Origin of the sequence: Brevibacillus sp. TJ4 (genome assembly GCF_044627595.2) — a bacterium.
GTDB lineage: Bacteria > Bacillota > Bacilli > Brevibacillales > Brevibacillaceae > Brevibacillus.
The window spans coordinates 1,446,694-1,676,601 of the sequence record NZ_CP185865.1; the positions used below are offsets into that span (position 1 = coordinate 1,446,694).

At 54.8% G+C, this 229,908-nt stretch carries 222 protein-coding genes, 1 other RNA gene, 3 pseudogenes and 1 other annotated feature (2 of these 227 cut by a window edge); of the genes and pseudogenes, 185 read left to right on the top strand and 41 right to left on the bottom strand.

Features of this window, described 5'->3' with window-relative positions:
* The 23 genes from murG to ACAF76_RS07035 form a co-directional block, all read left to right on the top strand.
* On the top strand, window positions 1-569 hold the 3' portion of the coding sequence (gene murG, locus ACAF76_RS06925; RefSeq protein ID WP_400163196.1) for an undecaprenyldiphospho-muramoylpentapeptide beta-N-acetylglucosaminyltransferase. Its footprint begins 535 nt before the window's first position; only the last 569 of its 1,104 coding nucleotides appear in the window; its start codon lies beyond the left edge, outside the window; it ends in the stop codon at window positions 567-569.
* 105 nt (window positions 570-674) lie between these two features.
* Entirely contained in the window at window positions 675-1,580 is a 906-nt protein-coding gene (murB, locus tag ACAF76_RS06930) for a UDP-N-acetylmuramate dehydrogenase (RefSeq protein WP_400163197.1), read from the top strand.
* Between the two features lie 15 nt (window positions 1,581-1,595).
* On the top strand, window positions 1,596-2,852 hold the full coding sequence (murA, locus tag ACAF76_RS06935; protein ID WP_400163198.1) for a UDP-N-acetylglucosamine 1-carboxyvinyltransferase: 1,257 nt from the start codon (window positions 1,596-1,598) through the stop codon (window positions 2,850-2,852).
* 143 nt (window positions 2,853-2,995) lie between these two features.
* Window positions 2,996-3,787 carry a cell division protein FtsQ/DivIB gene (locus tag ACAF76_RS06940; protein WP_400163199.1) on the top strand — a complete coding sequence of 264 codons (792 nt, stop codon included), beginning with the start codon at window positions 2,996-2,998 and terminating at the stop codon, window positions 3,785-3,787.
* 25 nt (window positions 3,788-3,812) lie between these two features.
* Entirely contained in the window at window positions 3,813-4,523 is a 711-nt protein-coding gene (locus tag ACAF76_RS06945; protein WP_400163200.1) for a DUF881 domain-containing protein, read from the top strand.
* Between the two features lie 19 nt (window positions 4,524-4,542).
* On the top strand, window positions 4,543-5,286 hold the full coding sequence (locus tag ACAF76_RS06950) for a DUF881 domain-containing protein (RefSeq protein WP_400163202.1): 744 nt from the start codon (window positions 4,543-4,545) through the stop codon (window positions 5,284-5,286).
* 2 nt (window positions 5,287-5,288) lie between these two features.
* The gene (locus tag ACAF76_RS06955) at window positions 5,289-5,636 is read left to right on the top strand and encodes a small basic family protein (RefSeq protein WP_400163203.1); all 348 of its coding nucleotides are present in this window, start codon (window positions 5,289-5,291) and stop codon (window positions 5,634-5,636) included.
* 140 nt (window positions 5,637-5,776) lie between these two features.
* On the top strand, window positions 5,777-7,027 hold the full coding sequence (gene ftsA / locus ACAF76_RS06960) for a cell division protein FtsA (protein WP_400163204.1): 1,251 nt from the start codon (window positions 5,777-5,779) through the stop codon (window positions 7,025-7,027).
* A 108-nt stretch (window positions 7,028-7,135) separates the two neighbouring features.
* A complete protein-coding gene (gene ftsZ / locus ACAF76_RS06965; protein ID WP_400163205.1) occupies window positions 7,136-8,287 on the top strand; it encodes a cell division protein FtsZ in 1,152 nt (383 codons plus the stop codon).
* A 243-nt stretch (window positions 8,288-8,530) separates the two neighbouring features.
* The gene (gene spoIIGA, locus ACAF76_RS06970; protein WP_400163431.1) at window positions 8,531-9,496 is read left to right on the top strand and encodes a sigma-E processing peptidase SpoIIGA; all 966 of its coding nucleotides are present in this window, start codon (window positions 8,531-8,533) and stop codon (window positions 9,494-9,496) included.
* On the top strand, window positions 9,496-10,218 hold the full coding sequence (sigE, locus tag ACAF76_RS06975) for an RNA polymerase sporulation sigma factor SigE (protein WP_400163206.1): 723 nt from the start codon (window positions 9,496-9,498) through the stop codon (window positions 10,216-10,218). Before spoIIGA ends, sigE begins: the two co-directional genes overlap by 1 nt.
* A gap of 144 nt (window positions 10,219-10,362) precedes the next feature.
* The gene (sigG, locus tag ACAF76_RS06980) at window positions 10,363-11,142 is read left to right on the top strand and encodes an RNA polymerase sporulation sigma factor SigG (RefSeq protein WP_400163207.1); all 780 of its coding nucleotides are present in this window, start codon (window positions 10,363-10,365) and stop codon (window positions 11,140-11,142) included.
* A 134-nt stretch (window positions 11,143-11,276) separates the two neighbouring features.
* On the top strand, window positions 11,277-11,561 hold the full coding sequence (locus ACAF76_RS06985) for a YlmC/YmxH family sporulation protein (RefSeq protein WP_400163208.1): 285 nt from the start codon (window positions 11,277-11,279) through the stop codon (window positions 11,559-11,561).
* 85 nt (window positions 11,562-11,646) lie between these two features.
* Window positions 11,647-12,489 (top strand): peptidoglycan editing factor PgeF, encoded by an 843-nt coding sequence (gene pgeF, locus ACAF76_RS06990; protein WP_400163209.1) that lies wholly within the window; start codon window positions 11,647-11,649, stop codon window positions 12,487-12,489.
* Window positions 12,490-12,546: 57 nt separating this feature from the next.
* Complete coding sequence (locus tag ACAF76_RS06995) at window positions 12,547-13,245, top strand: YggS family pyridoxal phosphate-dependent enzyme (RefSeq protein ID WP_400163210.1); 699 nt, start codon at window positions 12,547-12,549, stop codon at window positions 13,243-13,245.
* Window positions 13,246-13,289: 44 nt separating this feature from the next.
* A complete protein-coding gene (locus ACAF76_RS07000) occupies window positions 13,290-13,712 on the top strand; it encodes a cell division protein SepF (protein WP_400163211.1) in 423 nt (140 codons plus the stop codon).
* Between the two features lie 28 nt (window positions 13,713-13,740).
* Window positions 13,741-14,004 (top strand): YggT family protein, encoded by a 264-nt coding sequence (locus ACAF76_RS07005; protein ID WP_400163212.1) that lies wholly within the window; start codon window positions 13,741-13,743, stop codon window positions 14,002-14,004.
* Window positions 14,005-14,018: 14 nt separating this feature from the next.
* Window positions 14,019-14,792 carry an RNA-binding protein gene (locus tag ACAF76_RS07010; RefSeq protein WP_400163213.1) on the top strand — a complete coding sequence of 258 codons (774 nt, stop codon included), beginning with the start codon at window positions 14,019-14,021 and terminating at the stop codon, window positions 14,790-14,792.
* A 124-nt stretch (window positions 14,793-14,916) separates the two neighbouring features.
* Window positions 14,917-15,402 carry a DivIVA domain-containing protein gene (locus tag ACAF76_RS07015; protein WP_400163214.1) on the top strand — a complete coding sequence of 162 codons (486 nt, stop codon included), beginning with the start codon at window positions 14,917-14,919 and terminating at the stop codon, window positions 15,400-15,402.
* Between the two features lie 55 nt (window positions 15,403-15,457).
* Window positions 15,458-15,744, top strand: a binding site (T-box leader).
* A 51-nt stretch (window positions 15,745-15,795) separates the two neighbouring features.
* Window positions 15,796-18,576, top strand: coding sequence for an isoleucine--tRNA ligase (gene ileS, locus ACAF76_RS07020; protein ID WP_400163215.1), 2,781 nt, complete (start codon window positions 15,796-15,798; stop codon window positions 18,574-18,576).
* Window positions 18,577-18,757: 181 nt separating this feature from the next.
* Entirely contained in the window at window positions 18,758-19,519 is a 762-nt protein-coding gene (locus tag ACAF76_RS07025; protein WP_400163216.1) for a TraR/DksA C4-type zinc finger protein, read from the top strand.
* 18 nt (window positions 19,520-19,537) lie between these two features.
* Window positions 19,538-20,656, top strand: coding sequence for a mandelate racemase/muconate lactonizing enzyme family protein (locus tag ACAF76_RS07030; RefSeq protein WP_400163217.1), 1,119 nt, complete (start codon window positions 19,538-19,540; stop codon window positions 20,654-20,656).
* 27 nt (window positions 20,657-20,683) lie between these two features.
* Window positions 20,684-22,111: an MFS transporter gene (locus tag ACAF76_RS07035; protein WP_400163218.1), complete on the top strand. Its 1,428-nt coding sequence runs from the start codon at window positions 20,684-20,686 to the stop codon at window positions 22,109-22,111.
* Between the two features lie 30 nt (window positions 22,112-22,141).
* Here the strand turns inward: ACAF76_RS07035 and ACAF76_RS07040 are convergent, their stop codons facing one another.
* Together ACAF76_RS07040 and ACAF76_RS07045 are read right to left on the bottom strand one after the other, a co-directional pair.
* Window positions 22,142-22,621 carry an NUDIX domain-containing protein gene (locus ACAF76_RS07040; RefSeq protein WP_400163219.1) on the bottom strand — a complete coding sequence of 160 codons (480 nt, stop codon included), beginning with the start codon at window positions 22,619-22,621 and terminating at the stop codon, window positions 22,142-22,144.
* Window positions 22,622-22,644: 23 nt separating this feature from the next.
* Window positions 22,645-23,583 carry an NAD(P)/FAD-dependent oxidoreductase gene (locus ACAF76_RS07045; RefSeq protein ID WP_400163220.1) on the bottom strand — a complete coding sequence of 313 codons (939 nt, stop codon included), beginning with the start codon at window positions 23,581-23,583 and terminating at the stop codon, window positions 22,645-22,647.
* 269 nt (window positions 23,584-23,852) lie between these two features.
* Between ACAF76_RS07045 and ACAF76_RS07050 the strand changes: the two genes are divergently transcribed.
* The 15 genes from ACAF76_RS07050 (at window position 23,853) to ACAF76_RS07120 (ending at window position 43,002) form a co-directional block, all read left to right on the top strand.
* Window positions 23,853-25,277, top strand: a complete 1,425-nt coding sequence (locus tag ACAF76_RS07050) for an LCP family protein (protein ID WP_400163221.1) — start codon at window positions 23,853-23,855, stop codon at window positions 25,275-25,277.
* An 85-nt stretch (window positions 25,278-25,362) separates the two neighbouring features.
* Window positions 25,363-25,956, top strand: a complete 594-nt coding sequence (locus tag ACAF76_RS07055; protein WP_400163222.1) for an Hsp20/alpha crystallin family protein — start codon at window positions 25,363-25,365, stop codon at window positions 25,954-25,956.
* Between the two features lie 142 nt (window positions 25,957-26,098).
* Entirely contained in the window at window positions 26,099-28,252 is a 2,154-nt protein-coding gene (locus ACAF76_RS07060; protein ID WP_400163223.1) for a DNA topoisomerase III, read from the top strand.
* An 86-nt stretch (window positions 28,253-28,338) separates the two neighbouring features.
* Window positions 28,339-29,004, top strand: a complete 666-nt coding sequence (locus ACAF76_RS07065) for a PspA/IM30 family protein (protein WP_400163224.1) — start codon at window positions 28,339-28,341, stop codon at window positions 29,002-29,004.
* A gap of 122 nt (window positions 29,005-29,126) precedes the next feature.
* Window positions 29,127-29,531 carry a DUF350 domain-containing protein gene (locus tag ACAF76_RS07070; protein WP_400163225.1) on the top strand — a complete coding sequence of 135 codons (405 nt, stop codon included), beginning with the start codon at window positions 29,127-29,129 and terminating at the stop codon, window positions 29,529-29,531.
* A gap of 24 nt (window positions 29,532-29,555) precedes the next feature.
* Entirely contained in the window at window positions 29,556-30,062 is a 507-nt protein-coding gene (locus ACAF76_RS07075) for a DUF4178 domain-containing protein (RefSeq protein WP_400163226.1), read from the top strand.
* Between the two features lie 12 nt (window positions 30,063-30,074).
* Window positions 30,075-30,845 carry a DUF4247 domain-containing protein gene (locus tag ACAF76_RS07080; RefSeq protein ID WP_400163227.1) on the top strand — a complete coding sequence of 257 codons (771 nt, stop codon included), beginning with the start codon at window positions 30,075-30,077 and terminating at the stop codon, window positions 30,843-30,845.
* A 377-nt stretch (window positions 30,846-31,222) separates the two neighbouring features.
* Window positions 31,223-31,861 carry a DUF4912 domain-containing protein gene (locus ACAF76_RS07085; RefSeq protein WP_400163228.1) on the top strand — a complete coding sequence of 213 codons (639 nt, stop codon included), beginning with the start codon at window positions 31,223-31,225 and terminating at the stop codon, window positions 31,859-31,861.
* Between the two features lie 52 nt (window positions 31,862-31,913).
* Complete coding sequence (locus ACAF76_RS07090; protein WP_400163229.1) at window positions 31,914-34,832, top strand: 1,4-alpha-glucan branching protein domain-containing protein; 2,919 nt, start codon at window positions 31,914-31,916, stop codon at window positions 34,830-34,832.
* A 15-nt stretch (window positions 34,833-34,847) separates the two neighbouring features.
* Window positions 34,848-37,226 (top strand): sugar phosphate nucleotidyltransferase, encoded by a 2,379-nt coding sequence (locus ACAF76_RS07095; protein ID WP_400163231.1) that lies wholly within the window; start codon window positions 34,848-34,850, stop codon window positions 37,224-37,226.
* Between the two features lie 24 nt (window positions 37,227-37,250).
* Complete coding sequence (locus ACAF76_RS07100; RefSeq protein WP_400163232.1) at window positions 37,251-39,236, top strand: glycoside hydrolase family 15 protein; 1,986 nt, start codon at window positions 37,251-37,253, stop codon at window positions 39,234-39,236.
* A complete protein-coding gene (locus ACAF76_RS07105; protein WP_400163233.1) occupies window positions 39,233-40,657 on the top strand; it encodes a phosphoglucomutase/phosphomannomutase family protein in 1,425 nt (474 codons plus the stop codon). Before ACAF76_RS07100 ends, ACAF76_RS07105 begins: the two co-directional genes overlap by 4 nt.
* 153 nt (window positions 40,658-40,810) lie before the next feature.
* A complete protein-coding gene (locus ACAF76_RS07110) occupies window positions 40,811-41,452 on the top strand; it encodes a serine/threonine protein kinase (protein WP_400163234.1) in 642 nt (213 codons plus the stop codon).
* Window positions 41,453-41,563: 111 nt separating this feature from the next.
* Entirely contained in the window at window positions 41,564-42,016 is a 453-nt protein-coding gene (lspA, locus tag ACAF76_RS07115; RefSeq protein WP_400163235.1) for a signal peptidase II, read from the top strand.
* Between the two features lie 56 nt (window positions 42,017-42,072).
* Window positions 42,073-43,002 (top strand): RluA family pseudouridine synthase, encoded by a 930-nt coding sequence (locus ACAF76_RS07120; protein WP_400163236.1) that lies wholly within the window; start codon window positions 42,073-42,075, stop codon window positions 43,000-43,002.
* A 116-nt stretch (window positions 43,003-43,118) separates the two neighbouring features.
* Here ACAF76_RS07120 and ACAF76_RS07125 read toward each other — a convergent pair whose 3' ends face one another.
* Complete coding sequence (locus ACAF76_RS07125) at window positions 43,119-43,334, bottom strand: hypothetical protein (protein WP_400163237.1); 216 nt, start codon at window positions 43,332-43,334, stop codon at window positions 43,119-43,121.
* Window positions 43,335-43,641: 307 nt separating this feature from the next.
* Here ACAF76_RS07125 and cntA point away from each other — a divergent pair, with 307 nt between their 5' ends.
* The 16 genes from cntA (at window position 43,642) to ACAF76_RS07205 (ending at window position 62,412) form a co-directional block, all read left to right on the top strand.
* Window positions 43,642-45,246, top strand: a complete 1,605-nt coding sequence (gene cntA, locus ACAF76_RS07130) for a staphylopine-dependent metal ABC transporter substrate-binding lipoprotein (RefSeq protein WP_400163238.1) — start codon at window positions 43,642-43,644, stop codon at window positions 45,244-45,246.
* Window positions 45,247-45,264: 18 nt separating this feature from the next.
* Window positions 45,265-46,197 (top strand): nickel/cobalt ABC transporter permease, encoded by a 933-nt coding sequence (gene opp1B / locus ACAF76_RS07135; protein WP_400163239.1) that lies wholly within the window; start codon window positions 45,265-45,267, stop codon window positions 46,195-46,197.
* A gap of 4 nt (window positions 46,198-46,201) precedes the next feature.
* On the top strand, window positions 46,202-47,104 hold the full coding sequence (gene cntC / locus ACAF76_RS07140; protein ID WP_400163240.1) for a staphylopine uptake ABC transporter permease subunit CntC: 903 nt from the start codon (window positions 46,202-46,204) through the stop codon (window positions 47,102-47,104).
* The gene (gene cntD, locus ACAF76_RS07145) at window positions 47,097-47,939 is read left to right on the top strand and encodes a staphylopine uptake ABC transporter ATP-binding protein CntD (protein ID WP_400163241.1); all 843 of its coding nucleotides are present in this window, start codon (window positions 47,097-47,099) and stop codon (window positions 47,937-47,939) included. Before cntC ends, cntD begins: the two co-directional genes overlap by 8 nt.
* Complete coding sequence (locus ACAF76_RS07150; protein ID WP_400163242.1) at window positions 47,905-48,648, top strand: ABC transporter ATP-binding protein; 744 nt, start codon at window positions 47,905-47,907, stop codon at window positions 48,646-48,648. Before cntD ends, ACAF76_RS07150 begins: the two co-directional genes overlap by 35 nt.
* Window positions 48,649-48,683: 35 nt before the next feature.
* Window positions 48,684-49,877 carry a staphylopine family metallophore export MFS transporter CntE gene (gene cntE / locus ACAF76_RS07155; RefSeq protein WP_400163243.1) on the top strand — a complete coding sequence of 398 codons (1,194 nt, stop codon included), beginning with the start codon at window positions 48,684-48,686 and terminating at the stop codon, window positions 49,875-49,877.
* Between the two features lie 117 nt (window positions 49,878-49,994).
* Window positions 49,995-51,335, top strand: coding sequence for a hypothetical protein (locus ACAF76_RS07160; RefSeq protein ID WP_400163244.1), 1,341 nt, complete (start codon window positions 49,995-49,997; stop codon window positions 51,333-51,335).
* A 240-nt stretch (window positions 51,336-51,575) separates the two neighbouring features.
* Complete coding sequence (gene pyrR / locus ACAF76_RS07165; RefSeq protein ID WP_400163245.1) at window positions 51,576-52,115, top strand: bifunctional pyr operon transcriptional regulator/uracil phosphoribosyltransferase PyrR; 540 nt, start codon at window positions 51,576-51,578, stop codon at window positions 52,113-52,115.
* Between the two features lie 181 nt (window positions 52,116-52,296).
* The gene (locus ACAF76_RS07170; RefSeq protein WP_400163246.1) at window positions 52,297-53,643 is read left to right on the top strand and encodes a solute carrier family 23 protein; all 1,347 of its coding nucleotides are present in this window, start codon (window positions 52,297-52,299) and stop codon (window positions 53,641-53,643) included.
* 186 nt (window positions 53,644-53,829) lie between these two features.
* On the top strand, window positions 53,830-54,774 hold the full coding sequence (locus tag ACAF76_RS07175) for an aspartate carbamoyltransferase catalytic subunit (RefSeq protein WP_400163247.1): 945 nt from the start codon (window positions 53,830-53,832) through the stop codon (window positions 54,772-54,774).
* Window positions 54,744-56,024, top strand: a complete 1,281-nt coding sequence (locus ACAF76_RS07180; protein ID WP_400163248.1) for a dihydroorotase — start codon at window positions 54,744-54,746, stop codon at window positions 56,022-56,024. Before ACAF76_RS07175 ends, ACAF76_RS07180 begins: the two co-directional genes overlap by 31 nt.
* Before the next feature lie 15 nt (window positions 56,025-56,039).
* Window positions 56,040-57,137, top strand: a complete 1,098-nt coding sequence (locus tag ACAF76_RS07185) for a carbamoyl phosphate synthase small subunit (protein ID WP_400163249.1) — start codon at window positions 56,040-56,042, stop codon at window positions 57,135-57,137.
* Complete coding sequence (gene carB, locus ACAF76_RS07190) at window positions 57,121-60,333, top strand: carbamoyl-phosphate synthase large subunit (RefSeq protein ID WP_400163250.1); 3,213 nt, start codon at window positions 57,121-57,123, stop codon at window positions 60,331-60,333. Before ACAF76_RS07185 ends, carB begins: the two co-directional genes overlap by 17 nt.
* Before the next feature lie 19 nt (window positions 60,334-60,352).
* Entirely contained in the window at window positions 60,353-61,099 is a 747-nt protein-coding gene (gene pyrF / locus ACAF76_RS07195) for an orotidine-5'-phosphate decarboxylase (RefSeq protein ID WP_400163251.1), read from the top strand.
* A gap of 68 nt (window positions 61,100-61,167) precedes the next feature.
* The gene (pyrE, locus tag ACAF76_RS07200) at window positions 61,168-61,797 is read left to right on the top strand and encodes an orotate phosphoribosyltransferase (RefSeq protein ID WP_400163252.1); all 630 of its coding nucleotides are present in this window, start codon (window positions 61,168-61,170) and stop codon (window positions 61,795-61,797) included.
* 138 nt (window positions 61,798-61,935) lie between these two features.
* The gene (locus tag ACAF76_RS07205; protein ID WP_400163253.1) at window positions 61,936-62,412 is read left to right on the top strand and encodes a hypothetical protein; all 477 of its coding nucleotides are present in this window, start codon (window positions 61,936-61,938) and stop codon (window positions 62,410-62,412) included.
* Between the two features lie 142 nt (window positions 62,413-62,554).
* On the opposite strand, the gene ACAF76_RS07210 is transcribed toward ACAF76_RS07205, so the two are convergent.
* Both ACAF76_RS07210 and ACAF76_RS07215 read right to left on the bottom strand, forming a co-directional pair.
* The gene (locus tag ACAF76_RS07210) at window positions 62,555-63,769 is read right to left on the bottom strand and encodes a saccharopine dehydrogenase family protein (protein ID WP_400163254.1); all 1,215 of its coding nucleotides are present in this window, start codon (window positions 63,767-63,769) and stop codon (window positions 62,555-62,557) included.
* 518 nt (window positions 63,770-64,287) lie between these two features.
* Window positions 64,288-65,493 carry a CapA family protein gene (locus tag ACAF76_RS07215; protein ID WP_400163255.1) on the bottom strand — a complete coding sequence of 402 codons (1,206 nt, stop codon included), beginning with the start codon at window positions 65,491-65,493 and terminating at the stop codon, window positions 64,288-64,290.
* Between the two features lie 113 nt (window positions 65,494-65,606).
* On the opposite strand from ACAF76_RS07215, the gene ACAF76_RS07220 reads away from it, so the two are divergent.
* The gene (locus ACAF76_RS07220) at window positions 65,607-66,413 is read left to right on the top strand and encodes a VOC family protein (protein WP_400163256.1); all 807 of its coding nucleotides are present in this window, start codon (window positions 65,607-65,609) and stop codon (window positions 66,411-66,413) included.
* A gap of 158 nt (window positions 66,414-66,571) precedes the next feature.
* Here ACAF76_RS07220 and ACAF76_RS07225 read toward each other — a convergent pair whose 3' ends face one another.
* Together ACAF76_RS07225 and ACAF76_RS07230 are read right to left on the bottom strand one after the other, a co-directional pair.
* Window positions 66,572-67,072, bottom strand: a complete 501-nt coding sequence (locus ACAF76_RS07225) for a CcdC family protein (RefSeq protein ID WP_400163257.1) — start codon at window positions 67,070-67,072, stop codon at window positions 66,572-66,574.
* Window positions 67,073-67,167: 95 nt separating this feature from the next.
* Window positions 67,168-68,373 (bottom strand): MFS transporter, encoded by a 1,206-nt coding sequence (locus ACAF76_RS07230; protein ID WP_400163258.1) that lies wholly within the window; start codon window positions 68,371-68,373, stop codon window positions 67,168-67,170.
* 262 nt (window positions 68,374-68,635) lie between these two features.
* On the opposite strand from ACAF76_RS07230, the gene ACAF76_RS07235 reads away from it, so the two are divergent.
* Window positions 68,636-69,319 (top strand): CPBP family intramembrane glutamic endopeptidase, encoded by a 684-nt coding sequence (locus ACAF76_RS07235; RefSeq protein WP_400163259.1) that lies wholly within the window; start codon window positions 68,636-68,638, stop codon window positions 69,317-69,319.
* A gap of 62 nt (window positions 69,320-69,381) precedes the next feature.
* On the opposite strand, the gene ACAF76_RS07240 is transcribed toward ACAF76_RS07235, so the two are convergent.
* Window positions 69,382-69,921, bottom strand: coding sequence for a DUF309 domain-containing protein (locus ACAF76_RS07240; protein ID WP_400163260.1), 540 nt, complete (start codon window positions 69,919-69,921; stop codon window positions 69,382-69,384).
* A gap of 88 nt (window positions 69,922-70,009) precedes the next feature.
* Here ACAF76_RS07240 and ACAF76_RS07245 point away from each other — a divergent pair, with 88 nt between their 5' ends.
* The 7 genes from ACAF76_RS07245 (at window position 70,010) to ACAF76_RS07275 (ending at window position 76,427) form a co-directional block, all read left to right on the top strand.
* On the top strand, window positions 70,010-70,258 hold the full coding sequence (locus ACAF76_RS07245; protein WP_400163261.1) for a hypothetical protein: 249 nt from the start codon (window positions 70,010-70,012) through the stop codon (window positions 70,256-70,258).
* A gap of 141 nt (window positions 70,259-70,399) precedes the next feature.
* A complete protein-coding gene (locus ACAF76_RS07250) occupies window positions 70,400-71,338 on the top strand; it encodes a GntR family transcriptional regulator (protein WP_400163262.1) in 939 nt (312 codons plus the stop codon).
* A 504-nt stretch (window positions 71,339-71,842) separates the two neighbouring features.
* A complete protein-coding gene (locus tag ACAF76_RS07255; protein ID WP_400163263.1) occupies window positions 71,843-72,199 on the top strand; it encodes a DUF4870 domain-containing protein in 357 nt (118 codons plus the stop codon).
* Between the two features lie 98 nt (window positions 72,200-72,297).
* Entirely contained in the window at window positions 72,298-73,458 is a 1,161-nt protein-coding gene (locus ACAF76_RS07260) for a CaiB/BaiF CoA transferase family protein (protein ID WP_400163264.1), read from the top strand.
* Window positions 73,459-73,463: 5 nt separating this feature from the next.
* Window positions 73,464-74,243: an enoyl-CoA hydratase/isomerase family protein gene (locus ACAF76_RS07265; protein WP_400163265.1), complete on the top strand. Its 780-nt coding sequence runs from the start codon at window positions 73,464-73,466 to the stop codon at window positions 74,241-74,243.
* A 63-nt stretch (window positions 74,244-74,306) separates the two neighbouring features.
* Window positions 74,307-74,500: non-coding RNA, 6S RNA (gene ssrS, locus ACAF76_RS07270), on the top strand.
* Between the two features lie 472 nt (window positions 74,501-74,972).
* Entirely contained in the window at window positions 74,973-76,427 is a 1,455-nt protein-coding gene (locus ACAF76_RS07275; RefSeq protein ID WP_400163266.1) for an Msr family ABC-F type ribosomal protection protein, read from the top strand.
* A gap of 59 nt (window positions 76,428-76,486) precedes the next feature.
* Here ACAF76_RS07275 and ACAF76_RS07280 read toward each other — a convergent pair whose 3' ends face one another.
* From ACAF76_RS07280 to ACAF76_RS07290, 3 genes are read right to left on the bottom strand one after another with little or no spacing between them, the layout of a single operon-like run.
* Complete coding sequence (locus ACAF76_RS07280; protein ID WP_400163267.1) at window positions 76,487-76,975, bottom strand: hypothetical protein; 489 nt, start codon at window positions 76,973-76,975, stop codon at window positions 76,487-76,489.
* Window positions 76,976-77,007: 32 nt separating this feature from the next.
* Entirely contained in the window at window positions 77,008-77,352 is a 345-nt protein-coding gene (locus tag ACAF76_RS07285) for a DUF2512 family protein (RefSeq protein WP_400163268.1), read from the bottom strand.
* A 48-nt stretch (window positions 77,353-77,400) separates the two neighbouring features.
* Entirely contained in the window at window positions 77,401-79,128 is a 1,728-nt protein-coding gene (locus ACAF76_RS07290) for an NFACT family protein (protein ID WP_400163269.1), read from the bottom strand.
* Window positions 79,129-79,280: 152 nt separating this feature from the next.
* Between ACAF76_RS07290 and ACAF76_RS07295 the strand changes: the two genes are divergently transcribed.
* The 14 genes from ACAF76_RS07295 (at window position 79,281) to rpe (ending at window position 93,489) form a co-directional block, all read left to right on the top strand.
* On the top strand, window positions 79,281-80,165 hold the full coding sequence (locus ACAF76_RS07295; protein ID WP_400163270.1) for a YicC/YloC family endoribonuclease: 885 nt from the start codon (window positions 79,281-79,283) through the stop codon (window positions 80,163-80,165).
* A 24-nt stretch (window positions 80,166-80,189) separates the two neighbouring features.
* Complete coding sequence (gene remA, locus ACAF76_RS07300) at window positions 80,190-80,450, top strand: extracellular matrix/biofilm regulator RemA (RefSeq protein ID WP_400163271.1); 261 nt, start codon at window positions 80,190-80,192, stop codon at window positions 80,448-80,450.
* 20 nt (window positions 80,451-80,470) lie between these two features.
* On the top strand, window positions 80,471-81,085 hold the full coding sequence (gene gmk / locus ACAF76_RS07305; protein WP_400163272.1) for a guanylate kinase: 615 nt from the start codon (window positions 80,471-80,473) through the stop codon (window positions 81,083-81,085).
* Window position 81,086: 1 nt separating this feature from the next.
* Window positions 81,087-81,299 (top strand): DNA-directed RNA polymerase subunit omega, encoded by a 213-nt coding sequence (rpoZ, locus tag ACAF76_RS07310; RefSeq protein WP_400163273.1) that lies wholly within the window; start codon window positions 81,087-81,089, stop codon window positions 81,297-81,299.
* A gap of 74 nt (window positions 81,300-81,373) precedes the next feature.
* A complete protein-coding gene (gene coaBC, locus ACAF76_RS07315; protein ID WP_400163274.1) occupies window positions 81,374-82,621 on the top strand; it encodes a bifunctional phosphopantothenoylcysteine decarboxylase/phosphopantothenate--cysteine ligase CoaBC in 1,248 nt (415 codons plus the stop codon).
* Window positions 82,618-85,050 carry a primosomal protein N' gene (gene priA, locus ACAF76_RS07320; protein ID WP_400163275.1) on the top strand — a complete coding sequence of 811 codons (2,433 nt, stop codon included), beginning with the start codon at window positions 82,618-82,620 and terminating at the stop codon, window positions 85,048-85,050. Before coaBC ends, priA begins: the two co-directional genes overlap by 4 nt.
* A gap of 17 nt (window positions 85,051-85,067) precedes the next feature.
* Window positions 85,068-85,544 carry a peptide deformylase gene (gene def, locus ACAF76_RS07325; RefSeq protein ID WP_400163276.1) on the top strand — a complete coding sequence of 159 codons (477 nt, stop codon included), beginning with the start codon at window positions 85,068-85,070 and terminating at the stop codon, window positions 85,542-85,544.
* Between the two features lie 4 nt (window positions 85,545-85,548).
* Entirely contained in the window at window positions 85,549-86,499 is a 951-nt protein-coding gene (fmt, locus tag ACAF76_RS07330; protein ID WP_400163277.1) for a methionyl-tRNA formyltransferase, read from the top strand.
* Between the two features lie 3 nt (window positions 86,500-86,502).
* On the top strand, window positions 86,503-87,843 hold the full coding sequence (rsmB, locus tag ACAF76_RS07335) for a 16S rRNA (cytosine(967)-C(5))-methyltransferase RsmB (RefSeq protein WP_400163278.1): 1,341 nt from the start codon (window positions 86,503-86,505) through the stop codon (window positions 87,841-87,843).
* Window positions 87,844-88,113: 270 nt separating this feature from the next.
* Window positions 88,114-89,184 (top strand): 23S rRNA (adenine(2503)-C(2))-methyltransferase RlmN, encoded by a 1,071-nt coding sequence (gene rlmN / locus ACAF76_RS07340; RefSeq protein ID WP_400163279.1) that lies wholly within the window; start codon window positions 88,114-88,116, stop codon window positions 89,182-89,184.
* A gap of 9 nt (window positions 89,185-89,193) precedes the next feature.
* Complete coding sequence (locus ACAF76_RS07345) at window positions 89,194-89,946, top strand: Stp1/IreP family PP2C-type Ser/Thr phosphatase (RefSeq protein WP_400163280.1); 753 nt, start codon at window positions 89,194-89,196, stop codon at window positions 89,944-89,946.
* A gap of 5 nt (window positions 89,947-89,951) precedes the next feature.
* Window positions 89,952-91,940, top strand: coding sequence for a Stk1 family PASTA domain-containing Ser/Thr kinase (gene pknB / locus ACAF76_RS07350; protein ID WP_400163281.1), 1,989 nt, complete (start codon window positions 89,952-89,954; stop codon window positions 91,938-91,940).
* A gap of 17 nt (window positions 91,941-91,957) precedes the next feature.
* On the top strand, window positions 91,958-92,848 hold the full coding sequence (rsgA, locus tag ACAF76_RS07355; RefSeq protein WP_400163282.1) for a ribosome small subunit-dependent GTPase A: 891 nt from the start codon (window positions 91,958-91,960) through the stop codon (window positions 92,846-92,848).
* Window positions 92,842-93,489: a ribulose-phosphate 3-epimerase gene (gene rpe / locus ACAF76_RS07360; protein WP_400163283.1), complete on the top strand. Its 648-nt coding sequence runs from the start codon at window positions 92,842-92,844 to the stop codon at window positions 93,487-93,489. The genes rsgA and rpe overlap by 7 nt, the downstream gene beginning before the upstream one ends.
* A gap of 60 nt (window positions 93,490-93,549) precedes the next feature.
* Here rpe and ACAF76_RS07365 read toward each other — a convergent pair whose 3' ends face one another.
* Together ACAF76_RS07365 and ACAF76_RS07370 are read right to left on the bottom strand one after the other, a co-directional pair.
* The gene (locus tag ACAF76_RS07365; RefSeq protein WP_400163432.1) at window positions 93,550-93,975 is read right to left on the bottom strand and encodes an RDD family protein; all 426 of its coding nucleotides are present in this window, start codon (window positions 93,973-93,975) and stop codon (window positions 93,550-93,552) included.
* A 108-nt stretch (window positions 93,976-94,083) separates the two neighbouring features.
* On the bottom strand, window positions 94,084-95,217 hold the full coding sequence (locus tag ACAF76_RS07370) for a M20 family metallopeptidase (protein WP_400163284.1): 1,134 nt from the start codon (window positions 95,215-95,217) through the stop codon (window positions 94,084-94,086).
* Window positions 95,218-95,431: 214 nt separating this feature from the next.
* On the opposite strand from ACAF76_RS07370, the gene ACAF76_RS07375 reads away from it, so the two are divergent.
* From ACAF76_RS07375 to ACAF76_RS07385, 3 genes are read left to right on the top strand one after another with little or no spacing between them, the layout of a single operon-like run.
* Window positions 95,432-96,265 carry a transporter substrate-binding domain-containing protein gene (locus ACAF76_RS07375; RefSeq protein WP_400163285.1) on the top strand — a complete coding sequence of 278 codons (834 nt, stop codon included), beginning with the start codon at window positions 95,432-95,434 and terminating at the stop codon, window positions 96,263-96,265.
* Between the two features lie 41 nt (window positions 96,266-96,306).
* Complete coding sequence (locus tag ACAF76_RS07380; protein WP_400163286.1) at window positions 96,307-96,966, top strand: amino acid ABC transporter permease; 660 nt, start codon at window positions 96,307-96,309, stop codon at window positions 96,964-96,966.
* Window positions 96,959-97,681 carry an amino acid ABC transporter ATP-binding protein gene (locus tag ACAF76_RS07385; protein WP_400163287.1) on the top strand — a complete coding sequence of 241 codons (723 nt, stop codon included), beginning with the start codon at window positions 96,959-96,961 and terminating at the stop codon, window positions 97,679-97,681. Before ACAF76_RS07380 ends, ACAF76_RS07385 begins: the two co-directional genes overlap by 8 nt.
* Before the next feature lie 108 nt (window positions 97,682-97,789).
* Here the strand turns inward: ACAF76_RS07385 and ACAF76_RS07390 are convergent.
* Together ACAF76_RS07390 and ACAF76_RS07395 are read right to left on the bottom strand one after the other, a co-directional pair.
* Window positions 97,790-98,338, bottom strand: a pseudogene (locus ACAF76_RS07390) (GNAT family N-acetyltransferase); the annotation flags it as partial.
* A gap of 118 nt (window positions 98,339-98,456) precedes the next feature.
* Window positions 98,457-98,597, bottom strand: a complete 141-nt coding sequence (locus ACAF76_RS07395; protein WP_400163288.1) for a hypothetical protein — start codon at window positions 98,595-98,597, stop codon at window positions 98,457-98,459.
* 280 nt (window positions 98,598-98,877) lie between these two features.
* Between ACAF76_RS07395 and thiT the strand changes: the two genes are divergently transcribed.
* The 3 genes from thiT to spoVM all read left to right on the top strand — a co-directional run bounded on the left by thiT (window position 98,878) and on the right by spoVM (window position 99,946).
* Window positions 98,878-99,438, top strand: coding sequence for an energy-coupled thiamine transporter ThiT (thiT, locus tag ACAF76_RS07400; protein ID WP_400163289.1), 561 nt, complete (start codon window positions 98,878-98,880; stop codon window positions 99,436-99,438).
* Between the two features lie 227 nt (window positions 99,439-99,665).
* Window positions 99,666-99,842 carry a hypothetical protein gene (locus ACAF76_RS07405; RefSeq protein ID WP_400163290.1) on the top strand — a complete coding sequence of 59 codons (177 nt, stop codon included), beginning with the start codon at window positions 99,666-99,668 and terminating at the stop codon, window positions 99,840-99,842.
* A 20-nt stretch (window positions 99,843-99,862) separates the two neighbouring features.
* On the top strand, window positions 99,863-99,946 hold the full coding sequence (gene spoVM / locus ACAF76_RS07410; protein WP_023557299.1) for a stage V sporulation protein SpoVM: 84 nt from the start codon (window positions 99,863-99,865) through the stop codon (window positions 99,944-99,946).
* Between the two features lie 83 nt (window positions 99,947-100,029).
* On the opposite strand, the gene rpmB is transcribed toward spoVM, so the two are convergent.
* Complete coding sequence (rpmB, locus tag ACAF76_RS07415) at window positions 100,030-100,218, bottom strand: 50S ribosomal protein L28 (protein WP_400163291.1); 189 nt, start codon at window positions 100,216-100,218, stop codon at window positions 100,030-100,032.
* A 248-nt stretch (window positions 100,219-100,466) separates the two neighbouring features.
* On the opposite strand from rpmB, the gene ACAF76_RS07420 reads away from it, so the two are divergent.
* The 6 genes from ACAF76_RS07420 (at window position 100,467) to recG (ending at window position 107,237) form a co-directional block, all read left to right on the top strand.
* A complete protein-coding gene (locus ACAF76_RS07420) occupies window positions 100,467-100,832 on the top strand; it encodes an Asp23/Gls24 family envelope stress response protein (RefSeq protein ID WP_400163292.1) in 366 nt (121 codons plus the stop codon).
* A gap of 12 nt (window positions 100,833-100,844) precedes the next feature.
* Window positions 100,845-102,554, top strand: coding sequence for a DAK2 domain-containing protein (locus ACAF76_RS07425; protein WP_400163293.1), 1,710 nt, complete (start codon window positions 100,845-100,847; stop codon window positions 102,552-102,554).
* Between the two features lie 20 nt (window positions 102,555-102,574).
* Complete coding sequence (locus ACAF76_RS07430; protein WP_400163294.1) at window positions 102,575-103,429, top strand: DegV family protein; 855 nt, start codon at window positions 102,575-102,577, stop codon at window positions 103,427-103,429.
* A gap of 158 nt (window positions 103,430-103,587) precedes the next feature.
* Window positions 103,588-104,256 carry an L-serine ammonia-lyase, iron-sulfur-dependent subunit beta gene (gene sdaAB / locus ACAF76_RS07435; protein ID WP_400163295.1) on the top strand — a complete coding sequence of 223 codons (669 nt, stop codon included), beginning with the start codon at window positions 103,588-103,590 and terminating at the stop codon, window positions 104,254-104,256.
* A gap of 42 nt (window positions 104,257-104,298) precedes the next feature.
* Entirely contained in the window at window positions 104,299-105,186 is an 888-nt protein-coding gene (gene sdaAA, locus ACAF76_RS07440; protein ID WP_400163296.1) for an L-serine ammonia-lyase, iron-sulfur-dependent, subunit alpha, read from the top strand.
* Window positions 105,183-107,237, top strand: a complete 2,055-nt coding sequence (gene recG / locus ACAF76_RS07445; RefSeq protein ID WP_400163297.1) for an ATP-dependent DNA helicase RecG — start codon at window positions 105,183-105,185, stop codon at window positions 107,235-107,237. The genes sdaAA and recG overlap by 4 nt, the downstream gene beginning before the upstream one ends.
* 20 nt (window positions 107,238-107,257) lie before the next feature.
* Here the strand turns inward: recG and ACAF76_RS07450 are convergent, their stop codons facing one another.
* Together ACAF76_RS07450 and ACAF76_RS07455 are read right to left on the bottom strand one after the other, a co-directional pair.
* On the bottom strand, window positions 107,258-108,421 hold the full coding sequence (locus ACAF76_RS07450) for a mannitol-1-phosphate 5-dehydrogenase (RefSeq protein ID WP_400163298.1): 1,164 nt from the start codon (window positions 108,419-108,421) through the stop codon (window positions 107,258-107,260).
* Window positions 108,421-110,358, bottom strand: coding sequence for a PTS mannitol transporter subunit IICBA (locus tag ACAF76_RS07455; protein WP_400163299.1), 1,938 nt, complete (start codon window positions 110,356-110,358; stop codon window positions 108,421-108,423). The genes ACAF76_RS07450 and ACAF76_RS07455 overlap by 1 nt, the downstream gene beginning before the upstream one ends.
* 218 nt (window positions 110,359-110,576) lie before the next feature.
* Here ACAF76_RS07455 and ACAF76_RS07460 point away from each other — a divergent pair, with 218 nt between their 5' ends.
* From ACAF76_RS07460 to ACAF76_RS07670, 43 genes and pseudogenes are all read left to right on the top strand, one after another.
* The gene (locus ACAF76_RS07460) at window positions 110,577-112,082 is read left to right on the top strand and encodes a hypothetical protein (protein ID WP_400163300.1); all 1,506 of its coding nucleotides are present in this window, start codon (window positions 110,577-110,579) and stop codon (window positions 112,080-112,082) included.
* A gap of 221 nt (window positions 112,083-112,303) precedes the next feature.
* The gene (locus ACAF76_RS07465) at window positions 112,304-113,551 is read left to right on the top strand and encodes a DNA polymerase IV (protein WP_400163301.1); all 1,248 of its coding nucleotides are present in this window, start codon (window positions 112,304-112,306) and stop codon (window positions 113,549-113,551) included.
* Window positions 113,548-113,952: a hypothetical protein gene (locus ACAF76_RS07470; protein WP_400163302.1), complete on the top strand. Its 405-nt coding sequence runs from the start codon at window positions 113,548-113,550 to the stop codon at window positions 113,950-113,952. The genes ACAF76_RS07465 and ACAF76_RS07470 overlap by 4 nt, the downstream gene beginning before the upstream one ends.
* Window positions 113,953-114,111: 159 nt before the next feature.
* Window positions 114,112-115,119, top strand: a pseudogene (locus ACAF76_RS07475) (LacI family DNA-binding transcriptional regulator); the annotation flags it as partial.
* Between the two features lie 373 nt (window positions 115,120-115,492).
* Window positions 115,493-116,491 (top strand): Gfo/Idh/MocA family protein, encoded by a 999-nt coding sequence (locus ACAF76_RS07480; RefSeq protein ID WP_400163303.1) that lies wholly within the window; start codon window positions 115,493-115,495, stop codon window positions 116,489-116,491.
* Between the two features lie 42 nt (window positions 116,492-116,533).
* Entirely contained in the window at window positions 116,534-117,727 is a 1,194-nt protein-coding gene (locus ACAF76_RS07485) for a Gfo/Idh/MocA family protein (protein WP_400163304.1), read from the top strand.
* Window positions 117,724-118,740, top strand: coding sequence for a Gfo/Idh/MocA family oxidoreductase (locus ACAF76_RS07490; RefSeq protein WP_400163305.1), 1,017 nt, complete (start codon window positions 117,724-117,726; stop codon window positions 118,738-118,740). Before ACAF76_RS07485 ends, ACAF76_RS07490 begins: the two co-directional genes overlap by 4 nt.
* 84 nt (window positions 118,741-118,824) lie before the next feature.
* Window positions 118,825-119,793 carry a sugar ABC transporter substrate-binding protein gene (locus ACAF76_RS07495; protein ID WP_400163306.1) on the top strand — a complete coding sequence of 323 codons (969 nt, stop codon included), beginning with the start codon at window positions 118,825-118,827 and terminating at the stop codon, window positions 119,791-119,793.
* 101 nt (window positions 119,794-119,894) lie between these two features.
* Window positions 119,895-121,415 (top strand): sugar ABC transporter ATP-binding protein, encoded by a 1,521-nt coding sequence (locus tag ACAF76_RS07500; protein ID WP_400163307.1) that lies wholly within the window; start codon window positions 119,895-119,897, stop codon window positions 121,413-121,415.
* Window positions 121,416-121,430: 15 nt separating this feature from the next.
* Window positions 121,431-122,435, top strand: a complete 1,005-nt coding sequence (locus ACAF76_RS07505; protein ID WP_400163308.1) for an ABC transporter permease — start codon at window positions 121,431-121,433, stop codon at window positions 122,433-122,435.
* 21 nt (window positions 122,436-122,456) lie between these two features.
* Window positions 122,457-123,293, top strand: coding sequence for a sugar phosphate isomerase/epimerase family protein (locus ACAF76_RS07510; RefSeq protein WP_400163309.1), 837 nt, complete (start codon window positions 122,457-122,459; stop codon window positions 123,291-123,293).
* A 28-nt stretch (window positions 123,294-123,321) separates the two neighbouring features.
* Window positions 123,322-125,256, top strand: coding sequence for a 3D-(3,5/4)-trihydroxycyclohexane-1,2-dione acylhydrolase (decyclizing) (iolD, locus tag ACAF76_RS07515; protein ID WP_400163310.1), 1,935 nt, complete (start codon window positions 123,322-123,324; stop codon window positions 125,254-125,256).
* Window positions 125,257-125,281: 25 nt separating this feature from the next.
* Entirely contained in the window at window positions 125,282-126,220 is a 939-nt protein-coding gene (gene iolE, locus ACAF76_RS07520) for a myo-inosose-2 dehydratase (protein WP_400163311.1), read from the top strand.
* Window positions 126,217-127,038 carry a 5-deoxy-glucuronate isomerase gene (iolB, locus tag ACAF76_RS07525; protein ID WP_400163312.1) on the top strand — a complete coding sequence of 274 codons (822 nt, stop codon included), beginning with the start codon at window positions 126,217-126,219 and terminating at the stop codon, window positions 127,036-127,038. Before iolE ends, iolB begins: the two co-directional genes overlap by 4 nt.
* Window positions 127,039-127,054: 16 nt before the next feature.
* Window positions 127,055-128,044: a 5-dehydro-2-deoxygluconokinase gene (iolC, locus tag ACAF76_RS07530; RefSeq protein WP_400163313.1), complete on the top strand. Its 990-nt coding sequence runs from the start codon at window positions 127,055-127,057 to the stop codon at window positions 128,042-128,044.
* Window positions 128,045-128,162: 118 nt separating this feature from the next.
* A complete protein-coding gene (locus tag ACAF76_RS07535) occupies window positions 128,163-128,489 on the top strand; it encodes a YnfA family protein (RefSeq protein WP_400163314.1) in 327 nt (108 codons plus the stop codon).
* A 201-nt stretch (window positions 128,490-128,690) separates the two neighbouring features.
* The gene (locus ACAF76_RS07540; protein ID WP_400163315.1) at window positions 128,691-129,647 is read left to right on the top strand and encodes a fumarylacetoacetate hydrolase family protein; all 957 of its coding nucleotides are present in this window, start codon (window positions 128,691-128,693) and stop codon (window positions 129,645-129,647) included.
* 44 nt (window positions 129,648-129,691) lie between these two features.
* Window positions 129,692-130,399 carry an alpha/beta fold hydrolase gene (locus tag ACAF76_RS07545; RefSeq protein ID WP_400163316.1) on the top strand — a complete coding sequence of 236 codons (708 nt, stop codon included), beginning with the start codon at window positions 129,692-129,694 and terminating at the stop codon, window positions 130,397-130,399.
* A 14-nt stretch (window positions 130,400-130,413) separates the two neighbouring features.
* Entirely contained in the window at window positions 130,414-131,736 is a 1,323-nt protein-coding gene (locus ACAF76_RS07550; RefSeq protein ID WP_400163317.1) for an MFS transporter, read from the top strand.
* 60 nt (window positions 131,737-131,796) lie between these two features.
* On the top strand, window positions 131,797-132,591 hold the full coding sequence (locus tag ACAF76_RS07555) for an enoyl-CoA hydratase/isomerase family protein (RefSeq protein WP_400163318.1): 795 nt from the start codon (window positions 131,797-131,799) through the stop codon (window positions 132,589-132,591).
* Between the two features lie 3 nt (window positions 132,592-132,594).
* Window positions 132,595-133,143, top strand: a complete 549-nt coding sequence (locus ACAF76_RS07560; RefSeq protein ID WP_400163319.1) for an NADPH-dependent FMN reductase — start codon at window positions 132,595-132,597, stop codon at window positions 133,141-133,143.
* 114 nt (window positions 133,144-133,257) lie between these two features.
* Window positions 133,258-134,136 (top strand): VOC family protein, encoded by an 879-nt coding sequence (locus ACAF76_RS07565; protein WP_400163320.1) that lies wholly within the window; start codon window positions 133,258-133,260, stop codon window positions 134,134-134,136.
* Window positions 134,137-134,179: 43 nt separating this feature from the next.
* Entirely contained in the window at window positions 134,180-135,556 is a 1,377-nt protein-coding gene (locus ACAF76_RS07570; protein ID WP_400163321.1) for an amidohydrolase family protein, read from the top strand.
* A 36-nt stretch (window positions 135,557-135,592) separates the two neighbouring features.
* The gene (locus ACAF76_RS07575; RefSeq protein WP_400163322.1) at window positions 135,593-135,745 is read left to right on the top strand and encodes a hypothetical protein; all 153 of its coding nucleotides are present in this window, start codon (window positions 135,593-135,595) and stop codon (window positions 135,743-135,745) included.
* Between the two features lie 260 nt (window positions 135,746-136,005).
* Entirely contained in the window at window positions 136,006-137,484 is a 1,479-nt protein-coding gene (locus ACAF76_RS07580) for an aldehyde dehydrogenase family protein (protein ID WP_400163323.1), read from the top strand.
* 82 nt (window positions 137,485-137,566) lie between these two features.
* Window positions 137,567-138,784 carry a formaldehyde dehydrogenase, glutathione-independent gene (fdhA, locus tag ACAF76_RS07585; protein WP_400163324.1) on the top strand — a complete coding sequence of 406 codons (1,218 nt, stop codon included), beginning with the start codon at window positions 137,567-137,569 and terminating at the stop codon, window positions 138,782-138,784.
* Between the two features lie 165 nt (window positions 138,785-138,949).
* Window positions 138,950-139,591, top strand: coding sequence for a GntR family transcriptional regulator (locus ACAF76_RS07590; RefSeq protein WP_400163325.1), 642 nt, complete (start codon window positions 138,950-138,952; stop codon window positions 139,589-139,591).
* Window positions 139,592-139,883: 292 nt separating this feature from the next.
* Window positions 139,884-140,315 (top strand): heme-binding protein, encoded by a 432-nt coding sequence (locus ACAF76_RS07595; RefSeq protein ID WP_400163326.1) that lies wholly within the window; start codon window positions 139,884-139,886, stop codon window positions 140,313-140,315.
* On the top strand, window positions 140,312-141,235 hold the full coding sequence (locus ACAF76_RS07600; protein WP_400163327.1) for a DUF1932 domain-containing protein: 924 nt from the start codon (window positions 140,312-140,314) through the stop codon (window positions 141,233-141,235). Before ACAF76_RS07595 ends, ACAF76_RS07600 begins: the two co-directional genes overlap by 4 nt.
* Window positions 141,219-142,577 (top strand): aromatic ring-hydroxylating dioxygenase subunit alpha, encoded by a 1,359-nt coding sequence (locus tag ACAF76_RS07605; RefSeq protein WP_400163328.1) that lies wholly within the window; start codon window positions 141,219-141,221, stop codon window positions 142,575-142,577. The genes ACAF76_RS07600 and ACAF76_RS07605 overlap by 17 nt, the downstream gene beginning before the upstream one ends.
* Window positions 142,578-142,602: 25 nt before the next feature.
* Window positions 142,603-143,103: a 3-phenylpropionate/cinnamic acid dioxygenase subunit beta gene (locus ACAF76_RS07610; protein WP_400163329.1), complete on the top strand. Its 501-nt coding sequence runs from the start codon at window positions 142,603-142,605 to the stop codon at window positions 143,101-143,103.
* A 66-nt stretch (window positions 143,104-143,169) separates the two neighbouring features.
* Window positions 143,170-144,189 carry a TRAP transporter substrate-binding protein gene (locus ACAF76_RS07615; RefSeq protein WP_400163330.1) on the top strand — a complete coding sequence of 340 codons (1,020 nt, stop codon included), beginning with the start codon at window positions 143,170-143,172 and terminating at the stop codon, window positions 144,187-144,189.
* Between the two features lie 31 nt (window positions 144,190-144,220).
* Window positions 144,221-144,754: a TRAP transporter small permease gene (locus ACAF76_RS07620; protein WP_400163331.1), complete on the top strand. Its 534-nt coding sequence runs from the start codon at window positions 144,221-144,223 to the stop codon at window positions 144,752-144,754.
* Between the two features lie 3 nt (window positions 144,755-144,757).
* Window positions 144,758-146,032, top strand: a complete 1,275-nt coding sequence (locus ACAF76_RS07625) for a TRAP transporter large permease (RefSeq protein WP_400163332.1) — start codon at window positions 144,758-144,760, stop codon at window positions 146,030-146,032.
* A 146-nt stretch (window positions 146,033-146,178) separates the two neighbouring features.
* On the top strand, window positions 146,179-146,568 hold the full coding sequence (locus ACAF76_RS07630; protein WP_400163333.1) for a RidA family protein: 390 nt from the start codon (window positions 146,179-146,181) through the stop codon (window positions 146,566-146,568).
* A 42-nt stretch (window positions 146,569-146,610) separates the two neighbouring features.
* The gene (locus tag ACAF76_RS07635) at window positions 146,611-147,573 is read left to right on the top strand and encodes a hypothetical protein (protein ID WP_400163334.1); all 963 of its coding nucleotides are present in this window, start codon (window positions 146,611-146,613) and stop codon (window positions 147,571-147,573) included.
* A 45-nt stretch (window positions 147,574-147,618) separates the two neighbouring features.
* Window positions 147,619-148,425 (top strand): alpha/beta fold hydrolase, encoded by an 807-nt coding sequence (locus ACAF76_RS07640; protein WP_400163335.1) that lies wholly within the window; start codon window positions 147,619-147,621, stop codon window positions 148,423-148,425.
* A 43-nt stretch (window positions 148,426-148,468) separates the two neighbouring features.
* Complete coding sequence (locus ACAF76_RS07645) at window positions 148,469-149,212, top strand: PIG-L deacetylase family protein (RefSeq protein ID WP_400163336.1); 744 nt, start codon at window positions 148,469-148,471, stop codon at window positions 149,210-149,212.
* Window positions 149,209-149,910 carry a 4-carboxy-4-hydroxy-2-oxoadipate aldolase/oxaloacetate decarboxylase gene (locus ACAF76_RS07650; RefSeq protein ID WP_400163337.1) on the top strand — a complete coding sequence of 234 codons (702 nt, stop codon included), beginning with the start codon at window positions 149,209-149,211 and terminating at the stop codon, window positions 149,908-149,910. The genes ACAF76_RS07645 and ACAF76_RS07650 overlap by 4 nt, the downstream gene beginning before the upstream one ends.
* Complete coding sequence (locus ACAF76_RS07655; RefSeq protein ID WP_400163338.1) at window positions 149,911-150,672, top strand: SDR family NAD(P)-dependent oxidoreductase; 762 nt, start codon at window positions 149,911-149,913, stop codon at window positions 150,670-150,672. It abuts the gene before it with no gap.
* 259 nt (window positions 150,673-150,931) lie between these two features.
* Complete coding sequence (locus ACAF76_RS07660) at window positions 150,932-151,675, top strand: FadR/GntR family transcriptional regulator (RefSeq protein ID WP_400163339.1); 744 nt, start codon at window positions 150,932-150,934, stop codon at window positions 151,673-151,675.
* A 123-nt stretch (window positions 151,676-151,798) separates the two neighbouring features.
* Entirely contained in the window at window positions 151,799-152,143 is a 345-nt protein-coding gene (locus ACAF76_RS07665) for a YolD-like family protein (RefSeq protein WP_400163340.1), read from the top strand.
* A 245-nt stretch (window positions 152,144-152,388) separates the two neighbouring features.
* Window positions 152,389-152,670: a hypothetical protein gene (locus tag ACAF76_RS07670; RefSeq protein WP_400163341.1), complete on the top strand. Its 282-nt coding sequence runs from the start codon at window positions 152,389-152,391 to the stop codon at window positions 152,668-152,670.
* 112 nt (window positions 152,671-152,782) lie between these two features.
* Here the strand turns inward: ACAF76_RS07670 and ACAF76_RS07675 are convergent, their stop codons facing one another.
* Complete coding sequence (locus ACAF76_RS07675) at window positions 152,783-153,157, bottom strand: NucA/NucB deoxyribonuclease domain-containing protein (RefSeq protein ID WP_400163433.1); 375 nt, start codon at window positions 153,155-153,157, stop codon at window positions 152,783-152,785.
* A 271-nt stretch (window positions 153,158-153,428) separates the two neighbouring features.
* Here ACAF76_RS07675 and ACAF76_RS07680 point away from each other — a divergent pair, with 271 nt between their 5' ends.
* The gene (locus ACAF76_RS07680; protein WP_400163342.1) at window positions 153,429-155,024 is read left to right on the top strand and encodes an amidohydrolase; all 1,596 of its coding nucleotides are present in this window, start codon (window positions 153,429-153,431) and stop codon (window positions 155,022-155,024) included.
* 94 nt (window positions 155,025-155,118) lie between these two features.
* On the opposite strand, the gene ACAF76_RS07685 is transcribed toward ACAF76_RS07680, so the two are convergent.
* Window positions 155,119-156,030 carry a DMT family transporter gene (locus ACAF76_RS07685; RefSeq protein WP_400163343.1) on the bottom strand — a complete coding sequence of 304 codons (912 nt, stop codon included), beginning with the start codon at window positions 156,028-156,030 and terminating at the stop codon, window positions 155,119-155,121.
* A 143-nt stretch (window positions 156,031-156,173) separates the two neighbouring features.
* On the opposite strand from ACAF76_RS07685, the gene ACAF76_RS07690 reads away from it, so the two are divergent.
* Window positions 156,174-157,052, top strand: a complete 879-nt coding sequence (locus ACAF76_RS07690) for a LysR family transcriptional regulator (protein ID WP_400163434.1) — start codon at window positions 156,174-156,176, stop codon at window positions 157,050-157,052.
* On the opposite strand, the gene ACAF76_RS07695 is transcribed toward ACAF76_RS07690, so the two are convergent.
* Entirely contained in the window at window positions 157,053-157,796 is a 744-nt protein-coding gene (locus ACAF76_RS07695) for a TIGR02206 family membrane protein (RefSeq protein WP_400163344.1), read from the bottom strand.
* A gap of 428 nt (window positions 157,797-158,224) precedes the next feature.
* Between ACAF76_RS07695 and ACAF76_RS07700 the strand changes: the two genes are divergently transcribed.
* The gene (locus ACAF76_RS07700) at window positions 158,225-159,784 is read left to right on the top strand and encodes a PTS sugar transporter (protein WP_400163345.1); all 1,560 of its coding nucleotides are present in this window, start codon (window positions 158,225-158,227) and stop codon (window positions 159,782-159,784) included.
* A 66-nt stretch (window positions 159,785-159,850) separates the two neighbouring features.
* Here ACAF76_RS07700 and ACAF76_RS07705 read toward each other — a convergent pair whose 3' ends face one another.
* Window positions 159,851-160,360 (bottom strand): Gmad2 immunoglobulin-like domain-containing protein, encoded by a 510-nt coding sequence (locus tag ACAF76_RS07705; protein WP_400163346.1) that lies wholly within the window; start codon window positions 160,358-160,360, stop codon window positions 159,851-159,853.
* A gap of 157 nt (window positions 160,361-160,517) precedes the next feature.
* On the opposite strand from ACAF76_RS07705, the gene aspA reads away from it, so the two are divergent.
* Complete coding sequence (gene aspA, locus ACAF76_RS07710; protein ID WP_400163347.1) at window positions 160,518-161,942, top strand: aspartate ammonia-lyase; 1,425 nt, start codon at window positions 160,518-160,520, stop codon at window positions 161,940-161,942.
* A 130-nt stretch (window positions 161,943-162,072) separates the two neighbouring features.
* Here the strand turns inward: aspA and pdaA are convergent, their stop codons facing one another.
* Complete coding sequence (gene pdaA / locus ACAF76_RS07715) at window positions 162,073-162,870, bottom strand: delta-lactam-biosynthetic de-N-acetylase (RefSeq protein ID WP_400163348.1); 798 nt, start codon at window positions 162,868-162,870, stop codon at window positions 162,073-162,075.
* 260 nt (window positions 162,871-163,130) lie between these two features.
* Between pdaA and ACAF76_RS07720 the strand changes: the two genes are divergently transcribed.
* From ACAF76_RS07720 to ACAF76_RS07730, 3 genes are all read left to right on the top strand, one after another.
* The gene (locus tag ACAF76_RS07720; protein WP_400163349.1) at window positions 163,131-163,382 is read left to right on the top strand and encodes a DNA primase; all 252 of its coding nucleotides are present in this window, start codon (window positions 163,131-163,133) and stop codon (window positions 163,380-163,382) included.
* Window positions 163,383-163,616: 234 nt separating this feature from the next.
* Window positions 163,617-165,506, top strand: coding sequence for a CotS family spore coat protein (locus ACAF76_RS07725; protein ID WP_400163350.1), 1,890 nt, complete (start codon window positions 163,617-163,619; stop codon window positions 165,504-165,506).
* Between the two features lie 30 nt (window positions 165,507-165,536).
* Window positions 165,537-166,685, top strand: a complete 1,149-nt coding sequence (locus ACAF76_RS07730; protein ID WP_400163351.1) for a glycosyltransferase family 4 protein — start codon at window positions 165,537-165,539, stop codon at window positions 166,683-166,685.
* 112 nt (window positions 166,686-166,797) lie between these two features.
* Here ACAF76_RS07730 and ACAF76_RS07735 read toward each other — a convergent pair whose 3' ends face one another.
* Both ACAF76_RS07735 and ACAF76_RS07740 read right to left on the bottom strand, forming a co-directional pair.
* Window positions 166,798-167,322 (bottom strand): hypothetical protein, encoded by a 525-nt coding sequence (locus tag ACAF76_RS07735; protein WP_400163352.1) that lies wholly within the window; start codon window positions 167,320-167,322, stop codon window positions 166,798-166,800.
* Between the two features lie 98 nt (window positions 167,323-167,420).
* Window positions 167,421-168,044: a LysE family translocator gene (locus ACAF76_RS07740; protein ID WP_400163353.1), complete on the bottom strand. Its 624-nt coding sequence runs from the start codon at window positions 168,042-168,044 to the stop codon at window positions 167,421-167,423.
* Between the two features lie 174 nt (window positions 168,045-168,218).
* Here ACAF76_RS07740 and ACAF76_RS07745 point away from each other — a divergent pair, with 174 nt between their 5' ends.
* Genes ACAF76_RS07745 through ACAF76_RS07765 form a run of 5 tightly spaced genes read left to right on the top strand, consistent with a single transcriptional unit; the run spans window position 168,219 to window position 173,218 of the window.
* A complete protein-coding gene (locus tag ACAF76_RS07745) occupies window positions 168,219-169,235 on the top strand; it encodes an ABC transporter ATP-binding protein (protein ID WP_400163354.1) in 1,017 nt (338 codons plus the stop codon).
* Entirely contained in the window at window positions 169,228-169,857 is a 630-nt protein-coding gene (locus ACAF76_RS07750) for a DUF4129 domain-containing protein (RefSeq protein ID WP_400163355.1), read from the top strand. Before ACAF76_RS07745 ends, ACAF76_RS07750 begins: the two co-directional genes overlap by 8 nt.
* Window positions 169,850-170,971 (top strand): DUF4350 domain-containing protein, encoded by a 1,122-nt coding sequence (locus ACAF76_RS07755; protein WP_400163356.1) that lies wholly within the window; start codon window positions 169,850-169,852, stop codon window positions 170,969-170,971. The genes ACAF76_RS07750 and ACAF76_RS07755 overlap by 8 nt, the downstream gene beginning before the upstream one ends.
* A 5-nt stretch (window positions 170,972-170,976) precedes the next feature.
* On the top strand, window positions 170,977-171,897 hold the full coding sequence (locus ACAF76_RS07760) for an AAA family ATPase (protein ID WP_400163357.1): 921 nt from the start codon (window positions 170,977-170,979) through the stop codon (window positions 171,895-171,897).
* Complete coding sequence (locus ACAF76_RS07765) at window positions 171,848-173,218, top strand: DUF58 domain-containing protein (protein WP_400163358.1); 1,371 nt, start codon at window positions 171,848-171,850, stop codon at window positions 173,216-173,218. The genes ACAF76_RS07760 and ACAF76_RS07765 overlap by 50 nt, the downstream gene beginning before the upstream one ends.
* Here the strand turns inward: ACAF76_RS07765 and ACAF76_RS07770 are convergent.
* Window positions 173,185-174,177 (bottom strand): stage II sporulation protein M, encoded by a 993-nt coding sequence (locus ACAF76_RS07770; protein WP_400163359.1) that lies wholly within the window; start codon window positions 174,175-174,177, stop codon window positions 173,185-173,187. The genes ACAF76_RS07765 and ACAF76_RS07770 overlap by 34 nt on opposite strands.
* Before the next feature lie 56 nt (window positions 174,178-174,233).
* On the opposite strand from ACAF76_RS07770, the gene ACAF76_RS07775 reads away from it, so the two are divergent.
* The 4 genes from ACAF76_RS07775 to ACAF76_RS07790 all read left to right on the top strand — a co-directional run bounded on the left by ACAF76_RS07775 (window position 174,234) and on the right by ACAF76_RS07790 (window position 177,702).
* Entirely contained in the window at window positions 174,234-175,052 is an 819-nt protein-coding gene (locus tag ACAF76_RS07775) for an RDD family protein (RefSeq protein WP_400163360.1), read from the top strand.
* Between the two features lie 174 nt (window positions 175,053-175,226).
* A complete protein-coding gene (locus tag ACAF76_RS07780) occupies window positions 175,227-175,745 on the top strand; it encodes a hypothetical protein (protein WP_400163361.1) in 519 nt (172 codons plus the stop codon).
* Window positions 175,735-176,805, top strand: a complete 1,071-nt coding sequence (locus ACAF76_RS07785) for a phosphodiester glycosidase family protein (protein WP_400163362.1) — start codon at window positions 175,735-175,737, stop codon at window positions 176,803-176,805. Before ACAF76_RS07780 ends, ACAF76_RS07785 begins: the two co-directional genes overlap by 11 nt.
* A gap of 72 nt (window positions 176,806-176,877) precedes the next feature.
* Complete coding sequence (locus ACAF76_RS07790; RefSeq protein ID WP_400163363.1) at window positions 176,878-177,702, top strand: D-alanyl-D-alanine carboxypeptidase family protein; 825 nt, start codon at window positions 176,878-176,880, stop codon at window positions 177,700-177,702.
* A 169-nt stretch (window positions 177,703-177,871) separates the two neighbouring features.
* Here the strand turns inward: ACAF76_RS07790 and ACAF76_RS07795 are convergent, their stop codons facing one another.
* Window positions 177,872-179,227: an MFS transporter gene (locus ACAF76_RS07795; RefSeq protein ID WP_400163364.1), complete on the bottom strand. Its 1,356-nt coding sequence runs from the start codon at window positions 179,225-179,227 to the stop codon at window positions 177,872-177,874.
* A gap of 297 nt (window positions 179,228-179,524) precedes the next feature.
* Here ACAF76_RS07795 and ACAF76_RS07800 point away from each other — a divergent pair, with 297 nt between their 5' ends.
* Together ACAF76_RS07800 and ACAF76_RS07805 are read left to right on the top strand one after the other, a co-directional pair.
* Entirely contained in the window at window positions 179,525-181,222 is a 1,698-nt protein-coding gene (locus ACAF76_RS07800; RefSeq protein WP_400163365.1) for a LytS/YhcK type 5TM receptor domain-containing protein, read from the top strand.
* Complete coding sequence (locus tag ACAF76_RS07805; protein WP_400163366.1) at window positions 181,213-181,959, top strand: LytR/AlgR family response regulator transcription factor; 747 nt, start codon at window positions 181,213-181,215, stop codon at window positions 181,957-181,959. Before ACAF76_RS07800 ends, ACAF76_RS07805 begins: the two co-directional genes overlap by 10 nt.
* Window positions 181,960-182,041: 82 nt before the next feature.
* Here the strand turns inward: ACAF76_RS07805 and lepB are convergent, their stop codons facing one another.
* Window positions 182,042-182,605: a signal peptidase I gene (gene lepB / locus ACAF76_RS07810; protein WP_400163367.1), complete on the bottom strand. Its 564-nt coding sequence runs from the start codon at window positions 182,603-182,605 to the stop codon at window positions 182,042-182,044.
* Between the two features lie 380 nt (window positions 182,606-182,985).
* On the opposite strand from lepB, the gene ACAF76_RS07815 reads away from it, so the two are divergent.
* Together ACAF76_RS07815 and ACAF76_RS07820 are read left to right on the top strand one after the other, a co-directional pair.
* Entirely contained in the window at window positions 182,986-183,414 is a 429-nt protein-coding gene (locus ACAF76_RS07815) for a MarR family winged helix-turn-helix transcriptional regulator (protein WP_400163368.1), read from the top strand.
* 62 nt (window positions 183,415-183,476) lie between these two features.
* A complete protein-coding gene (locus tag ACAF76_RS07820; RefSeq protein ID WP_400163369.1) occupies window positions 183,477-184,214 on the top strand; it encodes a hypothetical protein in 738 nt (245 codons plus the stop codon).
* 96 nt (window positions 184,215-184,310) lie between these two features.
* On the opposite strand, the gene ACAF76_RS07825 is transcribed toward ACAF76_RS07820, so the two are convergent.
* The 4 genes from ACAF76_RS07825 to ACAF76_RS07840 form a co-directional block, all read right to left on the bottom strand.
* Window positions 184,311-184,589 (bottom strand): hypothetical protein, encoded by a 279-nt coding sequence (locus ACAF76_RS07825; protein ID WP_400163370.1) that lies wholly within the window; start codon window positions 184,587-184,589, stop codon window positions 184,311-184,313.
* A 160-nt stretch (window positions 184,590-184,749) separates the two neighbouring features.
* On the bottom strand, window positions 184,750-185,271 hold the full coding sequence (locus ACAF76_RS07830; RefSeq protein WP_400163371.1) for an isoprenylcysteine carboxyl methyltransferase family protein: 522 nt from the start codon (window positions 185,269-185,271) through the stop codon (window positions 184,750-184,752).
* A gap of 6 nt (window positions 185,272-185,277) precedes the next feature.
* Complete coding sequence (locus ACAF76_RS07835) at window positions 185,278-186,342, bottom strand: type III polyketide synthase (protein WP_400163372.1); 1,065 nt, start codon at window positions 186,340-186,342, stop codon at window positions 185,278-185,280.
* A 137-nt stretch (window positions 186,343-186,479) separates the two neighbouring features.
* On the bottom strand, window positions 186,480-187,397 hold the full coding sequence (locus tag ACAF76_RS07840; RefSeq protein ID WP_400163373.1) for a LysR substrate-binding domain-containing protein: 918 nt from the start codon (window positions 187,395-187,397) through the stop codon (window positions 186,480-186,482).
* A 160-nt stretch (window positions 187,398-187,557) separates the two neighbouring features.
* Here ACAF76_RS07840 and ACAF76_RS07845 point away from each other — a divergent pair, with 160 nt between their 5' ends.
* From ACAF76_RS07845 to ACAF76_RS07870, 6 genes are all read left to right on the top strand, one after another.
* Entirely contained in the window at window positions 187,558-188,670 is a 1,113-nt protein-coding gene (locus ACAF76_RS07845) for an extracellular solute-binding protein (protein WP_400163374.1), read from the top strand.
* A 10-nt stretch (window positions 188,671-188,680) separates the two neighbouring features.
* Window positions 188,681-190,411, top strand: a complete 1,731-nt coding sequence (locus tag ACAF76_RS07850; protein WP_400163375.1) for an ABC transporter permease — start codon at window positions 188,681-188,683, stop codon at window positions 190,409-190,411.
* Entirely contained in the window at window positions 190,408-191,478 is a 1,071-nt protein-coding gene (locus ACAF76_RS07855) for an ABC transporter ATP-binding protein (protein WP_400163376.1), read from the top strand. Before ACAF76_RS07850 ends, ACAF76_RS07855 begins: the two co-directional genes overlap by 4 nt.
* 4 nt (window positions 191,479-191,482) lie before the next feature.
* The gene (locus ACAF76_RS07860) at window positions 191,483-192,124 is read left to right on the top strand and encodes a metallophosphoesterase (protein ID WP_400163377.1); all 642 of its coding nucleotides are present in this window, start codon (window positions 191,483-191,485) and stop codon (window positions 192,122-192,124) included.
* A gap of 235 nt (window positions 192,125-192,359) precedes the next feature.
* Window positions 192,360-192,977, top strand: a complete 618-nt coding sequence (locus ACAF76_RS07865) for a DUF47 domain-containing protein (protein ID WP_400163378.1) — start codon at window positions 192,360-192,362, stop codon at window positions 192,975-192,977.
* A complete protein-coding gene (locus ACAF76_RS07870; protein WP_400163379.1) occupies window positions 192,970-193,992 on the top strand; it encodes an anion permease in 1,023 nt (340 codons plus the stop codon). The genes ACAF76_RS07865 and ACAF76_RS07870 overlap by 8 nt, the downstream gene beginning before the upstream one ends.
* Before the next feature lie 52 nt (window positions 193,993-194,044).
* Here the strand turns inward: ACAF76_RS07870 and ACAF76_RS07875 are convergent, their stop codons facing one another.
* The 3 genes from ACAF76_RS07875 to ligD form a co-directional block, all read right to left on the bottom strand.
* A complete protein-coding gene (locus tag ACAF76_RS07875) occupies window positions 194,045-194,290 on the bottom strand; it encodes a hypothetical protein (RefSeq protein ID WP_400163380.1) in 246 nt (81 codons plus the stop codon).
* Between the two features lie 157 nt (window positions 194,291-194,447).
* On the bottom strand, window positions 194,448-195,242 hold the full coding sequence (gene lgt, locus ACAF76_RS07880; RefSeq protein WP_400163381.1) for a prolipoprotein diacylglyceryl transferase: 795 nt from the start codon (window positions 195,240-195,242) through the stop codon (window positions 194,448-194,450).
* 84 nt (window positions 195,243-195,326) lie between these two features.
* Window positions 195,327-196,232 carry a non-homologous end-joining DNA ligase gene (gene ligD, locus ACAF76_RS07885; protein ID WP_400163382.1) on the bottom strand — a complete coding sequence of 302 codons (906 nt, stop codon included), beginning with the start codon at window positions 196,230-196,232 and terminating at the stop codon, window positions 195,327-195,329.
* Window positions 196,233-196,378: 146 nt separating this feature from the next.
* Between ligD and ACAF76_RS07890 the strand changes: the two genes are divergently transcribed.
* Genes ACAF76_RS07890 through ACAF76_RS07905 form a run of 4 tightly spaced genes read left to right on the top strand, consistent with a single transcriptional unit; the run spans window position 196,379 to window position 200,747 of the window.
* Entirely contained in the window at window positions 196,379-197,965 is a 1,587-nt protein-coding gene (locus tag ACAF76_RS07890) for a spore germination protein (RefSeq protein WP_400163383.1), read from the top strand.
* A complete protein-coding gene (locus ACAF76_RS07895) occupies window positions 197,940-199,175 on the top strand; it encodes a Ger(x)C family spore germination protein (protein WP_400163384.1) in 1,236 nt (411 codons plus the stop codon). The genes ACAF76_RS07890 and ACAF76_RS07895 overlap by 26 nt, the downstream gene beginning before the upstream one ends.
* The gene (locus ACAF76_RS07900) at window positions 199,172-199,405 is read left to right on the top strand and encodes a hypothetical protein (RefSeq protein ID WP_400163385.1); all 234 of its coding nucleotides are present in this window, start codon (window positions 199,172-199,174) and stop codon (window positions 199,403-199,405) included. The genes ACAF76_RS07895 and ACAF76_RS07900 overlap by 4 nt, the downstream gene beginning before the upstream one ends.
* Window positions 199,406-199,418: 13 nt before the next feature.
* On the top strand, window positions 199,419-200,747 hold the full coding sequence (locus tag ACAF76_RS07905) for a GerAB/ArcD/ProY family transporter (RefSeq protein ID WP_400163386.1): 1,329 nt from the start codon (window positions 199,419-199,421) through the stop codon (window positions 200,745-200,747).
* Window positions 200,748-201,153: 406 nt separating this feature from the next.
* On the opposite strand, the pseudogene ACAF76_RS07910 reads toward ACAF76_RS07905, so the two are convergent.
* Window positions 201,154-201,615, bottom strand: a pseudogene (locus ACAF76_RS07910) (HipA family kinase); the annotation flags it as partial.
* A 132-nt stretch (window positions 201,616-201,747) separates the two neighbouring features.
* On the opposite strand from ACAF76_RS07910, the gene ACAF76_RS07915 reads away from it, so the two are divergent.
* From ACAF76_RS07915 to ACAF76_RS07925, 3 genes are all read left to right on the top strand, one after another.
* Complete coding sequence (locus ACAF76_RS07915) at window positions 201,748-202,683, top strand: DNA ligase (RefSeq protein ID WP_400163387.1); 936 nt, start codon at window positions 201,748-201,750, stop codon at window positions 202,681-202,683.
* 204 nt (window positions 202,684-202,887) lie between these two features.
* Complete coding sequence (locus ACAF76_RS07920; protein WP_400163435.1) at window positions 202,888-203,271, top strand: DUF1904 family protein; 384 nt, start codon at window positions 202,888-202,890, stop codon at window positions 203,269-203,271.
* 360 nt (window positions 203,272-203,631) lie between these two features.
* On the top strand, window positions 203,632-204,537 hold the full coding sequence (locus tag ACAF76_RS07925) for a cation diffusion facilitator family transporter (RefSeq protein ID WP_400163388.1): 906 nt from the start codon (window positions 203,632-203,634) through the stop codon (window positions 204,535-204,537).
* A gap of 32 nt (window positions 204,538-204,569) precedes the next feature.
* Here the strand turns inward: ACAF76_RS07925 and ACAF76_RS07930 are convergent, their stop codons facing one another.
* Window positions 204,570-205,541 (bottom strand): Ku protein, encoded by a 972-nt coding sequence (locus ACAF76_RS07930; RefSeq protein ID WP_400163389.1) that lies wholly within the window; start codon window positions 205,539-205,541, stop codon window positions 204,570-204,572.
* 199 nt (window positions 205,542-205,740) lie between these two features.
* Between ACAF76_RS07930 and ACAF76_RS07935 the strand changes: the two genes are divergently transcribed.
* A protein-coding gene (locus tag ACAF76_RS07935; protein ID WP_421617675.1) for an IS3 family transposase occupies window positions 205,741-206,885 on the top strand; the annotation gives its coding sequence in 2 pieces (ribosomal slippage) (window positions 205,741-206,014 and window positions 206,014-206,885; 1,146 coding nt in all).
* A gap of 80 nt (window positions 206,886-206,965) precedes the next feature.
* On the opposite strand, the gene ACAF76_RS07940 is transcribed toward ACAF76_RS07935, so the two are convergent.
* A complete protein-coding gene (locus tag ACAF76_RS07940) occupies window positions 206,966-207,109 on the bottom strand; it encodes a hypothetical protein (protein WP_400163390.1) in 144 nt (47 codons plus the stop codon).
* Between the two features lie 409 nt (window positions 207,110-207,518).
* Here ACAF76_RS07940 and rsmD point away from each other — a divergent pair, with 409 nt between their 5' ends.
* On the top strand, window positions 207,519-208,112 hold the full coding sequence (gene rsmD, locus ACAF76_RS07945; RefSeq protein ID WP_400163391.1) for a 16S rRNA (guanine(966)-N(2))-methyltransferase RsmD: 594 nt from the start codon (window positions 207,519-207,521) through the stop codon (window positions 208,110-208,112).
* 12 nt (window positions 208,113-208,124) lie between these two features.
* Window positions 208,125-208,610, top strand: coding sequence for a pantetheine-phosphate adenylyltransferase (gene coaD / locus ACAF76_RS07950; RefSeq protein WP_400163392.1), 486 nt, complete (start codon window positions 208,125-208,127; stop codon window positions 208,608-208,610).
* On the opposite strand, the gene ylbJ is transcribed toward coaD, so the two are convergent.
* Window positions 208,607-209,836, bottom strand: a complete 1,230-nt coding sequence (ylbJ, locus tag ACAF76_RS07955; RefSeq protein WP_400163393.1) for a sporulation integral membrane protein YlbJ — start codon at window positions 209,834-209,836, stop codon at window positions 208,607-208,609. The two genes, coaD and ylbJ, sit on opposite strands and share 4 nt — an antisense overlap.
* Before the next feature lie 127 nt (window positions 209,837-209,963).
* Here ylbJ and ACAF76_RS07960 point away from each other — a divergent pair, with 127 nt between their 5' ends.
* Window positions 209,964-210,758, top strand: a complete 795-nt coding sequence (locus ACAF76_RS07960; RefSeq protein ID WP_400163394.1) for a patatin-like phospholipase family protein — start codon at window positions 209,964-209,966, stop codon at window positions 210,756-210,758.
* Entirely contained in the window at window positions 210,755-211,825 is a 1,071-nt protein-coding gene (locus ACAF76_RS07965; protein ID WP_400163395.1) for a SepM family pheromone-processing serine protease, read from the top strand. The genes ACAF76_RS07960 and ACAF76_RS07965 overlap by 4 nt, the downstream gene beginning before the upstream one ends.
* 63 nt (window positions 211,826-211,888) lie before the next feature.
* Here the strand turns inward: ACAF76_RS07965 and ACAF76_RS07970 are convergent, their stop codons facing one another.
* Together ACAF76_RS07970 and adh are read right to left on the bottom strand one after the other, a co-directional pair.
* Window positions 211,889-212,278, bottom strand: a complete 390-nt coding sequence (locus tag ACAF76_RS07970) for a DUF779 domain-containing protein (protein WP_400163396.1) — start codon at window positions 212,276-212,278, stop codon at window positions 211,889-211,891.
* Between the two features lie 9 nt (window positions 212,279-212,287).
* The gene (gene adh / locus ACAF76_RS07975; RefSeq protein WP_400163397.1) at window positions 212,288-213,808 is read right to left on the bottom strand and encodes an aldehyde dehydrogenase; all 1,521 of its coding nucleotides are present in this window, start codon (window positions 213,806-213,808) and stop codon (window positions 212,288-212,290) included.
* Between the two features lie 214 nt (window positions 213,809-214,022).
* Here adh and ACAF76_RS07980 point away from each other — a divergent pair, with 214 nt between their 5' ends.
* The 15 genes from ACAF76_RS07980 to smc all read left to right on the top strand — a co-directional run.
* Window positions 214,023-215,804 carry a sigma-54-dependent Fis family transcriptional regulator gene (locus tag ACAF76_RS07980; protein WP_400163398.1) on the top strand — a complete coding sequence of 594 codons (1,782 nt, stop codon included), beginning with the start codon at window positions 214,023-214,025 and terminating at the stop codon, window positions 215,802-215,804.
* Between the two features lie 154 nt (window positions 215,805-215,958).
* Entirely contained in the window at window positions 215,959-216,477 is a 519-nt protein-coding gene (locus ACAF76_RS07985; protein ID WP_400163399.1) for a YceD family protein, read from the top strand.
* 142 nt (window positions 216,478-216,619) lie between these two features.
* Window positions 216,620-216,790 (top strand): 50S ribosomal protein L32, encoded by a 171-nt coding sequence (gene rpmF, locus ACAF76_RS07990; protein ID WP_084567985.1) that lies wholly within the window; start codon window positions 216,620-216,622, stop codon window positions 216,788-216,790.
* Window positions 216,791-216,919: 129 nt separating this feature from the next.
* On the top strand, window positions 216,920-217,699 hold the full coding sequence (locus ACAF76_RS07995; RefSeq protein WP_400163400.1) for an ABC transporter permease: 780 nt from the start codon (window positions 216,920-216,922) through the stop codon (window positions 217,697-217,699).
* A 1-nt stretch (window position 217,700) separates the two neighbouring features.
* Window positions 217,701-218,489, top strand: a complete 789-nt coding sequence (locus ACAF76_RS08000; RefSeq protein ID WP_400163401.1) for an ABC transporter permease — start codon at window positions 217,701-217,703, stop codon at window positions 218,487-218,489.
* Window positions 218,490-218,501: 12 nt separating this feature from the next.
* Complete coding sequence (locus tag ACAF76_RS08005) at window positions 218,502-219,470, top strand: ATP-binding cassette domain-containing protein (protein WP_400163402.1); 969 nt, start codon at window positions 218,502-218,504, stop codon at window positions 219,468-219,470.
* Window positions 219,471-219,578: 108 nt separating this feature from the next.
* Window positions 219,579-220,151 (top strand): transcription factor FapR, encoded by a 573-nt coding sequence (fapR, locus tag ACAF76_RS08010; RefSeq protein ID WP_400163403.1) that lies wholly within the window; start codon window positions 219,579-219,581, stop codon window positions 220,149-220,151.
* A gap of 24 nt (window positions 220,152-220,175) precedes the next feature.
* Entirely contained in the window at window positions 220,176-221,189 is a 1,014-nt protein-coding gene (gene plsX, locus ACAF76_RS08015) for a phosphate acyltransferase PlsX (protein WP_400163404.1), read from the top strand.
* On the top strand, window positions 221,186-222,205 hold the full coding sequence (locus ACAF76_RS08020; RefSeq protein WP_400163405.1) for a beta-ketoacyl-ACP synthase III: 1,020 nt from the start codon (window positions 221,186-221,188) through the stop codon (window positions 222,203-222,205). The genes plsX and ACAF76_RS08020 overlap by 4 nt, the downstream gene beginning before the upstream one ends.
* Window positions 222,206-223,156: an ACP S-malonyltransferase gene (fabD, locus tag ACAF76_RS08025; RefSeq protein ID WP_400163406.1), complete on the top strand. Its 951-nt coding sequence runs from the start codon at window positions 222,206-222,208 to the stop codon at window positions 223,154-223,156.
* Window positions 223,150-223,890 carry a 3-oxoacyl-[acyl-carrier-protein] reductase gene (gene fabG / locus ACAF76_RS08030; protein WP_400163407.1) on the top strand — a complete coding sequence of 247 codons (741 nt, stop codon included), beginning with the start codon at window positions 223,150-223,152 and terminating at the stop codon, window positions 223,888-223,890. The genes fabD and fabG overlap by 7 nt, the downstream gene beginning before the upstream one ends.
* 94 nt (window positions 223,891-223,984) lie before the next feature.
* Window positions 223,985-224,218 (top strand): acyl carrier protein, encoded by a 234-nt coding sequence (gene acpP / locus ACAF76_RS08035; protein WP_023557214.1) that lies wholly within the window; start codon window positions 223,985-223,987, stop codon window positions 224,216-224,218.
* Window positions 224,219-224,378: 160 nt separating this feature from the next.
* Window positions 224,379-225,620 (top strand): beta-ketoacyl-ACP synthase II, encoded by a 1,242-nt coding sequence (fabF, locus tag ACAF76_RS08040; RefSeq protein WP_400163408.1) that lies wholly within the window; start codon window positions 224,379-224,381, stop codon window positions 225,618-225,620.
* A 53-nt stretch (window positions 225,621-225,673) separates the two neighbouring features.
* On the top strand, window positions 225,674-226,360 hold the full coding sequence (gene rnc, locus ACAF76_RS08045) for a ribonuclease III (RefSeq protein ID WP_400163409.1): 687 nt from the start codon (window positions 225,674-225,676) through the stop codon (window positions 226,358-226,360).
* A 197-nt stretch (window positions 226,361-226,557) separates the two neighbouring features.
* Window positions 226,558-229,908: the 5' portion of a chromosome segregation protein SMC gene (gene smc, locus ACAF76_RS08050; RefSeq protein ID WP_400163410.1), read on the top strand. Its footprint extends 222 nt past the window's final position; the window shows 3,351 of its 3,573 coding nt (coding positions 1-3,351); the start codon lies at window positions 226,558-226,560; its stop codon lies off the right edge, out of view.

Sequence of the window (229,908 nt, forward strand, 5' to 3'; positions counted from 1 at the left end):
TTTTGGGCGTTGCACAGGACAAGCAAATCGTACTGATCTTCGGCGGCAGCAGAGGTGCGCGTGCGATCAACGAAGCTGTGCTGGACGCCGTGGAGCGCTTTGCTTCTTTCCCCAATACGCATTTCGTTTACGTGACCGGTGAGGTGCATTTTTCCTCGATTCAGGCTGCATTGCAGCAAAAGGGAGATATTCCCGCGAACCTGAGCGTGCTGCCTTTCGTCCATAACATGCCGGATGTACTGGCTGCCACGCATGTGCTGGTGGGCAGAGCCGGCGCTTCTACTCTCGCGGAAATTACTGCCTTGGGCGTACCCGCAATCCTCATCCCCTCGCCGTACGTGACCAACAACCATCAGGAAAAAAACGCGCGCGGGCTGGAGCGGGCCGGGGCGGCAAAAGTCATTCTGGAGCGTGAATTGAGCGGGGAGAGCCTGATGGCGGAATTGTCGGCGCTGCTTGCCGACCGCCAGACATGGGAGGAAATGCGCAAAAGCTCGCTGACGCTGGGAATGCCGCGAGCTGCTGCCACGATTGTGGAAAATCTGCTGGAAATCGCAAAGGGAAAATGATCGGATGGGCAACTGTCACGCCAAATTGGGCGATCGCATAGTATGGAGCAAACACGTGATAAGACCCTTGTGTCCGAACCAGCATATGTATCAGGAGGTTCACGTATGAAACAAATCGCAGATGAGCTTGTGCAAGCTGGCATTACAAAAGTGTGGATCGATGAGCCTCTCGCCAATCATACGACTTGGCGGATCGGGGGTCCTGCTGATCTGTTAATCCAACCCAAGGATAAATCGTCCTTGCAAAAAGCCTTGCAAATCTTGCATCGTCATCAAATTCCTTGGAGTGTAATCGGGCGCGGCTCCAACCTTCTGGTGAGGGACAGAGGGATCCGCGGAGCTGTGCTCAAGGTGGCTGAGGGATTGAGTCACTGTGAATTCAGGGGCGAAGAGGTGTGTGTGGGTGCCGGATATTCCATGATCCGCCTGGCGATGGAGACGGGCAAGAGGGGATTAACAGGTATGGAATTTGCGGGAGGCATTCCTGGTACTGTGGGGGGAGCCGTCTACATGAATGCAGGGGCACATGGATCTGATCTTTCACGTATTCTTATTGATGCCGAAATCCTCTTTGAAGACGGGGAGACGAAGGTGTTGACAAATGAGGAAATGAGCTTCAGCTATCGAACCTCCCTTTTGCAAAAGAAGAAGGGAATCGTAGTGGAGGCGCGTTTCCAACTGCGAGCAGGAGATCGCCAGGAGATCACCGCGACGCTGGCTGCCAACAAGGAGCGGAGGCGGCTCACGCAGCCACTGCAGTTGCCGTGTGCCGGCAGCGTATTCCGCAATCCGCCGGGCGACCACGCCGGCAGATTGATAGAGGCGGCAGGGTTGAAAGGCTATCAAATTGGCGGAGCCCAAGTCTCGGAGTTGCATGCCAACTTCATCGTCAACCGTGGAGGAGCAACGGCTACCGACGTCCTCACCTTGATCGATCACATCCGGAGCACGATCCTGGAAAAGTACGGGATCGAGATGCATCCGGAAGTCCTGGTGGTGGGCGAGGGGTAACACGGAGGTGAAAGTTTGGAGACTTTTGCGATCGAAGGCGGAAAACCTCTGTCCGGTTCGCTTCGGATCCAAGGAGCAAAGAATGCTGCTCTTCCCATACTGGCAGCCGCTGTACTGGCAGAAGGGCAATTCTATATCTACGACGTTCCCTATTTGAAAGATATTGATGTGATGCTGGAAATTTTGCGAGAGATCGGGGCGAGTGCCAAGCATGTTGACGGCTGTGTCGATCTCGATACATCTTCTGTCAGCGTGCCGGTCATCCCTGAGCATTTGATGGGGCAGATGCGTTCCTCCATTTTCCTGGCTGGACCGCTGCTTGCCCGACTTGGCGAAGTCACGATTTCGCGCCCCGGCGGATGTGACATCGGAGAGCGGCGGATTGACCTGCATTTGGCTGGACTGACGGCGCTCGGAGCGAAAATCGAGGAAGCGGAAGGCTACATTACCTTCCGGACCAAGCAGCTTCGCGGAGCCAACATCTTTCTTTCCTTCCCCAGTGTCGGCGCGACAGAGAACATTATGATGGCGGCGGTGCTGGCAAAAGGTACCACCCGCATCTGCAATGCCGCGCGGGAACCAGAGATCGTAGACCTGCAAAACTTTCTCAATGCCATGGGAGCGCGAATACGCGGCGCGGGTACGGACACGATCGAGATCACGGGTGTTCCCCGCCTGCGCACAGTGAGCTACCGTGTCATTCCGGATCGAATTGTCACAGGGACATTTCTCCTGGCTGCTGGCGTGACCCAGGGACATATCGAGCTGACGAACACGATTCCAGAACATTTGACGGCATTGATTGAAGTAGCGCGAAGCTGCGGTGTTGAAATCAAGATTCGCCATGATATAATGGAAATCAAAAGTATGTCACGTCCTCGCGCCTATGATCGGATCATCACATCACCGTACCCGGGTTTTCCCACCGACCTGCAGGCGCAATTGATGGTGTTTTTGTCGCTGGCAAAAGGAACGAGCGTCATCAAGGAGACGATTTTTGAGGGAAGATTTAAACATGTGAATGAATTGGCGCGAATGGGCGCATCGATATATGTTGATCTCGGCTCAGCCATTATTCGCGGGGGCAACAAATTGACTGCTACCCATGTGGAGGCGACGGATTTGCGAGCCGGGGCAGCACTGGTGCTCGCAGGCCTCAGTGCAGAAGGCACGACCTGCGTGAGCCAGATCCACCATATCGACCGGGGGTATGAACGGCTCGAACTGCAATTGCAGCAACTCGGTGCCGACATTTCGCGAGTGTCGATATAAACAGGACGATTACAGCGGCATACAGCTATGCCGCTTTCCCTGTTTATGAAACCATACATAATTTTCAACTGCATCCAGAAATTTACTGTATCTCGCGACATTCAGGCGAAAAGGCCTAGTAAAGATCGAAAGAGGATAGGACCATGGCGGTAATTGACGAACGTATCCCGCAACTGAAGCAGCAGCCTCCCCGCAAAAAGGGAAACCGCAAGTTGGCAATTTTTCTCGTGCTGTTTTTTCTCATCGTCCTCATTATTGTATTTATCCAGTCACCCTACAGTAAAGTACAGGAAATTCAGGTGTTCGGCAACGACATTTACACGGCCGAGCAAATCGTCAATCAGTCCGGATTGACGTACGGAATGCAGTTTCTCAATGTGTGGGAAGGCAGCGTAAGGAGCAACCTGCAGACATTGGAAGGGATCAAGGATGTCAAGATTTCCCGATCGTTTCCAGGCGTCATCGGGGTGCACGTGACCGAGTTGAAGCGCGTCGCCTTTTGGACGGGACAGGATGGCAGCCGTTATCCGCTGCTGGAAAACGGGTACGTGCTGAACCAGGTAGATTTTTCCGCTCGCGTAGTGGACAGACCGCTGATCAGCTCCTGGTCGGCACCTGAGCTCTTGCCCAATCTGGCAAAGGGACTGTCCAGGCTGTCCCCGGCCGTGCTTCGGGAAATATCGGATATTGCCCTGACTCCTACGGTATACGACCAGCAGCGCGTCAAGCTGTTTATGCGCGACGGCAACGAGGTGCGGACAGTGGTGTACAAGCTGGATGAAATGCTGAACTGGTATCCGGCGATTGCCAAGGAGCTGCCCAGCGATACAAAAGGCGTACTCTCCCTGTTTGAGCAGCCTTGGTTTGTTCCCTACGATGCAGCCAATGACGCGATTCCGTTGGATGGTGCCGAGCAAGACAGCCAACAGCAGTAATAGAGGGTAAAGGAGAAGGCAGATTATGAGTCGTCCCCACAAGTTTCAATTCTACTTAACGATCGTCACGCTATGCACCGGTTTTCTCGTCGCTACATCCGTCGAAACGACCAAACTGGTGCAGAAAGAGCGAATCAACGACCAACTGTTCCAGGAAGAGACGCAATTGAATGACCGGATTTTGGCGGAAAAGGAGCAGAACCGCCATCTCGAAAACCAGTTGATCGATTTGCAGCGCCAGGTCAGCAAGATCGAGGAAGCGATGGCAGCGCGCAAGTCGGAAGCGGCAGCCATCTTTGAACAGCTGGAAGCGGCACGCATGCTCGCGGGTGTGGTGGCGGTAGAAGGGCCGGGAATCGTCGTGTCGATGCAGGATTCCCAACACGCTGCCAGCAGTCCTGACATTTCCAACTACATCGTACATGAGCAGGATGTCCGCCTCGTCGTCAATGAGCTGCGAGCTGCCGGAGCAGAAGCGATCAGCATCAACGGGCAGCGGCTGGTGAGCAACTCTTCGATCCGCTGCGTAGGCCCGACGATTATCGTCAACGGCATCAAGTCAGCAGCTCCGTTCGTCATTACGGCGATTGGTGATCCTGCTACACTGGAGAGTGCGCTGCATCTCCCCGGAGGCGTCATTCAATCGCTGCAAGACTTTGTGCAAATCGAGGTAACCAAACAAGCCCTTGTCCAGTTGCCTGCCTACGTAGGCGACACCAAGGCAACCCACTCCTGATTGAAGGATGCGTTTAGCCATGTTGCAAAAAAGAAGTAAAATCACGTTTATTCTTGCCATTATTAGTGCTATCATAGGTGTGATGTTGGCTGTGCAGCTGCGAAGCAACATAGACCCGGTGCACAAGGAATCGCGCAGCATCGCTGAGCTGAGGACATCGCTGCAAAAAGAGCTGGAAAAGCACAAAAACCTGTTAGCGGATATTTCCAAGTACAATCAACTGTACTACCAATACGAAACTTCCTTGAGCGAGGATGAAAGTCTCTCGGTCATGGTGGAAGAATTGGCGCGAAACCGGAAAATGGCCGGAATGATCCCCATGGAGGGCAAGGGAATCGAGCTTACCATCGTCGATGCTCCGATGCTGGATGAGAATTCCCATGAAGAGCATATGTACGCTTCGTTTACGGGCGGATACATTGATGACGAGGATTTGCGCTGGCTGGTAAACATCCTCTTCGCCAATGGCGGACAAGCTGTCTCGATCAACGGGCATCGCCTGATCGCGACGACAGCAATTCGCAATGTCGGGGATGTCATCCAGATCGATACCCGAACCATCCAGCCGCCATACGAGCTGAAAGTGCTGGGTGAGCCCGATGTTCTGCTGTCTGCGCTGAAGCTGGAAGGCGTGGAAGAGTATTTTCAGCTCGCCAATAAACGCATCGTGGCAGAGAAGCAGGAAAATCTGCTCATTCCTGCATACCGGGAACAACGCATTATTCAACATATGAAACCAGTCAAAGAAAAAGGGGATTCGTAACCATGTGGCTCCCGCTCGTCGGACTCATCGTCGGTCTCGCTGTCGGCTTTCTGCTGGATTGGCGCGTGCCTCAGGAGTACAGTAGCTATCTCTCCATTGCTTTGTTGGCGGGGCTAGATACGATATTTGGGGGAATCCGGTCATTCCTGGAGCGTACGTTTAACGTCAGGATCTTTCTATCCGGATTTGTCTTCAATACCCTGTTTGCTGCGGGCCTCGCCTTTCTCGGCAGCTTTTTGGGAATCGATCTGTATCTGGCGGCTATTGTAGCCTTTGGGGTACGCCTGTTCAATAATCTAGCTGTAATTAGGAGAATTGTTCTATCCCGCTGGATAAATCAGCAAGAGTAAAGTGGACTTTTGGGAATAAGGTCATATTTTTACAAAAATTCAAGACAAAAAAGAGGGAATGGTTGTCCTGTGTGGAATAAAATATGCAGGTGTTCTCATTTTAGAAAAACAGAAGACGTAGCAGGGGAGGTGTCACAGGTTTGGTAAGCAATGAACGAATCGTCAGTCTGGATATTGGCACATCAAAAGTTCGCGTCATGATTGGCGAAATCAACAACGGCACGATTAACATCATCGGCGTCGGCCAGTCGCACTCGGAAGGGATCAAGAAGGGTGTGATTGTCGACATCGACCAAACCGTGCATGCCATCCGGGAAGCCGTTGATCATGCGGAGCGCATGGTTGGCGTTTCCATCGAAGAAGTGTATGTAGGAATCACCGGAAATCATATCGAGCTGCATGAAACACAAGGGGTAGTCGCTGTCTCCAGCGAAGACCGTGAGATACGTGAAGAGGACATTCAGCGAGTGATCCAGGCTGCAAAAGTTGTTGCCATTCCGCCTGACAGAGAGATTATCGAAGTAGTTCCCAAGGAGTATATCGTCGATGGACAAGGCGGGATCAAGGATCCGCGGGGCATGATTGGCGTCCGGTTGGAAATGGAAGGAACCATTGTAACCGGCTCCAAAACAGTTGTACATAACATCGTTCGTTGTGCACAGCGTACCAACCTGCGTGTAGCTGGAATTTTCTTACAACCTCTGGCTGCCAGCACTGTCGCACTCTCCAAGGATGACAAGAACATGGGTGTCGTCCTTGTCGATATTGGTGCTGGGTCTACGACGATCGGCGTATTCGAGCAGGGCAAGCTGGCTGCATCTACGGTCATCGCGATCGGCGGCGATCACATCACAAACGATATATCACTGGGATTACGTACACATACAGATGTAGCGGACCGCGTGAAGGTGAAGAATGGCTGTGCCCTGATCGACGAAGCTTCCGAGGATGTCAAGTTCAAAGTAAGCCGCATCGGCAGTGAAGTAGAAAAGCAGTTTACGCAAGTAGATTTGGCCAACATCATTGAGCCTCGTGCTGCGGAAATATTCCAGCTTGTAGAAGAAGCCGTCTACAAATTGGGGTATCGCGACGAAATTGCCGGTGGCTACGTACTTACCGGGGGTACCGTCGCAATGCCTGGTATGTTGGAGTTGGCAAAAGAAGAGCTGGATGCTCCAGTGCGCATCGCGATCCCGGATTACATCGGAGTTCGTGATCCAGCCTACACCACCGGGGTAGGTTTGATTCAATATGCCTTGCAGTTGATGGAGAGACGCAGCGTAAACGTCACCCCCTCATTCAAGGGCACCCAGAAGCAGGCCGTCTCCAAATCGAGAGAAAATGGCGGTTTCATGGAAAAGGTGAAAAACTGGTTTAGCGAGTTTATCTAGAAAATCGCTTATTTCGGAACGGATTGAGCGTTTCCTCTGGAGAAGGCCGGCAACTTTGGTGAGCTTTCTGTAACAGCTTTTTATGTTGAATTGGGGAGGACTAGCAATATGCTGGAATTTGATATGGATATGGAATCCTTTGCGCGAATTAAGGTGATCGGCTGCGGCGGTGGCGGAAGCAACGCTGTTAACCGAATGATTGCAGGCGGAGTAAAGGGAGTCGAGTTTATCACCCTGAATACGGACGCGCAGGCACTGCAGTTGTCCAGCGCAGACATCAAGCTGCAAATCGGTGAAAAACTGACCCGCGGACTGGGAGCAGGCGCCAACCCGGAAATCGGCAAAAAAGCGGCGGAAGAAAGCCGTGAAATGATTGAAAATGCCTTGCGCGGCGCGGACATGGTGTTCGTGACAGCAGGAATGGGTGGAGGTACCGGAACCGGTGCTGCACCGGTCGTTGCCGAGATCGCCAAGGAACTGGGCGCTTTGACGGTTGGCGTAGTGACGCGTCCGTTCTCCTTTGAAGGCCGCAAACGCTCCATGCAAGGGGAGCAAGGGATTGCCGCACTGAAAGAAAAAGTCGATACCTTGATCGTCATTCCGAATGACCGACTGTTGGAAATCGTCGATAAAAACACGCCGATGCTGGAAGCATTCCGCGAGGCGGACAACATCCTTCGCCAAGGCGTACAGGGCATCTCCGATTTGATCGCCACACCTGGACTGATCAACCTGGACTTCGCCGACGTGAAGACGATTATGACCGAACGCGGCTCCGCCCTGATGGGGATCGGTGTCGGCAGTGGCGAAAACCGTGCGGCAGAGGCAGCGCGCCGTGCCGTTTCCAGCCCGCTGCTGGAGACGTCGATTGACGGGGCACGCGGTGTCCTGATGAACATTACGGGCGGAACGAATCTCAGCCTGTACGAAGTAAACGAGGCGGCAGACATCGTCTCCTCGGCGGCAGATCCGGATGTAAACATGATTTTCGGTGCCGTGATCAACGAAGAGCTGAAAAACGAGCTGGTCGTAACGGTCATCGCAACCGGATTTGAAGAGGCACAACGACAGCAGGCGGCACAGCGTCGCCCGCAGCAGTCTGCAGCGGTGCCGAACCGTCCGACCCAGATTTCGCAAAGCCCTGCTTCCGGACGGACGAACAAGGAAGAGGAAGAAGAGAAGTCTCTCTTCTCCATGAGCAATCTGGACAACCTGGACATCCCGGCGTTTTTGCGCAATCGCCGCCGCAACAAAAAGTAAATCGATCACTAGGCCAAGAGACCTTGTTTCCCGGATTGGGAGACAAGGTTTTTTTTATTTTTCGTTCTACAAAAAATCCAAAAAAAGTACGTCAAGAACTGACAGATTTTACATACACATTGATATATACTGCTTTTACTGGATCGTACAGCGCGGCCATGCAATGGTGAACAGAACCGGCGGCAAACCTGCCGGACGGGTGGGGGCGTGGATTCAAACGACCAGACGGGGGTGGATCAGAGTGTGATTGTGTACCTGGATATTATCCTACTCGTCAACATCGCGATTGATACCTTGTTGCTCTGGTTTACCGCTTATTTTCGCAAGGAACGGGTTGTCTGGTGGAGAATCCTGGTCGCCTCGGTCTGCGGCTCCTGTTACCTGCTCCTGTTCTTCTTCCCCTCGTTTTCTTCCCTGTATCAATGGCCGGTCAAGCTGCTTCTGTCGATTCTGATTTTGTGGATTGCCTTCGGGAATAAACGCCTGTGGCCATTTACACAAAATCTGATCATTTTTTATTTTGTGGCCTTTGTCTTCGGTGGAGGGGTGTTTGCGCTTCACTACTTTTTTGCTCCACAAAACGAGATTTTGAACGGGCTGGTGGTGACGCACAACGATGGGTTTGGTGTCGGTTTCAAGCCGACCTTCGCCATCCTCGCCATCGGCTTTGCGCTGGTCTACGTGCTGGGACGCAAAAGCTATCAGGCGATTCAGGAGCCGCGCAGGCTGGAGTCCTTTTTGGCTGACGTGATCATTTCGCTTTCCGGTGAACGGATCATTTGCAAAGGACTGGTCGACACGGGCAACCAGTTGCACGAACCGATAACGAGAACCCCGGTGATGATTCTGGAAGCGAGGCTGTTGGCGCATCTGTTGCCGCCTGCGCTCGTGCAGTACGCCAGTGAGAGTGGGAAGGACTGGGGCAAAATGGATGGATATTGGGAGGAGCTGCCCCCGGAATGGCAGTCGCGGGTCCGCCTCATCCCATACCGAAGCGTTTCGCGTGGCATGGATTTTCTGCTTGCGATCAAACCGGACTATGTCAGGGTATGGCAAGACGGGCTTACCTATGAAACCGAAAAGGTGCTGGTTGGCCTCAATCCGATTCCGCTGGCGGCGGACGGCAAATACCAGGCGATCGTCCACCCTGAGATGGTCAATACCTATTCAGAAAAACCTACCCGAATTCTTGAACAGGAGGGCTCATGATGTACGTAAAGCTTCGCCTGCAACTCCAGTTAACCTGGTACCGTTTCTTGATGTGGATCGGTGTAAAAGCTGAAGAAATCTACTATATCGGCGGGAGTGAGGCCCTACCTCCACCTCTGACGCGGGAGGAAGAGGAGGTGCTGCTCGTACGTCTGCCATCCGGCGATCCTGCTGTGCGCGGCATGCTCATCGAGCGCAATCTGCGACTGGTGGTCTACATCGCGCGTAAATTTGAGAACACCGGGATCAACATCGAGGATTTGGTCAGCATCGGCACGATCGGACTGATCAAGGCAGTCAACACCTTTGACCCGGAGAAAAACATCAAGCTGGCCACGTACGCCTCGCGCTGTATCGAGAACGAGATTTTGATGTATTTGCGCCGCAACAACAAGATTCGTTCGGAGGTGTCGTTCGACGAGCCGCTCAACATCGACTGGGACGGCAATGAACTTTTGCTCTCCGACGTTCTCGGGACAGAAAATGATACCATTTACAAAAATATCGAAGATCAGGTCGATCGCAAACTGTTGAAAAAAGCGCTGGATAAACTATCCGACCGCGAGCGTATCATCATGGAGCTGCGTTTTGGCTTGGCTGGCGAGGAAGAGAAGACGCAGAAGGACGTGGCCGACCTGTTGGGCATCTCCCAGTCGTACATTTCCCGCCTGGAAAAGCGAATTATAAAACGGTTGCGAAAAGAATTCAACAAGATGGTCTAGCGCATATTTTCCCAGTCGAAGGGGATACTGTTCCTAGCACCGAGCCAGATAGTGGTAACTGCCACTCTCTCGTCGGGACGCGTCGACACGCGGCCTTTCAAGACAACCGGGTTAGGAACTTTCTTGCTTCGAGGAGGGAAAGACGTGACGCGAAACAAAGTGGAAATATGTGGGGTAGACACCTCCAAACTTCCGGTACTGACGAACAAAGAGATGAGAGAATTGTTCGAGCGTCTGCAGAGCGGCGAACTGGCAGCCCGCGAAAAACTGGTGAACGGCAATTTGCGGCTGGTCTTAAGCGTAATCCAGCGTTTCAACAACCGCGGCGAGTACGTGGATGACCTGTTTCAGGTAGGATGTATCGGGTTGATGAAGGCAATTGACAACTTTGACCTGGGGCAAAACGTCAAGTTTTCCACCTATGCCGTCCCGATGATCATCGGCGAGATTCGCCGCTACCTGCGGGACAACAATCCGATCCGCGTCTCCCGATCGTTGCGCGACATCGCATACAAAGCCTTGCAGGTACGCGACAACCTGACCAACAAACATTCGCGCGAGCCTACCATCACAGAGATTTCCCAGGAATTAAACGTCGCCAAGGAAGACGTCGTATTCGCCCTCGATGCGATCCAGGACCCTGTCTCCCTGTTTGAACCGATTTACCAGGATGGCGGGGACCCGATTTACGTCATGGATCAAATCAGTGACGAAAAGAACAAGGACGTCACCTGGGTCGAGGAAATCGCCTTGCGGGAAGGGATGCAGCGGCTCGGCGAGCGGGAAAAGATGATCTTGTCCATGCGCTTTTACGAGGGCAAGACGCAGATGGAGGTCGCCGAGGAGATCGGCATTTCGCAGGCGCAGGTGTCGAGGCTGGAAAAGGCAGCGATCGCGCATATGCAAAAGCACGTCCAATCGTAACAGGCAATCATTGCAGGCAAACCCGGCGGTGCATGACACCCCGGGTTTTTTGTCGGCTGATTGTGCCCGCGACGGACATATTCGCCCATCCACTCATATACTAAAAGTAACGGTGAAAAGTAGGTGAGGAGAAAATGGTGAAAATCTCTGACTTTCAAACCAAAGAAGTGGTGAACATTTTGGATGGCAAACGACTCGGGCAAATTTCCGATTTGGAAATCGATTTGCGGCACGGACGGATTGAGTCGATCGTCATCCCGGGACCGGGAAAATTCCTCGGCTTTCTCGCCTCTGGCAACGACTATATCATCCCCTGGCGCAATATTGTGAAAATCGGCAAGGACGTCGTGCTCGTACGGATGGAGGAGACGCTGAAGATCGATGCCCGCAGTTCAGGATCTGACGGGTACGCGGAATAGGCATAGACGAAGGAAAGGCAGGTGCGACAGCCTTTCTTTTCTTTTGGGCTGTGGTATGATAGGCGTGAAAGGGAAGGTGAAGCCGATGAGCGAAGCGTTTGTCGTCGCAAAGGAAAAACCGTTCCTGCATCTGTCCGAGTGGGAACAGCGCTTCCCCGGGCTTGTGGCAGGCTTTACGATTCGGACCGGTGGAGAAAGCGAGCAGGCGTACGAATCTTTTAATATGGGATTGCATGTCGGAGATGATCCCGCCCGCGTGATCGCCAACAGAAAGCGGCTTGCGGATGCGGTTGGCATGCCGTTTTCCGCGTGGACATGCGCCGAACAAATCCACGGCAACCGGGTCTGCCAGGTCGTCGCAGGGGGAGCGGGGAAAGAAAGTCTGGAGGATGTTATCCCTGCCGCGGACGGCTTGTTTACAGATCGGGACGGAGTGCTGCTCACGTCGTTTTACGCCGATTGCGTACCGCTCTACTTTTTGGACCCGGCATCGAAGGCGATCGGTCTGGCGCATGCCGGCTGGAAAGGAACCGTCGGCCGAATCGCGGTGGAAATGATCGAAGCGCTGCGCCGTCAGTTCGGCACGAAACCGGAGGAATTGCTCGTCGCGATCGGGCCGGCGATCGGCGGCTGCTGCTATGAAGTGGATGAGCGGATTATGGAGCAGGTTCGCATCTCAGCCCGTGATTGGCAACAGGCTGTCACTGCTTCGGCGAACGAGGAGCGCTACATGCTCGACCTGCGCAGGCTGAACGAGGCGATTTTGACCGAGGCAGGCATTGATCCCGCGCGGATTTTGCGTACAGAGTGGTGTACAAGCTGCCGCACCGATCTGTTTTACTCCCATCGCAAGGAAGCGGGCAAGGAAAAAGCGACGGGGCGAATGGCATCGTTTATCGGCTGGTCGGCTGGCAATGCTAGCAAGTAAGGCTCTGTCCTCGCCGGATTTGGGAAAAATGAAGATAAAGGAGAGGAACGTACATAGATGAGTACCGGACAGGAACTGTTGAAACAAAGGCTTGCACACATCGAGGAGCGCATCCAGGCAGCTTGTGAACGAGCCGGCCGCAAGCGCGAAGACGTGAAAATCGTGGCGGTGACGAAGTACGTCGATGCACAGACGATTGGCGATCTGCTTGACATCGGAATCGGGCATATTGGCGAAAACCGCCTGCAGGATGCCCTGCCCAAGCACGAACAGTACGGTGACAGGGGCTGCTGGCATTTCATCGGCCATCTGCAAACGAACAAGGCCAAGGACGTAATCGGACGTTTTTCCTATATTCATTCCCTCGACCGCCTTTCTTTGGCGCAAGAGCTGAACAAGCGCGCAGAAGCGGCCGGTCAGGTTGTCTCCTGCTTTTTGCAGATCAATATTTCCGGGGAACAGACAAAATTTGGGCTTAGTCCGGATGATGTATTGGCTTTTTTGCGGGAAACAAGTAATATGAAACATATAAAGATCGACGGATTGATGACCATGGCGCCTGTTGTCGAAAATCAGGAAGAAGCTCGTCCTGTTTTTCGCGGTCTGGCTGAATGGCAAAAACGCATCAACGAATGGGAATTCCCGCATGCACATGTCACCGAGCTATCGATGGGCATGTCCAATGACTTTGAAGTAGCGATTGAAGAAGGAGCCACATACATCCGACTGGGCTCAGTGCTGGTCAAGCCCGAGTAACGGGAAACACCCGGACGAACCGGTCGCGAAAGGAGGAGTAACCGATGGGAGTAATGAACAGACTGAAGGGATTTCTGGGTTTGGAGGACGAAGAATACATCGAAGAAACAGTGGAAGAGGAGCGCAGTGAGACGGATGCTGCTTCCACCAAAAAGCAGCCTATGGGACGTGCGAACAACGTAGTGCCGTTTCAGGCTCGGGAAAAGGAGGGGATTCGCTTGATCCTCTGCGAACCCCGTCATTACAGTGACGCACAAGACATCGCCGACAATCTTCGTCATCGCCGTCCGGTCGTGGTCAACCTGCACCGCGTCGAAAAGGATCAGGCCAAGCGGATCATCGACTTTTTGAGTGGTACGGTATACGCATTGAACGGAGATATTCAAAAAGTTGGGGACACGATTTTTGTCTGTACGCCTGATCACGTAGACATCCAGGGAACGATTTCGAGTGTCATTGAAGAGTAAGATTCAACGATGAAAAAAGGGTGAGCAAATGGCATATTTTTTGACGGTTCTTAATTTCGCTTTTACCGTGTATCAGTTTATGATTATCGCGTACATATTGATGTCGTGGGTGCCGCAGATGCGCGACACAGGCATCGGACAGATGCTGGAGCGTCTGGTCGAGCCGTATCTCGCGCCTTTCCGCCGGTTTATCCCGCCGCTGGGCTTCATCGACCTTTCCCCGATCGTGGCGCTGATTGCCCTGCGTCTGGCTTATGAAGGACTTCTGGCCATCTTGTTTCGGTTGATGTAGGAGACAGATACAGCATGAGTGTATTTGATCATTTTCGCAAAGAGGAACGTCCATTTGTAGAACGGGCGCTGGAAATGCTGACGCTGGCAGAGCGAAAGCAGGCCATGCGCCTTACTGATTTTCTCGACCCGCGCCAGTTGGCGATATTCCAGAGCCTCGCCTCGCAGGTACAGGACATCGTCGTCTCGGCGAGCGGCGGATACGAAGGGGCAGAGCGGACGAGGGCGCTGCTTCACCCCGACTACCTCCCCGTCGAACAGGAAGATTTCGCGCTGGCACTGCTGCGCATCGAAGCCGATCAGCGCTTTCACAAGCTGGAGCATCGCGATGTGATGGGATCGCTTTTGAATGCCGGTTTGAAGCGGGAGAAGTTCGGAGACATGCTGGTGGACGAGCAAGGGGCGTACGCTGTCGTGGCCGAGGAAGTCGCGGATTTCATCTGCACACAGGTGACGCAAATCCACCGCACGCCGGTACGCTTCGAGCGGATGGCCTGGGCTGACTTCACTCCTCCGGCCCCGCAATTCGCACCCAAGACGATCACCGTCCCTTCACCCAGACTGGATGCCGTGATCGGCGAGGTCTGCCACCTGTCCAGAGCCAAGGCTGTACTGCCGATCCGTGCGGGCAAGGTCAAGGTAAACTGGAAAGTGGTGGACGATCCCTCTTACGCTTTGGACGGCGGAGACATGGTCTCCGTAGCCGGTTTTGGCCGCTTCAAGCTGCTTGAGGTGGCAGGTCCTACGCGGAGCGGAAGAATACGTATGACAGTGGGACTTGTAACATAAGATAATAGCAGCGAAGTGTGCAAAAGGACGGACAAAGTGAAAAATTATGCAAATTCAGCAGGAAATCTGTGGTTGGTGTCGAAAACACTGAGCAACGATTCTTCCAGAAAAGTGGGGGGTACATGTGCCGTTAACGCCATTGGATATACACAATAAAGAATTCAGCACGGGCTTTCGTGGGTATAACATCGACGAAGTAAACGAGTTTTTGGATCAGATCATCAAGGATTTCGAGCTGCTGATCAAGGAAAAGAAGGAAATGGAAGAGCGGATCGCGGTCCTCAATGAACGTGTCGAACATTACAAAAGCCTGGAGGAAAATCTGAGCAAATCGATCCTGGTGGCGCAGGAGACGGCAGAAGACGTCAAGTCAAACGCGCGCAAGGAAGCACAGCTCATCCTCAAGGAAGCGGAGAAAAACGCAGATCGCATCGTCAACGAGGCATTGGCCAAGTCGCGCAAAATCGCGATTGAGATCGAAGAGCTGAAAAAGCGGGCGTCTGTCTACCGGATGCGATTCCGCACGTTGCTGGAAGCGCAGCTGGAGATGCTCGAGCACGGAGCCTGGGATGATATTGAGCAGGCAGATTCGGCGGTAGCGGTTGAATAAAGCATTGACGGAATGTCGATGATGGTACTATAATGAAAGACAACTTTTTCACATCATACAGACGATGAACGGGACGAGTACGTGATACAGCGCTGTGTAGAGAGCCGGGGACAGGTGAAAGCCCGGTCAGTCGCGGTCAACGGAAAATCACCCGGGAGTTCAAGAGCTGAAAGCTGTGCTGTATCCTCGTCCGATCGGATAGGGAAGCGGCGATAAGCAAGTAAGTGAGCGAGTCATTCCCGTTAGTGAATGAAATGAGTGAAACGATGGTTCGTCATGCCCGCGTGCATGACCAATCGTTTAATCAGGGTGGTACCACGGGAGCCTTCTCTCGTCCCTTTTGCGGACGAGCGAAGGCTTTTATTTATTTATTAGGTAGGAGTGAAAGCAGTCATGGATTACAGCAAAACGCTGCAACTGCCCAAAACCGATTTTCCGATGCGCGGCAATCTGCCGAATCGGGAACCGCAGATCCAGGCAGCCTGGGATGAGAAGAAGATTTATCAAAAAGTACAGGAGCGTACCAAAGGACGCCCTTCCTTTGTACTGCACGACGGCCCTCCGTACGCCAACGGAAATCTGCACATCGGCCACGCCTTGAACAAAATTTTGAAGGATATCATCGTTCGTTCCAAATCGATGACCGGTTACGATGCGCCGTACGTACCGGGCTGGGATACCCACGGTTTGCCGATCGAGCAGGCGATTATCAATGCAAAAGGGCTTGATCGCCGTTCCATTGAAGCGATCGAATTCCGCAAGCTCTGCGAAGAGTACGCCTGGTCCTACATCGACATCCAGCGCGAGCAGTTCAAGCGCCTCGGCGTGCGCGGCGATTGGGAAAATCCGTACGTCACCTTGACTCCGGAGTATGAAGCGCATCAAATTCGCGTCTTCGGCGAGATGGCGAAAAAAGGCTACATCTACAAAGGTCTGCGCTGTGTGTACTGGTCCCCGTCTTCGGAGACCGCTTTGGCAGATGCCGAGATCGAGTACAAAGACAAGCGCTCGCCTTCCATCTACGTCAGTTTTCAGGTTGTGGACGGCAAAGGGAAGCTGGATACTGATACAGGCGTTGTCATCTGGACGACGACTCCTTGGACGATTCCGGCGAACCTGGCGATTTCCCTGCATCCGGAACTGGAATACAGCGTAGTGAAGGTCGATGACCGCAAATTCCTCGTTGCCAGCGGATTGCTGGAGGCAGCCTCAAAAGAGATCGGCTGGGAGAACCCGGAAGTGCTGGCTACTTTCCAAGGAAGTGAACTGGAAGGCGTCATCACCCAGCATCCGTTCTACGACCGCACCTCACCGCTGATCCTGGGCGAACACGTCACGCTTGATGCCGGTACGGGCTGCGTGCACACGGCGCCAGGACACGGGGAAGACGACTTTGCCATCGGGAAAAAATACAATCTGGGAGTTCTCTGCCCAGTTGACCATGAAGGGAAAATGACGAGCGAGGCGCCTGGTTTTGAAGGATTGTTCTACGAAGACGCCAACAAGGTCGTCACGGAAAAGCTGCAGGAAAAAGGAGCGCTGCTCAAACTGAGCTTCCTGACCCACTCCTATCCGCATGACTGGCGCACGAAAAAGCCGGTTATTTACCGTGCTACCGAGCAGTGGTTTGCTTCGATCGACGGCTTCCGCGAGCAAATGCTGGAAGCGATCAAAAACGTCAAATGGATGCCGCACTGGGGCGAGACCCGTCTGGCAAACATGATCGCAGACCGCGGTGACTGGTGCATTTCCCGTCAGCGCGTCTGGGGCGTACCGATTCCGATTTTCTATTGCAAAGCGTGCAACGAGCCGATCATCAACGACACGACGATCGAGCACATCGCTGAATTGTTCCGCAAAGAAGGCTCTTCCGTCTGGTTCGCGCGGGAAGCGAACGAACTGGTGCCACAAGGGCTGACCTGCGAATGTGGCTGCACCGAATTCCGCAAAGAGACGGACATCATGGACGTGTGGTTTGATTCCGGCTCCAGTCACCAGGCTGTACTGAAAGAGCGCGGCATGAGCTGGCCGGCAGACATGTACCTGGAAGGTTCCGACCAGTATCGCGGCTGGTTCAACTCGTCGCTGTCGACGGCAGTAGCTGTCTATGGTACTGCGCCGTACAAATCGGTCTTGAGCCACGGTTTTACCCTCGACGGTGAAGGGCGCAAAATGTCCAAGTCGCTTGGCAACACCGTCGTGCCGCAAGAGGTTATCGACAAACTCGGGGCTGACATTCTCCGCCTGTGGGTAGCGTCTGTCGACTATCAGTCCGACATGCGCATTTCCGACGCCATTTTGAGCCAGATCGCCGAGGTGTACCGGAAAATCCGCAATACGTTCCGCTTCCTGTTGGGCAACCTGGACGGCTTCGATCCGGCCAAAGACCGCATCGCTTACGAGCAGTTGGGCGAGCTGGACCGCTACGTGCTGGCCAAGGCGGCACAGGTTACGGATCGTGTGCGCAAGGCGTACGGAGAGTACCAGTTCCATACCGTTTTCCATACGGTACACAACTTCTGCGTCATCGACCTGTCTTCGTTCTACCTCGACATCTGCAAAGACAGACTGTACGTAGACGCGCCAGATAGCCTGCGACGCCGCGCAGCGCAGACTGTAATGTACGACTGCCTGCTGACGCTGGTTAAACTGATCGCGCCGATTCTGCCGCATACGACAGATGAGGTATGGGGCTTTATTCCGGGAGTCGTGGAAGAAAGCGTGCAACTGACCGACATGCCGGAAGCCGATCCTACACATTTGAGCTTCTCCGCAGCAGCGACAGACAAGTGGGATGCTTTCCTGGAGATTCGCGCCGAAGTGCTGAAGGCGATGGAGGAAGCGCGCCGCAACAAGGTATTCGGCAACTCCGTAGACGCCAAGCTGGCGCTGTACCCGGACAGCGAGCAAGTCGCGACTACGCTTGCAGCCATGGACGATCTGGCTGACCTGTTCATCGTCGCCCATGTCGATCTCCATCCGGTGGGCACGGCTGCACCGGCAGAAGCTGTGCAAATGGAAGACATTCGCGTCGTCGTCGCGCCCGCAGACGGTACGAAGTGCGAACGCTGCCGCGTCGTGAAGCTGGACGTAGGTACGGTTGCAGCGCATCCAACGCTGTGCGAGCGCTGCGCGACAATCGTTGAAAAGCATTACGCGCACGTAGCAGAATAATCGTTTTACCAAGACAAACCTGTCTTTCCCTGCAGAGGGGAAGGCAGGTTTTTTTATATCGCCACTTTTTCAGTCCGCTGCCCCTTCCTGGCGCAAAAAAGGAACAGCCCGGATCGGTTATTTCCCACCTCGCCAAGACATACTACCAGTTGAGGAAAACGAAACGAAGGTGGTGTCTGGCGTGGACCAGAAAATAATGGCCCGACTGCGAGAGAGACTCCTGGAGGAAAAGCGGGAGATCGAGGATAGAGTGGAAGGACACTACGGCTTGCGCGAGGAAATGGCGGAATCCTTGCAGGAATTTTCCATGTACGACAACCATCCTGCCGATATTGGCAGCGAGCTGTTCGAACGGGAAAAAGACCTGGCGCTGGACAGCCTCGATCGGGAAGCGCTCAAGGAGATTGACCAGGCCCTGACCCGGATGGAAGAGGGGACATACGGACTGTGCACCGTCTGCGGCCAGGAGATTCCCCGCGAACGCCTCGAAGCGTTTCCGCGTGCCATGACGTGCAAGGAGCACGCACCAGCTCCTGGTCTCAACAACGACCGTCCTGTCGAGGAAGAGTTTTTGCAGCCTCCGTTCGGGCGTACCTCGCTCGATGAGAAGGACGAGCAAAACACATTCGACGGCGAGGATGCCTGGCAGATCGTCGAGGCCTGGGGTACTTCCAGCACGCCGTTTTCCTTTGTGGATAACGACAAGACCGATTACAAGGAAATGTACGTCGAAAGCGATGAGCCCGATGGCTTTGTAGAGGCAGTCGAGCAAATCTGCTATACCGGGATCGAAGGCAACACAGGTCCTGACAGTGTGAGCTTCATGCGCAGCGGAACGTATGAGGAGTACATGCGAAAGGGCGAAGGGAAAGGCAACTTTCTGGACTACGAAGACTATGAGACAGAGCGAGCCGAGCGAGAGGGCCGCGACGATTTGCTGTAGACGGAGGCGCAACATCTCATGCAGATTGAACGCGTGGAAACCTACCCGCTGCTCTACCGCCTCCCGCAGGCGTATGGAGATGCGAACGGCTACAAGAAATACCGCAGCTCGTATTTGATTCGTCTCATTACCCGCAGCGGAATCGACGGCTGGGGAGAAGTCATCGACTGGCTGCCCACTCTGGACATCGGCTTTCGCGAGCGGATCATTCCGTATTTGGTCGGCAAGCATGCTTCTGATCGATTGGAAATAGTCAAGACGATCAGCAAATGGCACCAGCGATCGGCGTCAGGGGTGAGCATGGCGTTGACGGAGATCGTGGCCAAGCGCGCCGGCCTCTCTGTCTGTGAGCTGTGGGGAGGGGCGATGCACCAGAAGGTCCCTCTCTACGCTTCTTTTCAGTCGTACAGCGAGGACGCCGACTGGATGACGCGTTCGATCTCCCGGGTCGCCAATCAGGTGGCATCCGGCTTTTGCAAGGTAAAGGTAAAGATCGGCGGACGCAAAATTCGCGATGACCAAAAGCATATCGAATACTTGATGAACTCTCTTTCTCCGGACGTCCGCGTGGCGCTTGACGCCAACCAAAGCTACGATTTGTCGGCGATGCTGGAGTGGAAGCACTTTTTATCCCGCTATCCGAACTGGATGTGGATCGAGGAACCGATGCCGATGGAAAAAGTGCAGGAGTACGCCAGATTGCGGCAGGCGCTTTCCGTGCCGCTGGCTGGAGGGGAGAACCTGACCCGCTGCCAGCAGTTCCTCCCTTTGTACATGCAGGGAGCGATCGATATTGCCCAGCCTGATTCGATGCACACCGAAGGGATTGATGAGTACCGCACGCATGTGGCACTGGCGCGGCAATTTGGTTATCGCATCTCGCCGCACGCCTATGACGGCAGCCTGAGCCGGCTCTACGCCCTGTTTGCCCAGGCGTGTTTGCCAGCCTGGAGCAAGATGGCAGGAGAGGAGCTGGAGCCAGTGGAACTCGACGTGATGGACAATCCGTTTACCGGGTTGTTCGAGCTCACGTATGCAAAAGGCGAGGCGCTGCTTCCGCAAGGACCGGGAATTGGATTGGAGCCAAACTGGGATGTGATCCGGGCGTTTCGCTGGGATGGCAGTATGTACGTATAAGAAAAACAGAGGAGTGGCGAATAGCGAATGGCGCAAAATGCGAAGAACCTGATTGGTTTGACAGGGATTCCACTGGTCATGGTTTTGGGCAACTCGATGCTGATCCCCGTCTTGCCGAAGATGGAGTCAACGATGAATTTGTCCTCGCTTCAATCCAGTTTGCTGATTACCGCGTTTTCCATTGCAGCAGGCATCGTGATTCCGTTCGCCGGCTACTTGTCGGACAGGCTGCGGCGCAAGATTGTCATCATCACTGCCTTGATCCTGTATGGGTCAGGCGGCCTGGTGGCGGGGCTGGCGGGATTGTGGATGGACAACCCGTACTGGATAATCATGCTCGGGCGGGTGATGCAGGGCATCGGGGCGGCAGGTACTGCTCCTATCGCGATGGCAATGGTCGGCGATTTGTTTGACGGCGCCGGAGAAAGCCGTGCTCTCGGCCTGCTTGAGACTTCGAATGGAATCGGCAAGGTGCTCAGTCCGATCATCGGCTCCTTGCTCGGCTTGATCGCCTGGTATATGGTGTTTCTCGCGTTTCCGGTCATTTGTGCAGTGATTTTGTTATTATTTTTCTTCTTGACCAAGGAAAAGACAAAGCAAAAACAGCCGATGCCGGTCAAGCAATACGTCCACTCGATCGCGACTGTATTTCGCCAGCATGGCAAATGGCTGGTTCCCGCCTTTTTTATCGGCAGCATCTGCCTGTTTACGCTGTTTGGCGTACTGTTCTACCTCTCCAATCTGCTGGAGGAGTCGTATCATATCGACGGAGTCGCCAAGGGCGGTCTGCTGGCGATCCCGCTATTGGTAATGAGCATTACGGCGTATATCACCGGTCTGATCATCAAGAAGAAGCTGCAGCGCATGCGCTGGTTTGTCATCATCGGGATGTTTTTGCTCGGGGCTTCCTATGTGAGCGCCACTTTTGTCAGAGGGGCGTATACGCTGATCGGCATCCTCGTCATCGGCAGCGTCGGGACAGGGATGATCCTGCCGTGCCTGAACAGTATGATCGTCGGCGCGGTCAAAAAGACGGAGCGCGGCATGATTACATCGCTGTACAACGGCGTCCGCTTTATCGGGGTGGCGATCGGCCCGCCTGTCTTCACCTGGCTGCTCGGCATTTCCCGCACGGTCATGTTTCTGTCTATCGCCGCATTGTCGCTGGTGTTTGCCGTCGTGGCACTCTTTTTTCTGAAGCCGAAGCAGGCAGAAGCGCAATCTGCGGCAGAGTCATCCCAGGCAGCAGTGCAGGAAAAGGGCAGCGAAACGAGCGAGGAAGAGCAGCAGAAACTAAAAGAGCAGGAAGCGTGGCGGCACATCTCGCAAGCATTGGGGATCGAGCCGCAGAACAAGGATGAGAGGCGAAAAGAGGAGGCAATCGAAAAGTACGGTTTTGATCCGGGAGAGATGATCGATCACCTGTTTCGGAAAGAAAAGGAGAAAGGGAAATGACGGGCAGCAACTGCCCTCTCTCCCTTTCTCCTATTTCCGTTGGTCGGCAAATCGATGTTGTAGCGCCTGCGCCAGGGCGAGCGGATACACGTCGTCATACAACAGTCGGCTGAACCGGGGATCCCCTTTGACATCGAGCGGAATTTGCTCGAAGACAACCGTTTCCGACACATCCTCCCCGGACGGCGTCTGTGTGTAGGACAGGACTCGCGCCACGTAAATGTCTTTGCTCCATTGGCGGTTTACGGTGTACTGACCGATCCGTTCGATGCCGTCGAGGATCGCTCCCGTCTCTTCGAAAACCTCGCGCAGGGCGGCGGCGATACTGCTCTCATGCGGCTCTACCTTGCCCCCGGGCAGCTCGATGCCGCGCTGCCGATGGCGGGTAAACAGCAGCTTGCCCTGCCAAAAGGGGAAGATCAGCACATGCCGTGCCTCTTGCCGGTCATACTCGCGGGAGTCAAACGTAAGCGTCACAGGAAAGCCAAAGTCGTCAGTAAATGCGTGCATGGAAAATCTCCTTCAAGTCTTCGTCAGCGGGTTTCGTTTTGTGCAGCTTGTCGATCGAGCGACAGGGAAATGTGCTTGACGGCGCGCATGGCTTGACCGGCAGCGAGGGAGAGGCTGGCGTATTCCGCGCCGTTGCTTACGTCGCCAATCGCGTAGATCCAGTCGCTCGCAGCCAGCTGGAAGCTGTCCGTCTGCAAATAGTAATTGCCAAAGGTGGGCAGTGGAGCAAACCCTTGACTGTTGCCGCGCACGCCGATGCGGGGCAAAATCCAGTCGACCTGAATGGAAGCAGGCGTGTCAGACCGTGTAGAGTGCAGACGCAAATCAATGCTGCCTGCTGCTCCCGCTTCGTAGCTGTCGATTTGCGTCTCCCAGAAAATGTGCAGATTGGGCAAGGATGCGATCCGGCGTATCCATTGCGGCTGAGCCCGCAGCCGGTCGCTGCGCACGAGCAGGTACACCCGTCTGGCATGCAGGCAGAGGTTGGCCGCAGACTCCAATGCGCGATCGCCGCCGCCGATGACGGCTACATCCTGGCCACTTACCGTCTTGGCCTGGGCCGTCGTGGAGAACCACGGGGACAAAACGCGCCTGCATCCCGCCAGTTGAGGCAGTTCATTGGGGCTGACTCCCGTGGCTACGACGAGGTAATCGGCGCGATAGACGGAGCGGGAAGTCGTGATTTCATGGGTGTGCACATCGACGGATACAATCGCCTCGGAAAGCCTCGGTTGCAGCCCGGCAACCGTCGGGTGAGTGGTCAGCGCCGACAGCAATGCGGCTCCATTCGGATACACATGGGGAGGGAAATCGCGAATCTCATTGTGGATGTGCGCCAATTGCCCTCCGAGTGCATCCGTTTTTTCGATCAGGAGAGAGGATAGTCCCAACCGGTGGCACCAGATGGCTGCTGACAACCCCCCGATGCCGCCGCCCGCGATCAGAACCTGTACGTGTTCCACCGTTTCGTCCCTCCGTTTTCCCATTTTCATGTTTATACTGTCTGATCGAGTACGATCAGGTTTTTCCAGATCCGTTCAGATAGTTTTAGACTACCTGTTTCAACAGGCGAGTGCAAGAACGTTCTCCGCCTTCTGTGCGTCATACAGACATGAGGCGATGAATCTTGATTTCCAATTCCAGGGACAGGTATGTTAGAATAATCGTAATTTTCCACGATGTACGCACTATACAGAAAATGACCAGCCGTCCCTAAAGGAGCGTTGAGGCGATGCAAGTTCAGAAGAGAACAGCCACACCTTCCCCTGCTTCCGGCAAACGCAAAACCAAACGAGGGAAGCGGGGAGCGCGGTTATACGTCATGCTGGGCATCGCTCTGTTTTTTTTCACTGTGACCGTAGCTGCCGGATTCATTTTAAACGAGATGAACAAGACGCTGGAGGTCGTGACCGATGACCCCTACAAGCTCCCTGATGTCAAGCCGATCAGCCGCGAGTACACAGAAAAAGAGCCGATTTCCTTTGTCATCGTCGGGGTGGATACACGAGCCAACATCGGCATGCTGAACACCGATGTGCTGATCGTGGCTGTAGCCGATCCCGAGACGAAAAAGCTGACAATGGTTTCCCTGCCGCGGGACACGCGCGTGGAGATGCCAGGCTATCCAGGCTACCACAAGGTCAACGAAGTGTTTGCACTAGGGGAAAACATCCGCCACAGTGCAGAGAGCAAGGGACAGCCCGTGACGGAAAACGGAATGACCTTGTTGAAAAAAACGCTGGAACAGATGCTGGGAATTCCGGTTGAACATTACGTACTGCTCGACTTCGAAGGCTTCACCTCGGTGATCGACACTCTCGGCGGAGTAAGCGTCGAGGTAGATCGGGACCTGGTTTACGAACTGCCCCAGCAAGGAGTGTACCGCACGCTGAAAAAAGGCCAGCAGGTTCTCAATGGAGAGCAGGCCCTCGGCTTCGTCCGCCATCGCATCGACAGAAGGGGGGACGCCTACAACTCCAGCGACTTCGACCGCAACCGGCGGCAGCAGCAAGTGATCCGAGCGGTCGCGGACAAGGCGGTGTCCATTGACGGTTTGAGCAAAATGACGCAGCTGCTGGAAACGATGGGAAACCACATTCGCACCGATTTGTCGCCGGAGCAGATCAAAGGACTCGCCTTTGACTTCAGTGGCATCTCTTCCCAGCAAATGGTGTCACTCGACAACGGCGCAGTCTGGAAGTCGCCGTACTCGCTGTGGCCGCAGAAAAACATGCAGGAAGTGCGGGCATCACTGCGCGCGGAGATGGACGGCAAGCCTCTCGCCGCCACGCGAAAGCTAAGCGACGCTGCCGTTCTGGAGATTGCCCAGATTCAGGCACCGGCCAGGTCCACTGCGCCTGCTCCCGCGAAGCCGGCCGCCACGAAGCCGCAAGCGACGGAACAAGCAGCACCCAGCCCGCCCCCGCCAAGCACGACGCCGGGAAATGGAGGACAGGACGCGCTGCCGCCATCCCAGTCTCCGGCACCGGAGCAGCAGCAGGAACAGCCACCTGACACACAGCCCGCGCCACAGGACACGCCAGCGCAAGTCCCCATGCCCGAACAGCCAGGAGGCGTGGAGCCGTATCCTTCTGATCTGCCGCCGCCCGATATTATCGCGCCGCCTGCCCCGGTGGCGGGGGACGCCGGGATGTGAGGGCACTTTGGACGGTTGCGGGACATCCGCCTACTGCATATCCTGATCTCGAGGAAAGGAAGAGCGACGAGAGGGGGTATATGCAGTGAAAACATTGCAGGAGTCGATTTTGAAGCTGAAAAAAGCGTCAGAATCGCTTTCCCGCCTGGACGTTGATCCCAAGCACCCATGGCCAGCCCTGGAGCAAATGAACCAGATCATGGACGCCTCCTTTTGGGAGAGCCTGGCCGAAGTGCACAAGCACGCCCATCTGAGCGCCAGCAAAGGGCCGGAAGAAATCAAGCCGAGAGTGAGAAGAAAAAGAAAGCGCAAGAATGAAAGCATAGAGAGCGTCGTTCTGGACGGGACTCCTTTTTTCCCCAGCACGGATGTGTTCCAAACCGATCAACTGGTCATCCTCTGTTGCGATGTGCCCGGCTTTGTCCGTAACAGTCTGGAAGTCACCCTGCTGGATGAGCAGCTCGTCGAGGTAAAGGGGCAAATCCGCGAGCATGTCTACGCCGATTCGTGCACCTTGCGTGAGCGGACGTACGGATCGTTTTGCCGCCGTGTGAAGCTGCCTGCGCCGGTCAGTGGAAAAGGGATCAGGTCGCAGTATCAGGACGGGCTGCTGGATGTGTTCTTTATCCGCCAGTCTCCCGGAGGAGTCCCGCACAGCTCGAAACATCCCCAGACGTAGACCGGTTTGCTACTCCATCTTGATTCACCAAGGTGGGGTTTTTTCTTGCCAACTGCCGTCTTCCGTTGCCAGGCTTTCTTTGCCGATTTGTAGTAAAATAATGAAGGGAACGAATGTTTTTAAACAGGGAGAATACTCGTCAATGAAAGTCGTAATCGCAGAAAAACCGGATCAGGCACTAAAGCTGGCCAGTCCGTTTTCGTACCGGAAACAACAAGGATACCTGGAGGTAAAGCCCAATTCCATCTTTCCCCGCGGAGCGTATTTCACCTGGGCGGTCGGGCACGTATGCGAGCTGGTCCCGCCAGAGGCATACAATCCTGCCTGGAAAAAATGGTCGGTCGAATCGCTGCCGATCATTCCTGACTCGTTTCGCCATCAGGTGATGCGCTCCAAAGCGAAGCAGTTTGGCATCATCAAACAACTGCTGCGTCGCCAGGACATCACGGAAATCATCCACGCGGGTGACGCCGGGCGTGAAGGGGAGCTGATCGTCCGCACGATTATCGCGCTGTGCGGCGTGAAAAAACCGATGAAGCGGCTGTGGATTTCATCGCTTACCGAGAAGGCGGTCATGGCCGGTTTTTCCAGCCTTTTGGCAGAGTCCGAGACGCGCAATCTGTACCAGGAGGCGTACAGCCGGGCTTGTGCAGACTGGCTGGTGGGGATGAATGCGTCCCGCGTCTACACGCTTTTGCTCAAGCAAAAGGGCATCCAGGACGTCTTTTCCGCCGGTCGGGTACAGACGCCTACCTTGGCGCTGGTCGTCAAGCGGGAGAAGGAGATCGCCGCTTTCAAGCCCGAGCCGTTTTGGGAAGTGAAAGCCAGCTTCGAGGTGGAGAAAAAGCGCTACGAAGGAACGTGGCACAAGGACGGGGAGTCCCGCATCAAAGACCCTGAGCTGGCGGCGCGCATTGCTGCTTTTTGCCAGGACAAGCCTGCGAAGGTCGCGGACGTGCAGACGGAGCGCAAGGAGTTTTTGCCGCCGTACCTGTTCAACCTCTCTTCGCTGCAGGCGACTGCCAACAAGATGTACAAATACTCGCCGCAGAAGACGCTGGACATCGCCCAGAAACTCTACGTCAAAGGACTGCTCTCCTATCCGCGCTCGGATTCTTCTTTTGTCACCGCAGAAGAGGCGAAAAGCTTTCCCGATATTTTGGCGAAACTGTCCCGCCAGTCCGAGTTCCAGTCCTATTTTCCGCTGCCCAAAAGCTCGATTGCTCACGATCGCCGATTCGTCAATGCGAAGAAAGTGACCGACCACTACGCGATCATCCCGACAGAGCAGGTGCCGACGTTTTCCCGCCTGTCCAAGGAAGAGCAGCACATCTACGATTTGGTCGCACGCCGGCTGATTGCTGCCCACCACGAGAGCGCCTTGTACGACTACACGACCGTCCAAACACTGGTGGAGGACCGCGCTACTTTTCTCAGCAAAGGCAAGGTGCAGGTGCGAGCTGGATGGCGCGACGTGATGTTTGACGACAAGGACGACAAGGACGCGATCTTGCCTCCGCTGGCTAGCGGGGAAACGGGCAAGGTGAAGAAAGCGACGGTCAAGGAAAGCAAGACCCAGCCGCCCAAGCGCTACACCGAGGGCGATCTGATTACCGTGATGAAGACCGCTGGCAAGCATCTGGAGGACGAAGAGCTGGAAAAAGTGCTGTCGCGTACAGAAGGGCTGGGGACAGAGGCGACGAGAGCCGGGATTATCGCCATGCTCAAGCAGCGCAAGTACATGGAGATACGCAAAAACCAGGTGTTCGCCACGCCAAAAGGAATGCTTCTGATCGATGTGATCGGCGATAAAATTCTCGCCTCGCCGGAGATGACCGCCCGCTGGGAGCAGCGTCTGGCCCAGATCGGACAGGGAGAAGCGTCAGCCGAAACATTCATGGAGCAGGTGCGCAAACTTTCACACAAGATCGTGACCGATGCAGTGGAGCAATCCCGGCACTGGCAGCTATCCGCGTACGAGGTGGAGTCTATGCCCAAGCAGGCTTCCAGGTTTACGTTGGGCAAGAAGGTGGCAGTCTGCCGCGTTTGCCAGGGCGATCTGGTAGACAAAGGAGATTTCTACGGCTGTTCGAATTACAAGAAAAGCAACTGCTCCGTCACCGTGTCCAAGACGATCATGGGCAAAAAAATTACCCCGACCAACGTCAAAAAGCTGATGGAGACGGGCAAAAGCAATCTGATCAAAGGCTTCCAAAAAGGAAAAGAGCGTTTCGACGCCTATCTGGTCTGGGATGAGCAGGAAAAGAAAGGGAAAATAATATCGCGTGAAAAATGAAACTTCACTAGCTGAACAGCGTAACACATAGTAATGAGATGGCGGCGCAGGCCGTACTTCCCGAACCCGTTAAGGAGGAAATCGTTATGTCCATTTTCAAAAGACTTCGCGACCTGACCATGTCCAACCTGTACGCTCTGATTGAGAAAGCGGAAGACCCGATCAAAATGACCGACCAATACCTGCGCGACATGCAGGAAGACCTGGCAGAGGCAGAAAAGGCTGTCGCTGCGCAAATCGCCCTGGAAAAGAAATTCAAGGTGCTGTATGAAGAACAGGAAGAATTGGTGAAAAAGCGCGATGAACAAGCGCATATCGCCGCTCAGGCGAAAAATATCGACCTCGCCCGCCGTGCTTTGGAAGAGAAGAAAGCAGCCGAGCAGAAAGCGGCGGAGTACAAGGCCAGCTACGAGAAAAACAAGGCTAGCGCCGACGCCTTGCGCGAGAAGCTGGTTGAGATGAAAAAGCAGATTACCGAGCTGAAAAACAAGCGCGAGACACTGGTGGCACGCGTCAATGCCGCAAAAGCGCAAAAGTCGATCAACCAGTCGATGTCCGGTTTCGATTCCAGCTCTGCGATGTCCGGTCTCAAGCGCATGGAAGAAAAAGCGCTGCAGCTCGAGGCGGAAGCGGAAGCAAGCGGCGAGCTGTACAAGAAGGAATCGTCGCTCGATGAGGAAATTGCCAAGCTGAGCAAGGACCAGCAAGTGGAAGACGAGCTGGCAGCATTGCTGAAAAAATACGAAGGGTAAACCGCTGCGCAAGCGGTCCCTTTTTTTTGCCGACTGTCGGGTTTGCGTTATGGTTCACGCGGTGCGGTGGTCGTGCGCAAATCCGGATTCTATGAATGTGACAAGTACGGAGGCGATCTTGTTTGGAATGGAGAGAAGTTCTCGCAATGCTGGTCTGGACCGGGGCCGGTGCGGTCTTGTTGTTTGTCTTGATGTGGATCGATTCCTTGTTTACGAAGTACAAGGATTTGACGGAAATGAAAAACGGCAATATGGCTGTGACGGTTCGCTTCCTGATGAAGCTGTTTGCCCAAGGGTATATTCTTGCCCAGTCGATCAATCATTCGAATGACCTGCATATCGCTCTTCTCGTTTCGGTGATCTCATTTGTCATTTTATTTGTCCTGGAAAGAGTGGTGGAATGGGTATTCCGCTTGCTGGCAGGCCTCAATCTGGAAGAGGGCACACATCAGGGAAAGGTGACACATGCGCTGCTGGCCGGTTCCTTCCACGTCATCGGAGCGATGATTTTGGCAGCCTGCCTTTGATCAGAGCCGGAAAGGAGTTCAGCCATGAGCTTGTTCAAACGAATTCAAAATATTTTTGCCAAGCATGAGCCGCCAGCGCCGGAGAAAAGCATTATGACGATCGCGCCGGGTGACGTCATGGAAGTGTCGCTGGTGACCTACCAGGTGACGGGAAAAGCGTTCAACGCCGGCCGAAATGCGATGATGCTCACGCTGCAGGACGGCAGACAAATCCGTTATCTGTACGTGGAAGAGCGCGAACGCACAGTGTACCATCTGTACCAGATGATCGACGGCCGTCTGGATGCAGTGGACGAGGTGCCGACGACAATCGAGATGGAGGATGTCACGTACCATCTCGAAGAGCAGTACTCCGGCCGCATCAGTACGGTAGGCAAGACGCCGTTTGCCAATTCCGGCGAGCAGTACATCTGGCAATTCCAGTCCGATCAGCGCCAGCTGCTGCGGATCGAGTGGCAGGACGGGCGCTTCATGCTCTACGAGGGAGAACATGTTTTGCCCGCAGATGTGCAGGTCTTGCGTGGAAGCTAGGGGGGAGGGCATATGCCGCATCATTGGATGAACCGAATCAAGGTGTTGCTGATTCCGGCGATCTTTCTGCTGGCGATGGCCGGAGCAGGTGGCAAAGCCCCGGACGTAGGCGAAGTATACGCGTTGGAATCCGTCAACAATGCGGATGGCAGCCAGACTTCCTACGTCTACCGTGCGGAAAACAAGACGGTTCCGGAAGTGGCTGAAGAGCTGGTAGCGATAAAAAAACCGGACGAGATATCTCCGGAAGATCCGCAGAACATGTTTCTCGTCTACAGCGATGCCTGGTACCATTTGCAGCAGGATCAGGCGAAGCCGACGGACACATTGGTTCAGGTGGACAGTGAGGCTTTCGTCAAAAACAATTACGACATTTCGTTTTTGGAAGCCTACTTTATCGCATCCGTACTGGAGGATGTTCTCGACGGACTGAGCGGGAGCGGCGGCAGCTATCGCGGCTATTCCAGCAAGGACGTCTACGAGCCGAAAGGGACCTACAGCACACCGAGCAGTCCGGCGCCGCCGACGACAAAGGAAGGCACGGGGAGTATCTTCAAGCGGAGCGACAAAAGCGTGGACGGCAGCGGGAGTGTCGGCTCCGGCGGCAGCATTTTCAAGCGTAGTGATACACCGAGCTCGAGTACATCGACCGGTACGATCACCCGAAACTCCTCAGGTGGCGGTGTTACGTCGCAAAAAAGCTCACCTGCCTTTTCGCCCCCGAAAAAATCACCTCCCCGCACCAAAGTAGGCGGGATGGGACGAATTACCAAACGGCGATAAACCGCAATCCGCACAAACAGGCATCTCGCCACTACCGCCAATATTTCGACTGCTGACCAATGCTTTTTTTAGCATTGGTTTTTTTCTTTGCTCATAAATTGTTTGGGAAAAGATTTGTTTCAGACCACGGAAAAACGCTTTCCTGAAAAGAAGGGCACATGTCTACAGCATGTAAGCGATTTCCAAATGATGCCGACGACTTTTGTTTGGTCTTGACGAAAACAAGATTGCATATCGACAAAAGAACAAGCGAAGCGAAACCATCGTTCGACAGTTTTTCCTGGACACTTTGGCTATGATGGCATTGTTGCGAAAGAAAGATAGCCGCACGTAACCAGGATGCGGCAACGAATACCTGGAGAGGAGCGAGCGTTAGTATGCTGGAAAAAATCCATCACCTTCGTTCACAAGCCGTCCCAACCGCGCAAATAGCCAAAGAGTGCGGACTGACTGTGGGGCAGGTCGAGTGCTGGTTAAAAAAGGAAGAATCATCTGTACGCGAGAAAGCGGGCATGTACGAATCCCAGCAAAGTACGCAATCCGATCCGGACCAGCAATGGCGTTTGCCATCGTTTTACGGGGGAGATTGTCTCAAATTGATGGTACAGGGTCCGACGGTGTTGTTTGCCTACTGGGAAATCACCTGGCCGCGGATGAGGATGGTCGCCTCCTATTTGCAAAGCGATTACCGGCAGATCCAAAAAGGGCTGCGACTGTACGACGTAACCGACCGGTTGTTTGACGGGCACAACGCGCACAGCTATCGCGATGTCCGGGTCTTGGATGATGCGACGAGCTGGTACGTCTACGGCATGGAAGCAAACCGTACCTATATCGCCGACTTCGGCCTGTTTGACAAAGATCAATTTTGTCCGATACTGCGCTCAGAGCCTGTCGTCACGCCGCGCAATACAAAAGCCGTGTGGGGCGAACCGCTGATCGAGCCTGTGACCGATCCGGCCAGACCTGCGTGGTTTGAAAATTTCTCCTCGTATTCCCTCTACTGCAAATCGTAAGCGAGAAGCAGGAGGTTGCGTTTGAATCTACATACATGCGGAGGTGATGTCGGTGGCAGACGGTTACTTCTCTTTGGTCCTGCACGCCCATCTGCCCTATGTGCGCCATGCCGATCGAGCAGATCGTCTGGAGGAGCGCTGGGTGTATGAGGCGATGCTGGAATCGTACATCCCTCTGATGCTGATGTGTGAAAAACTGCTCGCGGACGGCATCCCGTACCGCTTGACTCTCGCCGTATCGCCGACCCTGCTCTCGATGCTCGACGACGGGCTGATCCAGTCGAGATTTTACGCCCATCTGGCCAAAAGCGTGGAGCTGGCTGGACGGGAGATCAAGCGGACGGAGAACCAGCCGCAGGAACAGCGTTTGGCGAAGATGTATCTGGAGCGGTTTCGCGAAATCGCCAGCTATTGCCGCAGGGTAGATTACCAGCTCGTTCGCGCCTTGCAGCGCTTGCAGGACAGCGGCTGCGTGGAACTGATCACCTGCGCGGCGACGCACGCGTTTCTCCCGCTGGTCGAGACAGAAGAGGCGATACGCGCCCAGATCAACATCGGCATCGACACGCACGAGCGCATCCTGGGGAGGCGGCCGGAAGGGATTTGGCTTCCGGAGTGCGGCTATACCCCTGGACTGGATCGGTTGCTCGTCGAGGCCGGACTTCGCTACTTTTTCGTCGACAGCCACACGATACAGCATGCCACGCCCGAGCCGAGGAGAGGTTTGTATGCGCCGCTTCTGACCCCGCACGGTGCTGCAGCCTTCGCCCGCGACGAGGCGGCTTCCCGGCAGGTGTGGAGTTCGTTTGACGGCTATCCGGGCGATTACGACTACCGGGAATATTACCGCGACATTGGCTTCGACCGGGACATCGAATACATCCACCCGTATATTCACCCGACCGGGCTGCGCGTACATACGGGGTTGAAATACCACCGGATCACCGGGCCTGACTCGTACAAGGAGTGGTATCAGCCCGAGCGTGCCAAAGAGAAGGCGGCGGAGCATGCCGGACACTTTCTCCACCAGCGCGAGCAGCAGGTGGAGGAGGCTTCTTCCTGGCTCGACCGCAAGCCGCTGATCGTGGCTACGTACGATGCCGAGCTGTTTGGACACTGGTGGTATGAAGGACCCCAATTCCTCGATTTCCTTCTGCGTAAGACAGCGTGTGATTCCACCCGCATCCAATTGGTCACCCCTTCCGATTATCTGGATTTGTATCAGGAAAACGACCGCGCCCGCCTGCCGATGTCCTCCTGGGGGAGAAACGGCTATGCCGAAGTCTGGCTAAATGAGCACAATGGCTGGATATACCGGCATCTGCACCAGGCGGAGCGCGAGATGATCGAAGTGACAAGTGCCCATGTTCGGAAGATGGCAGTCGGCGATGCCGAGCAGCCTGCTCTCTTGAACCGTGCCCTCAGGCAGGCAGCCCGCGAGCTGTTGTTGGCGCAAAGCAGCGACTGGGCGTTTATCATGGATGGGCAGACGGTCGTGGAGTATGCGGTACGGCGCGTGCACGACCACCTCGTACGGTTTCGCGAGCTGGCAGACATGCTCAGACAGGGGCAGCCGGATGAGGCGAAAATTGCCGCGTACGAAGCCGCATATCCGCTTTTTCCCGCGCTTTCCGAGAGGTACTATTTGCCTGCGGCAGCGCATAGAGTGAACGTGTCGCAACAACTGGTCGCGGTCGGCATGGAGCCGCGCAGCAACGCCCGTGTGCTGATGCTCAGTTGGGAATTTCCTCCTGACGTCATCGGCGGTCTGGGCAAGGCGGTATACGATTTGGCGCGTCATCTGGTGCGCCTTGGCCAGGAGGTGCATGTGCTGACAGCGGCATCCGGCTCGCGGGTAGGCAAAGACATCGTAGAAGGGATTCACGTCCATCGGGTTAGACCGTATCTCGCTTTGGAGAAGGAGGATTTTTTGCATTGGGTATTCCAGTTGAACCTGGCCATGGTCGATGAAGCACAGCACTTGTACCGCAACGGACTGCGACCGAACGTGATCCACGCCCATGACTGGCTCGTCGGCTGGGCGGGCATGGAGCTTCGCGAGAGGTGGTCCAGACCGCTGGTGACCACCGTCCATGCGACGGAGCACGGACGCAATCAAGGTATCCACACCGTCTTGCAGCAGCGTATTCACGAATGCGAGGAGTTGCTTGTTCATCGCTCCGACCGCGTGATTGTGTGTAGCCAGTACATGCGCGAAGAAGTACAGCGGCTGTTTGCGGCTAGCGGCGAAAAGCTGCATCTGATCTACAACGGCGTGGAGCTGCCGGACGAACCGAGCGAAGCCTGGTGCGACAAGGCGAGAGTGTGGCGGCAGGAGCTGTGCCAGGGAAGCGGTCCCTTGCTCTTTTTCGTCGGCCGGCTGGTCCGGGAAAAAGGGTGCCATGTGCTGCTGGAGGCGCTCCCGGAGCTGGTCGGGGAGTTTCCCGGGCTTACACTCGTCATCGCGGGGAAAGGACCGATGCGCGGCGAGCTGGAGCAACTGTCGGAGCGGCTGGGGATCGCCCAGCACGTCCGCTTTCTCGGATTTGTGGAGGATTGGCAAAGGAATATGCTGTTTCGAATTGCAGATATAGCGGTTTTTCCCAGCCTGTACGAACCATTCGGCATCGTCGCTTTGGAGGCGATGTCCTATGGAACACCACTCGTGGTTGCCGATACAGGAGGTCTGCGCGAGATTGTCCGTCATCAGGAAAACGGGATGACGATCTATGCCGGAGATGTCCAATCGCTTGTAAATCAAGTGCGCTGGCTGTTGCATCAACCACAGATGCGGGCACACATGGCGACGGTCGCAAAGGAAGACGTGCGGCGCACCTACAATTGGGCACATTTGGCGCAGCAAACGGCACAGTTGTACAGCTTTGAGTCTAAAGGAGCGACTGTGTGCGCTGCGCAACCGTGTGCAAGCAACCCGGCGGAAGATACGCTCGATGCGGGATTTCCAGTATAAAGGAGGAAGCGAAAGATGAAGGCAGTCATCATGGCTGGTGGAAAAGGCACCCGTTTGCGTCCGTTGACGACAAATACGCCAAAGCCGTTGGTTCCTTTGCTCAATCGGCCTTGCATGGAGTATACGATCGAGCTGTTGAAGCGGCACGGCATCACAGAGATCGCAGTCACCCTGCAGTACATGCCCGATGCGGTCCGCAACACGATTGGCGACGGCTCCCGCTACGGCGTTTCGATAGTCTACTTTGAAGAGACGACGCCACTGGGGACGGCAGGAAGCGTGAAAAATTGCGCGGATTTCCTCGACGAGCGCTTTGTCGTGATCAGCGGGGATACGCTGACCGATGTCGATCTGTCGGCGGCAGTTCGCTTTCACGAAGCAAAGGCGGCGCTGGCGACACTCGTCTTGACCCAGGTGGAGGCGCCATTGGAATTTGGCGTGGTAATGACAGATGAGAACGGCAAAATCACCCGCTTTTTGGAAAAACCGGCGTGGGCAGAGGTGTTCAGCGACACGGTGAATACAGGTATCTACGTCTGCGAGCCCGACGTCCTTTCGCATATTGCCAGCAAGCGGGAAGTCGATTTCAGCAAGGAAGTGTTTCCCCGCTTATTGCAGGAGCAAAAGCCACTGTACGGCTACGTCGCCAAAGGCTACTGGTCGGACATCGGCTCGCTGGAAGTGTATCGGCAGGCGCAGGTCGATTTGCTGGACGGCAAGGTCGACCTGCCGATCAAGGCTGAAGAGGTCGCTCCGCGCATCTTTATGGAGCCGAATGTGCGGATCGATTCATCCGTGCGTCTCCAGGGCCCGCTCTACATCGGGGAACAGGTGCATCTGCAGCCAGGTGTCAGCGTCGGTCCCTACACCGTTTTGGGGCAAAATGCGACGATCGCAGCCGGCAGTGCGCTTTCCCGGGCGATCGTCTGGGAAAACACGGTGATCGGCAAAAAAGCGGAAATTACGGGCGCGACGATTTGCCGCAACAACTGGATCGGTTCCTCGGTAGTGCTTGACGAGGCGACAGTGGTCGGGGACAACTGCTGCATCGGCTCCAACGCCGTCGTAAAAACGGGTGTGAAAATCTGGCCGGACAAAGAAATTGCCGAGAGTGCTACCGTCACGGAGTCGCTGATCTACCCTGTTCGGCAAGGCAAAAACTTGTTTGGCAGCTACGGCATCCGCGGGATTGGTAACGTGGACATTACTCCTGAGTTCGTGTCCAGGCTAGCGGCGGCGTACGCATATGTGCTTCCTGCCGGCAGTCGAATCGCGCTGTGCGCCTGCTCTCATCCGTTTGCCCAACTGCTCAAGCACAGCATGATGACCAGCTTGTGCTCTTCCGGGATCGATACGATTGACCTCGGGGTGGGGACTGCTCCCTCGCTTCGCTTCGGCGTGCGAAGCCTGCAAGGAGAAGGCGGCATCTACCTGTACATGACCGAGCCACAAGAGCAGCCGGAGGAGAAGCGAATCGTTATCCAGTTTGTCGATCGCCAAGGCTTGCCTGTCGCCCGCGACATGGAGCGGCAAATTGAAAATGCCTTTTTGCTCAAGACGTATGCACGCAACCTGGAACGGCTCGGGCAACTGGATGTCGGGTATCCGCTGCAGGAGGCGTACTTGCGCGGCGTGATGAGTGCGATCGACACAGAGGCGATTCGCAGCAGGCAATACGTATTGCAGATCGAGACCGATACGCGCTTTTTCCCCGGCTTTCTCTCTCCCTTGTTCGATGCCCTGGGAATCCGTGCTCGGTACGGCGCGGTCGAAGAGGGGAGCCAAGGGGCAGATTTCGCAGTTCAGATCAGCAAGGACGGCGAACAGCTTCGCCTGCTTTCGGCGACGGGAGAGCCGCTCAGCCCGGAGCAATTGATGGCGATTCAGCTGATGGCCTGCAGCAGTCAGCATCCGCGTATCGGCTTGCCCGTCAGTGCGCCAGTCGAGCTGGAACGGCTCGCCCAGCTTTTTCAAATCGAGGTGGTGCGCACCAAGGTCACGCCCCGGGCGATGATGGAGGTAGCGGCGACGGCAGACTTTCATCCGTTTCACGACGCCGTGTACAGCCTGATGCAAATTCTTTCGTTTATGGCGACGCGCAAGAAGTCACTCGACGAGCTTTTGCAAAATTTGCCGGTCTGCTATATGGAAAAGCAGATCGTCTTCTGCCCGTGGGCGTCCAAAGGGAGAGTAATGCGAAAAATGCTGGAGGAAAACAAGGGCAAGCTGCTCGAGCTGGTAGACGGGATCAAGGTCTACGATGCGAACGGATGGGTCCTGATCTTGCCGGACAACGAGGATTCCCACGTCAAGGTGATCAGCCAGGGCGCCACAGCGAAGACGGCAGCGAGGCTGGCGTCCTCATACGCCAAAAGAATTGCGGAGTACCAATAAGAAGCTGCGAAACGAGGTGTAGGCATGCCAAGACCGCTCGTCGTCGGGAACGGGAAGATGCTGATTAATTTTGACGACAGGCTTCACATGCGCGATCTCTTTTATCCCTACGTGGGACAGTTGAATCATATCGGCGGCCACTATTGCAGGCTGGGAGTCTGGGTGCAAGGGAGGTTTTCCTGGCTGCATGGAGATGATTGGGAGCGCACGCTTGGCTATGAGCGGGAGTCGCTGGTCACCAGTGCCCACGTCAGAAACGAAAGACTGCTCGTGTCGATGCAGCTTAACGATGGAATGCATCAGCGCGATCCTATCTTTTTGCGCAAGATACACATTCGCAACCAGGCGAGCGAAACGCGGGAAATGCGCCTCTTTTTCCATCACGACTTCAGCCTGAACGAGACCGAGGTAGGGGATACGGTGGTCTATGATCCGCAGCTCAACACCGTCTATCACTACAAGCGCAACATGTACATCATGGTCAATGGCATGACGCCGGTCGGCGGGATCGACCAGTACAGCCTGGGCACCAAGCGCTTCCACGATGCGGAAGGGACGTGGCGCGACGCCGAGGACGGGCTCCTCTCCGGCAACCCGATCGCCCAGGGTTCTGTGGACAGCACAGTCTCGCTGCGGGTGATTCTGGGGCCGCAGGAGGAGCAGGTGGTCACGTATTGGCTGTGTGTCGGCGATTCCTACCCGGAGGTCAAAAAGCTGAACCAGTACGTGCTCGACAGCGGACCGGAAAGGCTCTTGTCCCGGGTGTCGGTCTACTGGAGGCAATGGGTAAACAAGGAGGAGCGGAAGTTTGCCGATTTGCCGGAAGAGGTCGTCTCCCTGTACAAGACGAGTCTGCTGTTGGTTCGCACGCAGATCGACCAGCACGGGGCGATTCTCGCTGCCAACGACTCGGATATTTTGCAGTTTAATCGTGACCACTACAGCTACGTGTGGCCACGCGACGGAGCGCTGATCGCCTGCGCGATGGCAAACGCCGGCTATACGGGGTCTGTACAGCCTTTCTTTCAATTTTGTGCGAAGGCGCTCAACGAAGAAGGGTACTTGCAGCACAAATACAATCCGGATGGCTCTGTCGGATCAAGCTGGCACCCGCATATAGTAAATGGCGAGAAGCAGCTCCCGATCCAACAAGACGAGACGGCGCTCGTCCTGCACGCCTTGTGGGAGCAATACAAAAACGGCAAGCAAATCGAGGACTGCCAGGCGCTGTACGCTTCGCTGATCCGTCCGGCAGCGCGATTTTTGCTCCGCTACCTCGAACCGAAGCTGGGGCTGCCGTTGCCCAGCTACGATTTGTGGGAAGAGCGGCGCGGCATTTTTACGTTTACGAGTGCCACCGTATTTGCCGGACTCAAGGCGGCAGCCCGATTCGCCCAGCTTTTTGGCGATGAACGACGCTTTCAACGCTACGACGAAGGAGCGGAACAGATCCGCAGTGCGATGCTGGCGCATTTGTACGATCCGCAGTTGGGCCGTTTTTTGCGCGGGGTATACCTGCGGCCGGATGGTCGGGTGGAACCAGACAGCACACTCGAAAGCAGCCTGTTTTCCCTCTTCGCGTTTGGGGTGCTGCCGCCCGATGATGTGCGTGTGGTTCAGACGATGGAAGCGGTCAAACACGGTCTTGCGGTGCAGACACCAGTAGGGGGAGTCGCTCGCTATCAGGGAGACTTTTACTTTCAAAAGACGCAGGACACAGCCCGTGTCCCGGGCAACCCCTGGATTATCTGCACCTTGTGGATCGCGGATTGGGAGATTGTCCGCGCCAAGAGACGAGCGGAATTGCAGGAGGCAAAGGAACGGCTGTTGTGGGTAGCGCGGCACGCGCTGGAGAGCGGTGTATTGCCGGAACAGCTTGACCCGTTTACGGGCGCTCCTGTCTCCGTAGCGCCGCTGACCTGGTCGCACGCTACGTTTGTCGCGACTGTGCTGCGTTATTTGGAAAAGGAACAAGAGCTGCGGACGCGGGAGGAGAGGAAGGAAGGATGAGCGGAATTCGATTCGGTACGGACGGTTGGCGGGCGATCGTTGCCGATGGCTTTACGATGGAAAACGTCCGCCTGGTCGCGCAGGCGATCGCGAGCTATACAAAAGAAAACGGGCAGACGGAACAGCCGGTTCTCGTCGGCCATGATACGCGTTTTTTGGGTAGGCGCTTTGCCGAAGAGGTGGTTCGGGTATTGACGGCGAACGGACTGACTACCTATCTGGTCAATGAAGCAGCGCCTACACCTGCTGTTGCATTCGGCGTAAAGCATTTTGCCGCTAGTGGAGCAGTGATGATTACAGCCAGCCACAACCCGCCTGAGTACAACGGCATCAAGTACATCCCGGATTACGCCGGTCCGGCGACACCGGCAATTACGGCCAGGCTGGAAAAATGGATCGAGCGAATCGCTGCATCACGGGAGGTGCTCACCTGCTCGCTGCGGGAAGCACAGGAGGCAAAACGCATGCAGGTCATCGTCCTGCGCCCCCACTACGAAGCGCATTTGCGCCGGCTCGTCAATCTGGATGTACTGAAGGACTCTGCCTTGCACGTCGTCGTGGATGCCATGCATGGGGCAGGCATCGGCTACGTGAGCGGGCTTTTGCGGGAAGCGGGCGTGCAGACAGCGAGCATCCGGGAACAGCTTGACCCGTCGTTTGGCGGGAATCTTCCCGAGCCGACTGACAAGCATCTCGCTTTGCTCAAGCAGGAGGTCGTACAGCGACAGGCTTCGATGGGGCTGGCCAACGACGGGGATGCCGACCGGTTTGGCCTGGTGGACGAAACGGGCAGGTATATCCCGCCCAACGACGTACTCGTCCTGCTTGCCTATCATCTGGTGAAAAACCGCAAACTGTCCGGGCGCATCGTGCGAACTGTGGCAACGACGCATCTGCTCGACCGGGTTGCGGCTGAATACGGTCTGGAAGTCGTGGAGACGCCGGTTGGCTTCAAGTACATCGGCGCGCATATGCTAAAGGGCGATGTGCTGATCGGCGGCGAGGAAAGTGGAGGAGCGAGTATTCTCGGACATATCCCGGAGAAGGACGGTGTGCTGATCAACCTGTTGCTGGCGGAACTATGCGCTTGGGAGGGCAAGCCGATCGGCGACATTCTTCAGGATGTGCACGGACGATTCGGGCGTTTGTTTAACACGCGGCTCGATGTGCCGCTCGCACACAAACAGGACAGACTGAGCCAACTGATGGCCGCTCCACCCAGCCAGTTCGGTCCATATCCGGTCAAGGAGAGCCACGAGCTGGACGGAAAAAAACTGTTGCTCGAAGGCGGACACTGGATTCTCATTCGTCCATCCGGTACGGAGCCGCTGGTGCGCATCTACTGCGAGGCGGCGAGCCAGACTGCACTGGAACACATCAAGGAAGCTGTCAACGACTGGATGCTGGAAATATACGCGTAACGCTGTGGGAACTCGCCGGAGTGTCGGGCAGTTCTCCTTTTTTTGCCTCAGATGAGCGTGAGCCTGCGAGCAGGAGCAGCCGCTTGAGGTTTTCTTTCTCATGCCATTTTGCTAGAATCAGAGGAAGTCCAGGAAAATCGAGATGAGAACAATATGGGCATTGACCAGGAAGTCATTGATCTGTTTTTGCGCGAGGTACGAATCGAAAGCCAGTCCCCGATCGATCCTGTCGTCGTCCACCACGTTCCCGAGCCTTGGGAAGTCGTGGGGACCGGCAACTATGCAGGAGTATTTGCCCACCCGGACTTTCCCGAGGCGGTGCTCAAGCTGTACGCGCCCGACCGGCCAGGCTGGGGCGAAGAGAGAAAGGTGTACGAGATACTCGGAGACACCCCGTGGTTTCCTACTTGTTATCAGGCAAAAGAAGGCTACCTGGTGATCCAGCGCATCGAGGGCATTTCCCTGTTTGATTGCGTGCGCTACGGTATTCCCATTCCGCCGCAGGTCATAGAGGATGTGGAAGAGGCGTTGTCAGTGGCTCGCCAAAAGGGGCTGTTTCCCCATGACGTTCACGGAAAAAACGTACTGATGCACCATGGGCGGGGCTATTTGATCGATGTCTCGGATTATTTGAAAAACATTCCGGACCGCAAATGGCAGGACCTGCGAAAAGCGTATTACAAGGTGTACTTGCCGTTTCTCAAAGACCGCGGCTGGAAAATCCCGCTGTGGACGATGAATGTCGTGCGCAAAGGGTACCGTTTGTACCGAAAAGTAAGCCGCTTGTTCAGCTAGACCGCAGGGGAGAGGATGGGGGCATTTTGTTTTCCCCTTTCTCTTGTGGTAAACTAAGCTGTTGACATCGGATGTACAGACTGGTCAAGACAGGTAAAGGAGGAAGTGCCATTGCTATACTATCTGATTGCGGTCGTCATTGTTGCGCTTGATCAGTGGAGCAAGCATTTGGTTGTAAAAAATATGGAGATCGGGGAGTCGATTCCGCTGATCGCCGACGTATTTCATCTGACATCGCACCGCAATATGGGAGCGGCTTTCGGGATTTTGCAAAACCAGCGCTGGCTTTTTATCATCATTACCATCGCTGTCGTAATCGGCATCATTTACTCCCTCGCTCGCATCGGCAAGACGCAGCCGCGCGTTTCGTTCGCGCTGTCGCTCGTACTCGGGGGAGCCATCGGCAACTTTATCGATCGCCTTTTGACGGGACAAGTGGTTGATTTTTTTGACTTCACGCTGATCAATTTCCCGATTTTCAATATTGCGGATATGGCAATTACGTTTGGTGTGGCCATTATGCTCATTGACACTCTGCTGGAAACCCGAAAAAAAGCCGCATAATGGCGACGCGAATGTTGGATCATACGTAGCGCAAGTACCCTACCAAGGAGACAAAAATGACCGATACACAGCTTTTTGAACGATATGACTGGAATATTGAGCCAGAGGACGCAGGGGAGCGCATCGACAAGTTCATCTCGTCACAAAACGAGGAATGGTCGCGCTCCCAGGTGCAGGCATGGATCAAGGAAGGGCGTGTCACCGTCGGCGGCGAGCCGGTGAAAAGCAACTACAAGCTGCAGGCGGAGGACGAGCTTACCTTGCGCGTGCCGCCCCTGCGGGAATTGGAGATCGCGCCGGAGGAGATGCCGCTTGACATCGTCTATGAAGACAGCGACGTAGTCGTGGTAAACAAACCGCGCGGCCTGGTCGTTCATCCCGCTCCCGGCAACTACAGCGGTACGCTGGTGAACGGCTTGCTGGCGCACTGCAAGGATTTGTCAGGCATCAACGGCGTCATGCGCCCGGGCATTGTGCACCGGATCGACAAGGATACGTCGGGTCTGTTGATGGTCGCCAAAAACGACAAGGCCCATGCCAGTCTGGCTGAACAGTTGAAGGAGCACAGCGTCAACCGCAAGTACGTGGCGATTGTGCACGGTGTGATCCCCCACGAAATGGGCACGATTGACGCCCCGATCGGCCGCGATCCCAAGAACCGGCAGCAAATGGCGGTTGTCTTCGAAAACAGCAAACCGGCGGTAACGCATTTTGTCGTACTGGAGCGCTTCAAGGAGTTCACGCTGGTGGAATTGAAGCTGGAGACGGGCAGAACGCACCAGATTCGCGTCCACATGAAGTATGTCGGCTACCCGTTGGCTGGCGATCCCAAGTACGGACCGAAAAACACGCTGGAGCTGGATGGCCAAGCCTTGCACGCGAAAACGCTGGGCTTTACGCATCCGCGGACGGGGGAGAGAATGGAGTTTGAAGCTCCGTTGCCGGAGGACATGGAAGCGATTATCAGCATACTGAGGCAGGCGTAAGAAAAAACGTGGATTTCTCACAGGAACACAATATAAAACGCGCAAGCAAAAACGCTCAGCAGTTTCATCTGAGCGTTTTTTTTTTGTCTTTTTAGCTGACGGGCTCCCATCAATCCTTACTCCTGCTTGTTATTGATCAATGTTTCGACTTTCTTTTCCAATTCTTCAATTCTCGTTTCCTGTTTTATAAAAATGGTAATAAACACGGACAAAAAGAATGCAATGAGAGTAGCAATAGCCCAAATGTTACTTAGAAGAAGACCCGCAAAGAAAAAAGTAGCGACATAACAAATAACAAGGCAAGCAAAAAATGTACCCAAAAATTCTTTCAATTTTACATACCTCCTCTGCACGGCCAATTTATACATAATAGGTTAACATAAAATGTCCATTTCTGTTTTCTTCCCATTAACCGAACTTTTGGTTTTCACAGCAGGAGTCTTTTTTCATGGTTGCTGCACGTGCGAACGATGTCGAGATGCCAGGTCCGAGAAAATGAACAACGATTGTTGACGCTGATGCCGAACGAGGATATAATCTGGATAGTTAAATCGTAATAATTACGATTTAAGACCTCTCTTTGATGTAATGCAAAGCTGTAAACAAGAATAGAACCTGCCATCTGTAGGAGGATGCGACATGACCAAAAGAATGGGTGTTTTTTTATCTGCGATCCTGGTGTTCAGCTCGTTGCTGGCTGGCTGCGGTGGAGAATCGGTAAAAAGAGGCGAGGTGAACGAAGCCGAAGAACTGAACATCGCCATACCAAGAGATATAAACGACATGAATCCCCATCTGTATGCAGGCTCGATGCCGGCCCAAGGGATGGTGTACGAGTCGCTGGTGGAGAACACGGCGGATGGAATCAAGCCACTGTTAGCTGAATCTTGGGAAATTTCCGATGACGGAAAAACGTATACTTTTCACCTGCGGAAAAACGTCACTTTCCATGACGGAGCTGCGTTTAACGCGGAAGCGGTGAAGAAAAATATTGACGCCGTGCAAAGCAATGCAAGCAAGCACTCCTGGATCAAATTGTCGACCAAGATTGCAAGCTGCGACGTAATCGACGAGCATACGGTTCAGTTGGTGCTGTCGGAGCCCTACTACCCGACCTTGGTTGAACTGTCGATGACCAGACCGTATGTGTTCGTCTCGCCGAACAATTTTATGGATGGGCAGACAAAAGACGGGATTAGCGGCTATAACGGCACAGGGCCATACATACTTACTGAGCATAAAACCGAACAGTACGCTATTTTTGAGGCGAACGAGACGTACTGGGGTGGAGCGCCAAAAGTGAAGAAAATTGTAGCCAAGGTTCTCCCGGCAGGAGAAACGACTTTTTTGGCACTGCAAAAAGGCGAAGTAAATTTTGTTTTTACGGATGACTGGGGAACGGACAGTATTGACACGGAAGCCATGAATCAGCTGGTTGATACGGGGAACTACCAGGTTGTCAGAAGCGAGCCGGTGAACACGAAAATGATTGTGGCCAACAGCAGCAAAGCAAACAGTCCCGTCAGCGAAAGGGCTGTTCGCGAGGCGATCTGGCACTCGATTGACAGGGAAACGATCAGCAAGCAAATTTTTCATGGTACGGAAACGCCAGCGCATACCCTTTTTTCCTCCAACATCCCGTATGCCAATGTCGCGTTGAAGCAGCGAGACTACGATTTGGACATGGCAAAAAAACGGTTGGAGGATGCGGGCTGGGTCCAGGAAAACGGCAGCGAAGTGCGAACAAAGGCAGGCAATCCGTTAGCGATGAAGCTGTACTACGACGTCCAGTCCTCCTCGCAAAAAACGCAGGCAGAGTTGATCCAAAACACGTTGAAAAAAATTGGCGTTCAACTGGAGCTGATCGGGGAAGAGACGTCTTCAATCGCGAACAGGCGATCAACAGGGGACTATGACTTGCTGTTCAATCAAACATGGGGGCTCGCCTACGATCCGCAAAGCACGATAGCCGCTTTTACTTCCGAATCTTCGTACTACCACACGACGAAAGGAATTTCGCAGGCAGATGAGCTGCACAAGAAAATCGAGGAAGTGATGGTGTCCACAAACGAGGAGAGACGCAAAGCAATCTATGCGGATATATTGACGATCGTCCACGACGAAGCCGTGTTTATCCCGATTACCAACGGAAACATTACCGTCGTGGCACCGACAGGATTGCAAGGTATTTCCTTCAAGCAGACGCAATACGAATTGCCGTTTGAGCATTTGTACTTTCAATAGCAGGAAAGGGAGAAGAGTATGGGCAGGTTTATCGTCAAGCGATCGCTGTTATCGATTCCTCTGCTGTTGATCATTTCGTTCATCACATTTGCTTTTCAGTATCTGGCGCCATTGGACCCGGCTGAAGTGGTGCTGCAAGCGCAAGGAGTGCCGCAAATAACCGATGAGTTGATCGCGGAAACAAGGACGGCACTGGGAATGGATCGGCCGTTTCTGATCCGCTATTTCGACTGGCTCGGATCGTGCCTGCAGCTCGATTTTGGCAGCTCGTACGTCACCGGAAAGCCGGTCTGGTCCATGCTCGGTCCCGCTTTTCTCCATACGGCAAAGCTGACGTTCGTATCGGTGATTGCAATTATCGCTTTGTCAATTGCACTGGGCGTGATCTGCGCGCTGCGGGAAGGAAACATGCTGGACAGATCGATTAGAGGGGTCTCGTTTTTTCTGACTTCCATGCCGTCCTATTGGCTTGCTGCTCTTTTGATCTGGTGCTTTTCCGTCAAGCTCGATTGGCTGCCGACGAGCGGAATGAATTCGTATCAGAGCTACGTACTGCCAGTCGTTGTGATGACGATCAGTTATGCGGGCATTTACTTTCGCATCGTCAGAAGCTCCATGTTGAGCAATTTGCATGAAGATTACGTGCTGTACGGCAGGGCGTGCGGTTTGCCGGAAAAAACGATAACGCTTCATATCATCCGAAATTCCATGCAGGTGGCGGTGTCGGTTTTCTGCATGGCCATCCCGATCATATTGGGAAGTACGGTCGTCGTGGAAAACATATTTGCCTGGCCCGGCTTAGGCACGCTTACCATTAACGCAATTCTTGGCAGAGACTTTCCGATCATTCAGGCGTATGTCCTGGTCTTGGCGGCAGCCTTTGTGCTGTTCAACACCGTTTCCGATCTGATCAATGCGGCGCTGAATCCGAAAACAAGGAAGGAAATTTAGAGCGATGAAACGATTGAAGCATCTGTACAAAGACAAGTTGACAGTCCTGTCGTTGGCAGTCGTCGTCGGGACCGGCATCGTGGGAATATGTGCTCCTTTTGTTGCGCCGCATGATCCGGAAGAGGTCAATATGGAGCTCCGCTTTGCGGCAGCATCGTGGGATTACTGGCTCGGCAACGATCATCTGGGGCGGTGCGTACTCTCCCGTCTGATCTACGGAATTCGTCCCAGTGTGCTGTATGTGTTCGCTGCTCTGGCTGTATCGGTCTGCATCGGGGCGATTCTGGGCTTTATGGCTGGCTATTTCAGGGGAAAAACGGATGCTTTCATCATGCGGGTTTGTGATGTCATGCTCTCGTTCCCGGGATACGTGATGTCATTGGCCGTCATCGGTGTTTTGGGTGCTGGGCTGGAGAATATTTTAATCGCATTTGTCCTGATGAAATGGGCCTGGTTTGCCCGCGTCATCCGAACGTCTGTCATGCAATATGCCGAATCCGACTATGTCAAGTATTCCAAAGCGCTTGGCGTCGGTCACGTCCGCATTATGGCGAAGCACATCGTCCCGGTTTCGCTGCCGGACATCGCCGTTATTACCAGCAGCTCTTTCGGTACGATGATTTTGCAAGTATCGGGGTTTTCCTTCCTTGGCTTGGGAATTCAGCCTCCCCATGCCGAGTGGGGCATGATGCTCAATGAAGCGAGAGCAGTCATGTTTTCCAGACCGGAGCTCATGCTGGCGCCAGGACTGGCCATTGTGATTGTCGTGTCTGCCATTAACTTTTTGTCCGACGCGCTTCAGGTAGCCTTGGACCCCAAGCTGATGAACCAAAGCGCAAAACGGCAAAAGCAAACATTTCTTCCACGACCACGCCTCGAGGAAAAGAGGGGGATTCGCTATGAATAGTTTGGAAGTTACAAATTTGCGCATTTGGGATGAAAGTACCGGACAAGTGATCGTTCCGAACAGTTCGTTTCAAGTCAAAAAAGGGAGCTGCCTGGCAATCGTGGGGGAGAGCGGGAGCGGCAAGTCCGTCACCTGCAGGTCGATTGTGAGGCTGAATAAAGCGGCAATCCGCCAAACTGGGGACATCGTGTTCAACGGGATAAACATCGCCGAGCTTTCCGAACAAGAAGTGAGAAAAATGCGGGGAAAACAAATCGCCATGATTTTGCAGCATGGGATGCGTGCTTTTGATCCGTCCTGCGTTATCGGCGTTCACGTCAGGGAGACACTTGCACAACATTACGGCTGGAGCCGCAGCGAAAGCGAAGCCAAAATGACAGCCGCGATGGAAAGCGTGATGCTGAAAGACCCGGTCGCGATTTTGAACAAATATCCGCATCAACTGTCCGGCGGCATGCTGCAGCGGATTATGATAGCGCTGGCCATCGTGCTGGAGCCCGAGATGATCATCGCCGACGAGCCGACGACGGCGCTCGATACGATCTCGCAATACGAGGTTGTGGAACAACTGGTGCACCTGCGTTCGAGACTGGGCTGCTCGATGATCTTCGTTTCGCACGATTTCGGGGTTGTCAAAAAAGTGGCGGATGAGGTCCTGGTGATGAAAGACGGCGAGATCGTGGAAAGAGGGACGACCCATGCGATATTCTCGGGAGCCCGACATGAGTATACCCGCTTTCTGGTATCGTCCAAGCTGGCGCTGAACCAGCATTTCACGCGAATCATGGGAGGCGTTGGCGTTGTTGATCGTAGATCGAGTGGAAAAGTCCTATAAAAAGGACGGGATATTTTCCAGGGAAAGACAGCAAGTGCTGCGCGACATCAGCTTCACATGCGGTCAGGGAGAATGTCTGGGCGTGATTGGCGAAAGCGGCAGCGGCAAGTCCACGCTGGGACGCTTGTTGCTGGGGATCGAGAAACCCGACCGGGGAACCATTTTGTTCGAAGGCCGGCGAGTTGAGGAGCGGAGGGCGCGATTGGGTAAGATCAGCGCCGTGTTTCAAGACTACACTTCCTCGATCAATCCGTTTTACACCGTGGAAGAGGCCTTGCTGGAGCCTTTGCAACTGCTCTCGCTCCCACAGCGGGAGGTGCAAAACAGGATTGATCGATTGCTCCATCAGGTAGGATTGGCCCCGTCTTATCGAAAGAAATACCCGCATGAGCTGTCTGGAGGGGAAGCCCAGAGAGTGTGCATTGCCAGAGCTGTTGCGACGGAACCGAAGTGTATTATCCTGGATGAGGCTGTCAGCTCGTTGGATGGCTCGGTGCAGTTGCAGGTGCTGGATTTGCTCCACAGTTTGCGCACCATCTACGGCATGAGCTATCTCTTCATTACACACGACATCCAGGCGGCGGCCTATATTTGCGACAGGGTAATGATCATTCACAGCGGTCAAATCGAAGAAATCATATCTGTTGAACAACTAAACGATGTGCAGTCACTGTATGCCAGAAAATTGCTGCAAAGAGTCATCATGTAATTACGGGCGAGCGCACATCGGAAGGAGAGAAGAAAGTGAGAGGGGCCCTGTCCTGGCCATTTCTGCGGCTGTATATACTGACGCTGTTGTACTTCAGCGCGAATTCGATATTGAATGTCATCATTCCATTAAAAGGTGAGTCGTTGGGTGCGACCAACACGACAATCGGGATCGTCATGGGGGCGTATTTGTTTACGACGATGCTGTTTCGGCCGTGGGCGGGCCATGTCATTCAACAACACGGCCCGATCAAGGTGCTGCGCGTCATCTTGATTATCAACGGGGTGGCTTTGGTTTTGTATACGTTTACCGGGTTGGGCGGTTATTTCGTCGCCCGGATGCTGCAAGGAGTCTGCACCGCTTTTTTTTCCATGGCCTTGCAGCTTGGGATTATTGATGCGCTGCCGGACAAGGATCGTTCCCAGGGGATTTCGCTGTATTCCTTATGTGCATCCATGCCGGGGATCATCGGTCCGCTGCTGGCTTTGGGCATGTGGCAATCCGATGATATGAACCTGTTTACACTGGCGATGGTTGCGATTGCTATTTGTACAGGAGTGGTAGGGTTTAGCGCCAACATCGACAAACAGGAGAAAGAGCAGGAGAAGGGTCAATCGGAGCCGAGTCCGGGTGCCACCATGCGCCAGTCCGTGAGTCAGGTAGTCAAAAATCCACATCTGTTCAAATGCAGTGTCCTGATGTTGACAGCCTCCATCGTTTTCGGGGCGGTGACGACGTTTGTACCGTTATACGCCGGGCAAATCGAGAATGGCAATGCAGCCTTTTACCTGATGCTGCAGGCAGCGACTTTGGTGCTGGCCCGTTTTTTCCTGCGAAAGAAAATCCCTTCTGACGGCCAGTGGCATTCGTATGTTGTGATGGGGATTATGATGATGGTTGCAGTAGCAGCGCAGTGCACAAGTTTCTCGATCGTCGGCGGAGCTGTTTTTTTCTATGCGGGTGCCGTATTGATGGGGATCGCACAAGCGTTGCTCTACCCCATGTTGACGACCTACCTGACTTTTGTATTGCCACAAGCGAACCGCAATGTGCTGATCGGTTTCTTTATTGCAACGGCTGATTTGGGCGTTTCGTTGGGAGGGGTCATCATGGGACCGGTTGCCGATATGTTCTCGTACTCCGTCATGTATATGATTTGTGCGCTATTAGGCGTATTGATGGTCATTTTCGCGTACGAGCGACGCCGGATGTTTGGGGAACCCAAATAAAGTGAGGTATGGACTGTCCAGATTCGCCATGCGTAAACGAATCCTCCGCCCGTTTCGTCAGTAAAGTAGGGAGATGTGTACATCCTAACCAGGAAACAGGAAAAAGGAGGAGAAAGGATGGCGATGGTCGGAAAGGCGTTGGCAGGCATCGCGCTGGTTGGCATGCTGCTGACGGTCAATACCACGAGTGAAGCAAGCATCCAGCAATCATTGACGACAACCCCCGAGCGGGTCAGTGAGGCGACAGTACCGGGGCGGATCGCGTTTACCAGCAACCAGCGTATCTGGATTTTTGATGCGCATGAAAAGGGGAGCGAGCCTGTCCAGGTGACCAGGGAGGGCAGCGCAGTACTCGTTGGCTGGTCGCATGATGGAGAGTGGCTTTTGTACATGCACTACCCTGGTGCCGATCTGTCTGACGGGTATTTGTGGGCAGCAAGCAAGGACGCAAGCACGACGATCCAGCTTGATGAGCGGCCGGTACGGGGAGCCCCCAAATGGGCGCCGTATTCCTTGCAGGTAGCGTACGTGACCGAGGTGGCGAGAGACGGGGAGACAAAAAGGGAGTTTGTGATCAAAGCGATCAAGGATGGAAAAGAAGCCGAGACAGTCAGCACAAGCCCTGCCGATTTTGCCGACTTCACGTGGATGCCGGACGGCGAGGCGTTCCTCGTTTCCACGCAAGCCGAACAAAATCGTCCGATGACACTCAGTCTGCGCGACCTGAACGGAAATCAGCAGGCCGCCTACCCGATCGCAGAACCGCCTGATGTGCAGGACGGCATAAATCCGTGGGCGCCAATGGGGATGCAGGTGTCACCGGATGGCCGATTCGTCGCCTACTACGTCCAGTACAACTCTGCGTCGCTTTCTGCAGACGGCGTTCCGATTCAGTTGTTCGACCTGGGCGAGCCGTCCGACAAGCCGCTGGAGATCGGGGAAGGCTTGGCCTATCGGGAATGGCTGGCCTGGTCGCCTGACAGCAAGCAACTGGCTTTTATCAATGGCGGCGATCGGATGGCGACGCACAACAAGCGTCTGCGCATCATCGATCCGAGCGGAAACGTGATCTTCGAGACGGAGAGAGAGAAAGTTGCCAGCTTCCCCGTCTGGACATCGCAAGCACCGTACAGCCTGGCTTACACCAGCGGAATCGGAGTGCCGTATGAGTACGCTGAAGAAAGGGTCCTGGTGCCCGGTCAGCGCATCTGGAAGCGGGACGCCAGTGGAGAGGTGCGGCAGCTTGCGACAGGCAGCGAACAGACTGCAGACACATTCCCTGCACTCTCTTCGGACGGAGGGCTGCTCTTGTTTGTCCGTCTCGATGCTGCGAACAAAGGCGCGCTATATGTAGCGCAGGACGGGAAGGAGAGCGAGCTGCTTCGCCAGGTGACGGGAGAGGTCGGCTACTATGGCAACTACCTTCCGAAATGGATCGACGTGTACTGGGACAAATAGGCAGATCGCACGAATGTCGAGATTTGCATTGACATCGGCAGTGGGCTATGACATAATTCGATATAACAAAAGGAACCTTTAATCCAGTCCTGTGAGGCTGGCAAGGGCACGGAACCGATCAGGTGAAACGCGACAGGGAAGGACTTTATCCTCCCTGCTGCCGAAGCCTGTCCACCTGCTTCTTGTCTCCTGGCAAGAAGCTTTTTCATGTCCTGTTCCCGATGAGAAGGAGGAGAGCAGATGATCAACAAAAGCGTCATCATGGATGAAGCAGCGATCCGCCGCGCACTGACGCGCATCGCCCACGAGATTATCGAGCGCAACAAAGGCGTGGAAGACTGCATCATCGTCGGCATCAAGACGCGGGGGATTTACCTGGCTCAGCGTCTGGTCGAGCGGATTGAACTGATCGAGAACGTAAAGGTCCCGGTAGGCGAGTTGGACATCACCTTCTATCGCGATGACCTGCAACACAAGTCCGAAGACGCAATCTTGCAAGGCACGCAATTGCCGGACCAGATCACCGGAAAAACCGTCATCCTCGTCGATGACGTCCTCTATACCGGACGTACGGTACGGGCCGCTCTCGATGCCCTGATCGACAACGGACGGCCGCGGATGATCCAACTGGCAGTGCTTGTTGACCGCGGACACAGGGAGCTGCCGATACGCCCTGATTTTGTAGGCAAAAACGTCCCGACCTCGCGCACCGAGATCGTCGACGTGCAGCTCGCCGAGGTGGACATGATGGACATCGTCTCCATCCGCCAGCTTCTGTAGCAATTGCAATCACATAATTCCTCTTTAAACTCGATCCCGTGAGGTCGGCAAGAGGCGGACTCCCTTTCCATGCTATGGCAAGGCTGCCCCTTCGTGCGCTCACGAAGGGGTTTTTGTTTGTCCTCTATCTACTGTGGCACTAATCATATAAGAATTTTCAAAAGGGAGAGTCGAATCAATCATGTCTGCTAAAAACTACGTTGATGTCCATGAGACACCACCAGTATCCAGGCTTTTGCCGCTGAGCATCCAGCACTTGTTCGCCATGTTCGGGGCGACTGTGCTCGTTCCGCTCTTGACTGGACTGGACCCGGCTACGGCGCTGTTCACGAGCGGGGTCGGTACGCTGCTCTTCCTCTGGATCACCAAAGGAAAACTGCCGAATTACCTGGGTTCCTCCTTCGCCTTTATCGGTCCGATTATCACCGTTAGTGCGGCACACGGCATCGGGGCAGCGCTCCTCGGATGTTTTCTCTCCGGGATCATCTACATGATCGTCGCCGGAATCGTCAAAAAAGCCGGAGTCAAATGGCTGGATCGCGTGCTGCCGCCAGTCGTCATCGCATCGGTCATCGTCGTCATCGGTCTGAGCCTGGCTGCTACAGCCGTCGATATGGCAACGAAAGTGACCGTGGACGATGTGTCTGTCATCTCGCTGACTTCGATTGAAATTTCGCTCGTCACCATTGTCGTCACAGTCATCGCCGCAGTCGTGCTGCGCGGATTTTTTGCCCTGATTCCGATCCTCATCGGGATTGTCGTCGGCTATCTGTACACGCTGCTTCGCCACCCTGACCAAATCGATTTTCAAAAGGTAGCGGAAGCGCCATGGATCATCGGGTTTGGCGAGATGTTTTCCAACCACTTCAAGTTCCACGAGGTGTACGCTGTGATTGGCGATCCTTCGGCCTGGATCACTGCGCTGATTATCGCCCCGGTCGCGTTCGTCACCTTGGCAGAGCATCTCGGCCACCTGCTGGTAACCAGCAAGGTCATGGACCGGGACTTGATGAAAGACCCCGGCTTGCACCGCAGCCTGTTCGGGGATGGGGTAGCGACCGCGCTTGGCGGCTTGCTGGGCGGACCGCCTGCGACGACCTACGGCGAAAATATCGGAGTGCTCGCAATCACGCGCGTCTTCAGCAAGGCGGTTATCGGGCTGGCAGCCGTTTTCGCCATCCTGTTCGCCTTCGTCGGCAAGATCAATACGCTCTTGATGAGTATTCCGACTCCGGTGCTGGGCGGTGTCTCCATCATTTTGTTCGGGATCATCGCTGCACAAGGTCTGCGGATGTACGTAGACAACAAAATCAGCTTTGAGAACAAACGAAACATGATTATCGCAGCCGTCATCCTCGTTACCGGAATCGGCGGCTACAAAATCAGCTTTGCCGGCATGGAAGGCTTCCTCGGCAACATCACTATCGACAATATTGCACTGTCTACCTTCCTCGGGATCATTTTGCACCTGATCCTGCCGGGCAAGGAATCGGCGATGGGCGAAGCTGATGCCAAGACACAAGAGTAATCATTTCGAATTACGCATGACACGGTTCGATCACCTTTAAACCCAGTCCCGTGAGGCTGGCAAGGCAGATGAACGCTGTTTCCCATGTCTTTCACAGGCATCCGACAGCTTCTTGTCTCGCTGGCTCTCACGGCTGGCAGGACAAGAAGCTTTTTCTTTCCATAATGACAAGCGGAGGGATACACAATGAGCGCGATGGCACATCTGATTGGCTTGAAAGAGTTGAGCAGCGAGCAGATCAGGCAGCTCGTGGAACGCGGAGAATACTGGGCGAAGCGGCCGATGGAGCAGGCTGAGCTGTTGAAGGGAAGATTTGTCGCCAACCTGTTTTTCGAGGCGAGCACGAGGACCCGCTTCTCCTTCGAGGTGGCACAAAAACGGCTGGGTGCACATGTCTTGAACTTCATCCCGGAGACTTCCTCCTCGGTCAAAGGAGAGACGGTATACGACACGCTGCGGACGCTGGAAGCGATGGGAGTGGAAGCGGCTGTCATCCGCACGAAAAAGGAAGGCTTGCTGCAGGAGCTGGCAGAAAGCGTCGACCTGCGCCTGATCAATGCAGGAGATGGCACGAATGAACACCCGACGCAATGCTTGCTCGACCTGCTGACGATGAAGCAGCAGTTCGGGCGGCTGGAAGGGCTGACGGTGGCGATCGTCGGCGACCTGCGCCACAGCCGTGTGCTTGGCTCCCATCTGCACGCGCTGCCCAAGCTCGGGGTCAAGCTGCTTTTGGCCGGTCCGAAATCGATGATGCCGCAGCCTGCGCTCATTCCGGCCGGGGTAGAGATCGTGGAGCTGGACGAAGCCGTGCAGACGGCGGATGTGGTGATGATGCTGCGCGTACAACTGGAGCGGCACGCCGAGTCGCTCTACATCTCCAAGGAAGAGTACCATCAGCAGCACGGGCTTACACTGGAGCGTGCAGCGATGATGAAGCCGGGAGCGGTGATCATGCATCCGGCTCCGGTAAACCGCGGAGTGGAGATTCATACAGACCTGGTCGAACACGAGAAATCGTTGATCCAAAAGCAAGTAACCAATGGCGTGGCGGTGCGCATGGCCGTACTGGAGATACTACTGAAAGGAAGCGATATACGATGGGAATCATCCTTGGCAACGGTAAACTGATCAACCAAGAGGGCAGACTTATTCCAGTTGAGGTACTGGTGGAGGAAGGACGCATCACGGCCATGGCCGAAACCGTATCGCGCGACGGACATGAGTATGTGGATTGCAAGGGCGGGTTGATCAGCGCTGGCCTGATCGATGTCCATGTGCATCTGCGCGAGCCTGGTTTTGAGCAAAAAGAGACAGTGGCGACCGGTGCCAAGGCAGCCGTGCGCGGCGGATTTACGACCATCGCCTGCATGCCGAATACACGCCCGTCGATCGACAGTGTAGAGACTGTGCAGTACGTGCTGGACAAGGCGCGGGAAGCGGGCATGGCGCGTGTCATCCCTTACGCGGCGATCACGGTTCGGCAGTTGGGCAAGGAATTGACCGATTTTGCAGCATTGAAGGAAGCTGGCATTTTTGCGCTGACCGATGATGGCGTCGGTGTCCAACACGCAGGGATGATGAAACAGGCGATGAAAGCGGCGCAGGAGCTCGGCTTGTCCATCGTCGCCCACTGCGAGGACGAAGATTTGCTCACTCCCGGAAGCGCGCTTCACGACGGAGTAGTAGCGGCCCGCCACGGACTGCCGGGAATCCCGTCCGAATCGGAATCGGTCCACGTCGGCCGCGACATTTTGCTGGCAGAACAGACCGGTGTTCACTACCACGTCTGCCACATCAGTGCGAAGGAGTCGGTACGACTGGTGCGCGACGGCAAACGCGCCGGAGTAAATGTCACCTGTGAAGTGACGCCGCACCACCTGCTCTTGTGCGACGAAGACATTCCGGACAATCTGGACACCAACTGGAAGATGAACCCGCCGCTGCGCTCGCGTGAAGACCGGGCAGCACTGATCGCCGGACTGAAAGACGGGACGATCGACATGATCGCGACCGACCACGCGCCGCATACGGCAGAGGAAAAGGCAAATGGTCTGGCCCGTGCCCCGTTTGGCATCGTCGGACTGGAGACGGCGTTCCCGCTGCTCTACACGCACCTGGTCGAAACCGGGGAAATCAGCTTGCAGAGACTGGTAGAACTGCTTACGATTCAACCTGCAAAGGCATTTGGCCTGCCATACGGACGTCTGGAAGTAGGGGCACCTGCTGACCTGACTGTCATCGATCTTCAGACAGAAAAGAAAATTGATCCGACTACCTTTGCGAGCAAAGGAACGAATACGCCGTTTAGCGGATGGGCTTGCAAGGGGTGGCCAGTCCTGACGCTGGTAGATGGCAAGATTGTACATCAAGAGGGATAAGAGGAGGAGAAGGAGATGCGTGCAAGACTGATCTTGGAAGATGGTACAGAATTGATCGGGAAAGCCTTTGGCGCGACGAAGGAAAGTTTTGGAGAAGTCGTGTTCAACACGGGCTTGACCGGCTATCAGGAGGTACTGTCAGACCCGTCGTACTGCGGCCAAATCGTCACCATGACCTACCCGCTGATCGGCAACTACGGAATCAACCGGGACGACTTCGAAGCGGTGCGTCCGTACATCCACGGCTTTGTCGTCCGCGAGCACTGCGACATGCCGAGCAACTGGCGCAACACCAACACGCTGGACGAATTGCTCAAATCGTATGATATCCCCGGCATTTCCGGCGTTGATACACGGATGCTGACCCGAAAAATCCGTTACCACGGTACGATGAAAGGGATGATCACGACAAGCGAGGCCCCGCTGGCAGAGCTGGTCGCTTCCCTGGGCAAGGCAGAGCTGATGACAGATCAAGTATCGCGCGTCTCCACGAAGAGCGTGTTTAGCTGCCCGGGTACCGGTCATCGCGTCGTCCTCGTCGACTTTGGCAGCAAGCACGGCATCCTCCGCGAGCTGACCAAGCGCAATTGCGACGTCGTCGTAGTTCCGTACAATGTGACCGCAGACGAGATTCGCCGCATCCAGCCAGACGGTATCCTGTTGTCCAACGGCCCCGGAGACCCGAAAGACGTCCCGGAGGCAATCGAGATGATCCAAAGCATACTGGGCGAGTACCCGTTGTTCGGGATTTGCCTCGGTCACCAGCTTTTCTCCCTTGCATCGGGCGCAGACACGATCAAGCTGAAATTCGGCCATCGCGGCGGCAACCACCCGGTGAAGGAATTGACGACGGGACGCACGTTTATCACGTCCCAGAACCACAGCTACGCTGTAATGGAAGAATCGCTCCAGGGAACGGAGCTGGAAATGACCCACGTTGCCTTGAATGACGGCACGATCGAAGGAGTCCGCAACCTGGCGAAAAACGCCTTTTCCGTCCAGTACCATCCGGAAGCAGCCCCTGGCCCGTATGATTCCGGCTACCTGTTTGACCAGTTTCTCGCGATGATGGATACCGCTAAGGAGGAGAAAACCCATGCCAAAACACGCTGATCTGAAAAAAATCCTCGTGATCGGTTCCGGTCCGATCGTCATCGGGCAAGCGGCAGAGTTTGACTACGCCGGCACGCAAGCATGTGAAGCGCTGAAAGAAGAGGGGATGGAGGTCGTCCTGATCAACTCCAACCCCGCGACGATTATGACCGACACCAACATGGCGGATAAAGTATACATCGAGCCGATTACACCGGAATTCGTCGCACGCGTCATCCGTCAGGAAAAACCGGATGGCCTGCTGCCGACATTAGGCGGACAAACCGGGCTGAACATGGCAGTCGCCCTGGCAGAGCAAGGTGTGCTGGAGCAGGAAAACGTAAAGCTGCTCGGCACCAAGCTGGGATCGATCAAGCAGGCGGAGGACCGCGACCTGTTCCGTGCCCTGATGAACGAGCTGGGCGAGCCGGTACCGGAATCCGTCATCGTCAGCACGGTCGATGAGGCAGTCGATTTTGCCAACGAGATCGGCTACCCGATTATCGTGCGTCCTGCCTACACGCTCGGAGGTACTGGCGGAGGGATTTGCGCAGACGAAGAAACACTGCGTGAGATCGTCGCGAGCGGCCTGAAATACTCCCCGATTACCCAGTGCCTGATCGAGAAAAGCATTGCCGGCATGAAGGAAATCGAATACGAAGTCATGCGCGACGCCAACGACAACTGCATCGTCGTCTGCAATATGGAAAACATCGACCCGGTCGGCGTACACACAGGCGACTCGATCGTCGTGGCACCGAGCCAGACGCTGTCTGACCGCGAGTACCAGATGCTGCGTTCCTCCGCTCTGCGGATCATTCGCGCGCTGGGTATCGAAGGCGGCTGCAACGTGCAGTACGCGCTCGACCCGTACAGCTTCCAATACTACGTCATCGAGGTCAACCCGCGTGTGAGCCGTTCCTCCGCGCTGGCTTCCAAGGCGACGGGCTACCCGATCGCCAAGATGGCGGCGAAAATCGCCATCGGCTATACGCTGGACGAGTTGAAAAACCCGGTGACAGGACAGACGTACGCTTGCTTCGAGCCGACGCTGGACTACGTGGTGAGCAAAATTCCGCGCTGGCCGTTCGACAAGTTCCAGTCCGCCAACCGCAAACTGGGTACGCAGATGAAAGCGACCGGGGAAGTCATGGCGATCGGCAGAACTTTCGAAGAGTCGATGATGAAAGCGATCCGCTCGCTGGAGGTAGGCTGTTACCACCTGGAGATCAAGGACGCTGACCAGATCAGCGAAGACGAATTGACCAGACGGATGATCGACGCCGACGACGAGCGCCTGTTCCTTCTGGCGGAGGCGATGCGTCGCGGCTGGACGATCGAGAAGCTGCACGACTTGACCAAAATCGATCTCTTCTTCCTGCACAAGCTGCACAACATCGTCGCCTTTGAATCCGTCCTGGCGAAAGGGCTGACGGCAGAAACGCTGTACGAAGCCAAGCGTCTCGGCTTTACCGACAGAAAGATTGCCGAGCTGTCGGGACAAAGCGAGGATGCGGTGCGCGACCTGTGCAAACAACACGGCTTTGTACCAGTGTACAAGATGGTCGACACCTGCGCCGCTGAATTTGAAGCGCAGACACCGTACTACTACTCGAGCTACGAAGTCGAGGATGAGCGCATCGACACGGGCAAAAAGCGCGTGGTCGTGCTCGGCTCCGGTCCGATCCGCATCGGGCAGGGAATCGAATTCGACTATGCGACTGTACATGCAGTCTGGGCACTGAAAGAAGCGGGCTATGAAGCCGTCATCATCAACAATAACCCGGAGACCGTCTCGACGGATTTCAACACTTCGGACAGACTGTATTTCGAACCGCTTTACATCGAAGACGTAATGAACATTCTCGACGTGGAAAAGCCAGAGGGCGTCATCGTCCAGTTTGGCGGGCAGACGGCGATCAACCTCGCAGACAAGCTGGCTGCGCGCGGCATCAAGATTTTGGGCACGAGCCTGGAAAATATCGACGCCGCCGAAAACCGCGAGAAATTTGAGGCGCTGTTGCGCAGTCTGGAAATCGCGCAACCGCCGGGAAAAACCGTCACATCGGTAGAGCAGGCTGTCGTAGCGGCAGAGAGACTCGGCTATCCGGTGCTGGTACGTCCGTCGTACGTACTGGGCGGACGGGCGATGGAAATCGTCTACAACGAATCAGAGCTTCTGGAGTACATGGAAAAGGCAGTAAAGATCAACCCGGATCACCCCGTGCTGGTCGACCGCTACATGGTCGGTGTGGAAGCGGAGGTTGACGCGATATGCGACGGTGAAAATGTACTGATTCCGGGGATTATGGAGCATATCGAGCGGGCTGGCGTCCACTCCGGTGACTCGATTGCCGTCTACCCGCCGCAATCGCTGTCGCAGGAAATCAAGGACGAGCTGATCGAGATGACGACCAAGCTGGCGCGGGCGCTGCAAGTAAAAGGTCTGCTCAACATCCAGTTTGTCATCTACAAAAACCGCCCTTATGTGATCGAGGTCAACCCGCGCTCGTCGCGTACCGTGCCGTTCCTCTCCAAAGTGACGGGCATCCCGATGGCTAACATCGCGACCAAGGCGATCCTCGGACATTCGATTGTCGAGCAGGGATTCACGCCAGGCTATCATCCGGAAGAAAGCGTCGTCTCTGTAAAGGTGCCGGTCTTCTCCTTTGCCAAGCTGCGCCGCGTAGACATTACGCTGGGGCCGGAAATGAAGTCGACCGGTGAAGTAATGGGTCGCGAATCGACACTGGCAAAGGCGCTGTACAAAGGCCTGGTTGCTGCCGGGATGAACATCCCGACAAAAGGGGCGCTGCTCGTCACTGTGGCTGACAAGGACAAGGAAGAGGCGCTGGGCATCGTCAAGCGTTTCCGCCAGCTCGGCTTCAAGCTGCTGGCTACGTCCGGGACGGCGGATTACCTGGAGCAGGCAGGACTGCCTGTTACCCGCGTCAACAAGCTCTCGGAAGGCACGCCAAACCTGCTGGACATGATCCACACCGGAGAAGCCAACATCGTGCTGAATACGTTGACCAAAGGCAAGACGCCGCAGCGCGACGGCTTCCGCATCCGCCGGGAAGCAGTGGAAAACGGCGCGGTTTGCCTCACTTCGCTGGATACGGCGACAGCGCTGCTGCATGTGCTGGAGACAATCACGTTTTCTGCCGAAGCAATGCCCGCACAGCGCGAGGGTGCGAAAATCGCGGTGACAATCTAAGCGGAAAGAGGGAGTAACGATGTTGCCTCAAACGGCCGATGTGAGAGAACGCATGATTGTGGCGCTCGACTTTGCCACCATGGAGGAGGTCAAGCAGTGCCTGTCTGTCCTGCATGGACGGATTCGCTACGTGAAGGTGGGCATGGAGCTGAGCTATGCGCAAGGCCCCTCCATCGTCAACTACTTAAAAGATCAAGGGTTGAAAGTGTTTCTCGACCTGAAGATACACGACATCCCCAACACGGCAAAAGGGGCGATGCGAAGTCTGGCCAAGCTCGGCATGGACATGGTAAACGTCCACGCCGCAGGCGGTCTTGCCATGATGGAAGCGGCGCGGGAAGGGTTGGAGCAGGGCACCGTCGCTGGTGCTCCCCGTCCACTCCTGATTGGCGTGACGATGCTCACATCGACATCAAAGCGAACGATGAATGAAGAGTTGCTCATTTCCGGGGAAGTCGAGGATACGGTGCTGCACTATGCCAAGCTGACCAAGCAAGCGGGCTTGGACGGCATCGTCGCTTCACCGCTCGAGGTCCCGTTCATCAAAAAGGAGCTGGGGGATTCGTTTATCACGGTGACGCCGGGAATACGCCCGCTGGGAGCAGACCAGGGAGATCAGACGAGAATTACGACCCCGGAACAGGCATTTCGTCTGGGCAGTGACTACCTCGTCATCGGACGGGCGATCACTGCGGCGAACGATCCGGTCGCTGCATGGGAGCGCATCGTGGAAGCAGTAGAGGAAGATCGGGCGAACCAAGCCTGATCTCCCCTGCACATCTGCCCACTGGTATGCCATGATGGCACATCATACGTAAGAGAGGACTTGATTGTATGACGACAGCAAAAGAAATCGCAGGCAGCCTGTTATCGATCGGAGCTGTCCACCTGCGGCCCGACCAGCCTTTTACCTGGACTTCCGGCATCAAGTCGCCGATCTACTGCGACAATCGGATTACGATGTCGTACCCGGCCGTTCGCCGGCAGATCGCCAGCGCTTTTGCCCAACTCATCCGCGAACGCTATCCGCAGGCACAAGTCGTGGCCGGCACCGCGACCGCAGGTATTCCGCATGCGGCATGGGTGGCTGAACTGCTCGATTTGCCGATGATCTACGTGCGCGACAAGGCAAAAGGGCACGGACGGCAAAACCAGATTGAAGGCGCGCTGGCAGCAGGACAAAAAGTGGTCGTGATCGAGGACTTGATTTCGACAGGCGGCAGCTCGCTGAAGGCAGCGCAGGCTGTACAGATGGAAGGCGGCGAGGTGCTGGGCGTGGTCGCCATCTTCAGCTATCAGTTCCCGGACGCCGAGCAGCTTTTTGCCGACGCGGGGATTCCATGCACGACGATCTCCCAGTACACGGCACTGTTGGAGGCAGCACGCGAACAGGGCGTGATTACGGCGGAGCAGGAACAACTGTTGTCCGAGTGGCGCAAATCTCCACGTACGTTTTTTGCGTAAAGATCAACTTCATATCGTGAACGAAAACAAAAGTGGAAGTGGCAATCTGGCTGCATCCACTTTTTTGTTGCCATCTTTTCACCCGCAAATCGGACAAGGTATGGTACTATGCTCATGTACGTGGAAGGAGAGAGTCAGATGAAGAAGCTGAAAATGCATGCTATCGCTTGCCTGTCTGCTGTTTTTTTACTGGCGGGTTGTAGCGGTGATCCCGTAAAAGAAGATGCTGCGCAGTATCTTGAGACTGACCTGCTCAAAGTGGCTGCACAGGAAAAACTGATTATTGAACAGTTTGCGCAAATTTCCGCAAGTAATCTGGACCCGGATTCTCTGTATCAGGCACTCGATGAACAGGTTGTCGGGAAATATGCGAGCTTCGTGGAAGAACTGGAGAAGATTCAACCGAAGACGCCAGAGGTGCAGCAGGTTCATGCCCAATACGTTGAGGCTGTTCGTATGAATCAAGAGGCATTTCATTTGATCGCCGAGTCTTTGAAGGAAAAAAACAATGAGCAGTACAACGCCGCTCGTGCCAAACTGGCTGAGGCTTCAGAAAAAATAAAAGAAAGCAAGGAAGCGATGAAGCAATTGGCCGATCAATATGACATCCAGTAGTATTTATCACGTCGTGCCGCGACAAGTTTCTCCACGCTTGTCCCCCAGACCTGCGCAATTTCCGTAACTACAGCGGTATCGCCACATCAAAAAACCGCTCGTGCCACACCATGGTGGACACGAGCGGTTTTTTTCGTATATTTCAACTTACGCCTGACGTGCTTTGCAGGAGAGGGGAGGTTTTTTCAATCACATCCCACATCATGCCACGCTTTTTCAGTCGTTCCAAGAAGGGTACAGGGTCGATCAGCTCCGGCGGTATGCAACCCGTTTGCTGCAGCAGTCCCTCAGCCATCATGTCGACTGCGACGACAGGCGGTATGCCCGTCTGCCAGATCGTGGCCTGGAACTCGGTCTTGTAAAAAACCTCGTCATGGTTGGCAATCGTATAGACGTAAACTTCTTTTCGTTTGTTATCCTTTTTCCCTTTGACCAGTGCTCCGACGCAGGAATAGCCGTGGATTTTGCCAGCCAGGTCGGCAGGCTTCGGCATCGTGGTGACGACGACATCACGGGGGGCGACTTTCACCCCTTTGACCTCAATCTCTTCGTCACTGTCCAGTCCCAGGTAGCTGAGCACCTTCAAGGTATTGACAAAGTCGGGATGAAGCGCGTATTTGAAATCGACGTACTTGCATCCTTTTGCCCTGCCGATCGTTTCGCCAAGCGTCGTCGCTTCCTCGTGCTCGACGTTGTAGCAATCGAGCCAGCCGATTGGCTCCGGGAATTCGAATTCTTCCTTGTTGGCAAAAGGCGTGGGCAGGTACTGTTCCCCTTTGTCCGCGGTCCAGAAGTTTGGCTTGGCCAGACATTCCTGTATGGCCGTCTGCGGACTGAAGTAGGAGCAGAAGCCGTCGTAATCCACAATCGAGTTGTCCCCGTCGCGGATCAAGATCGCATCGACTTCATCCAGTTGATCCACCGCATACCGGGCGGCAATATTGGAAAAGCCCGGGTCGCAGCCAAGGCCCATGATTCCCAAGATTCCGGCACTGCGGAACTTGTCATTCCAGGCGAGCTGCTTGCGGAGCCACTGCGGTCCCGAAGAGGCAGTGTCAATGTAATGGGTCTTGGTGTTGAGGCATGCCTTCATCACTTCGAAGTTGTTTTCCGGCAGGCCGATATGAAGCAGCACATCGATATCTTCACAAATCGCCTGCAGACTGGATACATCCCGGGCATCTACCCGTTTTACCTGAATCTCGACGTCGGTTTCCCGACGCAATTCGGCAGCCAGTTCCTCTGCCGGTCCTGTTGAAATATCGGCTAAAACCAGTTTCGTTAAATAGTTTGTTTTGACAAGTTCACACGCACTGACTTGTCCTACTCCTCCAACGCCTACTATTGCGACTCTCATAGAGTCCTCCTCCATTTCGGTTAAGTCTATCTTCGCATTCGAAACAGCCATTTTTGCAAATGCCAGTCTGCATTTGCGATGTAAAGGGATACCCAAGTTGCGTTGTCAATTGGTTCACGAGGACGCAGTCTCATGAATGTTACCTCCTTCTTTCTACATAGAATGGTCGGGCGAGTCGATCCGTTCACCCCCTGTACCGAAAAACAGAAATCAGCCTTCACAGATGTGTATGAGAGACTTCAAGTGTCCCATGACAGCGTAAGAAGCGCATATACAGATTTTTCTGTTATTCGTGGACAGGAAGGCAGACGATTCTGCCCTAATTCCATTATTCCTGATTGTCGAAGGAAAATCCTGTTTATTTTTTCGTGAAAGTGCATAAAAAAGGTTTTCTTGAAGAAAACAGGGAATTGGCGAATCACGGCAGAAACGAGGGAACGCGAGGGGATAAGGGACGCTGGGAGAGCGTTGCGGGTCAGGCAGCACGAGTGATGACGGCTGCCTGACCCGCAAGCAAATCAATCGGTATCGGGTGGTAAGGGATTGTTTTCCTCATTAGTGCGCAGGGCAGAGGATTTCTGAACGGTTCCGTCTGGCAGGATCGTGGCATTGGCCGAAATGGACTCGATTCGCTTCAGCAGCGCCGCTCCCTCGGCTTCTTGCATTGGCACGGGGCGGGCAAGTTCGGTGTAGAACGGGAGCACGCGCAAGTCGCAGTCGCCAGCTTTGGTGCAGCTTGCCGTAACGACCATGCTTTCCCACGTTTTGGGCTCGGTCGAACGGGTGAAGACGAAGTTGCCGAGGCTGTATACGACCCACTTGCCGTCGATGTTTTCCAGTCCTTGCACGACGTGAGGATGGCCGCCGACGATCAGGTCGGCTCCGGCTTCGAGGTAGGCTTTTGCCAGCGTTTTCTGGTGCTCGACGGGAAAGTCCTTTCGCTCCTCGCCCCAATGTGCAATGACAACGACGACATCGGCGTTGGCGTCGGCCTCCCGAATCGCCTGAACAGCACGCGCAGGGTCGTACGTAGCGGCAACTCCCGGCTTGTTTTTTCCGGCGTACCAGCTTACCTCGGGAATGACCCGGCTAAAGCCGAGCACTGCCAGCCTGATGCCGTTTTTTTCTACATATACAGGCGCGTACGCTTGGTCCATGTCGCGGCCAGCACCGACGTACTGGATCTGGTTGGCTTCGAGTGCGGAAAATGTATCGAGCAATCCCTCCACACCTTGGTCCATACTGTGGTTATTGGCGAGATTTACAGCGTCAATGCCTGCTTCTTTCATGGCGGGCAGGGCTTCTGGCGGAGACTTGTAGACGAATGCTTTGTCGGCATGGGGCGTTCCCCGACTCGTCACTGGCGTTTCCAGGTTGGCGATCGTATAGTCGTCTGCGTGCAGCATCTGGCGTACGTAGGAATAGGGGTAGTCAAAGCCTTTTTCCAGCAAGGTTTTCTCCACGTTGCCGGACACCATGACATCTCCCAGGAAGGTCAGATTGATGCGCGGCTCCGGTTGCGGAGGCACCTCTTCGTTCGGCTGGCCGGACGGCTGCTGGGGGCTGCTGGAGAAGTCGCGGGTGAACTCGTTGATGAGCAGGTAGACACCCGATGCGGTAACAGCGAGAATAGAGAAGAGCAAGGTTCGAAATGCTACCAATTTCCATGTATTGCGCTTTTTCTTACGCTGGCTTTGAAGTCGTTGCATTCTTGTCTGATTCATAGCGTACCCCTTTACAATCGTTGGAAAACATTGGAACATTCTTATATTATAACAAATGAAAATACGAGAAGAAAACAGGAAACGAGAACCCATTTTGGAGGAGGCCATCGCTCATGGATCTTGCCTTTGACCATGTCGTTCATTTTTTGCGGCGCGAACCTGCCGAAGCTGCTGCGGCATTTGCAGTGTGTGGTTTTCACACTGTTCCGGGAGGGCGGCATCTCCCGTGGGGCACATGGAACGCCCTCAGCTATTTTGACCTGTCCTACGTCGAGTTTTTCGCGGTCGAGCAGGCGGAGATCGCCAGCAAGTCGGACAATCCCCTCGTCCGCCAACTGGTAGACGATAGTTCGCTCGGTGAAGGCTTCGGGCAGATCGCCTTGCGCACCACGCAAATGGACGAGTGGGCTAGGCGGCTTATGACAAAAGACTTGTCCATAACAGGACCGCTGCAGGGAAGCAGGATGCGCGAGGACGGCACGGAAATTCGCTGGCGCATGCTGTTTGTGGAGACAGGCAAAAGCGGTTTTCGGCCCCCGTTTTTGATCGAGTGGGCACAGCCGGACGAGGAACGAAGAGCAGACTTGTCGCTGCGAGGAGTCATCGCGTCGCATCCGAACGAAACGCGCGTACTGGCCGGGATCGGATACGCGGTTCACGACCTGGAACAAGCCGCACAGCGGTGGAAAAACTGGTTTGCCGGTGAGAGCAGTCCCGTTTTTTACGACGTTTGTACGGACGCCTGGTGCACCCGTTTTTCGCTGCCGGGCGCAGATGTTTGCTTTTGCCAGCCAAAAGGCGAAGGGCTTGCTTTCCAGGCGTTGCGGACACGCGGCGAGAGACCTTTTATCGCCTGGGTCAAAGGAGGGGAAACCGCCCGCGAATGGCAGGTGTGCGGCGGCCTTTATCGTACAGAGTGACAACAGGCAATCAGCCAGCTATGTGCCGATACTCGATGAGAGGACTTGCTGCGGATTCAAATGGATACAACGAGAAAACTCCCGATGCGCCGCTGTAGCTGCACGCGGGAGTTTGTCTGTCCTGTGAGACGATTCTTGTGGTGATTCCATTTTTGGCTTTATGCCCGCAGTACCTTTTTTACCAACTGGCGATAGTTGTACAGCATCGCTACCCGCCAGGAGACCAGCATGCCAAAGGCGAGGACGAAAAACAGCCCGGCTGTCTGGATCGTCGTGAACGAGTCGTTAATCAAGAGCTTGATGATGATGCGTACGACCAGCAGTCCGCCCAGGATGATAAACAGGAGTGGCGAAGGCTTGAGGTAAATATCCTGTCCGATGACTTCGAAGCGGGAGCTGATAATCAGCGGGATGGAGAACAAAACCCCGAGAAGCAGCGCGATCGCTTCGTACATTGGAGACGTCGCCGCCCCTGGAAAGAGGAACATGGCGAAGCCGGTAGCCATAAAAAACGGCGGCAAAATGATGCTTTTGACGGAAACCGGTTTTCGGGCCCGGCGCATCCTGAGAAAAATGACGCCGACAGCCATGATCAGCGGTATAACAAGGCCAACTACGGAAGAGGAGTTAAGCCATGAGAGCAACAGGTTCAAATCCATGCATGTAAACCTCCCGAGCTGTTTGCCATAATCACCCTACTAGTGTACACCATCTGCAAAAGGGAAGGAAGCCGGTCCTCCTCTGGCGGGACAGATCAGGCGGCGGCGGGACTGTCGTCGTCGGCACGCACGTCGAGCTTGTGCCGCCTGCTGTAGAACAGGGTGAGAATCCCAGCCAGCAGTGTAGCCGTTCCGACACAGAGCAGGTACCCGGCCAGCCCCAGCAGATCCAGACAGACCCCGGTAATTCCCAAGGCGATCAGGAAAAAGCAGCGGTCGAGCATGCTTTTGAACGAGAAAAAGCGTCCTTGCTGGTTGGGCGCAAGCCGTTTTTGAAAAATGGTCGTTGTGACCGGAAAGAAGAAAGCGACGATAAAGCCAAAAAAGGCAAAAGACGTCAGCACCATTGTCCGGCTTTCGACAAACGACATTCCGTATTGCGAAACGGAAAAGAAAAACAGCATCAGCGTCGAGGCTGCCACCAGATTGCGGCTGCCTACCCAGCGTTTGGCCAAAATCCCGCCAATCAAAATGCTGATCCCTTCGGCGGCGAAAATCCAGCCCATCAATTGCGGTTCGCCCTGAATTTCGCTGAAGTTGAGAATCATCAGATTGACGCCGCCCAAAAACAACGTAATCAAGCCCGTATTCACCAGGCCGACCATTACAGCGGGGTCTTTGCGCGAGATCGTCAGCACCTCGCGAAATTCCACCTTTTCCTTGCTGTTTCGGGCGGGTGCGTTCGGAATGTGGACAAAGAAGGTGATGATCGCCAGTGCTGCGTAGGCGACCATGGAAAACAGGTACAACTGGAACAGCTCCACGGAAACGACGAGGATACCGCCTACCGCCGTCCCACAAATGCGCGACAGTGTGGAAATATTCAGATACGCGCTGTTCGCTTTCAGCAGTTCATCTTTGCTCAGGATCGCCGGAAGCGAAGACTGGATGGTCGGGAAGTAAAAGGCGGCAGAGCTCTGCATGACCACGAGGGCGACGATCATCCACAACAGCGAGTCGTAGGCGAGTGCCGGGAACATGAGGATCGGGCTGAGGAAGCGAACCCAACTGGAGTAGATCATAACCTTTCGTTTGTCGTAGGTGTCGATTACTACCCCCGCTTTGGGCGAGAGCAGGATACTGGCTGCCAGACCGCACATCAGCACGAGTGCTTTCAGCGTGTCGGAGGGGATCAGGCCTTGCATAAAGTGCAGATTGGCGATAATGAAAATCCACATGCCAGCACCTGCGATTACTTCTCCTGTCATCAGCAAGAGAAACGTACGGTTTTTCCACAACATTCAGGCCACCCCTAATCAAAATATTTGGAACGCTCCAGCAATGGAGGCGCACAGGCGCACGTCCATGCTGGAGCGCAAGAAGTCGCTCATGTTTTGAGGAGGCTTCGATAAAACTTTTCTGATTGCTTTAGAAGACCAAAACAGTATACCACCATTTGCAGGATTTGTATATTCAGCCAATCGAAAGTATGCGGGACAGTCTGACAGGGAAGCCTATGCTTCATACCCAGTACGCATTTTTCGGAAAGGAAGCATCGTTTTGATGTCGCGAAATCGCTCGCTATTGCTTCTGCTCGTCTATGGAATGGTCGCTACGCTGGCGATTTTTTACGGATTGGTGGAGCGGCAGAGCCTGTTTGTGACCTTTGTCGCCTTTCATTTGCTCGTATGCCTGGGCATACCGCTGCTGCACGGCTGGCGGGAGGGAAAGCTCGCGGCCCACTGGAGGGCAGCTTGGGGAGTGTATGACACGCGGGGCGCGCGTTTTGGGCTTATTCTCGGGTTGATCCAAATGGTCGGCGTAATGTCTGGCATTTGGCTTCTGCTGCGTACGGAGGGCAGGGCGGAGGAGATCCGCGCTATCCTGCAAAACTGGGGCTTGCATGGCGGGTGGCTTGGGCTGTTTGCGCTGTACCTCATCATAGTAAACTCTCTGCTGGAAGAGCTGATGTGGAGAGGCTTTGTCCTCCAGCGCTTGCAGCAGGTGATGAGCAGACCGGCGGCTATTATGCTGTCCAGCTTGTTTTTCTCGCTCTATCACTTCATCATCGTCTCTGTCTTGTTCAATCCGCTCTGGGGCGTGTTTCTCACTGCCCTCGTGTTCGGGGCAGGAGTGCTCTGGGCCTGGATGAAAAGCATGTTTCCTTCAGTCTACCCGACCTGGTTCAGCCACATGCTTGTCGACGTCGGCATCGCCGCATCGGTTGTCTGGTGGATTTACCGGTAGCGACGCGTACGAAGAAAAGCCGGAAGCATCCCTTGGCGGGCACTGTCGGCTTTTTTCGCATTTCAGGATTGTGTCTTTCCGCCGCGCTGCTTTTGGCGCAATTCCAGTTGGCGCAAGCGCTCATCGAAAACGTCGCGGCGATCGCGCAAGGTGTGCTTGTTTAGCAAAAAGTGATCGTCCAGGTCGCTTTCCTGCTGAAGTGGAAGGTTTTGTTCCGCACATGCCTGTTCATAGGCGCGTTGCAAGGCGGGATCGGCTACGGGCAAGTTGAGGCTGTGGTACGGCGCACCTGCCTCGATCGCTTCCAGCCGTTCGTGCAGCAGTTGCGCCAGGCGCGGACCGTCCAGACCCAGCTTTGCCAAGGCAACTTGCTGCTGCTCGACTAAGCGAACTGCGTTTGCCATCATTTTTGCCGCCCCCTGCCAGTTGCTTCGGCGGTGGTGGTACAAAGACACGGCGATCTGGATCAAGGCAACCCAGACCGGCTTGCGCTCGCCTGGCGGGTCGCTCTTCCAATGTTCTTCGAGTATTTCATGGCATTCGAAATAATCGCGTTTGGCATGAAAGAAAACGAGGTAGTCCAGGTAGGGTTTTGGATACACGGGCTATCACCTCACTGCTTGGTTTTCGGCCAATTCCCTGTATACTATTATAGAGCAAATATCGCAGAAGACGAGGTGCCTGGAAAAGATGACGAAACAAGAATTGATGGAAATTCTGGAAAAGAACCAGATGACAGAAGTAATCGAGTTGATCGAGGATGCAGAAGCGGGCAATCTGGAGGAGCTGGAGCTGGTCGAGAGCCTGGGGCTGTTGATGGACCCGGAGCTGAATCGGGAAGTGCTGCAGCTTTTGCAAAGCCTGGGCGTCACGATCATCTACGTCACGGATGAGGACGACGAGGGAGACGAAGCCGAGGACAATTCCGACGACGAATAAATGGGAGTGCCAAGCAGTCGAGCAGGTGATGCCTGCCCGGCTTTTCTTTTTTTGGATTTGATTTCCAACGTGTCCGTCTATTGACGGTTTTCAGAGTATTCATATAGAGTAAAAAACAAGAAATGGAAGAGAGGTGCGCCAGTGTTACGTCTCACATTGCAAAAGGATTCCCATGTTTCTTATCACGAACAGCTGTATCAACAGATTTCATCTTTGATACGAAGCGGAGAATTGCCGCCGCACCAACAGCTTCCCACAGTGAGAGAACTGGCTGCCCTCCTGAAGATTAACTACAACACGGTGCGCAGCGTGTATCTGCGATTGCAACAGGAGGGAATGGTAGATTCGCGACAAGGAAGAGGGACGATCGTCAGCAATATTGTCAACGATCCGCAAATGATGCGCAATCCGGCACATCTCGCCTTGCTCGCCAAGGAGACGCTGCACAAGGTAAAGGCGATGGGTTACTCCATCGATGAATTCTCGCGGCTGCTCTCTGCGATGATGCAGGAGATCAACCAGTTCCCTGTGCTGTTTTTGCGCTTCACGGAGCTGGAGCTGTCCGAGTATTTGCGCCTGGTCCAGTACCATTTGCCCAGCGCCATGGTGGAGGGCAGGACTTTTTCGGATTTCTTCGACTGTCTTGAGGGCGACAATCGCTTCCTGTACGAGTACAAGGCGATAGTGACCACACCATCGGTGAATATCCGGCAGCAGTTGCCCAAAGATGCACCGCCAATCGTCAGCCTCGACTTTATACCCGACCCGACGATTGTCATTCCCGCTTTGGAAGCCTATCCGCGCCATACCAAGGTCGGCCTGATCTGTGCGACCATTCGCGGTGCGGAGGGGATGATGTCCGACTTGCACAACGCCGGGATCAACCATCTCGACCTGCGCATGATCGAAGCCAACCATCCCGATGTGTTTGAATTGATCGCCAGTTGCGACGTAGTCTATATATCGAAGCCGGGGTACATGACCAGACCCCACCTGCTCACCTTGCCTAAAGTGAAGGAGTACCAGGAAATCCCCGACCACCACGGGATCACCGAATTGCGCAAAATTGTAACGCAGTAGCGTGCAACTCCAAGGATACTGGCTATTCGCCCTGCGTGACAGGGGCTGATTTTATGCAGGCATAGTCATGTAACCAGTGCGGATGACCACTAACCTTCATACCCTGTTGGTGTACCGAACAAGAGGGGGTGAGGTTGTGAGTTGCGGATGCGGAAAATCCAGATGCAAATACTACTGCAAAAAATGCTGTAAGAAGAAATATTACAAAAAACATTGCTACTACAAGCCTTATTACAAAACGGAGTGCAAGAGCTACAGTCATCACGACGGTTACCGCCATGGCCATCACCACGGATCTCACGATGGCTATCATCGTGGACACGAGTCTTCCGGTTACGGATACGAAAGCCACGGTGGGTACAGAGGAAAATACTAGTCAATCAAACAAAAAGGCCCCTTGCACAGGGTGCCTTTTTGTTGCTAGTACGCTTTTTTTTTGGTTTCCACTTTTCGGAATGAATTCGGTATACTGGTAATAAATCCGAATGAGGAGTGGGGAGCAGGGTGAATGCACATTCCGAAATCGTAAAAGAAGAACGCATCTGGGCTATCGTCAGCCATTTGTCCGCGCTGTGCAGCTTGCTGATTCCATTGGGAAATGTCATCGGGCCTTTGGTAATTTGGCTGATCAAGCGGGAGAGCAGCCCGTACGTGGCCGAGCATGCAAAAGAAGCGCTCAATTTCAATATCAGCATCACGCTGTACTCGGCTTTTGCCACGCTGTTGCTCTTGGTGTACGTCGGCGTCGTACTGTTGACAGCCATCTTTTTGTTCTGGCTCATATCGCTGATCATCGCTGCGATGCGGGCCAATGACAACAAGATGTTCCGCTACCGGCTGAGCTTTCGCTTTATCAAATAGATTTTCAATATACAAAATATTCACTCCACAAACAGGAAGACTGCACACGGCCAACGAATGATCAAAGATGGCGATCAGGCGTAAAGGGGTGGCTACGGATGTTGACAGGCGTTACGGTTGTCGATTTTTCCCGTCGTCTTTCCGGCTTCATCTGCTCCATGAGATTGGCTGATATGGGCGCGGAGATCATCACGATAGAAGCGTTTTCACCAGAGGAACTGAGCAGTGTGCCACAAGCTGCCGGCTCACAGGCCAGGGAGACGGGAGCATGTTACCTGGGTTCGCAGCGCAATCACAAAAAAATTGCGCTGAATTTGCGTACAGGCGAGGGAAGGGCGCTCGCGTTTGCTCTGGCGAGACAAGCGGACGTGGTGGTGGAGAGTTATCGTCCCGGAGTGTTGCGCCATTTGGGTTTGGACTACGATCGTCTGTGGGAATCGCATCCGGCAGTGGTCTATTGCTCCTTGACCAGCTACGGACAAAGCGGCGAGCTGTACCAGGCCGGGGGAGAGGACCTGAATGTTCAGGCGATCAGCGGCTTTTTGTCGCTCGTGCGCGATGCAGAAGGAAGACCGGTCGTAGCAGAGCTTCCGATCGCCGAGTTTGCGGCAGGACTGTATGCCAGCGAACAGATTTGCGCGGCACTGGTACAGCGGTATCGCACCGGCCGAGGAGCGTATCTGGACACAGCTTCCGCTGACTTGCTCACGTCCTGGATCGGTCTGCACGAGCTGCTCAGCCAAGCCGGGAACAGCCAGTACCCGGCGAAGGATTTGCTCGCCTGCCAGGCATACGAGACGTCAGACGGGCTGTACGTCATGCTGGCTGCGCGCGAAGAGAAGTATTGGCACAACTTTTGTCGGGCGGTGGGCCGGGCAGACTGGGAGACTCTGCACGCTGCCACAGCGGATTTGTTTCCCGAGGTGTACGAAGACATGAAGGCGCTGTTTTTGACGCGGACGCAGGCGGAGTGGAACGAGCTGGGGACTGAGGCGGACTGCTGCCTGACGGCCGTGGAGGAAGCGGAACAATGGGCGAAAAACCGCTATGCGATCAGTCGCGAGATCGCCGACACTTTGCCGCAGATCGCGTACATACCGGGACCTGCGCCGCCGACCAAACGCAGGTGGCCACCCTGGCAGGCAGACCGGACGCAGGATGTGTTGATGAGACGATTGAAGCTGACCGAACAAGATGTGCGCAGTTTGCAGGAACGAGGGGTAATACCCGAGCGGATGACAGGAGCGAAAGGGGTATGACGGCGATGGGCGATCAAAGTTTGAACCCGCCAGTGTGGACACAGTGCGAAGGGGGCGTCTGGACGATCACGCTGAACCGCCCCCGCGTGCTGAACGCGATGACCGTGGAGATGTTTGAACTGCTGGAGGAAGCGATCGAACAGGGAGCGCGCGAGCAGGAGGCAGAAGTGGTGCTGCTTCGCGGAAGCGGGGGGAATTTCTGCTCCGGCGCAGACCTGAGCGTGCTCAGCTCGCTGCGCGACGAGACGCAGGCCGAGCAAGCATTGAACACCATCAATCGCTTTTTGGAGGCGCTGCATCGGATGCCGAAGCCGGTCGTGGCATTGATCGAAGGAGCAGCGGTGGGAGCGGGGCTGAATCTGGCGCTGCACGCCGACTTTGTCGTCGCTGCCGAAGATGCTCTGTTGCAGGAGCCGTTTGTCCAGATCGGCCTGACGACTGATTTTGGCGGTACCTACTTGCTCCCGAGGCTGGTCGGAATGGTCCAGGCGAAGCGGCTTGCCTTGCTGGGCGACAAGCTGACGGGAAAAGAAGCAGAGCAAATCGGGCTGATTTACAAGGCCGTCGAAGCCTCCCGGATCGAAGAGGAGGTCGAGCAGTTGATCAGCAGATTGCGGAAAATCCCGCCCAAGGCGTACGCGATCACCAAGCACGGGTTGCAGAACAGTCTGGAGCACGACCTGAGCCATGCGTTGCAGTGGGAGAAGGAGCAGCAGCCAGCCTTGATTGTGCAGCCTGAATTCGCATCGCTGGTCAGTGCCAGGCTGAACAAGGCACAGGGTTGACAAAAAATTGGAAAGAATATCCGTTGAGCCGCCATACGCTCTGTGGTAAAGTATAACTAACAAAAGATCCTGCGATGTTCGTAAGCCGTAAATGTTTCTAACCTTATACGTATGATTCGGGAGACTAATTTTCGTGATGGATGTCAGGCCCACCTCTCCACGGGAGATGCATGGGAAGGCAGAAGTGCAAAAAGTGTCACCCACCTGTGTGAGCGCAGGTTATAGAAACATGAGGTCAACGGCAGAGCGGGGAATGCAAACGCAACCACTTGGATGAACGTCCGGGTGGTTTTTTACATATTCGCTTCACGACGAAGAGATTTCCAGCGGATCGGGGTCTGGATTTTTTTCATCAAAGCCTTTATACTGGTGCTGACTATGCAAAGGAGCGATAGACGCTGGCATTTCTGCAGCGATACTGATTCCTGAACACAGGCATCAAAAAAGCACTCGGTCTGAGGGCTTGTTTGCCATGTGTGCGAATCGGTGTGGTTGTAGACGAATGACGTGATCGCTCTACGGGATACCCATGCCAATTTTGTGTACACAGAGCAGACGCCTGTGTATTTTTTATGTGCAAAAAATGCTGTACATTGCGCGATAATACGATCTAGGGGGAACAAGCATGCAGTTCTTGCTCTTTCATTGATACCGATGCGGGCTTTTCGCATAAGCTCGTATCGGTACTTTGCTACCGGTACGAAATCAAGAATTTCGGAGGTAGTGAAGATGGAAAAAATCTGTTTCGAACTCGAAAATAGTACCGTCACCTATTTGGATAAAACCGTGCTGAGCATCGAGCGGCTGGCTGTGCACCAATTCGACCGGATTGGCATCGTCGGTGAGAACGGAGCGGGAAAAAGCACGTTGCTCAAGCTGCTTGCCGGCCACATAAAGCCGACAGGCGGGAGCGTAAACGTACACGCAACGTACCATTATTTCGAACAACTGGCACCGCCTGCACACGTCGAGGCCGACCCTGCGCTGCTCGGAAAGCTGTCTGTACCGTCAGACACGCAGCAGCTCAGCGGGGGAGAGCAGACGAGGCTGAAGCTGGCCGGATTGTTTTCGGATTACTGCGAAGTGCTGCTGCTCGACGAGCCGACGACACATCTGGACCAGGATGGCATCGCCTTTTTCGTGGAGCAACTGCGGTATTACTACGGTGCCTTGTTGCTCGTCAGCCACGACCGAGCAGTCCTCGATGAGCTGGTGACCACGATTTGGGAAGTGCGCGACGGACGCGTGCGGGTGTATGCAGGCAATTACAGCGATTATGTGAAGCAAAAACAGGTCGAGCGTCTTCAGCACATCCAGGCTCACGAGCAATACGTCAAAGAAAAAAGCCGCTTGGAGCGTGCCGCCGAAGAAAAAATGAAAAAGGCGGAAAAAATCGCACAGGCAGGAAGTCGCTCCAAAAAAGAAACGAAGGCAAAAGCAAACCGCATGTTTGAGACGAAATCGAAGGGCACGAGCCAAAAAGCGGTGCACCGTGCAGCGAAAGCGATTGAACAGCGGATGGACAAACTGCAGGCGGTGGAAGCCGTACGGGAAGAAAGGCAGATCATCTTCCGGCAGACAGAAGCCGTCAAGCTGCACAACAAGTTTCCGGTGATGGCAGAGGGTTTGACGCTGCAGGCAGGAGGAAAGCTGTTGCTAGACGATGTCAGCTTCCAATTTCCACTCGGCAAAAAGATCGCGATTACAGGAGCCAATGGAACGGGAAAAAGTACATTGCTGCGCCACATTGCGACGAACACAGAGGGACTGATTGTGTCGCCCAAAGCCAGGATCGGCTACTTTGAGCAAATGAGCTATTTGTTTACCGAGGATGAGAGCGTCCTGCAATTTTTGAAAAACCGCAGCGAATACGATGACGGCTTTTTGCGCAGTGTCCTGCACGCGATGTGCTTTGTCGGCACTGATATCCAAAAAAGCGTAAAGTCGCTTAGCGGCGGCGAGGCGATACGGCTGCGTCTGTGCCAACTGTTTTTGGGGGCGTACAACATTTTGCTTTTGGACGAACCGACGAATTTCCTGGATCTTCGTGCGATTGAGGCGTTGGAACAGTTTATGTCCGCCTATGAAGGAACCGTGATCTTTGTCTCCCATGATGAGATGTTCAGGCGGCATGTCGCAGACCTTCAGTATGTCATTTCCGGACAAAAGCTGATCCCCGTGTAGTCCTGCCAAGCAAAACACCATCGAGAGCGTCGCCTCGATGGTGTTTTTTTGCGTGTGTGTCACGAATTCTTTTTCCTCGCAGCCCTGTCCTGCTGGCTGATCTGGTTTTGTCCATTTTGTCCGCTTTGTCCGCCCTGCCCCTGTCCATTCTGGCCGTCTCCGGACTGGACGATAGTCAACGAATTGTGCAAGGATTGCACATCCTGGGCGTCCTGAAGGATTTGATACATTTGCAGGAAGTTGGCTTTTTGCCCTTCAGGGATCCCTTTGATCCGCACTGTCATCTCCTGCGGCCCGCTTTGATTTTGCTGCTGGCCGCCTTGTTGGCTGTTGCTGCTGCTGCCATTGCCGTCGCTGTTGTTTTCCGATGCCATTTCCTCGTCCAGGAAGTTGAGGAACATGGAGTCGCTGCTGCTGCTGTTCGAGCTGCCCTGGCTGTCCTGCTGGTCTTTTTTCTGCTTCCCCTGTTGCTGTTGTCCGTCCCCTCCCTGGTCAAACAGAACGCTAAATTCATTCAAGTCTGTTTGCACAATGCCGATGACATTCATGTTGTCTTTTCTCCTTTCCAGTGAGTCCAAGATTATCCCGGGTGTTTGCTATGATGGACGCCTCTTCGCTCCAGGTAAGCGTGGTATACGAATTCGACCACGGCGACCAGAAAAGAAGTCAAGAGAATGCCAGGAAGGTGAAACGGTTGGCGAAACAATACACAAGCTCCCCAAAACAGAGCGAAGACGAGCAAAAAATCAGCAGTGGTAGCAAATGTGTTGTTGGTGTTCGGCAAAATGAGAGCGTCGCCTACGGCGTATGCGAACAAAGAGACGATGACGCTCGTCACGACGGCGAAGGCAAGAGACGTTCCCGACCACCACAGACCTGGGATGGCGATAATCCCGTTGGCGATAAGTTTGATGATAATACTCATCAGCGAACACCTCCTTGTACGCTCTTAGTATGAGCATGGAAGGCGTTGCTATGCGCGTGCCGTGGCGTTCATTTTGAGCTGGCGGATCAGCGCTTCATCCGGCGTGACATAAAGCGTGCGCTGTTGCTCGTATATGCAAAATCCAGGCTTGGCTCCACTCGGTTTTTTGACGTGCTTGACGAGCGTGTAGTCGACCGGTACCTGGCTGCCTTGCTGGGCGCGGCTGAAAAAAGCGGCGAGATTGGCCGCTTCCAGAAGCGTCTGATCGGAACACGAACGTGCGCGGATCACGACGTGGGAACCGGGAATGTCCTTTGTATGAAGCCAGATTTCGTGCGCAGAGGCGAGTTTGTTGGTCAGGTAGTCGTTTTGCTTGTTGTTTTTGCCGACCAAAATTTCCGTGCCATCTGACGAGACATATCGGTCCAGCTCGGGGCGCACGTCTTTTTTCTTGCGCGGACCGCGTTTTTTGCGATCGCGCATATAGCCTTGTTCGACCAGCTCTTCGCGAATTTCTTCGGCTTCTTGCAGGGACGCGTGCTCAAGTTGCACCAGTACGCCGTCCAGGTACAAGATTTCCGCTTGTGCCTGCTCGATTTGCTCCTGTACGACCTGGATGCTGTTTTTCGCCTTGTTGTAGCGCTTGTAGTACGACTGCAAATTTTCGGATGGCGTTTTTAGCGGATCGAGCGGGATCGTCACCGTACCGCCAGCTTCATCGTACCAGTTCACGGCAACCAGTTCGGTATCGCCGCGCTTGAGTTGGTGCATGTTGGCGGTTATCAGCTCTCCGTAGAGGCGAAACTGCTCGGCGTCCTTGGCATCCTCGAGCGTTTGCAGCAGCTTGTCGATCTTCTTCTCGTTTTTGTTGCGCTCGCCCGTTACGAAGCGGATCAGGTCATGGGCGCGCTGCTTCACCGTGTCGCGCAGCGCTTTGCCCTCGAAAAACGCTTGCAGGCATTGCTGTACAGTGTCATAGCTTACGGACGTGCCGCCTTGCAAATGCGTCAGCTCCACAACATGGAAGTATTCCTTATCCTTTGTCTTTACGACCGACGGCTGGTAGCGATGCGAGGCAATCGCGTCGCGGACGGCTAAAAAGGCTTCCCAGACCGCTTCCCGGGTGGACAAGCGCGCACGGTGCAGGATTTCCTTTGCCAAAAGCGGGCTGACACCGGTGTAGCGATCGACGATCTGCTTGTCCAGCCGTCCTCCGTTCCAATCGAGCGAGGAAATGAATTCCCGCTCGGAGACAGCGAGCAGGTCGGCTTTTCCCTGATCGGGAGGGGAGACGTACAAACGTCCCGGCACCACTTGGCGGTACTGGCTGACTGCTGCTGTGACGTGCATGGCGCTGTCCAGTATGACCCCGCTGGCCGGATCGACGAGAACGATGTTGCTGTGTTTGCCCATTACTTCCATGATGATGCGACGCTGTGCTGCATCGCCGAGTTCGTCTTTGGTGCGTACATCGATGTGAATGATGCGCTCCATCCCGATCTGGCGGATCGCCTCAATCTGCCCGCCTTCGCAATGCTTGCGCAGCAGCATGCAAAACATCGGCGCCTCCAGCGGGTTGGTAAACTCCTCGGTGGTGAGGTGAATACGCGGATAGGTAGGGTTGGCAGAGAGCAGAAGCCGGACGGTCTCGCCCTGCGTTCGAACCTGCATGATCACATCGCTGTGGTGCGGCTGGTGGATCTTGGAGATGCGGCCGCCAATCAATCTATGTAATTCGTGTACGAGAGCACGGGTTACGACGCCGTCGAAAGCCAAAGTAAGTCACCTCTGATTCAGATTCATCTATCTCACACAGTGTAGCATAAAACGGCGGGCGGCATGACGCCCAGTTCCCGCCTTGGTTGACACTCCCAATCGTTGTCTCCTATAATAAATTAACGATTTTTATGTCTGCGGAAGTGAAAAAGATGATACGTAGCATGACAGGTTATGGACGGAAAGAGGAAGAAAACGGCTCTCTACGGGCTACCGTGGAAATCCGGGCTGTCAATCACCGGTACGCTGATATCGTAGTCCGCCTGCCCAAAGCCTGGAGCATGCTGGAAGAGCCGGTGCGCAAAACCGTCCTCCCGTTTGTGAAGAGGGGGCGTGCTGAGGTCACGGTAACCATCGAAGGCGAGTCCCAAGCGACAGCCGGAATCTCCGTAGACTGGAATCTCGCACAGCAGTATGTGCACCTTTCGCAGGAGATGAGCAAGCGATTTTCCCTGGATACATCTTTGACTGTCAAGGATTTGCTGCTCATGCCAGGAGTCGTACATACCAGCCAGACAGATGATCGCAGTCAGGATACAGACGAGTGGATTTTGAGTCTGGTCCGGCAGGCGGGACAGGATTTGCTGTCGATGAAAGTCGCCGAGGGAAAGCAATTGCACCTCGATTTAGTCGAGCGGCTTGCGCAAATCGGCAAGTGGGTGGACGAAATTCGCGATCTCGCACCACAGGTGAGCGAAGAATACCGCAAGCGGCTACAGCAGCGAATTGCCGAAATGACCGATTCGCTGTCGAGCCAGTTGGAGCCGCAGCGGATGCTGCAAGAAGTCGCGCTGTTTGCCGAAAAAAGCGACATCAGCGAAGAACTGACACGTTTGCAAAGCCATTGCAACCAGTTCGCACAGAAGTTGGAAGACGAAGAGGCAGTTGGCCGCAAGCTGGACTTTCTGTTGCAGGAAATGAACCGGGAAGCCAACACGATCGCCTCCAAGGCGAACCATATGCAGATTCAGCATCTGGCCGTCGAGATTAAGACTGAACTGGAAAAGATGAGAGAACAAGTTCAGAACATCGAGTAGGGATGAAAGGATGGACTGGGCCGCATGGCAATTAAGCTGATTAATATTGGGTTTGGCAATATCGTAAATGCCAATCGGATAATTTCCATTGTAAGTCCTGAATCTGCCCCGATTAAACGGATCATTCAGGAAGCGCGTGATCGCAACATGCTGGTAGATGCGACATATGGCCGCCGTACGCGCGCGGTCATCATCACCGACAGCGATCACGTCATTTTGTCTGCTGTACAGCCGGAGACGGTGGCGCAGCGGCTGACAGCAAAAGATGACGAATCGGACGAATAAGTGGGAGTTGACACATAATCATGGTTGATCGCGGTCTCCTTTTGGTTCTTTCCGGGCCAGCAGGTGTGGGCAAGGGAACAGTGTGCAAGGCACTTCGCGAGCGGATGCCGAATCTGGTATACTCGGTTTCGGCGACGACGCGAAATCCTCGTCCCGGAGAAGTGGAAGGGGTTAATTATTTTTTCAAGACAAAAGAGGAATTCCGCCGCATGATCGAGCAGGAAGAACTGCTCGAGTGGGCAGAATACGTGGGGAATTACTACGGGACTCCGCGCCCCTTCGTAGAGTCGATGCTCGACGCCGGACGCGATGTGATCCTGGAGATCGAAGTGCAGGGGGCCCTGCAAGTAAAGAAGAAGTTCCCCCAGGGGACGTTTTTGTTTTTGGCGCCGCCTGATCTGGAAGAGTTGGAAAACCGGATCGTCGGACGCGGAACAGAAACGGAAGATGTGATCCGCCGCCGGATGGAAGTGGCGCGCTCCGAAATCGAGCTGATGGACCATTACGACTACGTGGTTGTCAACGATGAGATCGACTGCGCATGCGAGCGCATCGAGGCGATCATTACCGCGGAGCATCTGAAAAAAGATCGGCAGGTCCACAAATACATGAAATGGCTGAAGGAGGTTACGTAATATGTTGTACCCATCGATTGATGAATTGACGAAAAAAGCCGAGAGCAAATACATCCTGGTGACGGTAGCTTCCAAACGCGCCCGCCAGTTGCGCGAGAACAGCCCGATGCAGGTCGTGCGTCCCAAGTCCAAAAAATTCGTCGGCCTGGCGCTGGAGGAAATGATCTCCGACGAACTGGTATACGAATACCTGGACCCGAGAAATAAGGAGTAATGTCTACGAAAAACAACCTCACTGCAGGTTGTTTTTTTCGGATGGAACCACTCTCGTGGAGAGGAGCGCTTAGGATGAAATCGCTAGAGGGAAAACGGATTGTGCTCGGCGTGTCGGGGGGAATTGCCGCCTACAAGGCAGCGGCACTGACGAGCAAACTGACACAGGCCGGTGCCAAGGTGCATGTCGTTATGACCAAAAACGCGACGCAATTCGTGCAGCCGGTCACCTTTCAGGCACTTTCGCATCAGCCTGTCCATGCAGACATTTTTGATGAACCCGATCCGCATGTCATCAGTCATATCGAGCTTGCAGACAAGGCCGATCTGATTGTCGTGGCACCTGCGACCGCCAATATCATTGCCAAAATGGCACACGGCATCGCCGACGAAATGCTGACCGCAACCGTGCTGGCCAGCAAAGCACCGGTGCTGATTGCACCTGCCATGAATGTGAATATGTACGATCATCCGGCGACCCTGGCCAATATGCAGCGCCTGGGCGAATACGGGTATCGTTTTATCGAGCCGGGTGTAGGGCTGCTCGCTTGTGGCTGGATCGGCAAGGGACGGCTGGCGGAGCCGGAGGAAATTGTCGAGGCGGTCGCTGCCTTTTTTGCCGAAGCGGGTGGCGAGACGGTCGGTCGCAACCACGATTTGCAAGGCAGGACGGTGCTGGTCACCGCCGGTCCGACGCGGGAAAAGATTGACCCGGTGCGCTATATTACCAACCACGCTTCCGGCAAGATGGGGTATGCCATTGCCGAAGCAGCGCGGGATCGCGGTGCGCAAGTCGTGCTCGTCAGCGGTCCGACAACGCTGCCGCGTCCGGAGGGGGTCCGCTTCATCGCGGTAGAGTCGGTGCAGGAGATGTTCGACGCAGTTATGGCGGAGTTGCCTGCCAGCGATATTGTCGTCAAGGCTGCAGCCGTGTCCGACTACCGCCCGAAAACGGTGCACGAGCACAAAATGAAAAAAGGGGACGGCCCGCTCGTGCTCGAGCTGGAAAAAGCGCCTGACATTCTCAAGACGATCGGGGAGCGCAAGGACAAGCAATTCGTCGTCGGCTTTGCCGCGGAGACACAGGACGTGCTCCGCCATGCACAGGCCAAGCTGGAGCGCAAAAACCTGGACATGATCGTAGCCAACAACGTGCTGACAGAAGGGGCGGGAATGGGCAGCGACACCAATATCGTCACACTGCTGACGCGCGATGGCGAAGAGCTGGCGCTTGAAAAGCTGAGCAAGCGGGCTGTTGCGGACAAACTGTTTGACGCTGTGCTTCGCAAGCAGCAGAATCAGCCGCTGTCCAGCCTGACATGATTGCCAGCATTATCGTCGATGTGCCGGTGAATCGGACCAACCGGCCTTTTGACTACCGCGTCCCCGACTATTTGCAGCCGTTGATCCGTGCCGGCAGCCGTGTGATCGTTCCCTTTGGCCCGCGCAAGCTCCAAGGGTATGTCGTAGTACTGCTCGACGAGACGTCAGTCGGCGCAACCGACCGGCTCAGGGATGTCGAACAGGTGCTGGATGACACGCCGCCGCTATCGCCGGAGCTGCTCAAGCTGGGTGAATGGATGTCCCGCCAGTATTTGTGCCCGTGGGTGACCGCTGTGCAGGCGATGATTCCCGCCGTGCTGAAAGGAAAGGCGGAAAAATGGCTGACGGCGACAGAGCTGTTGGATGAGCAATCCTGCGGACGCTCGCCGCTGCTCTGGGAGCTGTTGCGCAAGCGTCACCTGCCGCTCAGTGAAGTGGAAAAGCAGTTTCCCGACGAGTACACGCTCGTCCCGGGCTGGATTGGCAGCGGACTGCTCAGCACCGAGTACCAGGTGCGGGATCGCGTGACCAAGAAACAACAGACATTTGTGAGCTGCCATCTGGCTCCCGCTGCGATCGAGGAGGCGATTGCCTCACTGCCAAAGCGGGCCGAACAGATGAAAGCCTGCCTTGCACACTTTCTTCGCCATGGCGAGCAAGCGGTCTCGATGCAGACTGTCCAGCAGGAGTGGGGGATCAGCCGGGCCACGGTGAAAAGTCTGGAAGCCAAAGGCTTGCTCACAGTCGAACAAGTGGAAGTCTACCGCGACCCGTACGCCCAGCGACGCTTTGCAGCCAGTGAAAAACCTGCTTTTACCCCGCGCCAGCAGGAAGTGCTGGAGCCGATCTTGCACTCGATTCAGCAGGAAAGCTATGCCTCCTATCTGCTGCACGGGGTGACGGGCAGCGGCAAGACCGAGGTGTACCTGGAGGCGATCGAGCATACGCTGGCGCGCGGACGGGAAGCGATTTTTCTCGTTCCGGAAATTTCCCTGACGCCGCAGATGGTGGAGCGCTTCAAATCGCGCTTCGGAGCGGATGTCGCTGTCTTGCACAGCGCATTGTCGCAGGGAGAGCGTTACGACGAGTGGCGCAAAATCATTCGCAGACAGGTAAAAGTGGTGGTCGGCGCACGTTCCGCCATTTTTGCCCCGTTTGAAAATGTCGGCCTGATCGTCATCGACGAGGAGCATGAAAGCTCGTACAAGCAGGAAGAAACGCCGCGCTATCACGCCCGGGAGGTAGCCTTGTGGCGGGCCAAGGAAAACGGCGCGGTACTGCTGATGGGAAGCGCTACGCCTTCGCTGGAGACGTACGCGCTGGCGACGCGCGGACGGTACGGGCTGCTGGAAATGCCGGACCGGGTAGGAAATCGCCCGATGCCGCAGGTTCACGTCGTCGACATGCGGGAAGAATTGCAGGCTGAAAACCGTTCCATGTTCAGCAGAAAGCTGCATGAGCTGATCGCCGACAGGCTGGCCAAGCAGGAGCAAATGGTCATCTTCCTCAATCGGCGGGGCTTTTCCACCTTTGTCATGTGCCGCTCCTGCGGATATACGCTGCGCTGCGTGCACTGCGACATTTCCCTCACCTACCACAAGACCAACCATACGGCACGCTGTCACTACTGCGGATACACGATCCAGCAGCCGGCCCACTGTCCGGAATGTCAAAGCGAGCATATCCGCTTTTTTGGCACAGGTACGCAAAAGGTGGAGGAGGAGCTGGCCAAGCTGTTCCCCGGCATTCGCGTCATTCGCATGGACGTGGACACGACTTCGCGCAAAGGCTCCCACGAGGAGCTGCTGGACAAATTCCGCCGCGGGCAGGGGGACGTACTGCTCGGTACGCAGATGATCGCCAAGGGACTCGATTTTCCCCGCGTCACGCTGGTCGGCGTGATCGCCGCCGACACGTCGTTGCACCTGCCTGATTTTCGCGCTGCGGAAAAGACGTTTCAACTGCTGACCCAGGTGGGCGGACGTGCTGGTCGGCATGAGCTGGCCGGGGATGTCGTCATCCAGACGTACACCCCCGAGCATTACAGCATCGTCCACGCGACCCGGCATGACTACCCGGCCTTTTATCGGGAAGAAATGATGCAGCGCCGGCGAACCGGGTACCCGCCGTACTTTCGGCTGGTGCTGATTACGTTCAGCCACGAAGAGGTGCCTATCGTCGTCCGTGCCGCTCACGTCGTAGGCGATCACCTGCGGCAGCGAATTGCCGAGACGACCGTCCTGCTCGGCCCTGTCGCATCGCCGATCGCCCGGGTAAAAGATAGATTTCGCTTTCAGATCATGCTAAAATATCGGGATGAACCAAATCTGGCCGAGCTGCTTGCGCAAGCGACGGCTGCCTTTGAAGAGTGGAACAAACAGCAGAAAGTGCTGATGACAATTGATGTTGATCCGTACGTGCTGCTTTAGGGAGGATAACGAGAGACATGGCGATTCGCTCAATAGTAAAACATCCAGATCCGATCCTGCGGGAGAAGGCGATGGTGGTAACCAAATTCAACGCCAATCTGCACAAGCTGCTCGACGACATGGCCGAGACGATGTACGATGCCGATGGCGTAGGGTTGGCTGCGCCACAGGTCGGCATCTCCAAGCGCGTCATCGTGATGGACTGCGGAGACGGGCTGATCGAAGTAGTGAACCCGGAGATCGTCGCGTTCGAAGGAGAACAGTTTGACTATCCGGAAGGCTGCCTCAGCATCCCCGGCCTGCGCGGAGATGTGCGCCGTCACGAATGGATCAAGCTGCGCGGCCAAGACCGCAACGGCAACGAGATTGAGCTGGAGGCAAACGGACTTTTGTCCCGCTGCGCCCAGCATGAAATCGACCACTTGAACGGGGTGCTGTTCATCGATGTCGCCGACAAGGTGTACCAAGTAAGCCCGGATGAGGAAGGGGAATAAGCCCTTGAAAGAGATTCGCGTACTGTTTATGGGGACACCCGACTTCGCGGTAGCCAGTCTGGAAGCATTGCTTGCCGCAGGCTACAACGTCGTCGGCGTGGTCACACAGCCTGATCGCCCTGTTGGACGCAAGCAGGTTATGACGCCGCCGCCGGTCAAGGAGGCGGCTTTGCGTCATGGGCTTCCGGTGCTGCAGCCGGAGAAGATCAGAGCGGACGAGTCGTTGGACGAGGTGCTTTCCCTCGCTCCCGATTTGATCGTAACAGCCGCGTACGGACAGATTTTGCCCAAGCGCTTGCTCGATGCCCCGCGCTATGGCTGCATCAACGTGCATGCCTCGCTTTTGCCCAAATACCGGGGCGGCGCTCCGATCCACAAATGCATTGTGGAAGGGGAAAAGGAGTCCGGCGTGACGATCATGTACATGGTCGAGGCGCTGGATGCAGGGGACATGCTCTCCAAAGTGGTGGTCCCCATCGAAGAGCGGGATACGGTCGGCACGTTGCACGACAAGCTGGCAGCGGCGGGCTCCCGCCTGTTGACGGAGACGCTGCCCAAGCTGCTGGCCGCAGAAATCGTGCCGGAGCCGCAAGATCACGAGCAGGCGACGTTTGCTCCCAACATCAAGCGGACAGACGAGCGGATCGATTGGAGCCGCACCGCTGAACAAATCTACAACCAGGTGCGCGGCCTGAATCCGTGGCCGGTCGCATTTACGACCTGCCAGGGCAAGGTGTGGAAAGTCTGGTGGGTAGAAAAGCTCCCTTGGCATGATGCAGGCCAGGCTCCCGGCACGATTATCGGCAAGGAAGAGGACGGGCTGCTCGTCGCCTGCGGCAGCGGAGCCGTCAAAATCACCGAGCTGCAGCCGGAAGGAAAGAAACGGATGAGCGCGTATGACTTTTTGCGCGGAGCAGGCAGCCAGATTGAAATCGGTACGAAGGTAGGAGAATAGTCCGTGGCAAAAAAGAAAGCGCGCGACATCGCCCTCGATGTGCTGAACAGGGTGGATGAGCATCATTCATACAGCAATCTCGAACTGCGCCATGTACTGGATGCAGCCGAATTGAGCCCGCAAGACGCCGGACTGGTGACCGAGCTCGTGTACGGCACGATTCAGCGCAGGCTGACGCTGGATTTTGTCCTGTCCCATTTTGTCGGCAAGAAAAAGGTCCAGCCGTGGGTCCGCAATCTGCTGCGGCTGAGCCTGTACCAGATCCGTTTTCTGGACAGGGTTCCCGAGCGGGCAGCCGTCCACGAGGCGGTGGAGATTGCCAAGCGGCGCGGCCATCAAGGCATCTCCTCCATGGTCAACGGCGTTTTGCGCAACGTCCTGCGCAATCCGGACGTGTGGGAGCGCATGCCGGAGGGAGACGCTGCCACGCAAATTTCCGTGACCCACTCGCATCCGGAATGGCTCGTCCGCCACTGGCTTCAGGTGTACGGGGAAGAGACGACGCGCGCGATGTGCGAGGCAAACAACATGCCGCCGCATCCAGCCATCCGCGTGAATCGGCTGAAAGCGACGCGCGAGGAGCTTTTGACCAGGCTCCGGGAAGAGGGCAAAGTAGCCCAGCCTTCTGCGCTGAGTCCGGACGGCATCCTGCTGGCGGGAGGAAATCCTGCACAGAGCGAGCTGTTTCGCCAGGGGTATTGTACGGTGCAGGATGAAAGCTCGATGCTGGTCGGTCTGGCAGTCGGGCCGAAGCCGGGAATGCGTGTCCTCGACGCGTGTGCTGCGCCAGGGGGGAAGACGACCCATCTGGCGGAACGCATGGAAAACAGAGGAGAGATCGTCGCCAACGACGTCCATCCGCACAAGCGCGAGCTGATCGCCAACGCTGCGTCCCGCCTCGGTTTGACGATTATCGAGCCGATTGTCGGCGATGCGCTGGATTTGCCGAGAAAAAATCTGGGGACGTTTGACCGGATCTTGCTCGATGCGCCCTGCACAGGTTTTGGGGTCATTCGCCGCAAGCCCGATCTGAAATGGAACAAGACGGCCGATGACATAAAAGAGATCGCCAAACTGCAGTATCAACTGCTCGTGGGCATGTCCGGTATGCTGGCAGCAGATGGACGTCTGGTGTACAGCACCTGCACGACCGAGCCTGCGGAGAATCAGCAGATCGTGCAGCGCTTTGTCAAGGAGCATCCGGAATTCGCCATCGATGATACGCTTGGCGACGATTTGCCAGAGGCGGCGGGAAAACTCCTCGACGACCGCGGATGCCTGCAAATTTTGCCTCATCACTTCGACAGCGACGGCTTTTTCATTGCCAGGTTAAAACGCAGGTAGGCAGGTCTCTTGACCCGGTTTTACCGACTTGTATACAGCCAAATCGAATCGCAATTGCTTACGCGAAAACAAGGGGTGGCACGTAAGGATGCAGGAACGTGCTGCTCCTTGTTTGCCTTTTGTTTGTCTTTTGGCCGTTTGGTTTACACTAGGTAAAGTGACGTATTTGCTGGGCTGGATGGGAAAACCGTTTGAAGCAAGACGGCTTGCAGGGTAAAATGATAAAATGACAATGCAGTGCATTGACTTTCGAGGATGTGAAAAAACAACATGCCATTACATACATTCACGAGCGCCAAGCCGCTCATCTACAATCTGACGCAGGATGAACTGAAAGCATGGCTGGTTGAGACCGGGGACAAGGCGTTTCGGGCACAGCAAATTTTTGACTGGCTGTACGTCAAGCGCGTCCAGTCCTTTGACGAAATGAGCAATTTGTCCAAAGAACTGCGGCACAAGCTGGCCGAGCATTTCCGCATGGACCCGCTCAAGGAAATTACCGTGCAGCAATCGCAGGATGGAACGATCAAGTTCCTGTTTCAGCTCGTCGACGGTCACGCGATCGAGACGGTGATCATGCGCCATAACTACGGAAACAGCATTTGTGTAACGACCCAGGTGGGCTGCCGCATCGGCTGTACGTTTTGCGCGTCTACGCTGGGCGGGCTAAAACGCAATCTGGACGCTGGCGAAATCGTCTCCCAGGTGCTGATGGCGCAGCGCAAACTGGATGCAGAAGGGGAGCGGGTCAGCCATGTCGTGGTCATGGGCATCGGCGAGCCGTTTGAGAACTTTGACAGCCTGATGGGCTTCTTGTCCATCATCAACGACAATCGCGGCCTCAACATCGGGGCAAGGCACATCACCGTATCGACCAGCGGCATTGTGCCGAAGATTTACGAGTTCGCGGACAAAGGCGGACAGGTCAACCTGGCTATTTCCTTGCACGCACCCAATACGGAGCTGCGCAGCAAGCTGATGCCGATCAACAGGGGCTTCCCGCTCAAGGACTTGATGGAGGCATGTCGCTACTACATCAACAAGACCGGACGCCGGATCAGTTTTGAGTACGGTTTGTTCGGAGGCAAAAACGACCAGCCGGAGCACGCTGAAGAGCTGGCCGAACTCATTGACGGCATGCTTTGCCACGTCAACCTGATTCCTGTCAACTACGTGCCGGAGCGCGACTACGTGCGTACACCTCGCAACGACATTTTCCGCTTCAAGCGAATTTTGGAGGAGAAGGGCATCAATGTGACGATCAGACGGGAGCATGGCAGCGACATTGCCGCTGCATGCGGCCAACTGCGGGCACAGCACGCTAAAGAAACCGTGGGGTGATGTGAAACCATGGAATACGCATTGAAATCGCATGTCGGCCACGTTCGTCAGGTAAACGAGGATTACGCCTACGTATCCGACCTGAACGGACGTGTGCTGGCTGTCCTCGCCGACGGCATGGGCGGACACAAGGCTGGGGAGATCGCCAGCCGGCTCGCCGTTGAGCGAATCGTAAAAGAACTGCGTCATTTGGATCAAAATCTCGAAGACATCGATGTACGCGAACAACTGATGCAGGCTGTCCTGCTCGCCAATCGGGAAGTGTATGAGTACGCCCAGGAGCATCCGGAATGTAACGGCATGGGAACGACGGTCGTCGCTGCCCTGCTCGGGCCGACGAGCGTCGTGACAGCCCACATCGGCGACAGCCGCCTGTACCATTACCGCGACGGCGATCTTAAGGTGAAGACAGAGGATCACTCGCTCGTCAACGAACTGGTCAAGAGCGGACAGATTACCGAGGAAGAAGCATCGGTCCACCAATACCGCAATGTCATCATGCGTTCGCTGGGAACCGAGCCGGACGTTTTGATCGACATCGGACAATTCGAGTGGACAAAAGACGATGTTGTGCTCATCTGTTCGGATGGATTGAGCGACAAAGTGCAACATTCAGTAATGGAAGAATGGCTAGAGAGAAAGGTACCATTGCAAGCACAGGTCGACGGGCTTGTGGAAGAGGCGTTGGCCGCCGGTGGAGAGGACAATATTACGCTTCTTGCTGTTCGCAATATACCTGATGCCAGTCAGAATGAGGGGTGAGCGAGATGGAAGGTTTACGACTGGGTGGGCGCTACCAGGTAGAGAACCGGATCGGCGGAGGCGGCATGGCGATTGTATACAAGGCAAAGGACCTGATTTTGAACCGCATGGTCGCCATCAAGGTGCTGCGTTCGCAATACGGCACTGACGAAGACTTTGTCAATCGCTTCAGAAGGGAAGCGCAGGCTGTCGCCAGTCTTTCACACCCCAATGTAGTCGGGGTATACGATGTAGGACAAGAGGGCGACACGCATTACATGGTGATGGAGTATGTGGAAGGCTCCACGTTGAAAGAAATGATCGTACAGCACGGGGCATTGCCAATCGAAGAAGCGATCCGCATCGCCCAGCAGATTTGCGACGCGCTGGATCACGCCCACCAAAACCAGATAATTCATAGAGACATAAAGCCGCACAATATTCTGATTGGTAAAAACGGCAGGGTAAAGGTGACTGATTTCGGTATCGCCAGAGCGGTTACTTCGGCCACGATTACCCATACCAATGCGATGCTGGGCTCTGTCCACTACTTCTCGCCCGAACAGGCAAGAGGCGGCGTGACCGGGGAAAAATCGGATATTTATTCACTCGGAATTGTGCTCTATGAGATGGTGACGGGCCAATTGCCTTTTTCCGGGGACTCCCCGATCTCTGTCGCTTTGAAACATTTGCAGGAGCCGCTGCCCGAACCACGCCAGATTCGGCCGGGTATCCCGCAAAGTGTGGAAAATATCATTTTGAAAGCATTGGTCAAAGACCCGTTTCTGCGCTATGCTTCAGCGAAAGAGATGCTCGATGATCTGGAGACATGCCTGTTCCCGGAGCGCTTGAACGAACCAAAGCTGTTTTTTCCGGTCGACGAGGAGCAGACCAGAGTGGTGCCGCTCATCACCCAGGAGATGCTGGAAAAGCACGGTCAAATCCGTAGCGGGAGTGGGAGCGGCATCCGCAGGACAGACGAGGAAGAGGACGAAGAAGAGGATTCGGCAAAGCCGCCGCGACCGTGGTGGATGAAGGCGCTGTTCTGGACAGGCGGGATCGGGCTGTTCGTAGTCCTCGGCTTCCTCGGCTTTAACCTGGTACTCAATCTCTTCCCGTCAGTTCCCGAGGTAGCTGTCCCACATGTGGAAGGGACCGAGGTCGAACAGGCGCAGCAAAAGATTGAGGAGGCCAAGCTGGTCGCCAACATTGTCGAGGAAGCGAGCGACACGATCGAGGAGGGCATCGTCATCAGGCAGGACCCTGCGCCGCCCATGCGGTTGAAGGAAAATGCCGCCGTCACCTTGTACGTCAGCAAGGGACAAACGCCGATCTCTATGCCGAATCTGATCTCGCTGTCGCGCTCGGCTGCGGAAACCACGCTGAGGCAGAATGGCTTTTTGATGGAAAATGTGAAGTTTGTGGAGAAAGAGGATGACGAAGCCGAAGCAGGCGAAATCATCGACCAGTCTCCGGCGCCGAATGAACAGGTCCTTCCAGGAAAACAGGAAGTGGAAGTTACAATTAGCAAAGGCAGAGGGTTTGTGAAGATGCCGGATATACGCAACAAGTCGCTGGAGGTCGCCCGGCTGGAGTTGTTGAAGGTCGGACTGGATATCGGGGACATTACCGAAGAACCGACCTATGCGACAGAGCGAGCGGGAATCGTGCTGTCTACCCACCCGTATGATCCGGGCATGGATGTGCAAAAAGGGCTCGCGATTCCGGTCACGATCAGCAATGGCTTGTATCCGCGCGAGGCCAAATCAGGCACAGTGCCGGTATACGTGGAAGTATTGGACACAGAGACGGTCGACATCAGGATCGAGGTGTCCGACGCCCGCGGAGATGGTCAGGTCGCTTTTGAAGAGACGCTTGCCGAGAGTCGGGAGTACAATGTGCCGGTCGTGCTTTCACCGCAAAAGGATGCGGTTGTCCGCGTGTTTTACAAAGGACCGGACGACAAGTATGTCGAGTATCAAACCATTCCGATTTCATATAACAGCTCGTACTAATGCGTGGGGGGACATGAATGCCAGAAGGTAGGATCGTAAAAGCAGTAAGCGGGTTTTACTATGTAGCGGACGGTGAAAATGTGTATTTTTGCCGCGCACGCGGGCTCTTTAAGAAAAAGGGTGCGAAGATTACACCGCTTGTAGGAGACTGGGTAGTCTACGATCCAACGAATGGAGAAGAAGGGTACGTCATGGAGGTGCGGGAGCGGACCAGTGAGCTGGTGCGCCCGCCCATCTCCAATGTCGATCAGGCGGTTCTCGTTTTTTCCATGTACAAGCCGATGTTCAGCTCGCTGCTTTTGGACAAATTCCTCGTACATACCGAACGTGCCGGGATCGATTCCGTGATCGTACTGTCCAAGGCAGATCAGGCGGACGAGGAAGAGGTGGCGCAAATTGTCAAACAGTACGAAGCGATCGGCTACACGGTCATTCCTACTTCCACCGTGCAGGATCGCGGCATATCGGAAGTGCGGGAGCTTTTGCGCGATCGAATCAGCGTGTTTGCCGGGCAGTCGGGCGTGGGCAAGTCGTCTTTGATCAACCGACTGTTTCCCGGTGTCAGCTTGCAGACCGGAGACGTGAGCGAAAAGCTGGGTCGAGGCAAGCATACGACGCGCCATGTCGAGCTGATACCGCTGGAAGGCGGAGGCTATGTGGCCGATACACCGGGCTTTAGCTCGCTGGAGTTCGGCGACATGACCGAGCTTGACCTGGCTGAATCGTTCCGTGACTTCGCGGCGCTAAGCGACGGCTGCAAGTTTCGCGGCTGCCTGCACATGAGCGAGCCTTCCTGCGCAGTACGCGATGCTCTGGAAGCCGGGGAGCTGTCCGCGGAGCGCTATGCACACTACAAGCAGTTTCACGAGGAACTGAAAGAATTTCTACGGAGGAACAAACCATGGTAAAAATCGCACCGTCCATTCTGTCAGCAGACTTTGCCCGTCTGGGGGAAGAAATTCAAGAAGTGGAGCGGGGAGGAGCAGACTGGATTCACGTCGATGTGATGGACGGACATTTTGTTCCCAATATTACGATCGGGCCGCTGATCGTCGATGCGATTCGTCCGGTGACGAAGCTGCCGCTGGACGTACATCTGATGATCGAGGAGCCGGATCGCTACATTCCGCAGTTTGCCAAAAGCGGCGCTGACCTGATCACCGTTCATCAGGAAGCGTGCCGCCACCTGCATCGCACGCTGTACCTGATCAAGGAGCAGGGTGTGAAGGCAGGGGTCGTCTTGAATCCGGCGACGCCGCTGGTGACGATCGAATCGGTACTGCCAGATGTGGATATGGTTCTGCTGATGACGGTAAATCCGGGCTTCGGCGGACAGAGCTTTATCCACAATGTGCTGCCGAAGATCAAGGAACTGCGGCGCATGCTCGACGAACGCGGACTGGGTCACGTGGAGATCGAAGTGGACGGCGGCGTCAATGAACAGACTGCCAAGCTGTGCAAGGAAGCGGGAGCGACAGTGCTGGTGGCAGGAAACGCTGTCTTCGGACAAACAGACCGCGCGAAAGCGATCTCGCTGATTCGCGGCTAGTGATACATGAAAAGGAGGGTGTCGGTTTCGACGCCCTCCTTTTTTTATGTGTGCTTTCGTTTACGGTCGGTTCGAGGTCACGTATGTACCTGCAATCAGATCGTGGATGGCTCGCTTGTCTTCGCGGAATACGACCATAAAGGCACTGACAATTGCAGCAATTCCCAGCGTGATCCCATAGATCAGACTCATTCCGACAATCACGCGCAAAAGCATCGTGCCCAGCCCGACTTCTTCTCCGTTTACCTTGACGATCCGGATGCCGACGATCCGTTTTCCTACGGTATAGCCGGACCAGAATGCAGGGAGCAAAACCGAGTACAGCGTAGTGACCACGTTCGAGACGAGATTGTTCTGGGAATTCAGGTTGATGAGATACAGGATGATGGCCAGCGGCACACCGATAATCAAGGCATCGAGCAAGCTGGCTCCCAACCGTCGCCAGAAACCGACGGGATTGTCAATTTGCTTGCTGCTCGCTTCCATTTCCATGAGGAGGCTCCTCCTTTCCGTTCGCTACGGACAGTATATGTTGGGGCCAGTGAAAGTATGGCGTTTCATCCGTGAGAGCGAAGCAGAACAGGCAAGACCAGGCTATAGAGCCAGGAACAGCCGCAGCAAGACGGCGATTCTTTGCGGGACATCGTCCAGCAGGATGTGTTCATGCGGGGCGTGCGCGCCGTCTCCTGTAGGACCCAGCCCGTCGAGCACAGGGGCACCGGCCACGGCTGCGAAATTCCCGTCGCTCGTTCCGCCGACACCTGTTTCCGCCAGCTCGAAGCCTTCTTCCCGCGCCTGATGCCGGGCGAGTGTATACAGCGCCTCAGTTCCGTCTGTCCGCTCCATCGGCGGCTTTGTGATACTGCCTTCGAGCGTGAGCTGTGCGCCTGTGAGCACGGGCTTCAGCCGGCGCATCAAGCCCTCGATTCGCTCTGCCTCCTGCATTGTTTGCACGCGTACATCGATTACCGCCTCGGCGTATTCCGGTACGACATTGGAGGCGCTTCCCCCTTTGATCGTACCGACAGACAGAGTCGTTCCTTTTTCGTAATCGGTCCACGACTGGATGGTCAGGATGTGGTGGGCGAGTTCCTCGATTGCGTTTACTCCCGCTGCGTGGTCGTTTCCGGCGTGTGCAGCCCGTCCGACTGCCCGCAGGATGAAGTCACCGCCTCCTTTTCGGCTCGTTTTTACCGCACCATTGCCGGCGGCGGGCTCGATCACCAGCACCGCCTTGCTCCGTTTTGCTTCGGCTGCGATCAGGTGATGGGAGGATTCGCTCCCGGTCTCTTCATCCGTATTCCAGAAAAAGACCAGCTTGCAGTTCAGCGGCAGGGCTTGCTCGACGATCGCGCGCAGGGCGAAGTAGCAAAAAGCGATGCCCGCCTTCATATCGTAGGTGCCAGGGCCGTACAGTCGCCCGTCTTCGATGCGCCACGGCTCTCGCTGGAGCGTGCCCACTTCCTTGACCGTATCAAAATGGCCGAGCACGAGGATTTGCTCCTCTCCCTGGCCGTACTCGATGCGCAGTTGGTTTCCGCACGCAGTCTGCTCGATTACCTGTACCTGGCAGCCAAGACTGCGAAAACGTGCGGCAATCACTTCCCCCAAGCGGTCTACCGCCGCCTTGTCGTGCGTCGGGCTCTCCATTTCGACCCATGTACGCAGCTCTTCCAGAAAGTCGGGAAGCTGTTGCCTGAAATAAGGTGTCCACTGTTTCGTCGCCATGACGTCCTCCTCATGTCCATTTTCCTCTTTTCCCCGTTATTATCGCAGATGCAAGCGAAAAAGGGGTGAAAAAGTACGCAAGTCTCCTTCGCAAAAACGGGCATACTAACCCAATCCAATATTTCCACATACGAAGGTATTGATTATAAGTAACATTTTATTGTATAAATATTAATTGTCGATCAAAATATTTTACATTCGTTGGAGGTACACCATGAAACGCAAGTCATCCATTCTTTCTATTACTTTTGCCTCGCTGCTGGCAGCAGTGGTTGTAGCTGGTTGCGGTACAGGTTCGGGAACAGGACAAGCCCCGGCAAACAATCAAGCAGGAGGGCAGGAGCAGGCACAGCCGGATACAGAAAAGAAAACGCTGGTCATGGCTACGTCTGCCGACTATAAACCGTATGAATTCCACGACCTCTCGAGCGGCAAGGATGAGATCGTCGGCTTCGATATTGACATCGCCAACTATATCGCCAATGAACTGGGCTACGAGCTGCAGGTGACAGACATGAACTTCGACGGGCTCGTACCGGCGCTGCAGACGAACCGCGCCGATTTTGTCATGGCAGGGATGACGCCTACGCCAGATCGCCAGCAAAACGCAGATTTCTCGATCATCTACTACGAAGCGAAAAACACGATCGTCGCAAAAAAGGACAGCCAGTTGGACAAACCGGAAGATTTGAGCGGCAAAAAAGTAGCTGTGCAGCTCGGCTCTATTCAGGAAACCGCTGCGAAGGAAATGGCGAAAACCGTGACTGGCTTGCAAATCACTTCGCTGAACAAGATCGGGGAGATCGTCGAAGAGGTGAAAACGGGTCGTGTCGATGCAGCGATCATCGAAGACACGGTAGCCAAAGGCTTCGTCGAAAGCAACCCCGAATTGCAATTCAGCACGATTGAAAGCGATGAAGCGAACGGTTCGGCCATCGCCTTCCCGAAAGGCTCTCCGCTCACCGAGGAGTTCAATCGCGTCATCGAAGAGATGCAAAACAACGGCGAGATGGAAAAGCTGATCAACAAGTGGTTCGGTCAAGAATAACGGCAGCGGGCCTCGTGCGGCTGTAAAAGGTGGGATACGGCATGAATTTGGATTTTGCGCAAATCGTGCCTTATATCCCTTTTATTTTGGAAGGGATAAAGGTTACGTTACAGGTTACGTTTTTGTCGGTGATTTTGGGGTTTATTTGGGGCTCCATCCTGGCGTTGATTAAAATTTCCCGGTTTGGGCCGCTGAATTGGTTCGCTGTCGCCTACACCTCAATATTCCGCGGGACGCCGCTGATCCTGCAACTGACGTTCGTCTACTTCGCCACGCCGCAGTTGACGGGCTACAACATCAGCCAGTTGGAAGCGGCCGTGCTGACCTTCACCCTGAACTCGGCGGCCTATATTTCCGAGACGATTCGCGGCGGTATTCTCGCCGTGGACAAAGGGCAGTGGGAAGCAGCCAAAGCGCTTGGCGTTCCGTACCGCCGGATGATGCTGGACATCATCTTGCCGCAGGGCGTGAAAAACATCTTGCCGGCGCTGGTCAACGAGACGATCGCGCTCTTGAAGGAATCTGCTCTCGTCTCCACGATCGGACTTGCCGACATCATGCAAAACGCCAACGTCGTCAAAGGGACGATTTTCCGCTACTTCGAGCCGTACATCATCGCCGGTACGCTGTACTACGTCATGGTCATGCTTTTGACCTGGGTAGCGCGGATCGTGGAGAGGAGGATGAGACGCAGTGATTGAGATCAAGCAACTGACCAAATCATACGGCCAACTGGAAGTGCTCAAAGGAATTGATGTGCAGATCGGCAAAGGGGAAGTCGTGGCAGTCATCGGGCCGTCCGGTTCCGGGAAGTCGACGCTTTTGCGCTGCATCAATTTGCTGGAAGTGCCGACGAGCGGCTCGATTGTGATCAACGGGAAAGAGATCACCTCGCCCAACGCCGATGTAATGGGCATCCGGCAGTATATCGGGATGGTGTTCCAGCATTTCCACCTCTTCCCGCATATGACCGTGCTGGGCAACCTGACCTACGCGCCGATCAAGGTGAAGCGTATGGGCAAAGAGCGGGCGGAACAGAAGGCACGGGAGCTGCTCCAGCGCGTCGGCTTGTCCGACAAGGCCGATGTGTATCCGTCCCGTCTGTCAGGCGGACAAAAGCAGCGGGTGGCCATCGCCCGTTCGCTGGTGATGGAACCGGAGATCATGCTGTTTGACGAGCCTACCTCTGCGCTCGACCCGGAGATGGTCAAGGAAGTGCTGGAAGTGATGAAGGGGCTGGCCCACACTGGCATGACGATGGTCATCGTCACCCATGAAATGCGGTTTGCCGAGGAAGTGTCCGATCGCATCCTGTTTCTCGACGGAGGGCTGCTGGTCGAGGACGGGACGCCAGAGCAGTTTTTCTCCCAGCCCAAAAGCGAGCGGGCCAGACGGTTCCTGGAAAAAGTACGGTAGAAAAGATGAAAGAATCCCTCCGCAATTGCACAAATGCGATGCGGAGGGTTTTTTACATGGATCTTAGATTTGGCCGGATGTGAAAGTCTACTCCTGCTGTTACCGTGCCGTTTCCTCGTCTTCCTCATTGATGATAGCCAGGATTTGATGATCCTCCCATCGTCCGTTGATCCTGACATTTTTCTTGGCGATGCCTTCTTTGTGAAATCCCGCTTTGAGCAAAACGTTGATGGACCCTTCGTTATGCGGCATTACGCCGGCTTCGATGCGGTGAAACTTCATTGCTTGAAACGCATGCTGGACGACGAGTCGTACCGCTTCGGTCATATATCCCCTCCCGTTATGCTCCTTATCCAAAAAGTACCCGATCCAGCAGCTTTGCAGATCTCCGCGTACAGCTTCAGTCAACATGACTTCGCCGATGATGTGCCCGGTTTCTTTCAGACAGATGACAAATAAATAAGCGCTGTCCTGTCTGGACAATTGCAGCATGGTTCGGATTCGCTCCAATTGCCCCTGGTGCGTGTAAAATGATTCATCCCGTAAACCTGTAAACCCTTGAAAAAAATCTCTGTTTTTCACCTCAAGAGCAAGCAGCCCTGATGCATCAGATTCATCCACTGGTCTGACGACAACTTTTTCACCCTGTAATTCCATGCCATTCATCTCCTTTTTTAAATAACGTAAAAAACACCACAGAGCCCTTGTGGTGTACATTCCGGCCTATGCAACCACAGGAAAGCGACCCGTGGTGTTGGTTCCACTGTATCCTGCGTTAGAGCAAACCATCGAACGGATAAAAGTCGCTTGTTTTTCCGATTTTGGACAGACCTATCCCGTAAATGGTTTGATCAAAGAATACAGCGGTCGAGTATCCGATCCCTTTTGATAACGACAGCAATGCTCTTTTTTTCATCCGGATACCCTCCTTTTTCGCTAGGCTCCAAATCCATCTGATCCGAACATTTTGTATATGGAAAACAATACGATAATTTCACTCGTTTATCAACTCCGGGGAAGCAGAGGCAGGCAAGACAATCGTACCTCGGACCTGTCCATTCCTTGCCAGCGCCATGCGATTTGACAAATGGGGTCTGGCATCGAACCGTGCGTTCAGCAAATCGCCTTTTCCTTTTTGACAGTTGCCACTGCTCGGGGTAGAATCAGAGCAGCAAACTTTGAGGGGAGTGATTGTCGTGTCTCGACAACGACTGCTAACATTGCTGGAGATGGCAATGATGGCTGCTATTGCACTCATATTTAGTGAAATCAAGCTGTTTCAAATGCCGCAGGGCGGCTCTGTGTCCCTGGTAATGGTGCCGATCGCGCTGATCGCCGTTCGCCGCGGGATCATGGCGGGAATCGTGACAGGGGCTGTTGTTGGACTTTTGCAGCTTTTCTTCGGAGGCTATGTCGTCCATCCGGTTCAGCTTTTGCTCGATTACCCGCTGGCGTTTGCGGCATTGGGCTTGTCCGGCGTGATCGCCATTTCCCGTTTTGAAAACAGGGCAAGCCGCGTCCGGGCGATCTGGGGCAGCCTGCTCATCGGGGTACTGGGCCGGTTTGTGTGCCACTTTGCCTCAGGTGTCATCTGGTTCGGAGAATTTGCTCCGGAGGGCACACCTGTAGCGGTGTATTCTTTCCTGTACAACATTACGTACCTGATTCCCGAAATGATTATTACGGGAGTTGTCCTCACCATGGTGCTGGCCAGCGCTCCGCAACTGCTGTTGTTGAAAAACCGCCGCCTGGCGTGAGCATTTTCCGGGGCGGACCTGCATTTTTACAAACGATACGGCATATTGTATTCAGGCAACGGTCTAGTTGCCTGTTTTTCTTTTGTCTGTTGTTTCGGAATTATAACGGACGTTGTTTTTTTGTCGGAATCCCCCACAATTTTTACAGCAGGATACATGTTTATCCGACAGCAGAATATGATGTAATATGCACGTTTGGGAGAACACCTTAAAGGAGGTGCGTACAAATGGGATTGCGCTCCTTTCGCCTGCGACAGGGGGGCGCCTTGCGACGTGTTCTCGGTGTTGCATCGGCTGTCGGAGGAGTCACCATTTTTTTGTACATGGCACCTCCGTGGGTTTGGTATAGCCTGTTATCACTGGCGCTCATGGGGGCGGGCTGGTATTTGTATCATGGCAAGTAATTTCGGTGAGGAGGGGTCACATGCGGTTCTACACCATCAAGTTGCCGAAGTTCCTGGGTGGCATGATTCGCGCCGTCATAGAGGCATTCAACAAGAAAAAATGACGGCGGGCCTCCTCCAGGATGTAGCGTCGGAAGAAAGCAAAAAAGCACCTCGATGGGTGCTTTTTTTCGCGCTTCTGGCAACACTATACGCGAGTTACCAGTCCGGATTTCAGTGCTCGGGTACTTACATAAACGCGCTTCGGTTTTCCATTTACAAGAATGCGCACTTTTTGTACGTTAACACCCCAGGTGCGGCGAGTTGCGCGCATGGAGTGGGAGCGAGCGTTTCCAGCTTTACCAGAACGACCTGTTACATAGCAGCGACGTGACATTACGATCCACCTCCCTTGTGGCATCTAAACGGGATTTCCTCAGATGGGAAATACAAATACTTGCTTATAGTAGCATAGGATGACTGTCAATTGCAATACTTGACATATGGAAAAGCCTTGCTCTTTATGATCGTGTGACAGTCGACAAAAACCCTTCATTTCTCGTATCGGTTAGTGTAGAATTGGGGGAAGCATGGTTTTCGAGTATCGAAAACGGCCAAGCCGTTGAACAAAGGAGGAGTTCTTGCATGGCAGTAGAATTAAGCACACCTCTTGGTAAAATTGACGTTACAGAAGAAGTAATTGCGCGAGTTGCAGGAGGCGCGGCCATGGAAGTGTTTGGCCTGGTCGGAATGGCTTCCCGAAAAGCGTTGAAAGACGGGATTGCTGAACTTCTCAAACGCGACAACCTCAGCAAAGGGGTCGTCGTGCACAATCAGAATGGCGAAGTTCATTTGGACATGCATATCATCGTCAGCTATGGCGTGAAAATTTCTGAGGTCGCCGGTAATGTCCAGCGTCGGGTCCGGTATACCCTGGAGCAAACGGTGGGGATTGATGTCACTGCTGTGAACATTTTCGTACAGGGAGTCCGTACAGACAGAGATACGTAAGGAGGAACATAAGTGGTACATACACGTCTGGATGGCGTGCTGTTTAGCAGGATGGTTTACTTGGGCGCAAGTCTTCTGTCCCGAAACGTCAAAGTAGTAGATGGATTAAACGTATTCCCCGTACCGGATGGCGATACGGGGACGAATATGAATTTGACGCTCACATCCGGTGTGGAAGAGCTGATGCGCAGAGAATCTCCCAGCATCGCTGATGCGGCTGCCGCCCTGGGCAAGGGATTGCTCATGGGCGCACGGGGGAATTCGGGCGTTATCTTGTCACAACTGTTCCGTGGCTTTGGCAAGTCTGTCAGCGGCAAAGAGGAAGTGAACACGCGGCAGTTTGCCGATGCGCTGAAAGCGGGGGTCGATTCTGCCTATCAGGCGGTGATGAAGCCGGTCGAGGGGACGATCCTGACCGTGGCGCGTGAGGCGGCAGAGATGGCTGTCCGTGCTTCCCGCTCGTCGGACGATCTCGTATTCGTCATGGAAAAAACGTATGAGCAGGCACAGGAGACGCTGCTGCGAACGCCTGAGATGTTGCCCGTCCTCAAGGAAGTCGGCGTGGTCGACTCGGGCGGTCAAGGTCTTCTCTACATCTACGAAGGCTTTTTGCGCGCCCTGCAAGGCGAGACAGTAGATGAAGCCGTGCGAGAAGGGGACAAGCAGGCCGCACAAGTAGACCTGGAGCGGCTGGTGCAGGAGCAGCACAATGCACAAATACATATGAAGACAGAAGACATTCGCTACGGATACTGCACGGAGTTTATGGTCTGGCTCAGCAATAGCACGGAGCCGAACAAAAAGCCGTTTTCCGAAGTGTTGTTCCGCAATCACCTGGACACGATGGGGGACTCTCTCCTGGTGATATCCGATGACGATGTCGTCAAAGTACATATCCATGCTGAACACCCGGGCAGCGTCATGCAGTACGCCCAGCAGTTCGGCAGCCTGCACCGCATCAAGATCGAAAACATGCGCGAGCAGCACGCCAACATCCTGAAGGCGGAAGAAGCAAAAGAGCAGCCACAGCCGCAGGAGCCTGCAGACAGGCAAGAATTGGCAGCGCTTCCTTACGGCTTGATCGCCGTAGCCGCCGGGGATGGCATTGCCGAAATTTTCCGCAGCATGGGTGTCGACGTGGTGATCGAGGGCGGCCAGACGATGAATCCGAGTACGGAGGATTTTCTGAAGGCAATCGCTGAGCTTCATGCAGAGCATGTCATCATCCTCCCGAACAACAGCAACATCATTATGGCGGCCCAGCAGGCGGCCGAGCTTTCCGAAGTGCCTGTCAGCGTGATTTCCAGCAAAAGTATTCCGCAGGGGATGGCGGCACTGGTCGCTTTCCGCGCAGATGTCGAGCCGCAAGCGAACGAATCGGTCATGGGCAGAGCGATTGCACAGGTGAAGACGGGACTGGTCACCCATGCCGTGCGCGATACGCGTATGGGCGATGTGGAGATCAAAGAAGGAGACTACATCGGAATTGCCGAAAAGGAAATTGTCACATCTGGATCAGACCTTCTCGCGTCTGCGACCACGCTGCTGATGCATCTGGTCGACGAGGATACGGAAATCGTCACCTTTTACCTCGGCGAGGGAGCGACAGAGGAACAGGCTGAGGCGCTGGAGCAGGCCGTGACGGACGCATTCCCGGATGTGGAAGTGGAGATCCAAAACGGCGGTCAACCGCTGTACCCGTTCATCTTCTCCGTTGAGTAAAGGAAGAGGAGGCACTGTACATGCCAATCGTAATTTTGACCGACAGCGCATCGGATGTAGAACCTTCTGTGCGGGAGTCATTGGGGATTGAAAGTGTTCCCCTGAAAGTGATGTTTGGGGAAGAGACGTTCCTGGACGGCGTCACGATCGATTCCACCCGTTTTTTTGAAAAGCTCAAGCAGGCAGATCAGTTGCCGACGACATCGCAGCCATCGCCGCTGGAGTTTGTGGATGCGTACAAAAAGATCGTGGACAAGCACGGCAAAGACGTACAAATCATCGCGATCATGCTCTCGGGAGTGCTGTCCGGCACGTATCAGTCGGCCGTGATCGCCAAGTCGATGCTGGAAGACGATGTGGATATTACGGTCATTGACTCGCGCAAAGCATCGTTTGTGTACGGGATGATTTGCGTGGAAGCAGCCAAAGCCGCCCAGGAAGGAAAGTCCAAGCAGCAGATTTTGGACATGATTGACCACTTTCTGGATGAAGTCCAGGTGTACTTTATCGTCGATACGCTCGAATTCTTGCAAAAAGGCGGACGGATCGGACGCGCTTCGGCCGTGATCGGCTCTCTGTTGAACATCAAGCCGATTTTGACGCTCGATCCCGCCGGCTATGTAGCGGCCTTCGACAAGGTGCGAGGTACGAAAAAAGCGATTGCCCGCATCACCGAAGCGTTCCATGAGTACGCCCAAGGCTCCCCTGTCAAGCTGGCTCTGCTGCACAGCAGCGTCCCGGATCAGGCGGCTGAGCTGCTGGAGCGGTACAAGCAGGAGTTCCAGGTGAAGGAAGCCTTTTTGCAGGAAATCGGTCCTGTCATCGGTACGCATGTGGGACCCGGACTGATCGGTGTCGTGATGATAAAAGCGTAGACGTTCTACCAGCACCAAGACAAGCCTCCCTCTGGCTAGCAGGGAGGCTTTTGCTGTGAGAATGCAGCGCTTGCAGGTTTTCCCTGTGTAGCGCTTTATGCGGACGTGGGATACAATAAAAGCAGAACGCGGTAGTGTTTGCAGGAGGAGAAGCCCGATTGAAATACAAAAGCGTATTTGACATTATCGGACCGGTCATGGTCGGCCCTTCCAGTTCCCATACGGCAGGAGCGGCGAGGATCGGAAGAGTGGCCCGCAAGCTGTTCGGACGGCAGCCGAAGCGTGCGGAAGTGACGTTTTACGGATCGTTCGCCAAGACATACCAGGGGCATGGGTCCGATGTGGCGATAGTCGCCGGAATTCTCGATTTTGACACGTTTGACACGCGCTTGAAAGACTCGCTTGCGATCGCCAAGGCGAGCGGGATGGAGGTTGTGCTGAATACATCCGAGACGCTGACGGAGCATCCGAATACAGCACGGGTAAAGCTGTCGGACGGGCAGCAGCAAATCGAAGTGGTAGGCGTCTCGATCGGTGGCGGAAAAATCGAGATATTGGAGATAGATGGGTTTACGTGCCAGTTGGGATTTGACAACCCGACGCTGTTGGTGCTGCACGAAGACCGCTTTGGCATGATCGCTGCCGTAGCCAAAGTGCTGACGCGTGAGAAAATAAACGTCGGGCTGATGGAGGTCTCCCGCCTCGACCGTGGTTCACGGGCCTTGATGGCAGTGGAGACAGACACCGTGATCCCCGCCCCGGTGGCCGAAGAAATTGGCAGGATTCCCCACGTTTTTGATGTCTCCTTGCTCTCGTTGGAGACGTAGCATGTACGAGCGGAAAACACGCGGATGGAGGAATGGAAACGCATGTTTCGCAATGTAGCAGAACTGGTAGAGTTGGCGGAATCGCAAGGAAAGAAAATCTCCCAGGTGATGATCGAGGCAGAGATGGACGTATCCCAGCGCAGCCGGGACGAAATCATGCAGCAGATGTACAGCAACCTGGAAGTGATGGAAAAAGCCGTGCAGCGCGGCTTGACAGAAGATATTCGCTCGCATAGCGGGCTGACGGGCGGCGACGCGAAGAAGCTGCAGGAATATATGAAAACAAAGCCGTTCCTCTCCGGGCCGACGCTGTTGAACGCGGTCTCGATGTCGGTTGCGGTCAATGAAGTAAATGCCGCGATGGGTACGATCGTCGCGACGCCTACAGCGGGGGCGTGCGGGATCGTCCCGGGAACGCTGTTTGCCGTGTCGGAAAAGCTCCAACCGACACGCGAGGAAATGGTCCATTACTTGTTTACCGCAGGGGCGATCGGCTACTGCATCGCCAACAACGCGTTTATTTCCGGTGCTGCTGGCGGCTGCCAGGCGGAGGTCGGTTCGGCGACAGCGATGGCGGCCGCTGCTATCGTGGAAATGGCCGGAGGTACGCCGGAGCAGTCGGCGCAAGCGGTAGCAATCGCACTGAAAAACATGCTTGGTCTGGTATGCGACCCCGTGGCCGGACTGGTAGAGGTGCCCTGTGTCAAACGCAATGCGATGGGAGCTGCCATCGCGACGGTCGCTGCCGACATGGCGCTGGCCGGGATCAAAAGCACGATTCCGACTGACGAAGTAATTGAGGCGATGTATCGGATCGGCTGCGCAATGCCTACGACGCTGAAGGAAACAGCGCAGGGCGGATTGGCGGCGACCCAGACAGGGCGACAAATTGAGGCCAAAATTTTCGGAGTGCGGCTGGATCGTACATGACGGAATTGCATCAAGCGCCCGTCTCCCTCTTGCACGGGGTAGGGGAAGAGCGGGCCAAGGCATTGGCGGGAATGGGCATCGAAAGCATCGCTGACCTGCTCGAGTATTTTCCTTCCCGCTATGAAGATTACCGGGTACGCGACCTGACAGAAGTAAAGGACGGGGAACGGGTGACGCTTGCCGGCACGGTGTACGGCGAGCCTTCCGTCCGTTTTTACGGAAAGGGAAAGTCGCGCATTTCCGTCAAGCTGGTTATGGATCGCGTCGTCGTCACTGCTGTCTGGTTCAACCAGAGCTTTGTGAAAAACAGGCTCGCACCAGGCAAGGAAGTGCTGTTGACCGGAAAATGGGACAAGCACAAGCTGCAAATTACGGTCAGCGAGATGACCGAGGCTGATTCGGAACGAGCGGCCAAACGCGGCGAGTTGGCCCCGGTCTATCCGCTGCGCGGCGATGTGACACACGCGATACTGCGTAAGCTGATCATGCAGGCGCTGCGGCAGTATGGCAAAGAAATTGCCGAGATTTTGCCTGCCGACATCGTCGAACGCTACAGATTGATGCCCCGCGCTCAAGCGATCGAAGCGATTCATTTTCCGGCCGATGCGGAAAATGGGCGACAGGCGCGGCGGCGCATCATGTTTGAGGAGCTTTTTTTATTTCAACTGAAAATCCAGACACTGCGCCGCATCAATCGGCAGCAGACGGAAGGAACCGCGCTCAACATTCCGATGGAGGAAGTGCGTCAGTTCGTCAGCAGCCTGCCGTTTCCGCTGACAGAAGCGCAAAAGCGGGTGGTCAAGGAGATTCTCGACGATATGCGGGCGCCCCATTCGATGAACCGCTTGCTGCAGGGCGATGTCGGCTCGGGGAAAACGGTAGTCGCGGCGATCGCGTTGCTGGCTGCGGTAAAAGCAGGCTATCAGGGAGCGCTGATGGTGCCGACGGAGATTTTGGCGGAGCAGCATCTGCAATCTTTGACTTCACTGCTGTCGCCCCATGGCGTGCAGGTGGCGCTGTTGTCCGGTTCGCTTACGGCTAAGCGGCGGCGCGAAGTAATCGGCGCGCTGCAAATGGGGCTTGTCGATGTCGTCGTCGGTACGCACGCGCTGATTCAGGAGGATGTATTCTTCTCCCGGCTCGGTCTGGTGATCACTGACGAGCAGCATCGCTTCGGCGTAGAGCAGCGGCGCATCTTGCGCAACAAAGGGCTGACTCCCGACGTGCTGTTTATGACGGCCACGCCGATTCCGCGCACGCTGGCGATCACCGCATTTGGCGACATGGACGTCTCCACGATCGACCAGATGCCGGCCGGGCGCAAGCCGATCGAGACGACTTGGAAGAAGCACGAGCAGTTTCCCGCCGTCCTCGAGCAGATGCGGGCAGAGCTGCGAAGGGGCAGACAGGCATACGTCATCTGTCCGCTGATCGAAGAGTCGGAAAAGCTGGACGTGCAAAATGCGATCGATGTGCATGCCCAGCTCACCCAGGTGTTTCCCGAGTTTGGCGTCGGGCTGATGCATGGCCGTCTGCCAGCCAAGGAAAAGGATGCTGTCATGCAGGCTTTTTTGGCGGGCGAATACGCGGTGCTCGTCTCGACAACTGTGGTGGAGGTAGGGGTAAACGTGCCCAACGCCACCTACATGGTCATATACGACGCCGAGCGTTTTGGGCTGGCGCAACTGCATCAGCTCCGCGGGCGTGTAGGGCGCGGCTCGGAGCAGTCCTTCTGCGTGCTGATCGCCGACCCCAAATCGGAGATCGGCAAGGAGCGGATGCGCGTCATGTGCGAGACGACAGATGGTTTTGAACTGTCGCAGCGCGATTTGGAGCTGCGCGGTCCGGGCGACTTTTTCGGCACCAAGCAGAGCGGGCTGCCCGAGTTCAAGGTGGCCGATTTGATGAGCGACTACAAGGCGTTGGAGGTTGCCCGACAGGAGACGGCCCGACTGGTGGCAGAGCGTTCGTTCTGGCAGGAGGAGCGTTTCCACTGGCTGCGCCAATACTTGCGGCGTGAAGGCGTGCTGGATGGCACGGTCTTTGATTGATGAGGGAAAAAAGAGGGCTTCTAGGAAAGCCCTCTTTTTTTCGCCGCCAAGTGCTCGTACTGCCCGGCAACCAGTCCGTGCAGGGGGTGATCCGGCTCGATTTTCGTATAACGGGTGATCGCTTGCGCCAAACCGTCCTGCCGGATCGTCTGCTGCAGCTCCATCGCCTCCGCATCCCCCGGGTCATCGAACAAGAAAGCAGCCGCGATCGCAACAGGAAGATGGGCAGGAGTCACACCGTACTGGAATAATCCGGTCGCAGGCGCGATGAGCCGATCGTGGGGAGAGAGCTTGCGGATCGGGGAGCGTCCAACGCGCACGACATCATCCGAGATGTACGGATTTTCAAAGCGGTGCAGAATCTTGGCGATATACTGTTCGTGCGCTTGTTTGTCAAAGCTGTGTTTGGCGTGCAAAAGCTGCCCGGTTTCGTGGAGGACGTGTGTGGTCGTGTCGACGATAAACGCGTCCTGGATCGCCTCGCTGATTGTTTTGTATCCGAGAAGATAGCCCAGGTAGGCGATCGTGGCGTGGCCGGTATTGACTGTAAACAGCTTGCGCTCAATATACGGCGCCAGATCGTCGACAAACGTCACTCCTTTGATCGCAGGTGTCGGCCCGACTACCTGTGACTGATTCACGACCCATTCGTAAAACGGTTCGACGGAGACGGCCAGGCGGTCTTCGTTATGCTGCAGCGGAACGATGCGATCCACCGCAGCGTCGGGAAAGGCGATGAGCCGTTCAGCCCGCTCTCTGTCTTGTTCTGTCAGATGCCCGTATACGTGCTGCTTTAATTGCGTGCTGCCGCCGATGGCATTCTCGCAGGCGATGATAGCAAGAGGTGGTCCGGACGCTGCCAGGCGCTGCATGATACCTTTTGCGATCGCCGGGGCAATGTGCGGGAGGATGTTGACACCCACTGCGGTCGTCACGACGTCGGCTTTGGCGATTTCTGCGGCGATCTCCTCCACGCGGTTGCCATTGATTGCTCGCACTCCTTCCACGCGAAACGTCTCTTTCTGTTCGGAGGCAAGAGTGATCGTGTAGCCTCGTTTCTGATTGATCTCATCGACGATCTCCTGATTGACGTCGACAAAGCAGACCTCGTATCCCGATTGATGGAGCAGTTGTCCGATAAACCCTCTTCCGATATTTCCCGCACCGAAATGAATTGCCAGCATTAGCCCACTTCCCCTTCAAACAGTCGGATGATTTCTTCCTTGCTCGCAGTCTGGACGATTTTGTTGACATTTTCCGGGTCCGCGCAGACGATCGCGATCTTGGACAAAATCTCCAAATGCTCATTGCCGACTGCGGCAATCCCGATGACGAGGCGCGCGACATTTCCGTTTCCGAAATCGACGCCCTGCGGTACTTGAACGATCGAGATTCCCGTGGAGCGAACGAGCGCTTTTGCTCTGTCCGTCCCGTGCGGTATGGCTACGCCATTGTCCATGTAGGTACTGGTCAACTCTTCGCGTTCGAGCATCGCCGGGATGTAGTCTTCCCAGACGTGTCCGGCGTCCACGAGCAATTGTCCGGCGCGGCGGATCGCTTCGGCTTTATTCTCGACGCGTGCGGCCAATTCGATCTTGTCTGCGGAAAGAATTCCGCTCCCGCCTGTCTGGCTATCTGCGGTGTTTTTACTGTCGTCCTGTTCGGCAGGCTCTTGCCGAGCGCCGGACAATTGCGCCACCAGCTCATCGTAGCGCGGGCTGTTGAGAAAATTATCGACCGAGATATGCTGTGCGTCCGGTTTTTTTGCCTTGGCCCGGTCGGTCAGCGTTTTTTGCGTGATGACAATATCTGCCTTGTCCGGGATGTCGTTAATCGCTTTGTTGACGACTTCAATGCCGATCCCGGCTTCCTTGAATTTTTTGCGCAGGATCGAAGCGCCCATCGCGCTCGAACCCATGCCCGCGTCGCAGGCAAAGACGACGAGATCGACATTTCGATCGCGCAAGTCCGGGATCATTTCGTTGTAGCGGTCGTGAACGGTCTGGGTGATGCGCTCGTTGATCGAATCGGCTTTTTTTCCTTTGAGCGCCTGTACCTTTTCTGTCGCTCCTTCCAAATCCTCATCCGTAATCGATTGCTTGCTCGTTTTGAGAATGACGGAGGCGACCAGAAAGGATACGATGGCAGACAGCAGGACACCTGTGAGTACGGGCAGCGATCCGCCTTTTGGAGCCATCGCCAAAAGGGCAATGATGCTGCCGGGGGACGGGACGGCCACGAGTCCGGCTCCGAGCAGTTGAAAGGCAAACGTGCCGCTGACCCCGCCAGCGATTACAGCGAGGATGATCTTTGGATTCATCAGGACGTAAGGGAAGTAAATTTCGTGAATCCCGCCCAGAAAGTGAATGATGATGGCTCCCGGGGCAGACTGTTTCGCGTTTCCTCTGGCGAAAAGCGAGTACGCCAGCAACACGCCCGCTCCCGGACCGGGATTGGGCTCGAGCAGGAAGAAAATCGACTGTCCCAGCTCGGCTGCCTGCTGCAAGCCGATCGGGCTTAAAATTCCATGGTTGATGGCATTGTTCAAAAACAGGATTTTGCCCGGCTCAATGATCAGGTTGGCCAAAGGCAAGAGCCCGACATCGACAATCGCCTGCACGCCCGAGGCCAGCGCGTTGCTCAGCCATTGCACGACTGGACCGATGATCGTATAGCTGAGCAATGCCAAAATCGCCGCAATGATCCCGGCAGAGAAGTTGTTGACGAGCATTTCGAATCCCGATTTGATTTTGCCCTCAATCGCCTGGTCGAATTTTTTGATCAGCCAGCCGCCCAGAGGTCCCATCAGCATGGCGCCGATAAACATCGTGATCTCGCTGCCGACGATCACGCCCATGGTCGCCACAGCACCTACCACGCCGCCGCGGATGTCGTGGATCATTTTGCCGCCGGTGTAGCCGATCAACAGGGGCAAGAGGTAGGTAATCATCGGCCCGACCAGTTCCGCCAATCGTTCATTGGGTATCCACCCGGTAGGAATAAACAATGCAGTAATAAGTCCCCAGGCAATAAAGGCACCGATATTGGGCATGACCATCCCGCTCAGGAATCGGCCGAATCGCTGCACCCGTACGCGTACGTCTTCTTTCCCGTTCTCCATGGCGACCTCCTCGTCAAAACGTACAGATATGGATCATACAGTTGCATGTAGTATTTCGAACCATTTTTGGTTTCATTCACACAGGGCTGGAAAGCACCCGAGCGGTACGCAGCGGTTTTCTTGATCAGGAGCGCCTTTTTTCACCTACCGCTGTAACATTGCCGAGGGGATGACGTCTGTATAAAGAGGTGTAAGCTGGAAAAAAAGGGGATGACAGCATGCGCTTGTCGCGGTTTGCGTTATTCGGACTTGTAAGTTGCTTGTTTTTTGTATTGATGGGATGCAGTGCGACAGAATCACCCCAGGCGTCCGGCAGCAATGAACCGGGTCCAGCCACGTCGGACCAGGTGCCGCCGGTGACGGAACTCCCCTATGACTACGCTGCCATGGAGCATGACGTGGTCATTCGACTGGTGGAGGAGCCGCGCCTGCAGTCGCCGATTCGCACGGTAGTCGGGCCGGAGCCACAGGCGTACACGCTGTTTTTCCGCGAAGCGATGGATCGGCAGAGCGTGGAGAAGGTGATCCGCGAACATGCCCGGGGAGCAGTCGGGGAGATGAACTTCGTCGAGCCGGTGTGGGGGTTTCACTGGGTACACGACCAGCAGCTTCATCTGCAGGCAGAGCTGCCCCGGCCATTTACAAAGGAAGACAGTTGGCTGGAGTACCGCATTGACGTAACCGGGGCAAAAACGGCGAAGGGAAGGTCGCTTGGTGAGGAAACGCCGGATTTTTGGGCTGTTGCAATCATGCCTCAGCAGGTGTGGAAAATGTCTGTCGATGGGGCTGAGCGTGAAAAGGTGACAGACTTCTCCGTCTATTACAACATGAATGTGATTGGCCCGGATTCGCGCTACCTGCTGCTCAGCCGCTTCACCGACTACTGCGAGTGCGACGCGCTGTATCCGAAGCTGTATTCGCTCTACGACCTTCAGGAAGGCAGCCTGACCGACTACCCGGTAGAACTGCTCCAGGTGTACACCGGGGAAGGCGACTTCATGGCGGATCGCCGCGGCTTTTTTTACAACTGGCCGGCAGATGGAGGGGAGCCTCCGCAAAGCGAGTGGGTCTCGCGGGTACAGATCGAAGCCCATGTCTACGGAGCGAGTTTCAGCCGTGACCACCGCCATTTGCTGATGGCTGTCGGCAAACCGGAGCAGAAGCAGGATCTGGATTTCCTTCTTTACGATCTGGAAGCGGGCAAGGTCGTCCAGCATCTGAGCGGTGCCGTGAAGGGAGTAGTCCCGATCGACGAGTTGCACAATACGCCTGTGCCGATCCGCTTTGCTGACGACGGGCTGCAGGCTACATTCCGGATGCTGAAAACGGAAGGGGATTGGGCGGAGTTGCGCTGGCGCTACGATTGGAAGACGGGAGCGGTGACGAGCTGGAACCCGCCTGTGCCAGAGGATGCCTGGTCTGACTATGTGCAGTCGGATGACGGGATGTACCAGTTGTTCTTCGGTGGCGGTTTGTATCAGGGATCGCAGTTGGTCATGGAATGGTCCGGAAACGATGGCATCTGGTTGCCCGACAGCCATCTGTTGGCGCTTACGCGTTGGGAGTCGGATGATTGGAGCACACATGCGCTTGCCTTGTACGACGTAGATCGCCGTGAAGAGCGTGTGCTGGCTACGGGCTTGCCGTTCGGTCTGCGTCTGCTCAACGTCACTGACGATGGCAAGTGGCTGTATGTTCGCACGGAGCAGGAGCTGGCGGGATAGGCTGATCGGCTGCTGTGTGCTATGCCAAAAAGGAATCGCAAGCAAACAAAGTCTGGTCGGGTGCGAAAGCCGCGTCTGTCCAGGCTTTTTTCTTTTCGTTTTACCGCCTGGACCTGGCACCTGTCTGGATGGAAAAAAATACAATGTATAATAGGAACATTTGTTTGCTATACTACGGATAAGAAAAGAGAACAGACGTTCTGTTTGGGGGATGGTCCAGGATGGCCAGCGAAAACAACAAGCGGATAGTTTTTCTGATTGACATGCAAAGTTTTTACGCCAGCATCGAGAAAGCTGCCAACCCGCACTTGCGGGAGAAGCCGATCGTCGTCGCCGGAGATCCCGAGAGGCGCAGCGGCGTCATTCTGGCCGCCTGTCCGATCGCCAAAACGTACGGCATCGTCACGGCAGAAGCGCTGTGGCAGGCCCAGCAAAAGTGCCGCCATCTCGTCGTCGTGCGTCCGCGCATGGAAACCTACCTGCGCACTTCGTTGCAGATTACGGGAATTTTTCATTCGTTTACCGACAAGGTGGAACCGTACTCCGTCGACGAGCAGTTCCTGGATGTGACAGGCAGCATCCACCTGTTTGGCGGCGACGTGTACCAGATGGCCGCGCAAATTCGCCAGCGCGTCTGGATGGAAACCGGGGTCAACTGCCGTGTCGGCATCGGAGAGAACAAGGTTCTGGCGAAAATGGCGTGCGACAACTTCGCCAAGAAGCAGGAGGGCGGAGTTTTTTGGCTCAAGCGGGAGGAGCTGGCGGAGACGCTGTGGAAGCTGCCGATTGAAAAGCTGTTCGGGGTGGGGTCGCGGATGAAGCGGCATTTTCACCGCATGGGCGTATACCAGATCGGGCAGTTGGCGGCGCTGTCCCCGGCGGTGATGAGCAAGCGCTGGGGCGTGAACGGGGAAGTGCTGTGGCGAACGGCACACGGACTGGACGATTCCCCGGTGTCGCCGCATGCCCATGATACGCAGAAAGGAATCGGCCACCACATGACACTGCCGCGCGATTACCATACGGCGGCGGAGATCAAGGTGGTGCTGCTGGAGTTGTGCGAGGAAGTGTGCCGCCGGGCGCGGAGCAAGCAACTGATGGGCTCGGTCGTCACTGTCGGCTGTCGCGGCGCTGATTTTGGCGCTCCGGTCGGCTTTGGACGCCAGTTGAAGCTGGCCGAGCAGACCAATGACGGGATGGAGCTGTATGAAGCGGCCTGCCGCCTGTTTGAGCAGCACTGGCAGGGCACACCAGTCCGCAGCGTCGGGGTAAGTCTGGAGCAGCTCGTCCCCGACAATGTGCTGCAGCTCAATCTGTTCACGGATCAGCCGAAGCGGCGCTCGTTGGCCCAGGCGATGGATGCGATTCGCGCCAAATACGGCCATGACGCGATTCTGCGGGCTGCCTCCGTGCTTGGCGCGGGGCAGGCCAAGGAGCGCGCCCGCAAGATCGGAGGCCACTACAAGTGAGCAAACCGGAGCTGCCGATTGAGCAACAAGAGTGTCTGCGTGAACAGGAACTGGTACGCCGGTATATCTTGTTTGGCATTTTGTTTCGCGTCGCCATGGTCGATCTGGAACGGGTGTGCAGCGTGCCGCTGAAGCTCTCGCTTTCCTACGACTGCTTCTTTCAGGAGCTGTCGCGCTGGGCGGAGCGGCAGCACCACCAGATTCGCCGCCTTTTGCGCCAACAGGGCTGCTACGTGGTCAGCGCACGACGGCAGGAGCATCTGTACGTCGTGCAGTACCGGCAGCGCGGCTACTTGCGCGAGGCGGCCTATTCGATTGAAATCCTGCGGGCGGAGTGCCAGGAGCTAATCCGCCTGTGGGTCGTCCGGGCAGGACAGCGGGCGGGAGAGCAGGCGACCTGAGCGAAATCTTCGCGAAAAAGCGGTGATTTGCGCATAACAATGATTGCGAAAAGAAAAAGGAGCCTGTAAACTGGAGGAAGCGAAGAGCAAGCGCTTTCTCTTTTCTTTGCGCTCCCGTCGCCTTCTGGTTGTGTACCAAGTTCGGACGAGAGGAGAGGAGAAATGAAGACGACGATTTATGATGTGGCAGAGAAAGCGGGGGTATCGATATCGACCGTATCCAGAGTGATCAACAACAAGGGCCGGATCAGCAAGAAGACGAAGCAAAAAGTAATGGACGTCATCGCATCACTCGGGTACCAGCCCAGCGTGTTGGCCTCTGCCTTGACAGGAAAGAGGACGCGCACGATCGGCCTGATCATTCCCGATGTGGCCAACCCGTTTTTTGCCGAGGTTGCCAGACGGGTAGAGGACCGCGGCCGGGAGTTGGGCTTCAACCTGTTGATGTGCAATACAGACAACAACCCCGAGACAGAAGAAATGTACCTGTCTTTGCTCAAGCAAAAGAGCGTGGACGGCATTATCATCGGAACGACCACGCGCAACCACAGCGTCTTGAAGGAGCTGTTGCAGGAGCAGATGCCGGTTGCCCTGATCGCCCAGGACATCCCTGAACTGATGATCGACGTCGTGTCTGTCGACGACTATTTGGGCGGGTATCAGGCGGCTTCCCATCTGGTCGAGCTCGGCCATCGGCACATTGCCGTTATGATGGGCAACCTCAACCGGACGAGCGATCGCTACCGCTTCCAGGCGTTTCGGCAAGTGCTCGAGGATAACGGGATCGCACTGGACGAGCGCTTCGTGCTCCAGACGGATTACTCGCTGGAAGGCGGCAAGCGGGCAGCGCTGGAATTGCTGGCGTCCGCGCACAAGCCGACAGCTATATTCGCCTGTTTTGACTTCCTCGCCATCGGCATCTACCAGGCGGCCAAGGAGCTGGGGCTGCGCATCCCGGAAGACCTGTCCGTGGTCGGATTCGACAACACGATCCTCGCCTCCATTACCGACCCGCCATTGACGACGGTGGCGCAGCCGATCGACGAGATGGGACGGCAGGTCATGGACTTGCTGCTGCGTGAAATCGAAGGGGAGAAAAAGACCAAGCAGCGGGTCATACTGCCGCCGGAGCTGATCATCCGGCAGTCGACAAAAGCAAGGGAATAGCAACTGTCTCGCAAGTCGAGGGATGGAAAGCGGTCTGACTTCAGGGCGAAAACCCGGAGATGGAGGATCGCTTTTTTGGCGTGGCTGTGCGAAAGCGCTTTTTATAATCAGAAAATTTGTTGTTTTTCAAAAAAGTCATTGCCAGACAGAAGTGGAGGAGGTAAAATGAAGGCAAATTAGAGCAAGCGCTTGCGCAAATAGCAGAACGGCATGTCTCGTCACTACGACATCCATGAAATCGCAGTATTTTTCACTCAATCCATCTGTATCGATCGGAGAGACAGGAAAAAATAGTGCGATTTTTTCTGTAAAGAATGTAAGCGCTTTCTATGATGCACAGCACCATCTTGTGAAAAGTGGAGGGGAAAATACGATGGCGCAAGTGAAAGTAGGCATTTTGGGAGCAGGCGGGATCGCCAAGGTACATACAGGCATCCTGCGCAGGGACGACCGCGTCCAGATCGTTGGTGTGGCGGACATTTCCGCAGACAGGGCGCACGCTTTGGCCGGGGAAGCGGGCGGAGCCAGGCCGGTCGGCAGTCTGGAGGAGCTGTTTGATCTCGGCGTCGATGCCGTGTACGTGACGACGCCCAATACGCTGCATGTGGAGCCTGTGCTCGCCTGCTTGCAGCGCAACATTCACGTCTTTTCGGAAAAGCCGATGTCGACCTCGCTGGAGGGAGCCAGACAAATTCGCGATGCGGCGAAGGTGTCAAAAGCGATCTACAACCTCGGCATGAACCGCCGCTATGCCTCCGTCTACAAGCGGCTCAAGGAGCTGATCGCTTCATCCGAGCTGACTCCTTACCTGGCTCATATCAAAATGAACCGGGGCGAGCTCTTGCAGCCGGAGTGGACGGCAAATCCGCAGGTGACGGGAGGCTTTCTGTACGAGACGCCATTCCACCTGATCGACCTGTGCCGCTACCTGTTCGGCGAAGTGGAGTCAGTATATTGTCAGGGCCGGCAAAATCTCTCCGCAGCAGAGTTGGACACATTTGCCTTCGTGCTCAGCTTCACCTCGGGGACGATTGCCAACTTCGTCACCTATGCCCACGCCGGCTGGAGCTTCCCGTTTGAAAGCGTAGAAGTCTACGGAAAATACGCGACGGCAGCGACGCAGGAGCTGGAAAAGGTGATGTACGCCCCCGGCTTGAAGCAAGCGGCCCAACTGCACGACTTCTTCCAGGTCCCGATCGAGGAGAAGTGGGGCTACGTCGAGGAAGACCGCCTGTTTATCGACGCCATCCTCTACGGCTCGAAGCCGCCTGTCAGCGCGGAGGACGGCTATCGCTCGATCCAATTGCTTGAAGCCGTATATGAAAGCGCTCGCACCGGGGAAAAGATCGAGCTGTTCAAATATGCCGAGTGACAGCAAAAACGCGAGCGACCGGGAAGGAAGAGGTGAAAAAACATGGGCACAAACAAGATACGTGTAGGCATGGTCGGATACAAGTTCATGGGCAAGGCACACAGTCACGCCTTTCGGGATATTCCCTTCTTCTTCGCGGGAGAGGCGGTGCCCGTTATGCAGGCAATCTGCGGGCGGGACGAACAAGGCGTGCGCGAGGCTGCGGGGAAAATGGGCTGGGCCACGTGGGAGACGGACTGGCGGCGCATGCTGGAACGCGACGACATCGACCTGATCGACATCGTCACGCCCAACCATACCCATGCCGAGATTGCCATCGCAGCCGCCCGGGCGGGAAAGCACGTCATTTGTGAAAAGCCGCTGGCGCTGACGGTAGAGCAGGCCAAACAGATGGTCGAGGCAGTAAACGAGGCAGGCGTCGTCCATATGATCTGCCACAACTACCGGTTTGCCCCCGCCGTGCAATACGCCAAAAAGCTGATTGACGAAGGACGGCTCGGAAAGATTTATCACATCCGCGCCACCTTTTTGCAGGACTGGCTGATGGACCCGCATTTTCCCCTGACGTGGCGGCTGCGCAAGGAAGTGTCCGGCTCCGGCACGCTGGGAGACATCGGAGCACACATTATCGACCTGGCCCGTTTCCTCGTCGGCGAGTTTGACGAGGTGGTCGGGATGATGGAGACCTTTGTCCGCCATCGACCGCTCGGGGAGATGGATATTCAGTTGAAGGGACGCCCAAAGAGCGGCGAATGGGGGGAAGTCACTGTCGACGATGCCTCGGCCTTTTTGGCCCGCTTTGCCAACGGAGCGATGGGCACGTTCGAGGCAACCCGCTACAGCCGCGGCAACCGTGCGGGCAACCGCTTCGAGATCAACGGAGAAAAAGGCTCGATCCGCTGGGACATGGAAAATCTCAACAACCTGCAGGTGTATTTGCAAGACGACGAGCCCGGACTGCAAGGCTTCCGCACGATCAATTGCACCGAAGCGGAGCATCCGTACGGCTCGGTCTACTGGCCTGCCGGTCACATCATCGGCTACGAGCACACCTTTATCCACTTGCTGCACGAGCTGATGGAAGGCATCGCCAAAGGCGTCAGTCCTGCCCCCAACTTCGAGGACGGGCTGCGCAACCAGATCGTGCTCGATGCGGTCGAGAAGTCGGTCGAACGGAAAGCATGGGTAAAAATATCTGAATATACAGTCGATTGTGAGCAGGGGGTTGCCAGATGACGATTCGATGTGCAGTTCTTGGACTCGGAAGATTAGGCTCACACCACGCCAAAAACCTGGCTACGCATCAGGTGACAGGCGCCAGTCTGGTGAGCGTGGTCGATCCGTTGAAAGAGCGGGCGGAACAGGTCGCCCGGGAGTTTGGCCTGAAAAAGTGGAGCGTGCATCCCGATGACGTGTTTGCCGATCCGGACATCGATGCCGTCATCATCGTCACGCCGACCAGCACACACGCGGAGATGATCCAAAAGGCCGCCGCGTCCAAAAAGCCGATGTTCGTGGAAAAGCCGGTCACCCAGAGCATCGAGGAAGCCGATCAGATCATTCGCGTCGTCCGGGAAAGCCAGGTGATCTGCCAGGTCGGATTCATGCGCCGCTTCGATCCCGCATACGCCGAAGCGAAGCGCAGGATCGATGCCGGCGATATTGGCAAGCCGCTCTATTTCAAAGGGATCACGCGCGATGCCGGCTCACCTCCGGCAGAGTTCATCCGGCACAGCGGGCGCATGTTTCTCGATGTATCCATCCACGACTACGATATTGCCCGCTATTTGATGGGGGCGGAAATCAGCGCAGTCGCAGCGCACGGCAAAGTCCTGCGTCATCCGTTTATGACCGAGCTGCGAGACGTCGACCAGGCCATCACTTATGTCGAGTTCGACTCCGGAGCAGCCGGTGACATCGAAGCCAGCCGCAACTCCCCGTATGGACACGACATACGCACAGAAATTATCGGTACGGAAGGATCGCTGTTTATCGGTACGCTGCGCAACCACCAGGTGACGCTGTTGAACGCGAAAGGGAGCCAGTACGAGATCATCCCCGATTTTCAGGCTCGCTTTGCCGATGCCTACCGGCTGGAGCTGGTCCACTTCATCGAGTGTGTGAAAAACGGGCAAACCCCCAGCGTGACAGAGATCGACGGCAAGATCAATCTGCAGATTGCGATTGCCGCGACGGCGTCCTTTGACAGCGGCAACACAGTGGCCGTAGAGGGGGCGATAGCGAGATAGCGTACCGTCTGGTGCACATAGAGAAGCATGGCAGCAGGTCGAGGCAATGAGATAAGGATGATCCGAAAAGGAGGGTTTTTTCTCATGGGCAAAATGAACAGATTGTGGATGGCAATGGTGGTTCTCGCCACGCTCTGGGTCGCCGGGTGCGGGGCGCAGCAGACAGGACAGACAGGTACGGCAGGGACGTCGGACAAAATCGTGATCGGTGCCGCACTGCCTGACTTTGACGACAAGTGGCTGAGCTATTTGCAGGATGGCATGAGGCAGTACGAGCAGTCCCAGGATGGCGTGGAAGTGATTTATGTCGATGCGATGAATGACGCCAGCAAGCAGCTTTCCCAGGTAGAGAACTTCATCCAGCAAAAGGTGAACGCGATCATCATGGTTCCTGTCGACACGACCTCGGCTCCGAACATGGTCGACAAAGCCAATCAGGCAGGTATTCCGATTGTCGTCGTCAACAGGCAGTACGACGGAGTGGAAGCCGCGACCGCTTACGTTGGCTCTGAATCGATCACCGCAGGGGTAATGGAGATGGAGGAAGTGGCGAAGCTGCTCGACCACAAAGGAAACATCGCCATCATCAACGGTCAGATGGGACAGGAAGCGCAGATCAAACGAACCGAGGGCAACAAGCAGGTCATCGCCCAGCATCCCGACTTGAAGGTCGTCCTCGAGGGGACGGGCGAATGGGATCGGGCCAAAGGCATGACCTTGATGGAAAACTGGATACAGTCCGGGCAGCACATCGACGCAGTCGTCTCCAACAACGACGAAATGGCGATCGGCGCGATCATGGCGCTGGAAGCTGCGGGCAAGCTCAATGATGTGATCGTGGCCGGCGTCGATGCCACGCCGGATGCCCTTGAGTACGTCAAGGCAGGAAAGCTCAAGGTGACGGTCTTTCAAAATGCTACCGGACAAGGACAAGGCGGTCTGGAGGTAGCGATCAAGGCGGCAAAAGGGGAAGCGGTCGAGAAGTTCACCTGGATTCCCTACGAGCTGGTGACGGAAGACAACGTCGACGAGTACGTACAAAAATGGCAGTAACACGTGCACGCTAGCTTATGGCTGGAAGGGCAACCCCGGCGAGCTGGCGGGGATGCCCTTTTGGAAGCCCAGCGACTTTTGTTGTGAAAGCGGGGATCGGCATGCAAACACCATATGTGCTGGAAATGGAACAGATCACAAAGGAATTTCCGGGGGTAAAAGCACTGGACAATGTCCAGCTCAAGGTCAAAAAAGGGACCGTACACGCGCTGATGGGGGAAAACGGGGCAGGAAAGTCGACGCTGATGAAGATTTTGATCGGCATCTACACGCCGGATCGCGGCAGTATTCGCTTCGACGGGGAGGAACTGCGGCTCTCCAGCGTCAAACAGGCACTCGACAAAGGAATCTCGATGATCCACCAGGAGCTCAGCCCGATTCCCTACATGACCGTGGCGGAGAACATCTTTTTGGGACGGGAGCCCAGCTACGGATTTACAGGATGGGTGAAGGCCAAGCAGTTGGAAGACGACACGAAAAGGCTGTTCGATCGTCTGCAGATCGAGATCGATCCGGGTGCCCGAATGGCAGACTTGAGCATCGCCAACACGCAAATGGTCGAGATCGCCAAGGCGATTTCCTTTCAATCCAAACTGATCATCATGGACGAACCGACTTCAGCGATCACGGACAAGGAAGTCAACCACCTGTTCTCGATCATCCACCAATTGAAGAAAGAGGGCGTCTCGATCATCTACATCACGCACAAGATGGATGAGCTGGCGCGCATTACCGACGAGCTGACCGTCCTGCGCGATGGCAAGTACGTCGGCACGCGGCCAAGCGCCCAAACGACCAAGGAACAATTGATCGAAATGATGGTGGGCAGGGAACTGAACCAGGTATTTGTCAAAAAGCAGGCGCACATCGGCAAGGTCGTGCTGTCCGTGAACAACCTGACGAAAAAAGGCGTGTTTGAAAACGTCAGCTTCTCGGTGCGCAGCGGCGAAATTGTCGGCTTCGCAGGGCTGATGGGCTCCGGACGGACGGAAGTGATGGAGAGCGTGTTCGGGATCAAGCCCCCCGATTCAGGCGAGATCGTCGTACAGGGGAAAAAGCAGGTGATCCGCTCGCCGCGCGATGCGATTCGCAGCGGCATGGGCCTTTTGACAGAGGATCGCAAGCGAACCGGGCTGTTCCTGCCCTTGTCTGTCGAAGACAACATGATCACCGTCAACATCGATCAGTACACCAGGGGAGGCTTTCTCGACCGCAAGCAACTGCAGGCCGATTGTGAAAAGCAGAGCCAGCAGCTGGCGATCAAGACGCCCAGCCTGCAGCAGACGATGCGCTTTTTGAGCGGAGGCAACCAGCAAAAAGCGCTGATTGCCAGGTGGATGCTCGGCGACCCCGGCATCCTGATCCTCGATGAGCCGACGCGGGGGATTGACGTAGGAGCCAAAGCCGAGATTTACAACCTGATTTTCCGCCTCGCCGAGCAGGGCAAAGGCATCGTCGTCATTTCCTCCGAACTGCCGGAAATTTTGGGGCTGAGCGATCGGGTCATCGTCATGCACAACGGCCGTATCGCGGGGGAGCTGGACAGGGAAGGGGCGACGCAGGAAAAAATCATGCAACTGGCGACGGGAGTGTTGGACGCCAACGAAATCAAGACAGGGTAGGAAGGTGAAGTAGCGATGAGGAGTGAAGTGACGGTCGCGGAAAAACAGGGACAGCAGACAGCGCCCGAACGAAGCCGATGGAAGGAGACAGCCTACCGCATCCTGAGCCGATACGGCATGCTGTTGATCTTGCTCGCGCTCATTCTGGTCATGTCGATCCTGTCGCCCACGTTCTTTACCTCGGGCAATTTGCTCAATATTATCAGGCAGATGTCGGTCGTCGGCATCGTCGCCATCGGGGTGACGATGGTAATTATCACCTCGGGGATCGATCTGTCTTCGGGTTCAGTCATTGCGCTCGTCTCGGTGATCGTAGCCAGCTTTGCCCAGCCGGACAGCTTTCCGCTGATTGTCCCGATTCTGATCGGGCTGTGCGTGGGACTGATGACAGGCGTTATCAACGGGACGATTATTTCCAAGGGAAAAATCGCGCCGTTTATCGTCACGCTGGGGATGATGACCGCGGCCCGGGGGGCGGCGCTGCTGTTTAGCGGCGGGCGGCCGATCGGGAATTTGTCGGAACCATTCCGGTTTATTGGCCAGGGCACGGTTCTCGGCATCCCTGTACCGATCCTGATTTTTGCGCTGGTTGGGGTCGTGTCCTACCTGCTGCTGAACAAGACGAAATTCGGCAAGTATGTCTACGCGATCGGCGGGAATGAGCAGGCGGCGATCATCGCCGGGGTCAATGTGGAAAAGTACAAGATCATGGTCTACGGCTACGCCGGGCTTTTGTCTGCGATCGCCGGCATCATCCTGACCTCGCGGATCGCCTCGGGCCAGCCGACAGCAGGAAATATGTACGAGCTGGACGCGATCGCGGCGGCGGTCATCGGGGGCACGAGTCTGTCGGGTGGAATCGGGACGATCGGCGGAACGATCATCGGCGCACTGATCATTGGCGTGATGAACAACGGTCTCGACCTGCTCAATGTCTCGTCCTACTGGCAGCAAATTTTAAAGGGAGCGATTATCGTCACGGCGGTCTTTATCGATGCCCGGAAAAACAAAAAATCGTAAGGCAGAAGGAAGGTGCAGGCTATGAAAATCGCATTCAACCAGGCGACCACGTTGAAAAACTCGAATCTGGCCGACGATTTGCGCCTGTGTGAAAAGCACGGATACGACCTGATCGAAATTCGGCTCGACAAGCTGCGGGACTATTTGCAGACACACTCTGCAGCGGAGCTGGCCGCTTTTTTTCAGCAGAGCCGGCTGAAGCCTTACGCGTTCAATGCCTTGGAATTCATCACCTTTCGCGATCAGGACGGGTATCAGCAGATCAAGGATGACCTGCTGTTCCTCTGCCGGATCGGGGAAGCGATTGGCTGCAAGACGGTGATCGCCGTCCCTTCCTTTGACTGTGGCGACTACACGATCTCCGCGATCCGGGAAGAGACGGTCCGGGTACTGCGCGAACTGGCAGAGCTGGCTGGGCCGTACGGGGTGAGGATCGCCCTGGAATTTTGCGGCTATCCCGATTGCTCTGTCAATACGTTTGGCCAGGCGTATGCGATCGTGCAGGAGGCGAACCGGGAAGATGTCGGTCTCGTGCTCGACTGCTTTCATTTTCATGCGATGAATTCGCGGCTGGATGAGCTGAGGCAGGCAGACCCGGCGAAGATTTTCGTCCTTCACCTGGACGACTGCGAAGACCTGCCTGTCGGAGCACTGCGGGATCACCACCGGGTATGGCCGGGAGCGGGAGCGATTGCGCTGGATGACATCCTTGGCACCTTGCGGGAAATCGGCTACGCCGAGATGGCCTCTGTGGAGCTGTTCCGTCCGGCGTACTGGGAGTGGGAGGCAGAGCGGACGATTAAGACGGCAAAAGAGACGGCGGCAGCAGTGCTCGGCAGGCATTTTGCCATCCGATAACGATGTGGAAAGGCGGGGAGACAGCGCAATGAAGACGGTGAGAATGACGGTGGCGCAAGCACTGGTTCGCTTTTTGAATCAGCAGTACGTGGAATTTGACGGCAAGCAGCAGAGGTTCGTAAAAGGCATCTTCACTATTTTTGGCCATGGCAACGTGCTGGGACTCGGACAAGCGCTGGAGGAAGATGCCGGAGAGCTGGAAGTGTACCAGGGGCGCAATGAGCAGGGCATGGCCCAGGCAGCGGTCGCCTTTGCCAAGCAGAAGCACCGCAAGCAAATCTTTGCCTGCACCTCGTCTGTAGGGCCGGGCGCAGCGAATATGGTGACGGCTGCGGCGACAGCGACAGCGAACAACATTCCGGTGCTGCTTTTGCCGGGGGACACGTTTGCCACCCGGCAGCCTGATCCGGTTTTGCAGCAGGTGGAGCACTGCCACGATCTGACGATTACGACCAATGACGCGTTTCGCGCGGTGAGCAAGTACTGGGATCGGGTGAATCGCCCGGAGCAGCTGATGACGGCGATGATCCAGGCGATGCGCGTGCTGTCTGATCCGGCTGATACCGGGGCGGTGACGATTGCTCTGCCGCAGGATGTGCAGGCGGAGGCGTACGATTTTCCCGAAACCTTTTTCCAAAAGCGCGTCCATCGCATCGAACGGCGCCTTCCGCTCCCGCTGGAGCTGCAGGAGGCTGTCGAGTTGCTCAGGCAAAAGAAAAAGCCGCTGATCATTTGCGGCGGAGGGGTGCGCTACTCTGAGGCAGGGGAAGTGCTGCGCCGTTTTTCCGAGAAGTTTCACATCCCGTACGGCGAGACGCAGGCGGGCAAAAGCGCCATCGAAAGCAGCCATGCCTACAACCTGGGAGGAATCGGCGTGACCGGCAATTTGGCAGCAAATCGGATCGCCAAAGAGGCTGATGTCGTGATCGGGATCGGCACCCGCTACACCGATTTTACGACCGCCTCGAAACGGCTGTTTCAGCATCCGGAGGTGGAATTTGTGACGATCAACGTGTCCGCCTATCACGCCAGCAAGCTCGATGCGATAAGGATCGTGGCCGATGCCAAGCTGGCTTTGCTGGCGCTGGAAAAAGAACTGGAGGCAATCGGCTATCGGGCGGGTTACACGGATGAGATCGAACAGGCGAAGGCGGCATGGGGTGCGGAGCTCAAACGGCTGCGCCAGATTCGCTACCAGCCGGACGGCTTTTTGCCGGAGGTGCAGGGACAGCGCGACGAAGCCCTGCCTGAATTCGTGGAGACGTACCAGTCCCAGCTGACCCAGACGGAAGTAATCGGGGAGATCAACCGCCTGATCGACGAGGAGGCGGTGATCGTTGGCGCCTCCGGCAGCCTGCCAGGCGACTTGCAGCGCATGTGGGAGTCCAGCCGGCCCAACACCTACCATATGGAGTACGGTTATTCGTGCATGGGCTACGAGATTTCCGGCGCTTTTGGCGTCAAGCTGGCAGAGCCGGACAAAGAAGTCTACGCCATGGTCGGAGACGGCAGCTATTTGATGCTGCATTCCGAATTGATCACCAGTTTGCAGGAAGGAAAAAAAATCAATGTCCTGCTGTTTGACAACGCTTCTTTTGGCTGTATCAACAATCTGCAAATGGGCAACGGAATGGGCAGCTTCGGCACGGAGTTCCGCTACCGCAACCCGCAGAGCGGACAACTGGACGGCGCCTTGATGAAAATCGACTTCGCCCAGAGCGCCGCAGGCTACGGCGTGAAGACGTACCGGGTGACGACGGCCGAGGAGCTCGCAGCGGCGCTAGCGGACGCGAAAAAGCAGACGACGAGCACCTTGCTCGACATCAAGGTGCTGCCGAAGACGATGACGAACGGCTACGAATCGTGGTGGCATGTCGGAATCGCCGCTGTCTCCGGCAATCCCAAGGTAGCTAAGGCTCATGTTGAAAAAGAGAAGGAATTGCAGCAGGCGAGAAAATACTGATCCGGGAGTGGGGAGGCAGACAAGGATGAAGCAGACGTACAATTGCCAGATCGGAATCGCTCCGATCAGCTGGGTAAACGACGACATTCCCGGACTGGGTGATCACTACACCCAGGACCAGGTGCTGCAGGAGATGGCCGAGCTCGGCTACGTCTCCACAGAGATGGGGCGGCTGTTCATGCAGGACCCGCCCCGTTTGAAAGCAAAGCTGGAGCAGTACGGCATCCGGTTGGCCAGCAAGTTTGTGGGGACGCTGTTTTCCGATCCGGATCGGCTGGACAGCGAGTTGCACGCCTTCGCCCAGTGGGTCGCCTACCTCAACGAGATGGGCAGCAAGCACGTGATCGCATGCGAGATGGGCGGCTCGATGCACTGGGACCCGCGCCGTGCTCCGGGGGAGAAGACGGTGGAAAAGCTGACGGAAGCAGGCTGGGCCTCGCTCGCCGAGGGATTGCACCGGGCCGCCAAACTCTGCCAGGAGCAGGGGATGCGGCTCGTCTACCACTACCACGCCGGTACGGTCGTGGAGACGGCAGCGGAAGTCGACCGGTTGATGGAGCTGACCGACCCGGCTCTCGTCCACCTTTTGTACGACACCGGACATGCGCTGTACGGAGGCTACGACCCGTTGCAGCTTTTGGACAAATACGCCGAGCGAATCGCCTACGTCCACGTCAAGGACGTCCGCGCCGAAGTGCTGCAGCAGGTCAGGCAGGAGCAGCTCGATTTTCGCAGCGCTGTGCTGCGCGGGCTGTTTACAGTGCCGGGCGACGGCTGCATCGACTTTGCGCCGATTTTTCGCAAGCTCAAGGAAATGCACTACGACGGCTGGATCATCGTCGAAGCGGAGCAAGACCCGGCGATCGCGCATCCTTACACCTACGCCCAGAAGGCAAAAGCGTATCTGGATGCAACGATCGAGGCAGTCTATCGAACCGGTCAGGAAAGGGAGGCAGGAACATGAGCAAGCTGGTAGCCAAAAGCAACACCCCGGACCACGAAGGAAACGTGCTGCGCATTACGCCGGAATCGGCGGGCTGGACGTATGTCGGATTTGAGGTGTACACGCTGCAAGCCGGGCAGCGGCTGCACAGGCAGACGGGCGAGCAGGAGGCATGCGTAGTGCTGCTGAGCGGAAAAGCGTCGGTCATTACCCGACACACCGGGTGGGAGGCGATCGGACAGCGGCTGGACGTGTTTGAAAAAATCCCGCCTTACTCCGTCTACGTACCGGCTGCCGATTTCTACGAGATCGAGGCGTTGACAGCAGTCGAGCTGGCGGTCTGCACGGCTCCCGGCAAGGGGAGGAGGGACGCCCGCCTGATCGCACCGGAAGCGGTCGGAATCGAACGGCGGGGAGCGGGAAACATCGAGCGCCTCGTGCACAACATTTTGCCCGAGGACCAACCGGCGGACAGCTTGCTGGTCGTCGAGGTGTTTACCCCAGAGGGCAACTGGTCGAGCTACCCTCCGCACAAGCACGACGTGGAAAATTTGCCTCACGAATCGTTCCTGGAGGAGACGTATTACCATAAAATCAACGACCCGCGCGGATTTGCCCTGCAGCGTGTGTACACGGACGACCGCTCGCTGGACGAGACGATCCTCGTCAAAAGCGGCGATGCAGTCCTCGTGCCACGCGGCTACCATCCGGTGTCGGCACCGCCCGGATACGAGCTGTACTACCTGAACGTCATGGCAGGGCCAGTCCGCACCTGGAAGTTTGCCAACGACCCGGACCACGCCTGGGTCATGGAGCACAAACTGGCTGCCAGGAGATGAGAGGAGGGGGGCATCGATGAGCCCAGTAGCCTTTGACCACAGCAAACCGATTGATCTGATCGCCATCGGCAGGCTGTGCATCGATTTGAATGCAAACGAGACGAACCGTCCGATGGAAGAGACGATGACCTTTACCAAATACGTGGGTGGTTCTCCGGCCAATATCGCGATCGGACTGTCCCGCCTGGGGATGAAAACCGGCTTTATCGGCCGCGTGGCAGACGATCAGATGGGGCGTTTTATCACCCGGTACCTGCACCAAAACGGGATCGATACGACAGGCGTGATCACCGACCGCACAGGAAGCGTGACCGGGCTTGCCTTTACCGAGATCAAAAGTCCGGAAGAATGCAGCATTTTGATGTACCGCGACAATGTCGCTGACCTGAAGCTGGCGCCGACGGACATCGCGGAGTCGTACATCCTGCAGGCCAAGGCGATCCTGCTGTCGGGTACGGCCTTGGCGAAAAGCCCGTCGCGGGAAGCGGCGTTTCTGGCTCTGGAATATGCGCGCAGACATGGCGTCACAGTGATCTTCGACATCGACTACCGCCCCTACACCTGGACGTCACCGGAGGAAACGGCGATTTACTACAACCTGGCTGCGGAAAAATGCGACGTCATTTTCGGGACGCGGGAAGAGTTCGACCTGATGGAGAGCTTCGATGCGATCGCAGAGCCGGATGACCAGCGTACGGCGGAAAAATGGTTTCGCTGTCACGCCAAGCTCGTCCTGATCAAGCACGGAAAAGAAGGTTCCTTCGCGTACACCAGGGAAGGAGAGCGACTGCGGGGCAGCGTCTTTCCCGCCAAGGTGGTCAAGACATTCGGAGCAGGAGATTCGTACGCGGCGGCAGTCATCTACGGCTTGATGCAAGGCTGGGAGCTTTCCCGCTGCCTGGAATACGGTGCCGCTGCTGCTGCCATCGTCATTTCCTCGCATAGCTGCTCGGATGCAATGCCGACTGTCGCCGAGATCGAGCGTGTGATCGAGCGCGGAAGATAGGTTGTTTTACTGAAGCGAAGCAATCTGATCGGAAGAAAGTGGTATAATGTGCCATGCGCCTTTTGCGTGGCACTTTTTTTGTTTATCGGACAATTGGAAGAAGTGGAGGTGTCGGCTGATGCTGACAGCGATCGTATTGTTTATTGTCGCAGGTCTGGCGGAAATCGGCGGCGGCTATCTGGTCTGGCTTTGGCTGCGGGAATCAAAGTCGTACTGGTACGGCATCTGGGGCGGATTGATCCTCGTGTTGTACGGCATTATCCCAACGCTGCAAAACTTTCCTTCCTTCGGGCGGGTCTACGCTGCGTACGGCGGTGTGTTTGTCGTCCTGGCTGTACTGTGGGGCTGGTGGGTGGATAAAAAAGTACCCGATCTGTATGACTGGCTGGGGGCGGCGATCTGCATCGTCGGCGTTTCGGTGATGCTCTGGGCGCCTCGCACATGAAGACAAAGGCCGATTTGCAAAAAGGAACTTGCTGATTTCTTCGTTGAGGTGGGCAGGTTCCTTTTTGTCTAGCTGCAAGCGAAAAAGACAGAAAATTTGAAATCGAAAATCAAATAACCTTGACTTCTCAAAATTATCATATAATATTATTTATAATAAATCGTAACACCCATTTTCATCCAGTCAGGAGGGAATTGATTCATGGGAATTCGTCTGGCCCGATTTGTCTACCAGGGAAATGTACATTGGGGAATTGTCCAGCAGGACGCGCTGTATCCGATCGACGGAACGTATCACTCGTTAGCTGATGTGCTGCAAGCAGGCGCAGGGGAGATTCTCGGCAAAGCGGATGCCGCAAAAGCCGTATCCCTGGAGGAGGTCCGCTTCGTCAGCCCGATCACGCAGCCGGCGCGCATCGTCTGCCAGGGGGCGAACTACGCCCAGCACCGGGCGGAAGCGGGGATGAAGCCGACGCGAGCGCCGTTTAACCTCATTTTTACAAAGCCGGACAGCTCGCTCGCCGGTGCGAACGACGACATCCAGCTCCCATCCCACGTAAAGCTGCTTGACTACGAGATTGAGCTTGGTCTCGTGATGAGAAAGCAGATTCGCGGTCCCGTTCAGGTGACAGCAGACAATTTGCACGAGTACGTCGCAGGTCTGGTGATCACCAATGACGTCTCCGCGAGGGATGTGCAATTCATCGAGGGACAGTGGTTTAAAGGGAAAAGCTACCGTACCTTCTGCCCGGCCGGTCCATATTTTTACTGGCTCGATCCCGAAGAGGCGGCGCAGATTCACAACCTCGACCTGAAGCTGTGGGTCAACGGCGAGCTGCGGCAATCCGCCAATACCGAGCAATTGCTGTACAAACCGGAAGAAACGGTAGAAGAATTGTCGGCCATGATGGACTTTGACCCGGGAGATCTTTTGCTGACGGGCACACCCGGCGGGGTCGCGCTGAAGCTGACCGGCGAACAGTTGGAGCAGTTGACCAGTCCGTTTCTTGCCGCCGACAAAAAGCGCGAGCTCATCCTCGAATGTCAGGCGACAAACACAAATTACCTGAAAGACGGCGACATGATCCGTTGCGAAATCAAAAGCCCGGACGGTCGCATCGATCTCGGCACCCAGGAAAACCGCGTCGTTTCCGTGTAAAAGCAAGAGCAGTTGACTTTGCGAACAAAGAGGGAGGGATGAGGATGAGCGGTGCCGAGGAGATTACGCTTCTTTTTTTGCCGGGAGCGGGCGGGACAGCTTCCAAATGGAGAAGGGTAAAGGAACGAGTGCAGCAGTACCGCTGCGTGTTCGCGGATTTGCCAGGTCACGGCTCGAATGAAACGCCGCCTTGCCCGACTGTCGCGGACTATGCGGAGTCGCTCAAGTCGTTGATTGTAGGCAAGACGATCGTGATCGGACATTCGATGGGCGGGCTGATCGGCTTGGAGCTGGCAGCGACTCATCCGGATGTGGTTGGACTGGTGCTGGCGGCCAGTCATTATCGTCTGCCTGTCGACTCCAAAGTGTTCGACAAGCTGGAGGGCGGCGTATTTCCCAACGGTTTGTTTTACGCCTCCTACAGCAAGCAGGTCGACCCGCAGCTATTGGAGGAGGAGCGAAGCGAGCTGCAACTGGTGCCGCTGGAGACGACGCTTCTCGATTATCGCTGCTGCGATGCGTACGAAAAAGGGAAGCAGCGGCTGGCCGATTTTGAAAAACCGCTGCTTGCCATCTACGGGCAAGACGACCGGATGCTTCCCGCGGATGCCCGGGATGATTTGCAGGCACTCGTTCCCCAGGCAGCGAGCAGCGTGATCCCGGATGCGGGTCACTACGTGATGCTCGAGGCCGCAGATCGTTTTGCAAGCGCTTTGCTACCGTTCGTGCAACAAATACGAAACCGGCAATGAAAGGATGGTTTTCGATGGCAGGCACGTATCGTTACTGGATTTTATCCATGATCATGTTTATGATGATGATCAATTTTATCGACCGCGGTGCGATCTCCTACGCCCAAGCCGCGATCATCAGCGAATTTCAGCTCGATGTCCAGTCCTGGGGACAGGTCCTCGGCTTTTTCGGCTACGGCTACATGGTCGGCGGCCTGCTGGGCGGTCTGCTGTCCGACTTGAAAGGACCCAAATACGTCTGGGTGCTGGCAGGAGCCGGATGGTCGATTTTTGCGATTGCTACGGCATTTGCGGGCGATATTGGCGTCGCGCTGTTCAGCGGATCGGCACTGGCTGGCTTTGCCGTCATTCGCATCATGTTCGGACTGTTTGAGGCGCCGGTCTTTTCGGCCAACAATCGGATCATTGCCAACTGGGTAGCCCCGGCTGAACGCGGGTTTTGTTCATCGCTGCTCCTCGTCGGTCCGCCGATCGGGTCCCTGCTCACCGCGCCGATTTCGGTTGCCCTGCTGTACTTTTTCGACTGGCGGATGATGTTCGTGATCCTCGGTGTGATCGGGCTGATCTGGGTCTTCTTCTTCAACCGGATGTTCACGAATCGCCCGGAGGACCATCCGAAAGTATCAGCAGCCGAGCTGCAAGCGATCCGCACGCGGGAAGGGCTGTTGGCCACAGAAGTGACGCTGGAGGAATCCGAGAAAAAGAAAGCGACCTTTCTCGATTTTTTCAAAAACCCTACATTGCTCTGCAACACGATCAGCTTTTTTGCCTTCCAGTACGTCAATTTCATGCTGCTGCTGTGGACGCCGAAGTATTTGCAGGACGTGTATCACTTCGAACTGTCTTCGCTCTGGTACCTCGGCATGATTCCCTGGATCGGTCCGTGCTTCACCGTTCTTCTGGGCGGAAAAATCTCCGACTACTTGCGAAAAAAGACAGGCAGTTTGCGCATTGCCAGACCGGGTGTGATCATTACCTCGCTGCTGCTGACGTCGATTTGCTTCCTGCTGATTCCGACGGTGGACAGCGTCGCCATGGTGATGCTCTTGATCGCGGTCGGAAACTCGTTCAACTTTATCACGAACTCGATTTTCTGGACGATCATCGTCGATACCGAACCGGCGAAAGTCGGCACCTTTAGCGGCATCACCCATTTTATCGTCAATATCGCCACAGTGACGGCTCCGGTCTTGACGGGCAGCCTGGTCGCCTTGTACGGGTATTCCGCGATGTTTCTCGGAGCGGCAGTCGCGGCCTTCGTCGGTGTCGTCGCGATGATCTTCGTCAAGCCGGGCAGACAAACGCCTGTCACGCCTGGGCACAATCCGAGCGTGTGATCGCTTGCTGCTCTGCCAGCAGATCGCGTGTGTAACCTGGGAAGGGGGAGGGAGAAGAGCATGAGAGTGAACATTAGCCGGGTACCTGACGGCAAAATTACGCTGCAGCAGACCTCCAAGGTAGCGATCGTCACGATCAATCGGCCGGCTGCGCGAAATGCGCTGACGACGAACATGTGGAGAGAGATGGCACGCATGGCGGCGGAGATACGTTTGAATCCGAAAATGAAGGTGGTCATCCTCAGGGGAGTGCCCGAAAATTTCTCCGCAGGCTCCGACATTAAAGAATTTTGCGAGATGAGCGTGGACGAAGCGAACGAAGCGTTCCGGCAGATGGAGAAAGCGATCTGCGCCTTTGAAGAGCTCGCTATCCCGGTGATTGGCGCGATCGACGGACCTGCGGCGGGAGCGGGATTCATCCTGGCGTTGGCTTGTGATCTGCGTATCGGGACGAAGCACGCGAAGATGGGGATTCCCGTCGGACGGCTGGGGATTACAGTCGGTCCTTCCTTCATGCGGCGAATCATTCGTCTCACTGGCCCGAGCAAGGCGAAGAGTCTCGTCTATTTGGGTGAAATGCTCAGCGCCGACGATGCCTATCGGAGCGGACTTTTGAATAGGCTGGTAGAACCAGAGGAATTGCATCAGCATGTCCTGGACCTGGCCGAAACGATCATGCAGCAGTCCAAAGCATCGCTGTTGTCTGTAAAAAAAGCAGCAGCACTTTGTGAGTGGAGGGAGGAGAGGGACTGGAACTATGTCGATCCGATCGACTTTCCGGAAGGCTGCCTGGCGTTTGTCGAAAAACGCAAGCCGAATTTCCAGGATGCGATAACAGAGGAGAAGGAGAGATGAACGGTGAAAATCGCCGCGATCGTCGGCAGTCTGCGCAAGGATTCCTACAATGTGCAGCTGGTCGCTACGATGCAGGAGAGGTACAGCCAGCAATGGGACATTCGCCTGGTGCCAATCGCTGATCTTCCACACTACGACCAGGACCAAGAGGAGGAGCCGCCGGAGGAAGTGCTGCGTGTCAAACGGCAGATCGCCGAATCGGACGGTGTGCTGATCGCTACGCCGGAGTTCAACTGGTCGATTCCCGGCGCACTCAAAAACGCGCTCGACTGGATGTCCCGCAAAGACAAGGTGCTGACCAACAAGCCGGTGATGATCGTCGGAGCTTCGACGGGGATGATGGGGACGATCCGTGCGCAACTGCATTTGCGGCAAATCCTGTCGAGTCCGGGAATGGCTGCACGCGTATTGCCGCCCAACGGCAATGAAGTGCTGATTGCGATGGCCGAGCAAAAATTTCGCGACGGGAAGCTGCAGGATGAGGCGACCTTGCTCTTTTTGGACCAGGTGACAGATCGTTTTGCGGAGCTTATTACAACGACTCGATGGTAGAACAGTTGTCGAACAGGGAGACAGACTGCAAATTATCGAAATATTCCGTTGACTGTAGCATTTTATGGTCATATCATAATATTAAATGATGGTTTCGTGAAGGGAGAGGGGTACATGATCCACATTTTCAGACTCGGCTATGTCGGTTTTTCCGTCAGGGACATGGAAGCGATGATGCATTACTATTCCCAGGTCATGGGGTTTACCTTGATCGAGCGGGCAAATGATGGAAGCGCTTACTTTAGCGGTTCTACGGACCATCACAACATCGTACTGACGCCATCCGATACTCCCGGCCTGCATCGTTTCGGATTGCAGTTCAGCCCTGAAGTGAGCATGAAGGAAGCAGCGGCGGCATTGCGAGAGATCGGCATACAGACCCAGCTCAAAACAGACCCCGAACCAGGCGTGCCGGAACTGCTCGAGTTCACCGACCCCGACGGCTACCTCGTGCAGCTCTACTCCCGGATGAGCATGGCGGCTCCGGGGTTCAAGCAGACGGGAATCGCCCCGAACAAGATCGGACATCTGGCGATCAGGGTGGAGAGCGCGCAGCGATCGGTTGAATTTTATCAGCGGCTGGGCTTTATCAACACGGATTGGATCGAAGACTTCTTCGGATTTACGACTTGCAATTCCGATCATCACGTCCTCAATTTCGCCCAGTCGGATCATAAAGGTCTGCATCATCTCGCCTTTGAATTGCGCGATTACAGCCATCAGACGAGGAGCATGGACGAATTGGGCAAGCATCGCATCCCGATCCTGTGGGGGCCATCCCGCCACGGCGCCGGACACAACATCGCCACCTACCACTACGATCCCGAGCAGAACATGATTGAACTTTTTACCGACGCCGACCGCTATATCAAAGAGCTTGACTGCTTCGAGCCGAGACCATGGCACCGGGATTGCCCGCAAAAGCCGAAAGTATGGAACGCCGACGAGTGTATTTCCCAGTGGGGAACCGCCTTCGAGAAAGCTCTTGTGTAGTTCGCGAGCTGGCCGAAATAACCAAGAAGAGGAGATGTGTGGGATGAACCGCAAGCTGCTGATTCAAAACGGTTGTGTGCTGACACTCGACAAGACTGTAGGCAATTTTAAACAGGCGGATATTCTCATCGAGGGAAACAAGATCGTCGCCATCGGACCGCAGATTGCCGCATCGGATTGCGAAGTGATCGACGCCTCGGACATGATCGTCATGCCTGGCCTGGTGGATACGCACCGCCACACCTGGGAGTCGCTCGTCCGCAACGTAGGAGCTGACTGGTCCCTGACGACTTATCTGCAAAACATTTACTTCGGCAACATCGGCAGTCTTCTGCGCCCGCAGGACGGCTACGTGGGCAATCTGCTTGGTGCGCTCGAAGCGCTCGACGCAGGCGTGACGACGATACTGGACTGGTCGATGACGATTTCGCCAGAGCATGCCGATGAATTGATCCGTGGTCTGCAGGACGCCGGATGTCGGGCTGTTTTTGCCCACGGCATTCCCGGGGATGCGGATTACTGGTCGAGAGAAAGCGAAAAAAGGCATTCCGAAGACAGCCGGCGGATTAAGACACAGTATTTTTCGTCCGACGACCAACTGCTGACGATGGGCCTTGCCATCCGCGGACCGGAGTTCAGCTCCTGGGAAGCGGCGGTCGATGACATTCGGCTGGCCCGCGAGCTCGACGCGATCTGCTCCATCCACCTCGGCTTTGGAAACTGGGGGTCTGTGGACCGCTCGATCGAAAAATTGCACGCTGCTGGACTGCTCGGTCCGGACATCAATATTGTGCATGCCAATACATTGAGCTACGGCGAATTCAAACTGATGGCAGATACGGGCACGTCCATCTCGGTCACCCCCGAAATCGAGATGATGATGGGGCATGGCTATCCGGCTACCGGCTTCTTCGTGGAAAACGGTGGACGCCCCGCGCTTGGCGTCGATGTCGTCACGTCGACGGGCGGAGACATGTTCGCCCAGATGAAGTTTGCGCTGCAAGCAGAACGGTCGCGCATCAATGAAAACATCCTGTCTCGCAAGGAAATGCCCCTCGAACTGCATCTGTCGTCGCGCGACATCCTGGAGTTTGCGACGATCGACGGAGCCCGCGCGCTCGGTCTGGATCATAAAATCGGCACTCTGACCCCCGGCAAAGAAGCCGACCTGATCATGCTTCGGACGACCGATCTCAACATGTTCCCGGTCAACGATCCGATCGGCACCGTCGTCCAATGTGCGCACACCGGCAATGTCGATTCCGTATTCGTCGCCGGAAAAGCCGTAAAGCGCAACGGAAAGATGCTGCACGTCGACCTTGCCCACCTGCGAAAACAAGCGAACGAATCCCGCGATTATATCTTTTCCCGCTACGGGGTGCCAAAAGGCTGCTGGCCCTTGAGCGAGTCGCTGGTGTGAATCGAGTGCATCGACAAAAAGGGAGGTACGCGAAGCATGAAAAAAGAAACGGAAAAACCGCCCTATTACGACGGGAGCGCGACTTTGCAGCCGTGGCCCGATGACAGTGTGCAAATCATCGTAAAACCGCAAACAGACAGTGTGTTTGACGGCATCCCGTATTTTCCCTGCCAGCACGAGACGAGGTAAAATAGGCAATCAGCGAGGAGAGTGAAACAGTTCACTCTCCTGTTTGTATTTTTCAGTCTGAATTGGTAGAAAATTTTGTACTTTCCCGTTGACAGGCCAATCGACTGCCGCGTATACTTGAATCACAACAAAATAGTTAAACAATATTGACTTCAATATTGTTTGGTAAGTGCGCATACTGGATTTTTTACCTGAAAATATGAATGCGCTTTCTTTATGGTTGTTTCGATTGATTCCGAGAGGGAGAGGGGAAGGTTGTAATGGAGCAAAAACCGCTGCTCGTCCACGCCATCATCAACGGCGAAAAAGTCACGTCCGGAAAGCAGTACCCCCGCGAAAATCCGGCGAATCCATCAGAGGTCGTAGGCTACGCCCCGATCAACACCAGGGAAGAGGCGAAGGCTGCGATTGATGCCGCTGCGGACGCGTTTCGCACATGGTCAAAAACTTCTCTGGACGAGCGCATCGAACGGATGCGACGGGCCATCCAGAAGCTGAGGGATGGCGCGCCGGAAATAGCCGAGCTTTTATCCCGCGAGCACGGCAAGCCGCTATATGATGCGCAAGGCGAAATCTTCGTCTCCATCATGTGGATGGAACACGCTTGCAGTATCGTCAAATCGGTTTTGCAGGAAAAAGTACAGGAGCACGATCACGGTAAAACGATTGTCAGCTATGACCCGATGGGAGTCGTATCGGCCATTTTCCCCTGGAACTACCCGATTTCGCTCTCCACGATCAAAATTGCTCCCGCTGTTTTGACCGGAAATACGATTGTGCTCAAGCCAAGCCCATTCGCTCCACTCGCGGTCAGCCAGGTGATCGAATGGATCGCGGAAGAATTCCCGCCGGGTGTTGTCAACATGGTGCACGGGGAAACGGACGTCGGTATCGAGCTTACAACCAATCCCAAGGTGGCGAAAATTGCCTTTACGGGCGGCACCGAGACGGGCAAGCACATCATGCAGGCGGCATCAGCTACGATCAAGAAGGTGACGCTGGAACTGGGCGGAAACGACGCCGCGATCTTCCTGCCGTCCTTTGACGTAAACGACAAACAGGCGATGCGGCGAATCGTCATCTCCAACTTTCTCAACAACGGGCAGATTTGCATGATTGCCAAGCGGATGTACGTCCACCGCTCGATTTACCCGGCGTTCGTGGAGAAGTACAAAGAAGCAGCCAACCAATGGATTCGCATCGGCAGCCCGCTGAATCCGTCCGTGACGATGGGGCCGGTGAACAACCTGGCGCAGCTCAATTTCGTCAAAAGCCTGATCGGTGACGCCATCAACGAGGGCGCAGAAGTCATTGCGCTAGGCCAGATTCTCGAACCGGATACGTTTGAGAATGGCTACTTTATCCAGCCGACCCTGGTGCTGAACGCCGGGTACGAAAGTCGCATTGTCGCAGAGGAGCAGTTTGGTCCTACGGTGCCGGTACTGCCCTACGATGATGAAGACCAGGTTATTTCGCTGGTAAACGACAGCATATACGGGCTTACCAGCTCCGTCTGGGGAGAGCAGGAGCATGCGGTCTGCGTGGCGCGACGCATCGAGGCGGGCACGACGATGATCAATACCGCCGCGATTATGGGATTGGACGTACGCTTTCCGTTTGGCGGGGTGAAACAGTCGGGAATCGGACGCGAATACGGCGAAGAGGGACTGTTGGGCTATGTCGAAACGCATGTCATAAATGTGCCCACCATATTGGATCTGCCGCATATCCCGGACTGACCGACATAAGTATTTAGTAAAGATATGAGGACGAGTGGAGACGTTACCATGTACTGATTCCAAAAATTACGGGGGTATGGAAATGGCGGGAAACAGAGCGGTTGTGTTCAAAGGTCCAGGCCAGGTCGCAGTGGAGGACATCAGCTATCCCGATCTTGTCTTGCGGGACGGACCGGGAGTCAATCCACTCAATGTAGGGAGAAAATGCGATCACGGAGTCATTTTGAAAGTGGTCACGACCAACATATGCGGAAGCGACCAGCATATGGTGCGGGGACGCACTACCGCACCACCGGGATTGGTATTGGGCCATGAGATTACGGGCGAAGTCATCGAAGTCGGACGCGATGTGGAGTTTATCAAAAAAGGAGACCTGGTCTCCGTGCCGTTTAATATCGCGTGCGGGCGTTGCCGCAGCTGCAAGGAGAGGGATACGCACATATGTGAAAATGTGAACCCGGATCGTCCTGGCTCGGCTTACGGGTATGTCGACATGGGGGGATGGGTCGGCGGACAATCCGAGTACGTAATGGTCCCGTATGCAGACTTCCAATTGCTGAAGTTTCCGGACAAAGAGCAAGCGATGGAAAAAATCCTCGACCTGACCATGCTGTCCGACATTTTCCCGACCGGCTATCACGGCGCGGTCAGTGCCGGGGTAAAACCGGGCTCGACCGTATACGTCGCAGGAGCAGGTCCGGTTGGGTTGGCGGCAGCTCACTCCGCACAGTTGCTGGGAGCAGCCGTGGTGATCGTCGGGGATTTGAACGAGGAGCGATTGGCACAGGCGAGAAGCTTTGGCTGCGAAACCGTGAATTTGCGGAATCATCCCAACTTGGGCGAGCAGATCGAAGCAATCCTGGGAGTGCCTGAAGTGGATTGCGCGATCGACTGCGTCGGATTCGAAGCCTCCGGTCACGGTCCGTCTGCGGGTGAGGCTCCGGCTACAGTGCTGAACTCGATCATGGAAGTGACACGCGCGGGAGGAAGACTGGGTATCCCCGGACTGTACGTAACCGGCGATCCGGGAGGCGTGGATGACGACGCCAAGGTCGGAACGCTGAAAATTCGCCTCGGATTGGGATGGGCGAAGGCACACACGTTCGTGACGGGCCAAACGCCGGTAATGAAATACCACCGCGATCTGATGATGGCGATTTTGAGCGGCCGCGCGCAAATCGCCAAGGCTGTCAACGCGACGCTCATCTCGCTGGATCAGGCTCCGGCCGCCTACGCCGAATTCGATGGCGGAGCATCGAAAAAATTCGTCATCGACCCGCATCAGTCTGTCAAACGATAATAGTGATAGCGGAAATGAGAGTATTCGTGCGAATATTCTCATTTTCCGCTCTGTAAGAACAATTGAAAAATTTTGTTGACAATGATGCAAATTGTCCTTTACAGTGATTGTAGAACATTATTGTTAAACGTATTTGCATTTTATTCCATATGGAGTTGTCAAACGATGAGTCTACAAACAGAAGCTGCTTATAAATACATCAAAGAAAGAATTCTTGACGGGACGTACAAGCCCTCCCAAAAACTGATTGAAGCGCAACTGTCCGAAGATGTAGGGGTCAGCCGCAACACAATCAAAAAAGCGCTCTTGATGCTGCAAAGGGAAAATCTGGTTGAGCTGGAGAGCAACAAGGGAGCGACGATCAAGTCCTACTCCATGGATGAAATCATCAATTACCTGGAAATCCGTGAAGTGCTGGAGGGACTCGTCGCCCGCAATGCCGCGAATAAAATTACCGATGCCGATCTGCAAACACTCGGAGAATTGATGCAGCAGATGAAGCAGCATATCGAGGAAAACGAATTCGAGAAATACTCCCAGTTGAATCAGAAGTTTCACGAAATCATTTACACCGCTTCCAAAAACAAGCCAGCAGTCGAGCTGATTCATATCATTAAAAACCAGCTTAGCAGAATCCAGTTCCGGACGATTTTGGTACCGGGGCGCAATCAGGAGTCGCTGAAAGAACACATCCGGATTTACGAAGCGCTGCAAACGAGAAACGAAAAAGAAGCAAGCGCAGCGATCGAGCAGCATATCCGGGCGATCCAGAAGGTCATCGTGCAAAATTATCAATTTCTCCAGTAAATACAGTAGAGTAGCCCGTTTTCATTCTCTGCTCCATTTTACGACACGCAGGGAAGAACGGCGTGTTTTCCCGCTTTGCCCAAAATCAGATTGCAAGCAATATCATTCAGGTTGCCAGAAAAAATGGCAGCCTTTTTTGTATTGAATAATCTAACAATTTCAAATCTTCATTGTTGACACAAAATGAGAGGCAAATTATACTAAAATGGAATACAAAAATGTTAATCAATTATGCGTACCATTTTGCTTTTTTGATTTTTGGGGAAGATTCCCGATGGGAGAGGGGAAGAGAATGGAAGCAATCCATGAAAAACCGACGCTGCCACAGAGAATGGCCCTGCACATGCTAATGGCAGCATGCGAGAAGGCAAAGGAAATGGGCATCAAAGTCAGCGTGGCGATCTGTGACGACGGCGGAAATTTGAAAGCGTTTTCGAGGGTGGGCGGGGCCAGCTTGCTAAGTGTCGAGATTTCGCAAAACAAGGCATATACCGCAGCCGCATCGGGAAGACCGACCGCTGACTGGTATCCGCTGATCGAGAAGGACCCGGCACTCCTTCACGGAATCGTCCACACCAATCGGCTGACGATCTTCGGTGGCGGCTTGCCGATCTACATACAGGAAAAACTGGTTGGAGGCATCGGGGTGTCCGGTGCAAGTTCGCAGGAAGACGTACATTGTGCTGAAGCCGCGCTTTCGGTGCTGGGAGGAGCCAATCTATGAGCGCTCCTCGATTGGGATTCATCGGATTTGGCGAAGCTGCCTTTTACATCAGCGCCGGCTTGGCTCACGAGGGGTTCTCGCCGATGTACGCGTTTGATATTGTGGCGGAAGACCCCGACAAAGGAAAGCAGATCAGAGAGAGGGCGAAGACTGCAGGCGTACATCTCTTCCCGAGCTTGCAGGAACTGACGGAAACATGTGATGTGCTGCTCTGTGCTACCAGCGCCAAGCTGGCCATCGGCATCGCCAAAGAGGTCGCTCCGCTCATTCGCCGCGAGCACATCTATGTCGATCTGAATGCAGCGTCGCCCAAGGTGAAAACAGAAGTGTGTGCGATTATCGGTGAAGCCGGCGGCTTGCCTGTCGATGGCGCAGTTATGGATGCAGTTCCGCCGCACGGACACAAGGTTCCGATGTTCGTCAGCGGCCCAGGCGCTGCCGATTTCAAGACGCGGATGCAGCCTTACGGGATGAACATTACTGCAATCAATGAGCAGGCGGGCAGCGCTTCCTCTATCAAAATGGTGCGGAGCATCTTTATGAAGGGCTTTACCTCCTTGCTGGTAGAGACATTGACCGCAGCGCACCGATCCGGGATCGAGCGCGAGATTGTTGCCTCCATTTCCAAGACATTCGGCAGTCAGCCGATGGAAGCATTGATGAATCTGCTGTTGACCCGTACCGCTATACACGCGGAGCGCAGGGTGGCAGAGATGACCGACGTGATCGAGACGCTGCGCGACAACAATCTGGAGCATGCGATGTCCCGGGCTGCCAGGGATACGCTGCAGCACCTCGTCGATCTCGGCGTAAAGGAATACTTTGACTCCACGCGTCCGGACCACTATCTGCAAGTTATAGAAGCGATCTCCATGCTGAAAACGAAAACGGGGGGTAGAGCGGATGACGCGCAAGCATGATGTAAAAAACGGGATCAGGGAAGAACTGTTCCGGGAAATCAAGGAAAAACTCGAGCAAGGACTGTTTCCTCAGTGGATGGTGACCGATCCTGATATTTACGAACTGGAAGTAGACAAAATATTCGGACGAACATGGCAGTATTTGGGGCACGAATCAGAGTTGAAGGAACCCGGCGATTACGTGACGAGGTGGTTGATGGACGATCCGGTGCTGCTGGTGAAAAACAAAAAAGGGGAAATCAACGCGTTTTTAAATTCATGCTCCCATCGCGGCACGCATTTGTGTACGGCCGACCTGGGCAATCGCAAGACATTCACGTGTCCGTTCCACGGCTGGAGCTACAACACGGACGGCGAGCTGATTGGAGTCGTGGCCGGAGACAAAGTATTTGGCGACAAACTGAACAGGGCGGAGTGGAATTTGCGGAAAATCCCCCGCGTGGAGACGTACAAGGGAATGATTTTCGGAAATCTGGATGAACAGGCGATGCCGCTGGAGCAGTACCTGGGTGAGCTGAGCTGGTATCTCGATTTGTTCCTCGGACGCAGTGACGGCGGCATGGAAGTGATTGGGGCGCCGCAGCGCTGGGTGGTCCATACCAACTGGAAGATGGCTGCCGAGAACTTCGGGGGAGATCCCTATCATGTCGCTACTACGCACAAATCTACGGTGGAGCTTGGCATCAGCCCAAAGGACCCGTTCTACTCCAGCTACGGTCACCAGGTCAAACTCAACCACGGACACTGCGTCAACGTCAGTACTGTCGTTCCCGGTCTGAACATGCCTCCTTACCAGGGCTTGCCGGAAGAGATGTGGCCCATGTTTGAAAGAAACCTGACCGAAGATCAACTGAAGGTGTACAAGGAAGCGGTCGTAATCGTCGGCACCTGCTTTCCCAACCTGTCGTTCCACTGTCCTGTCCACGGCAGTGAAGGGCATTTGCACAACTACTTGACACTGCGCATCTGGCGGCCGATTGCACCGGATAAAATCGAGATCTGGGCCTGGTTTTTGATCGACAAGGCTGCCCCGGAAGCGTACAAGACGAGTGCCTACAAAGGCTATGTGGCCTCTTTCGGTCCCTCGGGCACGCTGGAAGCCGACGACACGGAAATCTGGACGCGCGTGGCAAAGGCGAGCAAAGGCAAAATGGCCCGCGACAGGGAGCTCACGTACAACAATGTGCTCAATTACATGATGGGAATGGACAAGATCGAACCGGACGAAGCCTGGCCTGGTCCCGGAGTTGCCTATCCATCCTGCTATGTGGACTACGCCTTGCGAGGGATGCATCAGTATTGGCTGGAGCTGTTGACTGCGGAGTACGAGGATGAATTGTGATGTGGAAGTCTTGGGGGGAAAAGCGATGAACATGCAACTACATTACGAGGTTACCCGATTTTTGACCCGTGAAGCGCGCCTGCTCGACAATCGGCAGTTCGAGGATTGGCTGGAGCTGTTGACCGATGATGTGGTGTATCGCATGCCGGTACGCATGACGAGAGAATCGAAGGACCCGTCAGGCAAGGACAACGCCATGGCCTACTTTGATGAGAGCAAGAAATCACTGACGACACGGGTAAAAAGATTGCGCACCAATTCGGCGTGGGCCGAAGACCCGCCTTTGCATACGCGGCATTTTGTCTCCAATATCGAAGTGGAGCCAGGCGACAAGCCGGATGAGCTGAATGTATGCAGCTACTTTTTGACGAAGCGCAGTAGAGGTGTCGATCACAACGTCGAGCAGATTTTCGGAGAGCGGCTCGATATACTACGCAAGGTCGACGGAGAATGGAAGCTTGCCGCTCGCCGCGTATACCCGGATCAATCAATTCTGACAGTGATGAATCTCAGCATGTTCCTGTAACCGTTTACGAAATCGTTTATGCCCTGCTATGGGCTTACAGAAAAACAATAGAGGGGGATTATGGCCATGAAAAAAAGAACAGGTATGGTTTGGGGAGTATGTCTGGGCATCGCTTTGGTGCTGTCGGGTTGTGGACAGTCGACCGGTTCACTTGGAGGAGAGGGAGGTACGCGCACGTTCAAAGTGGCGCACAGCGGCGGCGCATCGCATGTACACGGCAAAGCGATGGTTGTGTTTCAGGAAGAGGTGGAAAAGCGCTCCAACGGGCGGATCAAGGTGGAAACGTACCCGGAGTCATCGCTGGGGACGGACGCAGAGGTCATGCGCCAATTGAAGTCCGGCTCCCTCGATATGGGCATTGTGATCTCGGCGGAACTGGCGAATCACTCTTCCAGCTTTAACGCCTGGCTCATGCCGTTTCTCTTTACTGATGCCTCGCAAGCCTACGAAATGGGCAATACCGAAGAAGCGAAAGCGCTATTCGACACTTTGGGCGATGCTGGTGTAGATTCACTGGGGTATTTGGTCGTAGAAATGCGAGATGTTCTGTCCAAGGATGCCGTCATTTCGGACATCAACCAGTTGAAAGGCGTCAATATTCGCGTGACCCCAAGCCCGGCCATCGTGGACTTTTGGAAATCGTTTGGTGCCAATCCGACTCCGGTCGATTTTGCCGAAGTGTTCAGCGCGTTCCAGACAGGGGTCATCAACGCATTGGATTCTGGCCCTACCGGCGTCGTAAACAGCCGTTTCCACGAGATCGGCAAGTATTACACCGAGACGCAGCATATGGCGTTTACGTCGGCTGGGCTGGTCAGCGAACAGGTGTGGAGTCAGCTATCGGAGGAAGATCAGCAGATCATCCAGGAGTCGTTCGAAGTGGCGAGAAAAAGCAATATCGACACGTACAACGAGATCGCCCAGGAGAGCGTAAAGACGATGCAGGATCAGGGTGTGACCTTTGGCAAGCTGGAGCGCAACGCCGATTTTGACAACGCCCTGCAACAATTCCTGAACAGCTATACACAGAACGATGACAAGATCAAGGCATTTGTCGAGAAGGCACGACAAATTTCCGGGCAGTAACGGTTTGCAGCGAGCGGAAGGGGCTGGTGTTGTGGGATTGGTTCAGACGGTGATTGCAAAAATCAGTCATGGATGTGAACGGGTAATCAGGCTATTTATCCAGGTCAGCGTCGGGGTTCTGATCCTCGACCTGAACATTTCCGTTTTCTTTCGGTATGTTCTGCAGGAGCCGATAGTCGGAACCCAGGAAATTGCACTGGTGCTCCTCGGTTGGATCACGTTTTTGGGGGCATGCCTGAGCGTGCGGAATCATTCGATGGTAGCAGTGACCTTTTTCGTAGAGAAGTTCGGCGCGTATCAGGTGGTTGCGCGGATCGCGTCACAACTGCTCATCTTCGGCTTTTCGATTTGCTTTTTCATCTATGGCTATCTCTGGGTAACCTCTCCGAGCGTGCTGCAAATTACCATGCCTGCCCTGCAAATCCCGGTGTGGATCAGCTATTCGATCATCCCTGTTTCGATGCTGATTACGATGGTGTTTACGATTGACAACATTGTCAGGCTGCTCGCCGAGTGGAAAGGACAGGCAAACCGACCCGAACAAAAACAGGAAGCGGAGATGTGATGGATGCTGATCGTAATAGCGGTATTTTTGGGGTTACTCGTCTTGGGCGTACCGATTGCATACGTGCTGGGCATCAGCTCGATCGTCTATATCGTTTCCAGTGACATGGGGCTCTTTGGCTCGGCGCCGATGCGGGTTTTTCAGGGAGTGCAAAATTTCGGGCTGCTGGCGATTCCGCTGTTTGTATTCGTGGGGGAACTGATGAATTCCGGCGGCATCTCGACGCGCCTCGTCCGTTTTACCAATGTCGTGCTCGGACATTTTCGCGGCGGACTGGCCTACGTAAATATCGCCACGAACATGTTTCTCGCTTCCATCCTGGGCTCCGCCAACGCCCAGACGGCGATGATGAGCAGAGTCATGGTACCGGCCATGGAGAAGGAGGGATACAAACGGGAATTCAGCTCGGCAGTGACTGTCTCTTCCTCGCTGCTCGGTCCGATTATTCCGCCAAGCCTCGTATTCATCATCTACGGCGTCATCTCGGAAACGTCCATTACCAGGATGTTTTTGGCGGGGGTGATCCCAGGGATCGTGCTGGCGGTCAGTTTTATGCTGTTAATTTATGTTATTGCCATAAAAGAGAATTTCCCCAAAGCAGAGAAGGCTACGTCCAGACAGGCGTTTCGCGCCTTGCTTGAGGTGATTCCGGCATTGCTGATCCCGCTGGTGATCCTGGTCGGGATTCTCACCGGGGTATTTACGGCGACCGAGTCAGCAGCCGTCGCTTCGCTGATCGCCTTTTTCGTCGGTTTCTTTTTTTACCGCGAACTAAAGCTCAAGGATTTGCCGAAAATTTTGATTGATACGGCACTCAATTCTGCCACGGTGACATTTATCGTTGCAATGGCGAGCCTGTTGGGGTGGATTTTGGCATTTGAGAGAGTACCCAATGCCATCGGCGATTTTCTGATCTCCTTTTCCGACAGTCCCTACGTATTTTTATTCATACTGAATATTTTGCTGCTGATCGTCGGCATGTTCATGGATGGTATCGCTGCGATGATCATTCTCGTTCCGATCCTGCTTCCCGTAGCGTTGAACCTGGGGATCGATCCTGTCCACCTGGGGATTATTATCTGCATTAACCTGACGATCGGTTTGATTACACCGCCAGTGGGAACGGCGCTATTTATCGCATCGTCAATCAGCGAAATCAGAATGGAGACGCTGACCCGTTCGCTCATCCCGTTTATCATTGTCGCCTACGCGGTGCTGCTGTTGATCACGTACATTCCCGCGATTACGCTGACGGTTCCGCAACTGTTCAGCGGTTGACCGGGTCATGGTGGAATCGTTTGACAATTTGAAACATTCTTTATTGACATGCCGAAACGTAAAATGTACACTTTATATAGAAACAAAATTGTTTAACAATTTTGCTCAAACAAATTAAGTCGACTAGAATGACACGGGGTGATGAGATGTCCTATCGAAAAAGTATCGAAATTCCGGGGGTTACGCATGGCACGACACCGATTCCCCAGGGAGCGAAGCTCGGTCGAATGGTTTTTTCCTCCGGCATTGCAGGGATTGACCCGCGAACAGGGACGATTCCCGATGATCCGGCGGAGCAAGTAAGGCTTGTGTTCCAACACGTTCGCACATTTATGGAGGAGGCAGGGGGAAGTCCGGAGCATATCGGGAGAATGACCGTGTACATCAAAAACGAGGAAGTTCGGGATCTGGTCAACGAGGAATGGGTGAAGATGTTTCCCGACCCGTCGAGCCGGCCAGCGCGGCATTCGCCGATAGCAGACTTGCGGCGGGGAGCGCTTGTGCAGGCTGAAATCATCGCTGTTTTGCCTGAATAATCAATCTTTTTTGGATGACAAACGAATGGGAGGTAATTGAGCATGGCAAAAATTGTACTGGGCATTGGTTCGTCACATAGCCCCCAGGTGAGCAGTCCGGCGGAGGTATGGTCGATGCACGCGGACCGCGACCGCTTGAATCCCGATACGAATTTCGAAGAACGCGCCAAAGAGATCGGCCACACCCTCCAGGACCAGCTATCGCCGGAGCTGTGGCAAAAAAAGTACGAGCAGTGCAATGCCGCAGTCGAATATTTGAACAAGGAAATTCTCGCCGCCAAGCCCGATCTTCTGGTGGTGGTCGGCGATGACCAGGAGGAGCTTTTCCTCGACGAAGCCAAGCCGACGTTTGGCGTGTTTTGCGGGACTGAACTGAAAGACTTCCCCGTCAAGCTGGAAGACCTGCATCCATCGCTGCGCCCTGTCATCTGGGCCTGGCATACAACCGATGAGACCGAATCTTATCCGACCGATAGCGATTTGGGTACGCACATTATCGAAGAAATGATGATCGAGGGATTCGATGTCGCCCAAAGCAAAACCCAGATCGAAGGCCGCTCCATCGGTCATGCGTACACCTTCGTCAAACGCCGCCTTTTGTCCAATCAATCGATTCCGATGGTTCCTGTCTTTGTCAATTGCTTTTACAAACCGAACCAGCCGACGCCCAAGCGTTGCTACGAATTCGGCCAGGCACTCAGACGGGCGATCGAATCGTGGGGCGAGGACAAGCGTGTGGCCATTATCGGTTCAGGTGGGCTTAGCCATTTCAAGCTGGATGAAAAACTCGACGAGCTCGTCATAGAAGGATTGAAGAAGAAAGATCCGGAGATTTTGAAACATGTGCCGAGAGAAAAACTGGAGGGAGCCTCCGGGGAAATTCTCAACTGGATCGTGGCTGCCGGCGCATTGGAGCATTTGAACGTAGATTACCTGGAGTACCTCTCCGGCTACCGCTCTCCTGCAGGTACCGGTGTGGGGATGACGTTTGCAGTCTGGAAGTAAGCGTCAGACATCGGTATCGATCAAAAGAAGAGCAGGAGGGGTACGGTGGAAATCAAGGAACAACGCGTCGATCTTAGTCACGGCACTACGTATTACATGGAAGCAGGCCAGGGGGAGCCGGTCATCCTGCTTCACGGCGTCGGCTTTTATACCGGCGGTGACTACTGGCTGGAGAACATGAAGGAGCTGGGCAAACACTTCCATGTCTACGCTCCCGACTTCGTTGGCTGGGGGAGGGGCGATCGGCTTGCGGTCGAATACTCATTTTCCTACCTCGCAGATTTTATTAGGGAATTTCAGGATGCCTTGGGCATTTCATCGGCACACATCGTAGGTCACTCGATGGGAGGCTGGGTGGCAACTCTTTTTGGCTATGAAAGTCCGGAGCGGGTGCGGACGTTGACCGTGGCTTGCGGTGGCGGGATGTCGACCCGTACGTTGTCGACGATGACCGCTTTTACTCCGCCCAGCTACGAACAGATTTTGCAGCATGTGCGCGATACGACTGCGTTGGAGAGCGTGGCTGCCGAGGAGACAGCCAAGCGTTGGTACGAGCGGACACTGCTTCCGGGTGCGCTGGACGCGTATCAAAAAATCTTGAATCACATGAACCAGCCACTGCACAGGGCGAGGTACAACCTGCAGCGACGATTGCCTTATATCGCGCGGCCGACGCTGATCCTCTGGGGAGCAAAAGATGCTGTCAACGATCTGAGCATGGGCGAGCTTATGCATTCGCTCATTCCGAAGTCCGAGCTGGTTGTCCTGCCATGCGGTCATTTTTTGCCAAGTGAGGCGCCACAGGCGTTCAATGAACAGCTCATTTCATTTATCCACAGACATAAGGACTAATTATGCTGCCGCAATGACTCAAAAGGTGAAGGAGACAGTAGCTATGTCCAATAACAATTCAAAAACGATTACGGTTGTCAGCGCTCATTCTGCGGACTTTATCTGGCGTGCGGGCGGAGCGATTGCGCTCTACCACGATCTCGGCTATCAGGTGCGGGTGTTGTGTCTGTCTTTTGGGGAACGCGGGGAGTCCGCGCGATTGTGGAAAAACGGAAAAAACCTGGATGAGATCAAACAGGTACGCCGTTCAGAGGCGGAGCAGGCAGCGGAAATTCTCGGTGCCAAGGTTCGTTTTTTTGATGCCGGCGATTATCCGCTCCAGCCGACTGCGGAATTGCGGGATGGAATCGTCCAGGAATTTCGGGAGCATCAGCCCGAGATCATCCTGACGCACTCGCTGGAAGACCCGTATAACTACGATCACAAGCGTACGACTGACTTTGTCCTGGAATGCCGGATTCTCGCCCAGGCAGAAGGCTATCCGTCGCAGCACGGGATACTCGGTGCCCCGCCCGTGTTTTTGTTTGAACCGCATCAGCCCGAGCAATGCAACTTCAAGGTCGATGTATTGCTCGACATTACCTCGGTGTTCGAGCGAAAACGCAAAGCGATGGAGTGCATGAACGCGCAGGAGCATTTGTGGGAGTATTACACCGAGCTGGCGAGACGCCGTGGCATGCAGGCGGGTCGAAACTCGGGCAGCGCAATCAATATCTCGGGCAGCACGATCAAGTATGCGGAAGCGTTTCAGCGGGTGTACCCGTATGTAGGAGGATTGCTCGTATGAAACCAGTGATCGTGATGAATGCAGAGCGGGCCGATCGCGACGCCGTGGAACTGCTGAAAGCCTACGGTACGGCTACCGTGCACGAAGCAATGGATCGCAGCGGACTGATGCATCCGTATCTTCGACCCATCTACGATTCCGCGCGGATGTGCGGGACCGCCGTTACGGTGTCGTGCCACCCCGGCGACAATCTGATGATTCACGCAGCGATGGAAATGTGTAAGCCGGGCGATGTTCTCGTGATCACCGTCACGTCGGAGTCGACGGACGGCATGTTCGGCGAACTGCTCGGTGTGTCGGCACAGGCACGCGGTGTGCAAGGGCTAGTCATCGACGCAGGTGTGCGGGATACGACCGAGCTGACAGAATTGCAATTTCCGGTATGGGCAAAAGCGTTTTCGGCAAAAGGCACGGTCAAGGCGACCCCGGGTTCGGTCAATATACCGGTCGTCTGTGCCGGTGCGATCGTGCATCCGGGTGATGTCGTGATCGGTGACAGAGACGGCGTCGTCGTTGTGCCGAAAGCGCATGCTGCAGCAGTGGCTGAGGCAGCACAGGGGCGTACGGAGCGCGAGGAAAAAGTCAGGGAGCGCCTCGCCAATGGCGAACTCGGGCTGGATATATACGGTCTGCGGGAAAAACTGCGCTCACTCGGCGTTGTGTATGTAGATCACCACACGGACAAGGTGGAACGATAAATGAAGCGTGGCAATCAGATTAGTTGGGTTACCGGAGCGGCGGGCGGCATCGGACGGGCCATCAGTGAAAAGCTGGTGGAGCAAGGCAGCCATCTGATTATTAGCGACCTGCACGCAGACGGACTGCAGCGACTGGCGGAACAGCTTTCTACCTCCGGCTTAGAAGTTTTGGCTCTCCCGCTGGATGTGTCGGACCCGTATGCGGTGGCGGAGGGGTCACAGTACATAAAGAGGCACTTCGGCACATTGCATCATCTCATCAACAACGCTGGCATCTCTCCCAAAGCGGCGAACGGACCGATTCCCTTTCAGGACATTTCCCTTGAGGAGTGGAACCGGGTGATCGCTGTCAACCTGACAGGGCCTTTTCTTTGCAGCAAAGCCGCACTGGAGATGATGGTGGAAAACGGGACGGGTTCGATCGTCAATATTTGCTCGCAAGCGGCCCGCACGCACAGTCCGGTTACTTCCGCGCATTATGCAGCCAGCAAATCAGGGCTGTTGGGGTTGAGCCGCAAGCTCGCCGGCGAGTACGGTCCCTCAGGCATCCGCGTCAATGTAGTCATCCCGGGGCGGATTGACACGCCGATGACGCAGAGTGTGGATGAGGAGTTGAGTCGCCAGGCGGCACTGCGGACACCGCTGCGGCGTATTGGCCAGCCCCATGAAGTAGCCAATGCCGTCGCCTTCCTCGTCTCGGATCAGGCAAGCTATATCAATGGAGCCGTTTTGGATGTCAACGGCGGGAGCCTGATGCTGTAGCGAATATCATACGTATAGCCGACACGACAGTGGCTGCTCCGGGCGACAGGTTCGCCGGGCAGACCGCTGTTGTCTTTTTTGTGCAGGTTTGACAATCAACTTATTACATTATAATATTACCAAATGATAGGGTATCGGGCTTTTCTCCGCCCAGAAAATGAATGGCGCGTATTTTGGAACCACGATGACGCTCGTCCGTCATTACGATAGATCAGCCTGTCCATCGTCAAAACATTCCGACAGAAAAAGGAGCCTCTGTATGTCACTACAAAACCTAAGCGACCAGTTACTGCATGAGTTGGGTCGTCAGATCGTTCATGGCGTCTTGCAGCCGGGGCAATCGCTCCCCAAGGTGGAAGACCTCAGTGCCATGAAAGGAGTAAGCCGTACCGTTGTACGTGAGGTGTTAAAAAGTTTGGCTGCACGCCGGCTCATTGAATCGACGACAAAAATTGGCACAAGAGTCTGTCCGCGCTCGAATTGGCAATGGTGGGACCGGGATGTCCTGACCTGGGCATCCGAAGTCGAGGACAACCACGCGTTTTTGACGAATCTGACGGAGGTCAGACTGGCGCTGGAGCCAGCCGCGATGGAATTGGCTGCGCGCAATGCGACGGAGCAGGACATTCAGCATATCCAGGAATGTTTTGAGCGGCTGCAAGCCTCGCTTGACGATGAAGAAGAGTGGGTGAAGGCCGACTACGACTTCCATCTCAGCTTGATCCAGGCGTCCAACAACGAACTGATCATCAGCTTGCTGCAGACGTTGCGGCTGGCGCTGGAGCGAAGCCGCCATACGACCTTTCATGCCATCAGGCAAAGTCCGGCAGAGCCTTTTCCAGGACCGAATGAAGAGATTCTGGATCGGCACAGGGCGGTCATGCAGGCGATCTGTGACAAGGACGGGGCGCTTGCCCGCCAAAAAATGTACGAACTGCTCACCCGCGTCTCCCAGTTGATCACGACGAATCAGCAAGGAAAAACGAAGAAAAGCAAATACTAGGCCTGTCTCCCCCTCCCTCTGCTGGCAGTATCCGCCAACCGGAGGGTATTTTGTTGCTGTTGATAAAACAGCAACAGCGGCATATAATAAGAACATAAGTTCGCTTGTAAAGAAGGGGAGCATATGCCAAGCAAAAAGGATGATCTGTTCGCCTCGATGCGTTTTGTCTTGCCCGAGCAAAAAGAGGCCTACCTGGAGTATGTGGCGGATTTGCAATTGATCCCGCAGCCTCTGCTGGAAGCCGATGAGATCGAGGAAATCCAGCAGACGATCCGCGAGAGCATCCATTTCGGCCAGGCGATTCGCGTGAGCTGGTGGAGACGGACAAAGGGTGAGCTCGGCGTCGCCGAAGAAGCGTGGGGCTGGGTGCGCAAAATCGATCCCTACCAGGGGCAAATCAAGCTGGTCCATGACGAAGAGGTGCACTGGATCAAGCTGGATCAACTGCTGCGGGTACAGACCGTCTAGGCAGCCGTCAAGAAAATACTGGACACCGCCTCATTTTGCCGGGGCAAGCCGCAAAAAACAACGTGCCGCGGTGAAAGTGCCCCGCGCGATCACGAGGCGCCATGAGGAAAGCAAAAATTGAACAAAATCAGCGCTTTTTCGCGTAATCCGGCTTACTGTGGATTTTGCCGGAAAGGGTGTTTCCTTGTATCGTTAGGGTATCTTTTTCATACAGATAGCTGATGATAGGACAAAGGAGATTGTACATGCTCGCACAGGAAATGGGTGTCATTTTCACCAAGCACGCCGATTTGATTACTTCCAAATGCTGGGCGGAATTTTTGCGACAACTGGAAGGCAAAGGGTTGTACTTGGTCATTGAGACGGATACGGTGGGACGGGTGATGAGTCCGTTGGGCGGTCTGATGCCGATGCCGTCAAAAGAAGAGACGCTCCATATTATGACCGAAGACGATTTGCGGCAGCGGGGATTGCCGCCGGGACACCACATCGTAAACCGACGTACAGAAAAGAACGGCATCTCGTAAGCGACTGTGATGCCACACGAATAAACCCCCTCTCGCAAAAAACGTGCGCGGAGGGGGTTTTTGTCGTGTTTGCGGGATCAGGACGGCCCGCTTTTTGTGTCAGGAAAAGACGTTACTCATTGACGACGAAGCGCACCCGCGTGCCATCCGGGTAATCCTCCAGTTGATTGGAGACCCATGCTCCGGCCCCCCGGTTGTCGGAGGGATCGATATAGGAGACGCTTGCGCCTTCTCCTCCTTCCGCACACATCGCCATCGGCCACTCGTCACGGTCATAACCGGGTTTGGTCGGGATGCCGCGCAGCGATTCATCGCGGTTTTCTTCGGCTCCGCTGCGGTCGATTGTGCATACTTCAGAATGACCCTTGGCAATCGCTTCGCGAATATGCGCGGCTGTCTCGGGATAGCGGTCAGCCGGGAATTCGAGCAGCAGCTCGGCCGTTGCCGCAGGAACATCCTGTAGGGGCGGCTGTTCCTGGCCAAACAGGTAGGAACAGATGGCGATCACGACAGCGATCAGGAAGACGAGCAGTTTGTTCGGTTGTTGTTTTCGCTTCTTTCGTTTCTTGCGCACGATTCGGTTCTCCTTATGTCCAACACAGTTGAAAATATTTTAGCTACTTTTTCCAATTATACGCAATTCGACAGCAGATGATCAAACTTTTCCTGTCGAGGAAGGAATATGACGGGCACGAGACAAATAAGAACAAGATGATCCCGGAACGCGTGACCGGAGGCTGGAGAAAAGGGGCGTAAGGATGAGCACAACGATTTTTACAAACGGCAAGATTTACACGGGGGACCCGGACCATCTGTTTGTGCAAGCAGTGGTCGTCAAGGATGGGCTGGTGCACGATCTGGGCAGCGATGCCGACATGCGGCTGCAATGGGGGAGAAGCGATGCCACGATCATCGACCTGCAAGGCCGGACGGCCACAGCCGGACTGATCGACAGCCATCTTCACCTGGGCTGGCTGGGAATGTCGTTTTTGCATTTGGACTTGCGGCAGGCAAGGTCAAAGGATGAGATGCTGGGGCTGATCAAGCAAAAGGCGGATGAGACGGCACCTGGAGAGTGGATCGTCGGGTTTGGCTGGGACGAAAATCTGTTCAAAGACGGACGGATTCCGACGATCGAGGAGCTGGACCGCGTGGCACCGCACTGTCCGATCAAGCTGTCACGCATTTGCGGACATGCCAACCTGGTGAACAGCAAAACCTTTGAAGTGATTGGCTACCATGAGGGAATCGCAGTGCCTGCCGGCGGCGTCGTCGAGCTCGATCCGGCGACCGGCAAACCGACGGGAATGTTGCTGGAAACAGCCTCCAACCTGGTCAAGCCGCACATCCCCAAACCGGACTACGACAAGCACAAGAACGCACTGCGCCACTCTATCCGCTATGCGCTGGAGCACGGGCTGACCGGGGCGCACACCGAAGATTTGCGGGAACTGGGTGGGCTTGCGAGAACCTACCGGCTCTACGACGAGCTGATCAACCAGGAGGGCCTGGCGCTGCGCTGCAATTTGCTCGTCTTTTACCAGTTTATGGACGAACTGCGCGAACTGAACATGAGAGCCGGCTACGGCAACAGCCATGTGCAGGTTGGCGCAGTAAAAATCTTTGCCGACGGCGCACTCGGACGGCGCACCGCGTACTTGTCTGCCCCCTATGCCGACGATCCTGCAACCAGCGGCTATCCGGTACACGAGCAGGAGGAGCTGACCGAGATCGTCAGAGGGGCGCGCAGCCTGGACATGCCGATCGCGGTTCATACGATTGGCGACAAGGCGCTGGAGATGGTGCTGGACAGCCTGGACCAGTTTCCGGCGGTGGCGTATCGCGACCGGCTGATCCACACGCAAATCGTCCGTCCCGATCTGCTGGAGCGTTTGCAGCATCCGAACAGAATCGCGGATATCCAGCCGCGCTTTTTGGCTGGCGACTTCCCTTGGGTGATCGACAGGGTGGGAGAAGAGCGTATCCGCTATTCCTATATCTGGAAGACGATGATGAAGCAGGGGATCATTTGCGCGGGAGGCTCGGACACGCCTGTCGAGCCGATCGATCCGCTTCTCGGGATTCACGCAGCGGTGACGCGCAAGGCTCCGGGCGAGGACCACGCCGGCTATATGCCCGAAGAAAAGCTGACGATGGAAGAAGCGATCCAGTTGTTTACGCTCGGAGGAGCGACCGTAACCAACGAAGACCACGTGAAAGGAACGCTGACTCGCGGGAAGTTTGCCGATATGACGGTCTATTCCCACGATTTGTTTACGATGGACCCGGATGAGCTGTTGGAGACAAAAGCGATGATGACGGTAATTGGCGGTAAGGTCTGCTTCAGCAGATAAGCGGCGAGTCCCCAGGCACGGCGGGGACGACATACAGAAAGTCCGGCTCTTGTGACGAGAGCCGGACTTGTTTGTTTTCCAGACACAATAGCTGCTAGACAGGCATGTTTTCCCTGGAGGCGGGCGGGATTTCCCGGCGCTTTTTGTGCGGCAGCCACCGGCTTCCATCCAGCTCGGCGATCAGCAGGCCGACGAGCACCAGCGCTGCCCCGATATATCCGCGCAAAGAAAGCATCTCGCCAAAGACGAGAAAGGCAAAGACAGCGGCGAACACAGGCTCCATGGAAAAAATGACCGCGGTATGGCTGGCGCTGGTGTAACGCTGTGCTACCGTCTGGACGATAAAGCCGATCGCGCTGCACAAGATCCCCAGGGCGAGAACAGCGACCCAGGCCACACCGCTTTCTGGCAACCGCGGCGTTTCCAGCAGGAAAGAAAACAGCAAGGCGAACACAGCGGTGAAGCCGAGCTGGTAGACTCCGAGCTGGAGGGGATCGCTATGGCCTGCCCACCTGCCAGTGACGAGGATGTGACTGGCGTAAAACAGGGCGCCAGCGATACACAAGGCATCTCCTTCGCTCATTTGCAGGCTGCTGGAGAGTGTCATCAGGGCGATTCCCAGCAATGCGGTACAGGCTCCGGCAAAGACGCGGGCAGGCGGTTTGGCACCGAGGAAAACGGAGAGCAGGGGGACAAAGATGACCGTCAGACTGACCAAAAAGCCAGCCTGCGACGCAGTCGTGCTTTTGATCCCGGTCGTAATCGTAGCGAACACGCCAAACAACAGGCCGCCCAATACAAACGCCTGGAGGAGCGTCTTGCCTTCCGGTCGTTTGATCCGTGGGTACAAAAGCGGGAAGGCGAGAAAAAAAGCGAGCAAAAATCGCAAGGCAATCAGATTGAACGGCTCCAAGTCGCCGAGTCCCAGCTGCATGAAGACGTAGGAAGACCCCCAGAATAGGGTGACGACAAGCATGGCGAGATCAGCTTTTAGCTGCGGTTTCATAGACACTCTCCTGTTCGTGCATGGGCTGCAAGCGGGCGGGCAAAGTGCTTGCTACGTTGACTAGTATACGGCTATGATGTGAATAAGAAAAATGAATGTTTATGATGATTTGCATGAATCAAATTCATGGTGGGGTGACGAGGGTGAGTCTGCACAAATACGCCATTTTTGCGACGGTGGTAGAGTCGGGCAGCTTGACGAGGGCTTCCGAGCAGCTTGGATTGACGCAATCTGCGGTCAGCCATGCCTTAAGTAGCCTGGAGCAGGAGTTTGGCTTCTCGATCCTGATGCGCAGCCGTTCGGGGGTGCGCGTCACCAGCAACGGAGAGCGAGTGCTCGCCTACATGCGCGAGATGCTGCGCTTGCAGGAGCAGATGCAGCAGGATGTAGCGGCGATCAACGGCTTGCAGACAGGGAATGTGCGGATCGGCACCTTTACCAGCGTGTCCACACAATGGCTTCCGGGTATCCTCAAAGCGTTCCAGGATCGCTATCCGGGAGTGGAGGTGACATTGTGCGAAGGCTACTACGACGAGATCGAAGAGTGGGTGTGCGGTGGAGAAGTCGATGTAGGCTTTGTCTCCCTGCCCACGGCTGTCGCCTGTGATTGCCAGCCGCTGAAAAAAGACCGCATGCTCCTGCTCGTCTCCTCCGACCATCCGCTGGCTGAGCAGGAGGAGGTACATGTCGAGCAATTGGCAGAGGAGCCGTTTATTATGCCGACTGTCGGCTGCGACAACGAGATTCGCCGGATTCTCCATGCTCACAAGCTGGAGCCGCGCGTCAAATTCGAGCTGGGCGACGATCACGCAATAATCGCCATGGTGGCAAACGGACTTGGGGTGAGCATTCTTCCAGAGATGATCCTGTTTCGCCTGCCTGCCTCGATCCGTGCGATTCCGCTATCCGGCGATCACTATCGTACGATTGGACTGGCCACGGCTTCCAGGGAGCAGCTGTCGCCCGCAGCGTCACGCTTTTTCGCCCAGGTACAGGAGTGGGTCAGCACTGCTGTCGATTGATCAGAGGGACGACTGTCCGGAGTAGTCGGCAGATGCTTTGTTCGCTCTGGCAAAAGGCAGATAGAGCAGCAAAAACACGGCCAGCGCCACTCCTTCCAGGGAAAGCAGGTACCAGGGATAATCCCCCAGATAGTCCAGCAGGCTTGGATTCTCTGGTTTGTGCGAGACAAACATGTAGTTTCCCCCGCTCCACTTGTTCACAGGCAGTACAATCAACAAGAGCAGGTTGAGAAAAGCTATCGACTTCCAGACAGAACACAGCCTCGGACGATACCCTTCCACCCAGGTCATGTACAAGCACGCCCAGAGAATCGCCGAATGGGCCAAGAAAAAATGAAAGAAGCGAAAGTGGGCAAACGGGTATGCCAGCTCCGGTGTCAGCATGGCTTGTGCGGCTCCGCCCAGTCCGGTAAAAAATGCAATTTCATAGACGGCAAAGCTCTTGCTACAGAGCATGATCACACAAAGGAGCAGCGAGATACTGCACAATTGCAGCGGCAGGCTGTGCGCGACCGACCATGTGTCCGTCCAGACACTCCAAAGCTGAAAGCTGACCTCCGTCAAGAGCAGCAGGCAAGCAAGCATGTAGCGAAAGACTCTTTTGGCAGTTTCAGAGTACCAAGAATGTCGATATGCATAGAGAAGTATGGTGGACGCTGAAAAGAGCAGCAAAACCAGCACATGGGAGGTGGAAAACAGACGGAATGGTTCTATGTAAGTAGGGGAAAAGAACGATTCGAGCATGACAGCCTCCTAAAAAATGGTGGGTTTAAATTCACAGAATTTTAACATAAAACGGAGTTATACATATAATGATACAGTTATAATAAATACAGATAGAGAAAAAAGAATGCACAACAGGGAAGGAGAGACGAACATGAACTTGGTTCTCACGGAGAGACTCTGCAAATCATGCCAAATTCGCCTTACCGAATTTGAAATAGAAAATAACGACGGTTTGTGCATGGAATGCTATAAGGACAGCAAGACAGAAGAACAAGAATAATAATGGATTCGGACGGCAGTCTTTCCCAAGGGAAGCTGCCGTTTTCATTTTGCCAAAACGCCCACGCTTTTTTTTTGCTCTTGAAAATCGTCCGACACTTTACTAAAGTAAATAACTAACAGAGTAACGTGTTACCAAAGTAAAATTCACCGGGGGGCAAACGAACGTGAGCAAGCAGTTGGCGATTATTGGAAGCAGCGGAGGGAATTTATACAATCTCGGGGGAAAAGACCCGATACGGTTGTTGGGCGAGATTGTCACGCAAGCAGACTCCGCCGGAATACAGATTGCGGCAATTCAGTATATTGCGGCAAAAGGCTCGATGGATATGGCCAACGAGGAGACACAGGCCCAGGTATACGCATGGGACGGCAACAAGCCGGTCGTCGTCCACGAGGGCAATCTGGCGTCGTGCAATCAGTTTGCTGCCGGTCTGGATGAAGAAATCGCGGCGCAGATTCGGGCTGGGCAGATCGATGGGCTGATCGCGATGAGCGCCGATCCTGACGGAATTAACGCTCAAGCAGTACAAGCAGCGGTGGAGAAGCAGGTGCCGATTGCCGGAACCGGCGGAACGTCGATGGCGTCGATCGGCGCAAAGGGGGCAAACCTGATCCTTGCGTCTGGTACGACGGGTACGACGAATCGCACGAGGGCGATCAGTTTTTTCACTGCATTTAGCAAACAGTGGAATCTCTCCTATCGTCCGCAGATCGGGGATGCAAAAGCCGCAGGACAGGCCTCCGCGGCGAACCCGTGGAAGCGAATCCAGATTCGCGGGATTATGATGGCGTCACTGCCTGGCTTTATCGCCCTGGCGCTGATTCTCGCGCTGAGCAAAATTCCCGGGTTGGAGATGCTCAGCGGGGTGTTTGACATATTAATCAAAGCCTTGCCGGTCGTCATCGCTGTCGTGGCAGCCAAGCAGGTGTCGGAAATGGAGGAAGTGTCGCTCGTAGCTGGCATCCTCGCGGGTGTGCTGTCAGTAGACGGAGGGATCATCGGCGGGATGCTCGGCGGGATCGGCGCAGGGCTGCTGGTCAACCTGCTGTTTCGCAAATGCATCGAATGGCGCTTTCCGACCACGACTGTCAATATTATTGCCGGGGGCGTATCGGGTCTGGTCTCCGGTTTGATCGTCTACTACTTGCTCGCTCCGATCGCCTTGCAGGCAGGGGAGTGGGTAAAGCTCTTGATCGAGGGAGCGGTCGCCTTTAACCCCGTGCTCGCCGGACTGATCGCCGGGCTGCTGATCTGGCCTGCGATTATCGGCGGGGTTTACCACGCGGCGATTTTGCCGATCGTGCTGCTTGAGATGGAGAGAACCGGAAACAGTTTTCTGGGCGCTGTGGACATGGTCGGCCTGGTCATGGTTTCCGCAGGCATTACCTTGGCCAATATCGTCTCGCCACGGGAAAAGAGCGAAGCGACGCTGGCAACACCCGGATTCCTCATCAACATGGGTTTCGGTACTTTTGTCGAAGCGGCGTATCCGTTCATGTTTTCGAATAAAATCGTGTTTGCGGGAGCGATCCTCTCTTCCGGTATTGCCGGGATGATGGTCGGCCTGTTTGACGTGCGGGGTACCGCCTATGTACCTTCGATCATGGCGCCTTTGCTCTCCAACAACCTGCTCGGCTTTATCATCGCGATGGCAAGCGGACTTGTCTGCTCCTTCCTGATTACGTTGATCGCCAATAACATCGCCAAAAGAAAAGCGGTGTAAAGCGCCTGCAAAAGCAACAGCCCCCTGATCCAAAACGGTCGGGGGGCTGTTTTTGTCCAGAACAGCTTACTGCTCAGGCAGCGGAATGACCAGTTCGTGCTGTCGGCTGCCGTCTTTGGCGCTTTCTTCAAACAGGACGAGCAAGAGCGTGGAGTTGGGTTCTGCTTTTTTCACGTTGATCGTATGCGTAAAGTCGCCCCATTCCGGTGCGCCGGCAGAAGTTTGCACAGTCCCCTCTGCCAATTCATTGTGGCCGTCTTCTACGACGTACTGAAAGACGCCTTCAAACACTTTTGCCTGTCCTTTCAGCTCAAACGCATCTTCTGCAGTCTTGCGTACCGTTACTTTTTGAAAGATTTCATTGCCATACGCCATTCCCGTCTCTGTATCGGGATCTTCAGCATTCTGATCCGGCTCCTGCGTCGGGGCAGGTGCTTCTGTCGATGGCTCGGCAGGTGTTGGCGTGCCGGTTACAGGTGGCTCTTGTACGCCCGGCTGGTCGACTGGTTCCTCCGGGCTGCTCGAACATCCGTACAACAGAACTCCAGTCAACAGAATTAGAAAGTATTTTCTCATGGCGATCCCCCGTTCAAGTTGGTGGTTGGAATATGCCGTTCTTTCCGTTATGACGTGAAAATGAAGAAGAAGTTACAAGAAAAGGCGTTTTTCTGATTTTCTGTGGTAGAATGGTGGTGAATGCTACCATCACTACGAAGAAAGCTGGTCGAACTATATGGAACAACAAGCGTTTCGTGTCGAAAAGGATTTTCTCGGTGAAAAGGAGATTCCGGTTAATGCGTATTACGGTGTACAAACCATGCGTGCGATGGAGAACTTCCCGATTACTGGCTACCGACTCCACTCTTCGCTGATCGTTGCCATGGCAATGGTGAAAAAGGCGGCAGCACTGGCCAACATGGAAGTATCCCGCTTGAATCCGCGCTTGGGCAACGCAATTGTAAGCGCTGCAGAGGAAATTATCGAAGGAAAATGGCATGATCAGTTCATCGTCGATCCGATCCAGGGAGGAGCGGGAACGTCGATCAACATGAATGCCAACGAAGTGATAGCCAATCGCGGACTGGAGCTGTTGGGAGAGAAGAAAGGCGACTACTTCCACCTCAGCCCCAATACGCACGTCAATATGTCGCAATCTACGAATGACGCATTTCCTACAGCGATCCACATTGCGACCTTGACCCAATTGGACAAGCTGCTCGTGACTATGGAAACGATGCGCGATGCCTTTGGGCGCAAGGCGCAGGAATTTGACGACGTGATCAAAATGGGCCGGACGCACTTGCAGGACGCAGTGCCAATCCGTCTCGGCCAGGAATTTGAGGCGTATCGCAGGGTACTCGATCGCGACATCAAACGGATTTCCCAATCCCGCCAACATCTGTACGAGATCAACATGGGTGCGACTGCGGTGGGAACCGGATTGAACGCGGACCCGCGCTACATCGAGGTCGTCGTCAGCAAATTGGCGGAAATCAGCGGACAGCCGCTGACGAGAGCCGAGCATCTCGTCGATGCCACGCAAAACACGGACGCCTATACCGAGGTGTCGGCGGCGCTCAAGGTATGCATGATGAACATGTCCAAAATCGCCAACGACCTGCGACTGATGGCATCCGGACCGCGCGCCGGACTGGGAGAAATCTCGCTGCCCGCCCGCCAGCCGGGGTCGTCGATCATGCCGGGGAAAGTAAATCCGGTCATGGCCGAAGTAATCAATCAGGTGGCGTTCCAGGTAATTGGAAACGACCATACCATCTGCCTGGCTTCGGAGGCAGGGCAACTGGAACTGAATGTCATGGAGCCGGTACTCGTCTTCAATCTGCTGCAATCGATCAGCATTATGGACAATGGCTTTAGAGCCTTTACCCAATACTGCCTGGTCGGCATCGAAGCCAACCGCGAGCGGATGAAGGAGTACGTGGAAAAAAGCGTCGGCGTCATTACGGCAGTCAACCCGCACCTGGGTTATGAGACAGCCGCACGAATCGCCCGGGAAGCGATCCTGACGGGCAAATCCGTGCGCGAGCTGTGCTTGCAGTACAACGTCCTGACGGAAGAAGAGCTCGACCTGATCCTCGATCCATACGAGATGACGCATCCCGGGATCGCCGGAGCGACCTTGCTCGAACGACCATAATCGATAAAAACTCCTGCTCTTGCTTCGTCAAGATCGCGGGAGTTTTTTTGTTCAGCGGTCAAAACGGGATGCCGCGAATACGCGATTGCCCATCCGAGCCGAGCCCAGGCGTTTTGTAGCGGCTACCCGATTACCCGAGCGGCAAGGAAGGCTGTTGCCCGGGAAGCTCCTCCAGGCTTTTAAAGACATATCCTTGGCGATGCGCCTCGTCGATGAACGATCCGAGCGCCTCCGTATTGTCCCTGGAGATGGAGTGAAGCAGGATGACGGCTCCGGGATGGAGTTGGGAGACGAGGTTGTCATAGGCATACTTCTTGCCCTTTTGCCTGTTGACGTCCCAGTCCTTGTAGGCGATGGACCAGAAGACATTGGTGTAGCCAAGCTCCTTGGTTACGCCCAGCATGCGATCGCTGAAAATGCCGCGAGGAGGGCGCATGAATTTCATCTCATGCTGTCCGGTCGCTTGCGCTACGGCATCTTTGACCTTGTCGAGCTCTGCCCTGATCTTTTCGTTGGAGATCGTCGTCATGTCAGGGTGACTCCAGGAGTGATTGCCGATGAGATGCCCTTCAGTCACCATGCGCTTCAAAAGCTCTGGCTGTTCCCGAGCAAAATGCCCGGTTACGAAGAAAATAGCAGGCACCCCTTTGGCTTTCAACGTATCGAGGATTTTCGGCGTAAAGCCGTTTTCATAGCCGTTGTCGAAGGTCAGATACAGCACTTTTTGCGAGGTATCTCCGAGAAAAACAGCTCCGTGCCGTTCGACAATTTGCTTGAAGCCCTCTTCGTCAATAGAGGGAAGTTTGCCGTTTTTGCTTTTTTTAAACCCGAAATGATAGGGATGATCAGAATAGGCAGCCCCGGCCTGAAGCGGCAATGTCCACAACAGGATGAAACTGCACAGTAGAATGGCTACTCGTGTACGCATGTGACCCCCTCCTACTCGTTATGTGTTGCCTCTTTATACTTGCTTGTTAGAAGTGTGTCCAACCATTTTCCGTTTATGTGTTTTTCGCGCCAGATTGCTAATCGTCTATTTTGATATAAAAGGGGAAAAGTGTGTACTAATCTATGATTGCGAGGGGACACCGGCTTATACGAGAAGCAAGATTTGATCATATAGTACTAAAGTCAACGGAGTACCGCTGACAAAAGAGGGAATATAACTGGTGCCGGAGGTGTGAGTGAATGGGGAACAACTGGCTGTTGCGGCTGAGACAGATCGTTGAAGGAGACGAAGAAATCGAGGAAATGGAAGTAAAGGTAGAGTACGAAGACGGCAGCAAACGAAAATGGACATTTGCAGAAGACGGGGTACTCATAGAAGAAGATATTGACGAGGAAGACGACGAGGACGACGAAGGCGACGAAGAAGACGAAGACGGGGATGACGAAGAGGTCGAAGCAGATAGCGACGACGAAGAAGAAGACGACGACTAATTATTTGCTAATAGTATAGTCCGGTAAAAAGATGCGTGTGACTGCGCATCTTTTTCATTTTGCTAGGGGCGCGTCTTGCAATGGAAGCCAGGAAAATCTTTGAAACCACTGGCTATTTGTCCGTTTCATGTCATTGCTTGAACGAATAGAGTACTACAAATGATTTCATTGCTTTATCGCTCTAGCACTGCAAGATGGGGGGAAGGAAATGGAAGAAGAATACCAGATAAAACCGTGGGCTACCCCGACGATGCTGAACCAGGGCGGCAAGCTATCGACTGGGATCTGCAGGTGCCGCCGGAAATTGACCAACTAGCAGAAATCGTCATGCAACAGTACGAAATGAGAGTCAGCGGTCGCACGCTGATTACCTCAAAGCCGGACAAGGGCGGGGCCATCTGGCAGATCGAGACGGACAAGGGAGCACGCAGTCTGAAATTGCTGCATCGGAATCCAGAGCGCAGCTTGTTTAGTGTCGGTTTGCAAGACTATGTCGTCAAACAGGGGGCGAGGGTACCGGCGCTCATTCCCGCAAAAGATGGGAAACTATTTGTCGAAAAGGGTGGCAAGTTGTGGATCGTCACCGACTGGATTGTCCTGGAGCCAGCGACAAAGGTAGATTTGAGCGGTGCACAGGAGCTATGTTATGGGCTGGGCGAATTTCACCGTCACACCAAAGGGTACATTCCCCCGGTGGGTGCAAAAAACTCGTCCCGGCTGTACCGCTGGCCAAATCACTATCAGAAAATCATCAAGAAAATCGGATGGATGCGGGAACTCGCCTCTGCTTATCGTGATACGCAAGCAAGCGCTGCCATTCTCGAAGTGGCCGATCGCTATGAAACCCAGGCGAAGGAAGCGCTGACACGTTTGCAGCAATCGGCGTATCCGCAGATGGTCGCGATGGGTGAGCCTTACTGGGGGCTCGTGCATCAGGATTACGGCTGGTCCAACGGCCAGAAGGGACCCGGCGGACTTTGGGTGATTGACCTCGACGGCGTCTCCTATGACCTGCCCTTCCGCGACCTGCGAAAGCTCATTACCAGCACGATGGACGATATGGGAGTGTGGGATCTTGACTGGATTCGCGGGATGATCGACGCCTATCATCAAGCCAATCCCCTTGATCTGGAATCGTACGAAGTACTGTTGATCGACATGGCGATGCCGAATGAATTTTACAAGCATTTAAAGGAAATGTTTTTCGATCCGGTCACCTTTCTCAATACCGAAGCGACTGCCATCCTGCAGCGCGTTGTCGCTACCGACGAGACCAAGTACCAGGCGCTGTCGGAGTTGGAGCGTGACAAGGCGAAGTATAAGCATGGAAACTACTCCCCGCTTGCGGTTCCAGCCCCCGCGAAAAAAGAATCCGCAGCCAGTGGTGCAAAGGACAGCAAATGGACGCTGGTTCCCGGAACTGGCAAGCAGAAGTCACTAAGCGAAACTTCCAGTCCTGCGAAACAGCCACGTCCCGCCAGAAAAGCAGAAGAACCGGTCGCAGCTGCATTTGCCTCACCCCCTGAAGAAGACAAGCAAACAGCGCAGAAACCGTTCAAGCAGCGCGTGATTGAAACGATTGAAGATCTGATTGCACAAACCAAAAGCAACTATCGCCAAAAACGTATCAATATCATTGATCTGCTTCCCTACACCAGGAAAAACACGGATAGGACCACGAAAAGCCGGACTCCCAGCAAAAAATCCGAAGAAACAGTGAAAATCCAGACTGCCAGCAAAAAATCCGAAGAAACAGCGAAAATCCAGACTGCCAGCAAAAAATCCGAAAACACTGCGAAAAGCCGGACTGCCAGCACGGCGATGCAAATGTGGAAACAATCCAGTCCAATGGAGTCACAAACAGGTGATGTGCTGACCGCCGCTACAGAAACCGCGCAAAAACAAAGAAACAAGGTTGCCAAAAGCAAACGACCGATAGCAAGTGCGCGAACAGAGAAACGGGAAAAACGGGTTGCTACCGCCAAAAAAGCCAGCAGGACTGCTGCTTCCCGCCGGCGCAATGGCTCCAACAAGCTGTCTGCCCCCCGGCTTCGGAACAAGAAGCATCCTGTTCGGAAGCGATCTGCCGCACGTGGCAGGAAAAAGCCGGGTGGTTCGCGATGAACCCTGTTCAGGAAAGGGGGAAATGATACGATGAAAATAGCGATGATCTGTACGGAAAAACTGCCTGTTCCTCCAGTCCGGGGAGGTGCCATCCAAACTTACATTGCCGGAATCCTTGGCTATCTGTCCAGGTTCTACGATCTGACTGTGATCGGAACGGCAGATCCGTCGCTGGCGAACGATGAGTACGTAGACAAAGTCCGCTACGTCCGGGTAGAAGGACATGGCATTTTTGATACGTACGCCCACGAGGTCATTCAGTTTTTGCGCAGCCATACGTTTGACATTATCCACGTTTTCAACAGGCCGCGCCTGATTCCGCTGATCCGGGAAGTCTGCCCCCATGCGCGAATCATTGCCAGCATGCACAATGACATGTTTGACCCAAGCAAAATTAGCGGGGAGCAAGCCGAGCTGGCGATCTCCCAATTGGATCGCATTGTCACCATAAGCGGGTACGTAGGGCGCGTCATCGCCTCACTCTATCCGCAAGCAGAAGGAAAATTGCGCACGATCTACTCTGGGGTTGACCTGCAACGGTTTGTTCCCTGGGGGAATTCTTCCAGTGCCAGGCAGGTTCGTCAATCGATGAGACGCCAGTACGAGCTCGACGGCAAGCAGGTCATTCTCTTTGTCGGTCGGCTGACACCGAAAAAGGGAGCGGATATTCTCGTTCGGGCAATGGGAGAGCTTAGCAAGAAACACAGCAACATCGCCCTCGTACTGGTGGGCGGAGCCTGGTACGGCGTAGACAAGGTCAGTGACTATGTAGCGTATGTCCGCGCGTTGTCCGAACGGTCTCCTGTTCCCGTCGTCACGACCGGGTACGTACCGGCTGATCAGATTCACCACTGGTTCTGGGCGGGAGACATCTTTGTTTGTCCTTCGCAATGGGAAGAACCGCTTGCTCGCGTCCACTATGAAGCGATGGCTGCAGGGTTGCCTTTTGTCACGACCAAAAGAGGCGGCAACGCAGAGGTGATCATCAATGGCAATGGTTTGCTGGTGGAACAGCCGGAGGACTTGCTGTCCTTTGCCCGTCAATTAGACAGACTGCTGTCAAACCGTGACTTGCAGCGTCAAATGGGAAGGGCGGGAAGGACTTTAGCAGAGGAGAGCTTCACATGGGAACGAGTTGCCCGGGAAGTGCGGTCCGTCTGGGAAGAAAAAGATTTGTAAATAGGCACGATCGAAACATGAATCGGATGCCCGCTTTCCAACAGGAGGGTGGGCAAATGCTTTGTAACCTGGTCAAAGCAGCGCAAACGCGGCGAACTGGCATTGCGGCCGATTAGGAAAGCAGCGGGCTGGGCAGGTGCGGGACAAGCCCGGCAATGCGATTGAGCGGGTAGATGACTCTTGTACTGGCAGACTCAGGCGTCCGGGGAATTTCCAGCTCCACAATTCCTTCGTCCACCCGTACCAATGATCCGACTCGGTAACGGCGGCTGTCTTCTCCCATCGCCGGGAGGAGGAGCTCGACGGTTTGCTTTTGTTTCAGACATTTCAGCAGCTCTTTGCGCAGACCCTGCACACTTGCTTCATCCGGATGATCATCCGCTTCGACATCGACATGGACGACAGGAGCGGGGAGTACGAGCGGCTCTGGAGCTTGCACATGGACCGTCGGCGCCTCTACCTGAACGGAGGGCGGAGATTGGGCGAACCTGAGCCGAGGTGCTGGGGTTCTTACGTGAATACGCGGTGGTCGGACTTGTACCCGAACAATCTGTGGGGACAGTTGACCCCGCCAACGCTTTCGTGCCGTACTGCGTTTATGGCGCAGGCTGGAGGCTGACTGTTTGCTTCCTTTCACGCCACAACACCTCCTTTTGTACACATGGTTCATCATATTCAACAGCACTTCCCCAGGCAATGGACAGATAACTTTAATATGGATTGTTTTGCCAGCGGCTACTTTTCCGCCAGTGCCAGGCGCAGCCCAATTGCGGCATACAGGACTGCTTTGCCGTAATTGACGTACTTGCCCACTTTCGGTCGGGCCATCAGCTTGCTGCCGACCTGCCCCGCAAAGAGAGCCACCAGCGAGAAGACGACAATGGCCTGGACCATAAAAATGACGCCGAGCAGCATCATCTGCAGCGGCTCATTTCCCGTGCCGTGCGTGACGAATTGCGGCAGCAGGGCGAGGAAAAACAAAGAGACTTTCGGATTGAGAATGTTCATCAAAACTCCCGTGCGATAGAGCTGAATCCCTTTTTGCCGGACAGGCGCTGCTGCCGTCAAAGGGGTCGCGCCGTCGCGTATCGCTTGGTAGGCGAGGTACAGAAGATACAGTGCTCCCGCGTACTTGATCAATTGAAATGCAAAGGCGGAGTTGTAAAGTACGGCGGTGATGCCGAGCGCAGCTGCCAGGGTGTGGACGATGACGCCGCTTGCCAGACCAAGGGCGGTGAGGATGCCCGCCTTTCGTCCGTTGGATATGCTTTGTGCGATCACAAACAAAATATCCGGTCCTGGCGCGAGCGTGAGCAGTACAGCGACAGCCAAAAAAGAAAGCGTAAGTGACAAGTCCATCAGCGCACCTCCATCATTTTTCCAAATTGTTCATTGTTCATATCGTAGGGCAACCGCCTCTCGGTCGTCCAGCAGGAACTGGTCGTAATTTACTAAAACCGAGTTAATTTTTCAAAAAGAAGGAAAATCGTGTATAATGGTCGGGTAGTTTACTTTTGAGATGGAGGTTTCTGCATGAATCAGCGTCCGTTTACTCCGATGGGAGTCGGAAAGCTTCTGGATCAAAGTTTTTCCTTATACCGTTCTCATTTTGGCATTTTTGTCTTGCTTGCCCTGCTTTGGATGGGGCCAGTTTTGCTGTTGCAGGACCTTACGCTGAATGACGTTACGAGAATGCCGCTGCTCTATCAGGATACAGAGAGCGAGGATGCCTGGGAAGCACTGGCTGAGAAGCTGATTGCTTCTGACGAAGTGCTGACAGATAGCATCGTGATGATTTTTGTCTATCTGCTTCTCGTCGTGCCGATTATGAGTCTGGTATCGTATCCACAGTTGCTCAGTGCCACCTTTTTCGTCGCCAAAGGGGCGATTGAAGGAGAGAGTGTCCGCTTTGGCCAGGCAGTGAAACAGTCCCTGCGCCGTTTTTGGCCTCTGGTCGGAAGTACAGTGCTCTACATGCTCATCGCAATCGGGATCGTACTCGCCTATATGGCGTTATGTGGCTTGATCGCTTTTTTGTTTATATGGAGCAACAGCGGTGCCGATCCGTTTGCGTATGCAACCGAAAGCGAATCGGTCTGGCTGGTGCTGACAATTATCGGGCTGTATCTTCTGTTTCTGGTGGGCATGGTTGTGGTCCCTGGATACTTTTTGCTGCGGTTGGGATTTTACCTGCCATTCGTCGCGCTGGGGGAAAGCGCCCCGGGTTTCGGCAAGAGCTGGGAGGTTACCAAGGGCAATTTCTGGCGGCTGTTTGGCATGTACATGGTCGTGATGATTCTGTATTCGATGTTTTTCGGAGGATTGCAGGTAGTCATTACAGCCGGAATGGGTGTTTCAATCCTCAGCACGCTGCTTTTGCTGATCGCAAACTGCCTGTTGATGCCTTGGGGGATGATCGTCTATACTCTCGCGTACCTCGACTTGCGCGTGCGCAAAGAAGGGACCGATCTGGAGATGATGCTTGCCGAACCGGCAGCAGAACTGGCGGCAGCCGTGCCGACCACAAGCCCGGGAGAGCGACATGAGTAGCTCGTCGCAATGGGCAAGCGACAAAGCACGCTTGCAGGAAATACTGTCGCGGGACGAATTTGTCGATTTGGAGAAAGCGGATGGTCCGGGCTTGCTGGAGCGCGTGCTGAATGTGGTATTGGACGCGATCGCCGATATGTTTGCTGGCACCGAGATTCCCGACGGGGCGGCTTCTGCCATTTCTACGGGGCTAGTCGTGGCCACGGTGATTGGTCTTTTGGTACTGATCTTCTGGCTGTCCAAAAAAGTGATCTGGAAGCCTGCGAGAAAGCGAATGCCGCTTGTCGGCGAGGAAGCGATGCGCGGCAGTGTGGAGTATCTGCAGGAGGCCAAACGGCTGGGAGAGGCGGGAGAGTGGCGGGAAGCAGTCCGTTATCTCTTTTTGGCGCTTCTCTTTTCCATGCAGGAAAAGTCGTGGATTCGCGTCGAGCCGTGGAAGACCAACTGGGAATACGCGGCCGAGCTTCAGTACAACTACCCGCAGGCAGTCAGTATGTTTCGCCGCCACGCCCGGCTTTTTGAAAAAGTATGGTACGGTCAGGGACAACGGGAAGACCAGCTTTTTTGGGCGCATGTCCAGGAATTAGAGGAAAGCTGGCGCGAGGAGGGACGTCATGGGTAGCTTGCGAACCTATCGCCTGGCTTTGGTAGTCTCCGTCTGCCTTTTGATCGGCATCGGCCTCTTCGTGCTCAAGCCTGACGCAGATCAGGCAGCGCCTTACGCAGCGACATCGGCTCATCCGAACGGGAGCAAGGCAATCGTCATGTTGTTGGAAGAAAAGGGAAGACAGGTGAAGGAGTGGCGTATGCCGATGGGCTTTTTGCCCGATCAGGGTGGGCAGGCGCTGATCTCGCTGGAACCGGCTGACATCTCGGAGCAAGCGATAGACGAGATGCTCGACTGGGTATCCCAAGGAAACGATCTGCTGGTGTTTGCACAATGGCCGGTTGAGTGGTGGGAATTTTCGCTGACGGAAGTCCAGCACGAGGCCGGGCATGCAGTAGACATTCACGGTCCGCTGTTGCAGCAGGGCAGCAAAGGAATGCCCGTATCGTCCTACCGGTTGGAAGCGGAGGCGGATATGGAGGTGCTGCTCGCCGACGAAGAGGGAATTCTCGCCGGGCGCAAACCGTATGGAGAAGGATCGATCAGCCTGTTTGTGGTGCCGGAATGGATGACCAACCGAAACATCGCCGCACTGTCGCATTTTGAGGCGGTCTGGCCTTACCTGCAAGAAGACTGGTCCGTCATCTGGATGGATGAGTACCATCACGGCGACCGCGTCCGACCGGGCATTTTCGCCGTGTATCCGGGCTGGCTGCTTGCAGGCTGCATACAGCTTTTTCTCGTGCTGCTGCTGTACCTCTGGTGGCGCGGCAAGCGCTTTGGACCGGTCTACACGCTGCGGGAGTGGACCGTTCGCCGCGGCGATGAGACATTGCTTGCTGTCGCGAGCTGGTATGAACGCAAAAGGCTTGCCCGCGATGCCTTGAGCCATCGGGAAGCGTATTTGCGGCAACTGTTGTACGAGCGCTGGGGAATTCATACCCGCGCTGAGATTCCTGAAATTATCCAGGCAGCGCGAAGCAGATGGAACGAAAACGATACGGCAAAGCTCATCGAAGTTCTGCAACGGATCGAGCAGGCGAAGGCGGATACGTCCTACACGCCGAAGCGGCTGCTGGCGGATAGCCTGTTCCTCGATGAAGTCACGAAACGCCTGGAGAAGGAGTGAGAGAGATGGAAAAATTACTGGAAGCGATGGAAAAAGAGGTCGTCGGACAGCAGTTCAATATCCGCTTGCTGGTAGCGGCATTGCTGGCAGGGGGACATGTGCTGCTGGAAGGCGTGCCGGGCGTTGGCAAGACGAAAATGGTTCGCACCCTTGCAGCGCTGATCGGCGGAGAGAGCAAGCGGGTACAGTTTACGCCTGACCTGATGCCGAGCGACATCATCGGAAACGCCGTGTTCAATATGGAACGCAACCGCTTTGAGACGATCAAAGGGCCAGTCTTTGCCAACCTGCTGTTGGCGGATGAAATCAACCGGACGCCGCCAAAGACGCAAGCGGCGCTCCTGGAGGCGATGGAGGAGCGTCAGGTGACAATTCACGGCGTGACCTATCCGTTGCCGGAGCCGTTTTTTGTCGTCGCCACGCAAAACCCGATCGAATACGAAGGTACGTATGTACTGCCGGAAGCGCAACTGGACCGCTTTTTGTTTCAATTGAAATTTTCCTACCCTGCCCACGAGCAGGAGCGGCGCATTTTGGCCCAGCATTTGGCTGCCACCCCTGCAGTTTCTGGGGCGAGTCAGCCATTGTACACGGTGGAAGATATCGTGGCAGAACGCAAAAAGCTGCAAGAAATCGTGGTCGATGATTCCATTCTCGAATATATCACCACGCTGATCCAAAAGACGCGGGAGAGCAAGCGGCTGCTTCTCGGAGCAAGTCCGCGCGCGGGCATTGCCGTGCTGATGGCAAGCAAGGCATGGGCCCATCTGGACAACCGCACATACGTCACGCCGGACGATGTCAAACTGGTGGCCAGACCGGCATTGCGCCACCGCTTGATCCTCGCGCCGCAAGTGGAATTGGAGGGAGGTACCAGTGACCACATCATCGACGAAACCTTGGCGGCGATTCCGGTACCTCGCTGATTTTCTGCGCGACCGCTTTGTGCTCCCGACGCGGCGTCTGCTCTGGCTCATGCTGCTGGGAGTGCCGCTGGCGATGCTCGGATTTGTCCTGGGCTTCGGCTACGCGCTGTTTTGGATCTACAATGGACTGCTGCTCGCTGCCAGTGCCATCGATTGGCTGACGATCCCGAAAAAGAAACAGCTTTCACTTTCCGGACAGCTTCCGGCGCAGGCGGACATTGGGCAGAGCATTCCCGTTCAGTTGGAGCTTGTCAACGCGGGAGAGCAGGCGATCCGCTACGAGCTGATTGATGATTTGCCGTACTCGTTCGAGGAGATGACCCCGATTCGCGGCACACTGGAAAAGGGCTGGAAGCAGCTTGGCTATACGACCCGCGCTGCGGAGCGGGGCAGGTACGAGCTGCGCTGGGCTTATGTGCGCTGGCAAGGGCGAATCGGACTGTGGCAGCGGCAGAGCAGGTTTGCCTGCGAACGGTCGATCCGCATCTATCCCGACCTGTCACAAGTGCGCGGGTACCTGGCTTCCTTGCAGGAGAGTTTGATTGTCGACGGGACCAAACTGCTGCGTCGGGCGCGGACGGGTTCCGATTTTCACGCTATTCGCGAGTATGTGCCTGACGACGATCCGCGTACGATCAACTGGTCCGCCTCTGCTCGCAGCCGCCGCCTGATGGCCAACCAATACCGTCCGGAACAAGGCAAGGTCGTGACGATCATGCTTGACTGCGGACGCTTGATGGGCGTGGAGCTGGACGGCAAGACGAGGCTGGACACCTCACTGGAAGCAGCGCTGACCCTGGCTGCTGTCGCATTGAAGCAAGGAGACCAGGTGGCGCTTTTGGTTTATTCCCATGAGATCAAGACGTATGTACCGCCCGGAAAAGGGCTTGCCCACCTGCATACGCTGATTTCAGCCGTCTATGACGTGCGCAGCGAATTCGTCGAGTCCGATCCGGTCAAGGCGCTCACCTATCTGCATCAGCAGCAAAAAAGACGGAGTCTGATCGTGCTGTTTTCGGATATGGAGAATTACTTGTTGGAAGACCAGATGAGCGGATATTTGTGGAGGCTGCGGCGCTCCCATCTGTTCCTGCTCCTGTCGCTGGCGGACCCGCTGCTGCACGCGTGGAACAGCGTCGAGACGAAGAACAGCCGACACGCCTTCGTGAAGGCACTGGCGCAGCGTTTTCAACTGGATCGCAAAGGCTTCCAACAAAAAATGACCGGCGCAGGCATCCAGGTGCTGGATGTTCCGGCCGATCAATTGACATTGCAAGTGGTCAACACTTATTTGGAGATCAAGTCGCGAGAGGCGCTCTGATCGTCCTGGCGTTTTTTGCGGACACCGACTGCGTACCAGAGAACCAGCAGCAGCAAGGTGATTCCGGCGACGCTGTACTTGGCCTCCAGGGACAACGTCGTGGACGGGGTAATGAACCCTTCGATCAATCCGGCGATGACAAACAAGGGAAGGGTGGCGAGCAGGAGCTGCCCCGATTCCTTTGCCGCCTCCAAAAACTGATGCCTGCGGGAGTAACGACCGGGCACCAGCATCCGATAGCCCATGTACAGTCCGGCTCCACCGGCGATAAAGATCGCGGTCAATTCGATGATGCCATGGGGCAAAATGTAAGCCCAAAATGCGTAGCCGCTCCCGAACTGGTGGTAGACCGCAGCCAAGGCTCCGACCAAAAGGCCGTTGAACAGCAGCAGGTAGATCGGGAACAGCCCGAAGGTCACTCCACTGACAAAGGCGAGAATGGCGACGCGGATGTTGTTGGTCATAATCATCGTCGAAATCAGCGGATTGTTCAGTGTATCGTGCCCTTCTCCCAGGCTGGCAGGGTCGATATACTCAGCCATGCCATCCGGGAGTACAAAATAGAGGTTGAGCGGGTCATTTGCGACGGCGATGAAGCCAAACAGACCACCGAGACAAAACAAGCCGGCGGCGACGGCGATGAACCATATCCGCTTTTGCACCAGTTCGATGGCATGCGTCCCGAAAAAGTGGGCTAACTGCTGCCAGCTCCCCGAGCGCTGCTTGTAGGTCAGGTTGTGGGCGCGCGAGACGAGTTGGTTCAGATAGAGCGCCAGATCGTCTGCGGGATAGTGAGAGCGTATGTAGGCGAGATGCGCCGACGTCTTTTTGTACAAGAGCGTCATGCGATCGATGTCGGAGGCGCTTACCTTGCGCGATTTTTTCTGAAAGGCTTCGACCAACTGCTCGAGTTCGTCCCAGGTGGCCTTGTGGGTATGCCAAAACGAGGTGAGATCCATTTTTGCGAAAGCCTCCTCATTTATACGTAAAAATGAAAGGGTGAAGGAAATCCGGCATGGAGGAAATGACACAGATCAAGCACCGGGAAGTTTCCGTAGTTACCCCGGAACACGTCCAGCTTCGCTTTCAGACGGCGGGTCTGGGAAGCCGGGCAGCCGCCCAATTGATTGACGGATGTATCCTGTTCCTGGTTAATCTTACATTAATACTGCTTTTTAGTATAGTTGCAATTGATGATTTTTCATTTGCCCCAAGCGCAGATTCGACGGTAACCGAAGTCGCACTGGCGATCTTCCTGATTCTTTTGTTTTTGATCAACTTCGGTTATTCGCTTTTGCTGGAGGCGTTTTGGTCCGGCCAGACCGTGGGCAAGCGGCTGATGAGACTTCGCGTCATTCGCGACACCGGGCAGCCGATCACGTTTCTTTCGGCAGTGCTGCGCAACCTGTTTCGCATCGTCGACATGCTGCCCAGCGGCTATTTCCTCGGTGCCCTGGTCGTCTTTTTCCACCCCAAAGACAAGCGGATCGGCGATTTGGTCGCGGGTACGATCGTCGTCTCGGAAACCGGGGCAACAGCGGCACTGTCGCGCAAGAAGCAAAAAGCTGGCGAAGCGTATACCCCCCTGGAGCTTACCGATGCCCAGCGGCAGGCAATCACACGGGAGGACTGGCAGTTGCTCTCATCCTTTATCGCGCGCCTTTCCTCGCTTGCTCCCGACAAAAAGAGCGAGCTTGGCAAGCAGATCGCGCAGCGTCTGAGTGAAAGACTCGGCTGGAGCGACCGCAATCAAGTGCAGGACGATCCACTGCTGTTCCTGCAGCAGTTGCACCACCAGCTCCAGCAGGACTGGCAGCTCGGGAGAAAAAGCTAGCCACTCAATATGAGCAAAAAGAAGTGTCCGCAGTACGCTGTCGGGTACTTCTTTTTTGTCTGGGGCAGGTAAAAAGTACGACTTGTTTTTCCAATTTTCCGCAAAAACATCCATAGAAAATGTTCTATGGTATAATAATGGCGCATTCTTTGTCGGAGAAAGGAGGGGAAGCCGATGAGCGAGAAATACATGAATGCTTCATCGACACCATCAACCACGCTGCACCTTCCTACAGAGGGGAAACAGGAAAGAAGGAAAAAACGCGCCGGACTGTTCGGAAGTTTGTGGAATACGCTGAGTCCATCGCGGGCGGAAAACAAGCGTCCGTGGCTGCCTGTTACCTTGGCTGTCTTGCTTTGGGCAGGACTTGCCTACGGCGGATACGCGTTTGCCGTTCATACGTTGGACAAGCAGGAGCAATTGGTGAATGCGCGCATCGCCCAGCTTCAGGAAGAGAATCAGGGACACATGAATGCGTTGGGCGAGCAACTGGCTTTAGTCCAGGACGAGATGAAAGATGTGCAACAAGGGCTTTCCACGATTGAGGAAGAGCTGCAATTGACCGGTGAGACAATCGGGGGAACAGACGAGACGAAACAGGCGCTTTCGGAGCGGATCACCCAGTTGAACAACCAGCTTGCGGAACTGAAGAAGTCGCTGGAAAAACTGGAGGATGCTGCCCGTGCTTGGTAACGTCAATCGTTTTTTCGCCTTCCTGCTGGCGCCGGCAGTCGGTTTTTTGTTTGCCTTTTCGCAGCAAAATCCGGTGGACAAGCTCGCCTGGGATGGGCTGAAGCTGCCTTTGGAGCAGTCGGTAGAAGAGGTGGCGAAGCTGCAGGAGGAGCTGGACGAGACCCGAGGCACGCTGGAGAACACACAGATCGCGTTGCAAGAAATACGTGAAATCGCGGACCGGGAAAAGAAAGCCTACGAAGAGCAGAACAAAGAGATCGATCATCTGCTCCAGGCGAGCGCCTCGCAGACGAAGCAGTCGGAGGACGTGCTGGATACGATCCTGTCCAACATGCTGGGTGATCCGATCGGCCAGCACTTCGGGAAAAACTCTACAGTAAAGGTGTACTCACTGACGGAATCCGGATACCGCGGCTACATGGCCAAGGTTCGGCTGAATAACCCGAATGCGCTGAAAATGGTGCTGGCAAACAACTCTATAAAAAGTAGAGGAGAGACGACCAGCCAGGCGGGCAAGCGTACGGGAGCGATCCTGGCGATCAACGCCGGAGGGTTTATGTCTGACAGCCAAGGCTATCTCGTACCGCTTGGCATCACCGTTGTCGACGGGCAGATTCGCACCTTTTCCAACAACTCCAATTTGAGTTTCGTCGGTTTCAACAACAAAGGACATCTCGTCGGAACGACCATTACGACACAGGAACAGATTACGGAACAAGGAATTTTGCAGGGAGCGAGTTTCTTGCCAAGGCTCTTGCAAGACGGAAAGCGCCTGCCGATACCGAAGGATTGGGCAAATGCGCGTCAGCCGCGTACATTGATCGGTCACTTTGACAATGGCGACTTGCTGCTTATCGTCATCGATGGCAGACAGCAGGGATACAGCAATGGTGTCACGCTGGAGGAAGCGCAGCGCAAACTGCAGGAATTTCACGTCGTCGATGCGTACAATCTGGACGGCGGCGGTTCCAGCGCTTTCTACTACAACGGCAAGCTGATGAACAAGCCATCGGGTGGAAGCGAACGGCGCGTCGTAAGCAATCTGGTCATTTTGCCGTAGTTGTTGGACATGCTGCGGGAAGATGGCCGCTTTTTTCGATGTATAGGCATGTGCCGATCAGGAGGAATGGATATGAACAAAAAACGCGTGGGCTTGATGATTGCCACGACTGCCTGCCTGGCCGTGATCCTGAGCAGTTGCAGCCAAGTACAGGACGGTGCGGGCAATGGCGGCGAGGAACAGACTCCGCCTGCGGTCTCGCCGGCAGATGAACAGGATCAGCCGACAGATGGAGCAATCGACGACATCGCTCCTGAGCCGACTGCAAAGCTGACGCTGGAAGAGACGATCCAGGATGTGAACGGTGTTCCGACGGTGACCAATCCGGATGACTTGATTGTCATCGTCAACAAGCAGCGCTCGTTGCCGGTTGATTACAGACCAGCCGATCTGGTCGAGCCGAACGTGGACTTCCCTTTTGACGAGAAAGTTGAAAAACGCTTGATGCGAGCAGAAGCGGCACGTGCGCTGGAGGCGCTCTTTCTCAAGGCGGAAATGGACGGCGTGAAACTGTATGCGGTCTCCGGCTTTCGCTCCTACAAGACACAAAAATCGCTGTATGAATCCTACGTCCAGAAGCAAGGTGCCGAACACGCTGCTGCGTTCAGTGCCGTTCCGGGAAAAAGCGAGCATCAGACGGGACTGGCGATGGATGTGTCAGGTGCAGACAGCGTGACTAGACTGGAACAGAGCTTCGCCGATACACCAGAGGGAAAATGGCTGGAAGAAAACTGCGCCAAGTTCGGTTTTGTCATCCGCTATCCGGAAGGGAAGGAAGACATCACAGGCTACGCCTATGAACCATGGCACCTGCGCTATGTCGGGACTCAGATTGCCGAAGAAGTGATGGAAAAGGGCATAACGCTGGAAGAGTATTTTTCCGGGTCCGGGATTTAAGACAACAACACCAGTCCCCTTGTGGTCAACCGTGGCTTCTTCACAGTTGATCCAAGGGGATTTTTTCGAGGCGTAAGGCAGCAAAAAAACCGCCAGCCGGCACATCATGTGCAACAAGCTGGCGGTTTTTATTTTCTTCGGAAGCGAAACAGCCTATGTGAGTCAGCGACTATTGGCCGTTTGCTGCTCTGGAAGCCGATGTGCTTTCGGATGTGTCAGCGGATTCCTGCAATTCTGCTTCGATCAGCGAGGTCTTTGACGATTCGCCCATGCGCCAGTATACGATGAGGCTTAGAGCAATACAGCCAGCCACGTAGAAGTAGAAGAGCGACTCGACTCCGATGCTCTTGAACCAGAGCGCGATGAATTCCGCAGTACCCCCGAAAATCGCAACTGTCACCCCGTACGGGAAGCCCACGCCCAGAGCGCGAATCTCGGTCGGGAACATCTCGGCTTTTACGATCGCGTTGATCGACGTGTAGCCGGTGACGATAATCAGTCCGGTCAGCATCAGCAGGAAGGCGACGTACGGACTGTTCGCCTGCTCCAGCAAGAAGAACAGCGGGACGGTGAACAAAGTTCCGAGAACACCGAAAGCAATCAGCAGCGGACGGCGCCCGATCCGGTCAGAGAGCATACCAGCAAGAGGCTGAAGCACGATGAAGACGAGCAGCGCCAAAAAGTTGATCCAGGTGACGACTCCGTTCGGCAGCCCCACCGTATTGACCATGAATTTCTGCATGTAGGTCGTATACGTGTTGAACGCGATCGTTCCCCCGAGCGTCAGACCGACGACTGCCAGTACCGCTTTCGGGTGCTTCATCAGCTCTTTTAGTGTTCCGGCATTGGACTTGCTTTTCTTCGCCATGTTGGCGTACTGCTCGGACTCGTCCATGCTCCGGCGCAGCCAGAGGACGGCGAGGGCGCCAAGCGCACCGATGACGAAAGGAATACGCCAGCCCCACGCCCGCATATCTCCGTCGCTGAGCACTTGCTGCAAAATAATTTGCACGCCCAGTGCCAGCAGTTGACCGCTGATCAGCGTGACATACTGAAAGCTGGAGTAGAAGCCGCGGCGACCGCTGTCCGCCATCTCGGACAAGTACGTTGCCGAAGTGCCGTATTCTCCGCCAAGCGACAAGCCTTGGAGCAGGCGGGCCAGCACGAGGATGATCGGAGCAAACACGCCGATCGTATCGTAGTTCGGCGTCAGTGCAATGACCAGTGAACCGCTGGCCATGATGGTGATCGAAAGCGTCAATGCGGCGCGGCGCCCGTGACGGTCTGCGTACCGCCCCAAAAGCAAGCTCCCGATTGGCCGCATCAGGAATCCGACAGCGAAGACCGCCGCTGTATTCAGCAACTGGCTGGTCGGGTCTCCCGAGGGGAAGAATTGAGACGAGAAATACACGGCAAAAGCTGCATACACATACCAGTCATACCATTCGATCAGGTTCCCGATCGAACCTTTAAAAATGTTGCTGGTGATGCGCCGCGTCTTCGCGCGATCGCTTGATTGTGCCATTGTTGCAACCTCCTTGTAAACTGTACTTCATATGTCTCGAAAGGATGAAATCGCTTGCAAATAAACGAATGGCTCTCCTTGTGCGGAAGGCATTTTTCGTCTTGTAAGGGGTTTCTTCTCTTTCGAGCGGAGTTGGAATGATCAGAACTGTTTATATTTTAGAGCGCTTGTTTCCTCCGAATCTATTCGATGCTCCCGAGCGTGCAAAATCGGTATCTGAGATGCCGATTTTGCCAATCGAGTTGCATTGATTTATGTGCCGGATCGGGATACGCTTTACCATTAGGGGGGATTGTCGTGACTTTCACTATGCTGTTGCAACTATTGGAAAACATATCTGCGATCGTGGTCATTTCCCTCATCATCGGGCAACTGGATTATTTTCGAAACATTGTGTACGGAAAAAACAACTTGATGCGGATCGTCATTCTGTCCGCCCTGTTCGGCTTCCTGTCGGTGATCGGAACCGAGCATGGAATCAAAGTCAATGATGCCCTCGCCAATACGCGCATCGTCGGCGCGCTCGTCGGCGGGTTGATCGGAGGACCTGTCGTCGGCTTTTTTGCCGGTCTGATCGGCGGCATCCACCGTTACTCGCTCGGAGGATTTACCGCAGTCGCCTGTGGTTTGTCGACCGTGCTGGCAGGACTGCTGGGCGGGATCGTAAGCAAGAAAAAAGATGTGCTGCGGATGAAAGGGCGGCACATCGTACTGCTTGCTGTAACAGCCGAGCTGATCCAGAAAGTGACGGTACTGCTCATCGCCAGACCTTTTGACGAAGCACTCAAGCTGGAAGCAAAGATTGCGATCCCGACGACGATCGTGACGGTCATCGGGCTGTTTATCTTCATGCGTGTATTTCTGAACCTGAAAACGATGCAGGACCAGTTCGGCGCTCTCGGAGCCAATCTTGCCTTGTCGATTGCCAGCCAGACGCTGCCGCACATGCGAACAGGGCTCAATGAAGACTCTGCCAGACGCACTGCCGAGATTATCCGGGAAATGGCGAAGGTGGACGCTGTCGCCATTACCGACCGCGAAAAGCTGCTTAGCGTAAGGGGAGATGTGCTGGAGAAGCATGTCCCGAGTGAAGCGCTGTGCGCACAGGTAGCAGAAGCTGTTTTCGCCGAGAATACGGTGGTGTATCGGGACAAGGACTATGCGTTTCTCCGTTCGCTGCGCCTCAAGTCGGTCATCGCCGCACCTTTGTACCATCGAAACGAACGGATCGGAACGCTGCAATTTTACCTGAAGCGCTCGTCCTTCAGAACATCCCAGACGAATCTGAAGCTGGTCGATGGTCTGGCCAATCTCTTGTCGGTCCAGATCGAGCTGGCGGAGATCGAGCATCAGAGCAAAATGCGGCAGCAGGCCGAAGTCAATGCCCTTCAAGCGCAAATCAACCCGCATTTTCTGTTCAACACGCTCGGCACGATCATGTCCTACTGCCGGACAGACCCCGAGCAGGCGAGGCGATTGATCGGCAATTTAAGCGATATTTTCAGGCACAACTTGAAGAGCAAGGGGAATGACCACAGCCTGCAAGAGGAATTGGAGGGGATTACGTCTTATTTGGAGATTGAAAAAGTCCGGTTTGCAAACCGATTGAAGGTCAGCATGGAGATTGATGAGTCACTGCTGGATCAGAAATTGCCGATTCTCATCTTGCAGCCGATCGTGGAAAATGCCATGCATCACGGCCTGTTTCCCAAAATCAGCGACTGCCAGCTCATCATTCGGGCAGAGGCATCCGGCAAAGACGTGAAAATCAGCATAGAAGACAATGGGGTAGGGATAAGCGAAGAGCGATTGGCTGAAATTTGGAGCCACCAGCCGCAGGGCATCGGACTTGCCAATGTCCACCGCCGGCTGCAATCCATTTACGGGGGCGAGTACGGCCTTGCGATCGACAGCAAACCAGGTGACGGAACGATTGTCTCATTTCGCGTTCCGCGCTCCGATTCCGGAAAGGATGTGCATGTGACGTGCTCTTGAGAACGATGATCGTCGACGACGAACCGGCAATATGTTCCGAATTGGAATTTTTGTTGAAACAATATATCGAGATCGAAGTGCTTTCCATCCACTACAACCCGCTTGAAGCGTTGACTGCCATTGTCCATTCCGAGCCGGATTTGCTTTTTCTCGATATTCACATGCCGGCATTGAACGGTCTGGAATTTGCCAATAAACTGAGCCAGATGTCCAAGCCGCCGTTGATCATCTTTTCGACCGCTTTCCATGAACACGCACTGGAGGCGTTCTCCACTCCGGCTGTCGGCTATCTGACCAAACCGATTCAGGAGTCAAAGCTGGATGAAGCGATCAAAAAGGTGAAAACGCTGCTGAACAAGTCGGACAAGCAGGAGTCTGCTGCGGTGGTTCCTGTGGTGCTGGAAGAGCAAATCTGTATCCGCAAGCACAACAAGATCATTCCCGTCCAAGTACACGATATTTTCTTCGCGTTCGTGCGGGACAAGGAGCTGTTTGTCGCCACCAAAGACAGCGTGGAAAAATGCGATCTGTCCCTCAACGAGCTGGAGACGATCTTGAACCGGTCTGGCTCCTTCTTTCGCAGCCACCGCAACTACATTTTGAACGTACGAAAAATCAAGGAAATCATCCCGTGGTTTAACAATACGTACTTGATCAAAATGAACGACAACAGTCAGACGGATATTCCCGTAAGCAGGAGCAGGGTCAAAGCGTTTCGCAGCCTGATGAATCTGTAGACGCGAGGGACGACTGGCAGCAAAAAAGAAGGCTTCCGCCATGTGCATGTGGCGAGAGCCTTCTTTTTGGTAGAAACGGCTGCTATTTCGGCATTCGAATCGCGTTGAACGGCCAGTAGACGAATTCCGCACGTCCTACGACGTGGTCAAGCTGGACGGGGCCGATGACACGGCTGTCCATGCTGTTGTTTCGGTTGTCCCCCATGACAAACACGCTGCCTTCTTCTACGGTGACGGGACCGAAGTCTGCAGTCAGTACAACGCCTGCTGCTTCCGATTTCAGACGATTTTCGTTGAGATAGTCTTCTTGCAGTGGCTGACCGTTTACGTACAACTGGTCATTTTTCGCTTCCACGGTATCTCCGGCAACAGCGACAACGCGTTTGATCCAGTTTTCCCCGCTGGCGTCGGGGTGAATGATGACAATGTCACCTGGCTGGGGATCATCCAGGTAGTAGATCGCTTTGTTGACGATGACCCGTTCGCCGTCGTGCAATGTGGTTTCCATCGAGCGTCCTTGCACCACGTAAGGGGCCATGATGAAAAGGTAAATCACGGCAGTCGCAGAGCCAATGATGAGGAACGATTTTAGCCAGTCAAATAGTTCAGCTTTCCATTTCGGGGTATCTTGTGCGTATTGTTCCATCTTCTCGTTCTCCTATGTACGTCGTTTTTATCTTCCCAAAAAGCGGGGCGCCACGAGTAGGGAACGTGACTCATCAAACCTATTATACATGTTTTACAGGGGAAAACGAAAGGGAATTCAGGCCTTGGATCGGGCGCAAAATTCACTTTTTTGTCACGAGGTTGTCAATTTGTGCTATTGCCTGCCGCGATCTGATCGGGTAGGATGAGGGTGAAAATAAGTTTTACTATAAAATGATTAAGTAGTAAACACGTTGTCGCGTCATCTTCTAGCATTTTCAGAAAAACACAGTAGTTTTTCTTGCTCTTCTTATGAAGACGCTATATATTTTTAGCAATGCGACAGTATTTTTTCTGAAAATAGGTGATGATGTGAGCAGTATGTCCCGTACGAGCAAACTTGAAGAACTGGATCGGGTATTTGTCGAAGTATCTCGTTTCTTCATTAGTCAATGGCTGAACGAGGATGAACAGATCAGTCCGAAACAGTTTATTGTGTTACGCGTTCTGTACGACGTGAAACGCAGTACAGTATCCGAATTGGCGAGCATTTTGAGGCAGTCCAACAGCGCGACTACGATCGCCCTCAATCGGCTGGTCAAAGCAAACTACATAGAACGTGTCCGCGATGAACATGACCGCCGGATTGTCTGGGTGACGTTATCCGAAAAAGCTGTGCCTTTGCTGGAAAACCTGCTCGAACGCAGAAGGGCGCTGATGGCGGATTTGACAGAAAGCCTTACTGACGAGGAGCTTGATCAGTTTACCTATTTTCTGATGAAAATGAACCGAGCCTCTCGTTTGGCCTGAACAAGACACGTAGGGACATGATGCGAAAAAGACGTGTGAGCTACGAGAAGGGGTGTACTCACATGAAAAAAAGAAGTACATTGATGGTGGGGTCGTTCGTTCTGGGTGCCGCATTGATGGCACAAGGTGCCTGTGCGCAGGAGGCAGCAGCTGTTGAAACGGTAGTAGAAGAAGCAGCAGTTTCCACGCAGGACGTAGCTGAGAATGACGCAGAAGCGACAGAAACAGAAGAAGAAGCAACAGAAGAAGAAGCTGTAGATGAAGAGGCAGTAGAAGAAGAGGCAGTAGAAGAGGCAGCGGAGGAAGTCGTAGAGGTCGTAGAGGTCGTAGAATCGCCGACTGCACCAGGTCCGGTATACTCCGCGGCAACTGGCGGCTGGCACCAAATGCCACTGGAAGGCCAATACTACATCTACACTCCGAAATCCGGCCTGCAACCAGTAGCTCCGGCAGCTTGGGTCAACATCCCCAAAGAGGGCGAGTTCTTCATCGTCCAAAAGGCTGCAGACAGTGTATCCCAACAAACTGGTTGGGCAGCGATGCCAACCGAGAAAAACTATGTAATCGTCCAAGCAAGACCGAATCAGAGCGTCCCGGCTTCGGCATGGCACTCGATGCCGTTGGAGGGCGAGAGCATCGTCATCAGCCCACAACCTGAAGAGCAGGTGACAGCGCATGGCCTGACAGCGGCACCGCTTGAAAAAGAGTTCAAAATCATCGCTTCCAATGACAAAACCCAAGACGTCTCTGCACGCAGCGGATGGACCATGAACGTGCCGACAGCAGATTCCGAGGACTAAGAAAATAATGAAACGCTTTGCTCGTCACCGGGCAAAGCGTTTTTTTGTAGGCACAGTCATTGCAATCGAGACAGAAGTGGTCGATGTGATGCGGGATTATCCAACGTATGCGTCCAGCCGTTCCTGTGCGAGCTGCAGGCTCATGTCCACCTGGAAGAGCATGTGCAGGTTGCTTGCCTTCATAACATTGCGACGGGCGCCGTGATACAGGACAGGTTTGGTGTATTTGACGACGGTCATAATCTCTACGACAGGAGGGACAACTTGCTTGACGCGTAGCAGGCTTTGCAAATAGCGCAGGAATTTTTGAATGCTGTCAGCGTCGTCTTTGTCGGGAACTTTGTTAATCAGGTCAAAAAATTCACGAATGATCATCCGCTTAGTCTCCAGAGGCTCGTGCATTGCTGTCATTTACGATTCATCTCTCTTTCACCTCAAAGGAATTTGCTCTTCTTTACTACATACCCGCCAAACAGGCACATTGAAACCTCCATCCAGGAAAAAGCTCGAACCGCGTGATCGGCTCGAGCTTTTTTTACGATTCTCTGCCCTGTTGATAGACGGCGTGCTCTTCCAGCGGAATGCGGACACGCAACAGGAGCCAGGCATTCGCCAGGGAAAACAGCAGCGTCGTCAAGACAGCATTGAACATAAGCGGCAAAGCGAGCAATTCCACCGTGACGACCAGGTAGTTGGGATGGCGGAGAAAGCGATACGGACCATGCCTGAGCGGGGGAGTGTCAGGTAGCACAAAAATGCGCGTATTCCAGCGATGGCCCAGACTGCTGATACACCAGTAGCGCAAAAGCTGTGCCGCCACGAACAGGGCAAACGGCACAGTCCACCAATCGGGCAAGACGACAGTACCGGTGCTGGACACCTCGTACACTAGGCTGGGCAAAAACAAGCTGTGCAACAGCACGATGTATTTGTAATGGCTTCGTCCGACTTCGTAGCCGCCCAGCTTGCGAATCACAGCGGCATTTCTTTTGGCCAAAACGAGCTCGGCGATGCGCTGGATGAGGACAAAGATCACCATGATGAGCAAAAACCGCATGCTTTGCTACCTCGCTTCCAATAGCATAAGTTCTGAACTAAAACCTGGGCCGAGCGCCGCCAGCAATCCCTGTTCACCAGCAGTCCAGCTCTGCTCCATACTTTTTTCGAGGACGAACAGCACAGTCGGCGAGGACATGTTTCCGTAATTGGCCAGCACTTCCGCAGAGAGCCGGGTGGCATCCGCCGCCAGCTCGAGGGAGCGCTGATACGCTGTCAGCACCTTTGCACCGCCAGGGTGAAAAATAAAATGGCGTATTGCATGAACAGAAGTGCCAAGCGGTGAAAGAAAGCTGTCGACGTTTGTTCGCATGCTTTGCTGAATCAGGCTGGGAATGTCGCGGGAGAAGACGACTTTTAATCCCGGTTCCGTCACTTCCCACCCCATGACGTCGAGCGTATCCGGCCAGGTCGTCGTCTGTGCGCCGCGAAAGTGCAGGCGGGGACCCGAGGTTGCCGGGGCGAGCTGGTCCCCTTCGACGAGAACGGCAGCCGCACCGTCGGCAAAAAGACACGTCGCGACGAGATTGCTTTTGGACATATCCTGACGAATGAAGGTCAGTCCGCACAGCTCTACACTGACGAGCAGGACGCGGCGGCTCGGATAGGCGCTTGCGTATTCGCAGGAACGCGACAGGCCCATCGCTCCGCCTGCGCATCCCAGGCCCCATAAAGGGATGCGGGTAGCATCGGGACGCATCCCCAGCTTGCCAACGAGGCGGGAGTCGATGCTGGGAGTGGCTATTCCCGTGCTCGATACGAAGATGAGGCAGTCGATTGAGTCGGCAGCGGTCTGGGCCCTTTCCAGGCATTTGCGGGCTGCTTCCAGGGCCAAGGATTCGGCGTGCTCCACGTACAGTTGATTTTTTTCCGCAAACATCCAGTCTCGGGTAAACCAGTCCTTCGGCATGCAGAAGTGCCGCTTGCGAATTTGGCTATGAGCGAAAACGCCCAGCAGCCGATCCACGTCAGGAAACGCTTCCTGGAAAAAGTGGCGTGCCAGGGACATCGACTCCTCCTGATCGAGCACATGGGGAGGGACAGCAGTGGCAACAGCTTCAATGCGCGGCATTGGTTCGATTCACTCCCGATCCAAAAAATGGTTTATACCCGGTAGTTTGCCCTTCCGGATGGTCCCAATGCATCCTTGCAAAAATTCACGATGCAGTATTGCTGACGAGAGAGAGCCGTTTACCCCTGCAGCTTGCGTTATGAAAGGCGGTGGCCGTCGGGGCGGTCTGTATAATTGTCGATGAGGATGTTCCAGAACATGTGGAGGGCGGGGCTGACCAGTTTGTTGCGATGGCGAACGGCGTAGATGTGGCGTTCGGGGGTCCAGCCGGGGATCGGTTTGGACTGCAGCTTGCCTTCTGCCAATTCTTGCTGAATCGATGCTTCCGCGATCATGCCAAAGCCGAGTCGATGCCGCACGGCCGATTTCAGAGCCTCCGTTCCGGAAATCTCCAGAGAGACGCGAAGTTGCACGCCGTGTTTGTCCGCCCAGCGGTCTATGAGCTGCTTGCTGATCGAGCCCGCTTCGTGGGAGACGAACGGATACTCTGCAAGCGCGTCCGGCGTCAGTTCGTCGGCATCTGCGAACGGGTGGTCAGGGGTGAAGATCAGCACCAGATCATCCTGGAGCAAAGGATGGACGATCAGATCAGAGTCTGCGATGCGTGTATTCGAGACGATGCCAATATCGAGCTCGTATTTTTTGATCTTCTCCAAAATCAGTCCTGCCTGGCGGACGTCCAGCAAGACGGACAAACCCGGGTAGCTGGACTGCAGCGCTTGCAAAAGCGGGGGCAGCAGGTAGGTCGCGGGAGTGTGCGTGCTGCCGATGGCAAGCTGTCCGGCTGCATTTCCCCGGTAGATATCCATGGTCGATTCCGCTTCGACGGACAGGGAGTAAATCTGCGAGGCATAATGATAGAAAGCCCGACCGGCTTCCGTCAGCCGGATGACGTGATAGGATTTGGTGTGAAACAGCGCGATTCCCAGCTCTTCCTGCAGCTTGTTCAAATGAAAGGTCACGGTAGGCTGGGTAATGTTCAATTCCTGCGCGACGAGGTAGAGTTTCTTCAATTCAACGGTAAGCACAAACACTTTCAGTTGCTGTAAGTTCATGGGCATCCCCTTTCTGCTTACAATCATCGATGACATTAATCTTACAATTCATTTGTTAGATACAATTTAACTTCATGTTAACCGAGCGCTAATTTTCCGTTAAAACTGGTGCGGTACGCTTGCATCAAGATCAAAAGCAATGGAAAAACAGGAGGTCGACATGAACAAGAAGAAGAGAATGAAAAACGGAGCTTTCACCGCGCTTGCGTCCCTGATTGTATTGCTTTCCGCTTGTGGCCAGCAGCCATCGGCCAATCCGGGTGAAGCGGGAAGAAGTGAGCCGGGCAGCACATCCGCAGCCGGGCAAGCGAATGTACAGACGGGGGTAGACACTGCCGAAGACACCGGAAAAACGATCTATTTGTACGGAAATGATTTTGTCGATTTTATCGCCCCGAAATTTACGGAAGAAACAGGCTATAAGGTGGAAGCCGTCCATTACGGCGGGGGAGAGGCATTGGCGAAAATTGAGGCCGAGCAAGGCAATCCGCAGTGGGATGTGCTGATGATGGACGGACACGGATCGGTGCGCAACCTGGCTGACCGCGATTTTTTGCTGACAGGCTGGGAGCCGGAAAACCTCGGGAACCTGAGTCAGACTGGCGCAAGCTACGTGCCTGACGACTTGGCTTACTATCCGGTCGGAATTCATGCAGCCGCACTGATCGCGTACAATACGACACTCGTGTCGCCGGAGAAAGCGCCAAAAACATGGGAAGAATTTTTTGCCTACGAGGGTCCGGTCGGACATGCTGATCCGGCTGTAGCCGCGCCTGCCTATCCGCTCGTATCCGCCTTTTTTCAAAAATGGGGCGTCGAGGAAGCTGAAAAAAAATACGCGCAACGCTTTGCGGATGGCTTTCACGTATATCCGAAGAACGGTCCTGTCGGAAAGGCACTGTTGAGCGGGGAAATCGAGGTCGCCGCCCTGCAGGAGCACAACGCCTATGAACTGAAGCTCGCGGGTGAGCCTGTCGAGGTCATCTGGCCTGAGGAAGGAGCGCCAGGCAGCCTGCGTGTTGTGGCGATCAGCAAGCACACGAAAAACCCAGCAGCCGCCAAAGCGTTTGTGGAATACATGCTGAAGCCTGAAACCCAGCAGATGCTGACAAATCTCGAATCGACAGACAGCTTCTTTACCCCGCTGGCAGAAGGGGTGTCGGCACGAAGCGAGCGTGAACCGAACGGGACTTTTTTGCTGCCATCGGCTGAGTGGGCATCCGAGCATGAAGTGACGATCAAAACCTGGTTTGCGGATCAATCTGTAAGGTAGGACAAAGCGGATGAACGCATCGGAAGCTCGCTATGGAGGCGGGGTAACCCTCCTCCTGTTTCTCTTTATTTTTTTGCCGCTGCTTGCTGTTTTATTGAATGTCGTTTTGCCCGGACTCTTTTTTGGGCAAGTACAGGCGACCAGTATCGGCTTGTTGGGAGAAATCTTTCATCGGCCGCTGTGGAGACAATCGCTTTTCAATTCCGTGATGCTGGCCCTGGGAACGGCTACGCTGGGCACGATAATTGGCGGGCTGCTGGCCACGATCCGCGCCAGATGGGATTTTGCCGCCGCACGACTGCTCGATCTGGGGGCATGGGTACTCTTGATTGCGCCGTCCTTTATGATTGCCCAGGGCTGGGTGTTGTTTGCCAGCGCGGACGGTCTGGTCAACCAATGGCTGGGCTGGTCGTGGGTCACTTCGTTCATTTTTCAGCCGATGGGGCTTGTGTTTGTCATGGCGCTCAGCAAATTTCCGCTTGCTTATCTGGCCATTTTGGCAGCTTCCGAGTGGAGCATGAAGCAATTCGGCTATGCCGCAAGATTGAACGGAGCGACGCCGTTCACGGTCTGGCGGACGGTCGAGCTGCCCCTGGCACTGCCCGCTTATGCGGCTGGCTGGACGCTCGTCTTCATGGACACGGTCGGCGACTTTGGCTTGCCTGCTGCCTTGGCAACCGTGTACAAATTCCCTACGCTGACGTATTCCATCTATTCTGCCATTTACCAGTCTCCCGTGCGCTTCGATATGGCGGGCGTGCTCGCTTTTTACCTGGTACTGATCCTCGCCCTGGCGATGGCATTGCTGATGGCTGTACAGCGTAGAGCGAGGTATGACTTCCTCAATGCGAGGGCGGTCAAACTTCAGAAGGAAAAACCGCGCTACGCCTGGGCTTGCAATTTGTCCATTATCGCGTTTTTGCTTGTGAGCCTGGGGATTCCCGTAGGCACGAGCGCTGCAGTGTCCGTACTGAAACAGACAGGCGGCGGGTTCGTCGCGGAAAATTTCACGCTGGACCATTACCGCGAGCTGTTCGCCGGCCAGACCGGGGATCATCGCTACCTGCATTACCTGGAAGGGATGTCCCATTCTCTGGCAATTGCCTCTGCGACTGCCGTATTCAGCATGCTGATCGGCTTCGTCGTGGCATATGTACTGACGTTTACCGAATCCCGCCTAAAGCCGATGCTGCAATTGTTCTCGATCATATCGCTGGCGGTACCGGGCGTCGTGCTGGGAATCGGCTATATTTTCATCTGGAATCAAAAGTGGCTGGAGCCGCTCGGGCTGCATCTGTACGGCCAGCCTTCGCTGCTCGTGCTGGCTGGCATCGCCGGAGCGATTCCGTACGCTGTACGGGTTCAGCTCGGCGCGTTTGGCAACTTGTCGGGCACGATGCTGAAAGCAGCAGCGATCCAGGGGGCAAGCGTATTCGCTCGCATGCGCGACATCGTCATGCCGCTTGTCCGGCAGTCCCTGCTGATTGCGACACTCGCCTCATTCGGGACCAGCGTGTTTGATCTGGCATTGGCGTCGATGCTGCGCCCGGCCAACTACTCGCTGCTGCCGCTGGTGATCGACAAAGCCTTTGAATTTTCACGGTACGGGTATGCCACGGCTGCGACGGTAGTAAGCTGTGTCAGTGTGGTAGTCATTATTACAGCAGTACATGGTCTCGGGCGTCTGGCATGGAAATGGCTGGATCGCAATCAAGCCGGGAGAGGATGGAGAGACAGATGATCGTAAGGGTGAAAGACGTATCCAAATCATTTCAAGGACAGCAAGTGTTAAAGCCGATCACATTTGATCTGGCAGAGGGTGAGCGCATTTGCATCCTCGGTCCGTCCGGTTGCGGCAAGTCTACGCTTTTGCAGATGATTGCCGGATTGCTGCGCATTGATTCGGGCGAGGTAGAGATGGCGGGAGTGACCGTCGAGCGGGGCAGACATTTCATTCCGCCGGAAAATCGTCCGGTCAACATGGTATTTCAGGATTATGCGCTATGGCCGCACATGACGGTCAAACAAAATATGGAATACGGGATGAAACGGCGGAAACTGGACAGCAAGGAAAGGGAGAGGCGCATCGATCAGTTGCGATCGCTCTTGAAGCTGGACGGCTTGCTCGATCGTCTGCCGTCACAACTCTCCGGCGGACAGCAGCAGCGGGTGGGCATCGCCAGAGCGCTGGCGACAGAGCCAAAGCTGTTGCTGATGGATGAGCCGCTCTCCAATCTCGATGTCAAGCTGCGGACAGACATGCGCGGCGAGCTGGCACGATTGCTGGGGGAACTGTCGATCGCATGTCTGTATGTGACGCATGATCGCATGGAAGCATTTACGATCGCCCATCGTATTCTTGTGTTGCGTGACGGAATGATCGACCAGTTTGGAACTCCGAGTGAGCTGTTTGAACGTCCGGCAAGTCCGTGGGTCGCCCAGCTTATGGGATACCACAACCGTCTGGAGGCCAGCCTTGCCGATCACGGGAAAAACGTGGCGCTGCTCGCAGGCAGCCCCATCACGGGACAGTGGACGGGCAAAGAGTCGGTGACAGGCCCTGTCGTGTTGATGGTCCATCCCGAATCCGTCAGCATACACAATGGTAAAGTGGGAGATGCCAACAACCTGCTGAAAGTCACGGTCGTGCAAACAGTGTACGAAGGTACGCGCTGGAGAGTGATTGTCGAGACAGCCGATCAACAGCCGATTCATCTGTTTCATCACAAAAGCCTTGAGCCAGGCAGTGAAGTGACCGTCTGGCTTTCTCCGAAGCAAACGATGCTGTACGCCAGAGGTGGGCAATAAACAGATGGGCAAAATATACGCTGTTTCAGACATTCATGGGTACGGCTGTTTGCTGGAAGCGCTCCTCGAGCGGGCAAAGTACGATCCAGGAGCAGATCGTCTGTATTTGCTCGGGGACTATGTGAACAAAGGTCCTGATTCCGTTGGGACATTGGAGCTGGTAGCGGATCTGTGCCGCAGTGGTGCCGTCGCCTTGCAGGGAAACAACGAACGCAAATGGCTGCACCGACTGCCGGACGAAATTGCCTGTCTGGCTCCTCGAGCAGTCAACTACCAGGAAATGATTGCGAACATGCCGCTATGGGCAACATGCGAACAGTACCTGTTCGTACATGCCGGGATCAAGCCCGGTGTTCCGCTTGACGCGCAAACGGCCGAAGATTTGACAGAGATTCGCGCACCGTTCTTTCACTCGCCGCCGTTTGAGGACAAAATCATTGTGTTTGGCCACACCTCTACCTTTCGGCTGGGCGTATCGCCCGGCCAGCTCTGGTACGGTGATGGCAAACTGGGGATCGATACCGGTGCGGGCCACGGCTATGACTTGAGTCTGGTCGACCTGACCGACGGCTTGCAATGGTCCGTATCGGTCCTTTTCCCAGACCGGATTGTATGTCAGAAAATCAAGCCGACGGCCGCCTCGTGACGAAAAGCAGCCTTGGCATTATGATAAAAAAAGAATGGCAGGGACGTTTCATGTCCCTGCCATTCCTTTTGTAAAGAGGACAAAACGGGATGATATTGTAAAGAGAATTTACAAAATCTTAATATTATCTTAAACAAAAAATAACACATTCTGCCTTGCTTTTAAATTTACCTTAACACTATTGTCCGCTATAATCGGTTAGGTGTGATTTTACCAAAGGAGTGACTTGGAGAGTATGTTGAAATCGAAAAAACACATCTTCTTTGATCTGTTTGAACAGCAGATTGCCACAGTGCACAAAGGGACACATCTGTTCTACGAAATGATCGGCAACTACCAGGACGTAGAAGCGAAGGTGAAGGCAATCAAGGCTGTTGAAAAAGAAGGAGATGAAATCGTTCGCCAGATTATGAACGCTTTGAACTCCACATTTATCACTCCGCTTGAGCGCGAAGATATTCACCAGTTAGCCCATACGATGGATTCCATGATCGACTACATCGATGGCGTCGCAGACCGCATGTACCTGTATCAGGTTCGCCAGCCGGACCCGCGCGTACTGGCACAAGCGAACATCCTGGTGAAATGTTCAGCGAAATTGATTGAACTGATTCGTACTTTGCGCAAGCTGGACCACGAGGTTGTTTCCAAAATCGCCGTGGAAATCAAGGACTTGGAGCATGAATCCGATTCCAACTACCGGAAAATGGTGTCCGATCTGCTCAATGCGCCAAACGCAGACCCGATTGAAGCAATCAAGCTGAAGGAAATTTATGACAAGCTCGAGGACTGTGCTGACTTTGCAGAAGATGTCTCCAACCTGGTAGAAGGGATTGTGCTGAAAAATGCTTGATCTCCTGACACCGGAAATGATGTTGCTGATTCTCGTGGTTGTCATGGCGCTCAGTTTTGACTTTATCAACGGGTTTCACGATACGGCCAACGCGATTGCGACTTCCGTATCTACCCGGGCGCTCAGTCCACGGACGGCAATTATTATCGCTTCCTCTTTCAACTTGATAGGTGCATTATCGTATACGGGTGTCGCCAAGACGATCGGCGGAGGCATCACCGACCCGTTCCAACTGGAAAACGGACTCGTCGTGGTTTTGGCTGCGCTGATTGCAGCGATCTTATGGAATATTATTACCTGGTACTTCGGGATTCCGAGCTCCTCTTCCCATGCGATCATCGGCGGGGTCGCAGGAGCAGCAATTGGAGCGGCAGGATTTGATTCGCTCAACTGGGCAGGCTTCATCAGCATTGTACAAGCCCTGATCGTATCTCCACTGGTGGCATTTGCCGTTGGTTTTATCGTCATTAAGCTGGTCTCCAAGCTGGTCGCCAACACAGCTTATCATAAAACCAATCGCAAATTCCGCATGATGCAAGTGTTGTCCGCTTCCTGGCAGTCGTTTAGCCACGGTGCCAATGACGCGCAGAAAACGATGGGTGTCATTACGATTGCATTGGTGTCGGGAGGATTTTTGCATCAGGAGCCTGGTGAATTTATCATTCCGTTATGGGTAAAAATTGCCGCCGCCGTTGCCATGGCAGCGGGTACAGCCTTTGGTGGCTGGCGCATCATCAAGACGTTGGGCGGCAAAATTATGAAGATCAAACCGATTAGCGGCTTCTCTGCTGACTTGTCATCGGCCTTGATTATTACGATTTTTACCGCATTGAAGCTGCCGGTCAGTACAACGCACGTCATCACCTCCGCGATCCTCGGTGTCGGGGCATCGCAAAAGCTGAACGCTGTAAAATGGGGCGTGGCAGGACGGATTGTGATCACTTGGCTGATTACCCTGCCGATTACCGGGCTGTTGGCAGCAGCCAGCTACGTCGTGCTGGACGTGTTTTTGTAAGTGTCAACAGAGTGTCTTCCTTGCTGCCAGGCGGCAAGGAAAACACTCTTTTTTAGTTGCCCGAGCCGATCAGGCGCTCCCACAAGCCAGCTCGCGGCTTGATTTGCACCATGCGCACGGCAGAAACGGGAATGTACGCAAGCGAACCATCCTTTTCTTCCAGCATGATCGCCTCGTCGTCGTAGTCAAACAGCTTTCCTTCAATATAAGCAGCCAATCCCGGCCCCAGCATCCCCGGTGCAAAGTGGACGCGGACGGGACGGTCCAGGTACTGTTCCAGCAAATTGTCGTCGCTCATGCAAGACACTCCTTCCCATTTGTTTGTATGATCAGTATTTCCGGTTTTATGACAATTCAGACGAGGGTTGTACAAAAAATTGGATTCCCAGCACAAAAAAGCAGCCAACCAGGAATTCGTTCCATAGATTGGCTGCTTTTTCTGTTTTGATATGCTGCTATTTCGAGGGGTCTTCGTGTTTGGAACGCATGCTTTTTCGGGCGAAGATCAGCATCAGGATCAAGCCTGCAGCGATCAGGCAAAGGCTGACGAGCTGGGCGACACGCAGCGTATCGGCGATCAGCAAGCTGTCTGTCCGCAAGCCTTCGATGAAAAAGCGTCCGAGCGAATACAGAATCATATAGCTGAACATGATCTGTCCGTCAAATTTTTTGAAGAAACGCAGCATCAGCATCAGGATGACAAATACCACCAGGTTCCAGAGCGACTCGTACAGGAATGTCGGATGGTAATACTGACCGCCGATGTACATTTGCTCGCGGATAAAAGCAGGAAACTTCTCCATGAATTCGGCAGGGGCTACGTCGCCGTGAGCTTCCTGGTTGATGAAGTTGCCCCAGCGTCCGATCGCTTGTCCGAGAATCACGCTCGGCATGAAGGCATCACCGAGTCGGAAAAACGGCAGATTGTGTTTGCGCACATACCAGGCACCTGCCAGTACCCCGCCGATCAAACCGCCGTGGATCGCCAGTCCGCCTTGCCAGACGTAAAAAATGGACAGCAGGTTGTCTTTGTACTGGTCCCATTCAAAAATAACGTAATACGCACGGGCGCATATGATCGCCGCAGGAATGATCAGGACGACCATGTTCAGGACATGGTCAGGATCGAGTCCGGAGCGTTTTACGTTGTAGCGTGCCAAATACGTCCCAATTAAAAAGGCCAGCCCCATTATAATGCCGTACCAGTGAACCCTGATAAATCCAAGGTCAATTGCCACCGGATCAATCATGCAAAAATCCCCCTTGACCAAAAAACGTCTCAGCCAAGTATAGCACAGATAAAAGGGGAGACGCCAACGGAATGACACCCGTTGCTACATTTTGGTGCGCAGAAAGGAAAGGATTGGGTCCAGCGAAGACAGCGATGAAGGGGAAGAGACCGGCGCAAACAGATCTCCCATGGTTTCCAGCCTGGAAGGTACCGTCTTGATCGTGTACAGCGAGGGATGGGCATTCGGGACTTCCTCCCAACGCAGGGGGGTGGATACCGTTGCCCGTTCTTTTGCACGCGTGGAATAGGGAGCAGCCAATGTCTTTCCGCGCCAGTGCTGGAGGTAGTCGATATACAGCTTTTCCCCGCGGTTTTTGACCAGTCGTTCGATCGTCAGCAGGGAAGGATGCTTTTCCACGAGATAGCTGGCGATAAACTGTCCTACCTGGCGAGTCTGCTCAAACGTGTAGCGCCGCTCAATCGGGATGTACACTTGCAAACCGCTGGCCCCGGACGTTTTGATCCAGCTTGGCAAGCCCAGCTCGTCCAGCAGGTCCTTGAGCAGCAGGGCCGCTTCGATGACGACACTGAAGTCGTCCGTCGAGGGGTCGAGGTCAAAGACGAGTTCGGTCGGAATCTCATCGTCAGCGAGGTGGAACGAAACGTGAAATTCAAGCGCAGCCTGATTGGCCATCCAGATCAGCGTCGCTTCATCATTGCACAAGGCGTAACGAACTTGTTCCCATTCCTGTGTAGCAATCCAGTCGGGCGCGTAGTCCGGAACATTTTTTTGGTAGAAATGCTTGTCGCCGACTCCGTGCGGATAGCGAATGACGGTAAGCAGCCGGTTGCGGGTGTAAGCCAGCATCGGCTTGGCTACGAGCAGCAAATACCGTATATAATCCAGCTTCGTGACCTGTGCCGACGGCCAAAGCGGCTTGTCGGGGTTGGTAATGGCGACAGTATGGCCGTTCAAGGAAAGTTGGTAGTGTGCAGCGACTACACTCATAGGGCACCCTCCCTTCTGTGCATGTGCCCCTACTTTGCCGCAGGAAAGAAAGCCTTATGCAGCCGGCAGCCAACGATGCCGATGCATATATTTCCATGCCTGCAAGCATAATACTGGTAGTTTCCCGATAGTTGGTGAGAAGACAAATGAAGGGCATGGGCAGAAAACGGAAGGATACGAGCAACGACGCTTTGGAAACAAGAAGTGTCGCCGAACTGGAAGGAGTGCCGATCAGTTCCGAAATCGAGGAGAATAAAGTTTTGTTGGAAAAGCTATTTTCCGACTCCTCTGATTTTGTACTCCGCAAGTTCACCTTGAAAAACAGCGTGGATGCCATCGCCGTATTCGTGGACGGTCTGATTGACACGAGTGAGGTGAACCAAGCCTTAAAAGCCTTGATGCTCCTGGAGGATGGTCCCCCCGACATCGAAGTGATCGAAAAGGCGCTGCTTCCGGTTTGCCAGATTTCCCGGGTATATGATTACAAGCAACTGCTTGAGGCAGTGCTTTCCGGAGATACCGGGATTCTCGTTCAGGGAAACGAAGAGGCGCTGACTCTCGGCATCCGCGGTATGGAAAAACGGTCTGTCAACGAACCGGAGGGCGAGGCAGTCGTACGCGGTCCCCGCGAAGGGTTCGTGGAAAACATCCGCACCAACACTTCGATGGTGCGCAGAAAGCTGAAGACACCTCGCCTCAAAATGAAATCGATGGTTGTCGGTCGCGAGTCCAATACGAATGTAGTCATCTCCTTTATCGAAAATATCGTCGATCCCCGAGTTTTGGAAGAAGTCGAAAACAGGATCAAGCGAATTGAAATCGATGCAGTCCTGGAGAGCGGTTACCTGGAATCGCTGATTCAAGACAATTTGTTGTCTCCTTTTCCGCAGGTGATGTATTCGGAGAGGCCGGACACGGTAGCAGCCTCGCTGCTGGAAGGCAGGGTAGCGATCTTTATCGATGGGACGCCGATGGTGCTGCTCGTCCCGACGACATTCTGGATGATGATGCAGGCGAGTGAGGACTATTACGAGCGCTTCCAGATGGGTACCTTGATCCGCTGGCTGCGCTATCTGTTTTTTGTGATCGCGTTGTTGACACCGGCGATATATGTGGCGATTACGACGTTCCATCAGCAAATGCTGCCTACCACGCTGTTGCTCAGCATTGCGGCAGCAAGGGAAGCGATTCCGTTTCCCGCCATTGTCGAAGTGCTGATTATGGAGGTTGCGTTTGAGGCATTGAGAGAAGCGGGGATCCGCCTGCCGAAAACCGTCGGACAGGCGGTCAGCATTTTAGGCGCACTGGTAGTGGGGCAGGCAGCGGTGCAAGCGGGAATCGTTTCCGCTCCGATGGTCATTGTCGTTTCGATTACAGGGATCGCTTCGTTTACAATACCCCACTTCAACCTGGCGATCGCCTTGCGGATGCTTCGCTTTCCCTTGATGATTGCCGCTTCCATCCTGGGGATTTACGGGATTCTCGTGGGGCTTATGCTGGTGATCGGGCATATGGCAAACTTGCGATCTTTTGGCATTCCGTACTTGTCGCCTGTGGCACCGATGTCGGTCCGAGACTTGAAGGATGTGCTGGTTCGCGCTCCATGGATGAAAATGACCATGCGGCCTGATTTTATGAAAATCCAGAACAACAGACGGATAGGTGAAGACTTTGTGCGCAAAGAAGCAGAGGCAGATCAAGAACAGCTTGAAAAAAGCGAGGATCATCAATAGGGAGCCTGCTGCGCAGGCAAATCCGGAACGGGTCCGGGGGCGGCAGCGCTCCGGACTGATCGCGTCGATGCTCCTGTTCTTGGCGGGTACGTTGTTGATCGCAGGATGTTGGGACAGGCGGGAAGTAAACGACATCGCCCTCGTTGTCGCCATGGCTATCGACAAAGAGGATGACGGGATGATCCGCTTCTCGATCCAGGTACCTATAGTCAGCCAGTTGGGAGGTCCCTCGGGAGAAGGCGGAGGTGGAGGAGGCGGGAGATTCTACGTCGATTCGGCCGTCGCGCGGACACTCCGGGAAGCGAACGCGATCATGCAGTCGCGGCTGCCGCGGCACGTATACTACGCCCACCACCGGGTAGTCGTTATCGGCGAGGAGCTGGCGCGAAGCGGTATACGGGATGTCCTCGACATTGTGTCCCGCTTTCCGGAGAATCGCTTGACCGCCTATATTGCCCTCGCACGCGGAAAGGGGGCGGACCTGTTGATGGCGCAGCCTCAATTCGAGCTATTTTCCGGGGAAGCGATTCGGGAATTGGTGAAGGAGGTGGCGATTCCGGTCAACCTGAAGGATTTGGCGCAGCGCATCAGCACTCCCGGTCTGGACGCCTTTTTGCCGATGTTCACCACGGTCAAGACCAATCCAGTCGCGAAATCCAAAGAATTGGAGCTTACCGGCATCGGGATTTTTCGGGGTGACAAGCTGATCGAAGTCGAGGGACTGTCGGCTCTGACCTGTCTGAAAGGGTTTCAGCCAGGCTTTTTGCCGTATACGATGGTCCTCAATCTGAATCAAACAGATCACGTCAGTTTTGACGTTTTCGAAGGACATTCGCGCATCGAGCCTGTCCGCAGACCAGGACACTTCCATTTTCATATCAAGGTCAATGCGTACGCCATCATAACCGAAAACTTCAGCCCGCTCAATGTCGGGGATATGGTCGTGATGAGAGACTTGGAAAAGAAATTAAACGAGAAGCTGTCCCGACAAATCAAAAACCTGGTGAAAAGCATGAAGGAGAACAGAGCTGACACACTGGGACTGGGCATCTCTGTAGCTCGCCATTTTCCGAAAGCGTGGCAAGAGCAGTACAAGGACAGATGGGGAGAGGAGGAATTGCCCCGGATCACCGTCGATGTGACATGCACCATTAAACTGGTCCAAAGCGGTCAAACGACGACCAACATTATGGAGGAGGGCAGCAAGTGAATCCCTTTTTCACGATTGTCTACGGCTGTATGATCTTCCTGACGATGTTCTACTATGTTTGGCACCGAAAGCATTTGGCGAAAATCCAGAAGATGCTCATAGGAGTATTGTACGTCGTCTCGCTTTTCTGTTTTTTGCTCTTGATGAATGGAGCGACTCCCGTTATGCCGGCTACGTATTTGGAGCAATGGATTACACCCCCGGTAAAAATGTGGTTGGGGGAGAACTAGGGGGGAATCGTCTGTGTTAACGGAACTCGTGGTCAACCACCGGCAGATCGCCTGGCTCGTCGGCAGCCAGCTTATGACCGGAATTATGATTGCGTTTTTGCAATCCATTATTCGGGTTGCTCATATGGATTCATGGTTTTCCCAAATGATCCCTATCCTGTACGCAATTTTTGTTTCCTTTGTGCTGATGCAGGTCGTCCGAAAGTTTCCGGGGAAATCACTGTTTGAAGTCATTTTCATCGTCTGTGGCAAATGGGTGGGAGGGCTGATCAATCTCGCGTTACTGTTTTATATCTGGATCAGTCTGACGATCGACATGAAAGGAGTATCCCATTTTCTCAAAGAGGGTCTGTTGCCAAGAACACCGCTCGGAATCCTACTGATTGTGTTTGTGCTGCTGATCATGTCGTACCGCAGGCTGGACACGGTAGTCAGGGTCAATGAGATGTTTTTCCCTCTGTACTGTATCATGTGCTTGTCTACTACACTTTTGCTGGCTAATGAGTATTCCCTCGAGTGGTTTGAACCGATCTTTACGTCCCGCTTGTTCGATATCTTTGCAGCCAATTACATGACGACGGGCTTGTACGGAGATGTCCTGCTGATTGGCGCATTTCTTCCGTCCATGTCCAATCCGCGGCTGCTGTTTGTCTCGATGAAGCACGGAATTGTCCTCGCTGGCTTTGTCATTACCGTGGTGCTGCTCGTGCTGCTGGGTGTAATGGGGTACAAGATTGGCGGCAGTCTCAACTACCCTGCATGGGCTTTGATCCAGGAGATCCATATCACCGATTTTCTGGATCGTGTCGAACTGTTGCTGCTCAGTCTGTGGTTCCCGGCGTTCGCCATCAAGGTGATGATCGGCTACTTGGCGTTTATGGTGGGGCTGAGCTCCTTTTCCAAAAACAATTACTACGGAGTGTACAGTCCAGCGCTCGGGTCTTTTTTGGTCGGAACCGTCCTCCTTTCTTTTTACAATGCCAGGCAGCTTCAGAGTTTTTTCAGCTATGGCTACACTACATTCATGTGGTTTATCCATATTCCGGTCATTCTCATTCTCCTGATCGGAGCTGCCCACCGCGAGGAACAAAAAGCAGATGACACCCGTTCGCTGCGCAAACGGCGGTGGATGGCGAGAATTACGTATGCATCTATTCTCGGCAGCATGGTCTCCGTGGTGATCGGAAAGATCCTGTATGAATGGTACTTGTCGCCGGGTTTGATCATTTCCATCTGCTACCTGACGTTTTTTGTGATCGCGGTGATTTCCAGTTACCTGGAGATGCAGATCGTCAGCCACCATTATCACCGCAAGGAAAAGAACGTGCAGCATACCGAGTAATGACAGTTGTCGCTTTTGGGATTCAGACAGTTGATCCTAGTTTTTTCCTTTTTTTATGCGAAAACTTATCCAGCAGCTCGGAAACAAGCGTGGGAAGCTCCTTTTGCCGGGTAAGCAGCATGTTTGTTACAAACGCTCTTTCTGCATGTGAGAGATATCCTTTGGGAACTTTCTCGATCGCTTTCTCGATTTCTTGAACGGGCAGGCTGGTAATGGTCCGGATCATGTTGTCAAGGGACGGCCTGTGGTTGAGGACGAGCCTGATGAAGCCGGATGGTACTCGTTGCGAGACGGGGGTTTTCGCTTTTTTCGGATGTAAGGTATGTTCGTACGATTTCGCGTCGGTCAGCGGTTTTTTTGCCCATTTGCGTTTCCAGTTCTCGGGCGTGCCAAACAGGGCGAGACCGTGGTCGATCAAGTACCACTTGTATGGTTCGTCCGCCTTGTTTCGGTACAGCATCAGGTTGCGACTCGTGCGGTCGAGGTTCAAAATCCAGGCATCGAAGACGACGATCTGAGCCAACAGGTCGAGTTGCTCGACGTGCTTCTCCAGTTCATGGGAGATTTTTGGATACGCATTGCGCCACGTAATCACCTTTTGGGCCTTCTTTTTTTCCGATACGACTCCTCGTTTTTTCCGTTTCTGCGGACCCTTTACCGCCGCTTCGCCGGAGCGGGCTACGTACAGTCCAACGCTTTCGGCGAGGCTGGCTGCAATGATTTCGTTGGCAACGAGGATCGCGTATGCTTTCTGATTGGTGGCGAGCGGGAATTTCAGATATCCTTCCTTACCGTTGCGCTTGCGGACAATCCAGATTTGTCTGCCGTACCTTTTGCGAAGAACCCGCTTGAAGCGCCATTTCTCCACAGTACCCCCTCCTGCTTTATGTATGCATGTATTCAGCGTATGAAAAAGGCAGTGGGGAGTTGAACATAAAATGCAGCACTCAGATAGGTAACATTGCCAATCCGTTGAAAAAGGAAACTGACGAGGTGAATGATGAATCCACTCTTTCCAATGGAACCGGTTCGCTGTGAGACGATCCCCCAAGGACCCGACTGGCTTGCCCAGGTGAAATGGGACGGTGTCCGCGTCTTGACGTATTTTGATGGCACTACGACACGGCTTTTCAATCGGCGGCAGCATGAGCGGACCGATCAGTTTCCGGAAGTTGCCGACATTCGTTCGTACTGTAGCGCCCGCTCCGTCATTTTGGACGGGGAAGTGATTGCGCTCGGGGCGGATGGCAAACCGTCGTTTCACGAAGTCATGCGCCGCGATGGCATACGGCGGATCGAAAAAGTTCCACAGGTGCAAAAGCAAGTCCCGGTTACGTACATGATTTTTGACGTGCTGTTTGTCGACGGGATGTGGGTCCATGAACGCCCTTTGGACGAGCGGCTCCGTATTTTGTCCGACATCATTGTGCCCAACGATCGCGTACAAGTGGTAAGCTGCCATGAGAACGGTGCGGCGTTGTTTGATGTCATCAAGCAGCACGGGCTAGAGGGAATCGTGCTGAAGGATCGGACCAGCAAGTATATCATTGGCGGGAAAGACAGCCGATGGCAGAAAAAGAAAAACTACCGCGATCTCATCGCCGTGGTCGGTGGCGTGACGCTGCGGGATCAGGTCGTAAACGCCCTGCTGTTGGGGTTGTACGATGAAAAAGGACAGCTTGTTTACATCGGTCATGCAGGGACAGGCAGGCTGACACAGGCTGACTGGCGGGATCTGACGGAGCGAATAAAGCCGTTGGTACGAAAGGACATGCCTTTTGTCAATACACCAGCAAGGGAAAAGGAATCAGTCTGGCTAGAACCTGCGATCACGGTCAAGGTGCAGTTTGCCGAATGGACGGCAGGGTACACATTGCGGCAGCCGAGTATTCAGGCTATCGTGGATGTGCCGCCTACGAGCTGTGTCGCGGAATGAGCTGCGGAACAGGCGATCGTGTGCATTTTATATAACTTTTTCGTTGCTTATGTATAATTTGCGGGGGTATACTACAAGTAGATACTAGCAGCTTACTCTACATCTCGTCGGCTGTACCAGGCAGAGCGGATTGCAAGCCTTGTGGTACGTCCACCCACCTTCTGGCTGGTCTGTCCGCTCGCTGGTATACCCTCTTCCTTATGGATGAGAGCGCGATGTCACTTAACATTAGGGAAAGAAGGAATAGTTTTGCCTTTTCTTCGGTTTAAAGGTTTTGATTCGCAATTCTTGCGGGAAATTTCACCTGAGCTCGTAGAGGACTTTTCTCAGTTGGCGCAAGTTTCCAAGGAGAAGGTAAAAGTAGAGTCGATCCAGGTGGAAGTGATTGCGAACAGTCCACTGTCGGTAGAAATCTACATGTTTCCCCGGGAACAATCGAAGCATGATGCGATTGCCAAGCGGATCCATGACCTTCTCAGCAAGCATGGCTACACGCAGGTCCACATCTTTTTTGTGCTTTTGTCGCCGTCTCTCTATTATCGAGAAGGACAGCCTGTACAGCAAATTCCATTTGTACAAAAAACATAAAGATCGAGTCCCCTGTGGGCTCGATCTTTTTACGTGATGCGCCTTTTTCGGGTATCTGTAGAAGCGTAAAAACCGCCTTTGACCATGGGGGGAAACAGTAAAAAAGGATATCCTAAAGAATATCTGCGAAAATCAGAGCGACTGAGTGGTCTTCTGCCGAAAGTGCCCATGAGCCAAAAGATTGCGGTCGTGCAACACATTTTCCCCTTGCCTATACTCGTGAACCGGACAAAAACTGTTTCTGTAGACCCACATGAATACGATCTGTTACGATGAACTGGCTTACCAAAAATGGATAGTAGAATCCCTTTTGTTTTGTGGGGGAATGGGTATGTGGAGAACGTCTTGAGGTGATGATGTGTGGATGTTTATGCGGATTTGAAACAAGGTGAACGAGGTGCCTGGCTGAGCATCATCGCCTACGTATTTTGTTCCCTGTTGAAAATAGGAGTTGCCCTCTATACCGGATCGGAGGCGTTGATGGCCGACGGGTTGAACAATTCAACCGATGTCGTCGCCTCGATCGCAGTTTTGATCGGCCTGCGCATTTCGCGAAAACCGCCTGACCAGGACCATCCGTACGGCCATTTTCGCGCGGAAACGATAGCTGCTCTTATCGCTTCCTTTATTATGCTGTTCGTAGCGATTGAGGTCCTGACGAGCGCTATTCCTTCGCTGTTCAATCCAAGCCCGACAGCACCCGGCATGCTGGCGGGATATACAGCGCTGTTTACGTCTTTGATCATGTTTGGGGTGTACCGTTACAATTACCAACTCGCCAAGCGGACCAACAGCCAGGGGTTGCTCGCGGCTGCGGCGGACAACCGGGCTGACGCGCTGGTCAGCATCGGCACCTTCGTCGGGGTGGCCGGGGCACAATTTCAACTGCTTTGGCTGGACCCGCTGGCGGCGTTGATCGTCGGTCTGATCATCTTAAAAACGGCATGGGGCATTTTCCGGGATACGACACATCGGTTGACGGACGGTTTCGACCAGTCCAAGCTGACCATTTTGCGTGAGACGATTGCCCGGATTCCTGGCGTGACAGAGATTGGGGATATTAAAGCGCGGTATCACGGGAACAGCGTTCTGGTCGACGTCGTCATCCACGTCAACCCGGGACTTAGCGTGGCGGAAAGCCATCATATCAGCGATTTGATTGAGGACCAGATGAGCAAGGAGCACAATATTCATTCCGTACATGTCCACATCGAACCCGAGCGAGAACAAATAAAAAAAGGCGGCAAAAAAAATGAAGTCCGGTGAACCACCGGGCTTCGTTTTTTGTCTGGGCAGCTTTACGATGATGCTTCTTTTTTGCGCCGCAAGGTTTTGGTCGTCGTGGTGGTGCCGGGCTTTGCCGGAGCAGAAGCAGCTTTTGCGGGGGCAGCAGCGTCCAGTTTGTTTGCTGTGCTGCGCGTGCGGCCGGCTTTTTTTGCTGGCGTGCCGCCTGTTGGCGGAGTAGGGGCGGCTTCCAGCTTGTGCGGTCCGGCGTTTTCCTTGCCTGTCGCAGCCAGGCTTTCTTTCAGCGCTTGCATCAGGTCGATCACATTCGCCTGGGGAGCGGCAGGGGAGACGGTAACTTCTTTTCCTTCCAGCTTCTTCTCGATCAGCTCTTTCAACTGGGCGCGGTACTCGTCCGTATACTTGGCAGGATCAAACGGGGTGGTCATGTTTTCGATCAACTCTGTCGCCATTTTCAACTCGTTTTCCGCCAACTGGATGTCTGCCTCGGGAAGTGCCGGTACCTGCTGCACAGAACGCACCTCATCCGGATAAAAGATCGTCTCCAGCATCATGCAGTGCTCGTACATCCGTACTACAGCGAGACTTTGCCGGTTTCGCATCGTGACCTGGGCGACGGCGATTTTGCCGGTTTGCTGCATGGCAGCCCGCAGCAGCGCATACGCCTTTTCCCCCGTTTCCTGCGGCGAGAGGAAGTAGCTTTTTGAAAAGTAAATCGGGTCTACCTCCTTCAGGTCCACAAAGTCCAAAATTTCAATTGCCCTGCGCGTATCCGGCGTGATCGCCTCCAGGTCTTCGTCTTCAATCATTACGAAGCGTCCTTTTTCGTACTCGAAGCCGCGGACGATTTCGCCCGGCTCTACTTCACGGTCGCAATGGGGACACATTTTCGCGTATTTGATCGGAGTATGGCACTCCTTGTGCAACTGCCGGAAACGGATGTCACGCTCTTCGGTTGCGGTGAACATGCGAATCGGGATATTGACCAGACCAAAGCTGATCGAGCCTTTCCACACCGTATGCATACGATCCCTCCTGATTTTGCTTCTGCCCGTAGTATCCGCCAAACAGCTGCGATCCAAGACGGAAAATGGAGGGCATGCAAAAGTGAAAAAGCCAGCCGTATGTGGGGACTGACCCCATAACGTGAGACAAATTAAAACACCTTCAAGTGAACGGAACCATGTCGTAAGATATGGAAAACAACTTGGAGGTGTTTTTGCGTTGGCAACACGAGTTAGTTACCCCGTAGAAGTGAAAATGCAGGCAATTAAAATGAGATTAGCAGGAATTCCGGTAAAGGTGGTCATGGACGAGCTAGGGATCAGGAATGTAACACAACTGAAAGTTTGGATGTCATGGTATCGTAATGGTGAGCTTCATCGGCTGGGGCAGCCTGTCGGTAAGCAGTATAGCTTTGGGAAAGGTCCTGAGTTTGCCTCAGAGCTTGAACAAGTAAAGGCAGAAAATCGTTACCTGAAACAACAGCTAGATGTACTAAAAAAGTACAAAGAATTGGAGAGGAGGTGTCACCAGAGGCCGTAGTCGCCTGGATGGAATCTATTCGAGATGAAATGTCCGTCACGCAAGCTTGTGAACTGCTACGGGTTGCTCGTGCAACATACTATCGCTGGAAAGCAGCTTTTGCCACAAAACAAGAAAATCTGCTCGCCGAGAAGATTCGTCAGCTTTGCACCCTTCATAAATTCCGCTATGGTTACCGGAAGATTACTGCGCTGCTTCGAAAAGAGCAGTCCATTAATCACAAACGTGTGCAGCGAATCATGCAACGTGAGGGACTACAGTGTCGAGTCAGGGTAAAGAAGCGCAAGCCAACAGGACAGCCAGCCCATGTAGCGGAACATCAGTTACAACGTCAATTTGAGGCGAATGCACCGATGCAAAAACTCGTGACGGATATCACCTATTTACCGTTTGGAGGAAAGACGTTGTACCTGTCGAGCATTTTAGACTTGTTTAATGGGGAGATCGTGGCGTACAGTATAGCAGATAAACAAGACACAGCATTTGTATTAGATACGCTGAATCAGCTGCCTCTCACAGAAGGTTCAATGCTTCACAGCGATCAAGGCAGCGTCTATACGTCACAGGCATATCAAGAAGCGGTAAAAGAAAAAGGGATTATCATGAGCATGTCCCGTAAGGGTACGCCTGCTGATAATGCCCCCATCGAATCGTTCCATTCCACACTAAAGTCTGAAACGTTCTATCTCGAAGGTTTGACCTGCACAACGACTGCAATCGTTGAGCAAACCGTTCGAGACTACATTCACTACTATAACTCAATTCGCATTCAAACGAAACTAAACAACCAGTCGCCGATGGATTACAGGCGACTGGCAGCTTAACTTGAAAGGTGTTTTGATCCCTGACTCACAAACGGGGGTCAGTCCCGTGCTACGTCTGGCTTTTGGCATATATGACCGGATTATTGCCCGTGCTTGACGATGTCGGACTGGTCTGCTGCTGATTGCATGTCTCGCGCATGTTCTACGCCTCTGCCGGTCCGGTCTGCAATGGATTGTGCCTCTGCTGCTTTTTGCTTTTGTTCCGAAGGACGTTTTTTGGCCATGAGAATTCCTCCCTTTTTGGCATGCACAAGGTGTAGTATGTGCGCTTCAAGCAAAAAAATACCTCATCGATCAAATCGATGAGGCAGCTCCCAACTCCTCCCGGGCACGGGAGTGATGACACGGAATGCTCCTATCAGACACGCCGTGTGCGAAAGTGGGCAGCTTTTCAATTATGGGAGAGGAGAAACCGGAGGAAGAGCTTATGGGGAAACGTAAGTCTTCTCCGCGGTTGTCAGCGACAACAGTGCGTCGCTATCCATAATCATTTCCAGATCTTGTACCAGATATACACGGCACATTCATCTTTTTTCCGCTTCTTTTACGGCCTTGGCAGTTATGTTAGTATGAAATTATTCTCATGGAAACGTGAGTGGATGAAAATACATAGCCATTGACAGGTGAAGACAGATGCGCGTCATTGCAGGAGAACATAAAGGACGAAGATTGGCGGCTGTGCCGGGAAAAGGGACACGCCCGACGACGGACAAGGTCAAGGAATCGATTTTCAACATGATCGGTCCGTACTTCGAGGGAGGATGGGCCCTGGATTTATACGCGGGCACGGGCAGCCTCGGGATCGAGGCGTTGAGCAGGGGAGCCGAACGGGCGGTTTTTGTCGAGCGTGATGCAAAGGCTTTCGCTGTCGTCCAGCAAAACGTGGCGGCATGCAGGCTGGAGAATTGTGCAGAGCTGTACAGGATCGATGCTTCGCGGGCGCTCAACAGCCTGGCGAAACGGAATGTGCGCTTCGACCTGGTGTTTTTGGACCCGCCCTATGCCCACCAAAAAATCGTGCAGGAAATCAGCGCGATGCAAGAGCTTGACTTGCTCGCCGACGACGCCTGGATCGTGGCGGAACACGACGTGGAAGTGACATTGCCAGATACAATCGGCAAGTGCCGGATGTACCGTGCTGCTACATATGGAGATACGGCCGTTACCTTGTATACGTATGAGGACAGCGCCGAGACCGAGAACCCTGCCGAGCTGTCGCAGGGATAAGGAGGATCTGACATGACGATCGCGGTTTGCTCGGGAAGTTTCGATCCCGTAACCTATGGCCACCTGGACATCATTTCGCGCAGCGCGAACATTTTTGACAAGGTGATTGTGGCCATTCTCATCAATCCCAACAAAAAATCACTGTTCAGCGTGGAAGAACGCGTCGAGCTTATGCGGGATTCCGTCCGCCATTTGCCCAATGTGGAAGTCGACTCGTTCGAAGGGCTGCTGATCCACTACATGCAAAAAAAAGGCGCGAACGTCATCATCAGAGGACTTCGCTCCGTCACCGACTTTGAGTACGAAATGCCGCTGGCGGCGATGAACCGCCAACTGAACCATGAGGTAGAAACCTTTTTTATGATGACCAGCAGTCAATATTCCTACCTCAGTTCCAGTCTGGTCAAGGAAGCAGCCAGCTATCAGGCAAGCGTAAGCGGTCTGGTGCCTCCGGTCGTGGAGGAAGCGTTGAAAAAGAAACTCCTGCCGCAGCGCTAACGGGTTTTGTTGAAGCGCAGCCAGCGCAGACAGACGCTGCCGATGAGGAGTACGGCGGCGCATCCGAGCGCGACGCTTCCCGAAAACAGAACGGTCTCCATCCAGCTCGCCAGAGGCAGAGCAGGGGATTCCGGGACGAACACGGGAACCGCTTTATCCCGCAGCCAGGCAGTCGATGTCAGTGGTCCCCACAGTACAAAGGTCAAGACTGCGGACAAACAAGCGTGTATGAAGCGTCCGATCAAATACGGCATGACCCGGATGTCGGTGGTGCTGAGGATGCTCGCTACCTGGGCGTGTACGCTCAGTCCTCCCCAGGAAAGCACTGCGCTGGCAATCGCGGCTTTCCAGACCATCGCCACTCCGCCTGCCACTTCACTGGCACCTTGAGCGCCCAGCGTCACCTCAAACAGCCCGGCGACGATGGCGTGGGAAAACGCTGGCGGGAAGCCAAAAGGTCCGAGCGTCACGGCCAGAACATTGCCGATGAACTGCGTCAGGTTAATGGCGGCAAACAACTGGATCAATACGGAGAAAACGATGATGAAGCCGCCGATCATAAACAGCGTGTTCAAGGCGGACTGGACAGCATCGCCCATCAGCTTGCCGAACGGACGGCCGTCGCGCACGCGCGCCCGGTGCATCGCCTGCAGGGCACGCAGCGGCAGCGGCAAATTCGTCTTTTCCAATGGTTTGCTGGTCAATGCCGCAGGAGCGTAAAAGCGATACAAAATTCCCAGGCAAATCGCGGACAAGTAATGCGAGAGTGCCAGGATGATCCCCATTTGTTCACTGTGGAAAAACCCGATGGCGACTGCGCCCATGACAAAGAGCGGATCACCGGTAGTGGTAAAGGATACGAGGCGCTCCCCCTCCTCTCGCGTGACATTTCCTTGTTCGCGAAGGCGGGTAGTCAGTTTGGCTGCGACAGGATAGCCGGAGGAAAAGCCCATCGCCAGCACGAAGCCGCCTGTGCCGGGTACGTGAAACAAGGGGCGCATCAGCGGTTCCAGCAATACGCCGAAAAAATGAACGACACCAAGACCCATCAAAATCTCCGATAACACGATAAACGGCAAGGTGGAAGGAAATACGACTTCCCACCAGATTTTCAGACCGCGCACGGCTGCTTCAAACGAGATTTGTGAATGGGTGACCAGAGCAAATACAAGGGCGATCGTCGAAAAAGCAAGAATTAGCGTCAATATGGGAGAATGGCGCGACATGGACTCCTCCTGAACAAGCAGTGGATAGTACATGTCTACGTGACGAGCCAGGAAACTATGCGTGACAGTTGGGTCCGGCGAAAGATCGTCGATTCCCCACATATGGTGGTTACAGGGGGGATGAATTTTGGCAGGAAAGCGAAAGCCGACTCTCGGACTGGCACTGGGGTCGGGGGGAGCCAGAGGGTTTGCCCACATCGGCGTTCTGCAAACACTTCAGTCGCACGGGATCAAGGTCGACATGCTGGCAGGCAGCAGCATGGGAAGCCTGGTCGGAGCCGTGTACGCCAATGGCATTGATCCCGCGATGCTGGGCAAGCTGGCGACTCATTTGAAATGGAAGCACTTCGTCGATTTTACCGTGCCGGGCATGGGGTTCGTCGCCGGTGAAAAGGTGAAGGAATTGATCAGGCTGCTGACACATGGCAAGCGCATCGAAGACTTGAACATCCCGCTGTCGATCGTCGCTACGGATATTGAAACCGGCGAGCGCGTCGTCTTTCGCGAAGGACCAATCGACCAGGCAGTGCGCGCAAGCATCTCCATCCCGGGAATTTTTGTCCCGGAGCAGGTAAACGGTCGTCTTCTGGTGGACGGTGGCGTGATCGACCGCGTACCGGTTACCGTACTGCGCGAAATGGGGGCAGATATCGTGATTGCCGTCGATGTCGCACAGGTCGATTCGACGATGAAGATTCGTTCGATTTTTGACGTCATCGTACAGACGATCGATGTCATGGAGCGCGAGATTTTTCAAAACCGGATACTCGCTGCCGATCTCGTAATCCGACCGGATGTAGGACAGTATAGTAGTATTGCCTTTACGGGGATCGAAGAGATTATCGAACTGGGCCAGCAAGCGGCTGAGCGTTCTGTTTTCACAATCAAGGAATTGCTTGCAAACTGGGAGGAAAAACAATGAGTGAGAATCACCTATTCGCCCATTCATCCAGACGAAGAGGGTCCGGAGCATTTCGCTGGCCCCTGTTCCTGATTGTGTTCCTGCTCGGATTTTCCCTTTTTGTTCCGACCAATTATTACGTGACCCGACCCGGTTCCGCGATTGAATTAGGGCCGATCATCGATGTCGAGGGGGGCACCAAATCGAAGGCCGGTTCGTTTATGCTGACGACGGTGCGGATGGGAGAAGCCAATCTGGCCTGGTACTTGTACGCGCAGCTTTCCCCGGATGCCGAGCTGTTGCCTCGTCAGCAAGTGGTCAGTGAAGGAGAGGACAACGAAGATTTCGTTCGCCGCGAGCAGGCAGCAATGGACAATTCGCAGAAGACGGCGGAGGCGGTTGCCTTCCGTATGGCTGGCTATGATGTAGAGATTGAAAAACAAGGTGTCTGGGTGATGGGAACGATCGAGGGATTGCCTGCGAAAGGCGTACTTCGCGTGGGGGATGTCATCACGGCAGTCGACGGCGTGCCGACCATGGAGGCGAGCGTGCTGCAGGGAATGCTGGCAGAAAAACGAGCGGGGGACGAGGTAGAAATCACGTACAAACGTGGGGGAGAGGAAACGACGGCGGTTCTCTCCCTGGGGCAATTGCCCGGCTCCCAGACGCCCGGGATCGGGATCAGAACGGATACGAAACAAAACATCATCATCCCCCAAGACGTGACGATTACCTCCAACGGGATCGGCGGTCCATCGGCAGGGCTGATGATGACGCTGGAAATATACGATCAACTGCAAACGGACATCAACCTGACCAAAGGTTATCGCGTAGCGGGGACGGGCACGATCTCGCTCGAAGGAACAGTCGGCCGTATCGGGGGCATTCATCAAAAGATTGTCGCCGCTCACAATGCCGGTGCAGAAATCTTTTTTGCTCCTGACGACCTGCCGGGGGACGAGCGCTCCAACTACCGTGAAGCGCTGGCTACGGCAGAGCGGATTGGCACCGCGATGAAAGTGGTACCGGTCCACACGATCGAGGATGCTATTGCGTATTTGCGGGAGCAGACGGAAAAACATTCCTAGACGTGCGGGTCGTGGACAACAGACAAGAGGCCGGGGCGGCATAGCCCCCGGCCTTGCTTTGTTTTAGGAAAAGTCGCCTGACTGTTTCCATTCTTCTTGCAGTTGTTCGTACTCCTCCGGCTGGAACATCCGGGAGCGGGTCAAAAAACGCAGTCCTTCAGGTCCTTCCAGGGAAAACATCCCGCCGCGTCCCTCGACGACATCGATGACGAGCTGGGTGTGCTTCCAGTAGTTGTACTGGGCCCGGCTCATGTAAAACGGGCAGCCGCCGATTTCACCGAGGCAGATGTCGCTGTCGCCGACGACAAATTCACCCAGCGGAAAGCACATGGGCGAGCTGCCGTCGCAGCATCCTCCCGACTGATGAAACATCAGCGGACCGTGTTTTGCCTTCAGGCGTTCGATTAACGCCAGCGCCGCATCGGTTGCCAATACCTTTTGCACGGTAGCCATCGCGATCCCTTAGAAGAAGCCGAGTGCATTCGGGCTGTAGCTGACCAGCAGGTTCTTTGTTTGCTGATAGTGCTCGAGCATCATCTTGTGATTTTCCCGTCCGATCCCGGAGCCTTTGTAACCGCCGAAGGCAGCGTGGGCAGGGTAGGCGTGGTAGCAGTTGGTCCATACGCGGCCTGCCTGAATTCCACGTCCCATGCGGAAAGCGGTGTTGCCGTCCCGCGTCCATACACCTGCGCCCAGGCCGTACAGCGTATCGTTGGCGATAGACAGTGCTTCTTCAGCGCTGGAGAAGGTAGTCACAGAGACGACCGGTCCGAAAATTTCCTCCTGGAAGATGCGCATGTTGTTTTTGCCGGCAAAAACAGTTGGCTGGACGTACAGGCCGTTTTGCAAATCGCCGGGCAATTGCGCGCGCTCGCCGCCCGTCAGCAGTTGTGCGCCTTCCTGTTTGCCGATCTCGATGTAGGAGAGAATTTTCTCCACCTGCTCCCTCGAAGCCTGCGCTCCGATCATCGTCTCCGTATCCAGCGGATTGCCTTGCTTGATTTGCTGGACGCGGGCGAGTGCCCTTTCCAAGAACTGATCGTAAATCGACTCGTGAATCAGGGCGCGTGATGGGCAGGTGCATACCTCGCCTTGGTTCAGGGCGAACATGACGAACCCTTCGATCGCCTTGTTGAGGAAAGCATCGTCTTGGGCGAACACGTCTGGGAAGAAGATGTTCGGCGATTTTCCGCCCAGCTCGAGCGTGACCGGGATGATGTTTTGCGAAGCGTACTGCATGATCAGGCGGCCTGTTGTCGTTTCGCCGGTAAAGGCGATTTTGGCGATCCGACTGCTGGAAGCGAGCGGCTTTCCGGCTTCCAGTCCGAATCCGTTGACGATGTTCAATACTCCGGGCGGCAGCAGATCGGCAATCAGCTCAGCCAGGACGAGGATCGAGGCAGGGGTTTGCTCCGCCGGCTTCAGTACGACGCAGTTTCCTGTGGCCAGAGCAGGGGCGAGCTTCCATGTTGCCATCAGCAGCGGGAAGTTCCACGGAATGATCTGACCGACGACGCCGAGCGGCTCATGGAAGTGGTAGGCGATGGTATCGTGGTCGATCTCCGAAATCGTGCCTTCTTGGGCACGGATGGAACCGGCAAAGTAGCGGAAATGGTCGATCGCAAGCGGGATGTCAGCCGCCAGAGCTTCGCGGATCGGCTTGCCGTTATCCCATGTTTCTGCGACCGCCAGCATTTCCAGATTGGCTTCCATCCGGTCAGCTATCTGCAGCAAAATGCGGGAGCGCTCGGCAACAGATGTCTTGCCCCAGGCTTCTTTGGCAGCGTGAGCGGCATCGAGCGCTGCTTCGATGTCTTCTGCGGTGGAACGGGGGATTTCGCAGAAGACAGCGCCGTTCACTGGCGAAATGTTGTCGAAGTATTCGCCTTTTTGCGGGGGAACCCAGTTTCCACCGATAAAATTATGATACCGTTTTTTAAATGTGATCTTGGCTCCGTCTTGTCCGGGTTGTGCATAGAGCATACTTGTTCCTCCTTTTATGGTGATGGTCTAGGCACAGCATAGGAATTGCAAGAAGGATGCCAAGGCTCAAAAGTGCGTCGTGTACGAGGGGATATGATTCACGGGCGCATGCTGTGTTCCAGGATGGAGCAGTTGTTCGTACCAAAATGGAACATTCAACCTGCTGTCAATGTATGGTAACATAGTACGTGAATGGAGAAAGGAGGCTGCCCGTGTGTCATTTCAGGAACCCCTTTCAGAGCAAAACTGGACGATTCGACAATCTTGGAAGCGCTGTCAGGAACGCGGTCTTCAGCCGCATGATAAAGCAGACGACCAACTGCTGAGTGAGACTTCCATTAAAGAGCTGCAACGCCATTACAATTTTTTGCTCCCGCATGCAGAAGCTGTGTTCCAAAAGCTGTATCCGCTGATCATTCACTTCGGGGCCGTTGTTTTTTTGACGGATGCTGACGGCAATATTCTTTATGCCAGCGGAGATGCAGCTTTTGCCAACCGTGCGGCGCGTGTGCAGCTGCAGGTAGGCGCCAATTGGCATGAGATGCGAAAAGGAACGAATGCGATCGGCGTTGCGCTGCAAGAGAAAAAACCGGCATTTGTAAAAGGAAGCGAACATTTCTTTCGGGAAAATCACTTTCTGACCTGCGCTTCAGCTCCTGTCTTCGACCGCAGTGGCAATCTGCTGGGAGTCGTCAATATCAGTGGGCAGGAGCAGACGTTTCATCCGTGGTTTGCCAGTGTGGCCGTGCTTGCCGCCGACATCTTCCAAAACCGCCTGCTCGTCCAGCAGATGCAGGCGGAACAGCTCATTGCGCTGCGGCAGTTCGAACTGGTCAGCGAGCGCCATCCGATGCCTCTGGTCACGCTGGACAGCGACCGCATCATTACCGGGGCGAATCCGTCGGCGATGCGGCTGCTGGGCAACTGCGTCGGCAAGCAACTGCCTGACGAGCCCAACTTCCAGGTCTTTACGCTTCGAGACGAGACCAACAGACTGTATCGTGCAGTAGCGATTCAGGAGGACGCACATACTTCTGCCGGAAGTCGGCAAAAGCAGACGCTGTATACGTTTGACGACATTTTCGGCGTCTGCCCGGAAGTAAAGCGCGTCAAGGAAATCGCCAGAAAAGCATCATTTAGCACGCTGCCTGTACTGCTGATGGGAGAGAGCGGAACAGGGAAGGAATTGTTTGCCCAGGCGATCCATGCCGAGAGCCGGCGCGGACCGTTTGTAGCAGTCAATTGCAGCGCCATTCCCGATACGCTGATCGAAAGCGAGCTGTTCGGCTACGAAAAAGGCGCATTTACCGGTGCCAACCGCGAAGGGAGCGTCGGGAAGTTTGTAGCGGCGGACGGCGGGACGCTGTTCCTCGACGAGATCGGCGACATGTCACTGCGCGCGCAGGCAGCCCTGCTTCGCGTGCTGCAGGAAAAAACAGTCACGCCCGTGGGCAGTGTCAAAACAAAGCGCGTAGATGTGCGGATCATCGCCGCCACACATCGCGACCTGCAAGCGGAAGTCCAGGAAGGCCGTTTTCGCGCCGACCTGTATTATCGTTTGAAAGGCATTGTGCTGCGCTTGCCTGCGTTGCGCACGCGAAGTGACATCGGGGAGCTGGCAGAGCATCTGTTGCAAAAAAACGCCACACCGCGAAAAGTGCTTTCCCGAGAAACGCTGCGCAAGCTGGAGGGCTACGAGTGGCCGGGAAACATTCGGGAGCTGCTTTCCGTCCTGCTGCAAGCCTCGTTTCTGGCCGAAGGGGAGACGATCGAGCCGGAGCATGTCGAATTGGACACACCTTCCCGACCGGCGGAGGAAGGCCCGTTTTCCCTGCGCGAGAGCGAGCGCAAGACGATAGAAGAGGTGTTGAAGGAAACGAACGGCAACATCGCCCGTGCCGCCAATCTGCTCAATATCGGGCGCAATACCCTGTACCGGAAAATGAGAGGATACGGGATTTCACACAAGCCGTATTCGATCCGCAAACAGTCCTAGAGGGTCCTCCCTCGAGCCGCCAGTTTGACAAGCCATGCCAATCTGCGGTAGATTAGCAGGACGAGCGATCGCAAATGCTTGTCAAGGAAAAATGGTTGACAAAGCTATTGAGCTAGCGCTATAATCATCCTTGTTGTGCTCGAGGTGAATGGCTATGAACATAAAACTAACTGAGCTGGACCACCGAAAGGGAGAGCCGTTGCCGTTTCACACGACAATCGCCCCCGAAGAACTCAAGAACCGCCACCATGAAATCCGCGCGATTTCGCCTGTGGAGGTCGAGGGTGAAGCGGTGAAGCTCGGAAATCTGTACTACGTAAAGGGCAAAATGACCGCAGATGTCCATTTTGTCTGTGCGCGATGCCTTACCCCGTTTACCGATCACGCAGTCATCCCGTTTGCGGAGACATTCGCCTTGGCTGACGATCCTGTCCTGACGGAAGACGAGGACGGCGATATTCACGAAGTAGAAGGCGATGAGATCGAGCTGGACACGCTCCTGCAGGAAGATTTTCTGCTGGGGATGCCCACCTTTCCGCTGTGCAAAGAGGAGTGCAAAGGGCTCTGTCCGACCTGCGGCGTGAATCGCAACGAGACGCCATGCTCCTGCACCAACGAACGGATCGACCCGCGTCTGGCAGGCTTGGCTGATTTTTTCAAGGGCAACAACTAGCAGTCGAATGTTTGTTTTCAAGATGAGGCATAGTCACCAACTGGCTTGGCTCATTTTTGAAGGATAGCATAAGCTTTTTCGCCTATACTGTCCAACCAATAGAGCATCTTGGCATTTGTCAGTTGAAGGAGGTGTAAGGAAGATGGCAGTACCTCAACGGAGAACTTCCAAAACCCGTAAAAGAATGCGTCGTACGCATTTCAAACTTGAGATTCCAGGCATGGTAAAATGCGATAATTGCAGTGAATACAAGCTGGCGCATCGCGTGTGCCCAAGCTGCGGCCACTACAAAGGCGTAAAAGTAGCGAAGTAATCTTCGGTGCGAGAAAAGGCGAGGTGAGAGATCACCTTGCTTTTTTATTTTTTCTTTCCCGCGACCCTATTGCGCATTTTGGGAAAACAAGTATAATTGATTTTCTCACTGTCAAATAGGGAGGCGTCTATGGTCTACTGGCTGATGGTTTGCAAAAGCTATCTTCGAAATATTCAGTATCGTTTGTCCCATCTCGTCAACAACGTGGCAAGTTCGATCTTCGGGCTTGTCTTTATTGCGATCTGGACCGGTGTGCTCCAAGGAAAGCAGGCCCCTGGACCGTACGATGCTGCGTTGATGGCCCACTATATCATGTTCGTCCAATGCGTCTTGTGGGTGACGACCTTTTTGTCTCCGGGACTAAACGTCCAGGTCGCAGTCCGCAGCGGTGCGGTCAGCCTCGATCTGATGCGGCCGGTCCATTACATGTGGTTTGTAATGAGTCAAGAGTCTGGGCGTCTGCTCTACAACGCCTGCTACCGAAGTTTGCCGATTGGCCTGATACTCGGGTTGGCGGTCGGTTTTTTTGTGCCGGCCCAATGGGAGACGTACGTGCTGTTTCCGCTTTCGTTGCTGCTTGGCATGTACTGCGGTCTGCTGCTGTTTTACCTGGTAGGCATCACGGCGTTCTGGACGACAGAAATTCGCTGGCTGCACCTGATTCTCGTCTCGCTGATCTTTGGTCTCGGGGGGCAGATGATCCCGGTCGACCTGCTGCCTGGCGCCCTGGGGACGATTGCCCCATACTTGCCGTTTGCATGCCTGATCTACTACCCGGTGATGACAGCGCTGGAGCTGATGCCGTTTTCAGCGCTTTTTGTACAAGTTGGCTGGGCCTTGGTCTTGACGGCGCTCGCCCTGCTGTTGACCAGACTGGCGCGAAAAAAGCTGGAAATTCAGGGAGGATAGCATGTGGAGACTGTATCGGAAGCTGATCCGGGCAAGCATACGCGCCCAGATGCAGTACAAGCTTAATTTCTTGACCAGCGCAGTGACGACGGGACTGATCATGGTTCTCGACTTTTTGGTGCTCTCGACGATTTTGTACCGCTTCGACGATGTGAATGGCTGGAGCATTTACGAAGTCGGCCTGCTGTACGGGATCTCCTCGACGTCGATCTCGATGTACCGGATGATTGCGCCAGAGCTGCACGATTTTGAAAAATACATAATCCACGGTGAACTGGATCAGTTGCTGATTCGCCCTGTATCTCCCTTGCTGCTGCTGTTGACGCGCTATCTCGACTTGTCGCGCATCGGCGGGATTGTGCAAGGTGTCGCAATTCTCGTTATCTCGCTTGGTGGTTTGTACGTTCAAGGAAAGGACATTTTGCTGCTCGTATGCTTTTTGCCTGTGGCGGTCGCTGCGGGCTGCTGTTTGTACTTCGCCATCTCCCTCTGCACGGCAGCCGCTTCGTTTTGGACACAGCAGATCAAGGACATGCAGACCTTTACGATCTACGCCCCTGCCAACGCCGCCAACTATCCAGTCAGTCTCTACCCGGACTGGCTGAAATGGCTGTTTTACTCGGTACTGCCGATCGCCTATATGAATTATGTGCCGATGCTCGCCCTGCTGGGAAAGGGAGGAGAGTGGTACTATCCGTTCTTGACGCCGATCGTCGCGGCCGTTTTCATGTGGCTGGCTGTCTGCTTCTGGAGAGCCGGGATTCGTCATTACCACAGTACAGGAAGTTGAGGAGGCGAGAGCATGATTGAGGTACAAGATGTAAGCAAGTCGTTTTTTCTTGCCGAAGCGAAGCAGGGCGCATTTGCTTCGCTCAAGGCTTTGTTCTCGCGGGCGCAAAAAGAGGTGAAAGCGGTGGATCACATCTCGTTTTCGATCCGGGAAGGGGATTTCGTCGGGTACATCGGTCCGAACGGTGCAGGCAAATCGACGATGATCAAAATGCTGGCGGGGATTTTGCATCCGACGCAGGGGCGCATTTTCGTCTGCGGCCACAGTCCCCATGCCGAGCGCAAAAAGGTCGCTAGGCAAATCGGCGTCGTGTTCGGACAGCGCACACAGCTATGGTGGGATTTGCCTGTCCGTGATTCGTTTGAAATTTTGCAGGCCATGTACAACATCGACGACACTTCATACAGCCGTTCGCTGGAGACATTTTTCGATCTGCTGTCACTCCATGAATTTTTCGACACCCCGGTGCGCAAGCTGTCGCTCGGTCAGCGAATGAGAGCGGATTTGGGAGCAGCTTTGCTGCACGATCCGCCCGTGTTGTTTCTCGACGAGCCCACGATCGGCCTGGATGTGATGGCCAAGACGAAGATTCGCAGTTTTTTGAAGGAAATTAACGAGAGCCGAAAAAAAACGATCCTGCTGACCACGCACGATATGGATGATATCGAACAGCTTTGCGGCCGGGTCATCATCATCAACGGCGGTAAAAAAGTGATCGATACGACGATGCAAAACCTGCGCAGGCAAATCGGACTGCCCAGCATGATCCAGGTCGATTACCTGGATGCCCCCCAGCTTCCTGGCGAGATTGCGGGAGTAGAACGATTGGAAGTACGGGATAACCAGTTGACGCTTTATTTCGACATGCAACAGACAAAATCGCCGCAATTGCTGCAAGAGGTGGCCAAGTGGGGAGAGCCAGTCGACATCCGCATGAAGGAGCCTGGAATCGAAGAGTTGATCAAGCGTCTGTACGGCTAGACAGACGCTTTTTTTCAATCCTCGCTTGTCTTTCCCGGGAGTCTTGCGTATACTGTCCTTTAGTACCAGGTATTAAAAACTGCTCGCAAACATAGATAGATATGGGGGGTGTTGTTCATCGCCCGGTTGCCAAAAAAAGACCGCCAGACTCGCTTGGTCCAGTCGCTGAAGGAAAATCCGTTTGCGACTGACGAGGATCTGGCTGAGTTATTTCAGGTCAGCATTCAAACAATACGGTTAGACCGACTGGAGTTGGGGATTCCGGAGCTGCGGGAGCGAATCAAGACAGTCGCGGAAAAAAGTCTCGATCCCGTCAAATCGCTGGGTATCGAGGAAGTGATTGGCGAAATTATCGACCTGCAACTCGATGTACAGGCGATTTCCGTTTTGGAGATCAAGCAGGAGCACGTCTTTTCGCGTACGCAGATTGCGCGCGGACATTACATATTTGCCCAGGCCAATTCTTTGGCTGTGGCGGTGATCGACGCCGATGTGGCTTTGACCGCTACTGCCCGCATCCGCTTTGTTCGGCCTGTTCGCCTGGGAGAAAAGGTCGTTGCCAAAGCGGTCGTCCGCAGCAAGGTAGGCGACGAATGCAAGGTTCGGGTCGAGGCCAAAGTCCAGGGAGAGCTTGTGTTTACGGCGACGTTCCGCGTCGTCGGCATGACGAGCGTTTTGTAGTTGAGCAGTTAGGAGGAGACACGGTTGCGAATTGCGTTAGATGCGATGGGGGGCGACAATGCGCCACGAGTGACCGTAATGGGTGCATTGTCAGCCGTGAAGGAAGATCCATCGGTTACGGTTGTGCTGGTCGGGGATGAACAGGCGATTCGCAGTCATCTGCCGGCAGAGCCACCAGCCAACATTGAAATTGTACCAGTCACAGAATTGATTGAACCGGATGATGAGCCGGTACGTGCGGTGCGGCGAAAAAAAGACTCGTCTTTGGTCGTCGCCGTCTCTATGGCCAGCGAGAAAAAGGCGGACGCTGCGATCTCGGCGGGGAATACCGGGGCGCTGATGACAGCCGGACTGCTGTACGCCAAACGGATGGAAGGAATCGAGCGACCTGCCCTGGCTGCATTCATTCCGAACCGCAAAGGCCGCGTCTCGTTGGCGCTCGATGTGGGAGCCAACATGGACGCCAAGCCGATCCATTTGCTCCAATACGCGATTATGGGCAGCCTGTACGCGGAGAGGGTGCTCGGCTTCGAGCGTCCGACCGTGGGACTGCTCAACGTGGGCACGGAAGAAGGAAAAGGAAACGAACTGACAAAGGCGGTCTATCCGCTCTTGGAAAAGGCCGAGCTGAATTTCATCGGCAACGTCGAAGCCCGCGATACGCTGGAGGGAGCCTGCGACATTATCGTCTGTGACGGCTTTGTCGGCAATGTGCTGCTGAAAGCGCTGGAAGGTGCGGCACTCTCAATTTTTTCCCAATTGAAACAGGAGTTTACAGCCAGCTTGATTAATAAAGTAGGAGCAGCCATTCTGAAACCGTCCCTGCTTCGTTTTAAAAAGCGCATGGATTACTCCGAATACGGAGGTGCGCCGCTGCTCGGGCTTGGCAGTCCGGTCATCAAGGCGCATGGCTCTTCGGATGAAAAAGCAGTGAAAAACGCCATTTTGAGCGCAGCCAGATTTGTCCGGCAGGATGTAAATGGCGTAATTCAGGCGGCTCTGCTGGCAAACCTTGAGAAAGTGAGTGAAGAACGATGAAGGGTCTACGGCCAGTCGGCATTTTAGGGACAGGGTCATACACTCCGGAGCGGGTGCTGTCCAATTTTGACTTGGAAAAAATGGTGGATACATCGGATGAATGGATCGTCAGCCGCACCGGAATTCGCGAGCGTCGCATCAGTGCGCCGGAGCAGGCGTCGTCGGATTTGGCGTTCGAAGCGGCGAAAAAAGCGCTGGCAAAGGCAAATGTGAGTGCCGAGCAGCTTGACATGATCATCGTTGCGACAGTCACGCCGGACATGAGCTTTCCGTCTACAGCGTGCTTGCTGCAAGACAAGCTGGGAGCGAAGAAAGCCGGAGCGATGGATTTGTCTGCGGCCTGCACCGGTTTCCTCTACGGAATCACCACGGCTGCCCAGTTTATCGCCAACGGCCTGTACAAACACGTGCTGGTTGTCGGCGTGGAAACTCTTTCGAAAATCACCAACTACAAGGATCGCAATACATGTGTGCTGTTCGGCGATGGCGCAGGTGCCGCAGTCCTCGGTCCGGTCAAGGAAGGGTATGGCTTCCAGTCGTTTGAGCTTGGTGCAGACGGCTCCGGCGGTCAACTGCTCTGCTTGCCTGCGGGCGGCTCGCGCATTCCTGCCAGCACCGAATCGGTGGCAAACGATTTGCACTACTTGTCCATGGCTGGCGGCGAAGTGTTCAAATTTGCCGTCCGGGTAATGAATTCCGCAACAGAGGCTGTTTTGGCAAAAGCTGGTCTGGAGCGGGATGAGATCGACCTGCTGGTACCGCACCAGGCAAACAAGCGGATTATCGATTCGGCGGTTCAGCGCTTTGGACTGTCCGAAGACAAAGTCGTCGTCAACCTCGACCGCTACGGGAATATGTCCTCCGCCTCCATCCCGGTGGCGCTGGATGAAGCAGTCGCAGAAGGGCGCGTCAAGGAAGGCGACAATCTCGTGTTCGTCGGCTTTGGCGGCGGTCTGACATGGGGAGCGGCGCTCTTGAAATGGTCGACTACTCCGGCAGAAGGGAGTAATGCATAAATGGGCAAACTAGCATTCGTATTTCCGGGACAGGGTTCCCAGTTCGTCGGCATGGGAAAAGCGTTGGCCAGCGAATCGGAGGCAGCCAAGCAAATTTTTGCACGGGCGGACGAAGCGCTCGGCTTTTCCCTCTCCTCGCTTTGCTTTGAGGGTCCGGAAGAGGAACTGCGTTTGACCGCCAACACCCAACCGGCAATTTTGACTGCCAGCGTCGCCATTTTGGCAGCGTTTCGCGAAAAGCAGCCTGATTTTGCACCGGATTTTGTCGCCGGTCACAGCCTGGGCGAGTATTCCGCGCTGGTGGCGGCAGGAGCGATCTCCTTTGCTGACGCAGTGAAAACTGTGCGTGCGCGCGGACAGTTTATGGAAGAAGCCGTTCCGGCAGGACAGGGCGCGATGGCCGCTGTGCTGAACATGGAGCGAGGCGCTTTGCATGCGATTTGCGAGGAAGTGAGCGCAGCCGGACATCCGGTGCAGTTGGCTAACTTGAACAGCCCGGGACAAATCGTCATTTCCGGCTCGGCCGAAGGGGTCAAGCGGGCGGGCGAACAAGCGAAGGCAGCGGGTGCGAAGCGCGTACTGCCGCTTAATGTCAGCGGTCCGTTCCACTCCAGCCTGATGCAGCCGGCCGCAGCCAAGTTGAAAGACGTGCTCGCCGGCGTCGCCGTCCAGGATGCAGCCATTCCTGTCGTTGCCAACGTCACCGCACGTCCGGTGGAAGAAGCGTCGGCAATTGTCCAGAGCCTGGTGGAGCAAGTGTCGGCTCCCGTACTTTGGGAAGATTCTGTACAGTGGATGGTCGAGGCAGGCGTGACCACGTTCGTCGAAATCGGTCCAGGCAAGGTACTGGCCGGCTTGATCAAGAAAACGGCACCTGCCGACACCGCGATCTATTCGGTGCAAGACATGGAGTCGCTGGTGGAACTGTTGAACGGAGGGGTAGTATGCTAGCAGGAAAAACAGCGCTGGTGACAGGGGCGTCGCGCGGGATCGGCCGTGCCATCGCTTTGAAACTGGCGGAGGCGGGAGCCAATATCGTCGTCAACTACGCGGGCAGCGAAAAGGCGGCCAGCGAAACAGTCGAACAGGTGAAAGCGCTCGGACGCGATGCGATCATGGTTCGCGCCAACGTGTCCAGCAGCGAAGACGTCGCCGAGATGTTCAAGGTGGCCCTGGAGCATTTCGGGACGCTCGACATTTTGGTCAACAACGCGGGCATTACCCGTGACAACTTGCTGATGCGGATGAAGGAAGAGGAGTGGGACGAGGTCATCGCGACCAACCTGAAAGGCGTGTTCAATTGCCTGAAAGCCGCGACCCGTCCGATGATGAAGCAGCGTTCCGGCAAAATCATCAACATCACATCCGTCGTCGGCGTACTGGGCAACCCGGGTCAGGCCAACTACGTGGCCGCGAAGGCAGGCGTCATCGGCTTGACCAAGACAGCGGCTCGCGAGCTGGCTTCCCGCGGCATTACCGTGAATGCAGTCGCGCCAGGCTTTATCGATACGGAAATGACTGCAGTGCTGCCGGATGATGTGAAAGGCAGCCTCGTGGCACAAATTCCGCTCGCCCGCTTGGGACAGACCGAGGATATCGCCAACGTCGTACTCTTCCTGTCATCGGATGCAGCCAACTACATGACCGGCCAAACCTTGCACGTAGACGGCGGCATGTACATGTAAGTTCCGGCGGTACTGCAAGCCTTTTGCAAAGGTTTTCTTGAACTGGTTTTTTGCAGGCCCATCCACTATAATACGGGAGAGGGGGTGAAGTAGAATGGCAGATACTTTGGAGCGCGTGAAAAAAATCATCGTCGACCGTCTGGGTGTAGATGAATCCAAAATCACTCTGGAGGCTTCTTTCAAAGAAGACCTGGGTGCTGACTCCCTGGATGTAGTAGAACTCGTAATGGAGTTGGAAGACGAGTTTGATTTGGAGATTTCTGACGAAGATGCTGAAAAGATCACTACTGTAGGTGAGGTTGTGAAGTACATAGAATCTCACAAGTAGATCCATCAGTTGGAAGTCCCGTTGAATGCGGGACTTCTCCTTCATTGACGATGATACATAGAATGTCTGGTATGCGTGTTGGCTCGTACAGTCAACAATGCTTGTAGATAGATGGAAAGAAACCGAGACGAAGACTACTTTACCAATAGAGGTGATCGTAATGAAACGTAGAGTGGTAATTACCGGCGTTGGCGTCATCTCACCGGTGGGAAATGACCCGCAAACCTTCTGGAACAACCTGCTTGAGGGAAAATCGGGTATCAAACCTGTTACTGCTTTTGATACTTCGGATTATCCGACGAAAATCGCGGGGGAAGTAACGGACTTCGACCCTGAGCAATTTATAGATAAAAAAGAGATTCGACGTACAGACCGATTCGTTCAGTTTGGCCTTGCTGCCGCCAAAATGGCACTGGATGATTCCAAGCTGGAGATCACGCCAGAAAACGCGGAACGTGTGGGTGTATACATCGGCTCGGGAATCGGTGGTCTGTCCACGTGGGAGGATCAGCACAGCGTACTGCTGGAAAAAGGTCCACGCCGCGTCAGCCCGTTCTTCATCCCGATGCTGATCGCCAACATGGCTTCCGGCGCCGTTTCCATCCAGTTTGGCGCAAAAGGGCCTACGTCCAGCGCCATTACGGCTTGTGCCACAGGCACCAACTCGATCGGTGAAGCGCTTCGCCTGATCCAGTTTGGCCACGCGGATGCGATGATTGCCGGAGGAGCAGAAGCGACGATCCGTCCGATGGCGTTTGCCGGTTTTTGCTCTGCCAAGGCGATGTCCACGCGCAATGACGAACCGGAAAAAGCGAGCCGTCCGTTTGACCAGGACCGCGATGGCTTTGTCATGGGCGAAGGGGCCGGCGTCGTGATTCTGGAAGAACTGGAATTTGCGAAAAAGCGGGGAGCGACCATCCTGGCTGAAGTGATCGGCTACGGCATGAGTGCAGACGCACATCACGTCACCGCACCGTCTCCGGGAGGCGAAGGCGCAGCCCGCTGTATGACACATGCGTTGAAAGACGCGGGAATCGAACCGCACGAGGTCGATTACATCAACGCGCACGGAACGTCCACCGACCAGGGCGATATCGCCGAGACCCAGGCGATCAAGGCTGTGTTTGGCGACCATGCCTACAAGCTGGCAGTCAGCTCGACCAAGTCGATGACCGGCCACCTGCTGGGAGCAACAGGCGGTATCGAGACGATCGCGACGGCATTTGCCCTGCGCGACCAGGTGCTGCCGCCGACGATCAACCTGGAAAATCCTGATCCGGAATGCGATTTGGACTACGTACCAAACCATGCCCGCAAAGCGCAGGTCAACGTGGCTCTGTCCAATACGTTCGGGTTTGGCGGTCACAACGCGACGGTGATCCTGAAAAGATACGAAGAGTAGATGAGCCCTACTGAAAAAGAAGTAGGAAGTCTCCTGAATTGGTGGTGAGGGTGATGAATTTTTCTAAGCTGCAAGAAAACTTAGGGATCCGCTTTCGTGATGAGAGTGTTTTGCGGCAGGCATTCACCCATTCTTCCTACGTGAACGAGCAACGCGGTAAACGGATTCAGGACAATGAGCGGCTGGAGTTTCTCGGCGATGCCGTACTAGAGTTGACTGTATCCCAGTTTCTTTACAAGACATTTCCCAAAATGAGCGAAGGGGAAATGACCAAGCTGCGCGCAGCGATCGTATGTGAGCCGTCACTGGTCAAGTTCGCAGAGCTGCTGCAGTTTGGCGATCTCGTTCTGCTAGGAAAAGGGGAAGAGCTGACAGGCGGCAGGCAGCGGCCTGCCCTGTTGGCTGACGTATTCGAAGCGTTTATCGGTGCATTGTACCTGGATCAGGGATTGGACGCCGTATTCGCGTTTATGGAGAAATACGTCTATCCCCGGGTGGATAAAGGCGAGTTCGCCCAGATTACCGACTTCAAGAGCCAACTTCAGGAATTCGTACAACAAGACAATCTGGGAGAAATCCACTATCGCATCGTCGAAGAAAAGGGGCCGGCGCACAACCGTGAATTTGTCTCCGAAGTCCTGCTCAACAACCGTTCGCTGGGAGTGGGCACAGGACGTTCCAAAAAGGAAGCGGAGCAAAAAGCGGCAGCCCGCGCTTTGATCAAGCTGGGCGCCAAATAGCGTTCCATCAAGGCAAGCCGTACCATCTGCTGGCAGGTGATGATACGGCTTTTTCACGTATCGCAACCGTCTTCTGGCGCGAATCGGAAAGTTACTGCGGAACGCGGCTGCTCTGTGATACACTGATAAAGAATCAACCCTTTAGCGGACAAGCTCCTGTCACACACAGGGGCTTTCTTTTAGGAGGACCTTTACGTATGTATTTGAAACGCCTGGAATTGGCTGGGTTCAAATCGTTTGCCGACCGTACGGAGATGGAATTCGTCCCCGGCGTGACCGCAGTAGTCGGTCCAAACGGCAGCGGCAAAAGCAATGTCTCCGATTCGATTCGCTGGGTGCTCGGCGAGCAGAGCGCCAAGTCGCTTCGCGGAGCGAAGATGGAAGACATTATCTTTGCCGGCAGCGATACGCGCAAGCCGGTCAATTTTGCAGAAGTAACGCTAACGCTGGACAATACCGACCGCTCCCTCGATCTCGAATACGCGGAGGTCTCGATTACACGCCGGGTCTACCGCTCCGGGGAGAGTGAGTATTACATAAACAACCGCGCCTGCCGTTTGAAAGACATCATGGAACTGTTCATGGATACAGGCTTGGGGAAAGAGGCGTACTCGATTATCGGGCAGGGCAAGATCGAGGAAATCCTCAGTACCAAATCCGAAGACCGCCGGGGCATTTTTGAGGAAGCGGCAGGAATCGTGAAGTACAAAACCCGCAAGCGCGAAGCGGAAAAAAAGCTGGCCGACACCGAACAAAACCTGGTGCGCATACACGATATTGTAAGCGAGATCAGCGAGCAGATCGGTCCTTTGGAGGAGCAGGCAAAAACAGCGCGTGCGTACAAGGAGTTGCACAGCCAACTGGTCGAGCATGAGGTGGCGCTGTACGTGCAGCAGATCGAGGCCGCGCACGGAAAGTGGCAGGAAGCCTCGCAGCGCGTGCAGGAGCTGCAGGAGCTGTTGGTCGCCGAGAACGCCAAGGTTTCCAAGCAGGAAGCCGATCTGGAGCAGGCCCGCTACCATGTCTCGCAGATCGACGAGTCGATTGAAGAGCTGCAGCAAGTGCTGCTTTCGGTCAGCGAAGAAGCAGAGAAGGTCGAAGGGCAGCGGGAAGTGTTGCGCGAGCGGATGCGCAACCTGTATGCCAATCGCCAGCAGACGATGGAGCAATTGCATCGGATCAGCGAAAAGCAAAATGCCCTGGAAGCGGAATTGGCTGAGGAACTCGATCGTGTGGCAGAAGCGAAAAAGCGGATGGACGAGACCCACGCTTCCCTGCAGGAGGCGGAGAGCCAGTTTTTTGCGATGGTGCAGACGTTGACAGATGACGTGGAACGACTCAAAGGCGATTATTTCGAGAAGCTCAACGAGATGGCCAATTTGCGCAACGACATTCGCCACCAGCAGCAACTGGTGCAAACCGCGCAAGCCCGCATGGAGCGCCAGGTCAGCGAAAAGGAGCGGCTGCAGCAGGAAGAGCAGCAGCGCCAGGAAAAGCTGCGCGACTTGCAGCAGCAGCTCGCCGACACCGAGCAGGCGATTGCGCAGACGCTCTCCGATTACAAGGAACTGATGGAAAAGCTGCGCGAAGGCCAGGCGATGGCGGAAGCCTCGCGCCGCGAACTGCGCCAGTGGGAGCAGAAGCGCGATGCAGCGAAGACGCGCTTTGACATGCTGCGGGAAATGCAGGCGGAATTCGCCGGCTTCCAGCAAGGGGTCAAGGAAATTTTGAAAGCGCGGGAACGCGGCTTCGAAGGGATTCACGGCGCTGTCGCCGAGCTGGTCGTCGTGCCGGAGCGGTATGAGACCGCCGTCGAGGTAGCACTGGGAGGAGCCCTGCAAAACGTCGTCGTGGAAAATGAAGCGGCGGGTCGGGCTGCCATCGCCTTTTTGAAAAAGAACAATGCCGGAAGAGCGACGTTCCTGCCGCTCGACGTCATTCGTCCGCGGCACATCCAGGCGGAAGACAAGCGCCGGCTGGAAAAGGAAGAAGGCGTCGTGGGGATCGCCAGCGAACTGGTCTCCTTTGACCCGACGTACCGGCCGATCCTCGAGTCGCTTTTGGGCAATGTCATCGTCACCGAGACGCTCGAGCAAGCCAACAGGGTTGCCCGTTCTCTGGGGTACCGCTACCGGATCGTGACGCTCGAGGGCGACCTCGTCAACGCGGGCGGTTCCATGACAGGGGGCGCGCTGAAGAAAAATGCGAGCAACCTGCTCGGGCGAAACCGCCAGGCCGAAGAGCTGGAAGCCCAAATGGCAGAGATCGACCAGGCAATAACTGGGCATACTGCGAAGATGGAGCGGCTGGCAAGCGAGCTTGTGCAAATGGAGCAAGCGCAAGAAAGCCTGCGCAGCCAAGGCGAATCGCTGCGTCTCAAGGAGCAGGAGATTAAAGGCCTGCTGCAGCAGCAAGAGGCAGAAGGCCGCGCGCTGGGCGAGCGGATCAGACTGGCGGAGCTGGAGATTGAAGCTTACCAGCGCGAATGTGAAGAGGCGCTTCGCAAGCAGCAGGAGATCGAAGCTACCCTGGCGACGCTGGCCGAACAGGAGCAGGAGCTGACCGCACAGATTGCCGCAGCGGAAGCAAAGCGCCAGGAGCAGCTGGAATCCAAGGAAGAGATGAACCAGAAAATCACCAGCCTGAAAGTCGCCGACGCACAAGTTCGCCAAGAGCATCAGTCCCGCCAGGAGCAAACGGAGCGGCTGCTCGAGCAAAAGGCAGCACTGCAGCGGGAGTGGGAGGAGCAAAACGCCACCCTCGCTTCGCTGGAGGAGCTCGAGCAAAGCAACGAATCGTCCGGGGCGAAGCTGGATGAAGAAATCGCGGAGCTGAGAAAAGACAAGGACCGGGTGGCCGGACTCATTCAGGAGCGGCGAAGCGAGCGGGCGACGCTGTTCCACGCGCAGGAGCAGTTGGAGCAGGAAGTGAAGGAAGTCCGCAAAAAGAGCAAAGAGCTGGAAGAAAAGCTGCACCAGGAAGAGGTCAAGGTGAACCGCAGTGAAGTAGAGCTGGATCACCTTTTGAACAAACTCTCCGAGGAATACGAGATGGGCTACGAGCTGGCGAAGCAAAAATACCCGCCGCGCGGGGACATAGCCAGCGAGACGCAAATCGTCAACCGCCTGAAAAAAGAGATTGCCGCCCTCGGCACAGTCAACCTGGGGGCGATCGAGGAATACGAGCGACTCTATGAACGCCAGCAATTTTTAAGCTCCCAGGAAGCGGACCTGAACGAAGCCAAGGACATGCTCTACCAGGTCATCGCTGAAATGGATACGGAGATGTCCCGCCGGTTCAAGGAGACGTTTGACGACATCCAGGAGCAGTTCCGCGACGTGTTCGTGCAGTTGTTTGGCGGTGGACGCGCCGATCTGGTGCTGTCCCAGCCTGAGAATTTGCTGGAGACGGGGATTGACATCGTCGCCCAGCCGCCTGGCAAAAAGCTGCAAAATCTGGCGTTGCTCTCCGGCGGCGAACGGGCGTTGACAGCGATGGCACTGCTGTTTGCCATCCTGCGCGTCAAGCCTGTGCCGTTCTGCGTGCTC

What these genes read in the sequence shown, in the direction of transcription:
- murB (WP_400163197.1), top strand. Translation starts at nt 675, where the DNA reads ATGAAACAAATCGCAGATGAGCTTGTGCAAGCTGGCATTACAAAAGTG.
- ACAF76_RS06940 (WP_400163199.1), top strand. Translation starts at nt 2,996, where the DNA reads ATGGCGGTAATTGACGAACGTATCCCGCAACTGAAGCAGCAGCCTCCC.
- ACAF76_RS06945 (WP_400163200.1), top strand. Translation starts at nt 3,813, where the DNA reads ATGAGTCGTCCCCACAAGTTTCAATTCTACTTAACGATCGTCACGCTA.
- ACAF76_RS06950 (WP_400163202.1), top strand. Translation starts at nt 4,543, where the DNA reads ATGTTGCAAAAAAGAAGTAAAATCACGTTTATTCTTGCCATTATTAGT.
- ACAF76_RS06955 (WP_400163203.1), top strand. Translation starts at nt 5,289, where the DNA reads ATGTGGCTCCCGCTCGTCGGACTCATCGTCGGTCTCGCTGTCGGCTTT.
- ftsZ (WP_400163205.1), top strand. Translation starts at nt 7,136, where the DNA reads ATGCTGGAATTTGATATGGATATGGAATCCTTTGCGCGAATTAAGGTG.
- sigE (WP_400163206.1), top strand. Translation starts at nt 9,496, where the DNA reads ATGTACGTAAAGCTTCGCCTGCAACTCCAGTTAACCTGGTACCGTTTC.
- ACAF76_RS06985 (WP_400163208.1), top strand. Translation starts at nt 11,277, where the DNA reads ATGGTGAAAATCTCTGACTTTCAAACCAAAGAAGTGGTGAACATTTTG.
- pgeF (WP_400163209.1), top strand. Translation starts at nt 11,647, where the DNA reads ATGAGCGAAGCGTTTGTCGTCGCAAAGGAAAAACCGTTCCTGCATCTG.
- ACAF76_RS06995 (WP_400163210.1), top strand. Translation starts at nt 12,547, where the DNA reads ATGAGTACCGGACAGGAACTGTTGAAACAAAGGCTTGCACACATCGAG.
- ACAF76_RS07000 (WP_400163211.1), top strand. Translation starts at nt 13,290, where the DNA reads ATGGGAGTAATGAACAGACTGAAGGGATTTCTGGGTTTGGAGGACGAA.
- ACAF76_RS07005 (WP_400163212.1), top strand. Translation starts at nt 13,741, where the DNA reads ATGGCATATTTTTTGACGGTTCTTAATTTCGCTTTTACCGTGTATCAG.
- ACAF76_RS07010 (WP_400163213.1), top strand. Translation starts at nt 14,019, where the DNA reads ATGAGTGTATTTGATCATTTTCGCAAAGAGGAACGTCCATTTGTAGAA.
- ileS (WP_400163215.1), top strand. Translation starts at nt 15,796, where the DNA reads ATGGATTACAGCAAAACGCTGCAACTGCCCAAAACCGATTTTCCGATG.
- ACAF76_RS07030 (WP_400163217.1), top strand. Translation starts at nt 19,538, where the DNA reads ATGCAGATTGAACGCGTGGAAACCTACCCGCTGCTCTACCGCCTCCCG.
- ACAF76_RS07035 (WP_400163218.1), top strand. Translation starts at nt 20,684, where the DNA reads ATGGCGCAAAATGCGAAGAACCTGATTGGTTTGACAGGGATTCCACTG.
- ACAF76_RS07040 (WP_400163219.1), bottom strand. Translation starts at nt 22,621, where the DNA reads ATGCACGCATTTACTGACGACTTTGGCTTTCCTGTGACGCTTACGTTT.
- ACAF76_RS07050 (WP_400163221.1), top strand. Translation starts at nt 23,853, where the DNA reads ATGCAAGTTCAGAAGAGAACAGCCACACCTTCCCCTGCTTCCGGCAAA.
- ACAF76_RS07060 (WP_400163223.1), top strand. Translation starts at nt 26,099, where the DNA reads ATGAAAGTCGTAATCGCAGAAAAACCGGATCAGGCACTAAAGCTGGCC.
- ACAF76_RS07065 (WP_400163224.1), top strand. Translation starts at nt 28,339, where the DNA reads ATGTCCATTTTCAAAAGACTTCGCGACCTGACCATGTCCAACCTGTAC.
- ACAF76_RS07075 (WP_400163226.1), top strand. Translation starts at nt 29,556, where the DNA reads ATGAGCTTGTTCAAACGAATTCAAAATATTTTTGCCAAGCATGAGCCG.
- ACAF76_RS07080 (WP_400163227.1), top strand. Translation starts at nt 30,075, where the DNA reads ATGCCGCATCATTGGATGAACCGAATCAAGGTGTTGCTGATTCCGGCG.
- ACAF76_RS07085 (WP_400163228.1), top strand. Translation starts at nt 31,223, where the DNA reads ATGCTGGAAAAAATCCATCACCTTCGTTCACAAGCCGTCCCAACCGCG.
- ACAF76_RS07095 (WP_400163231.1), top strand. Translation starts at nt 34,848, where the DNA reads ATGAAGGCAGTCATCATGGCTGGTGGAAAAGGCACCCGTTTGCGTCCG.
- ACAF76_RS07100 (WP_400163232.1), top strand. Translation starts at nt 37,251, where the DNA reads ATGCCAAGACCGCTCGTCGTCGGGAACGGGAAGATGCTGATTAATTTT.
- ACAF76_RS07105 (WP_400163233.1), top strand. Translation starts at nt 39,233, where the DNA reads ATGAGCGGAATTCGATTCGGTACGGACGGTTGGCGGGCGATCGTTGCC.
- ACAF76_RS07110 (WP_400163234.1), top strand. Translation starts at nt 40,811, where the DNA reads ATGGGCATTGACCAGGAAGTCATTGATCTGTTTTTGCGCGAGGTACGA.
- ACAF76_RS07120 (WP_400163236.1), top strand. Translation starts at nt 42,073, where the DNA reads ATGACCGATACACAGCTTTTTGAACGATATGACTGGAATATTGAGCCA.
- cntA (WP_400163238.1), top strand. Translation starts at nt 43,642, where the DNA reads ATGACCAAAAGAATGGGTGTTTTTTTATCTGCGATCCTGGTGTTCAGC.
- opp1B (WP_400163239.1), top strand. Translation starts at nt 45,265, where the DNA reads ATGGGCAGGTTTATCGTCAAGCGATCGCTGTTATCGATTCCTCTGCTG.
- cntC (WP_400163240.1), top strand. Translation starts at nt 46,202, where the DNA reads ATGAAACGATTGAAGCATCTGTACAAAGACAAGTTGACAGTCCTGTCG.
- cntD (WP_400163241.1), top strand. Translation starts at nt 47,097, where the DNA reads ATGAATAGTTTGGAAGTTACAAATTTGCGCATTTGGGATGAAAGTACC.
- ACAF76_RS07160 (WP_400163244.1), top strand. Translation starts at nt 49,995, where the DNA reads ATGGCGATGGTCGGAAAGGCGTTGGCAGGCATCGCGCTGGTTGGCATG.
- pyrR (WP_400163245.1), top strand. Translation starts at nt 51,576, where the DNA reads ATGATCAACAAAAGCGTCATCATGGATGAAGCAGCGATCCGCCGCGCA.
- ACAF76_RS07170 (WP_400163246.1), top strand. Translation starts at nt 52,297, where the DNA reads ATGTCTGCTAAAAACTACGTTGATGTCCATGAGACACCACCAGTATCC.
- ACAF76_RS07175 (WP_400163247.1), top strand. Translation starts at nt 53,830, where the DNA reads ATGAGCGCGATGGCACATCTGATTGGCTTGAAAGAGTTGAGCAGCGAG.
- ACAF76_RS07180 (WP_400163248.1), top strand. Translation starts at nt 54,744, where the DNA reads ATGGGAATCATCCTTGGCAACGGTAAACTGATCAACCAAGAGGGCAGA.
- ACAF76_RS07185 (WP_400163249.1), top strand. Translation starts at nt 56,040, where the DNA reads ATGCGTGCAAGACTGATCTTGGAAGATGGTACAGAATTGATCGGGAAA.
- carB (WP_400163250.1), top strand. Translation starts at nt 57,121, where the DNA reads ATGCCAAAACACGCTGATCTGAAAAAAATCCTCGTGATCGGTTCCGGT.
- pyrF (WP_400163251.1), top strand. Translation starts at nt 60,353, where the DNA reads ATGTTGCCTCAAACGGCCGATGTGAGAGAACGCATGATTGTGGCGCTC.
- pyrE (WP_400163252.1), top strand. Translation starts at nt 61,168, where the DNA reads ATGACGACAGCAAAAGAAATCGCAGGCAGCCTGTTATCGATCGGAGCT.
- ACAF76_RS07205 (WP_400163253.1), top strand. Translation starts at nt 61,936, where the DNA reads ATGAAGAAGCTGAAAATGCATGCTATCGCTTGCCTGTCTGCTGTTTTT.
- ACAF76_RS07210 (WP_400163254.1), bottom strand. Translation starts at nt 63,769, where the DNA reads ATGAGAGTCGCAATAGTAGGCGTTGGAGGAGTAGGACAAGTCAGTGCG.
- ACAF76_RS07215 (WP_400163255.1), bottom strand. Translation starts at nt 65,493, where the DNA reads ATGAATCAGACAAGAATGCAACGACTTCAAAGCCAGCGTAAGAAAAAG.
- ACAF76_RS07220 (WP_400163256.1), top strand. Translation starts at nt 65,607, where the DNA reads ATGGATCTTGCCTTTGACCATGTCGTTCATTTTTTGCGGCGCGAACCT.
- ACAF76_RS07225 (WP_400163257.1), bottom strand. Translation starts at nt 67,072, where the DNA reads ATGGATTTGAACCTGTTGCTCTCATGGCTTAACTCCTCTTCCGTAGTT.
- ACAF76_RS07230 (WP_400163258.1), bottom strand. Translation starts at nt 68,373, where the DNA reads ATGTTGTGGAAAAACCGTACGTTTCTCTTGCTGATGACAGGAGAAGTA.
- ACAF76_RS07235 (WP_400163259.1), top strand. Translation starts at nt 68,636, where the DNA reads ATGTCGCGAAATCGCTCGCTATTGCTTCTGCTCGTCTATGGAATGGTC.
- ACAF76_RS07245 (WP_400163261.1), top strand. Translation starts at nt 70,010, where the DNA reads ATGACGAAACAAGAATTGATGGAAATTCTGGAAAAGAACCAGATGACA.
- ACAF76_RS07260 (WP_400163264.1), top strand. Translation starts at nt 72,298, where the DNA reads ATGTTGACAGGCGTTACGGTTGTCGATTTTTCCCGTCGTCTTTCCGGC.
- ACAF76_RS07265 (WP_400163265.1), top strand. Translation starts at nt 73,464, where the DNA reads ATGGGCGATCAAAGTTTGAACCCGCCAGTGTGGACACAGTGCGAAGGG.
- ACAF76_RS07275 (WP_400163266.1), top strand. Translation starts at nt 74,973, where the DNA reads ATGGAAAAAATCTGTTTCGAACTCGAAAATAGTACCGTCACCTATTTG.
- ACAF76_RS07280 (WP_400163267.1), bottom strand. Translation starts at nt 76,975, where the DNA reads ATGAATGTCATCGGCATTGTGCAAACAGACTTGAATGAATTTAGCGTT.
- ACAF76_RS07285 (WP_400163268.1), bottom strand. Translation starts at nt 77,352, where the DNA reads ATGAGTATTATCATCAAACTTATCGCCAACGGGATTATCGCCATCCCA.
- ACAF76_RS07295 (WP_400163270.1), top strand. Translation starts at nt 79,281, where the DNA reads ATGATACGTAGCATGACAGGTTATGGACGGAAAGAGGAAGAAAACGGC.
- remA (WP_400163271.1), top strand. Translation starts at nt 80,190, where the DNA reads ATGGCAATTAAGCTGATTAATATTGGGTTTGGCAATATCGTAAATGCC.
- gmk (WP_400163272.1), top strand. Translation starts at nt 80,471, where the DNA reads ATGGTTGATCGCGGTCTCCTTTTGGTTCTTTCCGGGCCAGCAGGTGTG.
- rpoZ (WP_400163273.1), top strand. Translation starts at nt 81,087, where the DNA reads ATGTTGTACCCATCGATTGATGAATTGACGAAAAAAGCCGAGAGCAAA.
- coaBC (WP_400163274.1), top strand. Translation starts at nt 81,374, where the DNA reads ATGAAATCGCTAGAGGGAAAACGGATTGTGCTCGGCGTGTCGGGGGGA.
- priA (WP_400163275.1), top strand. Translation starts at nt 82,618, where the DNA reads ATGATTGCCAGCATTATCGTCGATGTGCCGGTGAATCGGACCAACCGG.
- def (WP_400163276.1), top strand. Translation starts at nt 85,068, where the DNA reads ATGGCGATTCGCTCAATAGTAAAACATCCAGATCCGATCCTGCGGGAG.
- rlmN (WP_400163279.1), top strand. Translation starts at nt 88,114, where the DNA reads ATGCCATTACATACATTCACGAGCGCCAAGCCGCTCATCTACAATCTG.
- ACAF76_RS07345 (WP_400163280.1), top strand. Translation starts at nt 89,194, where the DNA reads ATGGAATACGCATTGAAATCGCATGTCGGCCACGTTCGTCAGGTAAAC.
- pknB (WP_400163281.1), top strand. Translation starts at nt 89,952, where the DNA reads ATGGAAGGTTTACGACTGGGTGGGCGCTACCAGGTAGAGAACCGGATC.
- rsgA (WP_400163282.1), top strand. Translation starts at nt 91,958, where the DNA reads ATGCCAGAAGGTAGGATCGTAAAAGCAGTAAGCGGGTTTTACTATGTA.
- rpe (WP_400163283.1), top strand. Translation starts at nt 92,842, where the DNA reads ATGGTAAAAATCGCACCGTCCATTCTGTCAGCAGACTTTGCCCGTCTG.
- ACAF76_RS07365 (WP_400163432.1), bottom strand. Translation starts at nt 93,975, where the DNA reads ATGGAAGCGAGCAGCAAGCAAATTGACAATCCCGTCGGTTTCTGGCGA.
- ACAF76_RS07370 (WP_400163284.1), bottom strand. Translation starts at nt 95,217, where the DNA reads ATGGCGACGAAACAGTGGACACCTTATTTCAGGCAACAGCTTCCCGAC.
- ACAF76_RS07375 (WP_400163285.1), top strand. Translation starts at nt 95,432, where the DNA reads ATGAAACGCAAGTCATCCATTCTTTCTATTACTTTTGCCTCGCTGCTG.
- ACAF76_RS07380 (WP_400163286.1), top strand. Translation starts at nt 96,307, where the DNA reads ATGAATTTGGATTTTGCGCAAATCGTGCCTTATATCCCTTTTATTTTG.
- ACAF76_RS07395 (WP_400163288.1), bottom strand. Translation starts at nt 98,597, where the DNA reads ATGAAAAAAAGAGCATTGCTGTCGTTATCAAAAGGGATCGGATACTCG.
- ACAF76_RS07405 (WP_400163290.1), top strand. Translation starts at nt 99,666, where the DNA reads ATGGGATTGCGCTCCTTTCGCCTGCGACAGGGGGGCGCCTTGCGACGT.
- spoVM (WP_023557299.1), top strand. Translation starts at nt 99,863, where the DNA reads ATGCGGTTCTACACCATCAAGTTGCCGAAGTTCCTGGGTGGCATGATT.
- rpmB (WP_400163291.1), bottom strand. Translation starts at nt 100,218, where the DNA reads ATGTCACGTCGCTGCTATGTAACAGGTCGTTCTGGTAAAGCTGGAAAC.
- ACAF76_RS07420 (WP_400163292.1), top strand. Translation starts at nt 100,467, where the DNA reads ATGGCAGTAGAATTAAGCACACCTCTTGGTAAAATTGACGTTACAGAA.
- ACAF76_RS07430 (WP_400163294.1), top strand. Translation starts at nt 102,575, where the DNA reads ATGCCAATCGTAATTTTGACCGACAGCGCATCGGATGTAGAACCTTCT.
- sdaAA (WP_400163296.1), top strand. Translation starts at nt 104,299, where the DNA reads ATGTTTCGCAATGTAGCAGAACTGGTAGAGTTGGCGGAATCGCAAGGA.
- recG (WP_400163297.1), top strand. Translation starts at nt 105,183, where the DNA reads ATGACGGAATTGCATCAAGCGCCCGTCTCCCTCTTGCACGGGGTAGGG.
- ACAF76_RS07450 (WP_400163298.1), bottom strand. Translation starts at nt 108,421, where the DNA reads ATGCTGGCAATTCATTTCGGTGCGGGAAATATCGGAAGAGGGTTTATC.
- ACAF76_RS07455 (WP_400163299.1), bottom strand. Translation starts at nt 110,358, where the DNA reads ATGGAGAACGGGAAAGAAGACGTACGCGTACGGGTGCAGCGATTCGGC.
- ACAF76_RS07460 (WP_400163300.1), top strand. Translation starts at nt 110,577, where the DNA reads ATGCGCTTGTCGCGGTTTGCGTTATTCGGACTTGTAAGTTGCTTGTTT.
- ACAF76_RS07465 (WP_400163301.1), top strand. Translation starts at nt 112,304, where the DNA reads ATGGCCAGCGAAAACAACAAGCGGATAGTTTTTCTGATTGACATGCAA.
- ACAF76_RS07480 (WP_400163303.1), top strand. Translation starts at nt 115,493, where the DNA reads ATGGCGCAAGTGAAAGTAGGCATTTTGGGAGCAGGCGGGATCGCCAAG.
- ACAF76_RS07485 (WP_400163304.1), top strand. Translation starts at nt 116,534, where the DNA reads ATGGGCACAAACAAGATACGTGTAGGCATGGTCGGATACAAGTTCATG.
- ACAF76_RS07490 (WP_400163305.1), top strand. Translation starts at nt 117,724, where the DNA reads ATGACGATTCGATGTGCAGTTCTTGGACTCGGAAGATTAGGCTCACAC.
- ACAF76_RS07495 (WP_400163306.1), top strand. Translation starts at nt 118,825, where the DNA reads ATGGGCAAAATGAACAGATTGTGGATGGCAATGGTGGTTCTCGCCACG.
- ACAF76_RS07500 (WP_400163307.1), top strand. Translation starts at nt 119,895, where the DNA reads ATGCAAACACCATATGTGCTGGAAATGGAACAGATCACAAAGGAATTT.
- ACAF76_RS07505 (WP_400163308.1), top strand. Translation starts at nt 121,431, where the DNA reads ATGAGGAGTGAAGTGACGGTCGCGGAAAAACAGGGACAGCAGACAGCG.
- ACAF76_RS07510 (WP_400163309.1), top strand. Translation starts at nt 122,457, where the DNA reads ATGAAAATCGCATTCAACCAGGCGACCACGTTGAAAAACTCGAATCTG.
- iolD (WP_400163310.1), top strand. Translation starts at nt 123,322, where the DNA reads ATGAAGACGGTGAGAATGACGGTGGCGCAAGCACTGGTTCGCTTTTTG.
- iolE (WP_400163311.1), top strand. Translation starts at nt 125,282, where the DNA reads ATGAAGCAGACGTACAATTGCCAGATCGGAATCGCTCCGATCAGCTGG.
- iolB (WP_400163312.1), top strand. Translation starts at nt 126,217, where the DNA reads ATGAGCAAGCTGGTAGCCAAAAGCAACACCCCGGACCACGAAGGAAAC.
- iolC (WP_400163313.1), top strand. Translation starts at nt 127,055, where the DNA reads ATGAGCCCAGTAGCCTTTGACCACAGCAAACCGATTGATCTGATCGCC.
- ACAF76_RS07535 (WP_400163314.1), top strand. Translation starts at nt 128,163, where the DNA reads ATGCTGACAGCGATCGTATTGTTTATTGTCGCAGGTCTGGCGGAAATC.
- ACAF76_RS07540 (WP_400163315.1), top strand. Translation starts at nt 128,691, where the DNA reads ATGGGAATTCGTCTGGCCCGATTTGTCTACCAGGGAAATGTACATTGG.
- ACAF76_RS07545 (WP_400163316.1), top strand. Translation starts at nt 129,692, where the DNA reads ATGAGCGGTGCCGAGGAGATTACGCTTCTTTTTTTGCCGGGAGCGGGC.
- ACAF76_RS07550 (WP_400163317.1), top strand. Translation starts at nt 130,414, where the DNA reads ATGGCAGGCACGTATCGTTACTGGATTTTATCCATGATCATGTTTATG.
- ACAF76_RS07555 (WP_400163318.1), top strand. Translation starts at nt 131,797, where the DNA reads ATGAGAGTGAACATTAGCCGGGTACCTGACGGCAAAATTACGCTGCAG.
- ACAF76_RS07565 (WP_400163320.1), top strand. Translation starts at nt 133,258, where the DNA reads ATGATCCACATTTTCAGACTCGGCTATGTCGGTTTTTCCGTCAGGGAC.
- ACAF76_RS07570 (WP_400163321.1), top strand. Translation starts at nt 134,180, where the DNA reads ATGAACCGCAAGCTGCTGATTCAAAACGGTTGTGTGCTGACACTCGAC.
- ACAF76_RS07575 (WP_400163322.1), top strand. Translation starts at nt 135,593, where the DNA reads ATGAAAAAAGAAACGGAAAAACCGCCCTATTACGACGGGAGCGCGACT.
- ACAF76_RS07580 (WP_400163323.1), top strand. Translation starts at nt 136,006, where the DNA reads ATGGAGCAAAAACCGCTGCTCGTCCACGCCATCATCAACGGCGAAAAA.
- fdhA (WP_400163324.1), top strand. Translation starts at nt 137,567, where the DNA reads ATGGCGGGAAACAGAGCGGTTGTGTTCAAAGGTCCAGGCCAGGTCGCA.
- ACAF76_RS07590 (WP_400163325.1), top strand. Translation starts at nt 138,950, where the DNA reads ATGAGTCTACAAACAGAAGCTGCTTATAAATACATCAAAGAAAGAATT.
- ACAF76_RS07595 (WP_400163326.1), top strand. Translation starts at nt 139,884, where the DNA reads ATGGAAGCAATCCATGAAAAACCGACGCTGCCACAGAGAATGGCCCTG.
- ACAF76_RS07600 (WP_400163327.1), top strand. Translation starts at nt 140,312, where the DNA reads ATGAGCGCTCCTCGATTGGGATTCATCGGATTTGGCGAAGCTGCCTTT.
- ACAF76_RS07605 (WP_400163328.1), top strand. Translation starts at nt 141,219, where the DNA reads ATGACGCGCAAGCATGATGTAAAAAACGGGATCAGGGAAGAACTGTTC.
- ACAF76_RS07610 (WP_400163329.1), top strand. Translation starts at nt 142,603, where the DNA reads ATGAACATGCAACTACATTACGAGGTTACCCGATTTTTGACCCGTGAA.
- ACAF76_RS07615 (WP_400163330.1), top strand. Translation starts at nt 143,170, where the DNA reads ATGAAAAAAAGAACAGGTATGGTTTGGGGAGTATGTCTGGGCATCGCT.
- ACAF76_RS07625 (WP_400163332.1), top strand. Translation starts at nt 144,758, where the DNA reads ATGCTGATCGTAATAGCGGTATTTTTGGGGTTACTCGTCTTGGGCGTA.
- ACAF76_RS07630 (WP_400163333.1), top strand. Translation starts at nt 146,179, where the DNA reads ATGTCCTATCGAAAAAGTATCGAAATTCCGGGGGTTACGCATGGCACG.
- ACAF76_RS07635 (WP_400163334.1), top strand. Translation starts at nt 146,611, where the DNA reads ATGGCAAAAATTGTACTGGGCATTGGTTCGTCACATAGCCCCCAGGTG.
- ACAF76_RS07645 (WP_400163336.1), top strand. Translation starts at nt 148,469, where the DNA reads ATGTCCAATAACAATTCAAAAACGATTACGGTTGTCAGCGCTCATTCT.
- ACAF76_RS07650 (WP_400163337.1), top strand. Translation starts at nt 149,209, where the DNA reads ATGAAACCAGTGATCGTGATGAATGCAGAGCGGGCCGATCGCGACGCC.
- ACAF76_RS07655 (WP_400163338.1), top strand. Translation starts at nt 149,911, where the DNA reads ATGAAGCGTGGCAATCAGATTAGTTGGGTTACCGGAGCGGCGGGCGGC.
- ACAF76_RS07660 (WP_400163339.1), top strand. Translation starts at nt 150,932, where the DNA reads ATGTCACTACAAAACCTAAGCGACCAGTTACTGCATGAGTTGGGTCGT.
- ACAF76_RS07665 (WP_400163340.1), top strand. Translation starts at nt 151,799, where the DNA reads ATGCCAAGCAAAAAGGATGATCTGTTCGCCTCGATGCGTTTTGTCTTG.
- ACAF76_RS07670 (WP_400163341.1), top strand. Translation starts at nt 152,389, where the DNA reads ATGCTCGCACAGGAAATGGGTGTCATTTTCACCAAGCACGCCGATTTG.
- ACAF76_RS07680 (WP_400163342.1), top strand. Translation starts at nt 153,429, where the DNA reads ATGAGCACAACGATTTTTACAAACGGCAAGATTTACACGGGGGACCCG.
- ACAF76_RS07685 (WP_400163343.1), bottom strand. Translation starts at nt 156,030, where the DNA reads ATGAAACCGCAGCTAAAAGCTGATCTCGCCATGCTTGTCGTCACCCTA.
- ACAF76_RS07695 (WP_400163344.1), bottom strand. Translation starts at nt 157,796, where the DNA reads ATGCTCGAATCGTTCTTTTCCCCTACTTACATAGAACCATTCCGTCTG.
- ACAF76_RS07705 (WP_400163346.1), bottom strand. Translation starts at nt 160,360, where the DNA reads ATGAGAAAATACTTTCTAATTCTGTTGACTGGAGTTCTGTTGTACGGA.
- aspA (WP_400163347.1), top strand. Translation starts at nt 160,518, where the DNA reads ATGGAACAACAAGCGTTTCGTGTCGAAAAGGATTTTCTCGGTGAAAAG.
- pdaA (WP_400163348.1), bottom strand. Translation starts at nt 162,870, where the DNA reads ATGCGTACACGAGTAGCCATTCTACTGTGCAGTTTCATCCTGTTGTGG.
- ACAF76_RS07720 (WP_400163349.1), top strand. Translation starts at nt 163,131, where the DNA reads ATGGGGAACAACTGGCTGTTGCGGCTGAGACAGATCGTTGAAGGAGAC.
- ACAF76_RS07730 (WP_400163351.1), top strand. Translation starts at nt 165,537, where the DNA reads ATGAAAATAGCGATGATCTGTACGGAAAAACTGCCTGTTCCTCCAGTC.
- ACAF76_RS07740 (WP_400163353.1), bottom strand. Translation starts at nt 168,044, where the DNA reads ATGGACTTGTCACTTACGCTTTCTTTTTTGGCTGTCGCTGTACTGCTC.
- ACAF76_RS07745 (WP_400163354.1), top strand. Translation starts at nt 168,219, where the DNA reads ATGAATCAGCGTCCGTTTACTCCGATGGGAGTCGGAAAGCTTCTGGAT.
- ACAF76_RS07750 (WP_400163355.1), top strand. Translation starts at nt 169,228, where the DNA reads ATGAGTAGCTCGTCGCAATGGGCAAGCGACAAAGCACGCTTGCAGGAA.
- ACAF76_RS07755 (WP_400163356.1), top strand. Translation starts at nt 169,850, where the DNA reads ATGGGTAGCTTGCGAACCTATCGCCTGGCTTTGGTAGTCTCCGTCTGC.
- ACAF76_RS07760 (WP_400163357.1), top strand. Translation starts at nt 170,977, where the DNA reads ATGGAAAAATTACTGGAAGCGATGGAAAAAGAGGTCGTCGGACAGCAG.
- ACAF76_RS07770 (WP_400163359.1), bottom strand. Translation starts at nt 174,177, where the DNA reads ATGGATCTCACCTCGTTTTGGCATACCCACAAGGCCACCTGGGACGAA.
- ACAF76_RS07775 (WP_400163360.1), top strand. Translation starts at nt 174,234, where the DNA reads ATGGAGGAAATGACACAGATCAAGCACCGGGAAGTTTCCGTAGTTACC.
- ACAF76_RS07780 (WP_400163361.1), top strand. Translation starts at nt 175,227, where the DNA reads ATGAGCGAGAAATACATGAATGCTTCATCGACACCATCAACCACGCTG.
- ACAF76_RS07790 (WP_400163363.1), top strand. Translation starts at nt 176,878, where the DNA reads ATGAACAAAAAACGCGTGGGCTTGATGATTGCCACGACTGCCTGCCTG.
- ACAF76_RS07795 (WP_400163364.1), bottom strand. Translation starts at nt 179,227, where the DNA reads ATGGCACAATCAAGCGATCGCGCGAAGACGCGGCGCATCACCAGCAAC.
- lepB (WP_400163367.1), bottom strand. Translation starts at nt 182,605, where the DNA reads ATGGAACAATACGCACAAGATACCCCGAAATGGAAAGCTGAACTATTT.
- ACAF76_RS07815 (WP_400163368.1), top strand. Translation starts at nt 182,986, where the DNA reads ATGTCCCGTACGAGCAAACTTGAAGAACTGGATCGGGTATTTGTCGAA.
- ACAF76_RS07820 (WP_400163369.1), top strand. Translation starts at nt 183,477, where the DNA reads ATGAAAAAAAGAAGTACATTGATGGTGGGGTCGTTCGTTCTGGGTGCC.
- ACAF76_RS07825 (WP_400163370.1), bottom strand. Translation starts at nt 184,589, where the DNA reads ATGATCATTCGTGAATTTTTTGACCTGATTAACAAAGTTCCCGACAAA.
- ACAF76_RS07830 (WP_400163371.1), bottom strand. Translation starts at nt 185,271, where the DNA reads ATGCGGTTTTTGCTCATCATGGTGATCTTTGTCCTCATCCAGCGCATC.
- ACAF76_RS07835 (WP_400163372.1), bottom strand. Translation starts at nt 186,342, where the DNA reads ATGCCGCGCATTGAAGCTGTTGCCACTGCTGTCCCTCCCCATGTGCTC.
- ACAF76_RS07840 (WP_400163373.1), bottom strand. Translation starts at nt 187,397, where the DNA reads ATGAACTTACAGCAACTGAAAGTGTTTGTGCTTACCGTTGAATTGAAG.
- ACAF76_RS07845 (WP_400163374.1), top strand. Translation starts at nt 187,558, where the DNA reads ATGAACAAGAAGAAGAGAATGAAAAACGGAGCTTTCACCGCGCTTGCG.
- ACAF76_RS07850 (WP_400163375.1), top strand. Translation starts at nt 188,681, where the DNA reads ATGAACGCATCGGAAGCTCGCTATGGAGGCGGGGTAACCCTCCTCCTG.
- ACAF76_RS07855 (WP_400163376.1), top strand. Translation starts at nt 190,408, where the DNA reads ATGATCGTAAGGGTGAAAGACGTATCCAAATCATTTCAAGGACAGCAA.
- ACAF76_RS07860 (WP_400163377.1), top strand. Translation starts at nt 191,483, where the DNA reads ATGGGCAAAATATACGCTGTTTCAGACATTCATGGGTACGGCTGTTTG.
- ACAF76_RS07865 (WP_400163378.1), top strand. Translation starts at nt 192,360, where the DNA reads ATGTTGAAATCGAAAAAACACATCTTCTTTGATCTGTTTGAACAGCAG.
- ACAF76_RS07870 (WP_400163379.1), top strand. Translation starts at nt 192,970, where the DNA reads ATGCTTGATCTCCTGACACCGGAAATGATGTTGCTGATTCTCGTGGTT.
- ACAF76_RS07875 (WP_400163380.1), bottom strand. Translation starts at nt 194,290, where the DNA reads ATGAGCGACGACAATTTGCTGGAACAGTACCTGGACCGTCCCGTCCGC.
- lgt (WP_400163381.1), bottom strand. Translation starts at nt 195,242, where the DNA reads ATGATTGATCCGGTGGCAATTGACCTTGGATTTATCAGGGTTCACTGG.
- ligD (WP_400163382.1), bottom strand. Translation starts at nt 196,232, where the DNA reads ATGAGTGTAGTCGCTGCACACTACCAACTTTCCTTGAACGGCCATACT.
- ACAF76_RS07890 (WP_400163383.1), top strand. Translation starts at nt 196,379, where the DNA reads ATGAAGGGCATGGGCAGAAAACGGAAGGATACGAGCAACGACGCTTTG.
- ACAF76_RS07915 (WP_400163387.1), top strand. Translation starts at nt 201,748, where the DNA reads ATGAATCCACTCTTTCCAATGGAACCGGTTCGCTGTGAGACGATCCCC.
- ACAF76_RS07920 (WP_400163435.1), top strand. Translation starts at nt 202,888, where the DNA reads ATGAGAGCGCGATGTCACTTAACATTAGGGAAAGAAGGAATAGTTTTG.
- ACAF76_RS07930 (WP_400163389.1), bottom strand. Translation starts at nt 205,541, where the DNA reads ATGCATACGGTGTGGAAAGGCTCGATCAGCTTTGGTCTGGTCAATATC.
- ACAF76_RS07940 (WP_400163390.1), bottom strand. Translation starts at nt 207,109, where the DNA reads ATGGCCAAAAAACGTCCTTCGGAACAAAAGCAAAAAGCAGCAGAGGCA.
- rsmD (WP_400163391.1), top strand. Translation starts at nt 207,519, where the DNA reads ATGCGCGTCATTGCAGGAGAACATAAAGGACGAAGATTGGCGGCTGTG.
- coaD (WP_400163392.1), top strand. Translation starts at nt 208,125, where the DNA reads ATGACGATCGCGGTTTGCTCGGGAAGTTTCGATCCCGTAACCTATGGC.
- ylbJ (WP_400163393.1), bottom strand. Translation starts at nt 209,836, where the DNA reads ATGTCGCGCCATTCTCCCATATTGACGCTAATTCTTGCTTTTTCGACG.
- ACAF76_RS07965 (WP_400163395.1), top strand. Translation starts at nt 210,755, where the DNA reads ATGAGTGAGAATCACCTATTCGCCCATTCATCCAGACGAAGAGGGTCC.
- ACAF76_RS07970 (WP_400163396.1), bottom strand. Translation starts at nt 212,278, where the DNA reads ATGGCTACCGTGCAAAAGGTATTGGCAACCGATGCGGCGCTGGCGTTA.
- adh (WP_400163397.1), bottom strand. Translation starts at nt 213,808, where the DNA reads ATGCTCTATGCACAACCCGGACAAGACGGAGCCAAGATCACATTTAAA.
- ACAF76_RS07985 (WP_400163399.1), top strand. Translation starts at nt 215,959, where the DNA reads ATGAACATAAAACTAACTGAGCTGGACCACCGAAAGGGAGAGCCGTTG.
- rpmF (WP_084567985.1), top strand. Translation starts at nt 216,620, where the DNA reads ATGGCAGTACCTCAACGGAGAACTTCCAAAACCCGTAAAAGAATGCGT.
- ACAF76_RS07995 (WP_400163400.1), top strand. Translation starts at nt 216,920, where the DNA reads ATGGTCTACTGGCTGATGGTTTGCAAAAGCTATCTTCGAAATATTCAG.
- ACAF76_RS08000 (WP_400163401.1), top strand. Translation starts at nt 217,701, where the DNA reads ATGTGGAGACTGTATCGGAAGCTGATCCGGGCAAGCATACGCGCCCAG.
- ACAF76_RS08005 (WP_400163402.1), top strand. Translation starts at nt 218,502, where the DNA reads ATGATTGAGGTACAAGATGTAAGCAAGTCGTTTTTTCTTGCCGAAGCG.
- ACAF76_RS08020 (WP_400163405.1), top strand. Translation starts at nt 221,186, where the DNA reads ATGAAGGGTCTACGGCCAGTCGGCATTTTAGGGACAGGGTCATACACT.
- fabD (WP_400163406.1), top strand. Translation starts at nt 222,206, where the DNA reads ATGGGCAAACTAGCATTCGTATTTCCGGGACAGGGTTCCCAGTTCGTC.
- fabG (WP_400163407.1), top strand. Translation starts at nt 223,150, where the DNA reads ATGCTAGCAGGAAAAACAGCGCTGGTGACAGGGGCGTCGCGCGGGATC.
- acpP (WP_023557214.1), top strand. Translation starts at nt 223,985, where the DNA reads ATGGCAGATACTTTGGAGCGCGTGAAAAAAATCATCGTCGACCGTCTG.
- fabF (WP_400163408.1), top strand. Translation starts at nt 224,379, where the DNA reads ATGAAACGTAGAGTGGTAATTACCGGCGTTGGCGTCATCTCACCGGTG.
- rnc (WP_400163409.1), top strand. Translation starts at nt 225,674, where the DNA reads ATGAATTTTTCTAAGCTGCAAGAAAACTTAGGGATCCGCTTTCGTGAT.